Origin of the sequence: Dyella marensis (assembly GCF_900112865.1) — a bacterium.
GTDB classification, from domain to species: Bacteria; Pseudomonadota; Gammaproteobacteria; order Xanthomonadales; family Rhodanobacteraceae; genus Dyella_D; species Dyella_D marensis_A.
Genome location: NZ_FONH01000004.1, coordinates 143,122 through 349,789 on the forward strand (window position 1 = coordinate 143,122; position 206,668 = coordinate 349,789).

General features: G+C 68.0%; 174 protein-coding genes, 1 tRNA gene and 2 riboswitches. Of the genes, 109 read left to right on the top strand and 66 right to left on the bottom strand.

The window, feature by feature from the left end; translation table 11 throughout:
* Nucleotides 1-595 precede the first annotated feature (595 nt).
* The 3 genes from BM172_RS08600 (at nt 596) to BM172_RS08610 (ending at nt 3,633) form a co-directional block, all read left to right on the top strand.
* Complete coding sequence (locus BM172_RS08600; protein WP_081804965.1) at nt 596-2,431, top strand: 3-hydroxybutyrate oligomer hydrolase family protein; 1,836 nt, start codon at nt 596-598, stop codon at nt 2,429-2,431.
* Nucleotides 2,432-2,508: 77 nt separating this feature from the next.
* On the top strand, nt 2,509-3,018 hold the full coding sequence (locus BM172_RS08605; RefSeq protein ID WP_026633047.1) for a peptidylprolyl isomerase: 510 nt from the start codon (nt 2,509-2,511) through the stop codon (nt 3,016-3,018).
* A 165-nt stretch (nt 3,019-3,183) separates the two neighbouring features.
* A complete protein-coding gene (locus BM172_RS08610; RefSeq protein ID WP_026633048.1) occupies nt 3,184-3,633 on the top strand; it encodes a YidB family protein in 450 nt (149 codons plus the stop codon).
* A 59-nt stretch (nt 3,634-3,692) separates the two neighbouring features.
* Here BM172_RS08610 and BM172_RS08615 read toward each other — a convergent pair whose 3' ends face one another.
* Nucleotides 3,693-3,950: a GlsB/YeaQ/YmgE family stress response membrane protein gene (locus BM172_RS08615; protein ID WP_026633049.1), complete on the bottom strand. Its 258-nt coding sequence runs from the start codon at nt 3,948-3,950 to the stop codon at nt 3,693-3,695.
* 239 nt (nt 3,951-4,189) lie between these two features.
* Between BM172_RS08615 and BM172_RS08620 the strand changes: the two genes are divergently transcribed.
* Both BM172_RS08620 and BM172_RS08625 read left to right on the top strand, forming a co-directional pair.
* On the top strand, nt 4,190-5,389 hold the full coding sequence (locus tag BM172_RS08620; RefSeq protein ID WP_026633050.1) for a pyridoxal phosphate-dependent aminotransferase: 1,200 nt from the start codon (nt 4,190-4,192) through the stop codon (nt 5,387-5,389).
* A gap of 83 nt (nt 5,390-5,472) precedes the next feature.
* On the top strand, nt 5,473-6,459 hold the full coding sequence (locus tag BM172_RS08625; protein WP_026633051.1) for a malate dehydrogenase: 987 nt from the start codon (nt 5,473-5,475) through the stop codon (nt 6,457-6,459).
* 61 nt (nt 6,460-6,520) lie between these two features.
* Here the strand turns inward: BM172_RS08625 and BM172_RS08630 are convergent, their stop codons facing one another.
* On the bottom strand, nt 6,521-7,549 hold the full coding sequence (locus BM172_RS08630) for a MerR family transcriptional regulator (RefSeq protein ID WP_026633052.1): 1,029 nt from the start codon (nt 7,547-7,549) through the stop codon (nt 6,521-6,523).
* 176 nt (nt 7,550-7,725) lie between these two features.
* On the opposite strand from BM172_RS08630, the gene BM172_RS08635 reads away from it, so the two are divergent.
* Nucleotides 7,726-8,325 (top strand): LuxR C-terminal-related transcriptional regulator, encoded by a 600-nt coding sequence (locus tag BM172_RS08635; protein ID WP_051548259.1) that lies wholly within the window; start codon nt 7,726-7,728, stop codon nt 8,323-8,325.
* 100 nt (nt 8,326-8,425) lie between these two features.
* Here the strand turns inward: BM172_RS08635 and BM172_RS08640 are convergent, their stop codons facing one another.
* The 6 genes from BM172_RS08640 to BM172_RS08665 form a co-directional block, all read right to left on the bottom strand.
* Nucleotides 8,426-11,077, bottom strand: coding sequence for a hybrid sensor histidine kinase/response regulator (locus BM172_RS08640; RefSeq protein WP_026633054.1), 2,652 nt, complete (start codon nt 11,075-11,077; stop codon nt 8,426-8,428).
* Between the two features lie 55 nt (nt 11,078-11,132).
* Complete coding sequence (locus BM172_RS08645) at nt 11,133-12,440, bottom strand: MFS transporter (RefSeq protein WP_026633055.1); 1,308 nt, start codon at nt 12,438-12,440, stop codon at nt 11,133-11,135.
* A gap of 17 nt (nt 12,441-12,457) precedes the next feature.
* On the bottom strand, nt 12,458-13,639 hold the full coding sequence (locus BM172_RS08650; protein ID WP_051548260.1) for an OprO/OprP family phosphate-selective porin: 1,182 nt from the start codon (nt 13,637-13,639) through the stop codon (nt 12,458-12,460).
* A gap of 31 nt (nt 13,640-13,670) precedes the next feature.
* On the bottom strand, nt 13,671-14,972 hold the full coding sequence (locus BM172_RS08655) for a dicarboxylate/amino acid:cation symporter (protein WP_026633057.1): 1,302 nt from the start codon (nt 14,970-14,972) through the stop codon (nt 13,671-13,673).
* A gap of 259 nt (nt 14,973-15,231) precedes the next feature.
* On the bottom strand, nt 15,232-16,911 hold the full coding sequence (locus BM172_RS08660; RefSeq protein ID WP_026633058.1) for a ShlB/FhaC/HecB family hemolysin secretion/activation protein: 1,680 nt from the start codon (nt 16,909-16,911) through the stop codon (nt 15,232-15,234).
* A gap of 123 nt (nt 16,912-17,034) precedes the next feature.
* Nucleotides 17,035-18,585 carry a collagen-like triple helix repeat-containing protein gene (locus BM172_RS08665; protein WP_143096487.1) on the bottom strand — a complete coding sequence of 517 codons (1,551 nt, stop codon included), beginning with the start codon at nt 18,583-18,585 and terminating at the stop codon, nt 17,035-17,037.
* Between the two features lie 495 nt (nt 18,586-19,080).
* Between BM172_RS08665 and prpE the strand changes: the two genes are divergently transcribed.
* Nucleotides 19,081-20,973 carry a propionate--CoA ligase gene (gene prpE / locus BM172_RS08670; RefSeq protein ID WP_026633060.1) on the top strand — a complete coding sequence of 631 codons (1,893 nt, stop codon included), beginning with the start codon at nt 19,081-19,083 and terminating at the stop codon, nt 20,971-20,973.
* A 163-nt stretch (nt 20,974-21,136) separates the two neighbouring features.
* Here prpE and ahpF read toward each other — a convergent pair whose 3' ends face one another.
* From ahpF to BM172_RS08685, 3 genes are all read right to left on the bottom strand, one after another.
* Nucleotides 21,137-22,720 carry an alkyl hydroperoxide reductase subunit F gene (gene ahpF / locus BM172_RS08675; RefSeq protein ID WP_026633061.1) on the bottom strand — a complete coding sequence of 528 codons (1,584 nt, stop codon included), beginning with the start codon at nt 22,718-22,720 and terminating at the stop codon, nt 21,137-21,139.
* Nucleotides 22,721-22,882: 162 nt separating this feature from the next.
* Nucleotides 22,883-23,446: an alkyl hydroperoxide reductase subunit C gene (ahpC, locus tag BM172_RS08680; protein WP_026633062.1), complete on the bottom strand. Its 564-nt coding sequence runs from the start codon at nt 23,444-23,446 to the stop codon at nt 22,883-22,885.
* A 200-nt stretch (nt 23,447-23,646) separates the two neighbouring features.
* On the bottom strand, nt 23,647-24,963 hold the full coding sequence (locus BM172_RS08685) for a dicarboxylate/amino acid:cation symporter (protein ID WP_026633063.1): 1,317 nt from the start codon (nt 24,961-24,963) through the stop codon (nt 23,647-23,649).
* A gap of 144 nt (nt 24,964-25,107) precedes the next feature.
* On the opposite strand from BM172_RS08685, the gene prpB reads away from it, so the two are divergent.
* The 8 genes from prpB (at nt 25,108) to BM172_RS08725 (ending at nt 33,120) form a co-directional block, all read left to right on the top strand.
* Nucleotides 25,108-25,995: a methylisocitrate lyase gene (gene prpB, locus BM172_RS08690; RefSeq protein ID WP_026633064.1), complete on the top strand. Its 888-nt coding sequence runs from the start codon at nt 25,108-25,110 to the stop codon at nt 25,993-25,995.
* Nucleotides 25,996-26,064: 69 nt separating this feature from the next.
* Complete coding sequence (gene prpC, locus BM172_RS08695) at nt 26,065-27,210, top strand: bifunctional 2-methylcitrate synthase/citrate synthase (RefSeq protein WP_026633065.1); 1,146 nt, start codon at nt 26,065-26,067, stop codon at nt 27,208-27,210.
* A gap of 306 nt (nt 27,211-27,516) precedes the next feature.
* Nucleotides 27,517-28,533: a hypothetical protein gene (locus BM172_RS08700; RefSeq protein WP_051548262.1), complete on the top strand. Its 1,017-nt coding sequence runs from the start codon at nt 27,517-27,519 to the stop codon at nt 28,531-28,533.
* 423 nt (nt 28,534-28,956) lie between these two features.
* Entirely contained in the window at nt 28,957-29,886 is a 930-nt protein-coding gene (locus BM172_RS08705; RefSeq protein WP_026633067.1) for a hypothetical protein, read from the top strand.
* A gap of 57 nt (nt 29,887-29,943) precedes the next feature.
* Nucleotides 29,944-30,336 carry a hypothetical protein gene (locus tag BM172_RS22765; RefSeq protein ID WP_026633068.1) on the top strand — a complete coding sequence of 131 codons (393 nt, stop codon included), beginning with the start codon at nt 29,944-29,946 and terminating at the stop codon, nt 30,334-30,336.
* A 4-nt stretch (nt 30,337-30,340) separates the two neighbouring features.
* On the top strand, nt 30,341-31,027 hold the full coding sequence (locus BM172_RS08715) for a C39 family peptidase (RefSeq protein ID WP_026633069.1): 687 nt from the start codon (nt 30,341-30,343) through the stop codon (nt 31,025-31,027).
* A gap of 2 nt (nt 31,028-31,029) precedes the next feature.
* Nucleotides 31,030-31,536 carry a hypothetical protein gene (locus BM172_RS08720; protein ID WP_026633070.1) on the top strand — a complete coding sequence of 169 codons (507 nt, stop codon included), beginning with the start codon at nt 31,030-31,032 and terminating at the stop codon, nt 31,534-31,536.
* A gap of 195 nt (nt 31,537-31,731) precedes the next feature.
* Nucleotides 31,732-33,120 carry a coiled-coil domain-containing protein gene (locus BM172_RS08725; RefSeq protein WP_231504084.1) on the top strand — a complete coding sequence of 463 codons (1,389 nt, stop codon included), beginning with the start codon at nt 31,732-31,734 and terminating at the stop codon, nt 33,118-33,120.
* Nucleotides 33,121-33,228: 108 nt separating this feature from the next.
* Here the strand turns inward: BM172_RS08725 and BM172_RS08730 are convergent, their stop codons facing one another.
* On the bottom strand, nt 33,229-33,915 hold the full coding sequence (locus BM172_RS08730; RefSeq protein WP_026633072.1) for a TerC family protein: 687 nt from the start codon (nt 33,913-33,915) through the stop codon (nt 33,229-33,231).
* Between the two features lie 341 nt (nt 33,916-34,256).
* Here BM172_RS08730 and acnD point away from each other — a divergent pair, with 341 nt between their 5' ends.
* The 6 genes from acnD to BM172_RS08760 all read left to right on the top strand — a co-directional run bounded on the left by acnD (nt 34,257) and on the right by BM172_RS08760 (nt 43,206).
* The gene (gene acnD, locus BM172_RS08735) at nt 34,257-36,866 is read left to right on the top strand and encodes a Fe/S-dependent 2-methylisocitrate dehydratase AcnD (RefSeq protein WP_026633073.1); all 2,610 of its coding nucleotides are present in this window, start codon (nt 34,257-34,259) and stop codon (nt 36,864-36,866) included.
* Between the two features lie 2 nt (nt 36,867-36,868).
* Complete coding sequence (gene prpF, locus BM172_RS08740) at nt 36,869-38,068, top strand: 2-methylaconitate cis-trans isomerase PrpF (protein WP_035322022.1); 1,200 nt, start codon at nt 36,869-36,871, stop codon at nt 38,066-38,068.
* 99 nt (nt 38,069-38,167) lie between these two features.
* The gene (locus BM172_RS08745) at nt 38,168-39,619 is read left to right on the top strand and encodes a bifunctional 2-methylcitrate dehydratase/aconitate hydratase (RefSeq protein ID WP_026633075.1); all 1,452 of its coding nucleotides are present in this window, start codon (nt 38,168-38,170) and stop codon (nt 39,617-39,619) included.
* 187 nt (nt 39,620-39,806) lie between these two features.
* A complete protein-coding gene (locus BM172_RS08750; protein WP_026633076.1) occupies nt 39,807-40,922 on the top strand; it encodes an OmpA family protein in 1,116 nt (371 codons plus the stop codon).
* Nucleotides 40,923-41,243: 321 nt separating this feature from the next.
* Nucleotides 41,244-42,350, top strand: coding sequence for an OmpA family protein (locus tag BM172_RS08755; RefSeq protein ID WP_026633077.1), 1,107 nt, complete (start codon nt 41,244-41,246; stop codon nt 42,348-42,350).
* A gap of 79 nt (nt 42,351-42,429) precedes the next feature.
* On the top strand, nt 42,430-43,206 hold the full coding sequence (locus BM172_RS08760; protein ID WP_026633078.1) for a pseudouridine synthase: 777 nt from the start codon (nt 42,430-42,432) through the stop codon (nt 43,204-43,206).
* Here BM172_RS08760 and BM172_RS08765 read toward each other — a convergent pair whose 3' ends face one another.
* Nucleotides 43,207-44,076, bottom strand: a complete 870-nt coding sequence (locus BM172_RS08765; protein WP_026633079.1) for a LysR family transcriptional regulator — start codon at nt 44,074-44,076, stop codon at nt 43,207-43,209.
* 122 nt (nt 44,077-44,198) lie between these two features.
* Here BM172_RS08765 and BM172_RS08770 point away from each other — a divergent pair, with 122 nt between their 5' ends.
* A complete protein-coding gene (locus BM172_RS08770) occupies nt 44,199-44,921 on the top strand; it encodes a hypothetical protein (RefSeq protein ID WP_026633080.1) in 723 nt (240 codons plus the stop codon).
* 38 nt (nt 44,922-44,959) lie between these two features.
* Here the strand turns inward: BM172_RS08770 and kbl are convergent, their stop codons facing one another.
* The 3 genes from kbl to tdh form a co-directional block, all read right to left on the bottom strand.
* Nucleotides 44,960-46,162, bottom strand: a complete 1,203-nt coding sequence (kbl, locus tag BM172_RS08775; RefSeq protein WP_026633081.1) for a glycine C-acetyltransferase — start codon at nt 46,160-46,162, stop codon at nt 44,960-44,962.
* A gap of 188 nt (nt 46,163-46,350) precedes the next feature.
* Nucleotides 46,351-50,013: a DUF748 domain-containing protein gene (locus BM172_RS08780; RefSeq protein WP_026633082.1), complete on the bottom strand. Its 3,663-nt coding sequence runs from the start codon at nt 50,011-50,013 to the stop codon at nt 46,351-46,353.
* A 183-nt stretch (nt 50,014-50,196) separates the two neighbouring features.
* On the bottom strand, nt 50,197-51,219 hold the full coding sequence (tdh, locus tag BM172_RS08785) for an L-threonine 3-dehydrogenase (protein WP_035322065.1): 1,023 nt from the start codon (nt 51,217-51,219) through the stop codon (nt 50,197-50,199).
* Nucleotides 51,220-51,387: 168 nt separating this feature from the next.
* Here tdh and BM172_RS08790 point away from each other — a divergent pair, with 168 nt between their 5' ends.
* Nucleotides 51,388-53,547 carry a S46 family peptidase gene (locus BM172_RS08790; protein WP_035322024.1) on the top strand — a complete coding sequence of 720 codons (2,160 nt, stop codon included), beginning with the start codon at nt 51,388-51,390 and terminating at the stop codon, nt 53,545-53,547.
* 209 nt (nt 53,548-53,756) lie between these two features.
* Here the strand turns inward: BM172_RS08790 and BM172_RS08795 are convergent, their stop codons facing one another.
* Entirely contained in the window at nt 53,757-53,945 is a 189-nt protein-coding gene (locus BM172_RS08795; RefSeq protein ID WP_026633085.1) for a hypothetical protein, read from the bottom strand.
* A gap of 206 nt (nt 53,946-54,151) precedes the next feature.
* On the opposite strand from BM172_RS08795, the gene miaA reads away from it, so the two are divergent.
* The 8 genes from miaA (at nt 54,152) to BM172_RS08835 (ending at nt 61,552) form a co-directional block, all read left to right on the top strand.
* A complete protein-coding gene (miaA, locus tag BM172_RS08800; protein WP_081804966.1) occupies nt 54,152-55,171 on the top strand; it encodes a tRNA (adenosine(37)-N6)-dimethylallyltransferase MiaA in 1,020 nt (339 codons plus the stop codon).
* 101 nt (nt 55,172-55,272) lie between these two features.
* A complete protein-coding gene (gene hfq, locus BM172_RS08805) occupies nt 55,273-55,539 on the top strand; it encodes an RNA chaperone Hfq (protein WP_026633086.1) in 267 nt (88 codons plus the stop codon).
* Nucleotides 55,540-55,704: 165 nt separating this feature from the next.
* Nucleotides 55,705-57,012, top strand: a complete 1,308-nt coding sequence (gene hflX, locus BM172_RS08810; RefSeq protein ID WP_026633087.1) for a ribosome rescue GTPase HflX — start codon at nt 55,705-55,707, stop codon at nt 57,010-57,012.
* A gap of 287 nt (nt 57,013-57,299) precedes the next feature.
* Nucleotides 57,300-58,451 carry an FtsH protease activity modulator HflK gene (gene hflK, locus BM172_RS08815; protein ID WP_026633088.1) on the top strand — a complete coding sequence of 384 codons (1,152 nt, stop codon included), beginning with the start codon at nt 57,300-57,302 and terminating at the stop codon, nt 58,449-58,451.
* Nucleotides 58,451-59,317 carry a protease modulator HflC gene (gene hflC / locus BM172_RS08820; protein WP_035322026.1) on the top strand — a complete coding sequence of 289 codons (867 nt, stop codon included), beginning with the start codon at nt 58,451-58,453 and terminating at the stop codon, nt 59,315-59,317. The genes hflK and hflC overlap by 1 nt, the downstream gene beginning before the upstream one ends.
* Nucleotides 59,318-59,328: 11 nt before the next feature.
* Nucleotides 59,329-59,514: a DUF2065 domain-containing protein gene (locus BM172_RS08825; RefSeq protein WP_035322028.1), complete on the top strand. Its 186-nt coding sequence runs from the start codon at nt 59,329-59,331 to the stop codon at nt 59,512-59,514.
* Nucleotides 59,515-59,593: 79 nt separating this feature from the next.
* Nucleotides 59,594-60,886, top strand: coding sequence for an adenylosuccinate synthase (locus BM172_RS08830; RefSeq protein WP_026633091.1), 1,293 nt, complete (start codon nt 59,594-59,596; stop codon nt 60,884-60,886).
* A gap of 207 nt (nt 60,887-61,093) precedes the next feature.
* Nucleotides 61,094-61,552, top strand: coding sequence for a hypothetical protein (locus BM172_RS08835; protein ID WP_026633092.1), 459 nt, complete (start codon nt 61,094-61,096; stop codon nt 61,550-61,552).
* Between the two features lie 480 nt (nt 61,553-62,032).
* On the opposite strand, the gene BM172_RS08840 is transcribed toward BM172_RS08835, so the two are convergent.
* Nucleotides 62,033-62,599, bottom strand: coding sequence for a PIN domain-containing protein (locus BM172_RS08840; protein ID WP_231504085.1), 567 nt, complete (start codon nt 62,597-62,599; stop codon nt 62,033-62,035).
* Between the two features lie 2 nt (nt 62,600-62,601).
* Nucleotides 62,602-63,093 carry a helix-turn-helix domain-containing protein gene (locus BM172_RS08845; RefSeq protein ID WP_231504086.1) on the bottom strand — a complete coding sequence of 164 codons (492 nt, stop codon included), beginning with the start codon at nt 63,091-63,093 and terminating at the stop codon, nt 62,602-62,604.
* A gap of 365 nt (nt 63,094-63,458) precedes the next feature.
* Between BM172_RS08845 and BM172_RS08850 the strand changes: the two genes are divergently transcribed.
* On the top strand, nt 63,459-66,113 hold the full coding sequence (locus BM172_RS08850; RefSeq protein WP_026633095.1) for a M1 family metallopeptidase: 2,655 nt from the start codon (nt 63,459-63,461) through the stop codon (nt 66,111-66,113).
* Between the two features lie 164 nt (nt 66,114-66,277).
* Here the strand turns inward: BM172_RS08850 and BM172_RS08855 are convergent, their stop codons facing one another.
* The 3 genes from BM172_RS08855 to gcvP form a co-directional block, all read right to left on the bottom strand.
* Nucleotides 66,278-66,727, bottom strand: a complete 450-nt coding sequence (locus BM172_RS08855; protein ID WP_026633096.1) for a YybH family protein — start codon at nt 66,725-66,727, stop codon at nt 66,278-66,280.
* A gap of 37 nt (nt 66,728-66,764) precedes the next feature.
* Complete coding sequence (locus BM172_RS08860) at nt 66,765-68,780, bottom strand: amidohydrolase family protein (protein WP_026633097.1); 2,016 nt, start codon at nt 68,778-68,780, stop codon at nt 66,765-66,767.
* Between the two features lie 251 nt (nt 68,781-69,031).
* The gene (gene gcvP / locus BM172_RS08865; RefSeq protein ID WP_026633098.1) at nt 69,032-71,902 is read right to left on the bottom strand and encodes an aminomethyl-transferring glycine dehydrogenase; all 2,871 of its coding nucleotides are present in this window, start codon (nt 71,900-71,902) and stop codon (nt 69,032-69,034) included.
* Nucleotides 71,903-71,953: 51 nt separating this feature from the next.
* Nucleotides 71,954-72,051: riboswitch (glycine riboswitch) on the bottom strand.
* Nucleotides 72,052-72,136, bottom strand: a riboswitch (glycine riboswitch).
* Nucleotides 72,137-72,488: 352 nt separating this feature from the next.
* On the opposite strand from gcvP, the gene BM172_RS08870 reads away from it, so the two are divergent.
* The 5 genes from BM172_RS08870 (at nt 72,489) to BM172_RS08890 (ending at nt 77,402) form a co-directional block, all read left to right on the top strand.
* The gene (locus BM172_RS08870; RefSeq protein ID WP_026633099.1) at nt 72,489-72,908 is read left to right on the top strand and encodes a VOC family protein; all 420 of its coding nucleotides are present in this window, start codon (nt 72,489-72,491) and stop codon (nt 72,906-72,908) included.
* A gap of 26 nt (nt 72,909-72,934) precedes the next feature.
* Nucleotides 72,935-74,596 (top strand): esterase/lipase family protein, encoded by a 1,662-nt coding sequence (locus BM172_RS08875; RefSeq protein ID WP_081804967.1) that lies wholly within the window; start codon nt 72,935-72,937, stop codon nt 74,594-74,596.
* Between the two features lie 74 nt (nt 74,597-74,670).
* On the top strand, nt 74,671-75,300 hold the full coding sequence (locus BM172_RS08880; RefSeq protein ID WP_026633101.1) for a class I SAM-dependent methyltransferase: 630 nt from the start codon (nt 74,671-74,673) through the stop codon (nt 75,298-75,300).
* 38 nt (nt 75,301-75,338) lie between these two features.
* Nucleotides 75,339-76,229: a flavin reductase gene (locus tag BM172_RS08885; RefSeq protein ID WP_245778723.1), complete on the top strand. Its 891-nt coding sequence runs from the start codon at nt 75,339-75,341 to the stop codon at nt 76,227-76,229.
* A 3-nt stretch (nt 76,230-76,232) separates the two neighbouring features.
* Nucleotides 76,233-77,402, top strand: a complete 1,170-nt coding sequence (locus BM172_RS08890) for an acyltransferase family protein (protein ID WP_051548264.1) — start codon at nt 76,233-76,235, stop codon at nt 77,400-77,402.
* Nucleotides 77,403-77,476: 74 nt separating this feature from the next.
* Here BM172_RS08890 and BM172_RS08895 read toward each other — a convergent pair.
* Nucleotides 77,477-77,561 (bottom strand) — tRNA-Leu (locus tag BM172_RS08895).
* A 137-nt stretch (nt 77,562-77,698) separates the two neighbouring features.
* Between BM172_RS08895 and rnr the strand changes: the two genes are divergently transcribed.
* The 4 genes from rnr to sugE all read left to right on the top strand — a co-directional run bounded on the left by rnr (nt 77,699) and on the right by sugE (nt 81,799).
* Entirely contained in the window at nt 77,699-80,278 is a 2,580-nt protein-coding gene (gene rnr, locus BM172_RS08900) for a ribonuclease R (RefSeq protein ID WP_081804968.1), read from the top strand.
* Nucleotides 80,275-81,021, top strand: a complete 747-nt coding sequence (rlmB, locus tag BM172_RS08905; RefSeq protein WP_026633103.1) for a 23S rRNA (guanosine(2251)-2'-O)-methyltransferase RlmB — start codon at nt 80,275-80,277, stop codon at nt 81,019-81,021. Before rnr ends, rlmB begins: the two co-directional genes overlap by 4 nt.
* Nucleotides 81,018-81,299: a CBU_0592 family membrane protein gene (locus tag BM172_RS08910; RefSeq protein WP_026633104.1), complete on the top strand. Its 282-nt coding sequence runs from the start codon at nt 81,018-81,020 to the stop codon at nt 81,297-81,299. The genes rlmB and BM172_RS08910 overlap by 4 nt, the downstream gene beginning before the upstream one ends.
* 176 nt (nt 81,300-81,475) lie before the next feature.
* Entirely contained in the window at nt 81,476-81,799 is a 324-nt protein-coding gene (gene sugE, locus BM172_RS08915; protein ID WP_026633105.1) for a quaternary ammonium compound efflux SMR transporter SugE, read from the top strand.
* Between the two features lie 125 nt (nt 81,800-81,924).
* Here sugE and phoU read toward each other — a convergent pair whose 3' ends face one another.
* The 6 genes from phoU to rnt all read right to left on the bottom strand — a co-directional run bounded on the left by phoU (nt 81,925) and on the right by rnt (nt 87,449).
* Nucleotides 81,925-82,659 (bottom strand): phosphate signaling complex protein PhoU, encoded by a 735-nt coding sequence (gene phoU / locus BM172_RS08920; protein WP_026633106.1) that lies wholly within the window; start codon nt 82,657-82,659, stop codon nt 81,925-81,927.
* Between the two features lie 49 nt (nt 82,660-82,708).
* A complete protein-coding gene (gene pstB / locus BM172_RS08925) occupies nt 82,709-83,515 on the bottom strand; it encodes a phosphate ABC transporter ATP-binding protein PstB (RefSeq protein WP_035322032.1) in 807 nt (268 codons plus the stop codon).
* On the bottom strand, nt 83,508-84,380 hold the full coding sequence (gene pstA, locus BM172_RS08930; protein WP_026633108.1) for a phosphate ABC transporter permease PstA: 873 nt from the start codon (nt 84,378-84,380) through the stop codon (nt 83,508-83,510). The genes pstB and pstA overlap by 8 nt, the downstream gene beginning before the upstream one ends.
* Entirely contained in the window at nt 84,380-85,396 is a 1,017-nt protein-coding gene (gene pstC, locus BM172_RS08935) for a phosphate ABC transporter permease subunit PstC (RefSeq protein ID WP_026633109.1), read from the bottom strand. Before pstC ends, pstA begins: the two co-directional genes overlap by 1 nt.
* A gap of 172 nt (nt 85,397-85,568) precedes the next feature.
* Nucleotides 85,569-86,600 carry a phosphate ABC transporter substrate-binding protein PstS gene (gene pstS / locus BM172_RS08940; RefSeq protein WP_090423568.1) on the bottom strand — a complete coding sequence of 344 codons (1,032 nt, stop codon included), beginning with the start codon at nt 86,598-86,600 and terminating at the stop codon, nt 85,569-85,571.
* Nucleotides 86,601-86,780: 180 nt separating this feature from the next.
* The gene (gene rnt, locus BM172_RS08945) at nt 86,781-87,449 is read right to left on the bottom strand and encodes a ribonuclease T (protein ID WP_026633111.1); all 669 of its coding nucleotides are present in this window, start codon (nt 87,447-87,449) and stop codon (nt 86,781-86,783) included.
* Nucleotides 87,450-87,668: 219 nt separating this feature from the next.
* On the opposite strand from rnt, the gene BM172_RS08950 reads away from it, so the two are divergent.
* Nucleotides 87,669-89,045 carry a porin gene (locus BM172_RS08950; RefSeq protein ID WP_026633112.1) on the top strand — a complete coding sequence of 459 codons (1,377 nt, stop codon included), beginning with the start codon at nt 87,669-87,671 and terminating at the stop codon, nt 89,043-89,045.
* 109 nt (nt 89,046-89,154) lie between these two features.
* Here BM172_RS08950 and BM172_RS08955 read toward each other — a convergent pair whose 3' ends face one another.
* Nucleotides 89,155-90,573, bottom strand: a complete 1,419-nt coding sequence (locus BM172_RS08955; protein WP_026633113.1) for a porin — start codon at nt 90,571-90,573, stop codon at nt 89,155-89,157.
* A 38-nt stretch (nt 90,574-90,611) separates the two neighbouring features.
* Between BM172_RS08955 and BM172_RS22150 the strand changes: the two genes are divergently transcribed.
* The 5 genes from BM172_RS22150 (at nt 90,612) to BM172_RS08975 (ending at nt 94,202) form a co-directional block, all read left to right on the top strand.
* Nucleotides 90,612-90,812 carry a hypothetical protein gene (locus tag BM172_RS22150; RefSeq protein WP_143096489.1) on the top strand — a complete coding sequence of 67 codons (201 nt, stop codon included), beginning with the start codon at nt 90,612-90,614 and terminating at the stop codon, nt 90,810-90,812.
* 122 nt (nt 90,813-90,934) lie between these two features.
* A complete protein-coding gene (locus BM172_RS08960; RefSeq protein WP_026633114.1) occupies nt 90,935-91,249 on the top strand; it encodes a hypothetical protein in 315 nt (104 codons plus the stop codon).
* 174 nt (nt 91,250-91,423) lie between these two features.
* Nucleotides 91,424-92,107, top strand: coding sequence for a carbonic anhydrase (locus BM172_RS08965; RefSeq protein ID WP_035322036.1), 684 nt, complete (start codon nt 91,424-91,426; stop codon nt 92,105-92,107).
* A 12-nt stretch (nt 92,108-92,119) separates the two neighbouring features.
* The gene (locus BM172_RS08970; RefSeq protein WP_035322039.1) at nt 92,120-93,637 is read left to right on the top strand and encodes a SulP family inorganic anion transporter; all 1,518 of its coding nucleotides are present in this window, start codon (nt 92,120-92,122) and stop codon (nt 93,635-93,637) included.
* Between the two features lie 85 nt (nt 93,638-93,722).
* The gene (locus tag BM172_RS08975) at nt 93,723-94,202 is read left to right on the top strand and encodes a hypothetical protein (protein WP_051548265.1); all 480 of its coding nucleotides are present in this window, start codon (nt 93,723-93,725) and stop codon (nt 94,200-94,202) included.
* Nucleotides 94,203-94,350: 148 nt separating this feature from the next.
* On the opposite strand, the gene nth is transcribed toward BM172_RS08975, so the two are convergent.
* From nth to BM172_RS09000, 5 genes are read right to left on the bottom strand one after another with little or no spacing between them, the layout of a single operon-like run.
* Nucleotides 94,351-95,052 (bottom strand): endonuclease III, encoded by a 702-nt coding sequence (gene nth / locus BM172_RS08980; protein WP_051548266.1) that lies wholly within the window; start codon nt 95,050-95,052, stop codon nt 94,351-94,353.
* Nucleotides 95,049-95,663, bottom strand: coding sequence for an RnfABCDGE type electron transport complex subunit B (locus tag BM172_RS08985; protein WP_026633116.1), 615 nt, complete (start codon nt 95,661-95,663; stop codon nt 95,049-95,051). Before BM172_RS08985 ends, nth begins: the two co-directional genes overlap by 4 nt.
* Nucleotides 95,664-95,673: 10 nt before the next feature.
* Nucleotides 95,674-96,366, bottom strand: coding sequence for an alpha/beta fold hydrolase (locus BM172_RS08990; RefSeq protein ID WP_026633117.1), 693 nt, complete (start codon nt 96,364-96,366; stop codon nt 95,674-95,676).
* 46 nt (nt 96,367-96,412) lie between these two features.
* Nucleotides 96,413-98,512 (bottom strand): methionine--tRNA ligase, encoded by a 2,100-nt coding sequence (gene metG / locus BM172_RS08995; RefSeq protein ID WP_026633118.1) that lies wholly within the window; start codon nt 98,510-98,512, stop codon nt 96,413-96,415.
* A 29-nt stretch (nt 98,513-98,541) separates the two neighbouring features.
* On the bottom strand, nt 98,542-99,081 hold the full coding sequence (locus BM172_RS09000; RefSeq protein ID WP_026633119.1) for a metal-dependent hydrolase: 540 nt from the start codon (nt 99,079-99,081) through the stop codon (nt 98,542-98,544).
* A 276-nt stretch (nt 99,082-99,357) separates the two neighbouring features.
* Here BM172_RS09000 and BM172_RS09005 point away from each other — a divergent pair, with 276 nt between their 5' ends.
* From BM172_RS09005 to BM172_RS09015, 3 genes are read left to right on the top strand one after another with little or no spacing between them, the layout of a single operon-like run.
* Nucleotides 99,358-100,476 (top strand): MFS transporter, encoded by a 1,119-nt coding sequence (locus BM172_RS09005; protein WP_231504088.1) that lies wholly within the window; start codon nt 99,358-99,360, stop codon nt 100,474-100,476.
* Nucleotides 100,473-101,111: an HAD family hydrolase gene (locus BM172_RS09010; protein WP_081804970.1), complete on the top strand. Its 639-nt coding sequence runs from the start codon at nt 100,473-100,475 to the stop codon at nt 101,109-101,111. The genes BM172_RS09005 and BM172_RS09010 overlap by 4 nt, the downstream gene beginning before the upstream one ends.
* Complete coding sequence (locus BM172_RS09015; protein WP_051548267.1) at nt 101,108-101,920, top strand: DeoR/GlpR family DNA-binding transcription regulator; 813 nt, start codon at nt 101,108-101,110, stop codon at nt 101,918-101,920. The genes BM172_RS09010 and BM172_RS09015 overlap by 4 nt, the downstream gene beginning before the upstream one ends.
* Before the next feature lie 96 nt (nt 101,921-102,016).
* Here the strand turns inward: BM172_RS09015 and BM172_RS09020 are convergent, their stop codons facing one another.
* Nucleotides 102,017-102,457 carry a DUF2147 domain-containing protein gene (locus BM172_RS09020; RefSeq protein ID WP_026633123.1) on the bottom strand — a complete coding sequence of 147 codons (441 nt, stop codon included), beginning with the start codon at nt 102,455-102,457 and terminating at the stop codon, nt 102,017-102,019.
* A 138-nt stretch (nt 102,458-102,595) separates the two neighbouring features.
* On the opposite strand from BM172_RS09020, the gene apbC reads away from it, so the two are divergent.
* Nucleotides 102,596-103,690, top strand: coding sequence for an iron-sulfur cluster carrier protein ApbC (gene apbC / locus BM172_RS09025; RefSeq protein WP_026633124.1), 1,095 nt, complete (start codon nt 102,596-102,598; stop codon nt 103,688-103,690).
* Between the two features lie 78 nt (nt 103,691-103,768).
* Here apbC and BM172_RS09030 read toward each other — a convergent pair whose 3' ends face one another.
* Nucleotides 103,769-104,368 (bottom strand): hypothetical protein, encoded by a 600-nt coding sequence (locus tag BM172_RS09030; RefSeq protein WP_035322042.1) that lies wholly within the window; start codon nt 104,366-104,368, stop codon nt 103,769-103,771.
* Between the two features lie 355 nt (nt 104,369-104,723).
* Between BM172_RS09030 and dcd the strand changes: the two genes are divergently transcribed.
* The gene (gene dcd / locus BM172_RS09035; protein ID WP_026633125.1) at nt 104,724-105,290 is read left to right on the top strand and encodes a dCTP deaminase; all 567 of its coding nucleotides are present in this window, start codon (nt 104,724-104,726) and stop codon (nt 105,288-105,290) included.
* Between the two features lie 120 nt (nt 105,291-105,410).
* Nucleotides 105,411-105,905: a hypothetical protein gene (locus BM172_RS09040; RefSeq protein WP_026633126.1), complete on the top strand. Its 495-nt coding sequence runs from the start codon at nt 105,411-105,413 to the stop codon at nt 105,903-105,905.
* A 157-nt stretch (nt 105,906-106,062) separates the two neighbouring features.
* On the opposite strand, the gene BM172_RS09045 is transcribed toward BM172_RS09040, so the two are convergent.
* Complete coding sequence (locus tag BM172_RS09045; protein ID WP_026633127.1) at nt 106,063-106,476, bottom strand: HIT domain-containing protein; 414 nt, start codon at nt 106,474-106,476, stop codon at nt 106,063-106,065.
* A complete protein-coding gene (locus tag BM172_RS09050) occupies nt 106,473-107,141 on the bottom strand; it encodes a dienelactone hydrolase family protein (RefSeq protein ID WP_026633128.1) in 669 nt (222 codons plus the stop codon). The genes BM172_RS09045 and BM172_RS09050 overlap by 4 nt, the downstream gene beginning before the upstream one ends.
* Before the next feature lie 99 nt (nt 107,142-107,240).
* Between BM172_RS09050 and BM172_RS09055 the strand changes: the two genes are divergently transcribed.
* The 6 genes from BM172_RS09055 to BM172_RS09080 all read left to right on the top strand — a co-directional run bounded on the left by BM172_RS09055 (nt 107,241) and on the right by BM172_RS09080 (nt 112,946).
* Complete coding sequence (locus BM172_RS09055; protein WP_026633129.1) at nt 107,241-107,885, top strand: DUF6348 family protein; 645 nt, start codon at nt 107,241-107,243, stop codon at nt 107,883-107,885.
* Nucleotides 107,886-108,037: 152 nt separating this feature from the next.
* Entirely contained in the window at nt 108,038-108,925 is an 888-nt protein-coding gene (locus BM172_RS09060; RefSeq protein WP_051548268.1) for a phytanoyl-CoA dioxygenase family protein, read from the top strand.
* An 83-nt stretch (nt 108,926-109,008) separates the two neighbouring features.
* Nucleotides 109,009-110,343, top strand: a complete 1,335-nt coding sequence (gene rimO, locus BM172_RS09065; protein WP_026633130.1) for a 30S ribosomal protein S12 methylthiotransferase RimO — start codon at nt 109,009-109,011, stop codon at nt 110,341-110,343.
* Nucleotides 110,344-110,352: 9 nt separating this feature from the next.
* Nucleotides 110,353-111,153, top strand: coding sequence for a DUF3025 domain-containing protein (locus BM172_RS09070; RefSeq protein ID WP_026633131.1), 801 nt, complete (start codon nt 110,353-110,355; stop codon nt 111,151-111,153).
* Nucleotides 111,154-111,225: 72 nt separating this feature from the next.
* Nucleotides 111,226-112,251, top strand: a complete 1,026-nt coding sequence (gene phnD / locus BM172_RS09075) for a phosphate/phosphite/phosphonate ABC transporter substrate-binding protein (protein ID WP_026633132.1) — start codon at nt 111,226-111,228, stop codon at nt 112,249-112,251.
* Between the two features lie 119 nt (nt 112,252-112,370).
* Complete coding sequence (locus tag BM172_RS09080; protein ID WP_026633133.1) at nt 112,371-112,946, top strand: hypothetical protein; 576 nt, start codon at nt 112,371-112,373, stop codon at nt 112,944-112,946.
* Nucleotides 112,947-113,157: 211 nt separating this feature from the next.
* Here BM172_RS09080 and greB read toward each other — a convergent pair whose 3' ends face one another.
* From greB to BM172_RS09095, 3 genes are read right to left on the bottom strand one after another with little or no spacing between them, the layout of a single operon-like run.
* Nucleotides 113,158-113,655: a transcription elongation factor GreB gene (greB, locus tag BM172_RS09085; RefSeq protein WP_026633134.1), complete on the bottom strand. Its 498-nt coding sequence runs from the start codon at nt 113,653-113,655 to the stop codon at nt 113,158-113,160.
* A complete protein-coding gene (locus tag BM172_RS09090) occupies nt 113,652-114,911 on the bottom strand; it encodes a hypothetical protein (protein WP_026633135.1) in 1,260 nt (419 codons plus the stop codon). The genes greB and BM172_RS09090 overlap by 4 nt, the downstream gene beginning before the upstream one ends.
* Nucleotides 114,912-114,921: 10 nt before the next feature.
* Nucleotides 114,922-116,418, bottom strand: coding sequence for a helicase HerA-like domain-containing protein (locus BM172_RS09095; protein ID WP_026633136.1), 1,497 nt, complete (start codon nt 116,416-116,418; stop codon nt 114,922-114,924).
* A 129-nt stretch (nt 116,419-116,547) separates the two neighbouring features.
* On the opposite strand from BM172_RS09095, the gene BM172_RS09100 reads away from it, so the two are divergent.
* Entirely contained in the window at nt 116,548-118,047 is a 1,500-nt protein-coding gene (locus BM172_RS09100; protein ID WP_026633137.1) for a transglycosylase SLT domain-containing protein, read from the top strand.
* Between the two features lie 110 nt (nt 118,048-118,157).
* Here the strand turns inward: BM172_RS09100 and BM172_RS09105 are convergent, their stop codons facing one another.
* Together BM172_RS09105 and asd are read right to left on the bottom strand one after the other, a co-directional pair.
* Nucleotides 118,158-118,595, bottom strand: a complete 438-nt coding sequence (locus BM172_RS09105) for a hypothetical protein (protein ID WP_026633138.1) — start codon at nt 118,593-118,595, stop codon at nt 118,158-118,160.
* A 133-nt stretch (nt 118,596-118,728) separates the two neighbouring features.
* Complete coding sequence (gene asd / locus BM172_RS09110; protein ID WP_026633139.1) at nt 118,729-119,571, bottom strand: archaetidylserine decarboxylase; 843 nt, start codon at nt 119,569-119,571, stop codon at nt 118,729-118,731.
* A 105-nt stretch (nt 119,572-119,676) separates the two neighbouring features.
* Between asd and prmB the strand changes: the two genes are divergently transcribed.
* The 9 genes from prmB (at nt 119,677) to BM172_RS09155 (ending at nt 128,845) form a co-directional block, all read left to right on the top strand.
* Nucleotides 119,677-120,600 carry a 50S ribosomal protein L3 N(5)-glutamine methyltransferase gene (prmB, locus tag BM172_RS09115; RefSeq protein WP_026633140.1) on the top strand — a complete coding sequence of 308 codons (924 nt, stop codon included), beginning with the start codon at nt 119,677-119,679 and terminating at the stop codon, nt 120,598-120,600.
* 4 nt (nt 120,601-120,604) lie between these two features.
* Nucleotides 120,605-121,174, top strand: a complete 570-nt coding sequence (locus BM172_RS09120; protein WP_026633141.1) for a GNAT family N-acetyltransferase — start codon at nt 120,605-120,607, stop codon at nt 121,172-121,174.
* 35 nt (nt 121,175-121,209) lie between these two features.
* The gene (gene aroC / locus BM172_RS09125) at nt 121,210-122,298 is read left to right on the top strand and encodes a chorismate synthase (RefSeq protein ID WP_026633142.1); all 1,089 of its coding nucleotides are present in this window, start codon (nt 121,210-121,212) and stop codon (nt 122,296-122,298) included.
* Between the two features lie 31 nt (nt 122,299-122,329).
* The gene (locus tag BM172_RS09130) at nt 122,330-123,334 is read left to right on the top strand and encodes a 2-hydroxyacid dehydrogenase (RefSeq protein ID WP_026633143.1); all 1,005 of its coding nucleotides are present in this window, start codon (nt 122,330-122,332) and stop codon (nt 123,332-123,334) included.
* Nucleotides 123,335-123,477: 143 nt separating this feature from the next.
* Nucleotides 123,478-124,506, top strand: a complete 1,029-nt coding sequence (locus tag BM172_RS09135; protein ID WP_026633144.1) for an aspartate-semialdehyde dehydrogenase — start codon at nt 123,478-123,480, stop codon at nt 124,504-124,506.
* The gene (locus BM172_RS09140; protein ID WP_051548269.1) at nt 124,506-124,796 is read left to right on the top strand and encodes a hypothetical protein; all 291 of its coding nucleotides are present in this window, start codon (nt 124,506-124,508) and stop codon (nt 124,794-124,796) included. The genes BM172_RS09135 and BM172_RS09140 overlap by 1 nt, the downstream gene beginning before the upstream one ends.
* Before the next feature lie 181 nt (nt 124,797-124,977).
* Nucleotides 124,978-127,353: a motility hub landmark protein FimV gene (locus BM172_RS09145; protein WP_026633145.1), complete on the top strand. Its 2,376-nt coding sequence runs from the start codon at nt 124,978-124,980 to the stop codon at nt 127,351-127,353.
* A gap of 113 nt (nt 127,354-127,466) precedes the next feature.
* Nucleotides 127,467-128,234, top strand: coding sequence for a tRNA pseudouridine(38-40) synthase TruA (gene truA / locus BM172_RS09150; protein WP_026633146.1), 768 nt, complete (start codon nt 127,467-127,469; stop codon nt 128,232-128,234).
* Entirely contained in the window at nt 128,231-128,845 is a 615-nt protein-coding gene (locus BM172_RS09155) for a phosphoribosylanthranilate isomerase (protein WP_026633147.1), read from the top strand. Before truA ends, BM172_RS09155 begins: the two co-directional genes overlap by 4 nt.
* Nucleotides 128,846-128,925: 80 nt before the next feature.
* On the opposite strand, the gene BM172_RS09160 is transcribed toward BM172_RS09155, so the two are convergent.
* Complete coding sequence (locus BM172_RS09160) at nt 128,926-129,810, bottom strand: LysR family transcriptional regulator (protein WP_026633148.1); 885 nt, start codon at nt 129,808-129,810, stop codon at nt 128,926-128,928.
* A gap of 127 nt (nt 129,811-129,937) precedes the next feature.
* On the opposite strand from BM172_RS09160, the gene trpB reads away from it, so the two are divergent.
* The 5 genes from trpB to BM172_RS09185 all read left to right on the top strand — a co-directional run bounded on the left by trpB (nt 129,938) and on the right by BM172_RS09185 (nt 145,690).
* Entirely contained in the window at nt 129,938-131,143 is a 1,206-nt protein-coding gene (trpB, locus tag BM172_RS09165) for a tryptophan synthase subunit beta (protein ID WP_026633149.1), read from the top strand.
* Nucleotides 131,140-131,940, top strand: a complete 801-nt coding sequence (trpA, locus tag BM172_RS09170; RefSeq protein ID WP_026633150.1) for a tryptophan synthase subunit alpha — start codon at nt 131,140-131,142, stop codon at nt 131,938-131,940. The genes trpB and trpA overlap by 4 nt, the downstream gene beginning before the upstream one ends.
* 45 nt (nt 131,941-131,985) lie before the next feature.
* Nucleotides 131,986-132,855, top strand: a complete 870-nt coding sequence (gene accD / locus BM172_RS09175; protein ID WP_026633151.1) for an acetyl-CoA carboxylase, carboxyltransferase subunit beta — start codon at nt 131,986-131,988, stop codon at nt 132,853-132,855.
* A gap of 1,130 nt (nt 132,856-133,985) precedes the next feature.
* The gene (locus BM172_RS09180; RefSeq protein WP_026633152.1) at nt 133,986-141,908 is read left to right on the top strand and encodes an SdrD B-like domain-containing protein; all 7,923 of its coding nucleotides are present in this window, start codon (nt 133,986-133,988) and stop codon (nt 141,906-141,908) included.
* Complete coding sequence (locus tag BM172_RS09185) at nt 141,905-145,690, top strand: hypothetical protein (protein WP_051548270.1); 3,786 nt, start codon at nt 141,905-141,907, stop codon at nt 145,688-145,690. Before BM172_RS09180 ends, BM172_RS09185 begins: the two co-directional genes overlap by 4 nt.
* Before the next feature lie 639 nt (nt 145,691-146,329).
* On the opposite strand, the gene BM172_RS09190 is transcribed toward BM172_RS09185, so the two are convergent.
* Nucleotides 146,330-146,719, bottom strand: a complete 390-nt coding sequence (locus tag BM172_RS09190) for a tautomerase family protein (protein ID WP_026633153.1) — start codon at nt 146,717-146,719, stop codon at nt 146,330-146,332.
* Between the two features lie 38 nt (nt 146,720-146,757).
* Nucleotides 146,758-147,762: a catalase family peroxidase gene (locus tag BM172_RS09195; protein ID WP_026633154.1), complete on the bottom strand. Its 1,005-nt coding sequence runs from the start codon at nt 147,760-147,762 to the stop codon at nt 146,758-146,760.
* 142 nt (nt 147,763-147,904) lie between these two features.
* On the opposite strand from BM172_RS09195, the gene BM172_RS09200 reads away from it, so the two are divergent.
* The 7 genes from BM172_RS09200 to BM172_RS09230 all read left to right on the top strand — a co-directional run bounded on the left by BM172_RS09200 (nt 147,905) and on the right by BM172_RS09230 (nt 156,943).
* The gene (locus BM172_RS09200) at nt 147,905-148,525 is read left to right on the top strand and encodes a helix-turn-helix transcriptional regulator (RefSeq protein ID WP_026633155.1); all 621 of its coding nucleotides are present in this window, start codon (nt 147,905-147,907) and stop codon (nt 148,523-148,525) included.
* 612 nt (nt 148,526-149,137) lie between these two features.
* Complete coding sequence (locus BM172_RS09205) at nt 149,138-150,064, top strand: TetR/AcrR family transcriptional regulator (RefSeq protein WP_051548271.1); 927 nt, start codon at nt 149,138-149,140, stop codon at nt 150,062-150,064.
* 93 nt (nt 150,065-150,157) lie between these two features.
* Complete coding sequence (locus BM172_RS09210; protein WP_197022818.1) at nt 150,158-153,298, top strand: TonB-dependent receptor; 3,141 nt, start codon at nt 150,158-150,160, stop codon at nt 153,296-153,298.
* A 164-nt stretch (nt 153,299-153,462) separates the two neighbouring features.
* Nucleotides 153,463-153,972, top strand: coding sequence for a hypothetical protein (locus BM172_RS09215; protein ID WP_026633156.1), 510 nt, complete (start codon nt 153,463-153,465; stop codon nt 153,970-153,972).
* 381 nt (nt 153,973-154,353) lie between these two features.
* The gene (locus BM172_RS09220; RefSeq protein WP_197022819.1) at nt 154,354-155,268 is read left to right on the top strand and encodes a hypothetical protein; all 915 of its coding nucleotides are present in this window, start codon (nt 154,354-154,356) and stop codon (nt 155,266-155,268) included.
* A 168-nt stretch (nt 155,269-155,436) separates the two neighbouring features.
* Complete coding sequence (locus BM172_RS09225; RefSeq protein WP_231504089.1) at nt 155,437-156,240, top strand: TetR/AcrR family transcriptional regulator; 804 nt, start codon at nt 155,437-155,439, stop codon at nt 156,238-156,240.
* A gap of 16 nt (nt 156,241-156,256) precedes the next feature.
* On the top strand, nt 156,257-156,943 hold the full coding sequence (locus tag BM172_RS09230) for a 4'-phosphopantetheinyl transferase family protein (RefSeq protein WP_051548273.1): 687 nt from the start codon (nt 156,257-156,259) through the stop codon (nt 156,941-156,943).
* Between the two features lie 7 nt (nt 156,944-156,950).
* Here BM172_RS09230 and BM172_RS09235 read toward each other — a convergent pair whose 3' ends face one another.
* Both BM172_RS09235 and BM172_RS09240 read right to left on the bottom strand, forming a co-directional pair.
* Nucleotides 156,951-157,523: a phosphatase PAP2 family protein gene (locus tag BM172_RS09235; protein WP_026633158.1), complete on the bottom strand. Its 573-nt coding sequence runs from the start codon at nt 157,521-157,523 to the stop codon at nt 156,951-156,953.
* On the bottom strand, nt 157,492-158,652 hold the full coding sequence (locus BM172_RS09240; protein ID WP_026633159.1) for a glycosyltransferase family 4 protein: 1,161 nt from the start codon (nt 158,650-158,652) through the stop codon (nt 157,492-157,494). Before BM172_RS09240 ends, BM172_RS09235 begins: the two co-directional genes overlap by 32 nt.
* Nucleotides 158,653-158,820: 168 nt before the next feature.
* Between BM172_RS09240 and BM172_RS09245 the strand changes: the two genes are divergently transcribed.
* Nucleotides 158,821-159,255 carry a DUF4399 domain-containing protein gene (locus BM172_RS09245; RefSeq protein ID WP_026633160.1) on the top strand — a complete coding sequence of 145 codons (435 nt, stop codon included), beginning with the start codon at nt 158,821-158,823 and terminating at the stop codon, nt 159,253-159,255.
* 118 nt (nt 159,256-159,373) lie between these two features.
* Here the strand turns inward: BM172_RS09245 and BM172_RS09250 are convergent, their stop codons facing one another.
* Complete coding sequence (locus BM172_RS09250) at nt 159,374-160,144, bottom strand: transporter family protein (RefSeq protein ID WP_051548274.1); 771 nt, start codon at nt 160,142-160,144, stop codon at nt 159,374-159,376.
* A 28-nt stretch (nt 160,145-160,172) separates the two neighbouring features.
* Between BM172_RS09250 and gltX the strand changes: the two genes are divergently transcribed.
* From gltX to BM172_RS09265, 3 genes are read left to right on the top strand one after another with little or no spacing between them, the layout of a single operon-like run.
* On the top strand, nt 160,173-161,573 hold the full coding sequence (gene gltX, locus BM172_RS09255; RefSeq protein WP_026633162.1) for a glutamate--tRNA ligase: 1,401 nt from the start codon (nt 160,173-160,175) through the stop codon (nt 161,571-161,573).
* Between the two features lie 15 nt (nt 161,574-161,588).
* On the top strand, nt 161,589-161,867 hold the full coding sequence (locus tag BM172_RS09260) for a hypothetical protein (RefSeq protein WP_026633163.1): 279 nt from the start codon (nt 161,589-161,591) through the stop codon (nt 161,865-161,867).
* 48 nt (nt 161,868-161,915) lie between these two features.
* Nucleotides 161,916-162,398 (top strand): transcriptional repressor, encoded by a 483-nt coding sequence (locus BM172_RS09265; protein ID WP_026633164.1) that lies wholly within the window; start codon nt 161,916-161,918, stop codon nt 162,396-162,398.
* Nucleotides 162,399-162,502: 104 nt separating this feature from the next.
* On the opposite strand, the gene BM172_RS09270 is transcribed toward BM172_RS09265, so the two are convergent.
* Nucleotides 162,503-164,503 carry a TonB-dependent receptor domain-containing protein gene (locus BM172_RS09270; RefSeq protein ID WP_026633165.1) on the bottom strand — a complete coding sequence of 667 codons (2,001 nt, stop codon included), beginning with the start codon at nt 164,501-164,503 and terminating at the stop codon, nt 162,503-162,505.
* A 124-nt stretch (nt 164,504-164,627) separates the two neighbouring features.
* On the opposite strand from BM172_RS09270, the gene BM172_RS09275 reads away from it, so the two are divergent.
* From BM172_RS09275 to BM172_RS09285, 3 genes are all read left to right on the top strand, one after another.
* Nucleotides 164,628-165,050, top strand: coding sequence for a MerC domain-containing protein (locus BM172_RS09275; protein ID WP_026633166.1), 423 nt, complete (start codon nt 164,628-164,630; stop codon nt 165,048-165,050).
* 49 nt (nt 165,051-165,099) lie between these two features.
* A complete protein-coding gene (locus BM172_RS09280; RefSeq protein WP_026633167.1) occupies nt 165,100-166,083 on the top strand; it encodes a cation diffusion facilitator family transporter in 984 nt (327 codons plus the stop codon).
* A 103-nt stretch (nt 166,084-166,186) separates the two neighbouring features.
* The gene (locus tag BM172_RS09285) at nt 166,187-166,351 is read left to right on the top strand and encodes a 30S ribosomal protein THX (RefSeq protein WP_081804975.1); all 165 of its coding nucleotides are present in this window, start codon (nt 166,187-166,189) and stop codon (nt 166,349-166,351) included.
* A 127-nt stretch (nt 166,352-166,478) separates the two neighbouring features.
* On the opposite strand, the gene BM172_RS09290 is transcribed toward BM172_RS09285, so the two are convergent.
* The 4 genes from BM172_RS09290 to BM172_RS09305 all read right to left on the bottom strand — a co-directional run bounded on the left by BM172_RS09290 (nt 166,479) and on the right by BM172_RS09305 (nt 172,139).
* Nucleotides 166,479-167,780 (bottom strand): hypothetical protein, encoded by a 1,302-nt coding sequence (locus BM172_RS09290; protein WP_026633168.1) that lies wholly within the window; start codon nt 167,778-167,780, stop codon nt 166,479-166,481.
* A 110-nt stretch (nt 167,781-167,890) separates the two neighbouring features.
* A complete protein-coding gene (hutI, locus tag BM172_RS09295; protein WP_026633169.1) occupies nt 167,891-169,123 on the bottom strand; it encodes an imidazolonepropionase in 1,233 nt (410 codons plus the stop codon).
* Nucleotides 169,120-170,571 carry a chloride channel protein gene (locus BM172_RS09300; RefSeq protein WP_026633170.1) on the bottom strand — a complete coding sequence of 484 codons (1,452 nt, stop codon included), beginning with the start codon at nt 170,569-170,571 and terminating at the stop codon, nt 169,120-169,122. Before BM172_RS09300 ends, hutI begins: the two co-directional genes overlap by 4 nt.
* Nucleotides 170,568-172,139, bottom strand: a complete 1,572-nt coding sequence (locus tag BM172_RS09305; RefSeq protein ID WP_026633171.1) for a bifunctional GNAT family N-acetyltransferase/carbon-nitrogen hydrolase family protein — start codon at nt 172,137-172,139, stop codon at nt 170,568-170,570. Before BM172_RS09305 ends, BM172_RS09300 begins: the two co-directional genes overlap by 4 nt.
* Nucleotides 172,140-172,210: 71 nt before the next feature.
* On the opposite strand from BM172_RS09305, the gene BM172_RS09310 reads away from it, so the two are divergent.
* The 3 genes from BM172_RS09310 to BM172_RS22495 all read left to right on the top strand — a co-directional run bounded on the left by BM172_RS09310 (nt 172,211) and on the right by BM172_RS22495 (nt 174,369).
* On the top strand, nt 172,211-173,572 hold the full coding sequence (locus tag BM172_RS09310; RefSeq protein WP_026633172.1) for a formimidoylglutamate deiminase: 1,362 nt from the start codon (nt 172,211-172,213) through the stop codon (nt 173,570-173,572).
* 84 nt (nt 173,573-173,656) lie between these two features.
* The gene (locus BM172_RS09315) at nt 173,657-174,064 is read left to right on the top strand and encodes a DoxX family protein (RefSeq protein WP_026633173.1); all 408 of its coding nucleotides are present in this window, start codon (nt 173,657-173,659) and stop codon (nt 174,062-174,064) included.
* Nucleotides 174,065-174,213: 149 nt separating this feature from the next.
* Nucleotides 174,214-174,369 (top strand): hypothetical protein, encoded by a 156-nt coding sequence (locus BM172_RS22495; protein ID WP_177218805.1) that lies wholly within the window; start codon nt 174,214-174,216, stop codon nt 174,367-174,369.
* On the opposite strand, the gene BM172_RS09320 is transcribed toward BM172_RS22495, so the two are convergent.
* The gene (locus BM172_RS09320) at nt 174,360-175,265 is read right to left on the bottom strand and encodes a LysR family transcriptional regulator (RefSeq protein ID WP_026633174.1); all 906 of its coding nucleotides are present in this window, start codon (nt 175,263-175,265) and stop codon (nt 174,360-174,362) included. The genes BM172_RS22495 and BM172_RS09320 overlap by 10 nt on opposite strands.
* A gap of 96 nt (nt 175,266-175,361) precedes the next feature.
* Between BM172_RS09320 and BM172_RS09325 the strand changes: the two genes are divergently transcribed.
* From BM172_RS09325 to BM172_RS09335, 3 genes are read left to right on the top strand one after another with little or no spacing between them, the layout of a single operon-like run.
* A complete protein-coding gene (locus BM172_RS09325) occupies nt 175,362-176,480 on the top strand; it encodes an aldo/keto reductase (protein ID WP_026633175.1) in 1,119 nt (372 codons plus the stop codon).
* A 12-nt stretch (nt 176,481-176,492) separates the two neighbouring features.
* Nucleotides 176,493-177,341: an alpha/beta fold hydrolase gene (locus BM172_RS09330; protein ID WP_051548275.1), complete on the top strand. Its 849-nt coding sequence runs from the start codon at nt 176,493-176,495 to the stop codon at nt 177,339-177,341.
* Nucleotides 177,338-177,760, top strand: a complete 423-nt coding sequence (locus BM172_RS09335; protein WP_026633176.1) for a GlcG/HbpS family heme-binding protein — start codon at nt 177,338-177,340, stop codon at nt 177,758-177,760. The genes BM172_RS09330 and BM172_RS09335 overlap by 4 nt, the downstream gene beginning before the upstream one ends.
* A gap of 74 nt (nt 177,761-177,834) precedes the next feature.
* Here the strand turns inward: BM172_RS09335 and BM172_RS09340 are convergent, their stop codons facing one another.
* Nucleotides 177,835-178,335, bottom strand: a complete 501-nt coding sequence (locus BM172_RS09340) for a Spy/CpxP family protein refolding chaperone (protein WP_026633177.1) — start codon at nt 178,333-178,335, stop codon at nt 177,835-177,837.
* A gap of 153 nt (nt 178,336-178,488) precedes the next feature.
* Between BM172_RS09340 and BM172_RS09345 the strand changes: the two genes are divergently transcribed.
* The 7 genes from BM172_RS09345 to BM172_RS09375 all read left to right on the top strand — a co-directional run bounded on the left by BM172_RS09345 (nt 178,489) and on the right by BM172_RS09375 (nt 186,850).
* Complete coding sequence (locus BM172_RS09345; RefSeq protein WP_026633178.1) at nt 178,489-179,175, top strand: response regulator; 687 nt, start codon at nt 178,489-178,491, stop codon at nt 179,173-179,175.
* Nucleotides 179,172-180,524 carry a sensor histidine kinase gene (locus tag BM172_RS09350; protein WP_026633179.1) on the top strand — a complete coding sequence of 451 codons (1,353 nt, stop codon included), beginning with the start codon at nt 179,172-179,174 and terminating at the stop codon, nt 180,522-180,524. Before BM172_RS09345 ends, BM172_RS09350 begins: the two co-directional genes overlap by 4 nt.
* Nucleotides 180,525-180,596: 72 nt before the next feature.
* A complete protein-coding gene (locus tag BM172_RS09355) occupies nt 180,597-180,887 on the top strand; it encodes a type II toxin-antitoxin system TacA family antitoxin (protein ID WP_026633180.1) in 291 nt (96 codons plus the stop codon).
* On the top strand, nt 180,884-181,375 hold the full coding sequence (locus BM172_RS09360; RefSeq protein WP_026633181.1) for a GNAT family N-acetyltransferase: 492 nt from the start codon (nt 180,884-180,886) through the stop codon (nt 181,373-181,375). The genes BM172_RS09355 and BM172_RS09360 overlap by 4 nt, the downstream gene beginning before the upstream one ends.
* Before the next feature lie 63 nt (nt 181,376-181,438).
* The gene (locus BM172_RS09365) at nt 181,439-182,425 is read left to right on the top strand and encodes a multidrug resistance efflux transporter family protein (RefSeq protein WP_026633182.1); all 987 of its coding nucleotides are present in this window, start codon (nt 181,439-181,441) and stop codon (nt 182,423-182,425) included.
* A gap of 86 nt (nt 182,426-182,511) precedes the next feature.
* Nucleotides 182,512-185,514, top strand: coding sequence for a glycoside hydrolase domain-containing protein (locus tag BM172_RS09370; protein WP_026633183.1), 3,003 nt, complete (start codon nt 182,512-182,514; stop codon nt 185,512-185,514).
* 76 nt (nt 185,515-185,590) lie between these two features.
* Nucleotides 185,591-186,850, top strand: a complete 1,260-nt coding sequence (locus tag BM172_RS09375; protein WP_051548276.1) for an MFS transporter — start codon at nt 185,591-185,593, stop codon at nt 186,848-186,850.
* Nucleotides 186,851-186,973: 123 nt separating this feature from the next.
* Here the strand turns inward: BM172_RS09375 and BM172_RS09380 are convergent, their stop codons facing one another.
* A complete protein-coding gene (locus BM172_RS09380) occupies nt 186,974-188,236 on the bottom strand; it encodes an alkaline phosphatase family protein (RefSeq protein WP_026633184.1) in 1,263 nt (420 codons plus the stop codon).
* Between the two features lie 52 nt (nt 188,237-188,288).
* Here BM172_RS09380 and BM172_RS09385 point away from each other — a divergent pair, with 52 nt between their 5' ends.
* Nucleotides 188,289-188,777, top strand: a complete 489-nt coding sequence (locus tag BM172_RS09385; RefSeq protein WP_143096490.1) for a hypothetical protein — start codon at nt 188,289-188,291, stop codon at nt 188,775-188,777.
* 15 nt (nt 188,778-188,792) lie between these two features.
* Here BM172_RS09385 and BM172_RS09390 read toward each other — a convergent pair whose 3' ends face one another.
* The 3 genes from BM172_RS09390 to BM172_RS09400 all read right to left on the bottom strand — a co-directional run bounded on the left by BM172_RS09390 (nt 188,793) and on the right by BM172_RS09400 (nt 191,603).
* Nucleotides 188,793-189,302, bottom strand: coding sequence for a methylated-DNA--[protein]-cysteine S-methyltransferase (locus BM172_RS09390; protein WP_026633186.1), 510 nt, complete (start codon nt 189,300-189,302; stop codon nt 188,793-188,795).
* Entirely contained in the window at nt 189,299-190,807 is a 1,509-nt protein-coding gene (locus BM172_RS09395) for an AlkA N-terminal domain-containing protein (protein WP_026633187.1), read from the bottom strand. Before BM172_RS09395 ends, BM172_RS09390 begins: the two co-directional genes overlap by 4 nt.
* Nucleotides 190,808-191,015: 208 nt before the next feature.
* Nucleotides 191,016-191,603 (bottom strand): hypothetical protein, encoded by a 588-nt coding sequence (locus tag BM172_RS09400; RefSeq protein WP_035322047.1) that lies wholly within the window; start codon nt 191,601-191,603, stop codon nt 191,016-191,018.
* Between the two features lie 190 nt (nt 191,604-191,793).
* Between BM172_RS09400 and hutU the strand changes: the two genes are divergently transcribed.
* The 3 genes from hutU (at nt 191,794) to BM172_RS09415 (ending at nt 197,316) form a co-directional block, all read left to right on the top strand.
* Nucleotides 191,794-193,464 (top strand): urocanate hydratase, encoded by a 1,671-nt coding sequence (gene hutU, locus BM172_RS09405; protein ID WP_026633189.1) that lies wholly within the window; start codon nt 191,794-191,796, stop codon nt 193,462-193,464.
* 266 nt (nt 193,465-193,730) lie between these two features.
* On the top strand, nt 193,731-194,504 hold the full coding sequence (locus BM172_RS09410; protein ID WP_026633190.1) for an iron-containing redox enzyme family protein: 774 nt from the start codon (nt 193,731-193,733) through the stop codon (nt 194,502-194,504).
* A gap of 91 nt (nt 194,505-194,595) precedes the next feature.
* Nucleotides 194,596-197,316 (top strand): putative bifunctional diguanylate cyclase/phosphodiesterase, encoded by a 2,721-nt coding sequence (locus BM172_RS09415; RefSeq protein WP_331279758.1) that lies wholly within the window; start codon nt 194,596-194,598, stop codon nt 197,314-197,316.
* 99 nt (nt 197,317-197,415) lie between these two features.
* On the opposite strand, the gene msrA is transcribed toward BM172_RS09415, so the two are convergent.
* Nucleotides 197,416-198,120, bottom strand: coding sequence for a peptide-methionine (S)-S-oxide reductase MsrA (msrA, locus tag BM172_RS09420; protein WP_035322050.1), 705 nt, complete (start codon nt 198,118-198,120; stop codon nt 197,416-197,418).
* A 144-nt stretch (nt 198,121-198,264) separates the two neighbouring features.
* On the opposite strand from msrA, the gene BM172_RS09425 reads away from it, so the two are divergent.
* Nucleotides 198,265-199,086 carry an arylamine N-acetyltransferase family protein gene (locus tag BM172_RS09425; protein WP_026633193.1) on the top strand — a complete coding sequence of 274 codons (822 nt, stop codon included), beginning with the start codon at nt 198,265-198,267 and terminating at the stop codon, nt 199,084-199,086.
* 93 nt (nt 199,087-199,179) lie between these two features.
* Here the strand turns inward: BM172_RS09425 and BM172_RS09430 are convergent, their stop codons facing one another.
* Genes BM172_RS09430 through BM172_RS09440 form a run of 3 tightly spaced genes read right to left on the bottom strand, consistent with a single transcriptional unit; the run spans nt 199,180 to nt 200,293 of the window.
* Entirely contained in the window at nt 199,180-199,419 is a 240-nt protein-coding gene (locus BM172_RS09430) for an RNA-binding S4 domain-containing protein (protein WP_026633194.1), read from the bottom strand.
* On the bottom strand, nt 199,419-199,856 hold the full coding sequence (locus BM172_RS09435) for a barstar family protein (protein WP_026633195.1): 438 nt from the start codon (nt 199,854-199,856) through the stop codon (nt 199,419-199,421). The genes BM172_RS09430 and BM172_RS09435 overlap by 1 nt, the downstream gene beginning before the upstream one ends.
* Nucleotides 199,853-200,293, bottom strand: a complete 441-nt coding sequence (locus tag BM172_RS09440) for a guanyl-specific ribonuclease (RefSeq protein ID WP_026633196.1) — start codon at nt 200,291-200,293, stop codon at nt 199,853-199,855. The genes BM172_RS09435 and BM172_RS09440 overlap by 4 nt, the downstream gene beginning before the upstream one ends.
* Before the next feature lie 118 nt (nt 200,294-200,411).
* On the opposite strand from BM172_RS09440, the gene BM172_RS09445 reads away from it, so the two are divergent.
* Together BM172_RS09445 and BM172_RS09450 are read left to right on the top strand one after the other, a co-directional pair.
* Nucleotides 200,412-201,965 (top strand): POT-type proton-dependent oligopeptide transporter, encoded by a 1,554-nt coding sequence (locus BM172_RS09445; RefSeq protein WP_026633197.1) that lies wholly within the window; start codon nt 200,412-200,414, stop codon nt 201,963-201,965.
* Nucleotides 201,966-202,105: 140 nt separating this feature from the next.
* Entirely contained in the window at nt 202,106-202,648 is a 543-nt protein-coding gene (locus tag BM172_RS09450; protein ID WP_035322054.1) for a hypothetical protein, read from the top strand.
* 180 nt (nt 202,649-202,828) lie between these two features.
* On the opposite strand, the gene BM172_RS09455 is transcribed toward BM172_RS09450, so the two are convergent.
* Nucleotides 202,829-204,130, bottom strand: coding sequence for a TIGR03862 family flavoprotein (locus tag BM172_RS09455; protein ID WP_051548277.1), 1,302 nt, complete (start codon nt 204,128-204,130; stop codon nt 202,829-202,831).
* A 161-nt stretch (nt 204,131-204,291) separates the two neighbouring features.
* Here BM172_RS09455 and BM172_RS09460 point away from each other — a divergent pair, with 161 nt between their 5' ends.
* Nucleotides 204,292-206,142 carry an ABC transporter ATP-binding protein gene (locus BM172_RS09460; protein ID WP_026633198.1) on the top strand — a complete coding sequence of 617 codons (1,851 nt, stop codon included), beginning with the start codon at nt 204,292-204,294 and terminating at the stop codon, nt 206,140-206,142.
* Nucleotides 206,143-206,668: the final 526 nt, after the last annotated feature.

A 206,668-nucleotide genomic window follows, 5' to 3' on the forward strand; every position in this document is an offset into this window, starting at 1 on the left:
GGGTCACCATTTGGAACGGAGAGGTGATCCCCTCTCCCTCCGGCGACCCGAAGGTAGTCCCCGTGGGAGAGAGGGGTTGGGGTGAGGGTACGGGCGGAGCGCAAGAGTGATGTGCACCGCTCCGCCCGCACCCTCATCCGGCTGCCGCCACCTTCTCCCGGAGGGAGAAGGGTCACCATTTGGAACGGAGAGGTGATCCCCTCTCCCTCCGGGAGAGGGGGTGGGGTGAGGGTACGGGCGGAGCGCAAGAGTGATGTGCACCGCTCCGCCCGCACCCTCATCCGGCTGCCGCCACCTTCTCCCGGAGGGAGAAGGATTCCAACTTGGAACGATGAGGTGATCCCCTCTCCCTCCGGGAGAGGGGGTGGGGTGAGGGTACGGGCGGAGCGCAAGAGTGATGTGCACCGCTCCGCCCGTACCCTCATCCGGCTGCCGCCACCTTCCTCGCTCCTCAGAGCCGCGCACATCCATGTGCGCTCCCCGCGTGCTCCCGGCGGGAGAAGGGTTCCAATTTGGAAACTGAGGCATTTGCACCACAACCCCTGCTGTACCTTCGTACGATGGCGCGCCCACCGCCGGTTGCTATGGTGTCCGGATGACCATCCTCCACCGCTCCTGGCTGTTGCTGGTGCCGCTGCTGGCCGCTTGCGCGGCGCAGCCGCCTTCCTCTCACCGATCGGGACAGGGTTTCATGCGCGATCCGGATTTCATCCAAGGCGACGTGCGCATCACCGGGCATCGCGGCAGCGACGATCTGCTCAGTGCGGGATTGGGTCTGGCCGGGTTGGCGGGGACGCCGGCGCCATATGCCGATGCGCTGCATCCGACCGCGGGCGAGTTGCGCCGCCGTGCGATCCAGAACAGCTGGAAGGGCATCGCCGATCTCGGCCCGCTGGGCGGCTACGGGCGTGTCTATGGCGCGGTGCCCGCGGTGCCGGGACGCGAATACCAGGCCTTTGCGCGCATTCCAGGCGCGCATGCACCGCACCGCGTGCTGCTGCAGCTGCCCGATGGTTTCGACACGCAGCGGCGCTGCCTGGTGGTGACGGCATCGTCCGGTTCGCGCGGCATCTACGGCGCGATCGCGCTGGCCGGTGCGTGGGGACTGCCGCGCGGCTGCGCGGTCGCCTATACCGACAAGGGCACGGGCGCGGGTTACTTCGACCCTGCCGACGACAGCGGCGTGCAGCTGGACGGCACGCGCGCGAAGCGCGGTTCGGCGCCGCTCGAATTCGAACCGGTGCCGGCTGCCGCCGACGCGGGCGTGGCGATCAAGCACCTGCACTCGGGCGATCATCCGGAAGCCGACTGGGGCCGCCACGTACTGCAGGCCGCGCGCTTCGGGCTGGCCATGCTCGATCGCGCCTATCCGGAGCAGGCGCCGTTCACCGCGCAGAACACGCGCATCATCGCCACCGGACTGTCCAACGGCGGCGGCGCGGTGTTGCAGGCGGCAGGCCTCGACGACGAAGGTGTGCTCGCCGGTGTCGTCGCGCTGGAGCCCAATGTGCACGTGGAAGGCCACGGCCGTGCGCTCTACGACTACGCCACCGACGCCGCGCTGTGGCTGCCGTGCGCACTGAGCGACGCGCGCTTCGACCGCACGCCCCTGGCGCGCGGCAAGGACGGCAAGCCGCCGGCTGCCTGGCTCGCCCGCTGCGCCAGCCTGCGCGAGCTGGGCCTGGTCGGCGGCGACACGCCGCAGGCCCAGGCGGCGCAGGCCTACGAACATCTGCGCAAGGGCGGCTGGACCGACGACGCGCTGAACGTGGCGGCAAGCACGCAGGCCTTCGACCTGTGGCGCGCGATCGCCGCCGGCTATGCCTCGTCGTATCTGCGCCGCGGCGCGACGGACATGCCTTGCGGCTTCCGCTACGCCGCCACCGCCGACGCCTCGCCGGCCGTCCGCGCCTCGTGGTGGGCGGACGGTGCCGGCATTCCGCCCGGCAACGGCATCGCGCTGCTCGGCGGCACGGACGCAACCGCGGACCCCGCGCTGCCCGGCACGCGCTGCCTGCGCGCGCTGTGGGACGGCACCGGCGCGGAGGTGGCCGGGCTGCACGCCAGCGTGGCCGCCACCTCGGTGCGGCTGCCGCGTCCGGAGCTGCCGCTGTGGGTGCTGCACGGCGCCGAGGACGGCCTGCTGCCGACGGCGTTCACCTCCGAACCCTACGTGGCCTGGCTGCACGCGCAGGGGCGCCATCCGCTGTACTGGAAGGTGCCGCATGCGCAGCATTTCGATGCCTTCCTGCCGCTGCCGGGCTTCGGCGAGCGCCACGTGCCGCTGCTGCCGTACGGCTATCTGGCGCTGGACCGGCTGTGGAGCCACCTGTACGCCGCCGCGCCGTGGCCGCGCGACAACCCGCCGGTGCCGGCGGCCCGGCCCCGCGGCGCGGGGGCGATGGAGCGGGCGGCGCTCGGCCTGCCCTGAGCCGCCGGCTGGAGTATCCTTGCCGGTTTCCGCGCCGCTGCCGGAGCGGCGCCGTCTCGACAGCCTAAGGAGTACCGATGACCATCAACGTAACCCTCACCACCAACCGCGGCCCCATCCACCTGCGCCTGCACGACGACAAGACGCCGGTGACCGTGGCCAGCTTCGTCAACCTGGTGCGCCGCGGTTACTACGATGGCCTGAGCTTCCACCGCGTGATCAACGACTTCATGGTCCAGGGCGGCTGCCCCGAGGGCAGCGGCCGCGGCGGCCCGGGCTACAAGTTCGAGGACGAGTTCAATCCCTCGCTGCGCCACGACAAGCCCGGCGTGCTGTCGATGGCCAACGCCGGTCCGCGCACCAACGGCAGCCAGTTCTTCATCACCCACGGCGCCACGCCGTGGCTGGACGGCAAGCACAGCGTGTTCGGCGAAGTGGTCAGCGCGGAAGACCAGAAGGTGGTCGATGCGATCCGCCAGGACGACGTGATCGAGAAGGCCACCGTCGAGGGCGACGTCGACGCGCTGCTGGCCGCCCAGGCCGACCGCGTCAAGGAATGGAACGCGATCCTCGACCAGCGCGGCTGAGCGCCTCGCGTTCTTGCGAAATAAGAAGGCCGCCGTCGGCAACGACGGCGGCCTTCTTTCATTAACGGTGCCGTCACATGCGGCTAGCCGAGGCATGCCTAGAATCGCCGGACGCGCCGGACGTGCGCTACCGGGGTAGACCTTTCAATCTTAGGGAGAGCAAACATGGCATCACTCAATGATCTGCTGGGCGGCCTGGGTAGTCTGCTGGGGCAGGGCGGCCAGGAAGGACAGGGCGGCTCGCTGATTTCCGTGGCGGGCCAGCTGATCGAAAAGGCCGGCGGCCTGCAGGGCCTGCTGAACATCCTGCAGCAGCATGGCCTGGGCGAAGCGGCGCAGTCGTGGGTCGGCACCGGCGCCAATCAATCGGTCTCCGGCGACCAGCTGGGCCAGGCGCTGCAGAACGGCGGTCTGGGCTCGGTGGTGCAGGAAGCCGCGGGCAAGCTGGGCGTGGATCCGGGCCAGCTGCTCGGCCAGCTGTCGCAGGTGCTGCCGCACGCGGTGGATCACCTCACCCCCGACGGCCAGGTGCCGCAGGGCGGCAGCGGCATCGATCTGGGCTCGCTGGCCTCGCTGGCCGGTTCGCTGTTCGGCGGCAGCAAGGCGTCGGCCTAAGCATTCGCGCACACATGAAAGCCGCCGGCGGGGCAACCCGCCGGCGGCTTTTTTCATGCTCAGGCCGTGCGATTGCGGTTGAACGCGAAGTGGTAGATCAGCAGCAGCACCACGGCGCCGAGGATCGAGCCGAGGAAGTGCATGAAGCCCGTCGCGGGCCACCAGCCCAGCTGCTCGCCCACATAGGTGGAGATGAAGGAGCCGGCGATGCCCAGCAGGGCCGTGATGATGAAGCCGCCCGGGTCCTTGCCCGGCATGATGGCCTTGGCGAGCAGGCCGACGACCAGACCGACGATGATTACCCACAGCCAATGCATACCCGTCTCCTCCGTCAATGGTTGGATAGTCCCCTGAGTACCACTGGCGGGCGCCTTCCTGTTGGCCCGCTGCCTCCCGGTCCCGGAATGCGCCGAAGCGGCCGGTAGCGTGCGCATCATGCCCGGGCCGGTCCCCGAATGCACCGGGTGGCAAGGACTTGCGGGGGCGCCGGATGCGGCAGCGCCGCATGCTAAAATCCACCGGTTTGCTGCCTCCGTCCCCCGAACCAGAGGAAGTCATGCCCCAGCTAGCCCAGCGTGTCGGTCGCGCCAAGCCCAGCGCGATCATGGTCATCGCCGAAAAGGCCAGGCAGCTCAAGGCCGCCGGCCGCGACATCATCAGCTTCTCCATCGGCGTGCCGAACTTCCTCCCCGGCGACCATGTGTACGAGGCGGCGCGCGAGGCGCTCAAGCACGACAGCGGCCAGTACGGCAGCAACCGCGGCGCCGAGCCGCTGCTGGACGCCTTCCTCAGGCACATCGAGGCGCTCGGCTTCAGCGGCTACGGCCGCATGAACCTCTCCATCGGCATCGGCGCCAAGCAGGTGCTGTACAACCTGGCCGAGGCGATGCTCGACGAAGGCGACGAGATCTGCTTCGCCGCGCCGTACTGGACCACCTACCACGACATCGCGGACATCGTCGGCGCCAAGGCCAACGTGCTGCATTGCGGCCCGGAGCAGAACTACAAGCTGGTGCCCGCGCAGCTCGAAGCGGCGTTGCAGCGCAAGCCCAAGGTGTTCCTGTTCAACAACCCGTCCAACCCCACCGGCATGGTCTACACGCGCGAGGAAATCGCCGCGCTGGCCGACGTGCTGGTCAAGTATCCGGACACCTGGATCGTCACCGACGACATCTACAACTCGATGGTGTTCGACGGGATCGGCTACCACAACTTCGTGTTCGCCCAACCGGAGTTGCGCGAGCGCCTGGTGTTCGTCGACTCGGTCTCCAAGACCTACGGCATGCCGGGCTGGCGCGTGGGTCTGATCGCCGGCCCCGAGTCGGTGGCCAAGGCGGTGACCACGCTCAATTCCAACCACATCACCAGCGTGCCGGAAGTGATCACTGCTGCCGCGGTGGCGGCCTTCGGCGGCCCGCAGGACGTGCCGCGCGCCAAGTGCGAGGAATTCGCCGGCAAGCGCGACGTGGTGTTCGAGGCGCTGACGGCGATCCCCGGCGTGGTGTGCCCGCGTCCGCAGGGTGCGTTCTATGCGTTCCCGGATATCTCCGTCGCCTTCGGCAAGAGCCACCAGGGCACGAAAATCTCCAACGACGTCGAGTTCTGCGCGGCCCTGCTGGAAGCCACCGGCGTCGCCTGCGTGCCTGGTTCGGCCTTCGGCGAGCCGCGCGCGATGCGCATCTCCTACACCTGTCCCACGGCGCAGCTGAAGCCGGGCCTCGAACGCATCCAGGCCTTCTTCGCGCAGCTGAGCTGATCCATCCGTATCGGTGGGTCTCAAGGGGCCCGCCAACACCATTCGGTGGGCCTGGCCCACCCGACCATGAAGGAGTGCAAGTGATGAAAGCCCCCGTTCGCGTTGCCGTTACCGGCGCTGCCGGCCAGATCGGCTATGCCCTGCTGTTCCGCATCGCCGCCGGCGACATGCTCGGCAAGGACCAGCCGGTGATCCTGCACCTGCTGGAAATCACCCCGGCGCTGCCGTCCCTGCAGGGCGTGGTGATGGAGCTCAACGACTGCGCGTTCCCGACCCTGGCCGGCATCGTCGCCACCGACGACGTCAACGTGGCCTTCAAGGACGTCGACTACGCCCTGCTGGTCGGCGCGCGTCCGCGCGGCCCGGGCATGGAGCGCAAGGACCTGCTGGAAGCCAACGGCGCCATCTTCGGCCCGCAGGGCAAGGCGCTGAACGACCACGCCAAGCGCGACGTGCGCGTGCTGGTGGTCGGCAATCCGGCCAACACCAATGCGCTGATCGCCCAGCAGAACGCCCCGGACCTGGATCCGAAGTGCTTCACCGCGATGGTGCGCCTGGACCACAACCGCGCCCTGTCGCAGCTGGCCGAGAAGACCGGCGCGCACACCACCGACATCAACAAGGTCACCATCTGGGGCAACCACAGCTCCACCCAGTACCCGGACCTGCACCAGGCTTCGGTGAAGGGCAAGGCCGCGCTCGAGCTGGTCGACCAGGCCTGGTACGAGAGCGACTTCATCCCCACCGTGCAGCAGCGCGGCGCGGCGATCATCAAGGCGCGCGGCGCCTCGTCGGCCGCTTCGGCCGCCTCGGCCGCGATCGACCACATGCGCGACTGGGCGCTGGGCACCGCTGACGGCGACTGGGTCTCGATGGGCATCCCGTCCGACGGCTCGTACGGCATCGCCCCGGGCGTGATCTACGGCTACCCCGTGACGGTGAAGAACGGCAAGTACGAGATCGTGCAGGGCCTGCCGGTCAACGACTTCTCGCGCGCCCGCATGGAAGCGACCGACAAGGAACTGCGCGAGGAGCGCGCCGCGGTCGAGCATCTGTTCGCCAAGAAGTAAGCCGCTTCGGCAGCGAGGCAGGGAAGGGCGGCCCTGGGGCCGCCCTTCTTCGTTGTGCCGCTCAGTGCGCCGCCGTCTGCGCGCTCGCCCACGCGCTGCGCACATAGGCCAGCAGCGCGTCGTCCACCGCGCTGCCGCTGCGCAGCTCCGGCTCTTTCGCATAGGCCTCGCGGATGCGCGCATGGGTGACCGGATCGTCGCCGGCATAGGCGCGGAACAGTTCCATCCAGCGCCGCGCCTTGGCCTGCACGTGCGGGTGCGCGGGCGGAAGCTCATCGGCCATGGCGTTGCGCAGTTCCGCGATCAGCACCGGCCAGGCATGCATCTGCGCACCGTAGTGCAGCTGCATCCGCTCCATCTCCCGCGCATCCAGGTAGCGGGCGAAGATCGACAGCCGCGCGGCGATCAGCGCCTGCTCCACGAAGCGCTCCAGTTCCCGGGTGATGCCGCTGCGCTCGCGCATGGCCGGCTCCTGTTCGTTGATGGCCCGTAGCCGCAGCAGGAAAGCCGGGTTGTTGCCGGTGCCGCGCTGGATCATCGTCATCCAGCGCAGCGCCAGCAGCTGCACGTCGGCATCGTGCGCGGTCGCGCCGCGGTCCATGGCCGCCTGCACGGCCATGACCAGTGCCTTCCAGTCGGGCAGCACGTCGGGGTCGGTATGCAGCGGCAGCGTCTTCAGTTCGTCGGGAGAGAAATACTTCTCGTACATGGTCATGGTCTCGAGTGTGTCCAGCCAGTCGGCCAGGTCGGGGGACTGTCCGGCCTCCAGCTGCGTGCGCAACCGGAGCAGCCGCTCGCGCAGCAGCGCGGTCTTGGCCAGCTCGCGGTCGAGGTGGGCGAGCTGGCGATCGATCACCTCCGGCAGCGGCGCCTGAGGCCCGGACAGGGCGTCTCCGATCGCGGTCAGCGACAGGCCCAGCTGGTGCAGGGCCTGGATCCGATGCAGGCGCTCGATATTGGCCCGATCGTAGAGTCGATAACCGGCGGCGGAGCGCACCGAAGGCTTCAGCAGGCCGATGGCGTCGTAGTGGTGCAGGGTGCGGACAGTCAGCCCGCAACGCCGCGCAAGTTCGCCAACGGTCAACAGCATGGAGTTCTCCTTCGGTGCGGGCCGCACACTGGGGCCTTACGTTACGTAAGGGTCAAGCCCGGCGATAGCCGTGGCTGAGCGCCTCTGCTAAAAGCAATCCCTGGTTGCGCCCCGCCGGGCGGGCCGGTCAGACGAGGTCAGCCGTGCAAACCATTCTTGTCGCCGACGATCACCCGATGTTCCGCGCCGCGGTGCTGCATGCGCTGCGCGAGGCGCTGCCCGACGGCCGGATGCTCGAAGTGGCCAGCCAGAGCGCCGTCGAAGCGGCGCTGGCCGACGAGGCGGTGATCGACCTGGTGCTGCTGGACCTGGCCATGCCCGGCGCGATGGGCTTCTCCTCGCTGGTGCTGCTGCGCGGCGAGCGGCCGGAAGTGCCGGTGATCGTGATTTCCTCGAACGACCATCCACGCACGGTGCGCCGCGCGCAGCAGTTCGGCGCCGCAGGGTTCGTTTCAAAGTCCGCGCCGGTAGGTGCGTTGGGTGCGGCGGTGCATGAGGTGCTCGCGGGCGGAAGCTGGTTTCCGGCGGAGAAGGCCGAGCGCAGCGAAGATGATGCGACGCTTGCGTCGCGCCTGGCACAGCTGACACCGCAGCAGCTGCGCGTACTGATGCTGCTGGCCGAAGGCCTGCTCAACAAACAGATCGCCGACCAGCTCGGCCTGGCCGAGAACACCGTGAAGATCCACGTGACGGCCGTCCTGAAGAAACTCGACTGCCGTTCCCGCACGCAGGCGGCGGTACTCGCAAAGTCGCTGGATCTCGACGAGTCCCCGTAGGTTGGGGTGAGCACAGCGAACCCCAACGAACCTCTCACGCCGACCGTCGCGTCGATCTTCGATTGCGCCACCCGTTGGGGTTCGCTGCGCTCACCCCAACCTACGAGGCGCCGCTGGCGAGCAATGCCTGCGATATCACGGCCCGCAGCGCCGCCGGCGCCGCCGGCTTCGGCAAGAAGCGCAAGCCGGCCTCCTGCACGCGCATCCGCGTCTGCGCATCCTTCTGCGCCGACAGCACGATGGTCGGCGGCTGTACACCCCAGCGTCCGGCGAGGCGCGGCAGCAGATCCAACCCGGTGACATCCTCACCAAGCTGGTAGTCCAGCAACAGCAGATCCGGCGCCTCGCCCGCACGAGCGAGCGCCATCGCCTGCTCCGCGCTGTCGACCAGCGTCGCCTCGCATCCCCAGTGCCGCAGCAAGGCACCCGTCGCCTCGCGCACGCGCGGCGCATCGTCGATGCACCACACGCGGCAGCCACGCAGCGGCGAATCCTCGTCCGTCACGGCCGAACTGGCGACAGGGGCCGCGGGCACACCTGCCGGATCGCCATACGGCACCGTCACCGAGAACGCGCTGCCGCGCTCCGGCCAGGAACGCAGCCCGATGCGGTGGTCAAGCAATCGCGCGATGCGGTCGACGATCGACAAGCCGAGCCCCGCGCTGCGCCCGTCGCGCTCGATGCCGGTATCTAGCCGGCGGAACTCCTCGAAGATCGCCTGCCGCTTCGCCTCCGGAATGCCCACGCCGGTATCCCACACTTCGATGCGCACGCCAGCATCCACGCGGCGGCAACCGAGCAGCACGCGTCCGCGCGGCGTGTAATGGATCGCGTTGGAAAGAAAGTTCTGCAGCACGCGGCGCAGCAGCAGCGGATCGCTGTGCACCGTCGCCTGGCAGGGCACGTAATGCAGCGCCAGCCCGCGCGATTGCGCGAGGATGCCGAACTGCCGCGCCAGTCCGGTGAGCAACGGCTCCAGCGGCAGGTCCACCGCCCTGGCCGACAGCGCGCCGGCTTCCAGGCGCGCCATGTCGAGCAGGCTGGCGAGCAGGTCGTCCTGTGCCTGCAGCGCGCTTTCCACGCGATCGGCCAGTGCGCGGTCGTCGCCGCCGGGCAGGCGGCCGCGCAGCACGCCGACATACATGCGCGCGGCGTTCAGCGGTTGCAGCAGGTCGTGCACGGCGGCGGCGACGAAGCGCGTCTTGCCGCGGTTGGCATGTTCGGCTTCGGCCTTGGCGGCTTCGAGGTCGTGCGTGCGTTCCTCAATGCGCTGTTCCAGCGTGGTGGCGAGGTTGCGCAGGTCGCGTGCCGCGGCTTTGTACGCGGTGATGTCGGCGAAGCTGGTGACGAAGCCGCCGCCGGGCAGCGGGTTGCCGCGGATCTCCAGCACGCTGCCGTCGGGGCGCTCGCGCTCGAACATATGCGCCGAGCCACTGCGCATATGGTCCAGGCGGCGCTGGATCGCTTCCTCCACCGAGCCCGGCCCGAGCCGGCCCAGGCGCGCGTTGTAGCGCAGCACGTCCTCGATCGGCATGCCGGTCTGCAGCAGGCCGGGCGGGAATTTGAAGATCTCCTGGTAGCGCGTGTTCCAGGCCACCAGGCGCAGCTCCCGGTCGACCACGCTGACGCCTTGCGGCAGATGTTCCAGGCTGGCATTACGGCTGGCCGCGGCCTCCGCCGCCTGCACCACGCTGTCCTGCGCCGAGCGCAGCTCGCCGGTGTAGTGGGCGACCAGGCGTTCCAGCTCGGCGCGGCTCTGCAGCCGGTGCTGGATCAGGCGGCGGCGCTGCTGCAGGAACAGCCCCAGCAGGATCAGCGGCGCCCAGGCCCCCGCGGCCACGGCGGCGGCCAGGCGCGCGGTGGCGAGGCTGCCGGCGGCGTTACGCAGCAGGTGCAGCGACCAGCCTTCCAGCGGCAGCTCGAGCGAGCTCCACAGCCGGGCGCCGCGGCCGGCCGGTTCCACGATGCGCACCAGGCGACTGCCGTCGCCGAGTTCGTCGAGCACGCGATAGTCGGCCCGGCGCAGCTGCTGGCCCTCGTACTGGCGGGTGGCTTCCATCTGCGCCGCTTCGCTGGGCTTGAGCGGGCTCAGTTCGCGGAATTCCCATTCGGGCTGGTTGGTGAGGAAGACCACGCCGTTGCGGTCGCTCAGCAGCAGCGTGCCGTCGCCGTGCAGCCATTCGCGTTCGAGTTCGCCCAGCGGTACCTTCACCGAGATCACGCCGATCACTTCGCCGCGCGGCCCCTTCACCGCCTCGGCGATGAAATAGCCGGGCACATGAGTGGAAATGCCTACCGCGTAGAAGGTGCCGACGCCATGGGCGACCGCGCCCTGGAAATACGGCCGGAAATCGTAGCGGTGGCCGACATTGCTGCTCGGCTCGCGCCAGTTGTTGGCGGCCAGCGCGAGGCCGTCGCGATCGAGCAGGGTGAGCGTCGATGCATGGGTCACGCCGTTGGCGTGTTCCAGCTTGATGTTGAGGTAGTGCTGCATGGTCGCGTCGGGCGGCGCGAGCAGGGCGGCGCGCAGTTCCGGGTCGAGCGCGAGCGTACCGGGCAGCACGCGATAACGGTCGATCAGGCGCTGCAGGGCCAGCGATTGCAGCTGCAGTTGCTGTGCGCTGTCGCCGGCCATGCGGCCCAGCGACTGGCGCAGGGCGATGCGGTAGGCGAGCAGGGCGGACAGCGCCATGCCGGCGGCGAGCAGCGCGGCGATGGCGAAGATCTTGCCGTGGCGGAACCGGATGGCCATGGGTCAGGAGAAAAGAGCGCCTCGATCGCGGCGGCATCCTAGTTGGCGAAGCGCGTCAGTCCTCGACGATGCGCGAATGCCGCCGGGTATCGCGCATGCCAATGTATACCAGCAGGGAGCAGGCGATGCAGGCGGTGACGTACCAGTAGAAATAATCTTCGTGGCCGATCTTCTTGAACCACAGCGCCACGTATTCCGCGGTGCCGCCGAACACCGACAGCGCCAGCGCGTACGGCAGGCCCACGCCGATGGCGCGGATCTCGGTGGGAAACAGCTCCGCCTTCACCACCGCATTGATCGAGGTATAGCCGCTGACGATGATCAGCGCGGCCATGATCAGGCCGAATGCCTGCCACCAGTCGTGCGCTTCTTTCAGCGTCGACAGGATGGGGTAGGTGAGCAGTGCGCCGAGCACGCCGAAGCCGATCAGCAGCGGCCGCCGGCCGATGCGGTCCGACAGGGCGCCGAAGGCCGGCTGCAGCAGCGCATAGACGAACAGTGCGGCGGTGGAGATCGAGGTGGCGTCGGCCTTGCTCATCCCGGCGGAGTTCACCAGGAATTTCTGCATGTACGTGGTGAACGTATAGAAAGCGAGCGTGCCGCCCATGGTGAGGCCGATTACCGTGAGCACTTCGCGCGGATGGCGCATCAGGGTGCGCAGGGGGCTTTCCAGCTGCCTGGCTTTCTTGAACGAGGCCGTCTCGTCCATGTTGCGGCGGATGATGACCGCGATCACCGCCAGCAGCGCGCCGATCAGGAACGGAATACGCCAGCCCCAGTCGTGCAGTTGCTGGGTGGACAGCACGAAATGCTGCAGCACCACCAGCAGCGCCAGCGCGATCAGCTGCCCCGCCACCAGGGTCACGTACTGGATGCTCGACCAGAAGCCGCGGCTCTCGCGCGGCGCCATTTCGCTCAGGTAGGTGGCCGAGGTGCCGTACTCGCCGCCGATCGACAGCCCCTGCAGCAGGCGCGCCAGCACCAGCAGGATCGGCGCGGCCACGCCGATCTGCGCATAGCCGGGCGACAGGCCGATGATCAGCGAGCCCAGGCTCATCATGAACACCGACAGCAGCAGCGCCGCCTTGCGCCCGCGGCGGTCGGCGAAGGTGCCGAGCAGCCAGCCGCCCAGCGGGCGCATCAAAAAACCGACCGCGAAGATGCCCGAGGTATTGAGCAGCTGCGTGGTCTGGTCGCTGGCCGGAAAGAACACCTGGGCGAAGTACAGCGAGAACGCCGAATAGACGTACCAGTCGTACCACTCGACCAGGTTGCCGATCGAGCCGCTGAAGATCGAGCGCAGGCGCTGCCCGGCCGTCATGGCGGGCGCGCGCGCGATGAGTCCGGCGGTGGTGCTGTTCATGCTGCGGCTCCCGTTGCTTAGAAATACACCTGGGCGCGCAGCTCGAACACGTCCGGATCCTGGCGCTTGCCCAGGTGCGTGGAATGCGCCTTGACGTAGTTCGCCTGGAACTTGAAATGCTGGGTCAGGTACCAGTTGGCGCCGAAAGTGAGGTCGTGCTCGCGGCCGCCGCGCACCTTGCCGTCGTCCAGGTCCAGCGCGCTGTAGCGCAGCAGCAGCTCCACCGCACCCCAGGGACCGCGCGGCTTGATGTTGGCGACGTTGCCGGCGGTGTAGGGGCGCGACTCGCCGGTGAGCACGTAGCTGCCGAACACGTAGTAGCCGTCCGCGGTGTAGTCGGCCAGGCCGTCGGTGCGCTTGGTCTGCGCCTGCAGGTACTCGCCCTGGAACGACAGCGGACCGTGGATCCACAAGCCTTCGAAGCCAAGGCGGCGATTGCTGTCGACGTGGGTGAGCGAGCCGGAGTCGATCAGGCGCACGGTGGTGAGGCCCACTTCGGGGCGCGAACGCCAGCGCGCCGAGGGCGAGTGGTAGACGCCGCGCCCGTCGGTGGTGCCGTCGGGATTTTCGATCGATGCGGACAGGCCCAGGTGCACCACTTCGCCTTCCTGCTTGAGCGGCGTCCACGCGGCGCGCGCGGCGACGGTGGTGCCGTCGTTGTCGCCTTGCAGATCCTCGCCGAAGTAGTAGCCGACATTGACCAGGTAAGTGGGGCGCTCATAGGCCCAGTCGACGCCGGTGCGGCGCGTCTCGTAGATGGCCTGCAGCGGCAGCGCGATCTCCACGAAGCTGTCATTGCGCGCGCTGGTGACGCCTTCGAAGCCCACCGGCAGCTTGCTGTAACCGAAGCGCAGCTTGCCGTAGTCCTGGCCGAACAGCCATTTGGTTTCCATGCGCCAGTACACGTCCAGCCATTGCCTGGACTGGAAATCGAAGTAGACCAGCGCGTCCCACTCGCCCTTTTTCTTGGCGGTGAAGCCGAATTCCTTGCGGCGGTTGGTGTGCGAGTCCTCGATGGTGTCACTGTGGCGCACGTCCATCCAGTCGTACTGGTAATTGCCGTACAGCGCCCACTCGGTGCCGTCGCCCGTGGTGTACTTGATCGGCCAGTTGTTGACGTCGGCCGCCCGCGCCGCCGGCGCCAGGCCCAGCGTGCACAGCATGACGGCACTGAGGGTCTTGCTCGGGAAGGTCTTCATCGCAGCCTCGTGAATGGCGGGTGGGGCCGGCTCAGCCGGCGTCAGAGAGCAGGGGAGCCTCGTCCGCGGCGGGCGAGGGCGAGCGGCCGTCGAGCGCGGCCTGCAGGCTGGCGTGGTCGAGTTCCTTCTCCCAGTGCGAGACCACCACGGTGGCGACGCCGTTGCCGATGATGTTGGTGATCGCGCGCGCCTCGCTCATGAAGCGGTCGATGCCGAGGATCAGCGACAGGCCAGCGACCGGCACCGACGGTACGACCGCCAGGGTGGCGGCGAGCGTGATGAAGCCCGCGCCGGTGACGCCGGAGGCGCCCTTGGAGGTGAGCATGGCGACGGCGAGCAGGGTCAGTTCCTGGCTCAGCGTGAGCTCCACGCCCAGCGCCTGCGCCACGAAGATCGCGGCCATGGTCAGGTAGATATTGGTGCCGTCCAGGTTGAACGAATAGCCGCTGGGCACCACCAGGCCCACTACCGACTTGGAGCAGCCCAGGCGCTCCAGTTTCTGCATCAGCGGCACCAGCGCCGATTCGGACGAGGAGGTGCCCAGCACCAGCAGCAGCTCTTCGCGGATGTAGCGCAGGAACTTGAAGATGCTGAAGCCGGTGGCGCGCGCGATGGCGCCGAGTACCACCACCACGAACAGGATGCAGGCCAGGTAGAAGCTGCCCATCAGCTTCAGCAGCGGCCCCAGGCTGTGCACGCCGTACTTGCCGATGGTGAAGGCCATCGCGCCCATGGCGCCCAGCGGGGCCAGGCGCATGATCATGCCCATGATGCGGAAGAACACTTTCGACAGCGCTTCCAGGAAGGTCATCACCGGCCTGGCGCGTTCGCCGAGATGGATCATGGCAAAGCCGAACAGCAGCGCCAGCAGCAGCACCTGCAGCAGGTCGCCGTCGCCGCTGAAGGCGTCGCTGAAGGTCTTGGGAATCAGGTGCAGCAGGAACGGAACGGTGCCCTGCTCGTGCGCGGCGTTGGCGTACTTGGCCACCGCGGTGGCGTCGAGCGATGCGGGCGTGGCATTGAAGCCGGCACCCGGCTTGAGCGTATTGACCACCACCAGGCCGATCACCAGCGCGAAGCTCGACACCACCTCGAAGTACAGGATCGCCTTCGCGCCGACGCGGCCGACCTTCTTCACGTCGGACACGCCGGCGATGCCCAGCACCACGGTGAGGAAGATGATCGGCCCGATCAGCATCTTCACCAGCGCGATGAAGCCGTCGCCGAGCGGCTTGAGCGCCACGCCGGTCTCCGGCGCGTAATGGCCGATCAGTCCGCCCGCGACGATCGCGGCCAGCACCCAGAAATAGAAGTGGCGGAAGAACGCAGGCATGACGAGGTCCCGGTGGAGGGTGTCCGGGAGCTTGTCAGGCGGGGGGCGGGGGGCAAATAACACATACCTACTAGACGGCCGATTCGCCGGCGTAGGTTGGGGTGAGCCACAGGCGAACCCCAACGTTGCGAGGCGCCTGGGGCGGCGATGTTGGGGTTGTCACCCCAACCTACGGAGCGGCGTAGGTTGGGGTGAGCCGCAGGCGAACCCCAACATGGCGAGACGCCCGGGACGGCGATGTTGGGGTTGTCACCCCAACCTACGGGAACAGCTGGTACGAAAAGGTCAGGTCATACCGCGTATGCCGCGCCAGGTTGTCCTGCGTCTTGTCGCCCACCGGTTGCGCGGCGGAGACGTCCACCGTGTAGTGCTTGCCGTCGGTGAGGCGCAGGCCGAGCGCCGCGGTCTGCAGGCTGTCGGCCGCCGGCCGTGCGCCGTTGAGGTATACGCGCGCCATCTGGCCAAGCACATAGGGAGTGAGCATGGTCACCCACTTCGCGCTCACCTTGAACGAGCGGTTGAGTTCCAGCGACGCGCCCCAGCCGCTGTCGCCGGATACCGAGCCCGGATCGTAGCCGAGCGCGAAGCGCGGCCCGCCGAAGCTGATCTGCTCGGTGGAGGGCAGGCGGTAATGGCTGTACTGGCCGACCACGCTGGCCACCGTCACCAGGTGCGCGGGCCAGGTATCGCTCTGCATCGCATTGAGGTTATAGCGCGTGAAGCTCACGTCGGTCGGATTGGCGACGAAGGCGCCGGGGATATTGGTGAGGCCGCGGCTGGCCGCGCCCAACGCATCCAGACCCTGCGCGATGCCGAAGCCGAGCTTGCGCGTGCGCTTTTCCGCGGCCTGGGTGAAGTCCAGTTCCGCGTGCAGCACGCGCACGTCGTTCTGCAGCTCCAACTGCGCGCCGTTGTCGAGGTTGCGGTATTTGTCGCGCTGGTTGGAGCCGTACAGGCCGCCGCCGAGGACCAGGCTGCGCCGGCTGCTCAGCAGCAGCGGATAGCTGAGGCTGAGGTCGAGCCGGTCCTGGGTGAGGCGGTGGCGCAGGTAGGACGGCAGCTGGTTGTCGATGTCCGGGTTGCCGTAGTAGTGCGACGCGTTGAGCCGTCCCATCAGGCCGCTGGAGCCGAGCATCTGCGCATAGCCGGCGCTGTAGAACTGCTGCTTGCCACGGCCGGGCGGGTAGAGCACGGAGGCGTTGAACTGTTCCGCCAGCGGCGTCATGCCGTTGAGCGTGCCGGCGAAGATGCCCTGCACGCCGGGATGGTTGGTATCGATGCCGGTACTCATGTCATAGCGCTGGCGCTTCACCGCCAGCTTCAGGCGCGTGGCGCCGTCGGTGGTGGTCGGCGCGGGGATGTCGGCGTCGATCTTGGCGCCGGGCAGCATGCCGAGGGTCTGGATGTAGCGCTCGAACGTGCTGCGGCGCAGGGGGCGGTCGGCGGTGATGTGGCTGGCGATGGCGCGGATCTTCCGCTCCATGTTGCCCGGCGCGCCGGTGACATCGACCGCGGCCACATAGCCTTCCACCACGCTGACGGTGACCACGCCGTCCTGGAAGTTCTGCGCGGGAATGAAGCAGAACGACAGCGCGTAGTCGTGTTGCTGATAGAGCTTGGTGCAGGCGTCCGCGGCGGCGACCAGGTCGGCGATGCGCACGGTCTTGCCGGTGAGCGGCTTGAACAGCGCGGCCACCTGGTCGAAGGGCACCGAATGCACGCCGCCGATATCGATCCGCGTCGGCGTGAGGGTGAGCGCCATCAGCGCGGCCAGCTGATCGTTGCGCTGCTGTTCCACGTTGAGGGTGACGCTGGGTTGCCGGGCGGGCGTTTCCACGCGCGGCAGGGTCTGCAAGGGGTTGGGCACCGGGGGGCGGCTCTGCGCCCAGCCGGTGGTCGAGGCCGCGGCGGCCGTGGCGAACACCAACCATCTCCTCATGCGCTGACGCTCCGTAAGTGTCGCTGGACCTTCCACGCGCGCGCAGCGCGGCCATGCAGGCCGTGGCGGGGAAGGGATGTCTCATGCGAAGAGGCGGCCGTGCGGCCGCCTCTTCGTTACCGCTTACTTCTTCAGCAGGCCGCCTAGCAATCCGCCGTTGTTGCTGGACGAAGTGCTGCCGGTGGTACTGCCGACGCCGGTGGCGCCGCCCACGGTGCTGGTGAGCGAACCGAGCAGGCCGCCGACTGCGTTGCTGCCGCCCGCGGCGGTGCCGGTGCCGATCGGCGTGGTGGTGGCGTTGGCCACCGTGTTGACCACGCTGTTGAGCACCTGGGTGACCGGCTGCAGCGGACCGCTGGCGGTATTGGCCACTTGTCCACCGAGGTTGGTCACGCCGGTGCCCACCTGGTTCGTCACTGCCGCGAGCGGGCTGGTCACCGGGTTGAGCCCGGACAACTGGCCGCTGCCGAGGCTCGCCACCGTATTGCTCACGCCATTGGTGGTCGCGCCTACGCCGGAGATGACGCCGCCGGTGCTGGCCAGCGTCACGCCGACCGGGTTGGCGATGCTGCCGGACTGGCCCAGGCCGCTGGTGAGGCCGCCGCCCAGTGCGCTGACCGTGCTGCCGAGGCCGCTGACTGTGCTGCCCAGGGCCGACGTGGTGGGATTGTTGAGACCGCCGGGGAGCGAGCCGCTCAGCGATGCACCGATCCCATTGAGCCCATTGCCCAGGCCTGTGGCCGAGCCGCCGGCCGCCGTCGACACCGCCGCGACCAGGTTGGTCGGGTTGCCGCTGGCGCTGCCGTTCTGGCCGGTGAGGGCCAGCGGCGTCACGGTATTGCTGAGCGTCTGCGTCAACTGCTTCGGCAGGCCGCCGGCGAGCTGGCCGTTGAGGCCGGTGTCGAGCGTGCTGACGCCGGTGCCGACATTCGACACCACGTTGCCGACCAGCGAGGTGATCGGCGTGATCGGCGAACCCTGGAACGCGCCGGCCGCTTTCACGGTGCCGCCGAGACTGGTGACCGCCTGGCCGAGATCGCCGACCGCGCCGCTGGCGCCGAGCGCCGTGGTGCCGACCGGATCGCTGGTATTGCCGATCTGGCCAAGGCCGCTCTTCAGGCCGGTGCCGACGTCGGCCACGGCTTCGCCGACATTGGTGACGACGCCCGACAGGCCCTGCGTCACCGGCGTATTGCCGAGGATCGTGGTGTTGGGAATCTGCTGGCCGATACCGGTGACGGTATTGCCCACCGCGGTGACGATATTGCCGCCGCCGGTCGCCACGGTGCCGACCACGCCGGTGGGCGTGGTGCTGCCGGTACCGCCACCACCCGTGCCGCCGCCATCACCACCACCGCCGCCGGTGCCCCCACCGCCACCTCCGGTACCGCCGCCACCGCCGCCGGTGCCACCACCGCCACCTCCGGTGCCGCCGCCACCTGTGCCGGTACCGCCACCACCACCACCTGTGCCACCGCCACCCGAACCATCGCCGCCGCCGGAACCGCCGCCATCGCTACCGCCACCGGCGCCGCCGGGATTCACGATGCTGCCGCCACCGCCGGATTTATAGGAACTGTGACCCGAGCAGGCCGTCAGCGAGATGCCCGCGGCGAGCATGCAAGTGACGAGAAAGGTCTGTTTCAACACGGTGCTCACATGTCGTTTACTCATCGCCATTTCCTCCGAGAAATGCAACCGAGCGTCTGGTAATGGGCTTCCGCTGGGACACGCGCGCCGCCCTGCTCCGTCCTGGAATAGGGCAGTTATCGAAAATCACGGATGTCTTTACGGATCAGCCACTCCCCTGTCCCAGTGGCATGTGCGCGTCGTTTCCCCATGCCCGTCCGAGCACCTTCAACGCGCGTTGCTGGGCGCGGCCGATACTCAGTGAATAAATGTGAAAATCACGTGTTAATTAGGGATTATTTTTGATATTTACATGATTTATTTCTCAGTGCGACAAACACATTTGTGAAGATGGTGGGATTGGCATTTTCCATGCATTAGCTTTCTAATGCCTATGCTTATTGCATCGTTCTAATAGGCCTTTTGGCTAATTCCACTTAAAGCCAGAAAGCCCGCCGTTCGGTACGACCAAGGTCTAGTGCAATCCTTCTCGCCGCATGGGTGAGTCTTGCCGTCTATCCAGGCGGGGCGGATGCGGACATGGACTACGAGACGTTCTATCGGCACTCGATCGAAGCGCCCGAGGCGTTCTGGGCCGAGCAGGCGCAGCTGATCGATTGGCAGACGCCGCCGCGGCAGGTGCTCGATTATTCGCGCCCGCCGTTCCGCCGCTGGTTCGTCGGGGGCACCACCAACCTCTGTTACAACGCCATCGATCGCCACCTCGAGGCGCGCGGCGATCAGCTCGCCCTGGTGGCGATCTCCACCGAGACCGGCTTGACCCGCGAGCTGAGCTATCGCCAGCTGCATCGCGAAGTGAACGTATTCGCCGCCGTCCTGGCCGCGCTCGATGTGCAGCGCGGCGACCGCGTGGTGATCTACCTGCCGAACATCGCCGAGGCGGTGTTCGCCATGCTCGCCTGCGCGCGCCTGGGCGCGATCCATTCGGTGGTGTTCGGCGGCTTCGCGGCGCACAACCTCGCCCTGCGCATCGACGATGCGCAGCCGAAGCTGCTGATCGCCGCCGATGCCGGCATGCGTGGCGGCAAGGTGATTCCGTACAAGCCGCTGGTCGATGCGGCGCTGGAGCAGTCCGCCGCGCCGCCGCCGCATGTGCTGATCGTCGATCGCGGCCTCGATCCGCAGATGACTCGCGTGGCGGGGCGCGATCTGGACTACGCCCAGTTGCGCAAGGCGCACGAGCAGGCGGAGGTACCGGTGGCGTGGCTGGAATCGAACGAGCCGAGCTATCTGCTCTATACCTCGGGCACCACCGGCAAGCCGAAGGGCATCCAGCGCGATGTCGGCGGCTATGCGGTGGCGATGGCGATGTCGGTCCGCTATATCTTCGACATCGCGCCGGGACAGGTGATGTTCTCCACCTCGGACGTGGGCTGGGCGGTGGGGCATTCGTACAACGTCTACGGCCCGCTCATCGCCGGCGCCACCTCGCTGCTGTACGAAGGCCTGCCCACGCGGCCCGACCCGGGCATCTGGTGGTATCTGTGCGAGCGCTACTCGGTGCGCACCATGTTCTCTTCGCCCACCGGCATCCGCGTGCTGAAGAAGCAGGATCCGGCCTGGCTGCGCAAGTACGACCTGTCGTCGCTGCAGTGGCTGTTCCTCGCCGGCGAGCCGCTGGACGAGCCGACCGCGCACTGGATCACCGATGGCCTCGGCGTGCCGGTGATCGACAACTATTGGCAGACCGAGACCGGCTGGCCGGCGATCACGCTGATGCCGGGGCTGGAGCTGAAGCGCGTGAAGTTCGGCTCGCCGGGCCTGCCCGCGCCGGGCTATCGCATGAAGGTGATCGACGAAGCCACCGGCGAGGAAGCCGCGCCGGGCCACAAGGGCGTGCTGGTGTTCGAGCCGCCGCTGCCGCCGGGCTGCCTGAGCACGGTATGGGGCGACGACGAGCGCTACCTGAGCAGCTACTTCGGCCACTTCAAGGAGCTGCTGTACAGCTCGCTGGACTGGGCGATCCGCGACGAGCACGGCTACACCACCATCCTCGGCCGGACCGACGACGTGATCAACGTGGCGGGGCATCGCCTGGGCACGCGCGAGATCGAGGAGTCGGTCGCCACGCACCCGGCGGTGGCGGAGGCGGCGGTGATCGGCGTGCGCGACGAATTGAAAGGCCAGGTGCCGGTGGTGTTCGCCACGCTCAAGCAGGACGCCGGCACGCAGGCGGGGCAGGTGGCGCAGGCCATGCAGCAACGCGTGGTCGACCAGCTTGGCGGCATCGCCAGGCCTTCGCGCGTATACGTGGTGAATGCGCTGCCGAAGACGCGCTCGGGCAAGCTGCTGCGGCGTTCGTTGCAGGCCTTGGCGGAACAGCGCGATCCGGGCGATCTGTCGACGCTGGACGATCCGGGGGCGCTGGAAGAGATCCGTCGCGCGCTGGAGCGCGGGCCCGACCAGACGTAGGTTGGGGTGAGCCGCAGGCGAACCCCAACGTCGAGCGCTTCGCATCATTGGGGTTCGCCTGCGGCTCACCCCAACCTACGCCGGCGCGGCAAAAAATCGCCCGCCCGACGAGCCCCGCCTGTTGGCGTAACGGGGACTCGCCGGGCGGGCGAAGTTGAAACGATCAGGCCGCGACAGCTTCCGCTTCCACCACCGGCATGCGGATCAGGTGGTCGAAGGCGCTGAGCGAGGCCTTGGCGCCTTCGCCCATGGCGATCACGATCTGCTTGTACGGCACGGTGGTGACGTCGCCTGCCGCGAACACGCCGGGGATCGAGGTCTCGCCGCGCGCATCCACTTCGATCTCGCCGCGCGGCGACAGCTTCAGCGTGCCCTTCAGCCATTCGGTGTTGGGCAACAGGCCGATCTGCACGAACACGCCTTCCAGTTCCACGCGCTGGCTGTCGCCGCTCTGGCGGTCCGTGTAGAGCAGAGCGGTGACCTTCTGGCCGTCGCCCTGCACCTCGGTGGTCTGCGCGTTCACGATGATGCGCACGTTGGGCAGGCTGCGCAGCTTGCGCTGCAGGACTTCGTCGGCGCGCAGCTTGCCGTCGAATTCCAGCAGGGTGACGTGGCCGACGATGCCGGCCAGGTCGATCGCCGCTTCCACGCCGGAGTTGCCGCCGCCGATCACCGCCACGCGCTTGCCCTTGAACAGCGGGCCGTCGCAGTGCGGGCAGTACGTCACGCCCTTGTTGCGGTATTCGTTTTCGCCGGGCACGTTCATGTTGCGCCAGCGCGCGCCGGTGGACAGGATCACCGTCTTGGACTTCAGCGTGGCGCCGTTGGCCAGCTTCACTTCGAACAGGCCGTTCGGATCGGCCGGGGCGACCAGCTTCTCGGCGCGCTGCATGTTCATCACGTCCACGTCGTATTCGTGCACGTGCTGCTCCAGCGAGGCGGCCAGCTTGGGGCCTTCGGTGTAGGTGACCGAGATGAAATTCTCGATCGCCATGGTGTCCAGCACCTGGCCGCCGAAGCGTTCGGCCGCCACGCCGGTGCGGATGCCCTTGCGCGCGGCATAGATCGCCGCCGCGGCGCCGGCGGGGCCGCCGCCGACCACCAGCACGTCGAACGGGGCCTTGGCATCGATCTTCTTCGCGTCGCGCTGGGCGGCGCCGGTGTCCAGACGGGCGACGATCTGCTCGATGGTCATGCGGCCCTGGTCGAACGCTTCGCCATTGAGGAACACGGTGGGCACCGCCATCACCTGGCGCTCGTTCACCTCATCCTGGAACAGCGCGCCGTCGATGGCGACATGCTTGATGTTGGGATTGACCACGCTCATCAGGTTCAGCGCCTGCACCGTATCCGGGCAGCTGTGGCAGGACAGCGACATGAAGGTCTCGAAGCGGTACTCGCCCTCGAGGTTGCGCACCTGCTCGAGCAGCTCCGGCGCGGCCTTGGACGGATGGCCGCCAACCTGCAGCAGGGCCAGCACCAGCGAGGTGAATTCATGGCCGAGCGGGATGCCGGCGAAGCGCACCTGCACGTCGGTGCCCACGCGGCTGATCGCGAAGGAGGGCTTGCGTGCGTCGTGGCCGGTGCGGCTCAGGCTGACCTTGTCGGACAGCGAGGCGATGTCTTCCAGCAGTCCCGCCAGCTCCTGCGAGGCGGCGCTGTCGTCGAGGGAGGCCACCAGCTCGATCGGGTGCGTGACCTTTTCGAGGTAGGCCTGCAATTGGGTCTTCAGATCGGCGTCCAACATGGTGGTTACTCCGCTGTTGCAAAAAAATTCGGGGTGAGTGCCACGAGCACCCGGCGGAAGGCCGGGCGTCGTGGGCAGCTTGCTTCGGAAAGCGGACCCGGCTGGACGCCGGGTCCGGGGCGGCCCGATGCAGCGGGCCGCAGGTCACGGGAAAGCGGTGACTTAGATCTTGCCAACCAGGTCGAGCGAGGGCTTCAGGGTCTTCTCGCCTTCCTTCCACTTGGCCGGGCACACTTCGCCCGGGTGGGAGGCGACGTACTGCGCGGCCTTCACCTTGCGCAGCAGCTCGGAAGCGTCGCGGCCGATGCCGTTGTCATGGATCTCGCACAGCTTGATCTGGCCTTCCGGATTGATCACGAAGGTGCCGCGCAGCGCCAGGCCTTCTTCTTCGATCATCACGTCGAAGTTGCGGGTGATGGTGCCGGTCGGATCGCCGATCAGGGTGTACTTCACCTTCTTGATCGCGTCGGAGGTGTCGTGCCACGCCTTGTGGGCGAAATGGGTGTCGGTCGACACGCCGTAGATCTCCACGCCGAGCTTCTGGAACTCGGCGTAGTGGTCGGCCAGGTCCTCGAGCTCGGTCGGGCAGACGAAGGTGAAGTCGGCCGGGTAGAACACCACCACGGACCACTTGCCCTTCAGGCTGGCATCCGTCACTTCGACGAACTGGCCGTCCTTGTAAGCCTGGGCCTTGAACGGTTTGACTTGGGTATTGATCAACGACATCGGTAGTTTCCCGTGTAGTGGTTGGTTGGAAGTCCTAAAGAATAGCGCCGGCGTACCCATTTATCTAATTGATAGTTGGGATGGGGGCGATTGGTAATGACTATCGACGGCCGGGCCTTGCGCAAGATGCGAAGTCTGCGCTGCCTACCGTGACAAGAACGCGAGCCCCGGCATCGGGGACTTGGGAACGGCAGCCGGGATCAGGCGTCCGCGTGGTCGCCCCGGACCGCCCCGGCATCCACCACCGTGGCGGTGACCAGGTCGCTGCCGACGTTCACCGTGGTGCGCAGCATGTCCAGGATGCGGTCCACGCCCAGCACCAGGCCGATGCCCTCCGGCGGCACGCCGAAGGTGGCGAGCAGGCCCGCGATCAGCGGCAGCGATCCGCCGGGGATGCCGGCCACCGCCACCGCGCTGAGCACCGCCAGCAACATCAGCACGCATTGCTGGCCCAGCGTGAGGTCCACGCCGAAGGCCTGGGCCACGAACAGCACCACGCAACCTTCGAACAGAGCGGTGCCGCTCATGTTCATGGTCGCGCCCAGCGGCAGCACGAAGCCGGCAGTGCTGGGCCTGAGCCGGAGCTCGTCGCGCGCCAGCGCCAGCGAAGCGGGCAGGGTGGCGCTGCTGGAACTGGTCGAGAAGGCGGTGATCAATACCGGGCGGATCTGGCGGAAATAGGCCAGCGGCGAACGCCTTGCCAGCAGGCGCAGCCATAGCGACAAGCTGCCGAACAGGTGCAGCGCCAGCGCCAGCGCGCAGCCGGCGGTGAATACCGAGAGGGTGAGCAGCACACCGGTACCGATCTTCACGATCACGCTATAGATCATCGCCGGCACCGCCACCGGCGCCAGCCGCAGGGCGAAGCCGACGATGCCGGTCATCAGTTCGCTGAGCAGATCGAGTCCGGACTGCAGCTTCAGGCGTTTGTCCTCGTCCAGCAGGGTGGCGGCCGCGCCGACCAGGATGGCGAACAGGATCAGCGGCAGCACGTCGCCCAGCGCTCCGCGGTCATGGCCGACGAAGGCGCCCAGCAGATTGCGCGGCATGAACATGTCCACCGCGGTGGCGAGGCTCATGTCCGGCTGCTGTTGCCGGCGCTCCATCGCCCGGTGCGCGCCGCCGCCGTATTCCTGCAGCAGGCGTTCGCGCGAGCCTGGTTCCAGTTGATGGCCGGGCTGCAGCAGATTCATCATCAGCAGGCCGATCGCCACCGCGATCAGCATGTTGGCAGCGAACAGCGCAAAGGTGCGCGCGGCCAACGGCCCCAGGCGGCCGAGCCGGCCCAGTTGCGCCACGCCCGAGGCGAGCGAGGCGAACACCAGCGGAATCACCACGAAGAACAGCAGGCGCAGGAACACCTGCCCCAGCGGATCGAGCACCGCGGTGGCGAAGGCCTGCATCGTCTTCAGCGTCGCGGGGTGGAACTGACCGATCGCCAGCGTGGCGATGGCCGCGACGACGCCGATCAGCAGGCCCTGGAGGATGCGCGTGGCAAGTCGGTTCGGGGTGCTCATCCGCCCGAATGTAGGTGGGTCGCCGTCGCCTCGCGATCCGCAGATCGCCGTTTTTCATACCCGATCGTCTCGATGCGTTGCTGCGGCGCAGCACGGGTCGAGCCCCGCCCGCGCGCTAAAATCGCCGCTTTACGCGGAGGTTCCATGACCCAGATCGCATCCCCCGGCGCACGCTTCCGCGCCGCCCTGGCCCAAGAGCAGCCCCTGCAGGTCATCGGCGCCATCAACGCCAACCATGCCCTGCTGGCCCGGCGCGCCGGCTACCGCGCGATCTATCTTTCCGGCGGCGGCGTCGCGGCCGGTTCGCTGGGCCTGCCGGACCTCGGCATCAATACGCTGGACGACGTGCTCACCGACGTGCGCCGCATCACCGACGTATGCGACCTGCCGCTGATGGTCGACATCGACACCGGCTTCGGCCCGAGCGCGTTCAACATCGCCCGCACGGTGAAGAGCCTGATCAAGTTCGGCGCGGCCGCCTGCCATATCGAGGACCAGGTCGGCGCGAAGCGCTGCGGTCACCGGCCGGGCAAGGAGATCGTGTCGTCCGGCGAGATGGCCGACCGCGTGAAGGCTGCGGCGGATGCCAAGACCGATGCCGATTTCTTCCTGATCGCGCGCACCGACGCTATCCAGACCGAAGGCGTGGACGCGGCGATCGAGCGCGCCATCGCCTGCGTCGAGGCCGGCGCCGACGGCATCTTCGCCGAGGCGGTCTACGACCTGCCGACCTACCGCCGCTTCGCCGATGCGGTGAAGGCGCCGGTGCTGGCCAATATCACCGAGTTCGGCAAGACCCCGCTGTTCAGCGTGGACGAGCTGCGCAGCGCCGGCGTCGGCATCGTGCTGTATCCGCTGTCCGCGTTCCGCGCCATGAACAAGGCCGCCGAGAACGTCTACCAGGCGATCCGCCGCGACGGCCACCAGCGCAACGTGATCGACACCATGCAGACGCGCGAGGAACTGTACGACCGCATCGGCTACCACGACTTCGAGCGCCGCCTGGACGAGCTCTTCGCCAGGAAGGGCTGAGCGCCGCTTTCCCCACGGAGGCGCCGGCCGCCTCCGTCCCTGAGATTCATGCGTGCAGGAGAACCATCGATGAGCGAGCAAGTCCTCCCCAAGGCCAAGAAATCCGTCGCCCTGTCGGGCGTGGCCGCGGGCAACACCGCGCTGTGTACGGTCGGCCGCAGCGGCAACGACCTGCATTACCGCGGCTATGACATCCACGACCTGGCCGCCAAGGGCTGCTTCGAGGAAGTCGCCTACCTGCTGGTGCACGGCGTGCTGCCGAACTGGGCCGAGCTCAACGCCTACCGCGCCAAGCTCAAGCGCCTGCGCGGCCTGCCCGCGCCGGTGAAGAGCGCGCTGGAACTGCTGCCGGCCGCCACCCATCCGATGGACGTGATGCGCACCGGCTGCTCGGTGCTGGGCACGGTGCTGCCGGAGAAAGACGACCACAACCTCACCGGCGCGCGCGACATCGCCGACCGCCTGATGGCCAGCTTCGGCTCGATGCTGCTGTACTGGTATCACTTCAGCCACAACGGCAAGCGCATCGAGACCGAGACCGACGACGAGTCGATCGCCGCGCATTTCCTGCACCTGCTGCACGGCAAGAAGGCCAGCGAGCTGCATGCGCACGCGCTGGACAAGTCGCTGATCCTGTACGCCGAGCACGAGTTCAACGCGTCGACCTTCGCCGCGCGCGTGATCGCCGGCACCGGCTCGGACATGTACTCCGCCATCACCGGCGCGATCGGCGCGCTGCGCGGCCCCAAGCACGGCGGTGCCAACGAAGTGGCGATGGAGATCATCGCGCGCTACCGCAATGCGGCCGAGGCGGAAGCCGACATCCGCGCCCGCGTCGAGCGCAAGGAGATCATCATCGGCTTCGGCCATCCGGTGTACACCGTGTCCGATCCGCGCAACGAGATCATCAAGGAAGTCTCGCGCAAGCTGTGCACCGAGGGCGGCAACCCGACCCTGTTCGAGGTGTCCGAGCGCATCGAGAAGCTGATGTGGGAACTGAAGAAGATGTTCCCCAACCTCGACTGGTTCTCGGCCAGCGCGTACCACATGATGGGCGTGCCCACCGCGATGTTCACGCCGCTGTTCGTGATCGCGCGCACCTCCGGCTGGAGCGCGCACGTGATCGAGCAGCGCCAGGACGGCAAGATCATCCGTCCCAGCGCGAACTACACCGGTCCCGAAGACCAGGCCTACGTGCCGATCGAAAAACGCTGAAGCGCCTTGCGCCGCGCATGAGAAAGGGAGCCTTCGGGCTCCCTTTTTTTGTCTGTCGCGCACGACGCTTCGCAGGTTCTTGCGTTCGCGTCAGCATCGTCTTCGCGCGGTGAAGGCGCCGCTGCGTTCCATTCACGTCCGATGTACGCGCGATTCGCAGCAAGCGTTGCGCATTCGGTGTCAACTTGCCCGGCCATCTGGACGGCCATACGCGCGGCCTGTCTTCGCACACGCAGCCGCGTGCGTCGACGGTGCGCACCATGCCAGGACGGCTTCACTCAAACCGTCATCAGGAGTGTGCGACCCATGAATAGATTCATCGGAAGAACGCGCCGGAGCTGGTTCGGCGCATCGCTGATCGCCGCCTTGTCCCTGCTGGCTTTCGCGGGAGGCGCGCAGGCAGCCGAGCAGGCCGCGCTCAAGCCCGACGCGGCCCTCACCTCGATCGGGACGATGGAGCAGCCACTGCGTCCGCAAGGCGTGCCCAGCAATTTCGTGGTGACCCCCAACGGCTATTTCGATCCTTCCTGCGTGCAGGAAGTGCATGAAGGCGAAGAGCTGCACAAGGACGGCAATATCCGGCGCGTCGACGGCTCGCTGCGCAAGCCCGCGCTGTGCTCGCAGCCGCATTTCGCCCTCAACGGTACGCGCATCGAGCCGAACGGCCTGGTGACGTTCCCGGCCGCGCACAATCCCACTATCAACGGCTGGGTGATCGACACCAACTATTCCAGCAGCGTGGCGATCGGCCGCATCGTCGCCAGCTGGAAAGTGCCGAGCAATCCGACCACCTCCGCCAGCCAGGTGATCTATTTCTTCCCTGGCCTTGAGCAGCTGCCCAACGTGCAGTCCATCCTGCAGCCCGTGCTGGGCTGGAACGGCTACAACGACCACAAGTGGACCATGGCCAGCTGGAACTGCTGCGTGAGCGGCACCACGTACCACAGCTCGCCGATCAACGTGTCGGTGGGCGACAGCATCACCGGAGACACCTATTCCAACTGCTCGCCCGGCGTGACCTGCGCGACCTGGAAGATCGTGTCCAAGGACGTCACCAAGGGCACCAGCACGACCTTGACCACCAACCCCTATGCCACGCTGAACTGGGTCTTCGGCGGCGTGCTGGAGGCCTATGGCGTCAGCAGTTGCAATCACTACCCGAGCAACGGCTCGATCGCCTTCACCAGCATCGCGGTCTATAACCTCAACCAGGTGCAGATCGCCAACCCGCCGTGGACCAAGGACTTCCCGGTCGGCTCGACCAGCCCGCAGTGCAACTACGGCATCACCGCCACGGCTTCGACCACCACCCTGGTGTATTGAGCCCTGCGCATCCCCGGCCTGCGCGGGTATCCGCGCAGGCTTTTCTATCGATAGGCATCGCACGCGCCGTCGGTCGACGGCGCGTGATGCTTTGTTGCCGATACGCAGGTACAGGGCGTAACGCGAGCGTTACAGCGTAGCGAAGCGTGGCGCACGCCATGCTGCGCGGGGCCGCGCTCGCCCTGGCCTTGCGCGGCATCGGCGCGGCCGCGCGCTCGCGGCGTAACGCGATTGATGCAGTCCAGCCCGATCCGCGCTGCCGTTTCCTGCGGGAAATTCCGCCGTTCATCGCGCAAGTGACTGACTGCAAGCGAAGATTTCATGCGGCGAGAAATCATGCGAAGCAGTGGCATGCATGTTGCCAAGCTTGGAAGCCGCGTAGCTCGGCGTACCAGGGGGCCACTGTTCCGCAGGAGAGAGTCCATGCGCAAGACACTCATCGCCACGGCAATACTGCTTGGCATCGGCTTGACGCTACCCGCCATGGCAGACGACGACAACTCGACCAACTCGCACAACAACAGCTCCACCCATACCCGAACCAATTCGAGCCAGGGCAACGACCGCAACAATGTCGGCGATGCCAACGCATCGGCGGTGGGTGCGGCGTCGGCCAACAACGGCGGCACGGCGACCTCCGCGGTCACCAACTCGTTCAACAACAGCAAGGCAGTGGCGGTGAGCCGACTCGACGGCACGGTGACCGACATCCAGGTCAGCGGCATCGGCAATGTCGCGCAGAACTGGGGTAATGCCAATGGCGCCCGCGGCGGCACGGGTGGCGAGGCCTACGGCGGCTACGGCACCGGCGGCAGCGGCGGATCCGGCGGCGGCGGTGGCAATGCGCGTGCGCGCAGTGGCGGCGTGGGCGACAGCTCGGCAAGCAGCGGTGCGGCGGTGGCCGGCGCGGGCGCCTGGGGCGGCGGCAGCGACGGTGACAACTCCGGCGATTCCAGCGCGGACGCGCGCCGCCGCAGCACCGGCGGCACGTCCACCGGCGGCAGCGGCGCCTGGGCCGGCGGCGCGGCGACCGGCGGCACCTCGACCTCGACCAGTGGCGGCGCGTCGGCGACCGGCGGCTCCAGCGGCGCGGCCGATGCGACCGCGGGCGCGGGCGGCATGGGCGGCGAAGGCGGCGTGGGCACCGGCGGCGGTGCGGCCGGCGGCGCCGGTGGCGCGGGCGCGGCAGGCGGAGCGGCGTGGGCCGATGCCGGCGCCTTCGACATGTCCAACCACATGGAAGGCGCAGCCGCAGCGGCGGCAGGCGTGACCGTGATGGCGCAGAACAGCGGCGTGGCCGCACTGACGCAGCAGAGCGTGAACGTGCAGGCCAACCTCAACGTCGGCCATTGACGAGCAGACCCGTGGCGGGGTTCCGGCCCCGCCACGTTTGCGCAAGGGAGAACCGCCATGAGGAAGATCAGGGCTGCGGGCGCGGCGTGCCTGTGTCTGGCTGCCTGCGGATGGGCGCAGGCGCAATCGTCGGCCAGTGATTTATCGGCTTCGCCGGTCGCGGCGTATCGCGCGGAGGCGGCATCGCGTCCGGACGACGTGACCGACTTCGGTCGGCGCGTCGACACCGACGTGCTCGCCGGCCTGAGCGGCGGCACTGACGTCAGCAACAAGATGACGCTCAACGGTACCGTCAGCAACAACCAGGCCGACGATGTCGTCACCGGCTACAACTCGATCAGCGCGGGCTCCTTCCAGGGCGCCTCCGGCGTGCCGATGGTGATCCAGAACACCGGCAACAATGTGCTGATCCAGAACGCCACCATCATCAACGTGCAATTCCGGCAGTAGCGCCGTGAGGCCATGGCTGCCGGTATTGCTGCTGTCCGCGCTGTGCTGGCACGGCGCGGCGCCGGCGTCGTCGATCCCGGTGCCGGGCGCGCAGGGGCAGGGCATCAGCCTGCGCCTGACCAGCCTCAAGGAAGCGCGCTTCCGCAACACCATCCGGCAGAAGTACGACTTCAGCTGCGGCTCGGCGGCGGTGGCGACGCTGCTGACTTACCAGTATGGCTATCCGGTCGACGAGCAGGCGGCGTTCGCGCAGATGTATGCGCACGGCGATCGCGCCAAGATCGGCAAGGAAGGCTTCTCGCTGCTGGACATCAAGCGCTACCTCGCCGCCAACGGCTTCGACGCGGACGGCTTCGAGGTGCCGCTGGAGAAACTCGAGCAGGAACGCCTGCCCGCGATCGTGCTGATCGACGAGCGCGGCTATCACCACTTCGTGGTGGTGAAGGGCTTGCGCGACGACCGCGTACTGATCGGCGACCCCGCGCTGGGCACGCGCTCACTGCCGCGCACACGCTTCGACGCAATGTGGAAGAACCGCCTGGTCTTCGTCATCCACAACCGCCGCACGCTGGCGGTGTTCAACAGCGCCTCCGACTGGCGCGCCGCGCCGATGGCGCCGCTCGGCGCCGGCATCGATCGCCGCGGCCTGGACGGCATCACGATCCCCAAGCGGGGACCGGGGGATATATGAGCATGCGCACGCTTCGCGCCGGCCTCGGGCTGGCGTTGCTGGCTTCGTCGGTCCTGGTGGCGCCGCGGGTGCATGCGGACGAACCGGGCGTAGCGTCATGGGCGCCGGTAAGCGAGGCGCGCCTCGATGCGGCGCGCGGCGGCTTCGATCTCGGCGGCGGCCTGGTGGCGGCGCTCGGACTGGACCGCGTGGTGTATGTCAACGGAGCGCTCGTCGTTTCCACCCACGTCGACATACCGGACGTCGCCCACCTGACGCCGGCGCAAGCCGGCGCGCTGTCCTCGGCGATCAACACCGCGTCGGTGGTGCAGGTCGGCGCGGGCAACAGCGTGGACCCGGCCGCGTTCGGCCGGAACGCCGCCGCCGCGGTGGTGCAGAACACGCTCGACAACCAGCGCATCGCGGCGATCACCACGCTCAATGTTTCGGTGAACACGCTGAGCGCCTTCCGCAGTCTGAATCTCGGACAGAGCCTGCAATCGGCGCTGGCCAATCCGCTCGGGCGCTGAGAGCAAAGCCCCTCTCCCATCGGGAGAGGGGTTGGGGTGAGGGTACGGGCGGAGCGGTGCGCTTGCCTCCGTCCGGACCCTCATCCGGCTGCCGCCACCTTCTCCCGGAGGGAGAAGGGTCTGTTTTTGGAGATTGAGGGGAAAACCAGCGCCATAGCGTCGGCCGATATTTCGATCAGGAGAAGGGGGAGGGCGATGATCACGATCCATGGGGCAAGACACGAACGGACGAAGCGCGGCAGCTGCGGGCGTCGCTGCATCGCGGCGGCCGCTGGCCTTGTACTGCTGGTCGGCACGGGCGCAGCGCAGCAGGCGGCCCCGACGCCACCCGACGACCTGCACCAGCAGGTCAAGACGCAGGGCGAGCGCCTGGACGCGATGCGCAGCCAGATCGCCATGCAGATGGAACAGCTCGAAGCCATGAAGCGCACGCTGGCCGCGCAGGAGGCGCAATATCGGGAGCTGCGGCAGGCAGTGGGCCTGGATGTGCTGGACAAGCAGCGCGCCGGCAATATCCGCGCGGCCGGCAGCTCCGCCACGGCGTTGCCGATGCCGGCCGGCGACACGCTGGCGGCGAGTACGGCCGAAGACACCCAGCCCGTCGGCCAGGCGCCGCCGCGCGACTCGCGGCCGCCCGAGGTGGCGCCGATCTTCGACCAGCCCGGCGTGCTGACGCCGCGCGGCAAGCTCATTGTCGAGCCGTCGTACCAGTTCGGCTATTCGTCGGCGGACCGCGTGGCGCTGGTCGGCTACACCATCATCCCGGCCCTCCTGATCGGCCTGGTCGACGTGCGCCAGGTGAAGACCACCACGCAGACCGGCGCGGTCGCGCTGCGCTACGGCATCACCAATCGATTGGAAGCCGAGGTGCGCATCCCCTACGTGCACGGGCACACCGACACGATCAGTCGCGAGATCTTCACCGGCACCGCCACCGATCGCGTGTTCGGCGCCAGCGGCAGCGGCCTGGGCGATGTCGAGGCGACGCTGCGCTACCAGCTCAATGACGGAGGCGCCGACAAGCCGTACTACATTGCCTGGCTGCGCGCGAAATCGCGCACCGGGCGCGACCCGTTCGAAGTCACCACCGATTGCGTGCAACGCTGCGTGCAGAACGCCACCGGCACCGGCCTGCCGCTGGAACTGCCCACCGGCAGCGGCTTCTACTCGGTGCAGCCGGGCGTGACCTGGCTGTATCCGTCCGATCCGGTGGTGTTCTTCGGCAACGTCAGCTACCTGCACAATTTCGCGCGCAACCACGTCAGCCGCACGCTGCTGCTGGCAGGCAAGGAGCAACTGGGCAAGGTGCAGGTGGGCGATGTGGTCGACTTCAGCGTCGGCATGGGCCTGGCGCTCAACGAGAAGGCCTCCTTCAGCATCGGCTACGACCAGAGCTGGGTGGGCGTGACCAAGCAGAACAACCGCACGGTGGCGGGCTCGGCCAAGACCGTGCTCGGCACCTTGCTGATCGGCGGCTCGTATCGTTTCAACGATAAGCGGACGCTCAACTTCACGCTGGGCGTCGGGGTGACGCGCGATACGCCGGATGCGACGGTGACGGTGCGGGTGCCGATGATGTATTGAGGCCGGCACCACATGCCCGTCATTCCGGCCTGCGCCGGAATGACGGGGAAGGGTGGTGCGATCCAGGGGAGCGAGTCGCTCGCTCCCGCTCTTCGCACGCATTCGTCCTCAGGCGCTTTCGGCCCTCGTGCTCGCGCGCCGCTTCTGCACGTACCACCCGCCGCCGCAGACGGCGGCCACCAGTAGCGCGTCCAGCGCATAGCGGGCCCAGCCGTGCGCGTCGAACCAGGGCGCCAGCAGATGGTCGTGCGCGATCATGCGCGCCGCGGTCCAGGCGATCGCGCCGGCGCCGATGTACACGATGACCGGGAAGCGCTCGATCAGCTTCAGGATCAGGGTGGAACCCCACACCACCAGCGGCACGCTGATCGCCAGGCCGATGATCACCAGCGGCATGTGGCCGCGCGAGGCGCCGGCGATGGCCAGCACGTTGTCCAGGCCCATCAGCGCATCGGCCACCACGATGGTGCGGATCGCCGACCAGAAGCCGGCGGCGGCGCTGACCTTGTGCCCGCCCTCGTCGGAGCGCAGCAGTTTCCAGGCGATCGGCAGCAACAGCACGCCGCCGGCCAGCATCAGGCCGGGCAGCTTGAGCAGGTAGACCACCACCGCGGTGAGCGCCACGCGCACCGCCACCGCGCCGAAGGTGCCCCAGAACACCGCCTTCTTCTGCAGGCTCTTGGGCAGGTTGCGCGCGGCCAGCGCGATGACGATGGCGTTGTCGCCCGCCAGCACGAGGTCGAGCAGGACGATGGCCAGCAGGCCTGAGAAGAATTCGGGGCTGAGGAAATCCATGCGGTGTATGTTCCTGCGCGCGGGACGAATGCAGCAACCACGAGCGCACGCAGCCTCGTGATTACCGCAAAAGTCTCGTTCCCGGCAGAACCGCTGCAGTGACCGGGGCGGTGCTCCGCCCGTGATGACGACCACTGCACGGACGCCGCATGCAGCGACGTCCGGAACTACTCCCCTTTGGGATCAGTGCCGGCCATTGTCGGTGCCGCCGTGCATACCAGTCAAGCCAAGGCCCTTAAGCGGAAGGCTTTCCCTCGCTACAATAGGCCGGTTTTGCAACGCGACCAGCGGCCGCCGGGTGGCGGACGCGGGGCGGGCACTCGCCAGGATTCCCGATACCTATGAACACCGTCTACCGCCAATCCCTCCTCGGCACGTCGCTGGATTATTTCGACGCGCGCGCCGCCGTGGAGGCGATCCAGCCGGGCGCCTACGACACGCTGCCGTACACCTCGCGCGTGCTCGCCGAGAACCTGGTGCGCCGTTGCGATCCGGCGATCCTCGCCGAGTCGCTCAAGCAGATCATCGAGCGCAAGCGCGAACGCGATTTCCCATGGTTCCCGGCGCGCGTGGTGTGCCATGACATCCTCGGGCAGACCGCGCTGGTCGATCTGGCTGGCCTGCGCGACGCCATCGCCGATCGCGGCGGCGACCCGGCCAAGGTCAATCCGGTGGTGCCGGTGCAGCTGATCGTCGACCACTCGCTGGCGGTGGAGTGCGGCGGTTTCGATCCGAACGCCTTTGCCAGGAACCGCGCGATCGAGGATCGCCGCAACGAAGACCGCTTCCACTTCATCGAGTGGACCAGGCAGGCCTTCGAGAATGTCGACGTGATTCCGCCGGGCAACGGCATCATGCACCAGATCAACCTGGAGAAGATGTCGCCGGTGATCCAGGTGCAACACGATGATCAAGGCAAGGGCGTGGCCTATCCGGACACCTGCGTGGGCACCGACAGCCACACCCCGCACGTGGATGCGCTGGGCGTCATCGCCATCGGCGTCGGTGGCCTGGAAGCAGAGAATGTGATGCTCGGCCGCGCCTCGTGGATGCGCCTGCCGGACATCATCGGCGTGGAACTCACCGGCAAGCGCCAGCCGGGGATCACCGCCACCGACATCGTGCTGGCGCTCACCGAATTCCTGCGCCAGGAGAAAGTGGTCGGCGCGTATCTCGAATTCCGCGGCGAAGGCGCGGCCAGCCTCACCCTGGGCGATCGCGCCACCATCTCCAACATGGCGCCCGAGTACGGCGCCACCGCCGCGATGTTCTTCATCGACGACCAGACCCTCGACTACCTGCGCCTGACCGGCCGCAGCGACGAGCAGGTCAGGCTGGTGGAGACCTACGCCAAGGCCGCCGGCCTGTGGGCCGACACGCTGGCCGCCGCGCAGTACGAGCGCACGCTGAGCTTCGACCTGTCCTCGGTGGTGCGCAACATGGCGGGCCCATCCAATCCGCACAAGCGCCTGCCGACTGCCGACCTCGCCGCGCGCGGCATCGCCGGGCAGTGGCAGGAGCAGCCCGGCCAGATGCCCGACGGCGCCGTGATCATCGCCGCCATCACCAGCTGCACCAACACCAGCAATCCGCGCAACGTGATCGCGGCGGCGCTGCTGGCGCGCAATGCCAACGCGCGCGGCCTGGTCCGCAAGCCCTGGGTGAAGAGCTCGCTCGCGCCCGGTTCCAAGGCGGTCGAGCTGTACCTGAAGGAAGCGAACCTGCTGCCCGAGCTGGAGAAGCTCGGCTTCGGCATCGTCGCGTTCGCCTGCACCACCTGCAACGGCATGTCCGGTGCGCTCGATCCGGCGATCCAGCAGGAGATCGTCGAGCGCGACCTGTACGCCACCGCCGTGCTGTCCGGCAACCGCAACTTCGACGGCCGCATTCATCCGTATGCCAAGCAGGCGTTCCTTGCCTCGCCGCCGCTGGTGGTGGCCTACGCCATCGCCGGCACCATCCGCTTCGACATCGAGCAGGACGTGCTTGGCATCGACGCCAACGGCCAGCCGGTGACGCTCAAGGACATCTGGCCCAGCGATGAGGAGATCGACACGATCGTCGCCGCCAGCGTGAAGCCGGAGCAGTTCCGCAAGGTCTACGAGCCGATGTTCGCGCGCACCGGCCGCAGCGGCACCCGCGCCGCGCCGCTGTACGACTGGCGCGCGCAGAGCACTTATATCCGCCGTCCGCCGTACTGGGAAGGTGCGCTCGCCGGCGAGCGCACGCTCAAGGGCATGCGCGCGCTGGCGGTGCTGGGCGACAACATCACCACCGACCACCTGTCCCCGTCCAACGCGATCATGGCCGACAGCGCCGCGGGCGAATACCTCGCGCGGATGGGCCTGCCGGAAGAAGACTTCAACTCGTACGCCACCCACCGCGGCGATCACCTGACCGCGCAGCGCGCCACCTTCGCCAACCCGACCCTGCTCAACGAGATGGCCGTGGTCGACGGCGAAGTGAAGAAGGGCTCGCTTGCGCGCGTGGAGCCGGAAGGGAAGGTCATGCGCATGTGGGAAGCGATCGAGACCTACATGGAACGCAAGCAGCCGCTGATCGTGATCGCCGGCGCCGACTACGGGCAGGGCTCGTCGCGCGACTGGGCGGCGAAGGGCGTGCGCCTGGCGGGCGTGGAGGCGATCGCGGCCGAAGGCTTCGAGCGCATCCATCGCACCAACCTGATCGGCATGGGCGTGCTGCCGCTGGAGTTCCAGCCGGGCACCGACCGCAAGACGCTGGGCATCGACGGCACCGAGACGTTCGACGTCACCGGCGCGCGCACGCCGCGCGCGCAGCTCACCCTGGTCATCCACCGCCGCAACGGCGAGCGCGTCGAGGTGCCGGTGACCTGCCGGCTCGACACCGCGGAGGAAGTGTCGATCTACGAAGCCGGCGGCGTGCTGCAGCGCTTCGCGCAGGACTTCCTCGAAGCTGCGCAGGCGGCTTGACCATGACCAACGCGATCAAGGCTCACGCGCCTCAGTTGCGCATCCCCGCCACCTACCTGCGCGGCGGCACCAGCAAGGGCGTGTTCTTCCGCCTGCAGGACCTGCCCGCAGCGGCGCAGGTGCCGGGCGCCGCGCGCGATGCGCTGCTGCAGCGGGTGATTGGCAGCCCCGATCCCTACGGCAAGCAGATCGACGGCATGGGCGGCGCCACTTCCAGCACCAGCAAGACGGTGATCGTGTCGCGCAGCAGCCGTGCGGACCACGACGTGGATTACCTGTTCGGCCAAGTGGCGATCGACAAGGCCTTCGTCGACTGGAGCGGCAACTGCGGCAATCTGTCGGCGGCGGTCGGTCCGTTCGCCATCGCCAACGGCCTGGTCGATCCCGCGCGCGTGCCGCGCGACGGCATTGCCATCGTGCGCATCTGGCAGGCCAATATCGGCAAGACCATCATCGCCCGCGTGCCGATCACCGACGGTGCGGTACAGGAGACCGGCGATTTCGAGCTAGACGGCGTGACCTTTCCCGCGGCCGAAGTGCAGCTGGAATTCGTGGATCCGGCCGCCGAGGAAGACGGTGCGGGCGGGGCGATGTTCCCGACCGGGCACGTGGTCGACGACCTGGAGGTGCCGGGCGTCGGCACGCTCAAGGCGACCATGATCAATGCCGGCATCCCGACGATCTTCGTCGAGGCCGCCGCGATCGGCTATACCGGCACCGAGCTGCAGGACGCCATCAACAGCGATGCCAAGGCGCTGGCGATGTTCGAGACGATCCGCGCGCACGGCGCATTGCGCATGGGGCTGATCGCTACGCTCGAAGAGATCGCCACGCGGCAGCACACGCCCAAGGTGGCGTTCGTCGCGGGCCCGGCCGATTACCTCGCTTCGAGCGGCAAGCGCGTGGCGGCGGGCGACGTCGACCTGCTGGTGCGCGCCATGTCGATGGGCAAGCTGCACCACGCCATGATGGGTACGGCGGCGGTGGCCATCGGCACCGCCGCGGCCATTCCGGGCACGCTGGTCAACGTGGCGGCCGGTGGCGGCGAGCGGCACGCGGTGCGCTTCGGCCATCCGTCGGGGACCTTGCGGGTTGGCGCGGAAGCCGCGCAGGTCGACGGTGCCTGGACCGTCACCAAGGCGGTGATGAGCCGCAGCGCGCGCGTGCTGATGGAGGGCTGGGTGCGGGTGCCGGCGGGCTGAGCCGGCGAGGCGAGGGCGGCGGCCGGGCATTGACTCGCTGCTGCCACGGCGACATGGTCGGCTGGTCTCGACAGGCTTCGCCACCAGGAGGCGAGTCCCATGAGTACGCACGACCTCCGCTCCGCCAGGCGCCCCGACCCCGACCCGCCGATGGTCGATATCGCCGACTACGTCGTCGACTACCGGATCGATTCGGCCGAGGCCTACGACACCGCGCGCTACATGCTGCTGGATTCGCTGGCCAGCGCGATGCTGGCGATGAAGTTTCCGGAATGCGTCAAGCACCTGGGCCCGCTGGTGCCCGGCGCCGTCCTTCCGGGCGGCGCCAGGGTGCCGGGCACCAGCCACGAACTCGACCCGGCGCAGGCGGCGTTCGCCATCGGCACGCAGATCCGCTGGCTGGACTTCAACGACACCTGGCTGGCCGCCGAATGGGGCCACCCTTCCGACAACCTCGGCGCCATCCTGGCCCTGGCCGACTACCTTGGCCGCAAGGCCGTGCGCGAAGGCGGCCGGGCCTCGAGCTTGCGCGACGTGCTGGGCTGGGCGATCAAGGCCCACGAGATCCAGGGCTGCTACGCGCTGCGCAACAGTTTCAACCGCGTCGGGCAGGACCACGTGATCCTGGTGCGCCTGGCCTCCACCGCGGTAGCCACCGCGATGCTGGGCGGCGGCAAGGAGCAGATCGTCACCGCCGTCTCGCACAGCTGGATCGACAACGGCGCCCTGCGCAGCTACCGCCACGCGCCGAACACCGGCCCGCGCAAGAGCTGGGCCGCCGGCGACGCCTGCCGGCGCGCGGTCATCCACGCCATCAACGCGGTCGACCGCGGCGTGGTGGGCTATCCGTCGGCGTTGAGCGCCGCGACCTGGGGCTATTACGACGTCGCCTTCGAGGGCAAGGCCTTCGAGTTCGAGCGGCCATTCGGCAGCTACGTCATGGAGAACGTGTTGTTCAAGCTCAGCTACCCGGCGGAGTTCCATGCGCAGACCGCGGTGGAATGCGCCATGCGGCTGCACGGCCAGGTCGCCGGCAGGATCGCTGAAATCGACCAGGTGGTGATCGAGACCCAGGAGGCGGGCGCCCGCATCATCGACAAGACCGGCCCGCTGGCCAATTACGCGGACCGCGACCATTGCATCCAGTACATGGTGGCCGTGCCCCTGCTCTTCGGCCGCCTCACCGCCGACGACTACGGCGACGAGGTCGCCGCCGACCCGCGCATCGATGCGCTGCGCGAGCGGATGGCGGTCAGCGAGAACCCGCGGTTCACCCGGGACTACTTCGACCCGGACCGGCGCTACATCGGCAACTCGGTGCAGGTGTTCTTCAAGGACGGCAGCCATACGGATAAGGTCTCGATCGACTACCCGATCGGCCACCGCCGGCGCCGCGCCGAGGGCATCCCGGTCCTGCTCGGCAAATTCGAGGCGGCCATCCGCGGGCACTTGCCGGCGCACCGGGTGAAGGCGATCCTCCAGGCCACGTCGGACCCAGCCGGGCTCGACAGCATGCCTGTTCAGGAATTCCTGGAACTCTTCACGTTGTAAAGACGGCGTGAGCTAAAAACTGAACGGGCGTTCGGAGAATTGTTTGTTTTTTGCTAAGCTCTCTGCGCCCGTTTCGGGTGGTTTAGCTTCAAGGCCGGTCTCGGCCGGGACTCATGGCGGCATGGCCCGCGGGGTCGTTCGCCTGGGGTGGAACGGACGCGAAAACCAATAAACGAGGAGACACCTGATGAAACGTAAGGGCTTGTACTTCCTGATCGCACTTGCCCTGGGCGGCGTGGGTGCCGCTCATGCGCAGGACACCAGCAGCTCCAGCGCACCCGCCGGTTTCGATGACCGTTGGTACATCGCCCCGACCGTCGGCGGCTACTACAACGATACCGACCGCAACACCAACAGCCGTCAGGTCTACTACGGCCTGGGCGTCGGCAAATTCATCGCCCCGAACACCTCGATCGACCTGTTCATCGATCGCACCAAGCGCGACATCGATTCGAAGCTCGGTGGCGGCAACTGGTCCAACAACAACTATGGTGCCGCGGCGCGCTTCTACTTCGGCGCGTGGGACGCCTGGCGTCCGTACCTGCTGGCCGGCGTGATGGGCAGCTACCACCACAACCGCTACGACAAGGCCTGGTCGCCGGCCGCCGAAGTCGGCGTGGGCATTTCCAAGACCATCACCGACAGCAGCGACATCCGTGCGGAAGCCGGCTATCGCTACGACTGGGACGACAAGTCGCAGCCGGAGAAGGATGGCTACGGCGACTGGTTCCTGGGCTTCAGCGTGGTGTCGCGCTTCGGCGCTCCGCCGGCCGCCCCGACCGTCGCGCCGCCCCCGCCGCCGGCTCCGGACTGCTCCAAGCTGGACAGCGACGGCGACGGCGTGAACGACTGCGACGACAAGTGCCCGGGCACGCCCGCCGGTACCATCGTTGGTCCGGACGGTTGCCCGCAGAAGGTCGTGATCGATCTGCGTGGCGTGAACTTCAAGTTCGACTATCCGAAGAAGGGTCACGTCAAGGCCGGCGAGATCAACAAGGCCCTGGCCGCCCCGACCGCCGACTCGATCGCCATCCTGGACCAGGCCATCGATACGCTGGGCCGCTATCCGAACGTCAAGGTCACGGTGGCCGGCTATACCGACTCGGTCGGTACGGACGCCTACAACCAGAGCCTGTCGGAGCGTCGTGCGCAGATCGTGTTCGACTACCTGACCTCGCATGGCATCGACGCCAGCCGCCTGCAGGGCCCGATCGGCCACGGCGAAGCCGACCCGATCGACAGCAACGACACGGAGTCGGGCCGCGCCCGCAACCGTCGCACCGAGCTGCAGGTCCAGCAGTAAACCGACCGCAAGGTCGTCGGAAGAGCCCGGCGCAAGCCGGGCTTTTCTTTTGGGCGGGGAAGCGAGCTAAGAAATTTCGGTGACGCATGTTTTCACGCAAATTTGCCTGAACGACAACCCACCAAAAACTTAAGCTGTCACGTTTGCCTGTTAAGGGACGTGTGTATCTCTTAACGGTTTTGCTACACTCTGCGCGGCTTGCTGTTAGGAACGCCAAGCAAGGGACCATGAGGTCCCTCAATGTCGAACCCTGAAGTTCTGACGCGCGATTTCCGTCTGGGGTGGAACGGACGCGAAAACCAATAAACGAGGAGACACCTGATGAATCGTAAGGGCTTGTATTTTCTGATTGCCCTGGCCCTGGGCGGCGTGGGTGCCGTTCACGCGCAGGACAACAGCTCCAGCGCATCCGCCGGTTTCGATGACCGTTGGTACATCGCCCCGACCGTCGGCGGCTACTACAACGACACCGACCGCAACACCAACAGCCGTCAGGTTTACTACGGCCTGGGCGTCGGCAAGTTCATCGCGCCGAACACCTCGATCGACCTGTTCATCGACCGCACCAAGCGCGACATCGACTCGAAGGTCGGTGGCGGCAACTGGTCGAGCAACAACTACGGCGTGACCGCTCGCTACTACTTCGGCGCCGCCGATGCATGGCGTCCGTACCTGCTGGCCGGCGTGATGGGCAGCTACCACCACAGCCGTTTCGACAAGGCCTGGTCGCCGGCCGCCGAGCTCGGCGTCGGTATCTCCAAGTCGATCACCGACAGCAGCGACATCCGTGCGGAAGCCGGCTACCGCTACGACTGGGACGACAAGTCGCAGCCGGAGAAGAACGGCTACGGCGACTGGTTCCTGGGCTTCAGCGTGGTGTCGCGCTTCGGCGCTCCGCCGTCGGCTCCGGTCGAAGCCACCCCGCCGCCGCCGCCGGCTCCGGACTGCTCCAAGCTGGACAGCGACGGTGATGGCGTGAACGACTGCGACGACAAGTGCCCGGGTACGCCCGCCGGTACCATCGTCGGTCCGGACGGTTGCCCGAAGCAGGTCGTGATCGATCTGCGCGGCGTGAACTTCAAGTTCGACCGCCCGAAGAAGGGCGAGAAGGACATCAAGAAGGCACTGGCTGAGCCCAGCACCGACTCGATCGCCATTCTCGACCAGGCCATCGACACCCTGCAGCGCTACCCGCAGGTGAAGGTGACGGTTGCCGGCTACACCGACTCGGTCGGTAAGGACGCCTACAACCAGAGCCTGTCGGAGCGTCGCGCGCAGATCGTGTTCGACTACCTGACCGGCCACGGCGTCGACGCCAGCCGCCTGCAGGGCCCGATCGGTCACGGCAAGAACGACCCGATCGACAGCAACGACACGGATTCGGGCCGCGCCCGTAACCGTCGCACCGAGCTGCAGGTCCAGCAGTAATCTCGACCGCAAGGTCGCGTGGAAAAGCCCGGCGCAAGCCGGGCTTTTCTTTTGGGTGGAACGGGGCACGATGGCCGGCATGGACCGAAAGCAAGGGCAGGGCAGGCGAACCGCGCCTGGCCGCACGGCAAACCCGTCAGCTGCGCCAAAGCACGGGCTCGCACGCGTGCTCAGCAAGCTCGGCGTGTGCTCGCGCAGCCAGGCGGAAAAAGCCGTGCGCGAAGGGCGAGTCCAGGTGGACGGCCGCGTCGTGCTCGATCCCGAGCGTCCCGCCGACGCCACGCGCCAGCGCATCCTGCTCGACGGCGAACCGGTAGGCGAGGCGAAGCGCGTCTACATCGCCTTGAACAAGCCCCGCGGCATCGTGGTCAGCGCCGCCGACGAACGCGGCCGCGATACCGTCTACGACCTGCTGAAAGACGCCGGCCTGCCCTGGCTCGGCCCGGTCGGTCGCCTGGACAAGGCCAGCGAGGGCTTGCTGCTGCTGAGCAACGACAGCGCCTGGGCCGCCCGTCTCACCGAGCCGCGCCAACACGTCGACAAGACCTACCACGTGCAGATCGACGCCATGCCCGACGCCGCACTGCTGGAGCGCCTCGCCCAGGGCGTGGTGGAAGAGGGCGAGCGACTGGCCGCGAAGCAAGCCGTGCTGCTGCGCGCCGGCGAAAAGAACGCCTGGCTGGAGATCGTCCTGGACGAAGGGCGCAACCGCCATATCCGCCGCCTGCTGGCCGCGCACGACATTGGCGTGCTGCGCCTGATCCGCGTGGCAATCGGCAGCCTGCCTTTGGGCGAACTGGCCAAGGGCCAGTGGCGCCATCTGAGCCCTGGGGAAGTCGCCGCGCTGTCGCGCTGATCAGGCGCCGAGCAGTTCCCGCACTACCTCCAGCGTGCGCTCCTGCAGCGGATGCGTACGCGCCGGATCCATCACAGCGTAAATCGTATTGAGGCAGGGCTTGTTCTCGCGTCCCACGGCAACGACATCGCCGCGCGCTTCCGCTTCCCGCACGCATGCATACGGCACGATCGACAATCCGCGGCCGGCGGCCACCCAGTCCAATACCTCCTCCAGCTCCTCGAAATGCGCCACGCTGCGCAGGCGCGCCGGCTTCTCGCCCAGCACCTGGGTGAACCAGGTGGCGAAGACGTAGTCGCTCTCGTCGTAGGTGACGTAATCGGCCTCGGCCAAGGTGGCGATATCCAGGGTCGGCAAGGCCTGCCGCGCCGGCGCGATCAAGGCCGCCTGTTCCATGCCCACCGCAACCAGGCGCAAGGCGCCGTGCGGCAGCATCAGGTGCACGAAGCCCAGGTCGCTCGCGCCCGTCTCCACCTGCCGCACCACTTCCTCGGCGGTGGGAAAGCTCATGCGGATGGGCACGTCGGCCAGCGGCCCTTCGCGAAACAGCGGCAGCAGTTCGTAGCGTCCGAAGCCGCTCACTGCCGCGATGCGCAGCGGTTGCGCGGGTTCGTCGCGCATCGCCTCGTGCAGCTTGGCCAGGTCGCGGCCCATGTCGCGGCAGAACGCCAGCAGCCGCTCGCCCGCGGCATTGGGCACCAGCGGCCCCTGTCCACGGCGGAACAGCGGCATGCCGAGCGCTTCCTCCAGCTTGCGCAACTGATAGCTCACCGCCTGCTCGGTGCGATGCAGCGATGCCGCCGCCGCACGCAGACTGCCGCCTTCGCAGACGGCGCGGAAGGCATGCAGGTAACGCAGTTCCACATTCATGCGCAGGAACCCTGAGGGAAGGGGCAAAAAAACTTCGCCGCGAGGCCAAAAAGATTCGCATGGCCCCGAGCGGAGCGGCAAGCCGAGAATCGCGCCATCGATCCGCCCACCGGGAATCCCCAATGAGCCGCCGTTTCACGCTCCTGCTCGCCTTGTGCCTCGCCTGGCCCGCCTACGCCGGCTCCGGCGATGCCGCGCACTTCTATGTCTATCGCATGCAGCCCGGCGCCGCCGAGAAGTTCGAGGAGGGCTACCGCCATCATCTGGACTGGCATCGCGCCCGCCGCGACCCGCTGTCCTGGTATGCCTGGACCATCGAGGACGGCGAGCGCAGCGGCTATTTCGTCGATGCCAGCGTGGGCGAGCCGTTCGCCGCGTTCGACCACCGGGTGGACGTGGCCGGCGACGGCGCCGATTTCCGCGCCAACGTGGCGCCACATGCGACGCCGATGGGCCAGCCCGCCTACGTGCTCCTGCGCGCAGTCAGCACCGGCGCGCCGCTGGAAAACCTCAAGCCCAGCGCCACCATGCAGGTGACGCATGTGCACGTCCGCCTGGGCATGGAAGCGCGCTTCGAGCGCGCACTCGCGCGGGTGCACCAGAACTTGCAGAAGGAACAAGGCGCCCAGGCGCACACCTGGTACCGGCTGGTGACCGGCGGCGATACCGCGCAGTACATGCTGCTGGTGGCGCGCGATGGCTGGTCCGGCTACGACCGCTTCGAGCGCAGCCCCGGTTTGCTGCTGGCGGGCGACGAGGCGGCGCAGCGCGACATGGCCGAGTCGGTGCAGTCGGCCACCACGGAAACCTGGCGTTACCGCGCCGAGCTGAGCGCCCTGCATTGACGAAGCGGGGGAGCGCATCCGCTCCCCCGTCGGTGGCTTCAGCCGATCACGCCAAGCTCGCGGCCGACCTTGGTGAATGCCGCGATCGCCCGATCCAGGTGCTCGCGTGTATGGGCCGCGCTCATCTGCGTGCGGATGCGCGCCTGGCCCTGCGGCACCACGGGGTAGAAGAAGCCGGTGACGTAGATGCCTTCATCCAGCAGCCTGGTGGCCATGGCCTGCGCCTTCTTGGCGTCGTAGATCATCACCGGCACGATCGGATGCACGCCCGGCTTGATGTCGAAGCCGGCCTGGGTCATCTGCTCGCGGAAATAGCGCGTGTTCTCCTGCACGCGCTGGCGCAGCTCGCCGGCGCTGGAGAGCATGTCGAACACCTTCAGCGCCGCGGCTACCACGTGCGGCGGCAGGGAATTGGAGAACAGATAGGGACGCGAGCGCTGGCGCAGCAGCTCGATCACTTCCGCGCGACCCGTGGTGAAGCCGCCGAGCGCGCCGCCGAGCGCCTTGCCCAGCGTGCCGGTGAAGATGTCGATCTTGTCCATCACGCCGTTGACCTCGGCTGAGCCGCGGCCGCTGGCGCCGAGGAAGCCGGTGCAATGGCATTCGTCGATATGCACCATGGCGTTGTACTTGGCGGCCAGCGCGGCGATCTTGTCCAGCGGCGCGATGAAGCCGTCCATCGAGAACGCACCGTCGGTGGTGATCAGCTTGGTGCGCGCGCCGGCGGCGTCGGCCGCCTGCAGCTGCTGCTCCAGGTCCGCCATGTCGCAGTTGGCGTAGCGGAAGCGCCTGGCCTTGCACAGGCGGATGCCGTCGATGATCGAGGCGTGGTTGAGCGCATCGGAGATGATGGCGTCCTCCTCGCCCAGCAGCGGCTCGTACAGGCCGCCGTTGGCGTCGAAGCAGGCGGCGTAGAGGATGGTGTCCTCGGTGCCGAAGAACTCGGCGATCTTCTTTTCCAGCTGCTTGTGCAGGTCCTGGGTGCCGCAGATGAAGCGCACCGAGGCCATGCCGAAGCCGTGGCTGTCCAGCGCCTCCTTGGCAGCCTGGATCACCTGCGGATGGTCGGCCAGGCCCAGGTAGTTGTTGGCGCAGAAGTTGAGCACCCGGCGGCCGCCCTCCAGCTCGATCTGCGCCGACTGCGGCGAGACGATGACGCGCTCGGCCTTGAACAGGCCCTGCTCGCGGATGGAGTCCAGCTCGGCGGCGTAGCGCGCCTGGGTGGTGTCGGGGTAGCTCATCGGGATCGGCCCTTGGGGGGAAAGATGCCGATTGTGAGCCTTTGCGGCCAGCCGGAAAACCCGAGCCTTTCGGAAAACCCGCCGTAGGTTGGGGTGAGCCGCAGGCGAACCCCAACAGACCTCACATCACAAACGCCACGTTGGGGTTCGCCTGCGGCTCACCCCAACCTACGCCGGTCCGGGCCTGCTCAATGCAAGCCGAAGTCCACCCGCGTGGTCTTGCCCTTGTCGTCGATCCCCTCCGGCGTGAGCTTGGGATCCTTCATCCCATACCGGTTGTCCGGCAGCTTGCCCTTCAGCCAGTCGCGCACCGCATTGGCGCGGCGCTCGGCCAGGTCGCGCATCGCCGCATCATCGGTCTTGACATTGGTCTCCAGCAGCGCGCGCATCTCGTCCGGTTCCAGCGACTTCTTCAGGCCCAGCGCATTGCGCGGCTTGTCGATGTCCTCGGCATGCTTGTAGGCGCGCGCCAGGTAGCGTTCTTCCTGGTCGGGCGTGATTGCCACCGCGGCGAGTGCGGCGGGAGAGGTGTCGGCGTTCTTGCCGTTGTCGTCCAGCACCTTCTCCTTGCGCACCATGTCTTCCACGGTGACCTTGCGCAGGCCGTTCTGGTCCTGTGCCGGATCGGTGCGGCCGACGATGTCCAGGGTCAGCGCGGTCTTCTGGTTGAGCATCGCCACGACCTTGCCCAGGCGCTCCTGCGCGGCGGCGTTGAGCACCGCGGAGCCCGGGTCGAATTCCACATAGCCCAGGTCTTCGTGATTGCTGCCGCCGAAGGCCGAGCCGAGCAGGCGGAACGGCGAGGTCACCGCCTTGACGATCAGGTTGCCGATGGCGCGCCAGATCAGGCCGCCCATGCTGAACTGCGGATCGTCCAGCGAGCCGGACACCGGCACGTTCACGTCGATATTGCCCTGCGTGTCCTTCAGCAGCGCCACCGCCAGCTTCACCGGCAGGTGCGAGATGCCGGGCGCTTCGATGCGATCGCCGAAGGTCAGCTGGGTGATGTAGATGTGGTTGTCGGCCTTGAGCTTGCGCTGGTCGAGGTTGTACTTCACGTCCACGCTGAGCTTGCCCGCCGTGATCGGATAGCCGGTGTACTTGCTGGAGTACGCGCTCAGCCGGGTCAGCTCCACCTCATTGGCCTTGCCCTGGATGTCGAGGAAAGCCACCGGCGCGAGCGGATTCATGGTGCCGCTGATATCCACCGGCGAGCTGTCGTCCAGCTGCGCCTGCACGGCCACCTCGGCCGGCGGTCCGCCGGCGGTGCCGAAGGCGCCGATCTTGCCGGTGACCTTGGTGAGGTTGGCGGTGTAGTTGGGCTTGATGAAGTTGTCGGTGTAATTGAGCTGGCCGTTCAACAGCGTGATCTGGCCCAGTTGGATATCCGCCGCCGGCGCGATGGATTCGGTGGGCTTCTCGGTCTCGGTCGTCGTCTTCGACACTTTGGGCGCCGCCGGCGCATTGGCTTCGGCGCGCGTCACCGAGACGGGTTCTTCCTGTTCCGGCTTGGCCACCACGTCCGCCAGATTCAGGCGGCCGTTGGCATTGACGATCATGCGTGCGTAAAACGCGCTCAGCACCAGGCTGCCCACATGCATGCGCGGCGTGCCGCTGCCGTAGGCCACGTCCAGGTTGCCGGCGTTGAGTGCGCTCCAGCGCAGGAAGTCGTCGCCGGTGACCTTGTCCTGCACGCGCACGCGTTCCAGCGCGGCGTTGCCCTTGAAGCCGAACTTGGCTTCCTTGCCGCGGCCGTCGTAAAGCAGTTTGCCCTTGCCGCTCAGGCGCGCGCTGGAGATGGTCACGTTGAGCGGCACGCTGATGTACGGCGCGAAGGTGGCGATGTCCAGGCCGCGCGTGGTCAGGTCCAGGTCGGCCAGGGCGGGGGAGGGCTGCACCTTGCCGGCGAGCGAGAAGCTGCCCTTGCCGATCGCGCCGTCGAGTTTCATCGCGCGCTGCTGGTTGAACTTGTCGCTCAGCTCGTCGATGCCGCCCTTGAGCGACTTCACTTCCACCACGGCCGGCTTGCCGTTGCCCACCGCGTGGTCGGCGAAGCGCACGGCACCGTCCTCCACGGCGAGGTGGGCAATGCTCCACTGCCATGCCGGTTCCGCATCCGTCGGCTTGGCCTTGGCGCGCGGCGCAGTCTTTGCGGTGGTCTTCGGCGGAGCGAACAGCTCGGTAAGCGAGATGTTGCCGTTGACGGCGCGCTGCACATCCAGGCTCAGCCCGGTGCCGACCAGGCTCTTCAGGCGCGCCTGGCGCGAGGCCAGGTCGATCTGTTCGATATCCGCCTGCAGCTTGTTCCACGCCACCGGCGCCGCCTGGTTCTTGCCGTCCGCCGCCAGGGCGAAGTCGGTGACCGTCGCCTGCGCCGGCGCCAGGTGCACGTTGGTGGTCTTGCCCCAGTCCAGCTCCAACTGGCCGTTGGCATCGAGCTTGCCCTTGGCGGCGCGCGCGGCCATGGCGGAGCCGGCCATCGCCTGCAGCGGCACCATGTCCACCTGCTTGAGCGCCAGCGCCGCGTTGAGCTTCGCGGCGGCCAGGTCCAGCGTGCCCTTCGCGCCGATGTCGCCGCCGAACAACTGGCCGGCGAGGTCGAGCCTGGCCGGCGGCGCGGCGAGCATGCTCAGGCCGAGCAGGCTGCCGCGCAGGTTGGCCAGGTCGAGCTTGTTCTGCGTGGCGTCGGTGTAATGGATGGCGCTGCCGGTGAGCGCGATCGAGGCAATGCGCAGGTCGGTGGGCGCGGCTTTCTTGGCGGGATCGGCCGGCGCGGACGGTGCTGTCAGCGTGTCGTAGTTGCTGTGCCCGCCCTCGCTCGCGGTGTAGTAGACCTGCGCCTGCTCCAGCTTCAGCGCGCCGAGCTGGTAGCGCGAGACCAGCGGCTGCACGTCCGCCAGCTCCGCCGTGCCATGGCCGAGCCGGGCGATCGGCTCGCCCTTGCTGCTGTCCAGGGCGAAATCGTCCAGCTGCAGGTTGCCGGTCAGGCGCACCTGCGGCGCTTCCGGCGTCTGCACGAAGTTGAGTTCCAGCTTGCCGCTGAGCAGGCCCTTCGGAATCGCCACGGGCAGCGGCTTGGGGACATAGCCCAGGTAACGGGGTAGATCCAGGCGATCGAGCTGGAAGCCGATCGCGGATTCGCGGTTGCTGGCGAAGGGCTTGGTCTGGCCTTCGATGCGCAGCGGGCTGCCGTCCACCTTCAACGCCAGCAGCGGCTTGACGAACACGTCGGTGCTGCTGGGCAGGTTGGCCAGGAACGGAATGCCCAGTTCCAGTTGTTCGACGTGATGGGTGGCCTTGGCGGCCTGGTCGTCGAACACGATGTCGCCGCCGTGCACGCTGATATTGGACAGCGCGAAGCGTGCCGGCTTGGCGTCCGGCTCGGCCGGCTGCGACGCGTAGCGGTCGATGATGTCGGAGAAATTGAAACGCTGGTCGGCGGTGCGCGCGATATGGATGCGCGGCTGCTGCAGCGAGAGTTCGTCCAGCACCGGCGCCAGGCGGAACAGCGTCGACCAGGACGTATTGGCGACGATCTGCTCGACGTCGACGAAGCCGGTCTTGCCGTCGCGCTCGCCGATATGCAGCTGGTCCAGCTGCAGCCGCAGGGTGTAGGGATTGAGATGCACCTTGCCCAGCGTCACCGGGCGATCCAGCGCGGCGCTGGCGCGCTTCTCGATCTGGCCGCGGATGATCGACGGCGCGGCGAGAAAGCCGAACAGGCCGAACAGCACCAGCACGATGGCGACGATCAGCGCCGTCTTGCGCGCACGCCGCGAGCGGTACACGGCGAGCGCGCGCGTCTGCGCGGCCGCCAACCGGGAACTGCCGGAAGAAACCTGGTCTGCCATGCGGGCGATGCTCCGTCGATTAGCGACCCGACGGCGAGCGGTCCTACCCCGGCCGCACACTCCCTACCCAAGTCCTATAAGCGTCGGTCGCGGGGCGAGTTTACCCGTGCGTGACACTTTTCGGTTGGCTCCCGCGCACGCTTGGCGCGGGAGCCTTCAGGCTGTGCTTAAAGCTCGTTCGAATCAAAGCCAGGAGCACACGACCTTGCCGCAATGGCCCGCGTCCATCAGGTCGAAGCCCTTCTGGAAGTCGTCGATATGGATCTGGTGGGTGAGCACCTTCTGCAGCGGGAAGCCGCTGAGCACCATCTGGGTCATCTTGTACCAGGTCTCGTACATGCGGCGGCCGTAGATGCCCTGCAGGGTGAGGCCCTTGAAGATCACCTTGTCCCAGTCGATGCCGGCACCGCGGGGCATGATGCCCAGCAGCGCGATCTTGCCGCCGTGGTACATGCAGTCGAGCATGTCGTTGAAGGCGCGCGGGTTGCCGCTCATCTCCAGGCCCACGTCGAAGCCTTCGATGTGCAGGTCCTTCACCACGTCGCGCAAGGACTGGTTGGCGACATTCACCACGCGGGTGGCGCCCATGTCGGCGGCCAGCTTCAGGCGGTAGTCGTTGACGTCGGTCACCACCACGTTGCGCGCGCCTACGTGCTTGGCGATGCCGGCGGCGATGATGCCGATCGGGCCGGCGCCGGTGATCAGCACGTCCTCGCCGATCAGGTCGAACTCCAGCGCGCAGTGCGCGGCGTTGCCGTAGGGATCGAAGAAGGCGGCCAGCTCGGAGGGGATCTGGTCCGGGATCGGCCACAGGTTGGAGGCCGGCATGGTCATGTATTCGGCGAACGCGCCGTTGCGGTTCACGCCGATGCCTACCGTGTTCGGGCACAGGTGCTGGCGGCCGGCGCGGCAGTTGCGGCAGTGGCCGCAGACGATATGGCCTTCGGCGGAGACGCGGTCGCCGACCTTGTAGCCGGTGACGCCCGGGCCGATGTCGACGATGCGGCCGACGAACTCGTGGCCGATGGTCAGGCCGGGCTTGATCGTGCGCTGGCTCCACTCGTCCCACTTGTAGATGTGCAGGTCGGTGCCGCAGATGGCGGTCTTCTCCATCTTGATCAGCACCTCGTTGGGGCCGACCTCGGGCACGGGCACTTCTTCCATCCAGATGCCCTGTTCGGGCAAGCGCTTGACCAGGGCTTTCATCGTCTGCGGCATGGGGAATCCATCGGCTGGCCCGCGGGGGCGGGCGGGGAAAGCGGCGATTATAAAGTGCGGGCATGGTGGGCCGTCTTCGTGCAGTGCAGCGTTGCCCGGCGGGACGCTTCGGTCTAAGGTCGCAAGTTTGTGCGATCGCCCACAGGGGATGTAAGGATGCGTAAGAAGACGATGGGCCTGGCCGCGGCCATGGCGATGGGCCTGGCGCCGGGTGCGCAGGCGGACGAGGGCATGTGGATGCCGTCGCAGCTGCCCTCGATCGGCAAGCGGCTGCGCGCCGCCGGCTACCAGGGCAATCCCGCCGACCTCGCCGACCTGACCAGGCCGCCGCTCAGCGCGGTGGTCAAGGTGGGCGGCGCCACCGGCGCCTTCGTCAGCGGCGACGGCCTGGTGCTGACCAACCACCACGTGGCGTTCGGCGTCATCCAGTACAACAGCAACCCGCAGCGTGACCTGATCCAGCATGGCTTCGTCGCCGGCGACCGCGCGCAGGAGCTGCCGGCCAACCCGGACTTCCGCCTGCGCGTGACCACCGGCTTCGACAAGGTCACCGAGCAGGTGTTGGCCCAGGCCAGGGGCAAGACCGGCCGCGCCTATTACGACGCGGTGGATGCCGCCGGCAAGGCGCTGGTGGCCGAATGCGAGCGCGAGGCGGGCTATCGCTGCAGCGTGGTCAACATGTTCTACGGGCGCGATTTCTACCTGGTGAAGCAGCTGGAGATCCGCGACGTGCGCCTGGTCTATGCGCCGCCGCGCGCGATCGGCAACTACGGCGACGAGGTGGACAACTTCGTATGGCCGCGCCACAGCGGCGACTTCACCGTGCTGCGCGCCTATGTCGGCGCGGACGGCAAGCCGGCCGCGTACGCCAGGGAGAACCAGCCCTACCATCCGCCGGCGCACCTGCAGATCGCCAGCGAAGGCGTGAACGAAGGCGACTTCGTCATGCTCGCCGGCTATCCGGGCACCACCTATCGCCACCGCACCGCGGCGGAGTTCGCCGACCAGGTGCAGTGGCGCCTGCCCAAGTCGGTGGAGGTGATGAAGCAGCTGCAAGGCGTGATCGAGGATGCCGGCCGCGCCGACAAGCAGGCGGCGATCCGCTACGCCTCGCAGCTGCAGTCGCTGAAGAACGGCATCAAGCGTTTCAGCGGCGAGCTCGACGGGCTCAAGCGCAGCGACGCGGTCGAAATTCGTCGCAAGGACGAAGACGCCATGCTGGCCTGGCTGGGCAAGCAGCCGCAGGCCAGGACACTGCGTCCCGACATCGATACCGTGGCCAAGCTGATCGCCAACGGCAATGCCAACCGCGAGCGCGACCTGCTGTTCGCGATCCTGCAATCGCAGACGCAGCTGCTGCGTTCGGCACTCACCCTGCAGCGTTTCGCCCACGAGCGTGCGAAGCCGGACGCCGACCGCGAAACCGGCTATCAGCAGCGCGACGAGGAGCTGACCGCCGGCATGCTCAAGCAGGTGCAGCGCCGCTACGACGCGGCGGTGGAAAAGCGCCTGCTTACCGCTCTGCTTGCTCGCTACCAGCAGTTGCCCGACCCGCAGCGCGTGCCGGAATTCGACGCCGCCTTCGGCCGCACGCCGGCCGAGCTGGCCGCCGCGCTCGATCGCGTCTACGGTGCCACGCAGCTGGGTGACGAAGCGCAACGCCTGCACTGGCTGAAGGCCGCGCCGGATGAAGCGGCCAGGTCGGACGACGCCCTGCTCAAGCTGGCGGCGACGCTGCAGCCCGCATTGCTGCGCATCGAGGACCAGCGCAAGGAGCGCGACGGCGAACTGCTGCGCCTGCGCCCCGCTTATATGCAGGCGCTGATCGCCTATCGCGAGCAGCAGGGGCGGGCGGTCTATCCGGATGCCAACTCCACCTTGCGCGTGAGCTACGGCAAGGTCACGCCGCTGAAGGCGCGCGATGCGGTGAGCTATTCGCCGCTGACCAGCACCGCCGGCATCGTCGAGAAGAACACCGGCGTCGAACCCTTCGACGCGCCCAGGCCGCTGCTCGATGCGATCGCCAAGGGCGATTACGACGGGTATCTGGACAAGCGTTCCGGCGTGATGCCGGTGGATTTCCTCAGCAACCTCGACACCACCGGCGGCAATTCCGGCTCGCCCGTGCTCAATGCGCACGGCCAGCTGGTGGGGCTGAACTTCGACAGCAACTGGGAGGCGGTGAGCGCAAGCTGGATGTTCGATCCGCGCTACAAGCGCGCGATCCACGTCGACATGCGCTACATGCGCTGGCTGATGGACAAGGTGTATCCGGCGCCGCAGCTGCTGAAGGAGCTGGGTGTGCCGGCGAGGTAAGGCTGCAAAGGCGACGAACGTAGGTTGGGGTGAGCGCAGCGAACCCCAACAAACGTTTCAGGTCGTCGTACCGGACGACAAGGCCAGCACTGCGGTCGCGTTGGGGTTCGCTGCGCTCACCCCAACCTACGCGGTTGGCGAAGTCGGAAAATGGGAAAGGGGCGATGCCTCCCGGCCGGCGCCACGCGCCGGCAAAGGAAACCGCGCGCTCAGCGCAGCGCGGTATAGATCAGCGCGAAGACCAGGCTGGCCGCCACGCACACCACGAACCAGAAACCGCGGTTGTCCTTGTGCCACACCGGCGGCGCGCCATCGTCGCCCGCGCGGGGCTTGGCGGCGGCACCGGGTGCCGAGGCGCGGTTGCCGGGTTCGGCCACCATGTACTTGCGCTTGCTCATTCGATACTTCCCCCCGTTCTGCTTATCTCGGCGGTTCGCTGTGGTTGACCACGGTGCGATCATGCAAGACACCGTGATTGTCGTTCAAAATGTGAAGCAAGGCACGTGCCCATTCCGTCCAAATGGCGTTGCGTTGCCGTTGGGCGGCAAATCCGCTGCATGACAGCCTGACCCTGCACGTCACCTTGAGCCCCCCGGAAGCCTACATGCCTGTCGACTCGCGTCACCCTGGCATTTTCTTGATGGGCCCTACGGCCTCGGGCAAGACGGCGCTCGCGTGCGCGCTGAGCAAGCAATTTCCGGTCGAACTGGTAAGCGTGGATTCCGCGCTGGTGTACCGCGGCCTGGACATCGGCGCGGCCAAGCCGGATGCAGCCACGCTGGCGCGCTATCCGCACGCGCTGATCGATATCCGCGATCCGGCCGAGCCGTATTCGGCGGCGGATTTCCGCGCCGACGCCCTGCAGGCGATGAAAGACATCACCGCGCGCGGCAAGGTTCCTCTGCTGGTCGGCGGCACGGGCCTGTATTTCCGCGCGCTGCAACAAGGCTTGTCACAATTGCCGGAAGCCGACCCGGCGATCCGCGAGCGGCTCGCCGCCCAGGCCGGCGTGATCGGGTGGCCGGCATTGCACGAGCGCCTGCGCGAGGCGGACCCCGCCGCCGCGGCGCGCATCGGGCCTAACGACGCGCAGCGCATCCAGCGCGCGCTGGAGGTGATCGAGCTCACCGGCCGCCCCTTGTCCGAACAGCAGCGCGGCGGCAGCGGCGAGCGCTTCCCCTGGCGCGTGCTGAAACTGGCCCTGCTGCCGGTGGACCGCGCGCCGCTGCACGGACGCATCGCCGAGCGCTTCGACGCCATGCTGCGCGACGGTTTCCTCGACGAGATGCGCGGCCTGCGCGCCCGCGGCGACCTGCATCCGGATCTGCCCTCGATGCGCGCGGTCGGTTACCGGCAGGCCTGGGAGCATCTGGACGGGCTGACCGATGCGGCCGCGTTCCGCGACCGCGGCATCTTCGCCACCCGCCAGCTGGCCAAGCGCCAGATCACCTGGCTGCGCGGCGAGCTGGATGCGCGGACGTTCGATCCCGACCGGCCGGGCCTGGAGGCCCGGGTCGTCGATGCGCTGGAGCTGTTCCTGGGGACTTCGCGCCGGGGGTTTTCGCGACCGGGTTCGCGCTTCCCCGGAAGCCTGTACGAAACCGTTTCACCCGCTCGCGAATAGCCTTTCATCAACGATTTAAAAGTGGTTAATATTCCGGGGCCTTGGGCCGGGGCGCGCGAGCGTCTTTTATCCGGCCCGTCCGATGCGAGGGGAGAACAACAATGTCCAAAGGGCAATCTTTGCAAGATCCGTTTTTGAACGCTTTGCGCCGCGAGCGCGTCCCGGTTGCCATCTACCTGGTCAACGGCATCAAGCTGCAGGGCACGATCGAGTCGTTCGACCAGTTCGTGGTGCTGCTGCGCAACCAGGTCAGCCAGATGGTCTACAAGCACGCCATTTCCACCGTGGTGCCCAGCCGCAACGTGCGGATGGGGACCGGCCACGAGGGCCACGTCGAGGCTACGGCGGCGCCCGAAACGGAAGGTTGAAACGGGCCTGGAATGACCCATGTGTCAGGAGGCGGCGGGGCTTGAGCTCCCGCCGCTTGGTCGTTGCCGACCCCGCGGCCGCCCGCGCCGCTACACTCTGCCTTTGCCCCTCTCGCGGCCATCCGGCCCGAGGCCGGGCCCACACGCACAGGTCATTCCGCATCCGTGTTCGATAGACAAAAGAAAGGCGAGCGCGCCGTCCTGGTGCTCCCGCATTCCCGTGGCGAGGGCGACACCGTCCGCCGCGCCGAGGAATTCACCGAGCTGGTGAAGTCCGCCGGCGCCGAAGTGCTGGGCAGCATCGCGGCCCGCGTCGAGGATCCGAACCCGCGCTTCTACATCGGTTCCGGTAAGGCCGACGAGGTCGCCGAGATGGTGCGCGCGCTCGAGGCCGACCTGGTGCTGGTGGACCACACCCTCAGCCCGGTGCAGGAGCGCAACCTCGAAAAGCACCTGAAGACCCGCGTGGTCGACCGCGCCGGCCTGATCCTGGACATCTTCGCCCAGCGCGCCCGCTCGCACGAAGGCAAGCTGGAAGTGGAGCTGGCCCAGCTCAAGCACGTCGCCACCCGCCTGGTGCGCGGCTGGACCCACCTGGACGCCCAGCGCGGCGGCGCCATCGGCAACCGCGGCCCGGGCGAGACCCAGCTGGAAACCGACCGCCGCCTGCTCGCCGAGCGGGTGAAGATGCTGAGCAAGCGCCTGGAAAAAGTGCAGGTGCAGCGCACCCAGCAGCGCCGCGCGCGCCTGCGCAACACGGTGCCGCGGGTGGCCCTGGTGGGCTACACCAACGCCGGCAAGTCCACGCTGTTCAATGCATTGACCTCCGGCGAGGTGTTCGCCGCCGACCTGCTGTTCGCCACGCTGGATCCCACCGTGCGCAAGCTGGACGACCTCAGTTGCGGCCCCACCGTGCTGGCCGATACCGTCGGTTTCATCCGCGACCTGCCGCATGACCTGGTGGCGGCTTTCCGCGCCACCCTGGCCGAGGCGCGCGACGCCGACCTGCTGCTGCATGTGAGCGACGCCGCCGATGAGGAGCGCGAGTACCTGCACAAGGTGGTCGACGGCGTGCTGGAGGAGATCGACGCCGGCGATGTGCCGCAGCTGCGGGTGATGAACAAGATCGACCTGGCCGGCACCGAGCCGCGCATCGACCGCAACGACGAAGGCCGCCCGGTCACGGTGTGGCTGTCCGCCGCCACGGGGCAGGGCCTGGACCTGCTGCGCCAGGCGCTGGGCGAACTGCTCGGCGGCGAGCGCGTGCAGTCCGAGCTGCGCCTGCCGCTCACCGCCGGCCGCCTGCATGCGCGGCTCAAGGCGGTCGGCGCCATCGCCAGCGAGAACGTGGACGAGGAAGGCTGGCGCCTGCGCATCGACGCGCCGCGCAGCGTGATCGCCCCGCTCAGCGGCGGCAGCCTGGCCGAGGCGGACCTGCTGCGCGGCCTGCTCGGGGAGCCCGGCGAAGCCTGATGGAGCGAGGTAGGTTGGGGTGAGCAAAGCGAACCCCAACGTGGCGCTTCGCTGCGCCGCCTTAGTTGGGGTTCGCTCTGCTCACCCCGACCTACGCCATGGGATACACCATTCGATGAGGCGGGGCGGGCCTTCGCTCGCCTGCCTCTGCTAGAATGCCCGCTGTTTGTGCCGCTTCCCTGCCGGGCGGAACCTTGCCCGGACGCGACTCGCCACCATGATGCTTTCCGACCAAGGTGTTTCCGGCCATCGATGCCGGCCTCCCAGCGGCCTCAAGGAGACTGACAATGGCCTGGAACGAACCCGGTAACGGGCAACGTGACCCCTGGGGCAAGCCTCGCCAGACGCCCGGCAAGTCCGGCCTGGACGATGCGTTCAAGCAGCTGAAGAACCGGCTGTCGCGCCTCGGCGGCGGCCCCGGCGGCCTGCTCACCATCGTGCTGGCCCTGCTGCTGGCCTCGCTGCTGCTCAGCAGCGCCACCGTCGTCGACGCCCGCCAGGCCGGCGTGGTGCTGCGCTTCGGCCAGTACGCGCGCACGCTCGGCCCGGGCTTCCACTTCAAGCTGCCGCGTCCGTTCGAGACGGTCACCAAGGTCAGCACGACCGAGGTGCGCTCGGTTTCCGACAAGGTGCGCATGCTGACCAGCGACGAGAACATCATCTCGGTCGACTTCAACGTGCAGTACCAGGTGTCGGACGCGCGCAAGTTCCTGTTCTCGCTCAGCGGCCAGCCGGAAGACACGCTGCGCCAGGCGGCCGAGGCCGCGGTGCGCTCGGTGGTCGGCGCCAATGTGATGGACAACATCCTCACCAGCTCCGCCGCCGAGCAGGTCGCCGTGCCCGCCACGCCGACCACCACCGCCGCGCCGGTCGCCGCCGCCCAGGCCGCGGTCAACCAGGCCTCCGCCGCCGCGCAGGCGCGCGACACGCTGCAGCAGCAGACCCGCGAAATCCTGCAGGCCACGCTGGACAGCTACGACTCCGGCCTCGCCGTCACTGACGTCAGCTTCCAGAACGTCTCGCCGCCGCAGGAAGTGAAGGATGCCTTCGACGACGTCAACGCCGCGCGCGAAGACAAGCAGGGCACCGAGAACAATGCCCGCGCCTACGCCAGCAAGGTGGTGCCGGAAGCGCGCGGCGAAGCCTCGCGCATCGCCGCCCAGGCGCAGGGCTATTCGGCCGAGCGTGTGGCCCGCGCCACCGGCGACGCCGACCGCTTCAACCTCATCCTCAAGGAATACCGCGGCGCGCCCGAAGTGACCCGCCGCCGCCTGTGGCTGGAAACCGTCGAGGACGTGATGTCCAACAATCCCAAGGTGCTGGACGGCACCGGTGGCCGCAACATGATCTATCTGCCGCTGGACCGCGCCGCCGTGCGCGACCTGCCGGGCGTAGGCACGGTGGCGCCGGCCGCCGACTCGGGCAAGGAGAAGCAGTGATGAAATTCCTCGCCGGCATCCTCGTCGTCGTCGCCGTCCTGCTCGGTTTCAACAGCGCCTACGTGGTGCACGAAGGGCAGAGCGCCCTGGTGCTGCAGTTCGGCCGCATCGTGCGCACGGGCGACACCCCGGGCCTGCACTTCAAGCTGCCGCTGATCCAGCAGGCCATCCTGTTCGACAACCGTATCCTCACCCTGGAGGCGCAGCCGGAGCGCTACTTCACCTCCGAGAAGAAGAGCGTCAACGTCGATTTCTACGTGAAGTGGCGCATCGCCGACAACGCCGCCTACTACCGCGCCACCGCCGGCGCCGAGCTGCAGGCCGCCAACCGCCTGTCGCCGATCGTGAAAGATGCCCTGCGCTTCGAGTTCAACGGCCGCACCCTGCAGGAACTGATCGCCGGCGGCCGCAAGGACATCACCGAGCGCGTGCGCAGGCAGACCGACGCCACCGCGCGCAAGAGCCTCGGCATCGCCGTGGTCGACGTGCGCATCAAGCGCATCGACCTGCCGGACGAAGTGAGCGAGTCGGTTTACAAGCGCATGCGCGCCGAGCGCCTGCAGCTGGCCAACGAATTGCGCTCCACCGGCCGCCAGGCCGCCGAAACCATCCAGGCCGACGCCGACCGCCAGGGCCAGGTGATCCGTGCCGAAGCCGAACGCGACGCGGCCAAGATCCGCGGCGAAGGCGACGCGCAGGCCGCGGCGATCTACGCGCAGGCTTACGGGCAGGATCCGGAGTTCTTCGCGTTCTATCGAAGCCTCGGCGCGTACCGTAAGTCCTTCGACGACGGCAAGGGCGTGCTGGTGCTGAAGCCGGATTCGGAGTTCCTGAAGTATTTCAACGACGGCGCCAGCAAGCGCTGAGGCCGTCGGGCATGGCGCATGACCTGGCTGCCGCGCTGTGCCTCGTCATGGTGATCGAGGGACTGGTGCTGTTCGCCTCGCCGCGCGGTTGGCAGAACCTGGCGCGCGAGGCACTGAAGATGGAGCCGCAGCGCCTGCGCATCTGCGGCGCGGTGGTCATGGCGGCCGGATTGCTGTTCCTGCAGCTGGTGCATTGACGCGCGATCGCCTGCAAAGTTTTCGATTCAACATCCTCCGGCCCCCCGATGGGGCCACGACCTACGAGCGAGAAAGATCATGGGCAAGTCAGTCGTAATCCTCGGCGCGCAATGGGGCGACGAAGGCAAGGGCAAGATCGTCGACCTGCTGACCGAGCAGGTGCGGGCGGTCGCACGCTTCCAGGGCGGCCACAACGCCGGCCACACGCTGGTCATCGGCGGCAAGAAGACCGTGCTGCACCTGATCCCTTCGGGCATCCTGCGCGACGACGCGCTCTGCCTGATCGGCAACGGCGTGGTGCTGTCGCCGCAGGCGCTCAAGCAGGAGATCGAGGAGCTCGAGGCGCAGGGCGTGGAAGTGCGCTCGCGCCTGAAGATCAGCCCGGCCACGCCGCTGATCATGCCGTACCACATCGCCGTGGATAAGGCGCGCGAAGCCGCCGCCGGCAAGAGCGCGATCGGCACCACCGGCCGCGGCATCGGCCCGGCCTACGAGGACAAGGTCGCCCGCCGCTCGATCCGCGTGGCCGACCTGATGTATCCGCACGAGCTGCCGGAGAAGGTGAAGACCGCGGTCGAGTACCACAACTTCATCCTCACCCAGTGGCTGAAGGCCGAGGCGGTCGACTACCAGCAGGTGCTGGACGATGCGCTGGCCTATGGCGAGTTCATCCGCCCGATGGTCGACGACGTCGCCACCATCCTGCACGAGGTGCGCAAGGAAGGCGGCCACATCCTGTACGAAGGCGCCCAGGGCGCGCTGCTGGACATCGATCACGGCACCTATCCGTACGTCACCTCGTCCAACACCACGGTCGGCGGCGCGCTGGCCGGCACCGGCGTCGGCGCGGGCGACATCGACTACGTGCTGGGTATCTGCAAGGCCTATGCGACGCGCGTCGGCGGCGGTCCGTTCCCGACCGAGCTGCACGACGAGATGGGCGAGCGCCTGCGCAAGGTCGGCAACGAGTTCGGCGCCAGCACCGGCCGTCCGCGCCGCTGCGGCTGGATCGACCTGGTGGCGCTCAAGCGCGCCGTGCAGATCAACGGCATCAACGGCCTGGCCATCACCAAGCTCGACGTGCTCGACGGCCTGCCGAGCATCAAGGTGTGCATCGCCTACGAATACCGCGGCAAGCGCCGCGAACTGGCGCCGCTGGATGCGGACGGTTGGGCGGAGTGCAAGCCGGTCTACCTGGAATTCCCGGGCTGGGACGAGTCGACCGCCGGCATCCGCGACTGGAACAAGCTGCCGGCCGCCGCGCGCGCCTACCTGCGTGCGGTGGAGGAGCTCTCCGGTTGCCGCCTGGCGATCGTGGCGACCGGCGCGGACCGCGACGACACCATCGTGCTGGACGATCCATTCGCCTGAGCCGGTTCTGTCGCGCAATGAAAGAGCCCCGCATCGCGGGGCTTTTTTTTGAACTCGCTCAAGGGGTTTTCCCGTCGAGCTTGCCATAGGGAAGAAGGCGCAACCGCCGCCTCCTTCATCACGCCGTCCCATTATCGCTACGCCGCTTGCACGCCATGCTGACTGCGCAGGCCTGACCATGTGCGCTCTGCAGCAGGAGCGGATGTCATGGCTAACGCAGACAACGAACACTCCGGTCGCGGTGCCGCAGCGCATCGCGGCAACCAGGGCGAAGACGGCATCGATGATCGGGTGACGAAGAAAGAGCGGCGTGAGCCCGATCCGGCGGCTGGCGAGCCTGATGAGTCTCAGGGCGGCGAGCCGGTGAGCGTTCCGACCAGACAGCTGCCGCGCGAAGACGGCGATGAAGACGAGTCGGAATCCGCTGACGACGATGGACAGCACGTGTCGGCTGGCACGCACGCGCGGCCACAGCGGTTGACGCCGGAGCTGGTCGTCGCGCCTGAAGGCGGGGTCGGCCGGCGCAGCGGCACCGGGCAGGCGAAGACGCATCGGTCGTTCGACGAGAGCGAGGGCAGGCAGTCGCTCGGTCGCCTGATCGATCCGGACAGCGAACTGCCGGAGCCGCGCGTGGGCGATAGTTATCAATCCGGCGGAATGCACTGAAGACATGGCGTAACGCGTGCAGGAACCGGATGACGGCATGCCGGCGATGCCGCGGGCGGCGGTTCTTGCGCATGGCGCGGTAAGAGCGCGTGAAGACCGACGCGATCCAGTAAGTGAACCCGCTGTGCGCCTCCGCACAAACACAGCTATCGGAAGCTTCAATCGGCCGCTGCTTGGCCGCTTTGTGCGCTGGATAGAAGTCGGGGCGGCAAACGCAACCTAAGGTTGCACGCAGCCATGGTCGGCTCCAGGCGGCCGAAGGTGGTCAGCGGGTCCGGAGTGCTTCATGGCTCTGGCTCGCGCCTGGTTTCTCCCCCTCCGCCACGCGGGCATCGTTACCCGAACGATGCCACCCACGCGCGGCGGACCTATTCCGACAGAGGCAGGGTCGTTTCGGCGACCCTGCTTTTTTTTGCAGCGATACGATCAGGTGGCGAACAGGTGCGTCGCCACCTGCTGCAGCTGCTCACTTCGCCGGTGCTATAGCAGCGCCATCATTGGACGGAGCGCCGCTACTGTCGTGGGTAATCCTTGCTCCAGCAAAGTAGCCAGTACTTCTTCGACGGTCTTTGGCGGCTTCTTCAAGGCCTCGCGCTGACCTTTCACGGCTGCGCAGACGCTCGCTCGCTGCAGGTCGAGCAGATGATGGATGAATTCGTCGGGATGCTGAGCTTCGATGTCGTAAGGTTTGAGCGCGTCCGCCCAGAAGTCCTTGAGGTTGAACGTGACGATCACGCTCGCGTGGCATTTGATCGCCGCGGCAAGCACGTGGCGGTCGTCCGGATCCTTTAGCGTCAGTCCCTCTTCGAGTTGCTCGTAGCCGGACACCAGGCAATCGGGCACGGCCGCATTCATCAGTTCTCGGGTGCGTTGCAGCGCCTGCGGCTTCAGCTCGGGGCGCCTGGCCAGAATCGAGCGCATCCATTCGTCGTGGATGCGCTCAGTCCAGCGGGCATGGAACAAGCCGGTGAGCGCGAGGCGCATGAGCAGATCGCGCAAGGGCGCCGGATACAGCACGCAGGCGTCGTAGACCACCGGGAAGGGCACGATCAGTATCCAAGACCCAGTTCCTGCGCCTGCGCAGCCAGTTCGTCCAGCGCGCTCTTGCTCTGTGCATCCCGTTTCTGTCGATAGGCCAGCAGGTCGCTGGCGTAGATTCGTCGATGCGTTCCGGTCTTATGGAATTCGATCTCTCCGGCTTCGAGCAGAGACACCAGGTACGGCCGCGACACATGGAGGAAGTCGGCCGCCTGCTGCGTGGTCAGCTCGGCCTTCACCGGAATGATGTTCACGGCTTTTCCCTCGGCCATGTTGGCGAGGATTTCCACCAGCATGCGCAAGGCGGTCACGGGCACATCGATGATCTCGTCGCCATCGATGACCTTGATGCGCCGGGTGCCGCCGTCACCGAGGCAGGCCGCCAGCAAGCGGCTGCTGGAACGGGCCGTTTCGGCTTCTTCGGGGGTCGGGGGCAGGGATGGAGTGGCTTGGCGTGGCGCGGTCATGCGGAGCCTCCAGTCGGCGATGCTGGCGATAGGCATGGCGAATTCTGCTCCTTAATCGAAATAAGCGCAATATTAGAAATAAACGAAATGGCGCGATCTGCGGATGTGTGTCGCCCGTTCAACCGGCGAGGAGGAAGACGTCAGGCTAAGGGCGCCTTGGTGTGAGGGCGCCCTGTTCGGCTTCAAAGTCGGATGAAATCCTAAGCGCCGCGAGGCCAAACGCCAGTCGGCAAGTTGCCAGCCATGACTTCCGGGCCGTGCTACCGCCCGCCACGGGCGGCGACCATCGCCGGGACTGGCCAGACCTAGGGGAGCTTCGTCCGGCCCATCCATCCATGTACTTTCCGGCTCCCCCGCCGGACCCCATGCTTTCACCCAAAGCTTTCACCCAAGGAGCTGACATGCGCCGTTCCACCCTGGTTTCCGCGATCGTCCTGGCGCTCGCGAGCGCTTCCATGAGCGCCGTCGCCGCCGTCCCGGCGGCCAAGCATGCTGTCGAACAGCAGGCCACTACCCAGCTGCCGCGCAACGTGCGCCCCGTGCACTACGACGTGGCGGTGACGCCGCATGCGGACAAGCTCAGCTTCGACGGCAAGGTCGCCATCAAGGTCGACGTGCTGGAGCCGACCGGCAGCATCACGCTCAACGCGCTGGGCATGAGCTTCTCCGAGGTCACCCTGGCGCCGGCCAGCGGCAAGGCGCAGGCGGCCAAGGTCGCCGTGGACGAAGAGAAGCAGACCGCCACCTTCAGCTTCGACAAGCCGCTGGCGAAGGGCAGCTATACGCTGACCATGAACTACACCGGCAAGATCGGCACCCAGGCCAACGGCCTGTTCGCCATCGACTACGACACCAAGGCCGGCAAGAAGCGCGCGCTGTACACGCAGTTCGAAAACTCCGATGCCCGCCGCTTCATCCCGTCCTGGGATGAGCCGAACTACAAGGCCACCTTCAACCTGACCGCCACCGTGCCGGCGGACCAACTGGCGATCAGCAACATGCCGGTGGCGAAGAAGAGCGACGCCGGCAACGGCCTGGTGACGGTGCAATTCCAGCCTTCGCCGAAGATGTCCACCTATCTGCTGTTCTTCGGCGTGGGCGATTTCGAGCGCGCCACCGCGATGGCCGGCAAGACCGAGGTCGGCGTGGTCACGCAGAAGGGCATGCTGTCGCAGGCCAACTTCGCGCTGGATTCGGCCAAGACCATCCTGGCCGAATACAACGACTATTTCGGCACGCCGTATCCGCTGCCCAAGCTGGACAACATCGCCTCGCCGGGCCGCAGCCAGTTCTTCGGCGCGATGGAGAACTGGGGCGCGATCTACACCTTCGAATACGTGCTGCTGCTCGATCCCACCATCTCCACCCAGGCCGACAAGCAGAACGTGTTCTCGGTGCAGGCGCACGAGATGGCGCACCAGTGGTTCGGCGACCTGGTGACCATGCGCTGGTGGGACGACCTGTGGCTCAACGAAGGCTTCGCCTCGTGGATGGAGGCGCGCACCACCGAGAAGCTGCATCCGGAATGGAACACCAAGCTGGAGCAGGTCAACGTGCGCGAAGGCGCGATGGGCCGCGACGCCATCGCCACCACCCATCCGATCGTGCAGCACGTGGAGACGGTGGAGCAGGCCAGCCAGGCTTTCGACGCCATCACCTATTCCAAGGGCCAGGCGGTGATCGGCATGCTGGAAGGCTATGTCGGCGCCGATGCCTGGCGCGACGGCGTGCGCCTGTACATGAAGCAGCACGCCTACGGCAACACGGTGTCCGATGACCTGTGGCGCGCGGTGGAGCAGGCTTCGAAGAAGCCGATCAGCGACGTCGCGCACGACTTCACCTTGCAGCCGGGCATCCCGCTGATCACGGTGGAGTCGGCCAGCTGTGCCGCCGGCAAGACCACGCTGAAGCTGAGCCAGGGCGAATTCACCCGCGACCGTCCGGGCAAGCAGCCGCTGTCCTGGCGTGTGCCGGTGATCGCGCAGACCCTGGGCGGCGAGCCCGCGCGCACCCTGGTGACCGGCGGCAAGGCCACGCTGGAAGTGCCCGGCTGCGGCCCGGTGGTGGTCAACGCCGGCCAGAGCGGCTACTACCGCACGCTGTACGGCGCCGAGCAGTTCGCCGCGCTGAAGGACAACTTCGCCAAGCTGCCGCCGATCGACCAGCTCGGCACGCTGGGCGACACCTGGGCGTTGGGCATGGCGGGCCAGCGTCCGTCCTCCGATTTCCTGGACCTGGTGCAGGCCACGCCGGTCGACGCCGATCCGCAGATCTGGGGTGACATCGCCGGCGATCTCAGCGGCGTGGATGGCTACTACGAGGGCGATGCCGCCCGCCAGGCGGCGTTCCGCAAGTTCGCCATCGCCAAGCTGGCGCCGGTGTTCGCGCGTGTGGGCTGGGAGCCGAAGGAAGGCGAGGCCGATCCGGTGAAGATCCTGCGCACCGAGCTGATCGGCACGCTGGGCAACCTCGGCGATCCGGCCGTGCTGAAGGAAGCGCAGCGCCGCTTCGACGCGCAGGGCAAGGACCCCAAGGCGATGCCGCCGGCCCTGCGTCGCACCATCCTGGGCGTGGTCGCACGCAATGCGGACGCCGCCACCTGGGATCGCCTGCACGCGATGGCCAAGGCTGAGAAGACGCCGCTGGTGAAGGACCAGCTGTACACGCTGCTGTCGATCGGCCGCGACAAGGCGCTGGCGCAGAAGACGCTGGACCTGGCGCTCACCGACGAGCCCGGCGCCACCAACAGCGCGAGCATGATCAGCGTGGTGTCCTCGCAGCATCCGGAACTGGCCTTCGATTTCGCCGTGGCGCACAAGGCCGAGGTAGACAAGAAGGTGGATTCGAGCGCGAGCAGCCGCTACTACCCGCAGCTCGCTTCGCGTTCGTTGAATCCGGCGATGGTGGGCAAGGTGAAGGCCTATGCCGAGAAGTATCTGGCGGCGGGTTCGCGTCGCGATGCCGATACGGCGGTGGCGAATATCGAGTACCGCATCAAGGTGAAGAACGAGCGGATGCCGGCGATCGATGCGTGGCTGAAGCAGCACGGCGGCTGATTTGCACCGTGGCGGTTTGAGTCTGGAGGCCCGCGCAAGCGGGCCTCTTTTTTGCCGCCGATGGCGTAGGTTGGGGTGAGCCACAGGCGAACCCCAACGGACGCTCCGTCCATGCCTCTGTCGGGGTTCGCCTGCGGCTCACCCCAACCTACGTCGTGTCTCGATCAGGAGCTGTGGTCGAGCACGATCTTCCACCCGCTCGCGGTCTTCTCCCACAACAGCGAAAACACCCCATCGTCCTTCGCCGCCGTGCCATGCGCCGTGCGATCCAGATGGAACCGCCCCGTCACCGCCGCATAGTGCGCCTGTCCATCAGCGCAGGGCAGCAGGCGCACGTCGAGGTCGGAGTAGGTGAGCTTGCCCATCTGCTCCTTGCCGGCGTAGTTCTTCTTATAGCTCTCCAGGATGCGCGCATAACCCTGGCGGATCTTCGCGCCGATGAAGGTGGTGTCGGGCGCGTCCTTGTACGCGGTGACGAAGTTGTCGATGTCGCCGCGGTTCCAGGCATCCTGCTGGGCGGACAGCACCGCGCGGATGGCGGCACCTTCGTCGGCGGCGTGCGCGAGCGGCGCGAGCAGGAGTGCGGCGAGCAGGAAGGGCAGGGTCTTGCGCATGGCGGGTCTCCTCATGGGCGCATCGTGGATGGCGTGTTCAGGGCTTGAAGCCTACCGACTCCCACAGCGGCGCGGGGTCGTACACGCTGCCGTTGGCGATGGTCTTGGCGATGCGCCGGGTGTTGTGGATATCGGCCAGCGGGTCGCCGTCGAGCAGCAGCATGTCGGCGCGCTTGCCGACCTGCACGGTGCCGACTTCGCCGTCCAGGCCGAGCACCTTCGCCGGCACGCTGGTCGCCGCCTGCAGCGCCTCCATCGGCGTAAAGCCGGCCTGCACGTAGATCTCCAGCTCGCGATGCAGCGAATAGCCGGGGATCGCCTGGTCGGTGCCGGCCACGATGGTCAGGCCCTGGCGATGCAGTTCGCGCAGGGTGGCCAGCATGTAGGCGTAGCGCCTGGCCGATTCTTCGGCGCGGTCGGGCGGCGAGCCCATGCCGTTCAAGGCCGGCGCCAGCGGCGCGGCCACGTGGTCGATGCCCGGCTCGATCGCGCGCAGTGGCCTGGCGGTGGGGCGCGAGAACAGCTCGAACAGCGCGATGGTGTCGTCGAACACCGTGTGATGCTGCTTGAACAGGGCCAGCTGGCGGCGCGCGTTCGGCGTCTTGAAATCCAGCGGCGGCATCGGCTGGCCGCGCTTTATGCCGAGCAGGTCGCGCGTGACGAAATGGATGTGGTTGATGCTGTCGTAGCCCGCTTCCACCACCTGCGCGCTGGTCATGCCCTCGGGCACATGGCCGGTGACGGTGAGCCCCAGCTTGTGCGCCTCCTCGGCGATCACCGGCACCAGCGCGGGCTTCATGCTGCTGTAGATCTTGATCTGGATCGCGCCGGCTTCTTTGTAGCGGCGCACTACGGCGCGCGCTTCCTCCGGCGTGTCGGCGGTGACGGCGCCCAGCGCGATCGGGCCGTTGCCGTCGACGATGCCCGCCACCAGCAGGCGCGGGCCGATGCCGCGGCCGGACTGGATGGCGTCGCGCACGGTGGTGATGTAGTCGAATTCGTTGCCGCAGTCGCGCACGGTGGTGACGCCGGCGGCCAGGTAGATCGGGCCCCATTCCACCTGCTCGTAATGCGCGTGCATGTCCCACAGGCCGGGGATCAGGAACTTGCCGCTGCCGTCGAGCACGTCCATGCCCGGCTCGGGCTTGGGTGCGGCACCGCTGGTGTCGATGCGGGTAATGCGGCCCTCTTCGACGTACACCGAGGCGTTGCGCTTCGGGGCGCTGCCGGTGCCGTCGATCAGCGTGACATGGGTGATCGCCAGCTTCTTCGACGGCGGGCGCCTGGCCTTCTCGGTGAGCTTGACCAGCGCCTGAAGATTGTTGGCGGCGGCGCGCTGGATGAAGGTCGGCAACGAGGCTTCGTAGCCTTCGCGCACCGCTTCGAAATGATCGAACTCGCTGTCGGTGGTGACCACCGCGGCAAGCTTCTGCTGATCGTCCAGCCAGGCCGTCTCGTTGCCCCAGACCAGGCCGCTGATCACATAGCCGTGCAGTTTCACCGTCTTGCCGCCGGCCTGGATGTCCAGGTCGCCCGCGGGCTGGATATGGATGTCGGCATCCGGCGGCGCGGCGATGCGCTCCGGCTTGCCCTTGGCCAGCCAGTAGCGCAGCAGCATCTGCTGCATGGCGACCGGCGAATAGCCGTCGACCAGGAACGTGGTGTCGGTGACCGGATGCTCGGTGGTCTTGCCGTCGCGCACGAGCTTGACCCGGCCTGCCTTGGGATCCAGCGTAAAGCTGTCGTGCATCGGCGACTGGCGCGAGGACTGGCCTTCGCTCTTCAACGTCAATGGATGCGTGACATCCGTTGCGGTGAACTCGGTCTTCAGCGGCACTTCGGTGCCGCGATCCTTGAAGCTGAAATCCGAGCGCAGGAGCAGCTGGCCCTTTTCGCTGGCGATCGTGTAGCTCTCCTTGCCGATCGCCCGGGCGAACTTGTGCAGCACGAAGCTGCCTTGTTCGGCGGCGGGCGGCGTCTGCGCGAAAGCAGCCACCGAAGTGAGAGCGAGCAAGGCGGCGAGTACAAGCGAACGGGCGGATGGGTTCGGCATGTCGGCTCCCTGGGCTACGGCGCGGTCGAGGCGATCGGCGTAGGTTGGGGTGAGCGCAAGCGAACCCCAACGCTGGCGTATCCGGCTTTGCGATGCCGGGGCGCGCTTGCGCTCACCCCAACCTGCGGCGGACGTTGGCGATCAGACCAGCCGCCCCCGCCGCTGGCAAGAGCCCGAAAGTCATTCCCCCCGAAACGGACAGGCCCCGCCGAAGCGGGGCCTGTCGCGGTGCACGGGTAAAAACCGGCGGCTTATGCCTCGGCTTCTTCCTTGTATGCATCCACCGGGATGCACGCGCACATCACGTTCTTGTCGCCGTAGACATTGTCCACGCGCGCCACCGGCGGCCAGTACTTCTGCAGGCGCAGGGTGGGCAGCGGGAACACGGCCAGCTCGCGCGGGTAGGCGTGGGTCCACTCGCTGCCGGCCACCGCGTTGGCGGTGTGCGGGGCGTGCTTGAGCGGGTTGTCCTCGCGGTCCAGGCGGCCGTCCTCGATCGCGCGGATTTCCTCGCGGATCTGGATCATCGCGTCGATGAAGCGGTCCAGCTCGTGTTGCGATTCGCTCTCGGTCGGCTCGACCATCAGCGTGCCGGCCACCGGGAAGCTCAGCGTCGGCGCGTGGAAGCCGAAGTCGATCAGGCGCTTGGCCACATCCTCGGCGCTGATGCCGGTGGCGTCCTTGAGCGGGCGCAGGTCCAGGATGCACTCGTGCGCCACCAGGCCGTTGCGGCCGGTGTACAGCGTCTCGTAATGCGAGGCCAAGCGCCTGGCGATGTAGTTGGCATTGAGCAGCGCGACCTGGGTCGCCTTGCGCAGGCCCTGCTGGCCCATCAGGGTGATGTACATCCAGCTGATCGGCAGGATCGAGGCCGAGCCGAAGCTGGCCGCCGAGACCATGCCCACCGAACCCTCGCCGCCGAGCGTACGCGGCAGGAACGGAGCCAGGTGCGACTTCACCGCGCACGGGCCGACACCCGGGCCGCCGCCGCCGTGCGGGATGCAGAAGGTCTTGTGCAGGTTGAGGTGCGAGACGTCCGAACCCCACTTGCCCGGCTTGGCCAGGCCGACCAGCGCGTTCATGTTGGCGCCGTCGGTGTACACCTGGCCGCCGTGCTTGTGCACGATGTCGCAGATGGCGACCACGTCTTCCTCGAACACGCCGTGCGTGGACGGGTAGGTGATCATCAGCGCGGCCAGGCGCTCGCTGTACTTCTCGGCCTTGGCGCGGATGTCTTCCAGGTCCACGTTGCCGTTGGCGTCGCACTTGGTCACCACCACGGTCATGCCGCACATCTGCGCGGAAGCGGGGTTGGTGCCGTGCGCGGATTCGGGGATCAGGCACACGTCGCGGTGCTCGTCGCCGCGCGAGCGGTGGTAGGCGCGGATCGCCAGCAGGCCGGCGTATTCGCCCTGCGCGCCGGAGTTCGGCTGCAGGCTCACCGCGTCGTAGCCGGTGCATTCCACCAGCATCGCTTCCAGCTCGTCGATCAGCTGCTTGTAGCCCTGCGTCTGCGCCGCCGGCGCCAGCGGGTGGATGTTGCCGAACTCCGGCCAGGTCACCGGGATCATCTCGGCGGTGGCGTTGAGCTTCATGGTGCAGGAGCCGAGCGGGATCATGGTGCGATCCATCGCCAGGTCCTTGTCGGCCAGCGAGCGCATGTAGCGCAGCAGTTCGTGCTCGCTGTGGTGGGTGTTGAACACCGGGTGCTGCAGGAATGCGTCCTGGCGCAGCAGCGCGGCGGGCAACGCATCGGCGGTGGCGGCGTCGACTTCGTCGATGTCACTCAGCTCCGCGCCGAACAGGCCGGCCAGCGCCTGCACGTCGGCGCGGGTGGTGGTCTCGTCCAGGCTGATGCCGACGCACTGGCCGTGGATCTGGCGCAGGTTGAGGCCCTTGCCGGCGGCCTTGGCGTGGATCGCATCGGCATCGACGCCGGTGATGCGCAGCGTGTCGAAGAACTCGCCGCCCACCTCCAGGCCGGCCTTGCGCAGCGTCGCCGCCAGGATCGCGGCCAGGCGATGCGTGCGGCGCGCGATGCGCTGCAGGCCGTCGGGGCCGTGGTAGACGGCGTACATGCTGGCCATCACCGCCAGCAGCACCTGCGCGGTGCAGATGTTGGAGGTGGCCTTCTCGCGGCGGATGTGCTGCTCGCGGGTCTGCAGGGTCAGGCGGTAGGCCGGCTTGCCTTCGGCATCCACCGACACGCCGATCAGGCGGCCCGGCATGGAGCGCTTGTAGGCATCGCGGCAGGCCAGGTAGGCGGCGTGCGGGCCGCCGAAGCCGAACGGCACGCCGAAGCGCTGGCTGTTGCCGATCACGATGTCCGCGCCCCAGCTGCCCGGCGCGGCGATCAGGGTGAGCGCGAGCAGGTCGGTGGCGACCGCGACCAGCGCGCCGCGCGCGTGCACCGCTTCGGCGACGGCGCGGTAGTCGTGGATGGTGCCGTAGGTGTTGGGGTACTGCAGCAGCACGCCGAAGCTGTCGACCGTGGACGCATCGGCGGCGGGGCCGACATGCAGCGCGATGTCCACGCCGTCGGCGCGGGTGCGCAGCACTTCCAGCGTCTGCGGGTGCACGTCGTCGGCGACGAAGAACACGTTGCTCTTGGACTTGGCCGAGCGCTTGGCCAGCGTCATCGCCTCGCCCGCGGCGGTGGCCTCGTCCAGCAGCGAGGCGTTGGAGATGTCCATCCCGGTAAGGTCGGCCACCATGGTCTGGAAGTTGATCAGCGCTTCCATGCGGCCCTGCGAGATCTCCGCCTGGTACGGCGTATAGGCCGTGTACCAGGCCGGGTTCTCCAGGATGTTGCGCAGGATGACGTTCGGCGTGTGGGTGCCGTAGTAGCCCTGGCCGATGAAGCTGCGGAACACCCGGTTCTTGTCGGCGATGGCACGGATCTTCGCCAGCGCCTCCACCTCGGTCATCGCCGGCGGCAGGGCCAGCGGCGCGGCGGACTTGATCTGGCCCGGCACGATGGCGTCGGTCATCGCCTCGAGCGAGTCGTAGCCGATGGCGGACAGCATGTGCGCGATCTCGGCGTCGTTCGGGCCGATGTGGCGCTCGATGAAAGCTTCGTGGTGCTCGAGGTCGCGCAGGGAGGGGGAGGCGTTCTGGGTCATGACAGGCGTCCGGAGTGCTTGCATAGAGGCAGGACGTGCGTGCCGCACGTCAGGCGCCCCTCTGTCCTTTTGCCTGAGAGTTTGGAAGCGCGGATGCGCTTCGTGCCCCTTCGGCGCCGGATCTAACCGGTCTCTCCAGAGTTGTTCCGCAAGCGGCGGTGGTATGGGAGCCTGAGCGATTACGGGCGTTGCGCCTTCGGCAGCGGACGCGTCCGCTTCTCCCACCGCGCCTCAAGGGGGCGATTATACGGTGTCGGGCCCTGAATTCGCCCCTCAAATTTGGAGTCCTTCTCCCTCCGGCGACCCGAAGGTAGTCCCCGTGGGAGAGCACGCGGGGAGGGCACAGGGATGTGCCCGGCTTTCCTCGCTCATCAAAGCAGGGCACATCCCTGTGCCCTCTTCGCGTGGAGGAGCGAGGAAGGTGGCGGTAGCCGGATGAGGGTACGGGCGGAGCGGTCCACATCACTCTTGCGCTCCGCCCGGACCCTCACCCCAACCCCTCTCCCGAGGGGAGAGGGGCTCGGCTTTCGCGCGTCTGCATGGTGGCGTAGCTTTTGCTGTCTATCTCCACGTTCAGGTACGCCCCATGCCTCGTCCCCCCTTCCGCCTGCGCCAGCTCGACCACGTCGTCCTGCGCGCCCTGGACCCCGCCGCCCTGGAGGACTTCTACTGCCGCGTGCTCGGCTGCACCGTGGAGCGGCGCCAGGAGGCGATCGGCCTGGTCCAGCTGCGGGCCGGCGCGTCGCTGATCGACCTGGTCGGCATCGACAGCAGGCTGGGTCGCCTGGGCGGCGCTGCGCCAGGCACGGAAGGCCATAACGTGGACCATATCTGCCTGGCGGTGGAGGGCTACGACGAGCCCGCCATCCGCGCTCACCTGGAAGCGCATGGCGTGCGCATCGGGGAGGCGGGCTCGCGCTACGGTGCGGAAGGCGAGGGCCCCTCGCTGTATCTGTACGATCCGCAGGGCAACATGATCGAGTTGAAAGGCCCGCCGGCGGCCTGAGCGCGCGGCGCGTCGACGGGGGCTGCATGCGCGGCGGGGTAACACGGCGGTGGTGGCGGGTCCTGGGCGTGCTGGCGCTGGCCAGCCTGCTGGCGGCCTGCAGTCCGCCGGTGCGGCGGCTGGCGCCGCCGCTGCGCAGCCCCGACGCAACCCTGGCCGCGGCCAGGAGCTGGGCCATGGACGCCATGCGGCAATCGTCCTCCGAACGCGCGGCGCGCGGATGGCTGCGCTGCGCCGCGGGCGCCTATCGCGCGGCGCTGGCCGGCGGCGCGAAGGCGGACGAGGCGGTGGCGCTGGATACGCAGTGCACCGGCCACCTGCTGGATTTCCTGCTGGCCACCGAGGAAGAGCGCTGGCGGCCGCGTACCCTCGATGTCGGCGGCGATGCCCTGGCGGTCGAGCTGGGGCAACTGTCGCCGGACCTGGCCGGCGCGCCCATGTTCGTGCGCGCCGACCGTATCGCGATCTCCACCTTGATGTTCGGCCAGCGCTTCGCCACCAACGGCTTCGGCGTGGCCCTGGTCGCCGCCACGCGGCGCTGCGAAGGCACGCCGCGTTGCCGCCTGTTCCCGCCGGAGGGCGTGACGCGCACGGCGGTGGCCTGGGTCGAGGCCGACGCCGACGGCGGCACGCCGCGCCTGGTGTTCGCCGATCCGCTGAAGCTGGGCAGCGTGGCGATCGGCCGGCGCGAATACGTGCTGTCGATGGACACCACCGCGCCCTACGCGATGCTCGCCGATGCTTCGCAGCTCAAGCAGCAGGCGATCCGCAACCTGCTGGTCAACGGCAAGGACATCGGCCAGCGCCAGGGTGTGTACCTGCTGGAGGACTACGACCCGCGCAAGATCCCGGTGGTGATGCTGCACGGCCTGGGCGGCAGCCCGCTGGTGTGGGCGCGCCTGACCAATCGCATCCAGGGCACGCCGGCGCTGCGCTCGCGCTACCAGGTGTGGCACGTGGTGTACCAGACCAATGCGCCGGTGCTGCTGTCGCGGCTGCGCGTGCAGGGTTTTCTCGATGACGCGTGGGCCGCGGTCGATCCGGCGGCACACGATGCGGCGCGCGAGCACCTGGTGCTGGTCGGCCACAGCATGGGCGGCATCATTGCGCGGCTGCTCACGGCCGACAGCGGCGAGGTGCTGTGGCGTGCGGCCTTCCTGGTGCCGGAACCGGAGCTGCACGGTGCCGCGGACGATATTGCGGCGATCCGGCGGCTGTTCCGCTTCACGCCCTATCCGGGCGCGGATGTCGCGTTCTTCCTCGCCACGCCGCATCACGGCAGCCCCATCGCCGAGGATTTCTTCGGCCGCCTCGCCCTGCGCCTGGTGAAACCGGGCGGCCCCGAACTGGACGCGATCATGCGCCTGGTCAAGGCGCAGCCGGAGGCGTTCCAGCCCGACCTGGTGCGCAGCTACCGCGAACGCGGCCTCAGCAGCATCAGCACGCTGCGCACCGACCAGCCGGTCAGCCGTGCCGCGTGGTCCCTGCTGCCGGCGCCCGGCGTGCGCTACTACACCATCGCCGGCAGCCTGCCCGGCGAGGCGGTGCCGGGCGACGGCGTGGTACCGCTGGAAAGCAGCTTCCTGCCCGGCGCGGTGTCGACCACCACGGTCACCTCGGGGCACCGCGTGTACCGCAACGACGAGGCGATCAACCTGATCGTGAAGACCTTGGGCGATTCGCCGTAGGTCATGGCGACCGGCAACCTTACGCAATCTACGAGGCACCCACTCCAAGGCGACACCTCAATAGCGGGGGAGTCATGCATACCGGGGAGCAGTACCACGACATCTTCCTGTCCTCGAAGCGCGACATGGCCGTGCGCGAGCGATTCCAGCGCATGGCGCTGGAGTTGCTGGGGCAGGAGGGCGACATCCTCGATTTCGGCGCCGGCACCGGCATCGATGCGAAGGCTTATGCCGCGCGCGGATATCGCACCTTCGTGTACGAGCCGGCGGATTCGATGCGCGAGCACCTGGAGCGCTACTGCCATGACGAAATCGCCGGCGGCACGGTGATCAGGCTTGGAACGGAACTCGGCTGCAAGGTACAGGCGGTCACCGCCAACTTTGCCGTGCTCAATCATTTTGCCGACCACACGGCGCTGTTCGAGCAGTTGTCCGGCGTGGTCGAGCACGGCGGATTCGTGCTCGCCAGCATGCTCAATCCCTATTATCTCGGCGATGCGCGCTACGGCTGGTGGCGAAAGAATCTTGCCAATCTGGTGCGCCATGGGCGCTACGCGTTCGACACCGAAAGCGGCGTGCATCGCTTTGCGCCGGGTGTCGTCGCACGGGCGGCGGCGCCGCATTTCCGGCTGGAGCGCACGGTGCCCCGAGGACTGGGCATGGCGGCCAGCCTGTACATGTTCCTGCTGTTCCGGCGGGTCTGACCATGTGGAAGGACTGGGTCCGGCCGTTCGTACGTCCCTTGCCGCAGTGGGCGCCGGTGGGTGTTGCGCCGGCATCGCGGCTGGTGACGGCGAGGTTGCGCTGGGACGGCGAGTCGGTCGATGTGACGGCGGATCACACCGTCGCCTCGCTCAATCCGCTGGTGATCGCGACGAGCGTCGATGCAGGAGAGCGTGCCGTTCTCGAATATCGGGATGCGGCTGCGGGGCAGCTGCTGGGAACGTTGCGTCTGGTGCGGGATGCTTCGATGGCCGAACCGCAGGCCGCACCGCTTTCGTTCTATCGAGTCGAAGCCGGCGCGCATCGTTGCCTGCACTGGCCGCTGCGCGCATGGAATGCCTGGCTGCAGAACCGCAGCATGGCCAGGCATGCGTCGTCGGCGCACTTGAACATGGATCCTGCCGCCGCGCAGCAGCTGATGATCGCGTACCTGTGTCCGCGACCGGTGGTGCTGGTGTCGGTGGAAGGGGCAGGGCACCGGAACATCTTCCCGATGGACCTGATCGGTCCGCTCGAACGCAGCGGCCTGTATTCGCTGGCGCTGCGCAGTACCAATGTCTCCGAACCCGTCATGCGCGAGGTTCGCCGCGTGGCGCTGTCGCATGTGCCGGCTGCGATGAAGCCGGTGGTCTACAAACTCGCGGCACATCACAAGCAGCCGCCGCGGGACTGGGCCGCGCTGCCGTTTCCCGTGCGACCGTCGAAGACATTCGGCATTCCAACTGTTGCCGGCGCCCTGCGCGTGCAGGAGCTGTCGATCGTGCACAGTCAGACGATCGGCTTGCATACGTTCTTCGTTGCGCGGGTGGTTTCCACGGAGCAGCTCGCGGACGGCGCCCAGCTGCATCACACCGCAGGCTTCCACCAGGTCTACCGGCGCCGGCGGCGCCAGCCCTTGCAGGACGCTTGAGGCGTGGACGGAATCGCATCGGCATGGACGCAGGAGCGCAAGCTGGAATGGATCCAGGCTTTGCGTGGCCTGGCCGCCTTCATGGTGGTGATGGTCCACAGCCGCAGCATGCTGATGGGCTCGGCATCGGGCAGGGCGGTGGCCGAACAGGTGTTGCTGCCGATGGCGATGGGCGTGGATCTGTTCTTCATCATCAGCGGTTTCCTGATGGTGTGGACCACGCGGGATTTCGACGGCAGCAAGGCGTACGCCTGGACCTTCCTCGTCAAGCGTTTCGCCAGAATCTGGCCGCTGCTGGCGGTGATGACGCCGGTGGCGCTGGTGGTGGAGCACGGCTTCGGCGGTCTGCTCGATCGCGCGCTGGTGCTTTGGTATGCAGAAGGACTTGCCTTCATTCCGCATGACCCGGTCGCCTCCGGCATCTATTTCCGGATGGCTGTGGGCGTGGCCTGGACGCTGTGTTTCGAGTGGTATTTCTACCTGGTGTTCGCCGCCTCGATGCTGTGCGGGCGATGGCGCTATGCAGTCATGGCCGCATGGTTTGCCTTGACCCTGTTGGCTATTCCGCTCGCCCGTGGGGGCTACCACTTGCACGTGGCCACGCAACCGCTGGTGGCATGGTCCCGGTATGCCAACCTCGCCATCCATCCCATCGTGTGGGATTTCGTCGCCGGCATGGCGGCAGCGTGGATCTATGGTTCCCGCGTCACGATCCGCTCGACCTGGACGATCTGCGGCGCGATGGCCGTGCTGTTGGTTGCGCTGGCGCTGGCGTGGCAGCCACTTGGCATGACGAACTTCTTCGGCCCGCAAGGCTGGGGTGCGCCGCTGGCCATCGTGTTCGCCGGCATCGCGCTGTTGGCGAAGGCGGATGCGATCAAGGTGCCGCGGTGGTCGGTGTGGCTGGGCGGCATCTCCTATTCGCTGTATCTGGTCCACGTCTATGTGTTCCAGATTGCGCAGCGCATCGCCGGCGCGCTTCCCTTGAGCCAGCCGACCCTCGAGATCGTGCTGTTCCTGGCCCGTCCTGCGCTTGCCGTGATCTGCGCCTGGGCGGTGTTTCGCTACGTGGAGTCCCCTGCGTCCGCATCGATGCGCAGGCTGCTGCTGAGCGTGCGTGCACCCAGGCGAATAGAGGCCGGCAGCGCAACATTCGAGTCCAGCCGCCGCTGATTTTCTCGCCCGATCGCCGCGCTGCGAGGCCCGGAAACGACGAAGCCCGCCTTGCGGCGGGCTTCGTTTACAATTGGTGCCCAGGAGAGGACTCGAACCTCCACGGTTTTACCCGCTAGTACCTGAAACTAGTGCGTCTACCAATTCCGCCACCTGGGCAGGTGTCCCGCGCGTCGCTAAGCGAGCTGCGTGAGCCGCGTAGATTAGGGATGGAGCAGTGGGTTGTCAACTATTCTTTGACCGTTTCTTCATCGCGCGTCGCCGGACCGGCGGAGCGCCTCCATCAAGGCCGATAAGTGACCAAAAAAAATAAGGACCAGCCGGCCAGCGCCGGCAAGAAGAAGACCTCCAGCCGCCCGGCCGTGCCCGGCAAGGCGGCACCGGCGCCGCGCAAGCGTGCCGCGTCGGCGCCGGCCGCGCGCGATGCGGCCGATCCCCATGCCGAGCGCGAGGCCCAGCGCTACGAGCGCCCGATTCCCAGCCGCGAGGCGATCCTCGCCCTCCTGACCGAGCGCGGCGAGCTGCTGTCCGAGGCGCGCATCGCCGAGGCGCTGCAATTGCACGACGAGTACGACCTGCACGCGCTGCGCAAGCGCCTGGGCGCGATGGTGCGCGACGGGCAGCTGCTGCTCGGCCGCCGTGGCGGCTACGCGCCCAGCAACAAGCTCGACCTGATCGCCGGCCAGGTGCTGGCCAATGCCGAGGGCTACGGTTTCCTGCGCCCGGACGACGGCACGGAAGACCTGTACCTGTCCCCGCAGCAGATGCGCCAGGTGCTGCACGGCGACCGCGTGCTCGCCAGCGTGGTCGGCCTGGACCGGCGCGGCCGCAAGCAGGGCGCCATCGTCGAAGTGCTGCAGCGCCGTTCGCCGCGGCTGGTCGGCCGCGTGCTGCTGGAGAACGGCGTGACCATGGTGGCGCCGGACGATCGCCGCGTGCACCAGGACATCATGATCAAGCCCGGCCAGGACCAGGGTGCGCGCAACGGCCAGATCGTGGTGGTCGAGATCACCGATCCGCCCACGCCGCACCGTGGCCCGATGGGCAACATCCTCGCCGTGCTGGGCGAGCGCCTGGAACCCTCGCTGCTGGTGGAGATGGCGATCGCCAGCTACGACCTGCCGCGCGAATGGCCGGCTGAAGTGACGCGCGAAGCGGCCCAGGTCGAGCCGAAGGTGACCGCCGCCGAGCGCGAGGGCAGGGTGGACCTGCGCGCGCTGCCGCTGGTGACCATCGACGGCGCCGACGCGCGCGACTTCGACGATGCCGTGTATGCCGAGCCCAGGCGTGGCGGCGGCTACCGCCTGGTGGTGGCGATCGCCGATGTCTCGCACTACGTGCCGGTCGGCGGCGCGCTGGACCGGGAGGCCTACGAGCGCAGCACGTCCACCTATTTCCCCGGCTTCGTGGTGCCGATGCTGCCGGAGACGCTGTCCAACGGCATCTGCTCGCTCAACCCCAAGGTCGAACGCTTGTGCATGGTCTGCGACATGACCGTGGACGAGGAGGGCGAGGTCATCCGCTCCAAGTTCTACAGCGCGGTGATGTACTCGCACGCGCGCTGCACCTACGACCGCGTGTGGCAGGCGATCGGCCTTAACGATGCGGACGCGCGCCACGAACTGGCCGACGTGCTGCCGCAGCTGGAAAACCTGCACGGGCTGTACCAGCTGCTCGCCGCGCAGCGCAAGCGCCGTGGCGCGATCGACTTCGAAACGCCGGAGGTGAAGTTCCGCCTCGACAACACCGGCGACGTGGTGGCGATGGGCGCCACCGAGCGCAACGACGCGCACAAGCTGATCGAGGAGTGCATGATCGCCGCCAACGTGCAGGCGGCCATGTTCCTGGAAAAGAAAAAGATTCCCGCGCTGTTCCGCGCGCATGAACAACCGCCGGAAGAAAAGTACGAGGACGTGCAGCAGTTCCTGCGCGAATTCAAGCTGCGCCTGCCGCCGCTGGACGAAGTCACGCCCGGCGATTTCGCCGACGTGCTGCGCATGGTCAAGGACCGTCCCGAGCGCGAGCTGGTGCAGTCGGTGCTGCTGCGCGCGCAGAGCCTGGCGGCCTACCAGCCGGACAACCGCGGCCACTTCGGCCTGGCGCTGGAAGCCTATGCGCACTTCACCTCGCCGATCCGCCGCTATCCGGACCTGCTGGTGCATCGCGCGATCCGCTACGCGGTGGGCGGCGGCAAGCCGGCCGACTACGTGTACAGCCCGGCGCAGATGGCCGCGATGGCGCTGCACTGCTCGCAGCGCGAACGCCGCGCCGAGGAAGCCGAGCGCGACGTGGACGAGCGCTACAAGTGCGCATGGATGTCCAAGCATGTGGGCAGCGAGTTCGACGGCACGGTCACCGGCGTCACCTCGTTCGGCCTGTTCGTGGAACTGAAGGAATCGAGGGTCTCCGGCCTGGTGCATATCAGCCAGCTGTCCAACGACTACTACCACTTCGATCCGATCCGCCACCTGCTGAAGGGCGAGCGCAGCGGCGCGCAGTTCCGCCTGGGCGACCATGTGCGCGTGCAGGTGCTGCGCGCCAGCCTGGAGGACCGCAAGATCGACTTCCGCCTGGTCGGCAAGCGCGAGCCCTTCGCGCCGCCGCCGCGTGCCGAGCGCGCCTACGACTACGCGCAGTCCGGTGAACGCTATTCGCTGCCGAAGCTGCCCAAGGCGCCGGAGCAGGGACGCAAACCCGGCCCGTCGCGCGATAATGCGCGCGATGCGGCGCCGCCGTCGCGCTTCTCTGCAGGCGGCGCCAAGGCGAAATCAGCGGGCGGAGCGAAGGGCAAGGGCGGCGCGCCGCGCAAGCCGGGTCCGGCATCCGGCAAACCCCGCTCCGACAAGGGCCAGGGTAAGGGCAAGGGCAAGCGATGAGCGAAAGTTGGATCGTCGGGATCAACCCGGTCGAAGGCGCGTTGAGCAACGACGCCGAACGCATACGCGAAGTGCTGGTCGAGAACGGCCAGCGCAACGCGCGCGTGCATGAGCTGGCGGAGCGCGCCAAGGCCCTGCGCATTCCGGTGCACCACCGCCCGCGCGAGCAGCTGGACAAGGTTGCCGGCGAGGCGCGGCACCAGGGCGTGGTGGCGCGTTATGAGGCGCCGCCGATGGCGAGCGAGGGCGACCTTCCGGAACTGCTCGAACAGGCCGGCGCGCAGGCGCTGGTGCTGGTGCTCGATGGCGTCACCGATCCGCACAATCTCGGCGCCTGCCTGCGCAGCGCGGCGGCGGCCAAGGTCACCGCGGTGATCGTGCCGAAGGACCGCGCCGTCGGCCTTACGCCGGTGGTGCGCCGCGCTTCCGCCGGCGGCGCCGACCGCGTGCCGCTGATCGCCGCCACCAACCTGGCGCGCGCGCTGCGCACGCTGAAGGACGCCGGCGTGTGGATCACCGGGCTGGCGGGCGAGACGGAAACCTCTGTCTACGATATCGACCTGAAGGGCCCGGTGGCCCTGGTGCTCGGCAGCGAAGGCGAGGGCATGCGCCGCCTCACGCGCGAGACCTGCGATTTCCTGGCCAGAATCCCGATGCCGGGCGCGATGGAGAGCCTCAACGTCTCCGTCGCCACCGGTGTGGTCCTGTTCGAGGCCCTGCGGCAAAGGAGCGCGAAACGATGAATATCCTGTGGCACGACTGGGCCGGTTATCTCGGCGTGGTGCTGGTGCTGCTGGCCTTCCTGCTGCTGCAGGCGCGCAAGCTGCACGGCAACGGGCTGGTCTATCAGCTGATGAACGTGCTGGGCGCGCTGGGCGTGATGCTGTCCCTGCTGTTCGGCAGCTTCAACGCCTCGGCCTTCGTGATGCAGCTGGCATGGATGGTGATCGGCATCTACGGCATCGCCAACAGCGCGCGCGTGCGGCGCGAGCTGAGGGACGTGGAACGCCGCATCACCTGAATGACGGGTCAGGAGCCGGCGTCCGCGGCTTGGTAGAATGCGCGGGCTCCGGCCCCGGGCCGGCTTGCGGGGACGACCCCGCTCGTATCTTCCCTCGCGGGGACGACCCTGCCGTTGCGTCGGATGCCGTCCGCACGCGCAAGGCGTGCGTCGACTTGGCTCCCAAGGAGTCTGTCATGCCCTGGATCTATCTGCTGCTCGCCGGCCTGTTCGAGATCGGCTGGGCGATCGGCCTGAAGTACACCGAAGGCTTCAGCCGCCTGTGGCCCACCGTGGGCACGGTGGCGGCGATGACCGCCAGCATCATCCTGCTTGCGCTGGCGGTGAAGACCTTGCCGATCGGCACGGCCTACGCGGTGTGGACCGGCATCGGCGCAGTCGGCGCAGTCATTCTCGGCATCGTGCTGTTCGGCGATCCGGCTACGCCGGCGCGGCTGTTGTGCGTGGCCTTGATCTTCGTCGGCATCATCGGTTTGAAGTTGACGGGCGGGGCGCACTGACGCATTGGCGAAACCGACCATCGCGGTATCTGGCCGCGTCCGTTGGGGTTCGCCTGTGGCTCACCCCAACCTACGAAAAAGCCCGCCGGTCAGGCGGGCTTTTTCTTTTGCGGCGATGAGCCGGCTTACTCGGAACGGTCGCCCAGCCTGGTCATCTCCGGATTGGAGGTGAAGTCGCGCTTGCTGCGCTGGGTGGCCAGCGGCTCGCCGTGCACCTGGAACCAGATGTTCTCGGCGATGTTGGTCGCATGGTCGCCGATGCGCTCGATGTTCTTGGCCATGAACAGCAGGTGCGTGCACGGCGTGATGTTGCGCGGGTCTTCCATCATGTAGGTGAGCAGCTGGCGGAAGTAGCCGGTGTAGGCCTCGTCCAGCAGGGCGTCGTCCTTCCACACCTGGTAGGCGCGCTCGGCGTCGCGGTCGCGGTAGGCGACCAGCACTTCGCGCACTTCGCCGGCGGCGAGCTCGGCGAGATAGCCCAGGCCGTTGGTCGGCGCGATCGGCGCCACCATCGACAGCGGGATGGAGCGCTTGGCCACGTTGGCGGCGTAGTCGCCGATGCGTTCGATGTCGGCCGCGATGCGCAGCGCGGCGAACACATTGCGCAGGTCGCCGGCGATCGGCGCGCGCAGCGCCAGCAGGCGCACCACGTCGTGGCTGATTTCCTGTTCGAGCTGGTCGATCGCGTCGTCGTTGGCGACCACGCGCTGGGCGGCGCGCTCGTCGCGGCGCTCGACCACGTCGATCGCCGATTCGAGCTGCGTCACGGCCAGCTCGCCCATGCGCACGATCTCGCCGGTGAGGCGGGTGAGCTCGTCGTCGTAGCTTTTGATGATGTGTTCTTTGTTGCTGCCGCTCATATGCGTTTTCGCCTGCGTTGAGGGGAATGGGCGGTGAAGCCCCCTGGCCTTAGCCGAAGCGACCCGTAATGTAGTCTTCGGTCTGCTTCTTGCCGGGCTTCGTGAAAATCTGCTCGGTGCGGTCGAACTCGATCAGCTCGCCCAGGTACATGAAGGCGGTGAGGTCCGAACAGCGCGCCGCCTGCTGCATGTTATGGGTGACGATGACGATGGTGTACTCGCTCTTGAGCTCTTCCACCAGCTGCTCGATGCGGCCGGTGGCGATCGGGTCCAGCGCCGAGGTCGGCTCGTCCAGCAGCAGCACCTCGGGCTTGAGCGCGATGCCACGGGCGATGCACAGGCGCTGCTGCTGGCCGCCGGAGAGGCCGAGCGCGTTCTGCTTGAGCTTGTCCTTCACCTCGTCCCACAGCGCGGCGCTGCGCAGCGCCTGCTCGACGCGGATCTCCATGTCGGCGCGCGACAGGCGCTCGTGGTGGCGGATGCCGTAGGCCACGTTCTCGAAGATGGTCATCGGGAACGGCACCGGCTTCTGGAACACCATGCCGACCTTGCTGCGCAGCTTGTTCATCGAATAACGCGTGTCGAGGATGTTCTCCTCGTCCAGCATGATCTCGCCCTTGGCCTCGAGCTTGGGGTAGATCGCATAGATGCGGTTGAAGATGCGCAGCAGCGTGGACTTGCCGCAACCGGAGGGGCCGATGATCGCGGTGACCTTCTTCTCCGGGATGTCCATGTTGATGCCTTTCAGCGCATGGAAGCCGTTGTAGTAGAAGTTCAGGTCACGCACGCGCAGCTTGGTCGGCGCCAGCGCGGCGGCGGGCTGCGGATGAATGCCGGCGGCGGCGGACTCAGTCATGGGACACCTTGTTGCGGGAGAGGATCAGGCGGGAGATCAGGCTCAGCGCGAGCACGAACATGGTGACGACGAAGGCGCCGGCCCAGGCGATCGCGTTGATCGCCGGGTCCGGATCCTTGGTGTACTCGTAGATCGCCTGGGGCAGGCTCGGCATCTTGTCCATCGGGTTGAAGGTCAGGAAGTTGTTGCCGAACGCGGTAAACAGCAGCGGCGCGGTCTCGCCGCTGATGCGCGCCAGCGCCAGCAGCACGCCGGTGATGATGCCCGAGCGCGAGGCGCGGATCAGGATCTGCAGGGTCAGCTTCCACTGCGGGATGCCCAGCGACAGCGCCGCCTCGCGCAGGGTGGAAGGCACCAGGCGCAGCATCTCGTCGGTGGTGCGCACGATCACCGGCAGGGCGATCAGCGCCAGCGCGATGCCGCCGGCCAGGCCCGAGAAGGTGGTGTCGCCGTGGGTGAGCGCCGTGGTCGGCAACACCACGATGGTGTAGACGAACAGGCCCAGCACGATCGACGGCGCCGACAGCAGGATGTCGTTGAGGAAGCGGATCGTCTCGCCCAGCTTGGTGCGGTTGGCGTACTCGGCCAGCCAGGTGCCGGCCAGCACGCCGATCGGCGTGGCGATGGCGATGCCCAGCAGGTCCAGGATCAGGCTGCCGACCATGGCGTTGGCCAGGCCGCCGTTTTCGCGGTACACCGAGATCTTGCTGAACAGGTTCCAGTTGATCGCGCCGATGCCCTGGCGCAGCGTCTCCCACAGGATCCAGGCCAGGAAGATCAGGCCGATCAGGGTGGCCACGGAACTCAGGCCCAGCGCGACCACATTCTTGATGCGGCGGCGCAGATAGAGCGAGGAGGACTTCATCAGCGGCCCTCCTTGTGGGCGAGTCGGCGCAGCATCAGGCGGGCGATCATCAGCACGATGAAGGTCACCACGAACAGCAGGAAGGCCAGCGCCATCAGCGCGGACTTCTGCAGGCCGGCGGCCTCGCCGAACTGGTTGGCAATGGTCGAAGCGATGGACGCGCCCGGATCGAGCAGCGACGGCGAGAGCTTCATCTTGTTGCCGATGATGAAGGTCACCGCCATGGTCTCGCCCAGCGCGCGGCCTAGACCTAAGAAGATGCCGCCGATCACCGCCGAGCGGGTATAGGGCAGCACGATGTCCCACACCACTTCCCAGGTGCTGGAGCCGAGCGCGTAGGCCGACTCCTTCAGGCGCGTGGGCACGGTCTGGAACACCTCGCGCATCACCGAGGAGATGAACGGGATGATCATGATCGCCAGCACGATGCCCGCGGTCAGCACGCTGCCGCCGAACGGGTTGTCGTTGCCGAACATGCGGCCGATGAAGGGGATGTGCTCGGCCACCCACGACACCTTGCCGTCGTCCGGCTGGTTGCCCAGGTAGCTGGTCAGCCAGGGCTTGACGTGGTCGGCGAAGAACGGCGCGAACACGAACAGGCCCCACATGCCGTAGATGATCGAGGGAATGCCGGCCAGCAGTTCGATGGCCGAGGACACCGGGGTGCGCAGCCACGGGGGCGCGACCTCGGAAAGATAGAGCGCGATGCCGAAGCTCACCGGTACCGCGATGAACAGCGCGATGAACGAGGTGATCAGCGTGCCGAAGACCGGCACCAGCGCGCCGTAGACGTCGTCGCTGGGGTTCCACTCGCTGCTGGTGAGGAAGCCGAAGCCGAAGTGCATGAAGGCATCGCGGCCGCCCCACAGGGTGGCGCCGGCGGCGCCGAGCAGGCTGGCCAGGACGAGCAGGGCGCAGCCCTTGAGCAGCCAGCCGAACAGGCGGTCGTCCCGTGCATCGCGATGCGCGCGGACTTCCTGGATGGGGACCGCTGCCGCGGCCTCGTTCGCTTGCATGGTTTGGCTTTCCTGGCAACGCCGGCCGGCATGGCCGTCCGGTCGATGGATTGGGCGCCGCGTGGGCGCTGGTCAGCAACAGGCCGCCCCATCCTGCGAAGGGGCGGCCTGGTCCTTCACCCGGCATCCATGCCGGTGGCGGCGGGCAAGGAACCGCCCGCCGCAGCTTTCATCAGTGCTTGAACTCGCTGCCCCAGTAGGCCTGGATCTTCTGCACCAGGGTGGCCGGCAGGGCCACGTAGTCCAGCGAGGCGGCGTCGTTCTGGCCGTTGTTCAGCGCCCACTTGAAGAACTCGAAGGCGACCTTGCTGTGCTCGGCGTTCTTCGGGGTCTTGTACATGACCACCCAGGTGGTCGCGGTGATCGGCCACGCCTGCGCACCCGGGGCGTTGGTCATGATCACGTTGAAGTCCTTGGCGCTGGCCCAGTCGGCCGTGGCGGCCGCGGCGGCGAAGCTGTCGGCGCTCGGGGTGACGAACTGGCCGGCGGCATTCTTCAGGTCGACCCAGGCGATGGCGTTCTTCTTCGCGTAGGCGTACTCGACGTAGCCGATCGAACCCTGGATCTGCTTGACGTACTGCGACACACCTTCGTTGCCCTTGCCGCCCACGCCGGTCGGCCACTCGACGGCGGTGCCGAACTTCACCTTGTCCGCCCACTCCTTGCTGACCTTGGAGAGGTAGTTGGTGAAGTTGAACGAGGTGCCCGAACCGTCCGAGCGGTGCACCACGGTGATCTTCTTGGCCGGCAGGGCCAGGCCGGCGTTCAGCGCGGCGATCTTGGGGTCGTTCCAGTTGGTGATCTTGCCCAGGAAGATGTCGGCCAGGGTCTCGCCGTCGAGCTTGACCTGGTCGGCCTTGATGCCCGGGATGTTCACCACCGGCACGATGCCGCCCACCACCACCGGGAACTGGCCGAGCTTGAAGCTGGCCAGGTCCTCGGCCTTCAGCGGCGCGTCGGTGGCGCCGAAGTCGATGGTGCCTTCCTTGATCTGCGCGACGCCGGCGCCCGAACCCACCGACTGGTAGTTCAGCTTGTTGCCGGTCTTCTCGGCATAGCCGGCCGACCACTTCGAGAGCACCGGGTAGACGAAGCTCGAGCCGGCGCCGGTGATGTCCGTGGCGTGGGCCGACATGCCGAACAGCGACGCCGCGGCGAACACAGCGGACGTGCCGATACGGGAGAAATATTTGCTAGAGGTCAACACGGTTGCTCCTTAGTGATAAGGGTCACGGGGGATTCCCGCCCGACCGCTATTTCATGCGCGCCGTGTTGCAATGAAATGAGCTGAATGTTTCAGCGATATGACAACCTGTCACATTGGCCCGCGCCGCCACGCCGACATGGCCTTGGCGGACACCTTATCTATAGGGTTTTCCCGGGCTTACAGCACATCCAGTCCGATGTGCTCACGTTCAAAAGTTTCCAGCCTGCGCCAGCGGTTGACGATGGTGCAGAACAGCTCCGCCGTGCGGTCGGCGTCGTAGATGGCCGAGTGCGCCTCGCGCGTGTCGAACAGGAAGCCCGCGGCCTGCACCGACTTGCTCAGCACCGTCTGGCCGTAGGCGAGGCCGCCCAGGGTGGCCGTGTCGAAGCAGCTGAAGGGGTGGAACGGATTGCGCTTGTGGCCCACGCGGCGCACGGCCGCGTTGAGAAACCCTAGGTCGAAGGCGGCGTTGTGGCCGACCAGGATGGCGCGCTGGCAATCCGCGTCGCGCATGCGTTCGCGGACCTCCTTGAAGATGTGGTCCAGCGCCGCGCGCTCGTGCAGGGCGCCGCGCAGCGGGTTGTCCGGGTCGATGCCGGTGATCTCCAGCGCGCGCGGGTCGATGTTGGCGCCGGGGAACGGTTCCACGTGGGCCGACACCGCCGGGCGGGGCCGCAGGTAGCCCTCGGCGTCCATGTCCAGGGTGACGGCGGCGATTTCCAGGAGGGCGTCGCGCTCGGCGTCGAAGCCGCCCGTTTCCACGTCCACGATCACCGGCAGGAAGCCGCGGAAGCGGTCGGCCAGGCGGTTGGACATGCTGTTGCTCAGGTTTTCCGGTTTATCCATCGCGGAAGCATATCAGCCGGCCCGGGGCGGCCGTGAATCGGGGGTGAGGGCGGCAGGCCGGGCTTTGTTGCAGCCGCCTGCACCGGTGTCTTTGTTTTGTCACGCAAGTAGCACGGAAACGTAAAGGACCGGCCGCATGCTGCCGGCCATTACCTGGGTGGCCAAGCCGATCGAGAGGGGGCGGTCCAGGCAATGTCTACCAACATGCGGAGAACATCCATGCGTTCTAAGTTGCTCGCGGTGGCGATTGCCGCCGGTTTGGGCGTAGTCAGTTTCCACGTGGCCGCGGAGCCGGCGACGAAGGGCAAGGCCGCCCAGACTTCCAGCCAGGGTTCGCAGGCGTCGCAGAATGCCGAGATCGAAGCGCTGAAGGCCCAGCTCGCCGAGCTGCAGGCCAAGGTGGTCGAGCTGGAACAGCGCACTGACGCCCAGTCCGACATCAACGTCTCCACCGGCCAGAACCTCGAGGCGGTGCAGAAGGCGCAGGCCGCGTCCGACAAGAAGATGACGACGATCGACAAGTTCGTGAACAACACGAAGATCGGCGGCACGATGTTCTTCGACCTGACCAATGCCGACCACAAGGAAAAGGGCAAGACCGGCGGCTTCGTCAGCAAGGACGGCCATGGCTCGGTCAACGGCACCGGCTTCGACGTCAAGCGCTTCTACCTGACCGTCGACCATAAGTTCGACGACACCTGGTCGGCCAACCTGACCACCGACTTCAACTACCAGTCCACGCTGAGCCAGACCAGCCTGTTCGTGAAGAAGGCCTACGTGCAGGGCATGTTCGATCCGCTCTTCACGGTGCGCTTCGGTGCGGCCGACATGCCGTGGATTCCGTACGCCGAGAAGTGGTACGGCTACCGCTTCATCGAGAACACCCTGACCGACCGCAGCATCGACGGCGGCCGCGGCACCGTGGGCGTGGCCCCGGCCGGCGTGGGTTCGTTCGGCAACTCGTCCGACTGGGGTATCCATGCCCTGGGCGCGACCACCGGCGACAACGCCGTCAACTACCAGCTGTCGGTGGTCAACGGCCGCGGTTTCCGCAACCCTTCGCGCTCGGACAGCGTGGACGTGGAAGGCCGCTTCGGCTACCAGCCGATCCAGGAAATGGTCATCGCCATCGGCGGCTACGACGGCAAGCGCGGCAACAAGGTGCAGAACGGCGCCGCCACGCAGAACGCGACCCGCGGCGACGCGCTGGTGGCTTACCGCGACAAGACCTTCGGCGTCGGCGCCGAGTATTTCACCGCCAAGAACTGGGACGACGTCCTGAAGTACAACGGCGTGGTGCCGGCTCCGGCCGTGGTGCGCGACAAGGCCGAGGGTTACTCGCTGTTCGGCGACTACTCCTTCGCCCCGCAGTGGGCCCTGTTCGCCCGCTACGATCGCGTCGACTACAAGTGGTGGGGCATCAGCGGTCCGCAGAACAAGCTGAAGGACACCTACTACAACGCCGGCGTCTCCTACGACGCGCTGAAGAACCTGCGCCTGGCGTTCGCGTGGAAGCATGACAAGCTGGAAGGCCCGATCCGGGCGTTCGAGTACAAGACCGACGAGATCGGCTTCTGGGGCGTGCTGTCCTACTGATTCACCGGTTATCGGAAGGGAGTTCCACCCAAGGACGGAAAACGGCGGGCCGCAAGCCCGCCGTTTGCTTTTCCGGCAGCCAGAACGACAACCAGGTTGTGGTTGCGCGTCAGTAATTCACTTGCAGCTGCACTCTCAGCAAGTCGCCGTCGATGCGCCGGTACGGCGCCGAGGAAACATTGGTGCGGCGCATGTTGGCGTAGGCCACCGCCAGTTCCACCGCATTGTTCGGCTGCCACTCCACGCCGACCTCGGTTTCGTCCACCAGCATGCGCGGCGTGTTGGTGTCGAACTTGGAGGCGCCGCGATAGGTCTGCCACTTCAGGTACGGGAACAGCGTGCCGATGCTGCCGCCGTCGATCTTGTACATCGCCTGCACATAGCCGCCGCGCAGCGATTTGGTACGGATCTGGCGCCTGGACAGATCGAGTTCCGGGCCGCGGCCTACGGTCCATTCCGCCTGCAGGCCGAACGGCTGCGGATAGTAGATGGCGTGCACCGCCACGCGCTGGTCGATCGAGCCGTTCACCGGCGCGGTGTCCTTCGGCGTGAAGCTGCGGCCGTCGACGGTGATGGAACCGGGCGCGGCAATCTTGAAGCGACCGCTGTACGCATCGGCGCCCACTTCGAAGAACTGCCCATTGGCGAACTTGAACGGGTAGCTGAAGTGCAGCACGGTGTGCAGGCTGTTGTTCTGCTCGGCGCGGTTGGCGCCCTGGCCGTTGTAGAAACCCAGGCCCAGCACGCCGTAGTCGCCCGAACCCTTCAGGCCCGACTTCACCAGGTACTGGAAACGCTCCTGCACGTGCTTGGGCGTGTAATAGAAGAACAGGCCCAGGTCGCGCTCGTCGCGCACGCCGGAGTTGAGCGCATCGGCGCGATCCGGGGTGAGGCGGTTCTGGCTGGACTGCAGGTTTTCCCAGCCGTACGGGACTTTCGACTGGCCGGCGCGCACGCGGAATTCGCGGTTCTTGTCGAAATAGATATCCGCATAGGCATCGCGCAGCTGCGCGAAGTTGCTGGTGGTTGAGCCGGTGGGCGTGCTGGCGAAATCCGGTTGCAGATAGATCGACACGCGATCGTTGAGATCGCCGCTGATCACCACGCGCGCACGGCGGATACCGAAGCCCTGGTTGTCGCCGATGAAGCGGTCGCCCGGCGAGCGCAGGTCCGCCGCGTCGCCGCCCAGGCCCTGGTTGTAGCGCAGCTGGGTATAACCGCGCAGGGCGATGCGGTCGTACCACTTTTTCTCGGCGGGCTTGGCGGGTTTCGCTTCCGCGGCCGGCGCGGCGGCGATGGCGGAGGAGGGCACCGCGGCAGCCGGCAGGTTCCGCGTCGTCGGCGCGGCACCGGCGGTTTCATCCACCTGCATGAACGTGCCGAGCTTGACGCGGCCCGGGCCGGGCTCGGCGAAGATCTGCTGGGTCTTGCGGTCGACGTAGAGATCCAGCGTGGCGGCGGCAGCCGTTTCCGAGAGCGCGGCAGCGCCTACGGTCCAGAGCATCGAGGCGAGTTTTTTTCTCTTCATGGTCATCCAGGCATCGGGCGGCGAAGCCGCATGGCGGAGTGCGCGCCGCGCCGGATGAATTCCGTCCCTGGATGTTCGGCGCCGGCTCGGCGGGTGCGTGCGCGCAATTTCTTGCGGCCTGCGGGGCGGCGAGCCTAGGCGCCGAGGATGTCGGTTTTGTGACGGCGGGGATGACCGGCCTCGGTTTGCCGGGGGTCAAACTCGGTGAAAAAGCCTTGTTTCAGGCTTCACCGCACTGAACGAATTGGACGTCCAAATTCAGCTTTAGCGAAAATTGTGCGCTGCAAGGGGTTGAGCATCGCCGCGCGAGCCCGTATCTTCTTACGTCATGCATCCCCGTCGCCTTCCCCGTGTCTTCGTCATGTTCATGGCATGCCTGTTCGGCGTGCTGGTGACGTTTGCCTCGACGGCACAGACGATGGGCAAGGACGGACGTGCCGCCGTGGCGGCCGCCGTCGATGCCGATATCGCCAAGGATCTCGCCGACGACGGCGGGGACGGCTCCGACGCGCTGGCCGGCGCCTGCACCATCGACGACCAGTGCCTGGACGACATCATGGTCGATCCGATCGAGTGGTCCGTGTGGCACGACCGCGCTCCCTCCGTGGCCATCGGCCCGGTGCCCGACGTGCACGAGCACGTGGTCGGGCTGATCTGCCCCCCTCCCAACGCCTGAACCCCTGAGCGCGCTTTCCGTCGCGGCGCCTGAGCGTGCGCGGCTGATGTCCCCGCGCGCCTGAGGGCAGCTTTCGTTGCCCCTGCCTTGCCGTGTCCGCGCGAGGCCCATTCCCATGATTTTTTTCGGCGGCCGGTTTGCCGCCAAGTTCCCCACTGCTCGGGAGATACCCCCATGGAACGTCTGCTCGAAGGCTTCGAACATTTCCGTCGCACCGTCTTTCCGGAACAGCGCGAGCTGTTCAAGAAACTGGCGACCGGCCAGAGCCCGCACACCCTGTTCATCACCTGCGCCGACTCGCGCGTGATGCCCGAAATGATCTTCTCGGCGCTGCCGGGCGAGATCTTCGTCTACCGCAACATCGGCAATATCGTGCCGCCCTATGCGCAGCATGTGAGCGGCGTGGTCGCCGCGATCGAGTACGCGGTGAAGGTGCTGCAGGTGAAGCACATCGTGATCTGCGGCCACTCCGACTGCGGCGCGATGAAGGGCCTGCTGGCGCCGGCCAAGGTCGCGCACATGCCTTCGGTCGCCGCATGGCTCAAGCACGCCGACGTGGCGCGCTACGTGGTGGCGGAGAACAGCCCCCATCTGGAAGGCGAGCAGGCGCTGCGCCGCGTGACCGAGGAAAACGTGGTCGGCCAGCTGGAGCACCTGCGCACCTTGCCCGCCGTCGCCGCCGCGATGGCCAACGGCAGCGTGAGCATCCACGGCTGGATCTATGACATCGAGCACGCGGAGCTGCGTGCCTTCGATGCGCACAGCGGCCACTTCACCCTGATCGATCCCGCGCGCCGCGACGTGCCGGACGCGACGCCGCATGCGCGTTTCGCCGCCGCTGCGGCGTCCTCGGCTTAAAGGAGCAGCCAAGTGATCTCGAAATACTTCTCCGGCAACTTCTTCGGCCGCGACCTGCTCGGTTCGATCGTGGTGTTCCTGGTGGCGCTGCCTCTGTGCATGGGCATCGCCATCGCTTCCGGCATGCCGCCGGCGACCGGCCTGATCACCGGCATCATCGGCGGCCTGATGGTGGGTGCGATTGCCGGTTCGCCGCTGCAGGTCAGCGGCCCCGCCGCGGGCCTGGCGGTGCTGGTGTTCGAGCTGGTGCGCGAGCATGGCGTGGCCGCGCTGGGTCCGGTGGTGCTGCTGGCCGGCCTGATCCAGATCGCCGCCGGCCTGTGCCGCGTCGGCATCTGGTTCCGCATGACTTCGCCGGCCGTGGTGGCCGGCATGTTGTCGGGCATCGGCATCCTGATCGTGGCCTCGCAGGCGCACGTGCTGATCGATGCCAAGCCGCTGGCGCGCGGCCTGGAGAACTTCGGCGCGCTGCCGGGCGCGCTGGCCAATGCGTTCTCCGGCGAAGGTACCGGCCTGGCCGCGCTGGGCGTGGGCCTGGCCACCATCGCGATCATGCTGGGCTGGGAAAAGCTGCGTCCGCAGAAGCTGCGCTTCGTGCCAGGCGCGCTGCTGGCGGTGGTGGCGGTGACGGCGTTCGTGCAGTTCCAGGGTGTCAACGTCAACAAGGTCGACGTGCCGGCCAACCTGCTGTCGGCGATCTCGCTGCCGAGCTTCGCCGACCTGGGCGGCCTGCTCGAGCCTTCGCTGCTGGTCGCCGCGCTGACCTTCGCCTTCATCGCCAGCGCGGAAACCCTGCTGTCGGCGGCGGCGGTCGACCGCATGCACGACGGCACGCGCACCAACTACGACCGCGAGCTGACCGCGCAGGGCGTTGGCAACACGCTGTGCGGCCTGCTCGGCGCGCTGCCGATGACCGGCGTGATCGTGCGCAGCGCGGCCAATGTGCAGGCCGGTTCCGCCACGCGCATGGCCACGATGATGCATGGCGCCTGGCTGCTGGTGTTCGCGCTGCTGCTGCCGTGGCTGATGCGCATGACGCCGGTGTCGTGCCTGGCCGGCATCCTGGTCTTTACCGGCGTGAAGATGATCAACTTCAAGCAGGTGAAGAGCTTCGCCGCCTACGGCAAGGGCACCGCGGCGATCTACCTGGCGACCACCTTCGCCATCGTCGCCACCGACCTGCTGGCCGGCGTGCTGGTGGGCTTCGCGCTGTCGCTGTTCCGCCTGGCGCTGCTGTCTTCGCGGCTGAAGGTCAACCTGGCCGAGCACGACGACGAGCCGGGCTCGGCCAAGCTGCACCTGACCGGCATCGCCACCTTCCTCAAGGTGCCGTCGATGGCGCGCACGCTGGAACAGGTGCCGCCGAACACCCGCCTGCACGTGGTGATGGACGACCTGCACCACGTCGACCAGGCCAGCTTCGAGCTGCTGCGCGACTGGGCGCGTAACGCCAAGTCGAAGGGCTGCGAACTGGTGGTGGACTGGATGGAGCTTGAACGTCGCGTGGAAGGACCGGCCAAGGCGGCCTGATCCTCGCCACGCGTTTCTTGCCCCGCGGAGGCCTCCCCCTCCGCGGGGATTTTTTGGCACACGGTACGCAAGGGGGATCGCAGCGATGCTTGCGGAAATCACGGCGGCGCTGGGCGCCATCAAGACCGGTTCGGATATCGCCCGCGAGATGGCCGCGGCGCATTCGCTGGACGAAACACGCGGCAAGGCGCCCGAGCTCTACGGCGCCATGGCCGAGATCCAGCATCGCCTGGCCGCGATGCAGCTGGCTTACGCGGCCTTGCTGGAAGAGCGCGACGGCCTGGCGCGCGAAGTGGAGGAGATCCGCCAGGCGCGCATGGAACGCGAGCGCTACGTGCTGCACCAGCTGCCCCAGGGCGGCCTGGTTTACCGCTTCAAGGCCAGCCGCGAGTCCGGCGCGGTGCCGCACGATCTGTGCGTGCATTGCTACGAAGGCGGGGTGAAATCGATCCTGCAGCCGAACGGTTCGCACCTGGTCTGCCCGACGTGCAAGACCAAGTTGCGCTCCAAGGGCTCAGCGGCGGTGGCGTCCCGCCGCGGCGGCGTGTGCGTGTGGACGCTCTGATCCACCGCGAGGCGCCGCATCAAGCCGTCATTCCGGCCTGCGCCGGAATGACGATCAAGCGAAGCCGGCGTAGGTTGGGGTGAGCCATAGGCGAACCCCAACGTTGCGCAGCCTGCAACGTCGGCGAATGTTGGGGTTCGCCTATGGCTCACCCCAACCTACGCTTCGGTTTCTTCGCCGCGGTTTTTTGGGGCGCAGCTTTCTTTCTCTCCGGCTCGGCCGGCGTCTTGTCCTTGTACCGGCACAAGTCGCGGATCACGCACTGCGGACAATCCGGCTTGCGCGCCTTGCACACGTAGCGGCCGTGCAGGATCAGCCAGTGATGCGCGTCCTGCTTGAACTCCGGCGGCACCGTTTTTTCCAGCTTGTCCTCCACCGCACGCACGTCCTTGCCCGGCGCCAGTCCGGTGCGATTGGAGACGCGGAAGATATGCGTGTCCACCGCGATGGTGGGATGGCCGAAGGCGGTATTGAGCACCACGTTGGCGGTCTTGCGCCCCACGCCCGGCAGCGCTTCCAGCGCCTCGCGCGTACGCGGCACCTCGCCGCCGTACTGCTCGACCAGGATGCGGCACAGCGCGATCACGTTCTTGGCCTTGGCGTTGAACAGGCCGATCGTGCTGATGTAGCGCTTGAGTCCTTCCTCGCCCAGGTCGAGGATCGCCTGCGGCGTGTTCGCCACCGGATACAGCTTGCGCGTGGCCTTGTTCACGCCCACGTCGGTGGCCTGCGCCGACAGCACCACCGCGACCAGCAGCTCGAACGGCGTGGTGTAGTCCAGTTCGGTGGTGGGGTGCGGGTCCAGTTCGCGCAGGCGGGAGAACAGCTCGACGACGTCGGCTCGCTTCACGGTTTGGGTTCCTGTTGCCTGGCCTTGGCGCGGGCCAGCGCGGCCAGCACCGGGTTGTCGCTCACCGCCGCGCCGAGCTGCGCCTTGCGTGCGGCCAGTTCGGCGTCGTGCCGCGCGTGCTCGCGGGCGAGGCGCGCTTCGCGGCGCTGGAAATGCGCGCGGCCCCGGTCGGCGCACGCGGGATCGTCCACTTGCTCGAGCGGCATCGGTTCGAGCGCGATGCAGTCGACGGGGCAGGCCGGCACGCACAGTTCGCAGCCGGTGCAGTCGTCCTCGATCACGCTGTGCATCAGCTTGGCGCCGCCGACGATCGCATCCACCGGACACACCTGGATGCACTTGGTGCAACCGATGCAATCCGCCTCGACGATGCGCGCGAGCATGCGCGGCTTTTCCACGCCGTTGTCGGGATTCAGCGGCAACGGTTCGCACCCCAGCAGTTCCGCCAGCTTGCGGATGCCCGCCGCGCCGCCGGGCGGGCACTGGTTGATCTGCGCCTCGCCGCGCGCGATCGCTTCCGCATAGGGGCGGCAGCCATGGAAACCGCATTGTTCGCACTGGGTCTGCGGAAGCAGAGCGTCGATGCGGTCGGCGAGGGAGCTCGATGCCATGAGGAAGCGATCAGTACGGCGCAGGTTGGGCGGACAATAGTGTCAGCCAGTCGACGATCTTGCGCCAGCAAGCCTGCGGCTGCGCCTGCAGCAGGAAATGCGGGCCATCCAGCCGTTCGATGCGTGCACCGCGGGCCAGCTTTTCGAGTCGCCTGGGCGCCCAGGGATCGAGCAGGCGGTCCTGGTTGGGCTGCAGCAGCAATACGGGAAGCTCAAGCTGGAGCAGGGTGGTGGCCGCATCCGGCGCGATCAGCATCTGCAGGCGGCGTTTGATGGTGTTGCCGCTCAATCGCGACAGCTCCGCTTCCACCGCATCGAGCAATGAGCCCGGCGCGTGCCGGCCCACGCAGAACCAGCGCAGCGCCCAACGTTGCCGGGCCATGCCCGACAGCAGCGCCTGCGGAACATGGCTGGCCCAGCGCACCAGCAGATGCGGCCGGGTGGCGAACGATGCGCACAGCACCAGGGCTTTCACGCGTTCACTCAGGCGCGCGGCGAGGCGGATGGCGATGGGGCCGGAAAACGATTCGGCAAGCAGGATGACGCGGTGTTCCGCGCCGATTGCCCTCTCCACATGCGCTGCGTAGGCATCGACCCTTGAAGGCAGGTCGGCTGGATAGCGGATGCTCTGGTACTTCCAGTTGCCTGCGATCAGCTTCTCGAAGGCCGCGAACAATGCACCGCTGCCATCGAGCCCGGGCATCAGGACGAGCGTCGGCCTATCCGCCTCCATGCAAGCCGCGATGCGCTCAGCGCACCGTCGCTCCCGGCTTCGCCCCCTGGTCCGCATCGAGCAGGAACAGATCGTCTCCGCCGTCGCCGGCGGATAGGATCATCCCCTCGGACAGGCCGAAGCGCATCTTGCGCGGTGCCAGGTTGGCGATGAAGACCACGTTGCGGCCGACCAGCTTCTCCGGCTCGCCGTAGGCGGCGCGGATGCCGGAGAAGATCTGGCGCGTACCCAGCGGGCCGGCGTCCAGTTCGAAGCGCAGCAGCTTGTCCGAGCCGTCCACGAATTCGCAGGCGGTGACCTTGCCGATGCGCAGGTCGAGCCTGGCGAAGTCGTCGATGGCGATGGTTGCCGCGGTGTCGGTGCTGCCGGTGTCGCTCATGGTCTTGCCGTTGTCCTTCTTGGATTCGTTCTTATGGAGCTTGGCGGGCTTGGCGGGCTCGGGCGGGGCCAGCGAGTCGCGCGAGGCTTCCACCATGGCCTCGATCAGCTTGGTGTCGATGCGGCCGAGCAGGGGCTCGAACGCGTGGATGGTGTGGTTGTGCAGTTCGGCGCGGGCGTCGTCGAAGCCGGTGACCGGCGCGTCGAGGAAGCGTCCGGCCTTCTCCACCGTGGCCGGCAGCATCGGCTTGAGCAGGCCGGCGAGCAGGCGGAACGCGGCGATCGCGAACGAGCACACCTGGTGCAGCTCCTGCTTGCGCGTGTTGTCCTTGGCCATGTTCCACGGTGCCTTGGCGGCGATGTGGCCGTTCACCAGGTCGGCGATCTGCACGAACTTGCGCGTGACTTCGGCGAACTCGCCCTGGCGGTACAGCGCCGGCACTTCGTCGTAGTGCGTCATCAGCTCGCGCCACAGCCCGGCTTCTTCCTTGCCGAACGCGGGCGCGAGGCGGCCGTCGAAGAACTTCTGCACGAAGCCGGCGGTGCGGCTGGCGATGTTCACCCACTTGCCGACCAGGTGCGAATTGACGCGCTCCTCGAACGACTTCAGGTCCAGGTCCACGTCCACCGGTGTGTCGCCCAGCATGGAGGCGAAGTAGTAGCGCAGGAATTCCGGATGCAGGCCGACGTCCAGATAGGTGCGCGCCTTGATGAAGGTGCCGCGCGACTTGGACATCTTCGCGCCGTTCACCGTCAGGTAGCCGTTGACGTGCAGCGCGGTGGGCGTGCGGAAGTCGGCTCCGTGCAGCATCGCCGGCCAGAACAGGCCGTGGAAATTGATGATGTCCTTGCCGATGAAGTGGTGCATCTCGGCACGGCTGTCCGGCGCGAGGAAGTCCTCGAAGCGCGTGCCGGTCTTCGCGCACAGCGCCTTGAAGCTGGCCAGGTAGCCCACCGGCGCATCCAGCCACACATAGAAGAACTTGCCCGGCGCGTCTGGGATCGGGAAGCCGAAGTAGGGCGCGTCGCGCGAGATGTCCCAGTCCTTCAGGCCGCCGTCCAGCCACTCGCGCAGCTTGGCGATCACGCCGCTGTTGGCCACCGGCGCGCCGCCGGTGAGCTTGCCTGCGAACCAGTCGCGCAGCAGCGACTCGAACTTGCCCAGTTCGAAGAAGTAATGCTCCGAATCGCGCAGCACCGGCGTGGCGCCGGACATCACCGAGTACGGGTCGATCAGGTCGGTGGGCGCGTAGGTGGCGCCGCAGTTCTCGCAGTTGTCGCCGTACTGGTCCGGCGTGCCGCACACCGGGCAGGTGCCCTTGATGTAGCGGTCCGGCAGGAACATGGTCTTTTCCGGATCGAACAGCTGCTGGATCGTGCGGCGCGCGATGTAGCCGCCGTCGCGCAGGCGCGTGTAGATCAGCGAGGCCAGCTCGCGGTTCTCGTCCGAATGGGTGGAGTGGTAGTGGTCGAAGGCCACGCCGAAGGCGGCGAAGTCGGACTCGTGGCTGAGCTGCACGCCTTCGATATAGGTTTCCGGCGCCAGGCCGGCCTTCTCCGCCGCCAGCATGATCGGCGTGCCGTGCGCGTCGTCGGCGCAGACGTAGAACACCTCGTCGCCCTGCATGCGCTGCGCCCGCACCCAGATGTCGGCCTGGATGTAGCCCACCATGTGGCCCAGGTGCAGCGGGCCGTTGGCGTAGGGCAGGGCGTTGGTCACGAGAAGGCGGCGGGACATGGCTGCTCGGCTGGTGGAGGGATCGAGGATTATGGCATGCGGGCGGTGCGCCCAGGCCGCCGCGCCAGCCACACGGCAAGTGCCGCCAGGGCGCACGGCAGCCACACCCAGATGAGTTCGCAGCCGAGCACGGCCAAGCCGCGGGCGCTGAAGAAGCGCGCGCCGATCGGGGAGACCGCGATCGGCCGCCATGGGAAAAAGAAGCGCTCGCTGGAGAACGGCCAGGCCAGCCCCACGCCGAGCCCGCCGTCGGTCAGCGCATCCAACAGCGGATGCGAGAGCGCGGCGAGGCCGACGAACAAGAAGGCGCGCCAGGCGGTGGTGCGCAGCGGGCGATGGGCGAGCGCGGCGATGGCGCCGAGCGCGAGCGCCATGCCGATCGAATGGGTGGCGCCGCGGTGGCCGAAGGTATCCGCGTAGGCCACGCCGAATTTGAAGGCGAGCACGTCGGCGTCCGGCAGCATCGCGGCGATGGCGCCGGCGGCGAGCAGCCGAGGCGATATCGCGCGCTTGCCGGCTGCGGCGCCGAGCAGGAGGGGGACGGCGGCGTGGGTGATGATCGTGGGCATCCGGGCATTCCTTGCGAGCTGCGCAATTCCTCAGTCCGCAAGGTAGAACCCTTCTCCCTCCGGGAGAAGGTGGCGGCAGCCGGATGAGGGTACGGGCGGAGTGCAACGCCCCACTCCGCCCGTACCCTCACCCCAACCCTCTCCCGATGGGAGAGGGGCTCACCCCCACGTGGCGTTTGCATGTTTATGCATGATTGTTTACATTTATGCCCATTGTTGAATGGGCCGCCAGGCATGCGAACGACGAACGAAGGCGCCCTGGCAGGGCGCGAATCCTTGGGCCGTGCCACCCTGTCCACCCGCCTGATCTTCCTGGTCTCCGGCATCGGCATGTCGGCATGGGCGCCGATGGTGCCGTACGCGAAATCGCGGCTGGGCCTGGACGATGCGCAGCTCGGCCTGATCCTGCTGGTGTTCGGCGGCGGTTCGATGGCCTCGATGCCGTTCGTCGGCTGGCTGACCCATCGCTTCGGCAACCGCCGCGTGATCGTCGCCTCGGGCCTGCTGCTGTGCCTGGCGCTGCCGGCGCTGGCGCTGGCGCCGAGTGCGCTTCTGCTCACCGCGGCGCTGGCTTATTTCGGCGTGATGCTCGGCGTGGTCGACGTGGCCATGAACGCGCATGCGGTCGAGGTGGAAAAGCTCGACGGCCGCGTGCTGATGTCCGGCTTCCATGGCCTGTTCAGTGTCGGCGGCCTGACCGGCGCGGCGCTGATGAGCGCGTTGCTTGCCATCGGACTGCCGCTGGCCTGGAGCGCGGCGGTGCTGGCCGGTTTGCTCGCCGCGCTGGTGCTGTTCCTGCGCGGCGGCCTGCTGGCAGGTGCCAGCGAGGCGGAAGGCCATGCGGCCTTCGGCATTCCGCGCGGCCTGGTACTGCTGCTGGGCCTGCTGTGCTTCGTCAGCTTCATGGCGGAAGGCTCGATGCTGGACTGGAGCGCGGTGTTCCTGCGCGATTTCCGCGGCTTCGCGGCGAGCTCGGCGGGCATCGGCTATGCCTGCTTCTCCATCGCGATGGCGCTGGGCCGCCTCACCGGCGACCGGCTCGTGCAGCGCGTGGGCACGGTGTGGACGGTGCGCGCCGGCGCGGCGCTGGCGGCGGCCGGTTTCGCGCTGGTTTCCAGCGTGCCGTGGGCGCCGCTGTCCTTGCTCGGCTTCGTGCTGATCGGCCTGGGCGCGTCCAATATCGTGCCGGTGATGTTCAGCGCCGCCGGCCGCCTGCCGGGCACCTCGCCGGCGGTGGCGCTGGCGACGGTGACCATGCTCGGCTACGTGGGCCTGCTCAGCGGGCCGGCCCTGATCGGCTTCCTTTCGAAGATCACCAGCCTGCCGCTGGCGATGGCCGCGGTGGCGGTGCTGCTGGCGGTGGTGTCCGCGTCGGCGCGGATCGTGCGGCGATGACGGAGCGCAACGCAATGATCGATACGGTGGTGTTCGACCTCGGCGGCGTGCTGATCGACTGGAATCCACGCTATCTCTATCGCCAGCTGTTCGACGACGAAGCGGCGATGGAGCATTTCCTGACGAAGATCTGCACCGGCCCGTGGAACGAGCAGCAGGACGCGGGCCGCCCGTGGAGCGAGGCGATCGCCCGGCTCAGCGCGGAGCATCCCGCGCACGCGCCGCTGATCGCCGCCTTCCGCGAGCGCTGGGAAGAGATGCTGGCCGGCCCGATCGCCGGCAGCGTGGAGCTGCTGGCGGAGCTGAAGGCGCGCGGCGTGCGCCTCTATGCGCTGACCAACTGGTCGAACGAGACCTTCCCGCGCGCGCTGGAGCTGTACGACTTCCTGCATTGGTTCGAAGGCATCGTGGTCTCCGGCGAGGAGCGGCTGATCAAGCCCGATCCGCGCATCTACCAGTGCCTGTTCGAGCGCTATGGCGTCGAACCCTCGCGTGCGCTCTACATCGACGACGCCCGCCGCAACGTCGACGCGGCGGCGGCGCTGGGCATGCAGGCGTGGTGGTTCCAGGGTGCGGAAGGCTTGCGCACGTGGCTGGCCTCGCACGGCCTGGTCGACGACAAGGCCACCGCATGAGCCGGCACCTCGCCAGCGCAAGCCTGCCTGCCGAAGCGCTGCCGCAGGAGCGCCAGCAGTGGATCCTGCAGCGGCTGCGCAGCCAGGGGCGCGTGGTCGCCGCGGAACTCGCGGCGGAATGCCAGGTATCGGAGGACTCGATCCGCCGCGACCTGCGCGAGCTCGCCGCACAAGGCCTGTGCAAGCGCGTCTACGGCGGCGCGCTGCCGCTCACCGTGCCGGTGCAGCCGCTGAAGCAGCGGCGCGGCGAACATGCCGGCCGCAAGCAGGCGCTGGCGCGCAAGGCGGCGACGCTGGTGCGGCAGGGGCAGATCCTGCTGATCGACGCCGGTTCCACCAATACCGCCATCGCCGCGGCGCTGCCCGAGCGCAGCCAGCTCACCGTGGTCACCAACGCGCCCGATGTCGCCCTGGCGCTGCTGGACCGCGAGGGCTTCGAGATCCTGTTGGTCGGCGGGCGCGTGGATCCGCGCATCGGCGGCGCGGTGGGCGCGCAGGCGGTGAAATCGCTGCAGGGCATCCGCGCAGACCTGTGCTTTCCCGGCGCCTGTGCGCTGGACCTGGACGGCGGCCTGTGGGGCTTCGACAGCGAGGAAGTGCTGTTCAAGCGCACCATGGTCGAGTGCAGCGGCGAGACCGCGGTGGTGGTCACCAGCGACAAGCTCGGCGCGGTGGCCACGCATCGCGTGGCGGAACTGGCCGAGGTGCAGCACCTGGTGGTCGAGCACGAGGTCGACAAGGCGACGCGGGCGGCGTATGCGGCGCGCGGCGTGACGGTGTATCGGGCCGAGGCAGGGAATGGGGAATAGAGAATAGGGAATAAAAAAGCGCGCCCCACAAGTGTTGTGGGGCGCGCTCCTATTCTCTATTCCCTATTCCCTATTCCCCAGGCGGCATACGCCGCCTTATTCCTGGCGCTCCCACACCTGGCTGCGCCCGATCAGCGAGAAGCCGATGTAGCCGTGCACGTCCAGCTTGGCGCCGTTCTCCAGCAGCTTCAGCTTGACCTTGTAGGTCTTGCCGTTCTTGGGATCGAGGATCTTGCCGCCGTCCCATTCGTCGCCGTCCTGCTTGACGCCCCACATGATCACCATGCCTTCGACCGGCTTGTCCTTGCGCTCGCCGTCGCATTCCTTGCAGACCGGGTGCGGGCCTTCGTCCGACTGCAGCACCTGCAGCACCTTGCCCTGCAGCTCGCCGTTGACCTCGGTGATTTCCACGATGGACTTGGGCTGGTGGGTCTTGTCGTCGATGGTCTTCCACTTGCCGACCGGCGAAGCGGCGAAGACCGTACCGGCGCCGAGCAGCAGTCCGGCGGCGATGGCGAGGCGGATCAATGGCTTCATGTGCTCCCTCCCGTACGAAACAGTATGGAGGGGGAGCCTGACGAGCCCCAGCCGGCCCGTCAAGCTGCAATGCGCAAGCTCGGCGCCGCCTGGCGGGCTGGCATAATGGCCCATCTCCCGCTGCATTCCCGACCCTTCATGACGCAGGCAAGCGAAGCCCTGGTACGCCGCATTCTCGGCGACACCATCGATCCCCACACCGGCGCGCCGCTCGCCGACAGCCTGCGCGCCGTCGGCGTGGACGGCACGCGCGTCTCGGTCGACCTGCAGCTCGGCTATCCGGCCGCCGGCGCCGCCGAAGCGATCGCGGCCCTGGCCAGGCAGGCGCTGGAAGCGGATCCGTCGATCGACGCGGCCGCGGTGTCGGCGACCAGCCGCATCTACGCGCACAAGGTGCAGGGCACGCTGGCGCCGCTGCCCAACGTGAAGAACATCATCGTGGTCGCCTCCGGCAAGGGCGGGGTGGGCAAGTCCACCGTGTCGGCCAACCTCGCGCTGGCGCTGGCCGCCGAGGGCGCCAGGGTGGGCGTGCTCGATGCGGACATCTATGGCCCGAGCCAGCCGCGCATGCTCGGCATCAGCGGCAAGCCCGAGTCGCCGGACGGCAAGACCATCGTGCCGCTGCAGGCACACGGCCTGCAGGCGATGTCGATCGGCTTCCTGGTCGACGAGGAGACGCCGATGATCTGGCGCGGCCCGATGGTCACCCAGGCGATGATGCAGCTGCTCAACGATTCGCGCTGGGAGCAACTCGACTACCTGGTGGTCGACCTGCCGCCGGGCACCGGCGACATCCAGCTGACGCTGTCGCAGAAGGTGCCGGTGGCCGGCGCGGTGATCGTCACCACGCCGCAGGACATCGCCCTGCTGGACGCGCGCAAGGCGCTGAAGATGTTCGAGAAGGTCGAGGTGCCGGTGCTGGGCGTGGTGGAGAACATGGCTACCCACGTGTGCACCAGCTGCGGCCACGAGGAACACATCTTCGGCGAGGGCGGCGGGGCGCGCATGGCCGAGCAGTACCACGTCGCCTATCTCGGTTCGCTGCCGCTGGATATCCGCATCCGCGAGCAGGCCGACGGCGGCACGCCCACGGTGGCGGCGATGCCGGACTCCGACCTGGCCGCGCGCTACCGCGAAATCGCGCGCAATGCGGCGGGCCGGCTGTCGCGGCAACCGCGCAACAAGTCGCTGGGCCTGGGCAAGATCATCGTGCAGGGCACGCCGTCGACATGACCGTCGCCTCCTCCCATACGACCTTGCCGCGCGCCTGAAAGAAAACGGGCGCCTCGCGGCGCCCGTTGCGCAGGGGGCTTAAGCGCCCGCCTTCTTCTGGCGATGAATCGCGCGGCTGTCGCGGTTCTCCGTGCGCTGGATATGGCGCTGCTCGCCGCGGCTCACATGGCCGTTGGCGCCGGCGTTGTGCTCCTCATGGTCGACATGCGCCTCGCGGCCCTGCAGGTGCGCCACCTGCCTGTCGTTGAGCGAGCCGTTGCGCACGCCCTGGTCGATGCGCTTTTCCTGGTTGACATTGCGCTGCACGTCGGCGGCCATGCGGCGCGAGGAAGCGGAGTTCGGATTCTGCGTCGCGCCATTGTGCGTATCGCGGTAGACATCGCGGCTCTGCACGTTCTCCGCATGCTGGATCTGCGCCTGTTCCTTGCCGGTCAGCGGACCGTTGCGCAGGTCGCGCTGCTCCATGCGGTCGATATGCGCCTGGCCCTGTTCCAGCTGCGAGGTCTCGCGGGTGGTGAGCTGGCCGTCCTTGACGCCGTTCTCGATGCGCTGCTGCTGGTTGACGTTGCGCTGCACGTCCTGGTTCACCGGCGCCTCCTGCGCGTGGGCGGCGGCACCGAAGGCGGCGGCGACGAAACCGGCGAGTGCGAGACGGCGGAAGCTGATGCGGTGCTGCATGGGCGTTCTCCTCTTTGGAATGGTGGAACTGCGTGGCCCGGGTGCTGCGGAGAACGGAAGGACGGCAGGCGTGTTGACGGGCGCGGGTGGGACGGATTTAGCCGGCGCTCAGCCTGGCCTGCGATTGGTCTGTTCTGAAAATCCCGGCTGATCAGCGAGTTGTCTTTCGTGGCTTGCATGTGGCTGACGGCGGTCGACGGTCACGGAGGGATGGCCGTCGCCGCCGTCGCGGCGTTCCGGGCCGCCCGCCACGCCTGCCTGCGACTGGCGGGCGCAGGGGCGATCCGCTATGTTTTTCCGCTTTCGGCCCGGCATCCCGCGCAGGGACGGACCTTCGATCGCAATGGGAGCCCGAGTGAGCATCAAATCCGACAAGTGGATCCGGCGCATGGCCGATCAGCACGGCATGATCGAGCCGTACGAGCCGGGCCAGATCAAGCTCCGCGACGGCAACAAGCTGGTCTCCTACGGCACTTCCAGCTACGGCTACGACGTGCGCTGCGCACGCGAGTTCAAGATCTTCACCAATATCAACTCCACCATCGTCGACCCGAAGGCGTTCGACCCGACCAGCTTCGTCGACGTCGAGGCGGACGTGTGCATCATCCCGCCGAACTCGTTCGCACTGGCGCGCACGGTGGAGTACTTCCGCATCCCGCGCAGCGTGCTGACCATCTGCCTGGGCAAGAGCACCTACGCGCGCTGCGGCATCATCGTCAACGTGACGCCGCTGGAGCCGGAGTGGGAAGGCCACGTCACGCTGGAGTTCTCCAACACCACGCCGCTGCCGGCCAAGATCTATGCCAACGAAGGCGTGGCGCAGATGCTGTTCCTCGAATCCGACGAGGAATGCGAGACCAGCTACCGCGACCGCGGCGGCAAGTACCAGGGGCAGCGCGGCGTGACCTTGCCGCGCACCTGATCCGCAGGAATTCGCGCGAGTCGGCAGCTGAACGGCTGCCGCCCCGCCACGGTGCAGGCCAGGGGGCCGGCGCTACACTCGCTTCGTTGTCTTCACTGAATTGAATTGCCGGAGATGCACATGATTCGTCTATCCACGCTGCTCAGCCGCAGCGCCGCCGCCGTCCTGCTGGGCAGCCTGCTGGTCCTCGCCGGTTGCCATCGCGGCGCCACCAAGGACGAGGCCGTCCAGACGGCCCAGATGCAGGGCAAGTTCGACGCCACCGTGGAGGCCTACAAGAGCGGCCAGTTCATGGTCGACGGCGCGGTGCTCTCCGCCCTCGACACCGGCAGCCACTTCGCCTACCTCAAGGACCAGGGCAAGCTGCCCAAGACCGTGCTGCTGATCCCCAGCGACGAGTCGAAGGTGCGCAAGGCGCACCTGGAGTTCATGGCGCGCATGCAGCTGGACTACGGTTTTGCCGTGTACTACGACGACGGCGGCACGCTGAAGAAGATCAATCCGGTCGAGACCAAGGCGCGCAACCTCGAGGACTACCACGCCCCGGTCAAGATGAACGACGAGATGAAGGGCAAGGAAGCGAGCAGCGGCGGCTACGATCCCTCGCAGCGCTGAGTTCGCTTGCGTTCCAGCAGAAAGCCCGCGAGCGATCGCGGGCTTTTTTGTCTCAGGGGGTAGGTTGGGGTGAGCCACAGGCGAACCCCAACGCTGCGATACGTTCGGCGTTATTGCGTTGGGGTTCGCCTGCGGCTCACTCCAACCTACCAGTGCGTCAGGCCAGCGTGCTTTGCAGTCTGGCGATGAGCTGTTCCAGCAGCGCAGCTTCGTACGGCTGCGCCGGACCGCTGCCCCACACCGGCCCCGGCCACGCGGCATCGCCCTCGCGGCGCGCCACCACGTGCACATGCAGTTGCCGCACGATATTGCCCAGCGCACCCAGGTTGAGCTTGTCGCAGGGCGCGCAGGCGCGCAGCGCGGCGGCGGCGCGGTTCGCTTCGCTCCATAGCACCTGCTGCTCGATGTCGGCGAGATCGGCGATCTCGACCATGCCGGCGCGCCGCGGCACCAGCACCAGCCAGGCGTAGCGTGCGTCGTTCATCAGCAGCAGTTCGCACAGCGGCAGGCTGGCGACGCGGCGGGTGTCGGCGGCGAGGCGGGCGTCCAGGACGAAGCGGTCGCCGCTCATGCGCCGGCCAGCTCGCGGGCGAAGAAACCCATGCTGCGGTCCCACGCCAGCGTCGCGCTGGGTTCGTGGTATTGCGCGCCGACGTCGCGGTTGAAGGCGTGGTCGGCTGGGTAGGTATAGATCTCCATCTGCGGCAGCTTTTCGCGGTGCTTCGCGACCATTTCCGGCGGGATGCTCTTGTCGAGCTCGCCGAAGTGGAACATCACTGGCGCCTTGAGCGCCTCGTCCAGGAACGGCAGGTTGCGCGCACCGTAATAGCTCACCGAGGGCAGCCCCAGCCGGATCGCCGCGAGCAGGGCCACCGTGCCGCCCCAGCAGAAGCCGACCGTGCCGATCTTCCCGGCCGAGGCGATCGATTCCGCCGCGCTGCCCACCGCCTCCACCGCGCGATCCATGCCCAGCTCGTTCACCAGCGCCTTGCCGCGGGCGGAGGTGTCGGCGTTGTAGTCCATCTCCACGCCGGTCTCCAGGTAATCGAAGAACTGCGGCGCGACGGCGACATAGCCTGCGGCAGCGAGGCGATCGGCGACGCTGCGGATATGCGCGTTCACGCCGAAGATTTCCTGGATCACCACGATGCCGCCTTTGGGCTTGCCTTCGGGGCGGGCCAGGTAGGCGCCGATGCATTGGGTGCCGGAGGTCGGAAGATTGATGTGCTGGCCCATGCTTGCGCTCTCGCTGCGGCAAAGCCGGAAGTTTAGGCGGGTTGGGAGCGGCTGTGCATTTATGAGAGGCTATCGCGGCTTACCGCCCAGGATTTTTCGATGAACGGCCACTCCGTGCAAACCGATCTGCTCCGCCTGTTCGAGCGCCACGACGTGGAGCTGGAGCCGGACGAGGACGACTGGCTGGTCACCGACGGCGATTTCCCCGCCGTGCGCGCCAGTTGGCACGACGGTGCGCAAGGCGAGCCGGGCCGGCTGGATGTCGACGTGGTGATCAGCGAAGAGCGCCAGATCGAGGAAAGTTTCGCCGGCCATGGCCGCGGCGATGCGGGCGCGCGCGATGCGCTGCAAGCGTTCGAGCGTAACGTCCTGCATGTCCTGCTGGCGGCATGCTGGTACGTCACCGACGATCGGCGCATCCAGTTGCACAACTGGGAATTCGGCGTGCGCAGCTGGGATGTCTTCATCGGCCCCTTGGCCTTCAGCCGCGACGGCGTGCCTGCTCCGGATGGCTTGTCGGCGGGCTTGCAGGATGCCTTGCGCAACGAAGCGCTGAGCGGCGAATTGCACTGGATCCGCCTGTTCTATCGCCGCGCCGACGACGGTTCGGTGCTGGCCGAGGCCTTGCTGGACAACCAGCCATGGCCGGGCGGCGATCGCCTGCTCGCCCAGCTGGCCTGGCCGTCGAGCGGGCAGGGCTATAGCGCACGCTGCTTCATTGCGCTGGATATTCGCGATTACTGAAGCTGCCGGCGGAGCCGCGCAGCTGGAACAGCGTCGAAGTGTCGGGGGGCACGATGGTCGAGACGGCAGCAGGGCTTGGTATCGAGGAGTTGCATACGTATTGGGCTTGCCAGTGCGCGCCGGGATCGGCGGCGCCGCTGCCGCAGGATGTCGTGAAGACCTTGCTGGCGGGCCTGCGTCTCAATGTGCTGGAAACCCTGCGCTATCTGCATCAGCACAAGCCGGGCTTTGCGCAATTCGAAGCCTGGATCTGTGAGCGCAATGGGGGCGAATTCGAAGACGCCGCGCTGGATCGCTTGCGGCGCGCCTTGGCCGGCGAGGCGGTCGGCGCGGAAGTCGGCGATCTCGACGGCATCGAAGGCCTGAGCGCCGACGACCTTGCGCACTGGGACGAGCACGGCTACGTCATCCTGCGCAACGCGATCAGCCCGGAAGCGGCGGAAAGCACCGAGCTGGCCATCTACGATTTTCTCGGGATGCACCGCGACGACCCCGAGTCCTGGTATCGCCAATCCCTGGGCCATTCCATCTGGGTGCCGCTGCTGCGCCATCCGGCGGTCGTGGCCAATCGCCGCTCGCCGCGCATCCACAAGGCCCACGCGCAGCTGTGGGGCCGCGAGGACCTGTGGGTCACCATCGACCAGGTGGGATTCAATCCGCCGGAGCGCCCGGACTGGATGTTTCCCGGGCCTCATCTGCACTGGGACAGCACGCTCGCCGAACCGCACTGCCTGGAACTGCAGGGCATCCTCTATCTCGCCGACGTGGCCGCCGACCAGGGCGCCTTCAGCTGCGTGCCGGGCTTCCATCGCGAGCTGAAGTCGTGGCTGAAAAGCGTTCCGGCCGGCGTGAACCCGAACGATCACGCGCGGCGCACCCTGACCATGCGGCCCATCGATGCCCGGCGCGGCGACATGGTCATCTGGCATCACCTGCTGCCGCACGGCAGCAGCCCGAACCGGGCGCAGCGGCCGCGCGTCGTGCAATACATGTCGCTGCGGCCCACGCGTTATGCCTACACCGAGGAATGGACGTCCTGAGCCGGGCTGGGCGCCAGCCCGTGCGGGGTAGCCGGGTTCGGCTATAATTCCCTGTTTGCCAATCCCTTAACGGTTCCCAGGTCATGTCCCAGGCCACCCAGAAAATCGGTTTCGTCAGCCTCGGCTGCCCCAAGGCGCTGGTCGATTCCGAGCGCATCCTCACCCAGCTCAAGGTCGAGGGCTACGAGATCGTGCCCAGCTACGGCGCGGCAGACGCGGTGGTGGTCAATACCTGCGGCTTTATCGATGCGGCCGTGCAGGAGTCGCTGGATGCGATCGGCGAGGCGCTGCACGAGAACGGCAAGGTCATCGTCACCGGCTGCCTGGGCAAGCGCTCGGAGCTGATCCGCGAAGCCTATCCGGACGTGCTGGCGATCACCGGCCCGCAGGACTACGCCAGCGTGATGAACGCGGTGCATGCCACCTTGCCGCCGCAGCGCAATCCGTTGCTGGACATTATCCCGGACACCGGCATCAAGCTCACGCCGAAGCATTACGCGTACTTGAAGATTTCCGAAGGCTGCAACCACCGCTGCAGCTTCTGCATCATCCCCTCGATGCGCGGCGACCTGGTCTCGCGTCCGATCGACGAAGTGCTGGTCGAAGCCGAGCGCCTGGTCAAGGGCGGCGTGAAGGAACTGCTGGTGATTTCGCAGGACACCAGCGCCTACGGCGTGGACCTGAAGTACGCCGAGCGCCAGTGGCGCGACAAGAGCTACCGCACGCGCATGACCGAGCTGTGCGAAGGCCTGTCGGAACTCGGCGTGTGGACGCGCCTGCACTACGTCTACCCGTATCCGCACGTGGACGAGGTAATGCAGCTGATGGCGGACGGCAAGCTGCTGCCGTATCTGGATATCCCGTTCCAGCACGCCAGCCCGCGCATCCTCAAGCTGATGAAGCGGCCGGGCAACATCGACAAGACGCTGGAGCGCATCCGCAATTGGCGCAAGGCGGTGCCGGAGCTGACCATCCGCAGCACCTTCATCGTCGGCTTCCCCGGCGAGACGGACGCGGAATTCGAAGAGCTGCTGGACTTCCTGCGCGAAGCCGAGCTGGACCGCGTCGGCGCGTTCGCCTATTCGCCGGTGGACGGCGCCAAGGCCAACGAGCTGCCGGGCGCGGTGTCCGAGGAACTGAAGGAAGACCGCCTGGAGCAGTTCATGGCGGTGCAGGCGGAAATCTCGGCCGCCAAGCTGCAGCGCAAGATCGGGCGGACCATCCAGGTGCTGGTCGATGAAGCCGGTGCCGATGGCGCGATCGCGCGTTCCGCGGCCGACGCGCCGGAAATCGACGGTGTCGTCCGCATCGCCCATGGCCCATTGCAGCCGGGCCAGCTCCTGAAACCGGGCCAGTTCGTCGACGTGGTGGTCGAGGCGGCGGACGAGCACGACCTGCACGCGCGCCTCGCCGGCTGAGGTTTCGCCATGCGCTACGTGGCGCCCGCGCGAGGCTCGGTCGATCCGATCGTGTTCGAGCGGCAGCCGCTGGCGGCCTGGAGCGAATACGCCACGCTGCTGCGCGGCGAGGGCTGGCCCGAGGTAGCGGCGCTCGATGCGCAGCTGCCCGCCGGCGCGCCCGAGCGTTTCGTGGCGCAGACGCGCGCCTTGCTCGACGACGGCCTGCATTACGAGCAGCGCATCCACGTGCACGGCCGGATCGCCACCCGCGAAGCGAACTGGCACGACCTGTTCAATGCGCTGGTGTGGCTGCGCTATCCGGCCATCAAGCGCGCCTTGAACGCGCAACAGGTGGCGGAGATCGCGCACATGGGGCCGCGCGAGCGCTCCCGGCCGCAGTACGCGCTGACCCATTTCGACGAAGCCGGCGTGCTGGTCGCGCTGCGCGATCCCGCGCTGCTGGATCTGTGGGACGCCCACGACTGGCATGGCCTGTTCTGGCGCCGGCGCGAGGCCTGGCTGGACGGCACGATCTGCGTCGAGGTCTTCGGCCATGCCCTGCTGGAGCACGCGCTGACCGCCGGCAAGCTGCTGGTGGGCAAGGCCCTGGTCTTCGCCTGTACCGGGGCGGCGGAGCCGGTCGCGGCGCGCTGCGCGGCGGGCATTGCCGCGGGCGCGCTGCTGCGCGATCCGCTGGAACTGCGCCCGCTGCCGCTGTCCGGCATTCCGGGCTGGCATCCGGACAACGGCGCGGAGTCCTTTCATCGCAGCGCCGAGTGCTACCAGCCCCTGCGCGAGGGGCGGCGCTATCCGCCCATGCTGGCCTGAGGCGCCGGAACGATTGCCCATCGGAGGGCTTCGCGGCTATATAAACGCCGGGGCAAATCGGGGGCGGTTCTTATGGACGCGAGAACGTCAGGGCGATCGGGCGGGCGGCTGCGGCGGATCCGGAACCTGCTGCTGGGGCTGGCTTGCTGGCTGCCGGTCGCCGCGCTGGCGGCCGATGCGGTCGAGCCGATCCGCTTCGGCATCCTGCCGATCGGCAGCGCAGCCGAATCGCGCGAGCAGTGGCGCCCGCTGCTGGCTGACCTGGAAAAGCGCCTGGGCCATCCGATCACCACCGTCTCGGTGAGCAGCTATGCCGGCCTGTCCGGCGCGATCGGCGACCAGCGCGTGGACATCGCCTTCCTGTCCGGCCGGCTCGCCGTCGAGGCGGTGCTGCGCCAGCATATGAGCGTGTTCGCGCAGTTCCAGCGCAACGACGGCGCCCGGGGCAACGTGGCCTTGCTGATCGTGCGCGCCGACGGCCCGATCCATGACCTGGACAGCCTGCTCGCGCATCCGGGACGCTGGCGCTACGCACGCGGCGAGCCCTTGTCCGTCACCGGCTACGTCGCGCCCGAGGCCGAGGTGTTCGCGCCGCGCGGGCTCAATTCCGACACCTTTTTCGCCCGCGTGCGCGTGGGCAATCACCAGAACAATGCGCTGGCGGTGGTCAACGGCGAAGTGGACGTGGCCAGCGGCAACAATCCGGACCTGGACCTGTTCCGCCGCAACTTCCCCGACCAGGCCGCACAGCTGAAAGTGATCTGGCGCTCCAGCCTGATTCCCTCCGGCGTGCTGGTGGTGCGCGCCGGCATGGAGCCGGCGCTGCGCAAGCAGTTGATGGATTTCATGCTGGGCTACGGCAAGGGCGGCGGCGCCGCGGGCGAGCGCGAGCGCGACAATCTCGCGCGCATTCCGGATCTCGCCGGCTTCGTCCCCGCCAGCAGCCTGGTGCTGCGTTCCTTCTCGGACATGGAATACACCTTGCAACGGCAGCAGGCCCTGCATGGGCGCTGGGTCAGTGATGCGGCGCGCGACGCGCGGCTGCGCCAGGTCGAGGCGGATCACCGGCAGGTGCTGCAGCAATTGCAGGCGCATTAGGCGCTTTGCCGCTCTGTTGGGGTCCGCTGCGCTCACCCCGACCTACAGACCGCCTGGGCAGGTGCGGTTCATGCTCGACCCGTAGGGTGAAGCGTTGCCATGCCACCAGGAGATCTCGCATGACTCACCACCAAGCGCGCCGTCGCGGCGCTTCCATGCGCTGGCTGTTCGCGCTCTCGCTGATGGGCGCCGCGGCGCTGTCGCCGCTGCCTGCCGCTGCACAGGCCAGCCCGCGACCGCAGGCCTCGCCGCAACCGCAGTCCGCTCCGCCGCCGGCGCCGCAGGCGAGCGGTCCGGAACTGCCCGCCGCGGACCAGTTGGCGATCAAGAACTACACGCTCAACGAGGATGTGCTCGGCCGCCTGCTCGCCGTGACCAAGGAAGCCCGTGCACAGAACATCCGCCCGCAGCCCGCGCCCGATCCGGCCAAGGTGCGCAACCTGGACGACCTGGCCAGCTATGCCGTCGGCGGCGACGCCAAGCTCGCCCCGCTGGTGCAGAAGCACGGCTTCACGCCACGCGAATTCCTGCTGGCCAACCTCGCGCTGATGAATGCTGCGCTGGCGGTGCAGGCGCGCAGCGATCCCAACCTGGCCAAGACCATCGACCAGTCGAAGGTCAATACGGCCAACGTGGCGTTCTTCGAATCGCACCAGCAGCAGATCGCGGCGCAGATGAGCGAAGGGGCCAAGTAGTCCACGGTTCTTGCGGCAAACTCTCTCGAGCGTCATCCCGGCGCAGGCCGGGATCCAGTGGTGATATCGCTTGATGGTCGCGCAGCGTCGGGACGCCGCTTCAAAAGAGCTACCGGTAGCGATTGCGCCACGACGCGGCGTGGTCGCTACTGGATCCCGGCCTGCGCCGGGATGACGGCTTGATGTGACGCCAGCGCTCGATGCGGCGCGCTCAGTACTCCACCGACACGATCGCAAAACGCGTCCGCCCACCGGGCAGTTCCGCTTCGAACTCGTCGTCCACGCGCTTCTTCAGTACTGCCCGCGCCAGCGGGGAGTCGATGCTGATCCAGCCGGCCCTCGCATCGGTCTCGTCGGGCCCGACGATGCGATAGATCACCGCCTCGCCGGAATCGACGTTCTCCAGCTCGATGCGCGCCCCGAAGAACACCGCCTCGCGATCCGCCGGCGCGCCCTCGGCCACTTTCAGCGCGGGAATCCGCTTGCTGAGGTAGCGCACGCGGCGATCGATCTCGCCGAGCTGCTTCTTGCGATAGGTGTATTCGGCGTTCTCGGAACGGTCGCCTTCGGCCGCCGCCGCGGCCAGCGCCTTGACCACCTCCGGCCGCAGCGTGTGCCACAGATGGTCCAGTTCGCTCTTGAGCTTCTCGAAGCCGTCGCGCGTGATGATCGCGGTCGAGGACGGTGAGGGTGGTCGCCAGCGGCTCATGGGGCGCGAGGGGTTTCCAGCAGTTGCCGTTCGAGCGCGAGCAGTTCCGCCTGCACCGGATGCTCCGGGAAGGCGGCGACCAGCTTGCGCACCAGCACCAGCGCTTCGGCCGGCAGGTCCAGCCGCAGGCCGAGCTGCTGCGCGGCGAGCAGGCCGATGCGTGGCGCTTCCGGCGTGCGCGGCCACTTCGCCAGGTAACCCTTGCACAGCTTCGCCGCGAGGCGGCTCATGCCCATGCGCGCGGCCAGCTCCGCCAGCGGACCGGCGGTCGCGGGATCGTCGGGCAGGAACGCCGGGTCGATATCGATGCATTCCTGCACCAGGCCCAGCGCGCGCTTGCCGTCGTTGCCGGCCAGCAAGGCGGCCGTCCAGATCTGGCCATGCACCAGCAGCGCCTCGCGCAGGCCTTCCTGGCGCAGCAGCTGGCGATAAGCCTGGTGCAGCGACGGCGGCGCGCTGCGGTCCTGCAGCCGCGCCACCAGCATGTCGATGGCGGCGCGCGGCTGTTCGGCGGCGCGCTCGCGCACGGCTTCGAGCAGGCGGCTGTCCTCGTCCTGGCCGCTGGAGGCGACCAGCCGCTCGGACTCCAGCTCGATGCCGAACTGTTCGTGCCGCTCGTGGATCATCGCGCCCATCAGGTGGAAGCCGAGCACGATCAGGTAGGTGTAGGCGAACGCATACAGCGGCATCGCGACCAGCCGCGGCATTGAGCCGGTGGCCGCGGCGGCGAGCACCACCAGCACCGCCACCAGCAGGTTGATCGCCACCGGGATCAGGTAGGCCAGGCCGAAGCCGGCGATCACGCGGAACACCTGCGCGGGATTGAGTGCCGCCGCCAGGTTGCCTTCGAACGCCAGCGTCATGTCGATCGCCGGCAGCACCAGCACCGCGACCAGCAGGATCGGCCACAGCGCGCCGGGGAAGAACACCGCCGAGACGATGCACAGCGCCGCCACCAGGAAGTGGATCGCGGTCAGCGCCCAGCCGGCGGATTCGTTGCCGCCCAGCCCCACGTCCGGCGGGTCGGCGAAGCCGTTGGCGGTGTGCATCATGCAATCGGAGGCGTAGCGCCAGGTCGCCGCCCACACCGCCAGCGTGCCGAGCGCGCCGATCAGGCTCGGCAGCAGGCCGACGTAGTGCGCCAGCGTAAGCGCCACGCAGCTGGCCAGCGCGCCGCCGCGCAGCGGATAGACGAACGCGGCGGGCAGGCGCTCGGCGAAGGGTTTATTGGAGGAAACCGTGGCGATCTTCGGCATGGCGGCGCGCTCAGCGCTTGCCCCCGAAGATGCTGCCCAGTACGCCGCGCACGATCTGCGTGCCCAGCCGCGAGCCGATGCTGCGCGTGGCCGACTTGGCCATCGCCTCGATCACGCCCTGGCGGCGGCCGTTGCCGAGCAGCACGTCGCGCACCGCATCGCCCCAGCCCGGCCCCTGGCTGGCGGCGGCTTCGCCCTTGCCGGCCGGCGCCGCGGTCGCGACTTTCTCGCCAGCGCGCGCGGCCAGCATTTCCGCTGCCGATTCGCGATTGACCGCGTTGTCGTACTTGCCGCCGACCGGCGAGCGCTGGCGTACCGTCGTGCGCTCCGCTTCGGTGATGGCGCCGATGCGCGAGGTGGGCGAGGTCACCAGCACCTGCTGTACCGGCGAGGGCACGCCGCCCTCGCGCAGGGTCGAGGCCAGCGCCTCGCCCACGGCGAGCTTGGTGATCGCGTCGCTGACGTCGAGCTGCGAGTTCGGCGCGAAGGTTTCCGCCGCCGCCTTCACCGCCTTCTGGTCGCGCGGCGTGAACGCGCGCAGCGCGTGCTGCACGCGGTTGCCGAGCTGGCCAAGGATGGTGCCCGGCACGTCGTCCGGATTCTGCGAGCAGAAATACACGCCCACGCCCTTGGAACGGATTAGCCGCACCACCTGTTCCACGCGCTGCAGCAGCGCCGGCGGCGCGTCGTCGAACAGCAGGTGCGCCTCGTCGAAGAAGAACACCATCTTCGGCTGCTCCAGGTCGCCCACTTCCGGCAGCTGCTCGAACAACTCCGACAGCAGCCACAGCAGGAAGGTGGAATACAGGCGCGGCTTGAGGATCAGCTGGTCCGCGGCCAGCACATTGATCACGCCGCGGCCGCTCATGTCCTGGCGCATCAGGTCGGCCAGCTCCAGCGCCGGCTCGCCGAAGAACTGGTCGGCGCCGTCCTGTTCCAGCTTCAGCACGGCGCGCTGGATCGCGGCAATGCTTTGCGTGCTGATCAGGCCGATCTGGGTGGAGATGTCCTTGGCGTGCTCGGCGGCAAAGCCGAGCAGGGCGCGCAGGTCGGCCAGGTCCAGCAGCAGCCAGCCATTGTCGTCGGCGAGCTTGAAGATGATTTCGAGCACGCCTTCCTGGGTGTCGTTCAATTCCAGGACGCGGCCGAGCAGGGTGGGGCCCATCTCGCTGATGGTGGCGCGCACCGGATGGCCGAGCTTGCCGTAGATGTCCCAGAAGATCACCGGATTGGCCTGCGGCTTCCAGTCCTTCAGATCCAGCCTGGCGAGGCGCGCCTTGAGCTTGTCGCCCGGTTCGCCCGCCGCCATCGACAGGCCGGCCAGGTCGCCCTTGGCGTCGGCCAGGAAGCAGGGCACGCCCAGCCGCGAGAAGCCTTCGGCCAGCACCATCAGCGAGACCGATTTGCCGGTGCCGGTGGCGCCGGCGATCATCCCGTGCCGGTTGCCGTAGTGCGGGTCGAGTTCGACGCTGGTGCTGTCGTTGCGGCCGATCAGAATGTCAGTCATGAGGATCCGTCCGTGTAAGGCCGGGCGATTGTAGCCAAGCGTGCGCGGTCCAGGGCGCGGCGGAATTTTTCAGTTGAGCCCGATGCTTGCGGCGGCTATTGTCGGCGTTTTCGACACGCGACAGCCCTCATGCCGGCAACACCTCACGTTCGCGCCCTGCGCCTGGCTCCACTCTTCGCGGCGCTCGGTGCGCTGGCCGGCTGCGCGAGCGCGGGCGGCAACAAGGCAGCCGAGCCCTCGGCGCAGGTGAATGCGCTGTACGCGCAGCTGGACCAGGCCAGCAAGGGCTACGACACGGCGCTGCAGCAGGCGCGCGAAGGCAATGCGCAGGCCTCGCAGCAGACGCTGTCGAGTTCGCTGGAACAGCTCAAGCGCGCCTCGGCGCAGTGCGGCAACAGCCCGGGTTGCGATCCGCAGCGCTTCTTCGCGGTGTACGACCGCCTGCTGCGCCTGAAGGACGGCAGCTTCTCGCTCGGCGACGACGTGGAAGTGAGCGGCGAGCAGACGCCCGAAGGCTCCGCCACCGCCGGCAAGACCGGCGCGGCCAGCCTGCCGCAGGCGCAGCGCAGCGTGACCCTGCTGCACGGCCAGAAGCTGTCCGAGCTGATCGCCATGAACGGCCCGGTGAAGGCGGCGCTGGAAATGTGGCTGACCCAGTGGCGCTCCAGCCTGATGGACGCCTACGTCAACTATCAGTACATGCGCTACCAGATGTGGCCGGCCTACCAGAGCCGCGACCTGCCCGAAGCGGTGCTGTTCGGCATCATGGCCAAGGAATCCGGCGGCAAGGTGCATGCTGTATCGCGCTCGGGCGCGGCGGGGCCGCTGCAGTTCATGTACGCCACCGGCCTGCGCTTCGGCCTGACCAGCGACGGCGGCTTCGACGAGCGCTTCGATCCGGCCCTGGCCGCGCGCGCCAACGCCGAATACCTGGACGAGCAGCTGGGCATCTTCAACAACAACCTCGAAGTGACCCTGGCCGCATACAACGGCGGCGAAGGCCGCATGCGCCGCCTGGTCGGCGACGACACCGCGGTCAGCTTCTACGACCCGCGCATCTACAACCAGCTCTCGCAGGAAACCCGCGACTACGTGCCGGCGGTGCTGGCGGCGGCGTGGCTGTTCCTGCATCCGGACAGCTACAACCTGCGCTTCCCCAAGGTGGACGGCGTGCCGGGCAACGTCACGCTGAAGCGGCCGGCCTCGCTGAGCGAGCTGACCGTGTGTCTGGGTTCGGCCGGCGGCATGGAGAGCGGCTGGTTCCGCACCCTGCGCAACCTCAATCCGCGCGTCGACCCGCAGGCCGCGCTGCCGTCGGGTACCCGGCTGGTGGTGCCCAAGCTGCTGGAACAGCCCTATGCCGCGCGCTGCGCCGACGGCCCCTGGCCGATCCTGGCCAACGACCTGCATACGGCGGTGATCCCGGTGGTCGCCGCGGCGCCGGAGCCGGCGCCGTCGCGTTCGTCTTCGACGAAGTCGCGCAGCTATACGGTGAAGCGCGGCGACACCCTGGTCGGCATCGTGCGCAAGCTGGGCTGCTCGGACGTGCAGGAAGTGGCGCAGCTCAACGGCATCCGGCAGCAGCACATCAAGCCGGGGCAGACGCTGAAGCTGCCGGCCTGCCGCTAATCCGAAAGTCGCGCCGTAGGTTGGGGTGAGCCGCAGGCGAACCCCAACGATGCGTGGCGCTTCACGTTGGGGTTCGCCTGCGGCTCACCCCAACCTACGCCGGCCCTGCCTCAGGCAGCCGCCAGGCTGTTGCCGCTCATCGGCGCCTCGGCGCTGCTGCGGTGCGCTTCCTTCAGGCCGTGCAGCACCTTCAGCAGGTGGCGGTGCTGCAGCTGCAGCTTGAGGTGCGGGGAATCCTTGGTCTCGTGGAAGGCCACCGCCAGCCACAGCGCGACGCCGCGGATGGCGATCTCGGCGTTCTCCGAGCGGGCGCGCGCGTAGCCGACGTCGGTGCCTTCGCCCCACGGCAGGTAGCGCTGGCCCGGCGAGGTGCCGTAGAGATGGGGGAACTCGCTGCGCGAGGCCTGGCCGATCTCGCGCAGGGTCAGCGTGCCCAACTGGGCGCGCGTGCGGCGGGGCAGGCTGTGCACGATGCGCTCGATCTCGCGGAACTGCCGGCTCAGTTGGCGGGCGCGGCTGATGGCGATGATCTGGCTGACGATGCGCATGCGGTTCCTCCAGTCGCGGATTCGGGAAGGCGCGCATCCACGCGCCGGCGAATAGTGATGGAGGATAGCGGCGCGCCGTTTCGTCGTGCGCCAAAAAGGTCACAAAACGACACGGCGCGTCACTTCGGTGGCCTCAACGGATAAGACGGCCCAGGCGCTGGCCCACATTGACTACCTGCTGCGGCTGCAGCTCGTCGAATTCGGCCATGCCGTCGGGCAGCAGCAGGATCACCGTCGAGCCCATGTTGAAGCGTGCCATCTCGCCGCAGCGCTCCAGCGAAATGTTCTGGCCGGCGAACGACTTGCGGCGGATCGACGAGGCATACGGCGGGATCACCAGGCCATCCCACACGGTGGCGACCGAGGAGACCAGGATCGCGCCCACCATCACCGCCACGAACGGGCCGCGCTCGCTCTCGAAATGGCAGACCAGGCGCTCGTTGCGCGCGAACAGGCGCGGGATCGCCTCCACCGCGAACGGCGCCACGCTGAAGATGCGCCCGGGCACGTGCACGGTTTCCTTCAGCGTGCCCGCCAGCGGCATGTGCACGCGGTGGTAGTCGCGCGGCGACAGATAGATGGTGGCGAAGCGGCCGTTGCGGTACGGCGCGGCGGCGGCCTCGTCGCCGAGCAGTTCCGCGGCGGTGTATTCCTGGCCCTTGGCCTGGAAGATGCGCCCCTCGACGATGCGCCCGGACTGACTGATGCGTCCGTCGGCCGGGCTGAGCAGGGCCTGCGGATCGGCGTCGGCGCGGCGCGCGTCGGGCCGCAGCTTGCGGGTGAAGAAGGCATTGAAATGCTGGTAGGCGAACGGATCCGGCTGCGCGGCCTGGGCCATGTCGACCTGGTAGCGGCGCACGATCTGCCCGATCAGAAAGTTCTTCCACGGCGCGAAGGTCCAGCGCGTGGCCCAGTAGACCACCCGCGACAGCGCGCGATGGGGCAGGAGGTATTGCAGGAGCACTTTGAAAGTCATCCGGCCAGTATATCGGGCAGCCCCGCCTTTCCCGCCAGTCGGAAGCCGGACCCGGCGCCCCAGCGGCTATACTTGGCGATCCTCCAGCCGCAGACCCTGGCCGCCGTGACCGCCGAACTCGCCTCCATCATCGATTTCATCCGCTACGGCGCCAGCCGCTTCTCGGCCGCCGGGCTGACCTTCGGCCACAGCCACGACAACCCCATCGACGAGGCCACCCACCTGGTGCTCGCCAGCCTGCACCTGCCGCCGGACATCCCGCCGGCCTACGGCGCCGGCAAGCTCACCGCCGAGGAGCGCGAGCGCGTGCTGGGCCTGATCGAGCGGCGCATCGCCGAGCGCCTGCCGGTGGCCTACCTGGTCGGCGAGACCTGGTTCGCCGGCCTGAAGTTCAAGAGCGACCGCCGCGCCCTGGTGCCGCGCTCGCCGATCGCCGAGCTGATCGAGTCGGGCTTCCAGCCGTGGCTGGAGCATCGCCAGGTCGAGCGCGCGCTGGACCTGTGCACGGGCTCGGGCTGCATCGGCATTGCCATGGCCGAGTACAACCCGGACTGGCAGGTCGACATCGTCGACATCAGCGACGAGGCGCTCTCGCTGGCGCGCGAGAACATCGTGTTCCAGCACGTCGAGCGCCGCGTCGAGGCGGTCAGGTCCGACCTGTTCAACGGGCTCAAGGGCCGCCGCTACGACCTGATCGTGTCCAACCCGCCCTATGTCACCGAGGCCGAATACGCCGCGCTGCCGGGCGAATACAGCCACGAGCCCAAGCTCGGCCTCACCTCGGGCGAGGACGGCCTGGACCTGTGCCTGCGCATGCTGGACGAAGCGGCCGACTACCTCAGCGAGGACGGCCTGCTGATCGTCGAGGTGGGCGAGAGCGAGCACGCGCTGGTCGAGCTGCTGCCGGAAGTCCCGTTCGTGTGGATCGAGTTCAAGGTCGGCGCGATGGGCGTGTTCGCGCTGGAGCGCCGGGATCTGCTGGCGCACGCCGACGCCATCCGCGCCGCTGCACGGGCGCGTCACGGCTGAAGCCGTGGAACTGCTGACGCCGCGCCTGCGCCTCGATGCGTTGACGTCCGGCGACGCCGCGGCGCTGTTCGCCTATCGCGGCGATCCCGAGGTGGCGCGCTACCAGGGTTGGCAGCCGGCCTCGCTGGAGGAGGCCGCGGAATGGATCGAGGCGCTGGCCGCCGAGCCCATGCCCGGTCACTGGTGGCAGCGCGCCGTCCGCCTGCGCGAAAGCGGCACGCTGATCGGCGACCTGGGCCTGTGCCTGCCCGGGCTCGACAGGAGCGGCGACGCGAACGGCGACGTGGAGCTGGGCATCACCATCGCTCCGGCCTGCCAGGGGCGGGGCTACGCCAGTGAAGCGGTGCGCGCCGCGCTGGACTGGGCCTTCGCGCGCGGCGTCAACCGCGCGGTCGCCTCGGTCGATCCGCGCAATACGGCGAGCGTGGCGCTGCTGTGCTCGCTGGGCATGCGCCAGGAAGCGCACTTCCGCGAGAGCTACTGGCTGCGCGGCGAATGGGCCGACGACCTGGTGTTCGCCCTGCTGGCGCGCGAATTGCGCGCCGGCGCAGACCGGGCGGGCCGCACGCGCTAAGCTTGGGCGGTTAGTCCCCAGGAAAAGCCCGCCCCGTGTCCAGCAATTCCTTCGGCAAGATCTTCACCGTCACCACCTTCGGCGAAAGCCACGGTCCGGCCATCGGCTGCGTGATCGACGGCTGCCCGCCCGGGCTGGCGATCGACGAGAGCGAATTCCGCAACGACCTCGACCGCCGCGCCACCGGCAAGAGCCGGCATACCTCGCAGCGGCGCGAGGCGGACGACGTGGAGATCCTGTCCGGAGTGTACGAGGGCCGCACCACCGGCACGCCGATCGCGCTGCTGATCCGCAACACCGACCAGCGCAGCAAGGACTACGGCGACATCGTCAACACCTTCCGCCCCGGCCACGCCGACTACAGCTACTGGCAGAAATACGGCATCCGCGATCCGCGCGGCGGCGGGCGTTCCTCAGCGCGCGAGACCACCATGCGCGTGGCCGCCGCGGTGATCGCCAAGAAATGGCTGGCCGAGCGCCACGGCGTGCGCGTGCGCGGCTATCTGGCGCAGCTGGGCGAGATCGCGCCGCAGGGCTTCGACTGGGCTGCGGTGGAGCAGAACCCGTTCTTCTGGCCGCATGCGGCGCAGGTGCCGGCCCTGGAAAAAGCCATGGATGCGCTGCGCAAGTCCGGCGATTCGGTCGGCGCGCGCGTCAACGTGGTGGCCGACGGCGTGCCGCCGGGCTGGGGCGAGCCGATCTACGGCAAGCTCGACGGCGACCTCGCCGCCGCGCTGATGTCGATCAATGCGGTGAAGGGCGTGGAGATCGGCGACGGCTTCGCCGCGGTGGCCCAGCGCGGCAGCGAGCATCGCGACGAGATGAGCCCGGCCGGCTTCGCCTCCAATCATGCCGGCGGCATTCTTGGCGGCATCAGCACGGGGCAGGCGGTGACCGCCTCGATCGCGCTGAAACCGACGTCGAGCATCCTGATCCCCGGCCACAGCGTGAACCTCGCCGGCGAGCCGGTCGAGGTGGTCACCAAGGGCCGCCACGATCCCTGCGTGGGCATCCGCGCCACGCCGATCGCCGAGGCCATGATGGCCCTGGTGCTGATGGACCATGCCTTGCGCCATCGCGCCCAGTGCGGCGACGTGGGCGAGGTGAGTCCGCGCCTGGCATGAGTCCACGGCGCGGCACGATACGGTTGAGTACATGACCGCAAGACAGAAAGTGTGGGTGTCGCGCCCGCTGTTCCCCGAAGTGCTGGCGCGGTTGTCCGAATATGTGGACGTCCAGGCCGAGGCGGTGGAGCGCAGGCATTCGCCGGAAGCCCTGCGCGAACACCTGGCCGGGGTGGACGCGGCGCTGATCGGCCTGGCCGACCCGGTCGGCGCGGCGGCGGTGGAAGGCAACCGCCGCCTGCGCGTGATCGCCAACCTGGCGGTCGGCTACAACAATCTCGATCTGCCCGCGCTGACCCGCGCCGGCATCCTCGCCTGCAATACCCCCGACGTGCTCAACGAGACCGTGGCCGACTACGCCTGGGCGCTGATGCTCGGTGCCGCGCGCCGCATGGGCGCCGCCGAGCGCTGGCTGCGCGCGGGGCAGTGGCGCGGCGGCATGCGCTTCGACGACTGGCTGGGCTTCGACGTGCACGGCAAGACGCTGGGCATCCTCGGCATGGGCCGCATCGGCCAGGCCATCGCCCGCCGCGCCGCGGGCTTCGACATGCACGTGCTCTATCACAACCGCTCGCGCCTGCCCGAGCCGGTGGAGCGCGAATGCCGTGCCACCCTGGTCGACAAGGCCGAGCTGCTGCGCCGGGCCGATCACCTGATCCTGGTGCTGCCGTATTCGCGCGAAAGCCATCACGCCATCGGCGCGGCCGAGCTGGCGCTGATGAAGCCCACCGCAGTGCTGGTCAATGTGGCCCGCGGCGGCATCGTGGACGACGCGGCGCTGGCCGCCGCGCTGCGCGAGGGGCGGCTGGGCGCGGCGGGGCTGGACGTGTTCGAGGGCGAGCCGGCGCTGCATGCGGACCTGCTGCGCCTCGAGAATGTCCTGTTGAGCCCGCACATCGCCAGCGCCAGTGCGGATACGCGCCGCGCCATGGCTACCCTGGCGGCGGATAATGTGCTGGCTGCGCTGGGCCACGGCCCCCGCGCCGGGCGTCCGCCGGCGCCGCTCAATCCGGAAGTGATGAAACGCTGGTCCTAAAAAGCGCTGTTTCAAAGCGTGATGCCATTCACGCCCAGGCAGATCGCGTATTGTTTTGCCTTCAACCCCGGCTAGATTTCCGCTGATGCGGATCTCGGCCCCGTTCGGACGGATCTCCGAGTCCCTTTACTGAAAAACGGAACATGAGCAAGAAGAGCAGCTACAAGGTGGCGATGGTCGGCGCGACAGGCGCCGTGGGCGAAACCCTGCTGGCTATCCTGGCGGAGCGCAAATTCCCGGTCGGCGAGCTGGTGCCGCTGGCCAGCGAGCGTTCGGCGGGCGGCAAGGTGGATTTCGCCGGCAAATCGGTCACCGTGCGCAATCTTGCCGACTACGACTTCACCGGCGTGGACATCGCCTTCTTCTCCGCCGGCGGCTCGGTCAGCCGCGAACACGCGCCGCGCGCGGCGGCGGCGGGCGCGGTGGTGATCGACAACACCTCCGAGTTCCGTTACCAGGACGACATCCCGCTCGTGGTCAGCGAGGTCAATCCGCACGCCATCGCCCGCTACACCGTGCGCGGCATCATCGCCAATCCCAACTGCTCGACCATGCAGATGCTGGTGGCGCTGGCGCCGATCCACCGCCAGGCCGGCATCGAGCGCATCAACGTGGCGACCTACCAGTCGGTCTCCGGCGCGGGTCGCTCGGGCATGGAAGAACTCGGCAAGCAGACCGCCGCGCTGCTCAATTTCCAGGACGTGGAACGGTCGAAGTTTCCCAAGCAGATCGCCTTCAACGTGATCCCGCACATCGACGACTTCCAGGACAACGGCTACACCAAGGAAGAAATGAAGATGGTCTGGGAGACCCGCAAGATCCTGGAGGACGAAACCATCCAGGTGAATCCCACCGCGGTGCGCGTGCCGGTGTTCTATGGCCATTCCGAAGCCGTGCACATCGAGACCCGCGACAAGATCACCGCCGGACAGGCCCGCGCGCTGCTGGAAAAAGCCGAGGGCGTGGTGGTGCAGGACGAGCGCAAGGCCGGCGGCTATCCCACGCCGGTGGGCGATGCGGCCGGCAAGGATCCGGTCTTCGTCGGTCGCATCCGCGAGGACATCTCGCACGAGCGCGGCCTGGACCTGTGGATCGTCTCGGACAATATCCGCAAGGGCGCGGCGCTCAATGCGGTGCAGATCGCCGAGCGCCTGATCGAGGATTATCTCTGATGCATGTCCGTCCGACCCGCCTGGCGTTCTGCCTCGCGACCGCGCTGCTGCCCGCCTGGGCGGCGGCCGGCACCCAGCAGGGGGCCGCAGCCCCCAAGGCCGAGACCGAGCAGCACGTCGCCAGCAAGAACGCCGAAGTCCAGCGCCTGCAGCACGACGTGGCCTCGCAGGAGGCCAGGACCGAGCAGGCGGACCAGAAGATGGAGGAGCAGGACCGCGCCATCGCGGACCTGCGCCGCCAGCTGCAGGAACTGAAAAGCGCCAAGGCCGCTCCCGGCCAGAGTCATTGAGCAAGGCCGGTCAAGAGGGGCGGCTGCGAGAACCTCTCGCAGCAATGCGTTGTAAATATCGGCCGCAACTATTGTTTGCGGGCCTTTTTCTAACTTAAAGTGTCGTCTTGTCCACGGAATCGCCGCCCAAGCGCGGCGATCCTTATAAGAAATGTCACGGGGCAGTTCGGGGGAACACGCGATGAATCGTTCGTTGAGAATGTCGGTGCTGCTGGCGCTGGCCTTAGGCAGCACCCAGGCTGCTGCGCTCGAACTGGGCCAGATCCAGGTCAAGTCGGCGCTGGGGCAGCCCCTGCTGGCCGAGATTCCGCTGAACCCGGAACATCCCTCCGAGTTGCAGAACCTGTCCGCGCGGCTCGCCTCGGGCGAGGAATTCGCCAAGGCCGGCATCACCGGCGCGCCGAACATGCCGCTGCAGTTCGCGGTGATCGACGGCGGCAACGGCCGCAAGGTCATCCGCATCACCAGCGCCACGCCGGTCAACGATCCCTACCTCGACCTGCTGGTCGAGGTGAGTAGCGCCTCGGGCAAGAGCGTGCGCGAGTTCGCCATCCTGCTCGACCCGCCGAGCAGTCCGGGCGCCGCGCCCGCCACCCGCGCACCCGCGGTGGCGTCGTCGTCCGCCAAGCCGTCGCGCCATGCCGCGCCGGCTCCCGCCGCCGACGAGCAGCAGGCTGCCAAGCCGGTGTCCAGGCCGGCCAGGCCCGCGCCGGCCGCCGCGCCAGTGGCGAAGAACGGCGAGTACGGCCCGGTCGAGCGCGGCCAGACGCTGTCCTCGATCGCCAAGGACACCGCGCCGCAGGGCGTGGACATCAACCAGATGCTGCTGGCCCTCAAGCAGGCCAATCCGGACGCGTTCTACCGCGACAACATCAATGCCCTGAAGACCGGCGCCGTGCTGCGCGTGCCTTCGGCGCAGGACGCGCAGGCCATGGCGGTCGCCGCGGCCGCCGCCGAAGTGCGCCGCCAGAACGGCGACTGGAGCTCGGGCGCCGCGCGCACGCCGACCAGCGTGGCCGACGCCGGCACCCGTCCGGCCGCGTCCACCGCGCCGACCGCGGGCAAGGGCGAGCCGTCCGACCGGCTCTCGCTGGTGCCGGCGAAGGACGGCGCGCAGGGCGCCGCCGGCGGCAGCGCCAAGGGCGACAAGGACGCCAAGGCGGCGGCCGGCCTGCGCGAGGACCTCCTGCGCAGCAAGGAGGCGCTCGCTTCGCTGGAACAGCAGGGCAGCGAGCTGAAGTCGCGCCTGAAAGACCTGGAAGACATCAACCAGAAGAACACCAAGCTGCTGGCGCTGAAGGACAACGAGATCGCCGATCTGCAGCGCCAGCTGAGCGACGCGCGCAAGGCCGCCGGCATGCCGGCCGCCGCCGCGAAGCCGGGCGCCCCGGCCCCGGCCGAGACCAGGCCGCTGGCCGAGGCGCCCAAGCCCGCGCCCGCCGCCAGCGCCGCCAAGCCGGCCGCCGAACCGGCCAGCCCGACGCTTGCCGTGACCCCGGCCGGCGCCAGCTCCGCCCCCGCCACGGCAGGCACGGCAGCGGCCAGCACGCCGGTCGCCAGCACGCCGGCCCAGCCCGAGAACAAGCCGGCGCCCAAGCCCGCGCCGGTGCCGCCGCCGGCCGCGCCGGCCGAAGAAGAACCCTGGTACCTGCAGACCTGGGCGCTCGTCGCTGCCGCCGGCGCCGTGGTGCTGCTGCTCCTGGGCGCGCTGCTCGGCCGCCGCAAGAAGTCGCCGCCGGCCGCCGCCGCGTCCAAGGGCGGTTCCTCGCTGGCCGACCGCTTCGGCGCCGAGCCCTCGATCGGCAGCTCCGATCCCGACCAGGACGAGCTGCTCGACCAGCTCGCCGAGCATCCGGACGACGTCGGCCTGCACCTGGAGCTGGTCAGCCTGTACTACAGCCGCCGCGACGTGGATCACTTCGAGGCTGCCGCCGAGGCCATGCACGCGCATATCGCCAGCGACGACCAGCCGGAATGGCTGGACGTGGTGTCGATGGGCGAGGACCTGGTCCCCGGCCATCCGCTGTTCGCCAAGGGCGGCAACCCGCCGCCGCTGCCGCCGCAGAACGAGGACGAGCACGAGGCGCTGCACCAGTTCGACCTGGATCGCTACGCCGATGCCCCGCACGACGATGGCATTCCGCCGATCCCCGCCGCGCCGCTGCCGGCGAAGAACCCCAAGGTCAGCGAGTACCACTTCGACTTCGACCTGACCCCGCGTCCGCTGGCCAATGCCGCGCCGGCCGCCTCCGCCGAGCCGGAACCGGCCGCCACGGGCGGGCACGAGCCGACCTCGACCTGGCAGTTCGCCGACCTGGAAGACGAGATTCCCGCCGCGCCGGCGCACAGCCCGGCCGCGGACGACTTCGGCCACGCCGGCGACGCGCACGAGGGCGGCTTCAGCGACGATCCGGTCGACACCAAGCTGGACCTGGCCCGCGCCTATCTCGACATGGGCGACCCCGACGGTGCCCGCGCGATGCTGGAAGAGGTGCTGCACGAAGGCACCCAGATGCAGAAGGACGTGGCGCAGAAGCTGCTCGACGGCATCCGCTGAGTTCTCGCCGCAAGCTGTTTCCATCGGGCCGGCTCATGCCGGCCCGATGCGTTTCGGGCTGGCCGCGGGCGCGGGATGCTAACCTCGCCGGCCTTACCGCTTTTCTCTCCGACATGCGCATCGCCCTGGGCATCGAATACGACGGCACCGACTTCCTCGGCTGGCAGCGGCTGACCCACGGCGCCACCGTGCAGGGCGCGCTGGAGAAAGCCTTGTCCTTCGTCGCCGCGCATCCGGTCGAAGTCACCTGCGCCGGCCGCACCGACGCCGGCGTGCATGGGCGCTGCCAGGTGGTGCATTTCGATACGCAGGTGCAGCGCGATCCGCGCGGCTGGGTGCTGGGCGGCTGCGCCAACCTGCCGCGCAGCGTGGCGGTGCTGTGGGCGCAGGCGGTGCCGGAGGATTTCCATGCGCGCTTCTCCGCGCGCAGCCGGCGCTATCGCTATCGCATCCTCAACCGCCCCGTGCGCGCGGCGCTGGATGGACGCTACGTGACCTGGGAGCGGCAGCCGCTCGACGCCGCGCGCATGCACGCGGCGGCGCAGGCGCTGGTCGGCGAGCATGACTTCAGCGCCTTCCGCGCGGTGTCCTGCCAGGCCGCGCACGCGCGCCGCGCCGTGCTGGCGGTGAGCGTGCGGCGCGAGGACGAACAGGTGATCGTGGAAATCGAGGCGAACGCCTTCCTGCATCACATGGTGCGCAACATCGTCGGCTCGCTGCTGCCGGTGGGGCGCGGCGAACAGCCCGTGGCCTGGGTCGGCGAACTGCTGGCCGGGCGCGATCGCGAAGTCGCCGGCCCGACCGCGCCGGCTTCCGGCCTGACCTTCCTCGGTCCGCGCTACGAAGCGCACTGGGGCCTGCCGGCGGAGGTGAGCCAATGACCCGCATCAAGTGCTGCGGCATGACCCGCATGGAAGACGCGCTGCTCGCCGCGCAGTACGGCGCCGACGCGATCGGCGTGATCTTCACCGCACGCAGCAGGCGCCGCGTGGACATCGCCGACGCGCGGGCGATCTGCGCCGAGCTGCCGCCCTTTGTCAGCACGGTGGCGTTGTTCATGGACGACGAGCCCGCCTATGTGCGCGAGGTGCTGCGCGAAGTGCAGCCCGACCTGCTGCAGTTCCATGGCGACGAAAGCGACGAGTGGTGCGCGCAGTTCGGCCACCGCTATCTGAAGGCGATCGCGATGGGCGAGGGCGCGGCGGCCTTGCCGCGCCTGCGCGCCTATCCGCGCGCCGCGGGCCTGCTGCTCGACGGCCACGGCCTGGGCGAAGCCGGCGGCAGCGGCAAGGCCTTCGACTGGTCGCTGATGCCGGCGGACCTCGCGCAGCCGCTGATCCTCGCCGGCGGATTGACGGCCGACAACGTCGCGCACGCCGTGCGCGTGGCGCGGCCGTGGGCGGTGGATGTGTCCAGTGGGATCGAGTCCGCACCGGGAATCAAGGATGCGGCGAAGATGCATGCCTTCATCGAGGCGGTGCGCCAGGCGTAGGTTGGGGTGAGCCGCAGGCGAACCCCAACGTCACTTCATACGCGTCGCAGCGTTGGGGTTCGCCTGCGGCTCACCCCAACCTACGCCAGTGCGGTGCGCAACCAATCCGCGAGCGCCTCCGCCTGTGCGCTCGATGCACGCCGCGGCATCGCCAGAATCCACTGTGCCGACGTCACGCGAAAACCCCACGGCGCCAGCAGTCTCCCGCTGGCCAGATCGTCGGCGACCAGTTGCGCCGGCGCGATCGCCACGCCCAGGCCGGCGACGGCGGCTTCCAGCAGGTAATACAGATGATCGAAGCCCTGGCCGTAGCGCAGCTGCCCGGGTTCGAGGCCGGCGAGCGCAGCCCACTGCGGCCACGCCTGCGGGCGCGAGGCGGTGTGCAGCAGCGCTTCGCCCAGCAGCTGCTCGGGCTGCTGCAACTGCGCCGCGCCGGGATAGCGCGGACTGAGCACTGGCCCGATGCACTCCGGCGCCAGCTCATGCACGCGCCAGTCGCCCGGCCAGGGCGGCTCGGACAGCAGCAGCGCCGCATCGACACCGGTCAGCGCCGGATCGAACGGCGCCTCCTGTGCGGAGAGATGCAACTTCAACGTGGGCAGATCCTGCTTCAACCGCTCCAGCCGCGGAATCATCCAGCGCGCCAGCAGGCTGCCGGGGCAGCCCAGCACGAAGGGCGCATCCGCCTGGCCGCGCGCCACGCGCGCCCAGGCGTCGCGCAGCTGCTCGAACGCATCGCGCGCGCCGTCGCGCAGTTGCTCGCCGGCTGGAGTCAGCGCCAGTCCGCGGCCCTGGCGGGCGAACAGCGGCTGGCCCAGGGCCTCTTCCAGCGTGCGCAGGTGGCGGCTCACCGCGCCGTGGGTGACGTGCAGTTCCTCCGCGGCGCGGCTGGCGCTGCCCAGGCGCGCCGTGGCTTCGAAGGCGCGCAGGGCATTGAGCGGAGGCAGGTCGCGGACGGTCGACATGTGATTTTTACTGACAGGTTATGGCGATCTTATCGCTTTTCGCGCGGCGCGGATGTGCGTTAATTTGTCGTTCTGGCGGCCGCGGACCGGATCCCCGCGACGCCTCCCCGGCTAGAGGAAATCGCACATGTCCCAGGACTTCCACCGCTGGCCCGACGCGCACGGCCGCTTCGGCGACTTCGGCGGGCAGTACGTCGCCGAAACCCTGATGGCGCCGATCGCCGAGCTGACCGAGGCCTACCTGCGCCTGCGCGAAGATCCAGAATTCCTCGCCGAACTCGATCGCGACCTGAAGTACTACGTCGGCCGCCCCAGCCCGATCTATCACGCCGAAGGCCTGTCCCGGCACGTCGGCGGCGCGCAGATCCTGCTCAAGCGCGAGGACCTGAATCACACCGGCGCGCACAAGATCAACAACACCATCGGCCAGGCCCTGGTCGCCAAGCGCATGGGCAAGCCGCGCGTGATTGCCGAGACCGGCGCCGGCCAGCACGGCGTGGCCAGCGCCACGGTGGCGGCGCGCTTCGGCCTGAAGTGCGTGGTGTACATGGGCGCGGTGGATATCGAGCGGCAGAAGATCAACGTCTACCGCATGAAGCTGCTCGGCGCCGAAGTGGTGCCGGTGACCTCCGGCTCGAAGACGCTCAAGGACGCGCTCAACGAAGCGATGCGCGACTGGGTCACCAACGTGGCCGACACCTTCTACATCATCGGTACCGTGGCCGGTCCGCATCCGTATCCGATGATGGTGCGCGACTTCAACGCCATCGTCGGGCGCGAGGCGCGCGAGCAGATGCTTGAGCAATACGGGCGCCTGCCGGACGCGATCACCGCCTGCGTCGGCGGCGGTTCCAATGCCATCGGTCTGTTCCATGCGTTCCTCAATGACGCGAACGTGCGCATCGTCGGCGCCGAGGCGGCAGGCGAGGGCATCGCGACGGGTCATCACGCGGCGTCGCTGGCGGCAGGCCGTCCGGGGGTGCTGCATGGCAACCGCACCTATGTGTTGTGCGATGACAACGGGCAGATCACCGAGACGCATTCGGTCTCCGCCGGTCTCGACTATCCGGGCGTCGGCCCCGAGCACGCCTTCCTCAAGGATGCCGGCCGCGCCGAATATGTCGGCATCACCGACGACGAAGCGCTCGAAGCGTTCCATCTGCTGGCGCGCACCGAGGGCATCCTCGCCGCGCTCGAATCCAGCCACGCGGTGGCGCAGGCGATCAAGCTCGCCCGCGAGATGCCGAAAGACCAGCTCGTGCTGTGCAACCTGTCCGGCCGCGGCGACAAGGACGTACACACCATCGCCGCCCGCGAAGGAGTGCAGGTATGAACCGCATCGACCGCCGCTTCGACACGCTCAAGTCCAACCGCCGCACCGGCCTGATCCCCTTCGTCACCGCCGGCGATCCCGCGCCGGAGCACACCGTGGCGCTGATGCACGCTTTGGTTGACGCCGGCGCCGATGTGATCGAGCTGGGCGTGCCGTTCTCCGACCCGATGGCCGACGGCCCGGTGATCCAGCACGCCAGCGAGCGAGCCATCGCCAAGGGCGTGGGCCTGGCCGACGTGCTCGGCTGGGTGAGCACCTTCCGCCAGCGCGACGCGGATACGCCGGTGGTGTTGATGGGTTATCTCAACCCGGTGGAAATCCGCGGCTACGAACGCTTCGCCGCGGAAGCCGTCGAGGCGGGCGTGGACGGCGTGCTGCTGGTCGATTGCCCGCTGGAGGAATCGGCCGTGCTGGCGCCGCTGAAAGCCGCCGGCCTGCGCCAGATCCTGCTGGCGGCCCCGACCACCGCACCCGCGCGTATGGCGCAGCTGTGCGGGGCGGCGGAGGGTTTCCTGTATTATGTGTCGTTTGCCGGCATCACCGGCGCGGGGCGTTTGAGCACCTCGGATATCGCGGCCCGTGTGGCCGGGATCCGATCCCGCGCCAAGGCGCCGGTGGCGGTGGGTTTCGGCGTGCGCGATGCGCAGAGCGCCAGGGACATCGCCGGGTTTGCCGATGCAGTGGTCATCGGCAGCGCGCTGGTGGAACGGCTGGCGGGGGCTGAGCGGGCGGACGAGATCGCCGACCGCGCCAAGGCTTTCCTGCAACCGATCCGGACGGCGCTGGACGCACGCTGAGGCGACCTCCTGGTCGCTTCGGCCAGGAACGTTTGAGGTGTGGCGATGAACTGGCTGCAGAAAATCATGACCCCGCGTGTGCGCACGCAGAGCTCCAACGCCGGCAAGGGCAAGGTCCCGGAGGGCGTGTGGGAGAAGTGCGGCGGCTGCGGCACGGTGCTGTACCGGCCGGAGCTGGAGCGCAACCTGATGGTCTGCCCCAAGTGCGGCCATCACCACGCCATCGAGGCGCGCGCGCGCCTGCAGGCGTTCCTGGACGAAGGCTCCACGCAGGAGCTGTGGTCGAACCTTGAACCCACCGATCCACTGAAATTCCGCGATTCCAAGAAGTACCGCGACCGCATCGTGGCCGCGCAGAAATCCACCGGCGAAAAAGACGCGCTGCTGGCCGTGAGCGGCAAGCTCAAGGGCCGCCCGCTGATGGCGGTGGCGTTCGAGTTCAGCTACATGGGCGGCTCGATGGGTTCGGTGGTCGGCGAGAAGTTCGCCCGCGCCGCCGAGCGCGCGCTGGCCGAGCGCAGCGCCCTGGTGTGCTTCTCCGCCACCGGCGGCGCGCGCATGCAGGAATCGCTGTTCTCGCTGATGCAGATGGCCAAGACCTCGGCCGCGCTGGCGCGCCTGCGCGACGCCGGCGTGCCGTACATCAGCGTGCTCACCCATCCGACCACCGGCGGCGTGTCCGCCAGCCTCGGCATGCTCGGCGACGTCAACGTGGCCGAGCCGAAGGCGCTGATCGGTTTCGCCGGCCCGCGCGTGATCGAGCAGACCGTGCGCGAGACGCTGCCGGAAGGCTTCCAGCGCTCGGAGTTCCTGCTGGAGCATGGTGCGATCGACATGATCGTCGACCGCCGCGAGATGCGCGACAAGCTGGCCGACGTGCTGGGCATTCTGACCAGGGCGCCGCGCGCGGCTTGATCGCCTGCTGTTGGAGTTTGCGAAGAATGCCGCCGCAGGGCGGCATTTTTTTTGCGCGCCACGAAGCGTTTTCCACAACCCGTGTGGATGGCTTGCGTGCAAGCCTGTGGAAAAGTACCGCAACCGACTGATGGCATTGCGTTGCGCACGCGCTGCGAAAATTTTCGCCATGCACACGAAGCCGCATTCGGCGAAAAAACCGTTGCGCAATGCTTGGAATCATGCATCTGCCATCGCGATGACGCTGCGCACGCGTGATGTTTTCCACAGGCGCTGTGGATGTTCCGCGGGTGAGCCTGTGGAAAAGACACTCAAGTGTCTGACCGCGTTGAAGCATGCACACGCTGCGAAAGTTTTGCTCGCATCTCGAGGTCGGCGACGACTTTGCACGTACGCGCCTTTGCCGCGTCGCCATGACGGATGGCGATGCATACTTGCAGTGTCGACGCAACGCTTTTCTCGCCCGCACCGCGTCGCGCCGACTGGCCAAAAAGTTCGCAGCGCGTGCGCAACGCAACGCCATCAGTCGGTTGCGATACTTTTCCACAGGCTGGCCTGCGGGACATCCACAGCGGCTGTGGAAAAAACACGGCGATGACCCACGATGCGTTCGCCGCGTTCGTCGCATCGTTGAAGGGGCAGAGCGGCGCGGGCAAGCGGCGACGCGGGCCGCTGGGCCAGGAGCGTGATCCTTCAAGGTGTACCCGGATGAGACTTTGCGTCCTGCATGAGCGATGAAGTCGCGCTTCGCGCCATGCTCGCGATCCAGGCTAATCGCGCAGAGTCAAGCACTTACCTCCGCTCGCCACTATGCGTGATTCCCGCCGTGTCGGTCCTTCACAAATCGAAATTTCTTTCAAGCCCGATTGACGCAAATCGCAGCCTTGCACGATCCTTTCGTGAGCTCGATCACGGATACAGGGGCCGTGGACGACTCGCCGTGGGGTACGGCGTTTTCGGATTTCCTCCTATCTGCTTGTAGTCGCCACCCGACGTCTGGATGACGCTCGGCCGTCGGCGCCTGGCTGTGCAGGGGAGCCGGCTTTTCTCCTTGGAACGACCCATCCACCCGTGTGCCTGCAGAAGCGGCACGCGACGGCGGATTGTTGCCAACCTTCAGGGGGTATCGGATGGAATCCGATCGGACGCAACCCGCGTCGCTGCGCAAGCGCAGCGGCCGCATCTTCAGCCGCGCCGTATTCGCGTGCATCACGCTGTTCGCCGCCGCACCCGCGCTGGCCGCGGTCGACCTGGTGGTCAACAACTCCGATGCCGGTTCCGATCCGACGCCAGCCGGCGGCATCGTCACCTACACCGTGCGTGTCGATAACAACGGCAGCACCACGGCCACCGGCATCACGCTGAGCGACACACTGCCCGCGGGCACCAGCTACGTCGGCACCAGCACGCCGGCGGGCGTCACCTGCGGCACGCCCAGCGGCGGCGTGCTGAGCTGCTCGCTCGGTTCGCTGGCAGCCGCCGGCAACGTGACGGTGAGCATCCAGGTGCGCGCGCCCACGGCGGGCATCATCACCAATACCGCCTCGGCCACCGCCAACGAAGTGGACAGCGATGCCAGCAACAACACCGGCATCACCCAGGACACCACCATCAACCAGGGCGCGGACCTCGCGCTGTCGGTGGTGCAGAACCCCAGCGGTTCGGTGACCTCCGGCGGCACGCTGGCCTATACCTTCACCGTCGCCAACCAGGGCCCGGACACCGCCACCAGCGCGCGCATCACTGCGAACCTGCCGCCGGGCTTCAACGTGGCCGGCGGCCTGCCTGCCGGCTGCTCGGTGGCGGGACAGGTGCTGACCTGCAACCTCAGCGGCAGCATCGCCAGCGGCGCCAGCTGGGTGGTCGGCCCGATCAACGGCGCGGTGGGCGTGGCCGGCGGCTCGAACATGGCGCTGAACGGCAGTGTCGCGGTGACCTCCAGCGGCGCGGCGCAGGATCCGGACAGCGGCAACAACAGCGTCACCGCCAACACCGCGGTGCTCGCCGGCAGCGACATCAGCCTGACCAAGACCGCCAGCACCGGCTCGCCGATCCTCACCGGCACCAGCTTCAGCTTCATCCTGGCGCCGCGCTACACCGGCGACAACCCGACCAGCGTCACCGTCACCGACACGGTGCCGGCCAATTTCCAGATCACCGGCAATGCCAGCGGCACTGGCTGGAGCTGCGGCGCGCCGGCGGGCCAGACCATCACCTGCACGCGCGCGCTCGGCGGCGCGGCGCCCGGCTACAACATCGCGATGCCGCAGATCACGGTGCCGGTGAAGGCGATCACCGCCGGCACCGCGATCACCAACACCGCCTCGGCCAGCAGCACGCTGACCGATCCGCAGGCAGGCAACAACGCCGGTTCGGCCACCGTCGGCGTGGTCGATCCGACCTCCGACCTGGCGGCGAACAAGAGCGGCCCGAACCCGGCGCTCGCCACCGTCGGCTCCAGCTTCGACTGGAGCATTTCGATGCACAACAACGGCACGGCGCCGCTCACCGGCACCGCGCGCATGATCGACACGCTGCCTATCGGCGTGACGCTGACCGCCTACAAGCAGGCCAACGGCTGGAGCTGCGCGCCGGCCGCGCCGTTCACGCCGGCGGCGGGCAACCAGACCGTCACCTGCACGCGCGACTACACCGCCGGCACGCCGCTGGCGGTGGGCGGCACCTCGCAGGCGGTGGTCTACAGCGTGACCGCCAATGCGGCCGGCACGCTGACCAACACCATGTGCGTGTCTGCAGTGGCTTCCGCGGCCGGTACGCCGTGGAGCGACAACAACGCCAGCAACGATTGCGTGGGCAGCGGCGTGCAGGCGCAGATCGGTCCGGATTCGGCCGACCTGCGCCTGATCAAGAAGGCCGCGCAGGCCACTGTCGCCGCGGGCGACGAGCTGGACTACACGCTGGAAGTGGTCAACAGCGGACCGCAGACCGCGGTGAACGTCAGCGTGGTCGACCAGCTCGACACGCTGATCAACAGCAATACCGGCGCCACCGGCGCGGGCTACATCGGCGCGAGCATCGCCAACGGTCCGGCCGGCGCCAGCTGCCCGGCGCCGACGGTGTCCTCCGGCAGCGGCGTGACCCTGCAATGCGCGCTCGGCGACGTGCCCACCTGCACCGCCGGCAGCAACTGCCCGGTGATCACGGTGAAGATCCGTCCCGGCGGCGATGGCGGCGCGCGCACCAACAGCGCCTATGCGGTATCGCCGACCACGGCCGATCCGGACTACAGCAACAACAACGACAGCGTCACCACCACCACCGACGCGCGCGCCGACGTCAGCGTGGTCGTCACCGGCTCGCCGTCGCCCGCCACCGCGGGGCAGACGCTGACCTACGTGCTGACCGTGAAGAACGGCGACTACAGCCAGGCGCAGAACGTCAGCGTCACCGACCAGCTGCCGGCCAATGTCACCTTCGTGTCGGCGACCGCATCCGGCGGCGGCAGCTGCGGCACGCAGCCGGCCGCGGGTTCCACCACGGGACCGGGCAACCAGACCCTGACCTGCGACTGGGGCGCGATCAACCGCAACGCGCAGCAGACCGTCACCGTGGTGGTGCGCCCGAACGACGCCACCCAGGGCGGCACGCTGGCCACCAGCGCCACCGCCAGCACCAGCACCACCGAGCTCAATGGCGCGAACAACGCCGGCAGCCTCAACGTGCCGGTGAACAATGCCGCGCTGGACATCCTCGGCAACATCGTCGACAGCCCCGATCCGGTGGCCGTCGGCGACAACATGACCTACACGCTGACGCTGACCAACAGCGGCCCGTCGTACGCCGAGAACGCCAACTTCACCGTCACGCTGCCGTCGGCGCTGCTGAGCTTCCAGGCGCTGACGCCGCCGGCCGGCGCCACCTGTTCCACGCCTGCGGTCGGCACCATCGGCGGCACCGTGACCTGCCAGTTCGGCACGGTCGCGACAAGCAGCAGCAAGGTCGTGCAGCTCACCATGCGCGGCGAAGCCAAGGGCACCACCACGCTGCGCCTGGCCACCAGCTCGGACGAAGTGGCCGCGGGCCGCGATACCCAGCCGGGCAACAACAACCCCAGCGAAAACACCACGGTGCGCACCAAGGCCGACGTGCAGCTGGTGAGCAAGACCGCCAACCCGTCGAGCATCGGCTACCGCGAGGCGTTCAACTACAGCATCGCGGTGGCCAACAACGGTCCGGGCGTCGCCGACGGCGTGCAGGTCACCGACAGCCTGCCCAGCGGCATGGTGCTGGCCGGCACGCCGAGCATCGCCACCAGTGCGGGCTTCCCGTCGATCCCGGGCACGCCGTGCACCGGCGCGGCCGGCGGCACCAATTTCGCCTGCGCGCTCGGCGACGATGCGGCGGTCGGCGCGACCGCCACCATCACCGTGCCCGTGCGCGTCACCGGCCAGCCTGCGTCCAATCCGGCCACGCTGACCAACAACGCGTCGATCACCACCACCTCGCTGGACCCGACCCCGGGCAACAACAGCAACGGCGGCAACGTCAGCGTCACCAGCTCGTCGATCGCCGGCGCGGTATTCGCCGACCTCAACGGCAATGGCGTGCGCGATGCGGGCGACACCGGCATCGCCGGCGTCACCGTGAAGGTGAGCGGCACGGCCGTCGACGGCTCCGCGGTGAACCGCACCGTGACCAGCGCCGCCGACGGCAGCTACCTGGTGCAGTTCCTGCCCGCCGGCAACTACACCGTGACCGAAACGCAACCGGCCGGCTATCGCGACGGCACCGACGCCGCCGGCAGCGCGGGCGGCACGGCGGCCAATCCGGGCGACGCCATCAGCGGCGTGAACCTGCCCAGCAACACCGCCGCCACGGCCTACAACTTCGGCGAGCTGCCGGATGCGCAGATCGCCGGCAAGGTCTACAGCGACCTGAATAACAACGGCGTCGCCGATGCGGGCGAGGCGGGCATCGGCAGTCCGCCGGTGACGCTGGCGCTGACCGGCACCGACGATCTCGGCCAGGCGGTCAGCCTCACCACCACGACGGATGCCTCCGGCAACTACGCCTTCAAGAACCTGCGTCCCGGCAGCTACACCGTGACCGAGACGCAACCGGCGGGTTACCTGCCGGGCAAGGCACGCACGGGCACCGGCACCAGCAACGGCGGCACGCCGTCGGCGGACGGCAACACCATCGGCGCCATCACGCTGGGCATCGGCCAGCAGGGCGCGAACTTCGACTTCGGCGAACTGGCCTCGACCTCGCTGGCCGGCTTCGTCTACATCGACGCCAACAAGAACGGCGTGCGCGATGCGGGCGAGACCGCGGGCATCGGCGGCGTCACCGTGACGCTCACCGGCACCGACGACCTGGGCCAGGCCGTCAACACCACGGTCACCACCGCCAACGACGGCAGCTACAGCTTTCCCAACCTGCGCCCGGGCACCTACCAGGTGGCCGAGACCCAGCCGGCGCAGTGGCAGGACGGCGGCGATACCGTCGGTACCGTGGGCGGCACGCCGAACGGCACGCTGGCCGGCAACGACGTGATCGGCAGCATCGTGCTCGGCGCGGGGCAGGCCGGTGCGAACTACAACTTCGGCGAGCTGGGCCAGGGCCTGGGCGGCTTCGTCTATGTCGACACCAACGGCAATGGCCTGCGCGATGCGGGCGAGACCGGCATCGCCGGCGTGGCGATCGCCATCACCAACACCGCGACCAGCGCCACCGTCAACCTGACCACCGATGCCTCGGGCGCCTATCTCGCGCCCAACCTGCCGGCCGGCACGTATCGCATCGCCGAAACGCAACCGCCGCAGTACGCCGACGGCCAGGAGCAGGTCGGCACGCTGGGCGGCACGCACGCGGCCAATGACGTGTTCGAAGGCGTCGCGCTGGGCGTGTCGCAGGTCGGCGCGAACTACAACTTCGGCGAGCTGGCGGCACGCCTGTCCGGCGCCGTGTTCATCGACGGCAACAACAATGGCACGCGCGACGCGGGCGAGACCGGCATCGCCGGCGTCACCGTGGTGCTCACCGGCACCGACGTCGACGGCCGCGCGGTCAACCGCAGCGTGACCACCGACGCCAGCGGCGACTATGTCTTCGACGGCCTGCTGCCGGCGAACGGCGCCGGCTACACGCTCACCGAGACCCAGCCGGGCGCCTATGCGGACGGTGCGGAACACGTGGGCAGCCTCGGCGGCACCGCCGGTGCGGCGGGCACCAGCGTGATCTCCGGCATTCCGGTGGCACCGGGTGCGCGCGGCACGGCCTACGACTTCGGCGAACTGACCGGCGGCATCAGCGGCTCGGTGTACGTGGACGCCAACAACAATGGCGTGCGCGACAGCGGCGAAGCGCCGATCGCCGGCGTCAGCGTGCGCCTGACCGGCACCGACGTCGACGGCAAGGCGGTGGATCGCAGCATCGTCACCGGCGCCGACGGCAGCTACGTATTCGCCGGCCTGACCAAGGCGGGCGCGGGCGGCTACACGCTCACCGAAACGCAGCCGAACGGCTATATCGACGGCAAGAGCGTGCCGGGCATGGTCAACGGCGCGCCCTGCGCGGCGTGCACCACCGGTACGCGCAACGTCAACGGCAACGTGCCGTTCGATCCGGCGCAGACCTTCAGCCAGTTCGACTTCCCCGAACTGATGCCCAGCTCGCTGGCGGGTTCGGTCTACGACGACGTCAACGGCAATCACGTGCGCGACACCGGCGAAGGCCTGGGCAATGTCACCGTCACGCTCACCGGCACCGACGACCTCGGCCAGGCGGTGAACCAGACCGCCACCACCGCGGCGGACGGCAGCTACACGTTCGAGCACCTGCGTCCGGGCAACTACAGCGTGACCGAGACACAGCCGCCGGGCCTGGGCGACGTCGGTTCGCGCGCCGGCACCGCGGGCGGCAGCACCACGCCGAACGTGATCAGCGCGATCGCGCTGCCGCAGGGCACCGCGGCCACCGGCTACGACTTCATCGACCACGGCGGCGTGCTCAGCGGCGCGGTGTACTTCGACAAGAATGGCAACGGCGTGCGCGACGCGGGCGAACCCGGCCTGCCGGGCGTGACCGTGACGCTGAGCGGCGCGGTCAGCCGCACCATCACCACCGGTGCCGACGGCAGCTATCAGTTCGCCGGCCTGGTCGCGGGCAGCTACACCGTCACCGAGACGCAGCCGCCGCTGTACAAGGACGGCGGCGTGCAGGTCGGCAGCGCCGGCGGCGCGAAGGGCAACAACAGCGTCGGCGCGATCACGCTGCCGGCCGGCATCAATGCCACCGACTACAACTTCCCGGAACTGACCGGCGCCGACGGCAGCATCGCCGGCAGCGTGTGGCTCAACAACGCCAGCGGCAACCCGGCGGCAAAGGATGCCGGCGAGGCCGGCCTGAGCGGCTGGTACGCGGAGCTGTACCAGAACGGCAGCCGCGTCACCTCGGTGCCCGCCGTCGCCACCGACGCGCAAGGCAACTACGTGCTCACCGGCGTGCCGGCGGGCGGCGGCTACGAGCTGCGCTTCCGCAGCCCGGGCGGCGTGTACTACGGCTATCCGGTCTCGCAGGATCCGGACAAGCAGTGGAACGGCACGGTCGACAAGGCCAATGCGATGCCCGCGATCAAGGGCATCACCGTGGGTTCCGGCGTGGCCGTGACGCAGCAGGACCTGCCGCTGGATCCGGGCGGCATCGTGTACGACGCGGTGTCGCGCCAGCCGCTGGCCGGCGCGCGCGTGACCCTGCTCGATCCCTCGGGCCAGCCGGTCAATCCGCAATACCTGGCCGGCGGCGTGGGCAATGTCACGCAGACCACCGGCACGGACGGTCTCTATCAGTTCCTGCTGCTGCCGGGTGCGCCCGCGGGCACCTACACCTTGCGCGTGGAAGCGCCGGCGGGCTACGTCACGCCGCCCTCGGGCATCCATCCGCCGGCGGGCAAGCAGCTGAGCGTGCCGGGCGGGGCGACCACGTATCGCGTATCGCCGCTCAACGGACCGCCGGCCTCCGGCGACCTGCCGCCGTACTACCTGGCCTTCGCGGTCAGCGCGAGCTCGGCGGGCTTCGCCGGCAACCACATCCCGGTCGACCCGGTGCTGCAGGGTGCGCTGCGCGTCACCAAGACCACGCCCAAGATCAATGTGAGCAAGGGCGACCTGGTGCCGTACACCATCGAGATCACCAACACGCTGGCGGTCAGCCTGACCAACATCGCAGCGGTGGACCTGGTGCCGGCAGGCTTCAAGTACCGCGCGCAGAGCGCACGCATCGACGGCGTGCCGCGCGAACCGCTGATGAGCGGCCGCACGCTGAGCTGGCCGGAACTGAGCATCGGCCCGAACCAGACCCGCACGCTGACCGTGGTGCTGGTGATCGGCTCGGGCGTGGGCGAAGGCGAATACACCAACCAGGCCTGGGCCGCCAACACGCTGGCCAACCGCGTGGTGTCGAACATCGGCACGGCGGTGGTGCGGCTGGTGCCGGATCCGACCTTCGACTGCGCCGACCTGATCGGCAAGGTGTTCGACGACAAGAACGGCAACGGCTACCAGGACCAGGGCGAACCCGGCGTGCCGGCGGTACGCCTGGCCACGGTGCGCGGCCTGCTGGTGACCACCGATGCGGAAGGCCGCTACCACGTGCCGTGCGCGGATATCCCGCAGTACGACCGCGGCGCCAACTTCGTGATGAAGCTGGACGAGCGCAGCCTGCCGACCGGTTATCGCCTGACCACCGAAAACCCCGGCGACGTGCGCATGACCGCCGGCAAGATGTCCAAGCTCAACTTCGGCGTGGCACTGCATCGCGTGGTGCGCGTGGACGTGAGCGCGGCGGCGTTCGAGCGCGATGGCGACAAGTTGCTCGAGGCCTGGGCCGCGCAGCTGCCGCAGCTGTACGAGCGCATCAAGGGCCAGCCCAGCGTGCTGCGCCTGGCCTATCACCCGGCGCGAGGGGAAGACCTCGGCAAGGCACGCGACCGATTGCGCAGCTTGCAACGACGCATCGACGACGACTGGCATCGCGCCGGCGACGGACGCCCCGTGCTGATCGAACAGGAAATCGCCGAGGTGCAGCCATGAAGGCCATGAAGGCGCTCCGCCGCCAACCGCTCGCCGCGCTGATCGCGCTGGCCCTCGCCGCGCCGGGTCACGCACTCGCCGCCGATACCCCGGCGCAGTCCGCGCCGGAAGACAACCATGGCCGCGTCGTGCAGAACGGTGCGCTCGTGGACCATGCCAATCCTCCTTCCAGCGAGAACCTGCAGGCACTCGCCGCGGATGGCCGGTCGTTATCCAGCGAACTGCGCCAGGGCGACAGCGTGTCCTGCGCCAGCGCCGCCGCCGCGCCCGTGCCGACCGATGCGAAGCCATTCCTGGTGAGCGTGGACGGCGCGCCGGCCGACGGCCAGGCCGCCAATGCCGCCGACCGCCAGCGCTGCGTGGACGTGGCGCTCGCCAACGACGCCGTGCAGGTGCGCTACGACCCGCTGGTGGCCAAGCCCATGCTCAACGCATGGACCGCCGCCGACGGCGGCGTGCGCGGCGAACCGGTGCGCTTCCGCTCGTGGAGCAACTACGCGGCGTGGATCGCGCATGCGGAGATCCGCATCTTCCCGCGCGGCGAAAGCACGCAGGAAACGCCGCTGGCCGTGGTGCCGCTGCCGATCGGCGGCGATGCCGCATGGCAGCCGCCGGCCGATCTGCCGGCCGACCTGATCTATGTGTTGCGCGTGAGCGATGCCAAGGGCCGTTTCGACGAGACGCGCGCCAAGCAGCTCACCCTGGTGGACTACCGCACCCACCACGCCGACCTCGACACGCCCGAACGCGAAGCGCTCACCGGCTATGGCGAGGACAGCCGCGACGTTGCCAACATTCCCGTGCGCGGCGCCGCGGTGACGGTCAACGGCCGCGTGCCCGCACCGGGTACGCCGGTGCGCGCGCTCAATACGGATGTGCCGGTCGGCCGCGATGGCAAGTTCGCGATGCAGCAGATCCTGCCGCCGGGCGATCGCCTGGTGGAGGTGAGCGTGGGCGAGCGTACGTATCGCCGCAGCGTGCGCCTGCCGGAGCGCGACTGGTTCTACGTGGGCATGGCGGACATCACCGCCAGCCACGGCAGCGCCTCGGCCAATGCCACGGTGGTCGATCCGAGCCTGAAGAACGAGGTGAAGAGCAGCGCCATCGACGGACGCCTGGCCTTCTATACCAAGGGCACGTTCGAGAACGGCTGGAAACTGACCGCCTCGGCCGATACGCGCGAGCAGCCGCTCAACGACCTCTTCAGCAACTTCGCCAGCAAGGATCCGCGCTATCTGCTGCGCCGGATCGATCCGGACCAGTTCTATCCGGTGTACGGCGACGACTCCACCGCGGTGGACGACGCGCCCACCCAGGGCAAGTTCTACGTCAAGGTGGAGAAGGACGACACCCAGCTGATGTGGGGCAACTTCCTCACCTCGTGGACGGGTTCGGAACTGGTGCAGTATTCGCGCGGCCTGTACGGCGCCAACCTGTTGTGGAAGTCGCAGGGCAGCACCGAACACGGCGAGCGCCGCAGCAGTCTCAATGCGTTCGCCGCCGATCCGGGCACGGTCGCCTCGCGCGAGGAATTCCGCGGCACCGGCGGTTCGCTGTACTACCTGCAGCGGCAGGACCTCACCACCGGCTCCGAACGGGTGTGGGTGGAAATCCGCGACCGCGATTCGGGCCTGGTATTGCAGCGCAATCTGCTGGTGCCGGGGTCGGACTACGACCTCAACTATCTGCAGGGCCGCATCCTGCTGCGTGCGCCGCTGTCGTCGGTGGCGGACGGCTCGGGCCTGGTGCAGCTCGGCGGCCTGTCGGGCAATCCGGCCTACCTGGTCGTGACCTACGAATACGTGCCCGGGGTGACCGAGCTGGACACGCTGGCGGCCGGCGCGCGCGGCGAGCACTGGTTCAACGACCACGTGCGCATCGGCGCGACCAGCTATCACCAGGGCGGCGAAGGCACCGACCAGAGCCTGGGCGGGATCGACGCCACGCTGCGCTACAAGCCCGGCACCTTCGTGCGCCTGGAAGCGGCGCGCTCGAAGGGCGAGGGCACCGGCACGCTCAGTTCGATCGACGGCGGTTTCAATTTCCAGAACGCCAATGGACTGGGCAACCAGCCGGTGACCAAGAGCGACGACAAGGCCTATGCCGGCCGCGTCGACGCCGCGGTCTCGCTGGCCGACTTCTCCAAGGACATGCGCGGCACGCTCAGCGCGTACTGGCAGGACCGGCAGGAAGGCTTTTCCGCGCCGGGCCAGATCACCCTGGGCAGCGAAGGCGCGCGCCAGGTCGGCGGCCGCGCTGACGTGCCGCTGGGCAAGGCCACCGATCTGAGCCTGAAGGTGGACCGCACCGACGCGATCAGCCAGGACCGCAAGTCCGCCGAGGCGGCGCTGCGCCACCAGTTCGATCCGCACTGGGCCGGCAGCGTGGGCGTGCGCGCGGAAGATCGCGGCACGGCCAACACCGCGCTGGTGCAAAGTCCGATCCTGGCCGAGCACGGCCAGCGCACCGACGCCATCGCACGCATGGATTACCAGTCGCTGGCCAGCGATCCGGCCAAGCCGGGCACGCTGCCGGATGTGCTGGATTCGTGGAACGCCTATGGCTTCGTGCAGCAGACCCTGGCCCGCACTGGCACGCGCAGCGACAACGACCGCGCGGGTGTCGGCGGCGGTTGGCAGGTCACCGAGCGCATCCACGCCAATGCGGAAGTGTCGGGCGGCGACGGCGGCCTCGGCGGCAAGCTCGGCGGTGACTACCGCATCAGCGACCGCAGCAATGTCTATGCGCAGTACCTGATGGAAACCGACCGGCCGGATCTCGCTTACCGCGGCCGTTTCGGCACCCTGGTCGGCGGTGCGAAGACGCGCCTCAACGATCGCGTCAGCGTGTACGAGGAAAGCCGCGAGACCACCGGCAGCGGCCAGGACAGCCTCATCCACGCGTTCGGCCTGGACCTGACCGTCAACGACCGCTGGAGCACCGGCTTCAAGCTGGAAGAGGGCACCATCAGCGATCCGCTCGCCGGCGACCTGCGCCGGCAGGCGGCCAGCGTGTCGCTGGCCTACAAGGGCCTGGCGACCAAGTGGGCGTCGAGCCTGGAGTATCGCTACGAGGACAGCAATCTGTCCGGCCGGCGCACGTCATGGTTGACGCGCAACAGCCTGGGCAGCCAGCTATCGCCGGCGTGGCGCCTGCTGGGCAAGCTCGACGTGGCGCGCAGCGGCGCGAGCAACGGCGCGTTCTTCGATGGCAACTACACCGAGGGCGTGGTCGGCGCGGCCTATCGTCCGGTGGACAACGACCGCTGGAACACCCTGGTCAAGTACACCTACATGTACGACCTGCCGTCGCCGGGCCAGCTGTCGCCGTCCAGCGGCATCGGCCCGGTCAGCACCGATCCGACCAGCAATGTGTACGCGAGCACGGTGGCCGACTACAGCCAGAAGAGCCAGGTACTCTCGGTGGACACCATCTACGACGTCACGCCGTGGTTGTCGGTCGGCGCGAAGTACGGCTACCGCTGGGGCAGCCTGAAGCCCACGCGCACGGCCGGCGACTGGCTGGACAGCACCGCCACGCTGTGGGTGATCCGCGGCGAGTGGCACTTCGTACGCAACTGGAGCGGCCTGGTCGAGTGGCGCCGCCTGCGCGCGCGCGAGGCGGGCGATGCGAAGCAAGGCGTGCTGGTCGGTGTCTACCGCTACGTCACCAAGCACCTGAAGGTGGGCGTCGGCTATAACTTCACGCGCTTCTCCGACGACCTCACCAACCTCAACTACAACAACAAGGGCGTGTTCCTCAACGTGTTGTCGACGTTCTGAGCCGTGGCGAAGGGCGAGCCGTGAGGGCGCATGGCGGATGCGGGAAAACAGGGGGTACGGGCCGGGGGGCGATGGTCCGGCTGTAACCCGGTGAATCCGGTCGTGGCCGGATTCTCCGCCATGCGCCCTCACGGCTTGCTTGTCCTTCGCCCGGGGTCATGCCGTTGTCACTTTTCCACAGCGCTTGTGGATGCCAACGGCACAAGTCTGTGGACAAGTCAGGTTGTGCCGTTGGCGGACAAGCACTTGGCACGTGCTGACGGGTTTTTCGACACCGCTTGTGGCATGTGTGCGGTGCAGGTTTTCCACAGCTGCTGTGGATGTGCTCCGGATAAGCTTGTGGATAAGCGTGGTCGAGGCTTTTGTCGACAACGACTTGTCACGCCTTGCCGAGGTTTTGTTCAAGGGTTGCCTCGCCCCCCAAGGCCGTCATTCCGGCGCAGGCCGGAATCCAGTGACGTCATGGCCCGATTGTCGCGATATCGCGTACAGCGCTTGGCACCTGCGATGACGCGACAACCGGACGTTGTCGCTACTGGATGACTCGCTTCGCTCGCCCCTCCGGGGCCGCCCTCCGGGCGTTCTTCGCGCTACGCGCTCGTCCAGCCTGCGCCGGAATGACGAGCTTGTCTGGATCCGTCAAAGCTCCTTGGTCAGGAACTGCGCCCTGCCATGCCCGAACGACCAGTCCGCATCGCCGTTCTCCACCAGCGACACGATCAGGTCGTCAGGCGATAGCCCGCAGCGGTCGTGCAGCCGTTCGGCGAGCAAGCGATAGAACGTCTGCTTCTGCGCCTCGGTGCGCCGGCGCGAGACGACGGTAAGGACCACCGCCTGCTCCGAGCGCCGAAAGCCCAGGCCCGTATCTTCCAGCACCATCTCGGCCGGACGGTGCTGGGTGACGGATTGATAGCGGTCGGTGGCCGGGACCTCGAACGCTTCGACCATCGCTTCGTGCGTAGCGTCCATGAGGGCCCGCAGTTCCTGGTCGTTGCGGCCGGCGATGACATCGAACTTGATGAGTGGCATGGGGAACTCCTGCAGCGTGGGTTGGGGCGTGGCGATCGTTACTGCCGGCGTCCGAAGGACACCGGATAGGCCGCCGAGCGCGCATCGATCATCGGGTCCGCAGGCTCGATGCCGGCAGGCAATGCGTTAGGCAGGAACAGCAGCTGCTTCTGGGCGGCATCGTTGTCCGCCACCAGCCTGGTCACGCTGAGCGTGCCCAGTTCGACGATACGCCGGGTCTTCGGCCAGGTGATCGACGGATCGTCCAGCTTGTCGCTCGCGTCGGCGACCTGCAGCACCAGCTTGAACTTGACCGGGCCATGCTTGATCCGTTCGCCGATCTCGGTGCCCAGATAGGCCGGCGCCTGCTTGGCGGTGGCGGCATCGCTCAGGTAGTGCTCGCCGGCGACGGGCAGGAACTGATAGCGGCCGTAGGTGACCGCATTCGCCGCGTTGGTGAACTTGAAGGTGTTGACGCCGAAGAACGGCAGCGTGCCGTAGCTGACCGGCGCCGGCTTGGGCGCGGTGAGGAAGGCCTTCGCGGCCGGGTGATTCGCCAGATAGCCATCGAGCGGCGTCGGCTTCGGCGCGGTCGGGCCGCTCTGGCTCAGCGCGATCAGCAGGTCGCGGAAGTCGTCCGCGGTAGCCGACGGAAACCCGTTGAACGAATGCGCCACGATGTCGCTGGCGGCGCCTCCCGCCAGGTGGAACTTGACCGCCAGGCCGCGCGGGCTGGCCATGCCGTCGTTATCGGGAATGGTGGGGATGCCGGCGAAGTCGGAGAAGCGCACCGTCACCGGCACGCTGTCGTGCTGCAGGTGCGGCGCCTTGCTGATCGAGCTGGCCGTGGCGCTGGGCGTGAACGTGCCTTCCAGCACGATGCCCTTCGCATGCACGGCGCGAGCGCCCGGATGCTTGCCGAAGACGCCGTTCAGCGCATCGACCAGCTGGGTGGGCGTGGATTTCTGTACCGGCGTGGCCGGGGTGGCGGACTGGGCGAACGTCGCGCCGGCAAAGGCCAGGGCGATGGCGAACGCGGTCAGGGAAGGAAACGGCTTGCGCATGGCGGACTCCTCTTTGAGTGGTGGCGCCCGCGCACTTTGGCCTATTCCGCCAATAATGACAATATGTCTTGTTATAATTGATACTTTGGGCATAATGGCCTCTCCGGCTATAGTCCCAGGGTCTCGCGTGTGGCTATGACTAGTGAGTACCAAGACCGACATTCTCGACCTGCTCCAGCGTGAAGCACTGACCGTCACCCAGCTCGGGGAGCGCCTCGGCGTCACCCGCAACGCCATCAACGTGCAGCTGAAGCAGCTGGAAGCCGGTGGCCTGGTGCGCCGGCAGAAAAACCTGGAGCGGGGCGGTGTCGGCAAGCCGGCCGCGGTCTTCGAAGCGGCGCCCGGTGCCGAAGACGTCGGTTCCGCCGCGTATCCGGTTTTCCTCAAGGCGCTGTTGACCACCGTCGGCGATACCTGCGGCAAGGAAGCGCTGGGTGACATCCTGGAACAGACCGGCCGCCAGCTCGCGCGCGCCGCGGGACTGTCGACGCCCACCGATTTCGAAAGCGGACTGCGCGCCGCCATGGCGGCGGCGGATGCGCTGGGCGCCAGCACCGAAGCCATCGAGCAGGCCGACGGCATCATGGTGCGCAATTACAGCTGTCCGATCGGCAGCGCAGTGCGCCAGGAACCCTGCGGCTGCCGGGCGCTCGCAGCCTTCTTCTCCGAAGCGACCGGAAAGCCGGTCGAAGAGCGCTGCCTGCGCGAAGGCAAGCTCATTTGCCAGTACCTGATCCAGATGAAGGCGCGCAAGCGGCGCTAGCCGATTAATCGCGGCATATTGGCTCGATTATCGTTGCTCGATTATCGGCGGCAGCGGCGCAGGTCGCGTGAGTCATCGGTGATTGCGGGGGCTGGATGCCGTAGCGAATATCCGCGATGCAGGTGACCCGAAGTGCAGGGCTGCCGATGCAGCCTGCAATCCCAAGTTGCGGTACGCAAGCGCCGGCATGACGAGCAAAACGCATTAGGTATCTGCATGCGTATTCATGCGTGCGCATCGCCGTCGAATCCGTGACGGGCAGGTGAAAATCTTTTCTACCCGGATCAACTCATTGAATTAACCAAGAGTTTTAATCGGACCGCTAAATGCTGCGACGCGGAAAATGCCCCTCGCCGGCATTTGCTCGCCTTCGCCAGGCTGTCGTCGTACGAAACGCTTCAAGCGCTGATTTTCAGCGGTTTTTCCGTGCCGATTTAGAACGTCCAAATGCCGGGCGGACGGCCTTGCGTTGCAACTTGCAATTGCCCCTATGCGAGTCGATCTTGCGAACGCTCGTATGAAACCAAGCGTTCAAATGGAGACTTGAATCCGTCGTTCCACTTGCCGAGGGGCAAGGCGGTCCGACCGGAACATCAGCGGGGAAGGTCATCGATGTCGAATCAGCTCAACGATGAGCAGGGCACCAAGTTCCGACTGCTGCATGCGGCCCAGGCGCTGTATGTCGAGCACGGCTACGAGGCGATGTCGCTGCGCATGATTGCCGGACTCGCGCAGGCGAACCCGGCTCTGGTGAGCTATTACTTCGGCAACAAGGAAGCCCTGATGCGCGAATTGATAACCGCGCAGCTGGATCGGCTCAATCGGGAACGACTGCTTCTACTGGCTGCATGCGAACGCCATGGCGGCGAGGCTGCAATCAGCGCGGCCGCCATCCTGGGAGCGTTGATCATTCCCGTCCTGCGCATGCGGCATGACGGTGCCGAAGAACATGCCCGGATACGGCTGCTGCTGCGCGCCTATGGCGAATCGTCGCCGGTTATCCGCGGCTATCTGAAAGCAAGTCATCGGGCGATTGCCCCGCGCTTCTTCAAGGCTTTCACCCGCGCCTTGCCGGCGCTGCCGCGACGCGAACTGGGCGTGCGCGTACGGCTTGGCCTGAACGCGTTGGCGGGCGTGATGGCCGGCGCGAATCTCAGCGAACTGGCCTGCGCGATCTGCATGGGCGAACCGGTGAGCGACGCGCTGGTGGCGACGCGATTGCTGGTGTTCGTGTCGCCGATCCTGACCACGCCGCTGCACGACCGGCAGCGCGATCGCGAAGTGGAACAGGTGGTGCAGCAGGTACTTGCCGTCGCCGAGGCGGCCGACCCGGACACAGGGACGGGATCGCTGCCGGCGGACGGGAGCAAGTTGCCGCGCGCGGGCAAGACGCCGATCGATCGCGCGCTGTTCGACACGGTCGCCGAAGCGAGGCCGCCGGCGAGATCGCGCGAGCTGGAGGCCGTCACGGCTTCTGCTTTCGACGAAGTCGCCCTGGCAGCGGCGCCGTCGGCAGTGCGCGCCGGATGGCTTGTGTAGCAGTGGCGGCGGGGCCTTGGGGAAGGCTTCGCGCGCAGGTATCGGGACGGTACGGATGTCGCGCCAAGCGACGCTTCATTGGGGAGGGGACTAATGCAACATCAGCGATATCGGCCGCAGACGTCGGTCAAGCCTTGTGCGCTCATGCTGGCGATCCTGTCGTGCCTGGCCATCCAGGCGCGCGCGCATGCGGCCGAACGCGGCCGGGATACGGCGGTTTCGAACGACGCCACGCCGGCACCGGCGGCGGGCAAGACCGCTGCACCTGCGTCCGACGACGCGGCTGATCCCCAGGCTCAAGCCAGCGGGCAGGCCGTGCCGGAAAAGAAGGCCCGTGCCGGCGCTGCCGGCAAGGCCGAAGCCGACAAGGTGGTCCAGCTCGGCGCGGTGACCGTCACGGCGCAGAAGCGCGAGGAGCGCCCCCAGGACGTGCCGATCGCGCTGTCCGTGTTCGATGCGCAATCGCTCGACGACCACAAGATCGAAGGCGGCGCCGAACTGCTGCGCGCGACGCCCAATGTCACCTTCTCCAAGTCCAACTTCGCCAGCTACAACTTCTCCATCCGCGGCGTCGGCACCAAGGCGCTGTCGGTCACTACCGATCCCGGCGTGGCGGTCAGCTTCAACAGCACGCCGCTGATCCGCAATCGGCTGTTCGAGCAGGAGTACTTCGACGTCAACCGCATCGAGGTGCTGCGTGGGCCGCAGGGCACTTTGTACGGACGCAATGCCACCGGCGGCGTGGTCAACATGCTGCCCAACCTGCCATCGCTGGATGGCTTCGACTCCTGGTTCAAGGCGGAAACCGGCAACTTCGACAGCCGGCGCTTCAGCGGCATGGTGAACGTGCCGATCGGCAGCACGCTGGCCTATCGCCTGGCGGGCGCCTGGACCAAGCGCAGCGGCTACGACAACAACACGGTGACCAACAAGGACGTCAATGGCCGCGATCTGTGGGGCGGCCGCATGGGCCTGCTGTGGAAGCCCAGCGACAAGTTCAGCGCGAACCTGATCTGGGAGCATTTCAACGAGAACGACGATCGCTCGCGCACCGGCAAGCAGCTGTGCCACAACGATCCGGGTCCGACCGAGATCGGCGATACCGCGGTGCCCGAATTCAACCAGCCGCAATTCAGCCAGGGCTGCCAGCCCGGTTCGCTGTACGGCAAGGGCGCGTTCGGCGTGCCCAATGGCGCGAGCCTTTCGCAGCTGCTGTTCGCGCGAACCAGCCTGCCGCTGGGCATCACGCCGGATTTCCTGGAGATGCCGTCGCTGGTCAAGCCGGGCGATCCCTTTGCCGGGGTCCAGCAGTCGACCAACCTGCGCACGATCGCGACCACCTACGACCCGCGTTTCAAGGCCAAGAACGACGTGGTCCAGATCAACCTGGAGTTCAAGCCCAGCGAGGATCTGAAGCTGGTCTCGCAGACGGCTTATTCGCGCGATTTCTATTACTCGACGCAGGACTACGGCCGCTTCCAGTCCAATCCGATCTTCAACGACTCCAACGGGCTGATCAATCCGTTCCCTGACCCGGTGACCGGCGCGTTCGGCCTGCCGGCTTATCCGATCACCCCGGGCGGCGTCTACACCGACCCGCAGCTGGGGCCGTCCACGGGTTACCTGGCGGTCGACCTGGTGCGCTCGCACAGCAAGCAGTGGTCGCAGGAGTTCCGGCTGCAGTCGGCTTTCGACGGGCGCTTCAATTTCAGCGTCGGCGCCAACTACCTCGACTACAAGATCAACGAAGACTATTTCGTCTTCAACAATGTATTCACCGCGACTGCGCAGGAGTTCTTCAACCAGGGCTATTTCGGCCGGACGCCGATCAACTGCACGCCCAACTACGTCGACGAGTTCAACAACTCCTGCGTCTATATCGACCCCAATCCGATCGGCAAGATCAACGGCCAGGGTCATAACTATTTCCGCAGCCAGAATATCGGCGAGACCCGTTCCAAGGCACTGTTCGGCGAAATCTATTACCAGCTGTCGGATACGGTGAAGCTCACCGCCGGCCTGCGTTATACCGACGACCAGAAGATCAGCACGCCGGTGCCCAGCCAACTCCTGCTGATGCCCGGCTTCGCCGGCGGCGGCTATGTCAACTACGGCTATCCGCACCTGCCCAACATCGACCAGCGCTGGCGCAAGCCGACCGGCCGCCTGGTGCTGGACTGGAAGCCGAAGCTGTCCTTCACCGACGAGACCCTGGTCTACGGCTCGCTGTCGCGCGGCTACAAGGCCGGCGGCACCAACTCGCCGGGCATCGGCGCCGATCCGAAGAACCTGTACTTCAATCCGGGGCCGTCCACCTTCAAGCCCGAATACGTCAATGCGTTCGAGGTCGGCACCAAGAACATGATGGCCGGCGGCAAGTTCATGCTCAACGCCAGCGCGTTCTACTACGACTACAAGGACTACCAGGTATCGCAGATCGTCGATCGCGCCACGCTCAACGAGAACTTCGACGCCAAGATGTTCGGCTTCGAGCTGGAGACCGCCTGGCAGGCCACGCGTGCGCTGCGCTTCGACGGCAATATCGGCTACCTGCACACGCGCATTGCCGACGGTGCCAGGTCGATCGACGTGCTGAACCGTACCCAGGGCAATCCCGACTACGTAGTGATCAAACCCTGGCTGCAGCAGGCTTCCAACTGCGTGGCGCCGAAAGCGAGCGTGGAAAAGCTGCTGCAGTGGGCGCAGACCAGCGGCTACATCCTCGCCTTCAACGATCTCGCGTCGTTCTGCGGCGGCCCGTTCCCGACCAGCAACTTCGTCGCGCCCGACGGCTCGATCCAGCTGGCGAGCGGCGATTTCTACAATCCGAATACGCAGGCGCCGAACGGGGGCAGGGGCTTCTATGCCGATCTGGGCGGCAAGCAGCTGCCCAATTCACCGCATTGGACCGGCAACGTCGGCACGCAATACACCTTCTTCACCGCCAGCGGCGACTTCACCCTGCGCGGCGATTACTACCGGCAGAGCTCCAGTTATGCGCGCATCTACAACACGGTGTCGGACAAGCTCAGGGGCTGGGGCAATGCCAATCTCTCGTTGACCTGGCAGGCGGCGAAATCCGATCTCACCGTGCAGCTCTACGTAAAGAATCTCTTCAACGACACACCGATTACCGACGCTTTCGTCAACAGCGACGACAGCGGGCTTACCACGAACGTCTTCACGCTCGATCCCAGGATCTACGGGATCTCCGTTCGCATGGGCTTCAACTAAAGCCTGACCGCTCACCGCGGGGGCGGCGCAGGCGCGTCTGCGCGGTCCACGCACTCAAGCCGGCGCCGCCATCCGCGTCGCCGGCGCGTGTCGCTGCGGCCCATTTTCAGGCCGCGGTGCAGCCTGGTGCTAATGCACCTTCCAACCTTGAAAGGAGTCATCGCATGACCTTCGTCAAATCCATCGCTGCATGTGGTGTGCTGGCCGTTGGCATGTTGGCCGCGGCGCCGAGCTTCGCCTCGCATTTCACGCCGGACGGCACCTTTACGGCTTCGGGTTCCACCAATCTCTCGGCGCTCGGCGGCGCGATCAGGATTCCGTGCCACTCCGTCTTTACGATCCAGGTCACCGGCGGCGTCGGCGTCGTCACCAATGCCGTGTTCAGCCCGGATCCGGCCAATGGCAACAACCCGAACTGCAACAACCTGCAGGCGACCAACTTCAACTGGGCCCTGAATATCACCAGCGCCACCGGCGGCGTGGCCCAAGGCGTCAAGGTGGTCGGCATCAATGGCAATCCGGTGACCTGCGGCGCCGGCCCGGTGCCGCTCACGCTCAACAACGGCGTCGCTACTTTCAACGGCCAGCTCAATCCGGGCGCCTGCGCGGTGTCCAGCGGCAATCTGCCCGTGGTGGGCCCCGGCGGCGCGACGCTGAGCATCGTCTATCCGTAAAAAGGGAGGCTTGTAGCGTCTCGACCGGCAGGACGCCAGGTCGGGACGGCCAGGGACGGTGTGGCTGGGATGCTTGATTCGCCGTATCGCTGCGCAAGAGGTGCATCTCTTGCGCAGCCTTCGGCGGCGAATGAACAAGGGCAAGTCAGGTTGTTCCGCATTGGCCTGGCGAGGAATTTTTGTTGGCGCCGCGTCGACGCCGAGCGTCATGCCGTAGCTGATTTTTGAAGTGAGAAGCCGCTGGCAGGGCCGTCATGGCGTGCTGGCGAGTCGCCGCATGGCGCTCGCCGGCCTGTACGGCTGTGCCGGCGTCAGGGGTTTGCCATTCACGGCCGGATTTTCCGTTTCCGCAAACTTTCACTCGATACACCGGAGATCACTATGTCAAAAGCAGTGAAACTCTTCGGCCTCGCCGTTGCCTGCGCGCTGGGTATCTCCGCGCAGACAGCGAGCGCCGGAACGCCTTCGGGCGACTATGCGATGTTCCAGCATTGCCCGTATCAGTCCAATGCGATCGTCACCGGCTGCGTGGTGGCCACCATCAACTCAGGCTCGTTCAAGATCGGCCGCGCCAACGTGCCGATCAACAAGCCGATCGTGCTGCAGGGTGGCGTCAACAACATCGCCGACATGGGCCAGTTCTACGTGCCCACCGACGTGCCGGCGATGTCGCCGACGGCGCTGGACGTGCCGGGCGGCCTGCTCGGATTGATGGAGCCCGACACCACCTGGCCGGGACCGCTGGCGCAGGCGTTCTGGAACATCGTCAATACGGCGAATGACGTCACCGCCACCGCGGAACTGGTCGGCACCCCGCAGGCCAAGCTGATCAATGCCTCGTTTCCGCCGGATACGGGCGACGCCACCGTTATCCAGTTGCCGATCCGCATCCATCTGCAGAATCCGTTTCTCGGCAATACCTGCTACATCGGCTCGGCCAGCCAGCCGATCGTGCTGAAGCTCGTCGCCAACACCACCAGCCCGCCGCCGCCGAACTCGCCGATCTCCGGCGTGCCGGCGCCGCTGACGATCATGGATACGACCAACCCGGTCGGGCAGATCCTGCTGGCGGAGAACGGCACGCTGGTCGACAACGCCTTCGCGGTGCCCGCCGCCAAGGGTTGCGGCAATACCTTGCTGCCGATACCGATCATCACGCCGATCCTGCAGGGCATCGTGTCGGCGGCGGTCAACCTCAAGGAGGGTTTGCCAGCCGCGGCAGGAAAGAACACGGCCATCATGAGCGGGGACACCGCCATCGGTCCGTCGGTCTACGTGCAGGCGAGCGAGCAATAGTCACGCCCGGAGCGCATGGAAACCGCCCCTTTCCCTTGCCGCGCGCAAACGGAAAGGGGCATTCCGGCGCCGCCTATTCAATATGGAATATTGACTCGCCGCGTGGCCGGCCATGACCGTTCGGTCCTGGTACGATCGCGCAGCAGAGGCGAATGTGAGAGCTTGCGAGTGAACAGCCAAGTGACCGCGTCTGGAAACACCCGGATCCGCCTGTTGCAGGCGGCGGAAGCGCTCTTCATCGAGCATGGTTTCGAATCCATGTCGCTGCGCCAGATCACCCAGCGCGCCGATGCCAACCTGGCTGCCGTGAATTATCACTTCGGCAGCAAAGAGCTGCTGGTGCAGGAGCTGCTGTCCAAGCGGCTCGACCGGCTCAACCAGGAACGCCTGCAACTGCTGTCCGCCTGCGAGCAGCAGGCCAAGGGCAGCCCGCTGGATGCCTCGGCCGTATTGAGCGTGCTGTTCGTGCCGGCATTGCGGCTCAGCCGCGATCCCGCCGGCGGTCCCGCGTTCATGCGTCTGCTCGGTCGCGTCTACAGCGACCCGTCGCCCTTCATCCGCGACCATCTGCAGGAGCACTACCGCCCGATCTTCGGGCGCTTCTTCGAAGCGTTCTCGCTGGCCTTGCCGGAGCTGCCGCGCAACGAGCTGGGCATGCGCCTGCATTTCATCCTCAAGAGCCTGTCCGGCCTGCTGGCCGGCGAAGACATGGACGATTTGATCGCATCGCTGAGCATGGGCGAGCCGATGAGCGATGCCGTCGTGCTCGCGCGCCTGATTTCGCTGGTCTCGCCGATGCTGACCAGCCCGTTCGGCAGTCCGGAGCAGATCGAGATCATCGAGCAGGTGATGGGCCAGGCCGATGCCGCTGCGAAGGCAACCGACGCGGTACAGGCGGCCAGCGACCAGGCCGCCAGTCACAAGACCTTCGGCGTGCTGACGATGTTGAACGAATCGGGCGACGGTGCCTGAGCGACCGGCGGCATTCGTGCGGCTGTCGCTCGCGCGGCATCCGGGTGGACTGCCTGACGCGTTCGCGCTGTCGTTCGATGCTGGCGAAAGTGAAGACGCGCATTTCGTCCGCCACGGCATCGTGTGCCCACCATCGGTGGCGCGCAGTGTGGCCAAGCGGAGAGCGGAGTATCTGGCCGGCCGACGCGTTGCGGTTGCGGCACTGGCCGAGGTGGGTGGCGATGTCGGCGATCTGGCGATCGGGCCGTCGCGTGCGCCTGCATGGCCGGACGGGTTCACCGGCAGCATCACGCATGCCGTCGGGATCGCGGCAGCGGTGGTCGTGCGCGCAGAAGCCGCGCGTGGTGTGGGTATCGATATCGAGCACGTCGTCGCGGCAGGTGCGTTCGACGCGATCGTGAAGTCGGTGGTCGATGCGTCGGAGCGGAATGTACTGGGCGAGCTCGCGCGCCAGTTCGGCGAACCGATGGCGCTGACCATCGCGTTCTCCGCCAAGGAAAGTTTCTACAAGGCGACTGCGGCCACGGTCGGCCGGATCTTCGATTTCAGCGCGCTTAAGATTTTCAATTTGAATGAAGCGATGCTTGAAGCTGAGATCGCCGAGACATTAGACCCATCGCTGCCGGCTGGCATGTGCTTCCGCCTTGGCTACTCGCTGCTCGACGACAGCACGGCCATCACCAGCTGCGCGTGGAGCCGTTGAGCCGCGCTCAATGCATCCAGTGCGCCAGCGGCAGCAGCCACAGCGACAACGAGCCCAGCGCGCCGCCGATCGCAGTGGCGGCGATCACGTCGCTCGGATAGTGCAGGCCGAGGATCACCCGCGAGGCGCCGATCAGGGCGGTGAAGGTCAGCAGCAGCGGCGCCAGCAGCGGATACCAGGCCAGCGCCACGATGGTGAAGCTCACCGCCTGCAAGGTGTGGCCGGAGGGGAAGCTGAACTCGTCCAGCGGCGGCACGTGGGCGATCACGCCGGGGCAGGCGCGGAACGGGCGCGGGCGGCGCGTCCAGCGCTTGAGCAGGCGGTACAGCAGCAGGGCGGTGAGGCCGGTGATGGCCATCTGCGCGGCGGCGGCGAGACCGCGGCGGCCGTCGAACACGGCCAGGGCCAGCATCAGCGAATACCAGAACACGCCGTCGCCGAGGCGGCTGACGATGCCGAAGAACACCCCGACCGCGCGGCGCGCGCCCCAGTGGTTGGCGGCGACGCAGATGCGCCTGTCTATGGCAAAGCGCGGCCCGGTCGTGAGCTCAGGCGTGTGCAGCGGCGGCAGGGTGTTCATCGCGATGCTCCTTGGCCAGTTCACGCAGCAGGGATTCGAATTCGCGGATCACCGCATCGGGCGAGAGATTGGCGATGCTGGCCTGCGCCGCGCGTCCCATGTGGCGGATCAGGCTGGCGTTGGCGGTCAGCGTGCAGGCTGCCTCGATGAAGGCGCGCTCGTTGCCGGCCTCGATGCGGAAGCCGTTGACGCCGGACGCCAGGTGCTCGCGCGCGGCGCCTTCCTCGTAGGCGACCACCGGCAGGCCGGCGGCCAGCGCTTCGAGAATCACGTTGCCGAAGGTTTCGCTGAGGCTGGGGAAGGGGAATACGTCGGCGCTGGCATAGTGGCGCGCCAGCGCCTCGCCGCGCTGCACGCCGGCGAAGATGAAGTCGGGATTGGCCGCCTGCAGCGCCGCGCGGGAGGGGCCGTCGCCGACCCACACATAGCGCGCCTTGGGCACTTCGCGCTGGATCGCGCGGAAGCTGCGCACGGCCAGGTCCAGGTTCTTTTCCGCCGCGATGCGGCCGACGTAGAGCACCACCGGCGTGTTGCCGTCCACGCCCCATTCGGTACGCAGCGCGGTATCGCGATGGCTGGGATGGAACAGCTGGGTGTCCACCGCGCGGCGTAGCAGGCGCACCGAATCCACTCCCAGGTCCGCCAGCTCGCGCGCGAGTGCGTCGGTGGGCACCAGGGTGGCGGCGGCGCGGCAATGGAAGCGGCGCAGGTAGCCGCGCACGACCGGGGTGAGGAAGCCCACGCCGTAGTGGTTGGCGTAGGTGTCGAAGCGGGTGTGGAAGCCGGTGGCGGCAGGGATGCCCAGCGCCTTCGCGGCGCGTACCGCGGACCAGCCCAGCGGGCCTTCGGTGGCGACATAGATCGCGTCGGGGCGCAGCCGCGTCCAGCGCTGCTTCAGCGCGCGGCCGGCGGGGAGGCCGAAGCGCAGGCCGGGATAGCGCGGCAGCGAGGCGCCGCGCATTTCGACGGGAAAGATGCCGGGTTCGTCGTGGAACGGTTCGGCCTGGCGCGGCCGGGTCAGTTCGACGGTGTGGCCGCGGGCGGCGAGGCCGGCGGCGAGGCTGTGCACGGTCAGTGCGACCCCGTTGATTTCCGGCGGATACGTCTCAGTGACAATGCCGATGCGCATGGCGATACCTGTGCTGGCCCGGCATAGGTTCGTCTTGAGGCGTTGCGGGGGCGTGGCGTGTTCATGACGCCTGCGTTACGAGCAGTCCTAAGTAGGAATCCGCAAGGCGATTTCCGCATGACGATGCGCTTACACTGGCGCTCCCCTTCACGCCAAGGAGATCCCACGATGAAGCGCATCCTGTTCGCTCTGGCCCTGGCCTCGACGGCCGCCGCGGCGATCGCCGCCGACGCCCCTGGCCTGCCGGTCACCAAGTCCCCCGCCGGTGCCGAGGTCTACATCATCAGCCCGAAGGACGGTGCCACCGTCGGCCAGGAGTTCACCGTCAGCTTCGGCCTGAAGGGCATGGGCGTGGCCCCCGCCGGCGTAAAGAAGGAAGGCACCGGGCATCATCACCTGCTGATCGATGTGAAGGACCTGCCGGCTGCCGGTCAGGTGATTCCGAAGGACGAGACCCATGTCCATTTCGGCAACGGCCAGACCGAGACCACGGTAAAGCTCAAGCCCGGCACGCATACGCTGCAGCTGGAACTGGGCGACGAGAACCACATTCCGTTCGATCCGGCGGTGGTATCGAAGAAGATCACCGTGCATGTGAAGTGACAAAGCGGCGGCCATGACCGGCGTAGGTTGGGGTGAGCGCCAGCGAACCCCAACATCACCGCTCAAGGTCACGCGCACGTTGGGGTTCGCCTTCGGCTCACCCCAACCTACGCCGGCTTCAATGTCCGAAATACATCGCCACGCCGACGCCGGCTTCCCAGATCGGCGCGTGGCCGCCCAGGCGATGGCGCAGCCAGCCGTCGAACTGCAGATTGGCCAACGGCTGCCAGGCCAGGCCGGTGCCGGCTTCGCTGCCGAAGCCTTGGTTCCCATCGTGCTGGGCCGAGGCTTCGACATAGGTGCCGAACTGCGGAGTGAACTGGTAGCCGACACTGGGCGCGAACTGCACGCTGTCCTTGCCGCCGCTGCGCTGCCACTGCGCGTAGTAGCCGAAGTTGAACTTGCCGCCGGTCTGCTGGGTGACATCCAGCCCCAGGGTGTAGGCGGGATGGTCGTTGCGGAAGGCGCGTGCGCCGTCGGTAAATTCCGCCGTGCCGAGCAGGCCCCATGACCATAGTTCCCCGCTGACGGGTACCCATTTCAGTCCCAGCGTGGTGTCGCCGCGGCCGTGCACCGAGGGCTGGCCGGACTGGTGCAGGCGGTTGTACGGCGTGCCGCCCAGCTGCAGTTCGGTGCCGCCGCCCAGGCCCAGGCGCAGCAGGCTGTCGTAGGTGGACAGGTCGCTGGTGACGCCGGCGTCGCGCTGGCGGCTCCAGTCGGGCAGGCCCTGTTCGTAGGCGAACTGGCCGGCATGCAGCGGATTGGTGGCGAAGCCCCAGCCGGGGCGGTCGAAGCCCGGGGCGTCGTCGGCCAGCGCCGCCACGGTGCCGCAGGCCAGGGAGGCCGCCAGCAGGGCGCGGTGCCACCGGCCGAATCGGCTAAAATCCATCGTTTCGCTCCATACCCAAGAAGATCCAATGACCGTCCGCACCCGCTTCGCCCCCAGTCCCACCGGCTTCCTGCATATCGGCGGCGCCCGCACCGCGCTGTACTGCTGGCTGGAAGCGCGCCGCCGCGGCGGCCAGTTCGTGCTGCGCATCGAGGATACCGACCGCGAGCGTTCCACGCAGGAGGCGGTGCAGGCGATCCTGGACGGCATGAGCTGGCTGGGCCTGGTTCACGACGAGGGGCCGGTCTACCAGACCCATCGCCTGGACCGCTACAAGCAGGTGGCCGACGAGCTGCTCAAGGCCGGCAAGGCCTACTACGCCTACGAGAGCAAGGAAGAGATCGAGGCCATGCGCGAGGCCGCCATGGCCCGCGGCGAGAAGCCGCGCTACAACGGCTACTACCGCGACCGCAACGAATCATTCCGGGAGGATCCCAACCGTGTGATCCGCTTCAAGAACCCGCTGGAAGGCTCGGTGGTGTTCGACGACAAGGTGAAGGGGCGCGTGGAGTGGGCCAATGCCGAGCTCGACGACCTGGTGATCTTCCGCTCCGACGGCTGGCCGACCTACAACTTCGCCGTGGTGGTCGACGATATCGACATGGGCATCACCGAGGTGATCCGCGGCGACGACCACGTCAACAACACGCCGCGCCAGATCAACATCTACAAGGCGCTGGACAAGCCGGTGCCGGAGTTCGCGCACCTGCCGATGATCCTGGGCCCGGACGGCCAGAAGCTGAGCAAGCGCCATGGCGCGGTGAGCGTGATGCAGTACCGCGACGACGGTTTCCTGCCGCATGCGCTGCTCAATTATCTGGTGCGGCTGGGCTGGTCGCATGGCGACCAGGAGATTTTCTCGCCGCAGGAGATGATCGAGCTGTTCGACATCGGCGATGTCAACAAGGCGGCGTCGCGCTTCGACGTGACCAAGCTGTCCTGGCTCAACCAGCATTACCTGAAGACCGACGAGCCGCAGGCGATCGCGCCGGAATTCGAGTACCAGCTGCAGCTGGCCGGTATCGACTACAGCAAGGGTCCTTTGCCTGCCGATGTGATCGTCGCGCTGCGCGACCGCGTGCAGACGCTGAAGGAAATGGCCGAGCGCGCGAAGATCTGGTACGGCCCGATCGTCGAGTGGGACGACAAGGCGGTGGCCAAGCATCTGCAGAACGACGGTGCCGTGGCGGTGCTCGAGGAGGCGAAGGCGCTGTTCGCGGCGTGCGAATGGACGCCGGAGGCGATCCACCAGGCGGTGGAGCAGATCGCCGCCAGGCTCGAGCTGGGCATGGGCAAGATCGCCCAGCCGCTGCGCGTGGCGATGACCGGCACGCAGGTGTCGCCGTCGATCGACCACACCGTGTACCTGGCCGGCCGCGAGGAAGCGCTCAAGCGCATCGACGACGCCATCGCGCGCGCGCGCGGCTGAGGCGCGGCGCGCAGCATGGACGAGCTGCTCGCCAGGGCCACCCAGGGCGTGGACATGGACGCGCCGGACGCGAGCTGGCACATCTTCTGGAACCTGATGGCGATGGTGCCGTGGGCGGCGCTGTTCTGGTGGTCGCTGGTCTTCGTCGCGGTAGGCGCGCTGCTGGGCTGGTGGCGCGGGCGCGTATGGGAAGGCGTGGTGTGGGCGGCGGTGCTGGGGCCGCTGGGCTGGGTGGCGATTCTGCTGCGTAGCCGGCGCCCGCTGCCGCCACCGTTGCCGCGCCGCCGGCCCTGAACGGGCTCTTACCCGAGCCGGTGTATCATCGCGCCCCGAGGTGAATCCATGAGCCACTCCGCTACCGACAAGCCGCATGACCATCATCATCACGACGATGCCAAGGGCTTCGTGCGTGCGGTGGAACATGCCAGCGAGGAGCGCGGGCTGCGCCTGACGCCGCTGCGCAAGGAAGTGCTGGAACTGGTGGCCGCCGCCGGCAAGCCGGTGAAGGCCTACGACCTGCTCGACCACCTGCGCGAGCGCCACGGCAACGCCGCGCCGCCGACGGTGTACCGCGCGCTCGACTTCCTGCTCGAGCACGGCTTCATCCACAAGCTGGAATCGATCAACGCCTTCGTGTCCTGTCATCATCCGGCCGAGGCGCACCAGGTGCCGTTCCTGATCTGCGACGTCTGCTCCAGCGCGCAGGAAGTGTGCGACGAGCGCGTGGCCGAGCTGATCGAGGCGCAGGCCAAGGCCTTCGGTTTCCGCCCGCAGGCGCAGACGCTGGAAGTGCACGGCATCTGCAAGCACTGCCGCAAGGGCTGAGCACACTCGCCTGAAAGGCGGGGCGCGATGCGTTGCGCATCGCGCCCCTTGGTTTCGGCCGCATCGGGGGGGAGGGAGCGGCGCGGCCGAGAACGCGGTGGTGCTTAGAAGAACGCGCGCACGCCGGCCGATACGCTGCGGCCGGGCAGCAGGACTTCGTCCTTGAACAGCGACGTGGCCAGGCGGCCCTTGCGATTGGTGAGGTTGCTGCCGTCGAGGAAGGCTTCCCACTGGCTGCGTTCGCCGTTGTGGAAGGTCCACGCGGCATGCGCGTTCACCAGGGTGTAGCCGGCGGTGCGTGTTTCGAAGGCGGCGGTGCGGTTCTGCGCGAAGTAGCGCACGGCGCCGACGCTGGCGCGCAGGTCGTCGCGGCTCCAGCTCAGCTGGCCGCCGAGGCGTCCGGCCGGAATGCGCGGCAGGTTGCCGCCGCCGTGTTCGAGCTCGGCGCGCACGGTGTCGCCGTAGGCGCGGAAATCCCAGGCGCCGCTGGCATTGCGCGCAAGATGGAAGGTGGCTTCGGCTTCGGCGCCGCGGAACTTGGCGTCGCGCTGCGACCAGGTGCGCACCGGCATGCCGTCTTCCACTGCGCCGGTATCGGCCAGGTAGATGAAGTCGTGGTAGCGGTTGGCGTAGACCGCGACTTTGCCTTCGACGAAATCGCCGTGGTAGTGCAGTGCCAGCTCGGCCTGGTTGGCGGTTTCCTTTTTCAGGTTGGCGTCGCCGATCTCGAAGGTGTTGGACGCGGCATGCGGACCGTGGGAGAACAGTTCTTCCTCGGCCGGCGCACGCTGGGCGCGGTCGAGGTTGAGGCTCAGGTGCCATTGCTGCGCGAAGCGCCACGAGGCGCCGGCGGAGAAGCTGGACGGTGAGAACTTCCGTCGCGGCTGATCGTCCGGCGTGACGGTGTGGCGGTCGGTGCGCGCGCCCAGTTCCAGCTTCACCGGGCCGAACTGGCGCTGCTCGGTGAGGAACAGGCCCCAGGCCTTGGTCGAGGTCGGCGGCACGAAGGTCTCTTCGCCGACGGCGGAGAAGTCGCGATGGATGTACTGCAGACCGAAGGCGCCTTCCCAGCCGGCCAGCGGCTCGTGGGTGAACAGCACACGGCCTTCGTTGGCCTTGGTCTTGAAGGTGGTGCCGGCTTCCTCGCCTTCGTATTCCACGTGCTGATAGTCGTTGTGGCCGAAGCTCACTTCCGCCTTCGCAATGCCGGGCAGTGGTTTGTTGAAACCGCCCTTCATGTCGTAGCGGGTCTGTTCGAGCTTGATGTGCACGGGCGGCTCGCCTTCCTCGGCGTTGCCCGGTTCGGCGGGGCTGCCGTACTTGTCGAGATAGCGCGACACCGACAGGCCGAAGTAACCCCAGTCGCCCAGCAGCGAAGCGCCGGCCGCGCCGGAGGTGGTCTTCACCTGGCTGTTGGCCTGGGTGCCGCCGGGGATGTCGTAGCTGCCGTCGTCGCGGCGCATGCCGTCGACGTGCAGCGCGAACTGCCGGTTGCCGGCATCGGCGCGGAACAGGCCGGTCTTGCCTTCGGTGCCGCTGTCGTAGCGGCCCTCGGCGCGACCGCTGAAGCCGTTCTGCGGCGCCGCCATCGGGATGCGGCCGTCGACCACGTTGACCACGCCGCCGATGGCGCCGGAGCCGTAAAGCAGGGTCGACGGGCCTTTCAGCACTTCGATCTGGTCGGCCAGGAAGGGCTCGACCGAAGTGGCGTGATCCTGGCTGATGTTGGAGACATCCTGCGAACCCAGGCCGTTTTCCAGCACCGCGACGCGCGGGCCATCCATGCCGCGGATCACCGGGCGGCCGACCGCCTTGCCCAGGCCGGTGGTCTGCACGCCGGGGATCGCGGAGACTGTCTCGCCCAGCGTGCCGGCCTTGACCTCGTCCAGCGCCGAGCCGGCCAGCACGGCGACCGGGGCGACGATCTGGTCGGCCTGCTGGCCCAGCGGCACGGCATTGACGGTGATCGCGTCCAGATCCTTGGCTTTGGCCTTGTGGTTGTCCTTGTCCGGCGCAACATCGGACGCGGCATCGGCGGCCTGCAGCGGCAGGGCGGCGGCGCCCAGGCTGGCGGCCAGGGCGAGGGTGAGCATGGTCTTGCGCATGTGGGGTGCTGCTCCTGGTGTATTCGGATGCGGGGAGTGGATTCCTGCAGTGTTATAAAGTAACATCACTTCCTGTCGCCCAGGCAAGAAGTCACGTTTGGCGCATTTTTTTACGAGTCGACCGATGGACCAGGAGAGCAAAACCCGTTGGTGGCGCATTGCCGATCGCATCGGTGCGACGGCTTCGTTCCTGTGCGCGATCCACTGCGCCGCGCTGCCGTTCGTGCTGGCGCTGCTGCCGCTGCTCGGCCTGGGCTTCCTCGCCGATCACCGCTTCGAGCGCGCCTTCGTGCTGTTCGCCTGCGTGCTGGCGCTGGTCAGCCTGCTCAGCGGCTATCGCCGCCATCGCCGCATGCTGCCGCTGCGCCTGGCTCTGCCGGGACTGGCGTTGCTGCTGTTGGGCGTGACGGTGGCCGAGGGTTATTCGATCGGCGTGCACAGCGCGCTGGTCACCTGCGGCGGCCTGCTCGTCGCGGCCGCGCATTTCATCAACCTGCGTGCGGATCGCGAGCAGGGCCACGTGCACAGCGTGGATTGCGCGCACTGATGCGGCCTCGTGATTGTGTAACGGCGAGCGCGCTTCCTAGCATTCGCGCATGAGTCATTCGCACGCCCATTCCCACCACGACGGTGATCGCCACGGTCATGCGCACGAGCATGGCGCGCACGATCACGCGCATGCCGGCGCCGGCATGAGCGGGCGCGAGCGCAAGCTCCTGGTCGCCTTCGTGCTCACCGCCTTGATGATGGTCGCCGAGGCGGTCGGCGGCCTGTGGTCCGGTTCGCTGGCGTTGCTGGCCGATGCCGGCCACATGTTGGTGGACGCGCTGGCGCTGCTGCTGGCGGTGCTCGGCGCATGGATGGCGCGCCGTCCCGCGGATGCGCGACGCAGCTATGGCTATGGGCGCGTGGAAGTGCTCGCGGGTTTTCTCAATGCGCTGACCCAGTTCGCGCTGGTGGCGTTCATCGCGTACGAGGCGATCGAACGCCTGTTCACGCCGACGCCGATCCTGTCCGGCGTGATGTTCATCGTGGCGCTGGCCGGCCTGCTGGTGAACGTGGCGGTCCTGCGCACCCTGCATGGGCACGACCACGACGACGTCAACGTGGCCGGCGCGGCATTGCATGTACTGGGCGACCTGCTCGGCTCCGTGGCGGCCGTGCTGGCGGCGCTGGCGGTGCGCTGGCTCGGCTGGCTGTGGGCCGATCCGGTGCTGTCGCTGCTGGTGTCGCTGCTGATCCTCAACAGTGCCTGGCGCCTGCTGCGCCGCTCCGCGCACATCCTGCTGGAAGGCGTGCCGGAAGGATTGGATACGGGCGAGATCGAGCTCGCCCTGCGCGAGGCGGATGCGTCGATCAGCGATGTGCATCATCTGCATGTCTGGCAGCTGGCCTCCGGCTCGCGCATGGCCACGGTGCATGCGCAACTGCGCGACGACAGCCATGGCGCCACCGCCATCGCCGCGATCAATCGCGTGCTCGGCGAACGCTTCGGCATCCGGCACGTGACGGTGCAGATCGACTCCGGCCATTGCCCGGACCATGCCCAGGGTTGCGCTTCCGGTCGGCGCAGCGATTGAACACAAGGGCAGGCGCTTGCCGCCTATTGCGCTTTGGGCCGCCACTGATACGATGATCGGCCGTTCAACCTACGAATCACTCGTAAACCTTAAGGAGTTCCCCATGGGCAAGGGCGATCGCAAGACCCGTCGCGGCAAGACTTACCGTGGCAGCTATGGCAACACCCGCGTGCATGGCGCGCAGCCGGCCGTGGTGGGCGCCAAGGAAACCGTGACCAAGCCGGCCGCCGCCAAGAAGGCCGCGCCTGCCAAGAAGAAGTCGGCCTGAACAAGTGAGTTGCGCGAACCGGCTCGAACGAAGCCGGTTTGAACAGCCAGCTTGAACGACACGCTTCGGTCAGAACAAACCCCGCTTAGGCGGGGTTTTTCTTTTGAGGCGCGCCGCGCATGCCCGATCATTGCCAGCGGGCGGCAAGGCGTCGCTGAGCGTCGTTCTCCTGCCAATCGGCTTGGTCCTGCGCGGAGGCCAGGCAGTTGCGCCATGTCGCGCCGGCTTGCTGCCACAGCGCTGACAGCGTGCGGAACCTGGTGCCGGCCAGCCACGCCCTGGCGCACAGGCGGCAGGCTCGTGCGTATTCCCCGTGGCGAACGAAGGCCTGCGTCATGCCTTCGATGGTCGCGACCGGCGGCAGCGGCTGGCGTTCGAGCTTGCGCGCCAGATCGAGGGCGACGCTGCCTTGCGGCCCCATGTCCGGCAGCGCCTCGTAAGCCAGCTGGATGGCCAGGCGGCAATGCAGGCTCGCCGCCTGCCGGCGTGGATCGCAGCCGGCGATGAAGGCGTGGGTGAGAGCATGGGAGAAGGCTTGCTTCGCGGCCTCTGCGGGACCGGCGCGTCCATGTTCCAGGGCGACTTCGGCCACGGCCATGGCGAAACGCGCGCTCGGCGAGCGGGCGAACAAGGCGTCCAGCAGGCGTTGCGCTTCGGCGAGCGCCCGCAGGCGGGTATTGCCACGCTCAGTGTGTGCGCGCCGATGCAGCACACGGGCCAAGAGGTATTCGCCCTCGTCGGCCATGCCCGCGACGCTACGCAAGCGCCCAGCCGCTGCCGCCGCGTCGGCGAGCGGGGCCGCCGCATCGCCGGTTTGCTGCTGCGCTTCGTACAGCAGAACCTCGATCCACACCCTGAGCACCGCACCGTCGCCGCGCTCGATCACCGATGCATGGCGCGCGGCCATGTCGCGCAGCGCGAACAGCCGCGAGGCGCCGCCCAGGCGCGCGGCCAGCGCCAGATCGAGTTCGATCAGCCGCGCCTGCCATCGAGGCTTGGTTTCCTCTGTTGCGCACGCTTCGCCGCATCGGGCATATCCGCAAGCAGTGCGATGCAGGGCATGCACCGCCGGCATGCCGACGTACGCCAGCCGTAACGCAAGCACCTGGGTCAGCAGCCAGCGGGCCGCATCGTCGTCGGACGCGCAGGCGTCGAGCAGGACCGATTCCCATGCCTCCAGCAGCGTGGCCGGGAAGATGGCGGTGTCCGCATGTTCGATGACGGGAAAGAGCTGCCTGGCTTCGATCAGCAGCGGCAGGTCCGGCGCAAGCCGGGCAGCCAGTGCCTCGAGGTGCGAGAGCAGCGAAGAACGATGATCCGAGGGCTGCGCCTGCTGTTCTGCGCTCCGCCCGACGATACGCGTGGCGTCATGACACGCATCGAGCGTCGCATCGGCACACTGCCTGTCCGGGTAACCGTTGGAATTCACGATCGTGCCTCCTGCACGCATCCGCACGCCCCGGTGCGGATTGCATGGGCAGGCTATCGAGAGGCCCGATCGGAATGTTCAGAAAGCACCGCCATGCCGCGGCGAACGCTTCAGGCGGTTTCGATCCGGCGACCGCCGCAGTACACCGCACGCACCAGCCCGCCGCCGATCCAGTAGCACAGCTCCGCCGGCCGCTGCACCTGCCATACCACCAGATCCGCACGCTGCCCCACGGCGAGCGTGCCGCGATCGTCCAGGCCCAATGCACGCGCCGCATGCACCGTTACACCACGCAGCGCCTCTTCCGGCGTGAGGCGGAACAAGGTGCACGCCATGCCGGCGGCCAGGCGCAGCGAAAGCAGGGGCGAGGTGCCCGGGTTGCAGTCGGTCGCCACGGCCATCGCCACGCCGTGTTCGCGCAAGGCGGCGATCGGCGGCAGTTTCGTCTCCCGCAACGCATAGAACGCGCCCGGCAACAGCACCGCCACGGTGCCCTTCGCCGCCATCGCGCGCACGCCGTCCTCGCTCAGGTACTCCAGGTGATCGGCGGAAAGCCCATCGTATTCGGCCACCAGCGCCGCGCCTTCCAGATTGGACAGCTGTTCGGCATGCAGCTTGACGGGCAGGCCGAGCGAACGGGCGCGCTCGAACACGCGGCGCGTCTCTTCGCGGGTGAAGCCGATGCCTTCGCAGAACGCATCCACCGCATCGACCAGTCCCTCCGCCGCCAGCGCGGGCAAGATCCGGTCGCACACCAGCGCGACGTAGCCGTCGCGATCCTCCCGGTATTCGGCCGGCAGCGCATGCAGGCCGAGGAAGCTGGTGCGCACGCCGATGCCCAGCGCCTCGCCCAGCCGCCGCGCTACGCGCAGCATGCGCCGCTCGCTCTCCAGTTCCAGTCCGTAGCCGGACTTGATCTCGAGCGTGGTGACGCCGTCGGCGAGCAGCGCGCGGGCGCGCGGCAGCGCCTGCGTGAACAGCTCGTCTTCGTCCGCCTCGCGCGTGGCCTTCACGGTGGAGGCGATACCGCCGCCGGCACGCGCGATTTCCTCGTAGCTGGCGCCGTTGAGGCGCAGGTCGAACTCGTGCGCGCGGTCGCCGCCGAAGACCAGGTGCGTGTGGCAATCGACCAGGCCAGGCGTCACCAGCGCGCCGTCGAGGTGTTCGACCGAGGCGGCACGCGCTTGCGCGTCGGCAGGAAGCTGCGCACGCGGCCCGATCCACGCGATGCGCCCGCCGGCCATGGCGAGCGCACCGTCCTCGATCAACCCGTACGGCTGCCCGCCATCGAAAGTGGCCAGCGTCGCGCCGGTCAGCAGCAGATCCCAGGATGCGGTGTTCATGTCGGTTCGCGCTTGTCGGAGGGCAGATCAGTGGGCATGGGCGTGGCGGGATCTTCCACCAGCGGCGATTCGCTTTCGGCTATGCCGGAAGAGGGCGCTGGCACCTCGCGCCGCGCCAGTTCCAGCTCATAGCCTTCGATCAGCCGGTCGGCCAGCGCGCGGTACACCGGCTTGCGGCACAGCAGCGACGAGGCGGCGCGCGCCAGCAGGCAGGTGGCCATGATCGGCAGCGCCATCTGCTGGTTGGCGGTCAGTTCCATGGAGATCACCGTGGCGGTGAGCGGCGCCTGCGTCACGCCGGACAGATACGCCGCCATCGCCAGCAGCACCACGGCCGATGCATCCGCACCGGGCACCAGCGCCGCGATGTTGTCGCCCAGGCCGGCGCCCACCGCCAGCGCGGGCGAGAAGATGCCGCCGGGGATGCCGGCCCAGTACGAGGCGATATTGCCCAGGAATTTCAGCGCACCGAACGAGCTCACCGTCTCGTGCTGTCCTTCCAGGATCGCCTTGGCCTGCGCATAGCCGGTGCCATAGAGCCCGGTGTGCGTGAGCTGGCTGAGCAGCACCAGGGCGAGTCCGCAGCCCGCCGCGAACAGCACCGGATAGCGCGCGCGTATGCGGCCCATGGCGCCGCGCAGACCGCGGTCGTGCGGCAGGATCAGCCGCGCGAACAGGCCGCCGGCCAGGCCGCAGCCGATGCCGGTGGCGAGCACCGCCCACCACGCGCGGCCCAGCGGCAGGCCGATGTCCAGGCGGCCGAAATACGCGTAGTTGCCCAGGATGCCCAGCGACACCACGCCCGCGATGATCACCGCGGTCAGCAGGATGCCGCTCATGCGGTGCTCGAACGCGCCGCTCATTTCCTCGATGGCGAATACGACACCGGCCAGCGGCGTGTTGAACGCGGCGGCGAGGCCAGCGGCAGCGCCGGCGAGAATGAAACGCCCCGCCGCGGCGGCGTCGGCGAAGCCGAAGCGCCGGCCCAGCGAATACAGCAGCCCCGCGCCGACATGCACGGTCGGTCCTTCGCGGCCTACCGAGGCGCCGCCGAGCAGCGCGGCCAGGGTCAGCGCCATCTTGCCCAGCGCCACGCGCAGCGACAGCAGGCTCGTGCGGAAGCCTTCGTCTTCGACCTTCAGCGCCGCGATCGCCTGCGGGATGCCCGAGCCGCGCGTGGGCTTGAGCGCGCCGGCGGTGAGCCAGGCGAGCAGGGCGAACATCGCCGGCGTCACCAGGAAGGCCGACCAGCGGCTGTGTTCCGCCATGCGATGGAACAGCCCGTAGGCGTAGTCGGCGGCCTGGGCGAAACCGACCGCGGCCAGGCCGACGACCACCGCGCCGGTCCAGAACAGCACGCGCCGGCGCCATTGCACCGGCGAAAACAGACCCGAATCGGCCAGCCGCTGGAAGCGGCCGGAGGGCGTTTCCGTATCGCGTTCGCTCACGGCTTGGAATCGCGCTTGGTGGTCCAGCGCGTTTCGTACAGGTCGAAGCGGCGGTCCTTGAGGTTCTGCACCGCGCCGGCATTGCGCGCGCGGGCCAGGCTTTCCAGGCGCAGGTCGGCGAACAGCACGGTCTCGATGTTCGGGGTCGAGTCGGCGGCGATGCCGTCGCGTGCGAACGGGAAGTCGCTGGGCGTGAGGATGCAGCTCTGCCCGTACTGGATGTCGAAGTTGTTCACGCCGGGCAGGTTGCCTACGTTGCCCGACAGCACCACGTAGCACTGATTCTCGATCGCGCGTGCCTGCGAGCAATAGCGCACGCGCAGGTAGCCCTCGCGCACGTCGGTGCAGAACGGCACGAACAGGATCAGCGCGCCCTGGTCGGTGAGATGGCGCGCGACTTCCGGGAATTCGGAGTCGTAGCAGATCATCACGCCGATCGGGCCGCAGTCGGTCTGGATCGTGGCGGCGGTGTCGCCGCCGGTGATGTTCCACACCGTGCGTTCGCTGGGCGTGGGGTGCAGCTTCTCGCGCTCGTGGATCGAGCCGTCGCGCAGGCACACGTAGCAGACGTTGTGGATGTCGCCGTTGGGCTGCTCGGTGGGATGCGAGCCGGCGATGATGTTGATGTTGTAGTGCACGGCCAGCCGGCTGAAGAGCTCCTTCACCTGCGGCGTGTAATGGCTGAGCTTGCGGATCGATTCGACCGGCGACAGCTCGGCGTTCTCGATCGACAGCAGCTGCAGGGTGATCAGCTCGGGGAAGGTGACGAAGTCCGCGCTGTAGTCCGCCGCGATGTCGGTGAAGTACTCCACCTGGGTGGCGAATTCCTCGAACGACTTGATGCGGCGCTGCAGGTATTGCACCGAGGCCACGCGCACCGAATCGGGCAGGCGCTGCGGCGAGGGAATCGAGGGCACGTCCGGCTGGTTGAGCAGCTGCGGGTTGCGCCACACCAGGTGCGCGGCATAGCCCAGCGAGTCGTAGTCCGACGGCACATAACCGCGCAGCACGCCGATCACCTGGAAATCGTTGGACAGCTGGAAGCTCAGGGTGGGGTCGCGCCGCCTGCCTTCCACCACTGCCTGCACATAGGCCTCGGCACTGCCGTAGCGCTGGATCGCGCGGGCCAGGCCGGGAACGCGCCCGCCGAACACGATGCCACGCAGCTTCAGGTCCGTGCACAGCCGCTTGCGCGCCTGGTACAGGCGCTGGCCGATGCGCATGCCGCGGTAGTCCGCATGCACCACCACTTCCATGCCGTACAGCCAGTTGCCGTCCGGCTTGTGGCGCGAGCCCATGCCGCCGCCGGTGATCTGCATCCAGGTATGCGGCGCCAGCGCGCTGGCTTCGTCGATGCGGAAGGTGGCGCAGTAGCCGACGACGCGCCCTTCGTATTCGACGACGAACTGGCCTTCGGGGAAATGCGTCTGCTGCGAGCGCAGCATCTCGGCCGAGTGCCCCCACTCGGGCGTGTAGACGCGGCCGGTGAGTTCGACCAGGGCGGGGACGTCGGCCGGTCGCGCCTGGCGTACCAGCAGCTTCGGAGAGTTCTCATTCTTCTTGGCCATGCCGCGCATTATGCCGTAGCGCTGTGTGCAGGGCCGGTTACACTTCGCGCATCCCCACGGAGCCTGAGCCGATGAGCGACGCCACCCGCACTTACAGCGCCGACCAGCTCTGGCTGGCCGACGGGTGGAGCGCCGACGGTGCCTTCGCGGTCGACGCCAGCGGCCACGTCGCGCCGCCCGAGGGCGAGGCTGAACGACTCGGCGCCTGGGTGCTGCCGGGCATGCCCAATCTGCATTCGCATGCGTTCCAGCGCGCCATGGCGGGATTGGCCGAGCGCAAGGGGAGGAGCGACGACAGCTTCTGGACCTGGCGCGAAACCATGTATGCGTTTGCCGCGGCGATCGGCCCGGAGGAACTGAAGGCCATCGCCGCGCAGCTTTACGTGGAGATGCTCAAGGCCGGCTATACGCAGGTGTGCGAGTTCCACTATCTGCATCACCAGCCGGACGGCACGCCTTACGCGCAGCCGGAAGCGATGTCGCTGGCCTTGATCGAAGCGGCGCGCGAGACCGGCATCACCTTGACCCTGCTACCGGTGCTGTACATGACCGGCGGCTTCGACGGACGGCCGCTGAGCGCACGGCAGCGCCGTTTCGGCAACGACCTGTCTTCCTACGTGCGCCTGCTCGAAGCGCTGCGCCGCCACGAAGGCGACGGCCTGCGCATCGGCATCGCGCTGCATTCGCTGCGCGCGGTGCCGGAAGAGGCGATGCGCGGCCTGCTCGCCACCCGCATCGCGCAGGACCTGCCGGTCCATATCCATATCGCCGAGCAGATCGGCGAAGTGCAGGATTGCCTGGCCACGCGCGGCGCGCGTCCGGTCGAATGGCTGCTCGATCATGCACCGGTGGATGCGCGCTGGACCCTGGTGCACGCCACCCATCTCACCGGCCACGAAACCTCGCGCCTGGCGCGCAGTGGAGCGGTGGCCGGCCTGTGCCCGACCACCGAGGCGAATCTCGGCGACGGCCTGTTCCCGCTGAGCGATTACCTCGACGCGAAGGGCGTGCTCGGCATCGGTTCGGATTCGCACATCTCGATCTCGCCGGTCGAAGAACTGCGCTGGCTGGAATACGGCCAGCGCCTGTCCACGCGCCACCGCAACATCGCCGCGCGGCGCGAGGGCGACAGCGTCGGCGAAACCCTGTGGCGCGCCGCGTTGCGGGGTGGTGCGCGCGCCGCCGGCCTGCCGGTGGGCGAGCTGCGCGCCGCCGCGCGTGCCGACCTGCTGGTGCTGGACGACGAATCGCCGTTGCTGGCCGCGCGCGATGCGCGCTCGCTGCTGGACAGCTTCCTGTTCGCCGGCAATACCCCGCTGGTGCGCCACGTGATGTGCGGCGGCCGCTGGGTGGTGCGCGATTTCCGCCACCATGACGAGGCCGGCATCGCGGCCCGCTACCGCGCGGTGGTCGAGCGCCTGGCGCAGGCCTGAACTGGCGCCGCCGCGGCGTGCTGAATTAGTGTGGCGAGGCGCGGCCGCGCGGGGCGGCCGCTTCTTCGGGCGGGGAGCCTTCACATGCAGTCATCATCCAACGAACTGGGCAAGCTGGTCCTGCGCGTGGTGCTGGGCGCGCTGATCCTGTTCCACGGCGTGTCCAAGCTGATCCACGGTCCCGGCTTCGTGGTGCAGGCGCTGGCGCAGCAGGGCTTGCCGTCGTTTCTCGCCTACGGCGTCTACGTCGGCGAAGTGGTGGCGCCGGTGTTGTTGATCCTGGGCCTGTGGACGCGCATCGGCGCGCTGATCATCGCGGTCAACATGGTGGTGGCCTTGCTGCTGGTGCATAGCAGCCAGTTCATGTCGCTGGCCGATACCGGCGGCTGGGCGCTGGAACTGCAGGGCATGTACCTGGGCGGCGCCATCGCGGTGATGTTGCTGGGGGCGGGGCGGATAGCATTCGGCAGTACCTACAGCCGCTGGACCTGACGTCGCGCTGCATCATCGACGGGGATGGCGTTGCAGGCTGAACGCCATCCCCTCGCGGCCTGAACGCGCGGCATCGATCCGCACGCCGCTTCGTCATCGCCGTTTCACATCTTTCGTTTTCCTGCCCACCTCTCCACTCGGAGCACGTCATGGGCCGGACCAAGATCTTCCTCTGCACCGCCTTGCTTGCCGCCACCGCCGCGCTGAGCGGCTGCATCGTCGTCCCCGCGCGCGGTCGCGTCTGGGTGCCTGGCTACTGGTCGGGTCCGCACGTGTGGGTCGAAGGCCATTACCGTTATCGCTGAGCCGCCATCCGCTCGCGCAGGAAGTCGATGAACGCGCGCAGCTTGGGCGGCACCTGGAAGCGGCTGGGGTAATACAGATAGAAGCCGTCGTACGGCGGCAGCCAGGTATCCAGCACGGTTTCCAGGCGGCCGGCGGTGAGATGTTCGCGCACCGCCGGCTCCACCGTGTGGGTCAGGCCCAATCCGTCCAGCGCGGCGCGAATGGCCAGCGACGGATCGTTGACGATCAACGGCCCGCCCACCTCGATATCAAACCAGCGCCCGCGCTGCGCGAACTCCCAGCGATAGATCGCGCCGCTGCTGACGTAGCGGTTGCGGATGCAGGCATGGTTCTGCAGGTCGCGCGGATGCTGCGGCCGCCCGTGCCGGTCCAGATAGGCCGGCGTGGCCGCCACGATCGAACGCAGCTTGCCGCCCAGCGGCACCGCCACCATGTCACGCGCCACGCGCTCGCCCAGGCGGATGCCGCAGTCGTAGCCGTCGGCCACCAGATCCACCAGGCCGCCGGTGACGTCGATGTCCAGCGTCACGTCCGGCCAGCGCCGCAGGAAGTCCGCCTGCATCGGCGCCACCAGCCAGTCCAGCACGATCTCGGGCACCGTCACGCGCAAGGTGCCGGCGGGGCGGTCGCCGTGCTGGCGCAGTTCGTCCAGCGCGTCGTCGATGGCGGCAAGCGCCGGCGTGATGCGTTGCAGGAACTGCCGGCCGGCCTCGGTCAGGCCGACCTTGCGCGTGGTCCGCTGCAGCAGGCGCACGCCGAGGCGCTGCTCGAGCTGGCGCATGGTCTGGCTCAGCGCGGAGGCGGTGACCTCCATGTCGGCGGCGGCACGGGTGAAGCTGCCGTAGCGGGCGATCAGGTGGAAAGCGCGCAGGGCGGGGGAGTGGTCGTCGCGCATTGATTAGGAATCCTAAATAACGCATCAAAAGAATCCGTATTTTTCTACGCAATGGCAAGAGCCAGACTTCCTCCATCCCAACCGGAGGATCACCCCATGTCGCTCGATCGCTACTACACCCTCGGCCGCTCCGGCCTGCGCGTCAGCCGCCTCTCGCTCGGCACCATGACCTTCGGCGAGGACTGGGGCTGGGGCGCCGCGGAGGACACCGCGCGCGCCATGTTCGATCGCTATCTGGAAGCCGGCGGCAATTTCATCGACACCGCCGACATGTATACCGAAGGCAGCAGCGAGAGCCTGCTCGGCAAGTTCGTGGAGCAGGCCGGCGTGCGCGATCGCGTGGTGATCTCGACCAAGTTCAGCTACAACGCGCAGCCCGGCAATCCCAACGCCGGCGGCAACGGACGCAAGAACATCATGCGTGCGGTGGAGGGTTCGCTGCGCCGCCTGCGCACCGACTACATCGATCTCTACCTGCTGCATACCTGGGACCGCCTCACGCCCGCCGAGGAAGTGGTGCGCACGCTGGACGATCTGGTGCGCGCCGGCAAGATCCGCTACGCCGGCCTGTCCGATACGCCGGCCTGGTATGCCGCGCGGGCGCAGACCTTCGCCGAGGCGCATGCCTTGACGCCGCTGGTGAACCTGCAGCTGGAGTACTCCATGGTCGAGCGGCATATCGAGCACGAGTTCGTGCCGCTGGCCATCGAGCTGGGCATGGGCATCACCGCGTGGAGCCCGCTGGGCATGGGCCTGCTGTCGGGCAAGTACCGGCCGAGCCAGGCCGGCGGGGAAGGCGAGGGCCGCCTGGCCAAGGTCACCGCGGCGCCGGGCTTCGAGCGCTTCACCGAGCGCAACTGGCGCATCGTCGCCGCGCTGGAGGAGGTGGCGCGCGAGAGCGGGCGCAGCATGGCGCAGGTGGCGCTGAACTGGGCGGCGAACCGGCCGGGCATCGCGTCGCTGATCGTCGGCGCGACCAGGCTGGCGCAGCTGGACGACAATCTGGGGGCACTCGATTTCAGCTTGCCGGACGCGCTGCGCGCGCGCCTGGACGAAGCCAGCGCACCGGACGCGCCGTTCCCGTACTACATGTTCGTCGACCGCCAGCAGACGCGCATCCACGGTGGCGTGGCGGTGGGCGACAAGCCGGCCGGCTACGCGCCGCCGGTATGGGTGGATGCGGTGGAAGCGCGCGACGTGCGCGCCAGCCGCTGAGGAGATGCCTGCATGTCGATGACTTTCTCGCACAGGAAATCCGGCGCGCCGCAGGTACGCTGGATCGAGGCCGGCGGCGTGCATTTCCACGCCGAGCTGGCGGGGCGCGGCGATGCCGTGGCGATGCTGCATGGTTTCCTGGTGGACAGCGGCCAGTGGGACGAAGAGTTCGGCGCGCTCGCCGACGACCATCGCGTGCTGCGCTACGACCTGCGCGGCTTCGGCCGTTCGTCAATGCCGGATGCGCCGTTCTCGCATCATGACGATCTGGCAAACGTGCTCGACGCCAGCGGCATCCAGCGCACCGCCTTGATCGGCTGCTCCGGCGGCGCCGGCACGGCCTTCGATTTCGCGCTGGCGCAGCCGGAACGCGTGAGCGCGCTCGCGCTGATCGGCGCCGGCTACTGGGGCTACTACGCCACGCGTACGCCAGAGGCGCTGGCGTTCTGGGCGGCAGTGCAGAGCGGCGATCCAGCGGCCCTGCTGGAGACATCGCTGCGCGCCTTCCTCGATGGTCCGCGTCGTGCGTCGGAGCAAACCCGTGGGGACGCACGCAGGCGCATCGCCGCGATGAGCGAATGGAATTTCGGCTGCGCGGATGGCTATTGGAAGCACGCTTCCCTGCAGCGCAATCCGCAAGTACCGGCACCGGAGCGGCTGGCGGAACTGCGCATGCCCGTGCTGCTGATCGTCGGCGAGGAAGACCAGCCGGAAGTGATCGAACTGTCCGAATGCCTGGCCGCGGGCTTGCCGGATGCGCGCCTGGTCCGGGTGCCGGATGCCGGCCATCACGTGAACATCGAGCGGCCGGACCTCGTGCTGCCGCTGCTGCGCGATTTCCTCGCCGAGGTGCGCGCATGAGCCGGCCGCCTTCGTACGGCGCGCCGATCACCCTGGACGAGGCCGCGCGCGTGATGGCCGCGGCGCAGGCCGAGGCGCGGCGCAACGACTGGCCGATGGCGATCGCCATCGTCGGCAGCGGCGGGCATCTGGTGATGCTGCATGCGCTGGACGACGTGCAGCACGCCAGCATCACGGTGGCGCAGGCGAAAGCCGCGACGGCGGTGAATTTCCGCCGCCCGTCGAAGCTGTTCGAGGATGCGGTGCGCGATGGCGGCCTGGGTCTGCGCCTGCTCGGCATGGACAACCTGTTGCCGCTGGACGGTGGCCTGCCGCTGTACCGGGACGGCAAGGTGGCCGGTGCGATCGGCGTCTCCGGCATGCAGTCCACGCAGGATGCGCAGGTAGCTGCCACGGGTGCGACGCTGATGCCGGTCTAGAAAAAGAAAGGCCGCGTCCGCACGAGGCGGACGCGGCTTTCACCGGGGCACTACCCTTCCTGCAGAGGAAGTCTTTACTGGGCCGTCGACGAACTCGACGCGGCGGCCTTCTGCTGCGCCTTGAACTGCATCCACTGCTGGCGGCGCTGCTCGCGCTCCTGCTTCATGGTGGCCCACTGGGCCTTCTGCTGCGTGGTCAGCAGGGCGTAGATCTGCGCCTTCAGCTGGGCCTGCTGCTGCACGCGGGCCTGCGTCGCGGCGGCTTCGGCCTGGGCCAGGCTGGCGGCGGCGGCCTGATAGCCGACCTGGTCCGGCGTCATCGACTCGAAAGCCTGGCGCTGCGAGCGCAGGGCGTCGCGCTGGGACTTGTTCTGGCTGAAGCTGTTCTTGACCAGATTGTGGATGCTGGTTTTCTGCGCGTCGGTGAGGTTGAGCTTCTGCATGGCCATGCCGAAGCCGTGGTGACCGTGCTGGCCGCCGAAACGCGGGCCACCGTCCTGACCGGCCGCGAACGCCGCGGTGCCGAGGGTCATGGCGGAGGCGAGGGCCAGGCCGAGGAAGAGGGACTTGCGCATGTGTTTCACCTTTCGGTTTGGGGGGACTTGCGGAGTATTTGACGACAACCCCGTGTGTATGTTTTTTGCCGGTGGGTAAAGAAGCGTAAAGCCCGTAGTTACCGGGCCTCCGCGCCGGTTGAATGGCGCAAGAACCAACGGCCGCTCCCCTGCATGCAACGCATTCTCCTAGCCGACGACGACCGCGCCCTCACCGACCTGCTGGCCGAATACCTGCGCCGGGAAGGCTTCGCCGTCGACGTGGCCCACGACGGCGAGGAAGCCCTGGCGCGCCTCAGCAACGCATCCCAGCGGCCGGACCTGCTGATCCTCGATGTGATGATGCCCGGCCGCGACGGCCTGGAAACCCTGCGCGAGCTGCGCCTGCAGCATCGGCTGCCGGTGATCATGCTGTCCGCGCGCGGCGAGCCGGTGGACCGGGTGATCGGGCTGGAGCTGGGCGCGGACGATTACCTCTCCAAGCCGTGCCTGCCGCGCGAACTGCTGGCCCGCGTGCGCGCACAGCTGCGCCGCCATGCGCCGGCCATGGCCGGCACGCTGGAAGTGGGCGTGCTGCGCCTGCTGCCGGGCGAGCGGCGCGCCTATGCGGGCGAGGTGGAGCTGGCACTGACCGGCGCGGAGTTCGGCCTGTTGCTGGCGCTGGCGCAGCGCGCCGGCCAGCTGGTGGACAAGGCCACGCTGACGCGCATGGCGCTGGGGCGCGAACTGGAACGCTTCGACCGCAGCATCGACGTGCACGTCAGCCGGCTGCGCCATAAGCTGGCCGAAGCCTCCGAGCAGGCCCCGCGCATCGAATCGGTGCGCGGCGCCGGCTACGTGCTGGTCACGGGGGCGGCATGAATCCGCTCAAGACCTCGCTGTTCTGGCGGCTGCTGGTGTGGTTCGTCCTGGCCAACCTGGCGGTGCTGTTGCTGGGCGGCTATGTCACGCGCAGCTTCATCGAATACACCACCGCGGTGGAGATCAACTGGACGGCGCTGGCCGAAAGCGCGAACGAGGCCTACGAAAACGGCGGTGCCGACGGACTCGACGCATGGATCCGCGACCAGCGCCGCGACGGCGTCGATGCCACGCTGTACGAGAACGGCACGGCGCTGGTGCCGATCCGCCTGCCGGGCAGCGTGCGCGACCAGCTGCCGCAATGGCTGGCGGCGCGGCACGATCTGCTGATGCAGCCGTATCCGCGCATCTATCTGGCCGTGCAGCAGGTCACCGGTGCCGACGGCCACGCGCGCCAGCTGGTTGCGCTCAGTCGCACGCATTCGCGCATTCCCTTGCAGACGCGCAGCCAGATCCTGCTGGCCGTGCAATTTGCGCTGTCGCTGCTGTTCATCGCGCTGATCGGCTGGTGGTTCGCGCGCGGCGTGGCGCGTCCGGTGGAGGCCATGCAGCGCGCGGCGCGGCACATGGCCGCCGGCGAGCTGTCGACGCGGGTCGGCCCGGAAGGTCGGCGCGGTCCTGGCGAGCTGTCGCAGCTGGCGCAGGACTTCGATGCGATGGCCGTACGCATCGAGGCGCTGGTCGCGCATGACCGCGCGGTGCTGCAGGACCTCTCGCACGAACTGCGCTCGCCGCTGGCGCGCCTGCAGCTGATCCTGGACCTGGCCCGGCGCAGCGAGGCCGAGCAGGCCGCCGCGTATTTCGCCCAGGCCGAGCGCGAGATCGGTCGCCTGGACCGCATGACCGGCGAGATGCTGGCGCTGTCGCGCCTGGAAGGCGGACTGCCGGGCATGGAGCGCGAGCCGGTGGACCTGGCCGCGCTGGCGCGTGAATGCGTTGCCAAGGCAGGGATCGAGACCTCGGCGCGCCAGCTGCGGCTCAACGCGGCGATCGAGGCGCCGGCGTGGGTGCTCGGCAGCGGCCAGCTGCTCGAACGCGCGCTGGACAACCTGCTCGGCAACGCCCTCAAGTACAGCCCCGAGGGCGGCAGCGTGGAGCTGGCCGTGCGGGCCGAACACGGACGCGCCGAGGTGATCGTGCGCGATCACGGCCCCGGCGTGCCCGATGCGGAGCTGCCCCAGCTGTTCCGCCCGTTCTTCCGCGGCAGCAATGCGCCGAAGGCGGAAGGACATGGCCTGGGCCTGGCCATCGTCAACCGCGTGGCGCAGGTGCATGGCGGCGAGGCAAGCGCACGCAATGCGGAAGGCGGCGGGCTGGAAGTGCGGCTGAGTCTGCCGTTGCAGGCCTGACGCCGGGACTGATGTACTGACATTGTCAGTACATCCTGGTAGGCTGTTGCCCTGGCCTGGAGTCCCATTCTCATGACCGACCGCAGCCCTTCGTCCGCCAAGCGGGATACGCTGAACCTTCGCATCAAGCCGGAGGATCGCAGCATGATCGAGCGTGCCGCCCAGGTGCGGGGCAAGACCCGCACCGACTTTGTCCTCGACGCCGCCCGCGCGGCCGCCGAGGAAGCCCTGCTGGAGCAGGCGGTGATCAGGGTCGCGCCGGAGGCCTACGCGGCCTTTCTCACGCGCCTGGATGCGCCGGCGCAGTCCAACGAGCGCCTGCGCAAGACGCTGCGCAGCAAGGCCCCCTGGGACAAGGCGTGACGCTGGCCGCACCGGAGCCGTTGTCCGCGCGGCACGACCTCGAACACTTCGCCTGCGGCCTCGACAGCCTGGACCGGTGGCTGCAACGCCGTGCAGCGAGCAACCAGGCATCGGGCGCCTCGCGCACCTACGTCGCGTGCGCAGGTCGCCGCGCCGTCGCCTATTACGCCCTGGCTTCCAGCGCGGTGACGGTGGACGTCGCCACCGGACGCTTCCGCCGCAACATGCCCGATCCCGTGCCGGTGGTGGTGCTGGGACGGCTGGCCGTGGATCGCGCATGGCGGGGCCAGGGACTGGGCCGCGCGCTGGTGCGCGATGCCTGCCTGCGCACCTGCCAGGCCGCCGATGCGATCGGTATCCGCGGCATGCTCGTGCACGCGCTCAGCGATGAAGCGCGCGATTTCTACCGGCACGTGGGTTTCGATCCTTCGCCGCTCGATCCGCTGCTGCTGATGGTCACGCTCGCCGATCTGAAAGCGAATCTATAGGCGCCGGCACGATCGCCGCATCGCCTAAGATCGGTATCCGTTCCGCCCGCATCCGAGTTCCCCATGCGCTCCAACGCTCTCGCCGCCGTCGGGCTCGCCCTGTGCTCGGCGCTGTTCTTCACGCTGACCTATGTGCTCAACCGCAGCTTCGTCGCCGGCGGCGGGCATTGGGCCTGGGCGGGCATCCTGCGTTACCTGATCACCTTGCCGCTGCTGGCCCTGGTGCTGCCGTGGCAGGGCGGCCTCGGCGAATTGCCACAGGAACTGCGCCGCCATCCGCGCACCTGGCTGACCTGGAGCAGCGTGGGTTTCGTGCTGTTTGGCGTGCCGCTCACCTGGGCCGCCAGCAGCGGGCCGTCGTGGCTGATCGCTGGCAGCTTCCAGACCACGGTGCTGGCCGGTCCGCTGATGGCGCCGCTGATCTATCGCGACGCGCGCGGCCGGCTGGCCTGGCGCACGCTGGCGCTCGGCGCGCTGATCGTGGCCGGCGTGTTCGCGTTGCAATGGGGTCATGCGCAGGGCCGGTTGGGCGCGGGCGACTGGCTGGCGATCGGCGCGGTGGTGGTGTCCGCGTTCGCCTATCCGCTGGGCAACCGCATGCTGCTGCTGCACCTGGAGCATGGCCACGCGCGGCTGGGCGCGGTGCAGCGCGTATTCGGCATGACGCTGTGCAGCTGGCCGCTGTGGCTGCTGTTTGCGGCGATCGCGTGGGCCACGATCGGTCCGCCGTCGTGGCGCGACGTGCTGCTGGCGGGCGGCGTGGCGCTTTCGTCCGGCGTGATCGCCACCGTGCTGTTCTTCCGCGCCACCGACATGGTGCGCAGCGAACCCACCGCACTGGCCGCGGTGGAGGCGATGCAGGCGGCGGAGCTGTTGTTCGCCACCTTGCTGGGCGGGTTGCTGCTGGGCGAAGCCTGGCCGCACGGCTATGCCGCGCTGGGCGCGGTGCTGATCGTCGCGGGCATCGCGCTGTTCGGCTGGATCAGCGGGCGCGGCGCGGCCGGCCACGATGAGGAACTGCGCACGCTGCGCACCGATCGCGGCGCTTGAAGCGCGGCTTTTCAGGCCTCCGGAACTTGCCCCGGCGGCGCGCCTCGGGTTAAACACCTCGGTTTGCACCATGGGCGAGGTGGGCGATGCGGCAGCTTTGTGCGCGGGCGGTGCTGGGTTGGATGGTGGCTGGAGCGGCGCTGGCGCTCGCGCCCGTCGCACTGGCGGACGAGCATGGCGCGCCGGTGCTGCGCTGGGATCCGGCACGCCTGGGCAATCATCGTTATCTGGTGCAGGTCGACGCACCGGCTGAAGCGGTACGCGCGGTGATTCCCTGGCGCCGGCGCGATGCGCATCCGGAGAAGGTCGCGGTCATCGTCACCGATCCGGACGGCGCGCCGGTCGCCAATGTCCTGCGCGGAAACATCGACCGCGCTTCCGGCGAGCTGGTATTCCAGGCCGCCAAGGCCGGCACTTATGCCGTGTACTACCAGCCTTACGTCGGCGGCGGACGCAGCAACTATCCGGTGGTCAACTATGCCGCCCCGCGCGACAGCGCCGACCCGGCCTGGGCCGGCAAGCTGGGCAAGCGCTGGGATCGCCTGCCGCAGGCACAGGTGCAGCGCTACGAAGCGGTCGACGATTTCGATGCGTATACAGACATGGAGCGCACCGCCACGCCGGCCGAACTGGACGCGCTGCTGGCCAGGCATGCCGAGCCACTGCTGCTGTTCCCCGAGACGCGCGCCAACCCCGTGCGCATGTTCGACACGCTGCCGGTGTCCTGGACCCAGCGCGGTCCCGGCGGGGCGCTGAGCGACCACGCGCAGCGCGGCGAATACCTGAGCTTCCAGGTCGGCCTGTGGGCGCCGCGCACGCCGGTGAACGCGGTGCGCGTGGCGTTTGGCGATCTGCACGGCCCCGATGGCGCAACGATTCCCGCCACCGCGCTCACCTGTTTCAACCTGCGCGGCATCGACTACGCCGGCCGGCCGTTCGTCACCCGCGTCGATGTGCCTAAGGGGCGGGTGCAGCCGCTATGGATGGGGCTGGACGTTCCCGCCGACGCCAAGCCCGGCGTGTACGAGGGCGAGGTGGTCGTCAGCGCCGACGGCGTGGAAGCGCAGCGCGTGCCGCTGTCCGTCACCGTCGGCGGGACCGCCGCCGTCGCGCACGGCGACGACGACCCGTTCAAGCTCACCCGCCTGCGCTGGCTCGATTCCACGCTGGCGCAGGACAGCACGGTGGTGAAGCCGTTCACGCCGGTGGCGGTGAAGGGCGCGAGCCTCGACATCCTGGGCCGCGACATCGCGCTCGCCGACAGCGGCCTGCCGGCGCAGATCCGCAGCCGCTTCGACGAACGCATGACCGGCTTCGCCAGGCAGCCGCGCGCGCTGCTGCAGGCGCCAATGCAACTGCTGGTGGAAGATGCTTCCGGCGTGCATGCATTGACCGGCAAGGGCGCGCCGAAAGTGGAGACCGACGGTCCCGGCAAGGTGCACTGGACGGTGACCGGCGACGCCGGCCCGCTGCGCGGCGAGCTGAAGGGTTCGCTGGAAGCGGACGGCACGCTGCAGTACGCCATCGAGCTGCAGGCCGACCGGGAAACCCAGGTCGGCGATATCCGCCTGGAGATTCCGCTGCACAACGACCTCGCTCGCTACCAGCTCGGCCTCGGCCAGCAGGGCGGCGAGGCGCCGGCCGGTTTCAGCTGGCACTGGAACGTGCGCAACAACCAGGACGGCGCGTGGATCGGCGCGGTGAACGCCGGCCTGGAATTCCACCTGCGCGACGAGCACTACCTGCGACCGCTCAACACCAACTTCTACCAGCAGCAGCCGCTGCGCATCCCCAGGTCCTGGGACAACGGCGGGCAGGGCGGCATCGAACTGGAGCGCGGCAAGGAGCGCTACCTGGTCAAGGCCTTCAGCGGTTCGCGCACGCTGCAGGCAGGACAGGCGCTGCGCTACGACGTGGTCCTGCGCGTCACGCCGTTCAAGACGATCCAGCCGGAGCAGCAGTTCGCCGAGCGCTTCTTCCACAAGTACGGCGACCTCGATGCGATCAAGGCCGACGGCGCCAACGTGGTGAACATCCACCACGCCACGCCGATCAATCCCTGGATCAACTATCCGTTCCTGGAAGCCGAGGCGATGCGCAAGTACGTCGAGGCGGCACACCAGCGCGGCATGCGGGTGAAGATCTACGACACCATCCGCGAGCTGTCCGATCGCGCGCCCGAGCTGCCCATGCTCGAATCGCTGGGCCACGAGGTGATCAGCGCCGGCAAGGGCGGCGGCTTCTCCTGGCTGCAGGAGCATCTGGACGGCGACTACATCCCCGCCTGGCATGTGCCGGAGAACCGCGACGCGGCGATCATCAATGCCGGACAGAGCCGCTGGCACAACTACTACATCGAAGGCCTGGACTGGCTGGCGCGCAACGAGGGCATCGACGGGCTGTACCTGGACGACGTCGCCTACGACCGCATCACCATGCAGCGCGTGCGCAAGGTGCTGCAGGCGCACCGGCAGGATCCGCTGATCGACCTGCATTCGGCCAACCAGTACAACCCGCGCGACGGCTACATCAACAGCGCGCTGCTCTACATGGAACTGTTCCCGTACATCGACCGCCTGTGGTTCGGCGAGCAATTCGATTACGAGAAGAGCACGCCGGCGTACTGGCTGACCGAGATCTCGGGCATCCCCTACGGCCTGATGGGCGAGATGCTGCAGAACGACGGCAATCCGTGGCGCGGCATGCTGTTCGGCATGACCAGCAGGCTCGGCTGGTCGCCCAAGAGCGATCCGCGTCCGCTGTGGAAGCTGTGGGATGCCTTCGGTATCGCCAGGGCGGAAATGATCGGCTGGTGGGTGCACGACGCGCCGGTGAAGACCGGGCGCGACGACGTGCTCGCCACCAGCTACGTGCGCAAGGGGCAGGGCACGCTGGTGGCGCTGGCCTCGTGGGCGCCGGAGCGGGCCGAGGTGAAACTGGCGATCGACTGGAAGGCGCTGGGCCTGAATCCGGCCAAGGTGAAGCTGGTCGCGCCGGAGGTACCGGGCTTCCAGCCGGCGGCGACGTTCAAGCCGGGCGACGCGATTCCGGTGGAACCCGGCAAGGGCTGGTTGCTGCGCGTGGAGTGAAGCGGGTCGATCGGACCGGTTGATGGTTCTATCCTTGGCGGACGCGTCTTGCCCCGGCGCGCCTCCAAGGATCGCCATGCAAGTCCAGGCCGCGACCAGCGCGGGCGACGAGTACATCCGCCACGGCACGCCGCTGTTCCGGCGCACCAACTTCGCTCTGTTCGCCGCCGGCATCGCCACCTTCGGCCTGCTCTATTGCGTGCAGCCGCTGATGCCGGAATTCAGCAAGGACTTCGGCGTCAATGCGGCGGGTGCGGCGCTGTCGCTGTCAGTCACCACCGGCGTGCTGGCGGTGGCGATGCTGGTGGCCGGCGCGGTGTCCGACGCGGTGGGGCGCAAGTCGGTGATGACGGTGTCGCTGCTGGCTTCCTCGCTGCTGGTGCTGGCCACCGCGCTGGTGCGCGACTGGCACACGCTGCTGGTGCTGCGCACCCTGCTCGGGCTCACTCTGAGCGGCCTGCCCGCGGTGGCGATGACCTATCTCAGCGAGGAAATGCATCCGGACTCGATCGGCCTGGGGATGGGCCTGTACATCAGCGGCAATGCGATCGGCGGCATGGGCGGACGCCTGGTGGCCGGCGTGATGGCCGACTTCGTCGGCTGGCGCGCGGGCGTGGGCGCGGTCGGTGCGATCGGGCTGGTGGCCGGGCTGGTGTTCTGGCGCAGCCTGCCGCCGTCGCGGCATTTCACCTTGCAGCCGTTTCACTGGAAGACGCTGCAGCAGCGCTTCGCCGGCGCCTTCCGCGATGCCGGCCTGCCGTGGCTGTTCGCCGAGGGCTTCCTGCTGCTGGGCGCCTTCGTCACCGTCTACAACTTCATCGGCTACCGTCTGCTGGCGCCGCCGTACGGGCTGAGCCAGGCGGTGGTGGGCCTGATCTTCAGCGTGTACCTGATCGGCACCTTCAGTTCGGCCTGGATGGGCCATCTCGCCGGCAAGCTGGGACGGCGCAAGGTCCTGTGGACGGCGTTCGCCTTGATGCTGGCCGGCGTGCTGCTGACCATGACCGCGCCGCTGGCGCTGATCGTACTGGGCATCGTGGCGATCACCTTCGGCTTCTTCGGCGGGCATTCGATCGCCAGCAGCTGGGTGGGGCGGCGCGCGGGCGTGGCGAAGGCGCAGGCCTCGTCGATGTACCTGTTCGCGTACTACATGGGGTCGAGCCTGGCCGGTGCGGGCTGCGGGTTGTTCTATGCCTCGCACGGGTGGAACGGCGTGGCCGCCTTCGTCGGCGCGCTGGTGCTGGCGGGTTTGCTGATCGCCTGGCGATTGCGGCATCTGCAGCCGCTGCCGGGGCCGCCCTCGAAGGGCGACGAGCCGCCGCTGGCGGAGCTGTAATGCAGTCGGCGCAGGTTGGGGTGAGCCGCAGGCGAACCCCAACCTCGCGATACGCATGGCAGAAAACGACGTTGGGGTTCGCCTGCGGCTCACCCCAACCTACGCCGCACGTCAGGGCATGCGTTACGGCTTCAGCGCGCCCTTCAACGCCGCCGCATCGCCATCGTTCTGCACCGGCGTCAGGTCCAGCAGCCGGATCATCAGCGGATACACATCCACGTTGGAGATCGCCGGCAGCACCGTGTCCTGCCGGAACGCCGGACCGCGTGCCACGAACAGCGCCTGCATGGTCGGATCGGCGTTGTCGTAGCCGTGTTCGCCCAGGCTCAGCTTGTCGCCCTTCTTGAGCTTCTTGGCCACGTACTCGTTGGTGGTCACGCGCCAGCCCACGTCGGCCAGGCAGACCAGCTGCGGCACGCGCGGGTTCTTGCCGTAGGCGAGGCGCGCGGGGATGCGCGTCTTGTCCCAGCACTGCATATGCTGCTGCGGCTTCTCCAGCTTCGCCTCGATCTTGGCGAAGTCATGGCCGGGCTTGGGATTGAAGCCGGCCAGCACGCCCAGGCTCACCACCTGCACCTGGTTCAGCGGCAGCAGCTTGTCCACCATCACGTTGTGCTTGGCCGGCACGCTGGCCATGCCGTGGTCGGACACCAGGATCAGGTTGATGCGGTCGAGCAGGCCGCGCTGTTTCAGGCCGTCGACCAGGTGGGCGAGCGCGGCGTCGACCTTGGCGATGGACTCGTTCACCTGCCTGGAGTCCGGGCCATAGCCGTGGCCGGCATGGTCGACGTCGTCGAAGTACAAGGTCAGGAAGGTCGGGCGCTCGCCGGCGGGCAGGTCCAGCCAGCTCAGCACCGTGTCCACGCGCTGTTCCGGCGACATCGCGCCGTCGTAAGGCAGCCAGTGGTCCGGGCGGTAGTCGTGGATCGGCGCCTCGCTGCCGGGCCAGAACATGGTCGCGGTCTTCAGGCCCTGGCGGCCGGCGGTCTCCCAGATCGGCGTGCCCTGCGCCCACCAGCGGCCGTCGGCGCCGGCCGCGCGATTGCTCAGCGAGAACTCGCCCAGCGCCGGGTCGAACATGGTGTTGTTGACCATGCCGTGGTGGTCCGGACGCAGGCCGGTGACGATGGTGTAGTGGTTGGGGAAGGTCAGCGAGGGGAACGAGGGCTGCATGGCCTGGGCGCGCACGCCCTCATGCGCCAGCGCCGCCAGGGTGGGGCTCAGCCCGCGCTGGATGTAGTCGGCGCGGAAGCCGTCGATCGAGATCAGCAGCAGCGGCGCCGGCGCGGGCTTGGCGACCGGCGCGGGTTTGGCCGGCGGTCGGGTAGCGCACCCGGCGCTGAACGCGGCGACGGCACAGAACAGGAGGCGAAACAGGAATTTCATGCGCGAGTCCATACGATTGATCCAGGCAATCCCACCATGATCGCGCACTCGTATGACCATTACATCTCCGTCGATGCAGCGTCTTGCCGGCCTGGCCCTGCTGGTCCTGTGCGCGGCCCCGGCCGCCGCGATGGCGCAGCAGCGCCAGCAGCAGGCGCAGCAGCCGAACTACCAGCCCAACTACAACGCGATCCAGTCGCAGCAGGCCAACCAGCAGGCGATCCTGCAGGACAAGCTGCGCACCAACCAGCTGCTGGAAGAGCAGCGCCAGCGCAATGCCGCGGCGATCCGCCAGCCGCAGTCGGGCAATCCGGCCGCGAGCCAGGCGCTGGACCTGTCCAACCAGGCGCAGCAGCAGCGCTTCGACGCGCGCCAGCGCGACGTGGTGGATCAGTACCGGGCCGCTTCCTCCACCGCGCCGGTGGTGCTGCCGCAGCCGGTGCGGCAGTCGACGCCGAAAAAGCCGCCGCCGTCCGCGCTCGATCAGCTCCATCCGACGCCGCCGCAGCAGCAGCCGACGCAGAGTCCGCCGCAGCACTGAATCCCGCCGCCAGCGCTACGGCAACGCGAACAGGTCGCCGTGCGCCACGCGGTCTTCCATCGATAACAGAAAGCGCTTGGTCGGCAGGCCGCCGCCGAAGCCGGTGAGGCTGCCGTTGCTGCCGATCACGCGGTGGCAGGGCAGGATGATCGGAATCGGATTGCGCCCGTTCGCCGCGCCCACCGCGCGCATCGCCGCGGGCTGGCCGATGCGCCGCGCCAGTTCGGCATAGCTGATCGTCACGCCGTAGGGGATGCGCCCCAGCTCTTCCCACACGGCCAGCTGGAACGGCGTGCCGATGGGGTGCAGTTTCAGATCGAAGCGCGTGCGCTCGCCGGCGAAATATTCCTCCAGCTGGCGGCGTGCCTCGGCCAGCGGTTTCGCCGCATGGATCCAGTCCGGTTGCGGCGACTTGCGATGCCTGCCGGTTTCGAACCACACCTCGCGCAGGCCGTGCGCATCGGCCACCAGGCGCAGCCGGCCGATCGGCGTGGGCAGTTCGTCGTACCAGATCGTCTCGCTCATGCGCTCTTTCCCTTGGCCTTGGCGTGCTCGGCCGCGTCGGTGGCGGCGCGCCACAGGTGCATCACCGCATAGGCGCGCCAGGGACGCCAGTCTTCGGCCAGCGCGGTGAGCGCCCTGGTGCTCAGTTCCGCACCGTCGCCGGCGGCGACGCGGCGCAGGATCAGGTCCGCGGCGGGGAACGCGTCCGGGTGGCTGAGCGCGCGCATCGCCATGTAGTGCGCGGTCCATTCGCCGATGCCGGCCAGTTCCACCCAGCTCGCCACGAAAGCGTCCAGCGGCTGTTCGCTGCGGAAATCGATGCGTCCGTCCAGCAACGCGCGCGCCACGCCATCCACGGTGTTCGCGCGCGCCGAAGTCAAACCCACTTCGCGCAGGTCGACGTCGACCAGGATCTCCGGACCCGGAAACAGGCGCTCCAGTCCCGGCGCGGCGATGCCGCTCACCGGCGTGCCCCAACGGTGCACGATGCGCGTGGCCAGCGTGCGCGCGGCGGCGACGCTGACCTGCTGGCCGAGGATCGCGCGCACCGCGATCTCAAAGCCGTCCCAGCCGCCCGGCAGGCGCAGCCCCGGGCGGCGCTGGTGCAGCGGCTTCAGCACGCCGCCGGCGCGCATCACCGCGCCGATCGCCTGCGGATCCGCGTCCAGGTCGAACATGCGGCGCAGCTTCGACACCACGCCGAGCATCCGCGCCGGCTGCGGGCATTGCAGTTCCAGCTTCAAGGCGTGCTCGCCGCCGGGCCATGCGCTCAGGCGCAGCCAGCCCGGCGCGTCGGCGGGGCCGAACACGCGCGCGTAGCTGTGCTCGTCCACCTGTTCCACGCCGGGCAGCGAGCGCGTGCGCAGGAAGCTCAGGATCGCCTCGAAATCGTACGGCGGCCGATAGCCCAGCCGCAGCACCAGGCCGCCTTCCGCGGCCTTGGCCGGATGGCGGCGCAGTTCGCGCGGCGGCATCCGGTTCGCTTGCTGGAACGCCGCATTGAAGCGGCGCAGGCTGCGGAAGCCGGAGGCCAGCGCCACGTCGGTCACTGGCAATTCGGTCTCGGTCAACAGCTGCTTGGCGAACAGCAACCGGCGCGTGGTGTGCACGCTGATCGGCGGGGCGCCCAGCCGCTCGACGAACACGCGGCGCAGCTGGCGCGCGCCGACGCCTAGGCGCTGTGCCATGTCTTCCAGCGAGTCGTCTTCCAGCGCGCCCTGTTCCATCAGCTTCAACGCGCGCGCGATCACGTGATCACCGCGTTGCCAGCTGTCGTTGCCGGGCGCCAGCTCCGGCCGGCAGCGCAGGCAGGGGCGGAAGCCCGCGGCCTCGGCCGCGGCGGCGCTGGCGTAATAGCGCACGTTCTCCGGCTTCGGCGACGGTGCGGGGCAGACCGGGCGGCAATAGATGCGCGTGCTGGTGACGGCGGTGAAGAACAGGCCGTCGAAGCGGGCGTCGCGGCTCAGGCGAGCCTGTTCGCAGAGGCGGTCGGGGAGGGGCGCGTGGGGGGCGGGGACGGTGGCCATGGGTGCAGGCTAGCACCGGGCGCGGCGGGCGACTCGCCGTTTTCGGACATCAATAGAAACGCCTCGAGTTGGAGCCCTTCTCCCTTCGGGAGAAGGTGGCGGCAGCCGGATGAGGGTACGGGCGGAGCAGTGCACATCACCCTTGCGCTCCGCCCGGACCCTCACCCCAACCCCTCTCCCGGAGGGAGAGGGGCTAAACCTCGCGACGCTATTTCACCGGCGCCATCAGATGCTGATACGGCGTCCCCGCCCACATCACATACGGTGCCGACGTATCCGGATCCGCTCCCTTCGGATACGCGTCGTAGAACGCCGCATCCGCGCCGACGACCATGATGTGCGGGCCGGTCTTGATCCAGTGATTGCTCGCGTCCGGTTTCGTCGCGTACGGGTCCGTGTTGCTCGCATCCGTGCCGCCCGACAGCATGTACATCACGCCCATCTTGCCGGCCGGCGGCGGCTTGTGGCTCATCCAGGCCTGCGCCCATTCCATCGCGTTCTTGTCCATGCACATCGGATCCGGCCCGGGCGTTTCCGGGTTGTCCGGCATGCAGGTGTAGTCGTTCGTACCCTTGCGCAGCGTGCGCATGCTGCCGTCCGCGCTCATCGCGATGATGGTCGCGCCCTTGGCGACGCCGGCCGGCGCGGCGCGCATCGCGCTGGCGATCAGTTCGCCGTCGCCCGGCGCTTTCTTCGCCGCGGTCTTGTCCGCGGCGGCGGCGGTTCCGGTCATGAGCAGGGCGGCGGCCAGCGCGATGATCGGCGCCGCGAGGTAAGTCGTGCGTGTCGCGTACATGGGACCCTCCCGTTCGAGCCGCGACGGCGGCCATTGCCCGGTTTCCCCGCGCAAAAGTCTGGTCTCGGCCCGCCGGGGCGGCAATCAGCCAAACGGATGGTGCGACGGCCCGGTTTTGCCGCAGTGCAGTTGGCGGTCGCGAAAACGGGCGCCCATAATCGCCATTTCCCCTCGCAGGTCAGGATTCCCCATGAACGCCCCGACGCGTATCGACACCACCCGCACCATCCGCGCACCGCGTGGCGGCGAGCTGAGCTGCAAGAGCTGGCTCACCGAGGCGCCGTTCCGCATGCTGCAGAACAACCTCGATCCGGAAGTGGCGGAAAACCCGGCCGAGCTGGTGGTGTACGGCGGCATCGGCCGCGCCGCGCGCAACTGGGAGTGCTTCGACGCGATCCTGCGCGCGCTGCGCGAACTGAACGACGACGAGACCCTGCTGATCCAGTCCGGCAAGCCGGTCGGCGTATTCCCCACCCATGCGGACGCGCCGCGCGTGCTGCTGGCCAATTCCAACCTGGTGCCGGCGTGGGCGAACTGGGAACACTTCAACGAGCTCGATAAGAAGGGCCTGATGATGTACGGCCAGATGACGGCCGGCTCGTGGATCTATATCGGCTCGCAGGGCATCGTGCAGGGCACCTACGAGACCTTCGTGGAAATGGGCCGCCAGCATTACGCCGGCAGCCTCAAGGGCAAGTGGATACTCACCGCCGGCCTCGGCGGCATGGGCGGCGCGCAGCCGCTGGCGGCCTCGCTGGCCGGTGCGTGCTCGCTGAATATCGAATGCCAGCAGAGCCGCATCGATTTCCGCCTGAAGACCCGCTACGTCGACGAGCAGGCCACCGACCTGGACGACGCGCTGGCGCGCATCGCCAGGTACACGGCGGCCGGCGAAGCCAAGTCCATCGCGCTGCTGGGCAACGCGGCCGACGTGCTGCCGGAACTGGTGCGCCGCGGCGTCAAGCCGGACGCGGTGACCGACCAGACCAGCGCGCACGATCCGGTCAACGGCTACCTGCCCGGCGGCTGGTCGGTGGAGGAGTGGTTCGAGCGCCGCAAGAGCGACCCCGCCGGCACCGCCAAGGCCGCCAAGCAATCCATGCGCACCCACGTCGAGGCGATGCTGGCGTTCCAGCGGCAGGGCATTCCCACCTTCGACTACGGCAACAACATCCGCCAGATGGCCAAGGACGAGGGCTGTGCCGACGCGTTCGAATTCCCCGGCTTTGTGCCGGCCTATGTGCGTCCGCTGTTCTGCCGCGGAGTGGGTCCGTTCCGCTGGGTGGCGCTGTCGGGCGATCCGGAAGACATCTACAAGACCGACGCCAAGGTGAAGGAGCTGATCCCCGACGATCCGCACCTGCACCGCTGGCTGGACATGGCGCGCGAGCGCATCAGCTTCCAGGGCCTGCCGGCGCGCATCTGCTGGGTCGGCCTGGGGCTGCGCCACAAGCTGGGCCTGGCCTTCAACGAGATGGTGCGCAAGGGCGAGCTGAAGGCGCCGGTGGTGATCGGCCGCGATCACCTGGATTCCGGCTCGGTGGCCAGCCCCAATCGCGAGACCGAGGCGATGCAGGACGGCAGCGATGCCGTGTCCGACTGGCCGCTGCTCAACGCCATGCTCAACGTAGCCGGTGGCGCCACCTGGGTCTCGCTGCATCATGGCGGCGGCGTGGGCATGGGCTATTCGCAGCATTCCGGCGTGGTGATCGTGTGCGACGGCAGCGAGGCGGCGGACCAGCGCATCGCCCGCGTGCTGTGGAACGACCCGGGCACCGGCGTGATGCGTCATGCCGATGCCGGCTATGACATCGCGGTGCAGTGCGCGAAGGAACAGGGCTTGAAGCTGCCGATGCGGTAAGGCTTCACGGCCTGGCTGGAATGCGCAACGCCCTCTTGCCGAGGGCGTTTTGCTTTCCGGTGGCATCGCGGCATCCGGGCAGGCCCCGGGCGGCCCATGCCTTCCTTTCGGCCTTGCCGGGGCGGCCAATGGCACTACCCCGAAGAGCCGGACGAATTTCCATGTCCTGCCACCTCCAGTACGAAGAATATGTGATCCCCGGCACCTTTCTGGCGCCGGGGCGTCGGCCATTCGGCTGACGTCCAACTAAAACTGGAGATCGCATCATGACTACGCAATTTGAACGCACCGGCGCGCTGACCGAACTGAGCAGCTATCCGAACTGGGCGCAGGACATCGTCCACGCTGCCGAGGAAACCAAGCGCACGGTGGTGGACCACGAGGTATGGGAGCTGATGATGAACAGCCGCCTTCACGCTGCCTCCACGCGGGACTTCATGGTGGGCATCTGGCCCGTCATCGAGCGCTTCCCGGCCTATATGGCGCTGAACCTGCTGAAGACCCAGTACGGCCGCACCGCCGGGGACAACCTGGCCCGGCGCTGGCTGGTCCGTAACATCCGGGTGGAGCAGAACCACGCCGAGTACTGGCTGGACTGGGCCGAAGCCGCGGGCATCAGCCGCGACGAGGTCCTGCACGGGTTGCCGCCCCATGGCACGGGAGCCTTGCCCGACTGGTGCGAACAGGTAAGCACCAAGGCCTCCCTGGCCGCCGGCATGATCGCCACCAATTACGCGGTGGAAGGAGCGACTGGGGAATGGTCCCAGAAGGTGTTCGAGAGTCCTTACAAGGAGGCCTTTGCCACCGAGACTCGGGGCAAGGGTCTGCGTTGGCTTCAGCTTCACGCGGCCTACGATGATACTCATCCTTGGGAGGCGCTCGAAATTGTGTGTACGCTAATGGGGACGGCGCCGACGCCGGCCGAGGTGGCTTATCTGGGGGAATGCGTGCGACGCAGCTACGTCAGCATGCAGATCACCTTGGATCGCTGCCTGGACGTGCGCCAGGATCCGTGGTCAGTCAGTGAAGCCGCAGCCTGAGGCAATGCGTTTGCCGGGCGGGACGCATCGCAGGCAGTGGATGTCGGCTTGAATGAGGACACGGGACGCTATGCGTAACGCTCGTACTGGCTTGCGAAGACCCCTGCTGCAAAGGCTGCTGCCGCTGGCCTACGCACTGGCGGCAATGCTCGGGCTGGTCCTCGCCCTTACGTGGGGGGCCTTGCAGCTCCAGGTGACTCTCGCCGGTTTTCTCAACGGCGAGAGTCTTTGGTCGAAGGCGCAGAAGCAGGCGGTGGTCGACCTGGAGAACTACGCCACCAAGGGCGCTCCGGCCGACCTGCGCGGCTTCCGCAGCAACTACGCCGTGCTGATGACCGACCGCTACGCGCGCGACAAGATCGACAGCGGCGACTTCGACCGTGCCGAAGTGATCGAGGCATTCCGCCGCGGCGGGGTGATCCCCTCGGCGATCCCCGGCATGGTCTTCATCCTGCAGTACTTCTCCGCCGCGCCGCACATGCGCGAGGCGCTGGCCGACTGGCATTCGGTGGACGGCCAGATCGCCGAACTCAATGACATCGCCGGCGAGCTGGAACGCGGCTACGCGGCCGGCGCGCTGGCGCCCGCCGAGATCGCGCGGCAGCGCGAGCGCATCCGCAAGCTCAACGATTTCATCGAGCCGCGCAGCAGCAGCTTCTCGCTGCACATCGCCAACGGCGCCACCTGGATGGGCCGGGTGCTGTTCGCCAGCGTGGCCCTGATCACCCTGGTCGCCGGCCTGTCGTGGCTGCGCATGGCGCGGCGCATCCTGGCCGGCATCCGCGGCACCGAGGAACGCTACCGGCTGCTGTTCGACAGCGCCGCCTCGGCCATCGTGATGGTCGACGAATCCTCCGGGCAGATCCTCGACGCCAACCGCACCGCCGCGCGCTGGACCGGGCGCGATCCCGATCAATTGCTCGGCGAGTCGTTCGCGCGCCTCTTCGCCTCGGCCGAGGCGCCGCAGGACGGCAATGTGTCGCTGCTGCGCGACGCCGGCGGCGAGGCCCGTCCGGTGGAGACGCAGAGCGCGCTGGCGCTGTGGGGCGAGCGCTTCGTGCGGCAGGCGATCATCAGCGACGTGTCCGAGCGGCTGTCGATGGAGCACGAGCGGCGCATCGCCTCCGAGGCGCTGGCCGGCATCGCCGAGGGCGTGGTCATCGCCGACGCCGAGCGGCGCATCACCACGGTCAATACGGCGTTCACCCGCATCACCGGCTACGACGCAGACGCCGTGCGCACGCGTCGCTTCGACGAGACGCGCAGCCTCGCCGACGGCTCGCCGCTGCCGGCCTCGATCTGGGACACCGTGGCCAACGGCGGCAACTGGAAGGGCGAAGTGTCCAGCCGCCGGCAGGACGGCAGCAGCTATCCGGAGCTGCTCAGCATCAGCGCCATCCGCGATACCTACGGCCGGGTGCAGCACTACGTCGCCGTGCTGACCGACATCACCGCGATCAAGGCCGACCGCCTGCGCCTGGAACACCTGGCCACGCACGACCCGCTCACCGGCCTGGTCAACCGCGCCGAGTTCGAGCGCCTGTGCGAGCACGCCATCCTCGGCGCCACCCACGACCGCAATGCGGTGGCCGTCCTGTTCGTGGACCTGGACGCCTTCAAGGTGGTCAATGACAGCTACAGCCACGCCATCGGCGACAGCCTGCTGGTGAAGGTGGCCGAGCGCATCGACCGCGCGCTGGGGCCGCACGACGTGGCCGGGCGCATCGGCGGCGACGAATTCACCGTGCTGCTCGGCCGCCTGCCCACCCGCGAGGATGCGCGCGGCATGGCCACGCGCCTGCTGTCCTCGCTGGCCGAGCCGGTGATGGTGGGCGATTACGAGATCGCGCTCAGCGCCAGCATCGGCATCGCCGGCTTCCCGCTGGACGGCGGCGACCCGATCACCCTGATCACCAATGCCGACGCGGCGATGTACGTGGCCAAGACCGAGGAGCGCAACGCGTTCCGTTTCTATACGCCGCTGATGCACGCCGATGCGCGCCGCCGCCTGATGCTGGGCGTGGATCTGCGCCAGGCGCTGGTGCGCGGCGAGCTATACCAGGTCTACCAACCCAACGTGGAACTGCGCACCGGCCGCATCGTGGCGGTGGAGGCGCTGCTGCGCTGGCGGCATCCGGAACGCGGCGTGCTGCTGCCGGACGAATTCATCCCGATGGCCGAGAGCCTGGGCCTGATCCGCCAGATCGACGAATGGGTGATGCGCGAGGCCTGCGCCCAGGTGCGCCGCTGGGACGACGCGCATCTGCCGCCGCTGCGCATGGCGATCAACGTCTCGGCCAGCACCTTCGGCCACCGCACCTTCATCGAGCGGCTGAGCGCGGCGCTGGATGCCGAGCAGCTGGACGGCAAGCGCCTGCTGGTGGAGATCACCGAGAGTGCGATCCTGCGCCTGGGCGAGCAGACCGACCGCACCATGCACGCCCTGCATGCGCTGGGCGTGGGCGTGGCGATCGACGATTTCGGCACCGGCTATTCCTCGCTGGCCTACCTGAAGTTGTCGGCGATCGCCTTCCTCAAGATCGACCGCTCCTTCATCAATGGCCTGCCGCAGGATTCCAACAACGCCGCGATCACCGAGGCGATGCTGGCGATCGCGCGCAGCCTGGGCCTGCGGCCGATCGCCGAGGGCATCGAGACCAAGGAGCAGCACGAATTCCTGCTCAAGGCCGGCTGCGCGGAAGGCCAGGGCTTCTACTATTCGCGGCCCGAGGCGGCCGACGAAATCGCCCGCCAGCTGGTGCGCAGCCCGAAGCCGGCGAAGCTGCGGCTGGTGCCACCCAAGCGCAGCTGACGTAGGTTGGGGTGAGCCGCAGGCGAACCCCAACCATGCGATGCGCTCGATGTTGGGGTCACCCCAACCTACGCCGTCGTTTGAATTGCGCCGGCCGCCTCAGTGCAACCGCACGTCGACCACGCTCTCCTCCGGTTTGTACTCGGCCGGGAACAGCTCCTTCAGATGGCGCACCTTCGGCGCATCGTTGATCACGATGTACGGATAGTCCGGGTGCAGCCGCGCGAAATCCTGGTGGTAGGCCTCGGCCATGTAGAACGCCTTGAGCGGAACCAGCTGGGTGACGATCGGGGCGCGGAACACATGGGCCTGGTCGAGCTGGGCGATATAGGCGCCGGCCACGCGCTTCTGCTCGTCGTTGCCGTAGAAGATCACCGAGCGGTACTGCGTGCCCACGTCCGGTCCCTGGCGGTTGAGCTGGGTGGGATCGGCGGCGACCGAGAAGAACACCTGCAGCAGCTTGCCGTAGCTGACCTTGGCCGGGTCGTACACGATCTTGACCGACTCGGCATGGCCGCTGCGGCCGCCGGACACCGTCTCGTAGTCGGCGGTATCGGCATTGCCGCCGGCATAGCCGGACCAGACCTTCTTGACGCCCTTGACGTGTTCGAACACCGACTCGACGCCCCAGAAGCAGCCGCCGGCGAACACGGCGACCTGGTCGCCCTGCGCGGGCGCGGCATCGATGGCCGGCGCCGGCGCGGCGACGGGCGCGCTGTCGGCGGCGACGACGCCACAGGCGGTGGTGCCGGCCGCGAGCATCAGGCCGGCGAGCAGGCGGAGGCGGGGCAGGCGGGTGGTCATGGTGCGGGGCTCCCTGGGTCGATGGGGCGGCATGCGTCGAAGCTACGCCGTTCGACCTGTCTTCGCCCACGCCTGGTACGGGGTTACCTCGGATGGCGGTGCTATGGTGCCGCCTCCCCAGCTTCTCCCCCGAAGGTGTCCTCCATGACCTGCGCCATCGACCTGCCGGCCTATCTGCGACGCATCGGCTTCGAGGGGGAGGCCAGGCCGGATGCCGCCACCTTGCGCGCGCTGGCGGCGGCGCATGTGGCGGCGATTCCGTTCGAGAACCTCGATCCGTTCCTGGCCATCCCGATCGCGCTGGAGCTGCCGCGGCTGGAGCGCAAGCTGGTCGAGTTCGGGCGCGGCGGCTACTGCTTCGAGCAGAACTTCGTGTTCCGCGAGGCGCTGCGGGCGATCGGCTATCCGGTGCAGGGCCTGATCGCGCGCGTGCTGTGGCAGCGCGACGAGCACGACATCACCGCGCAGAGCCACATGCTGCTGCGGGTGGAGATCGGCGGCGAAAGCTGGCTGGCCGACGTGGGTTTCGGCGGCATGGTGTTGCCGGGTGCGCTGCGGCTGGTGCCTGAGCTGGAGCAGGCGACGACGCACGAGCCGTACCGCTTGCTGGAACGCGATGGCGTGTGGCGCATGCAGGCGCTGGTGCGCGGACAGTGGCTGACGCTGTATCGCTTCGATCTGCAGCCGAAGGAAGATGTCGACTATGTGGTGGCGAACCACTATTCGTCGACGTTCCCGGAGTCGCATTTCCTGCACGGCTTGAATATCGCGAGGACGGCGCCGGGGCGGCGCTTGACCCTGCGCAACCGGGATTTTGCGGTGCATACGCTGGGAGGGGAGACGGTGCGGCGCAGCCTGGTCGATACCGACGAGATCCTGGATCTGCTGGAACGGGAGTTCCTGCTGCGGCTGCCGCAGGTGACGCATCTGCGGGCGCGCATCGAGGCGCTGCCGCTGCCCGCGTAAGCCGGCGTAGGTTGGGGTGAGCCGCAGGCGAACCCCAACAGGCGTACGGGTTCGCCGAGCGCCTGTTGGGGTTCGCCTGCGGCTCACCCCAACCTACGCCGGTGTGATACCGGCGCGTTTTACGCGAATCCGCACATCGTCGATCTCGACGACCTGCCCCGCGTGGATCTTGCAGGTCTTGCGCAGCTCCTGCTGCCCATCCACATACACCGCCCCGCTGGCCACGATCGCCTTGCCGGCGCCGCCGCTGTCGCACAGGCCGGTCAGTTTCAGCAGCTGGTTGAGTTCCACGTGTTCGTGGCGGTCGTCGAGGTCGAAATCGATGGACTGCATCAGAAATCCGGATCGTTGAAGGCGCTTTCGGGCATGGCGAAGAAGGCGAAGAACGGCTTGCCGTCTTCCTGCCAGGTCTCGGCGGCTTCGTCGAGGATGTCCAGCAGGATGTCGAAGTCTTCCTCGCTGGCTTCGCGCAGGTCGTCGGCGTGGTCGAACAGCAGCAGGTAGCCGCTGCCTTCGAGCCAGTCCAGGTCGTTGACGCTGTCGGCCAGGGCGTCCCAGTTGTCGCCGAACTCGGCGGGCAGGCGCCAGGATGCCTTGAGGCGGCGCAGCAGTTCGTCCTTGCCGGTGCAGCCCTTGAGGCTGGTGCGCGCGACGAACAGGCCGTGGCCGGCGCCTTGGGCGGCGAGCGGGTCGAGGTCGTCCTCGACCACGAAGAACACGCCGCCGGCGTCGGGGTCGAGCAGGTCGATGTCGTGGTCCTGGGTGGTCATTGCGGCACCTTGAATGCGCGGAACGAGCGGTAGTGGTCGTCGGTGTAGTAGTAGACCACCGGCGGGTTACCGCCTGTGATGATGCGCCGCGCGCCGCGGTTGTCGAGGCCGGGCGTGTCCACCGTGTACTCGTGGTAATAGCCGCGCGGCTGCGCCGGCAGCAGGCCTTCGCGATTGCCGAACACGGTACCGTCCTGGCGGTTCGGGAACGGACCGCCGCGGGCGATCAGCGCGAGCGTGTCGCGTGCTTCGGGCGGCAGGAACGACGGCAGGCCGCCGGCCGGCGCGGACTCGTTGCGCGGCGGGTGGGCGGACGGCGCGACGGCCGCCTGGGACGACGGCGCGACAGTCGGCGCTGGCGTCGTCGGATGGCGGTTCCAGAGGAGGGCCGCGATCGCCACGACGGCCAGCACGAGCAAGGGTCTGAAGGAGCGCATGGAAGCCGCCGTTCGAAGTGGCGCGCAGCTTAACAGGGCCGCATGACGCGGCACTTGCTTGGTGTTCGCAAAATCTTGCGGCACACTCGGGTCTTTTGGCCGGACCTCCGGAGCACGCATGAGCGCCGCCTCTTCCACCGCCCGCGGCCGCCTGCCGCGCCAGATCCCCTACATCATCGGCAACGAGGGCTGCGAGCGCTTTTCCTTCTACGGGATGCGCAACATCCTCACTCCGTTCCTGATCACTTCGCTGCTGCTGCACCTGCCGGAGGCGCAGCGTCCCGGCGCGGCCAAGGACGTGTTCCACACCTTCGTGATCGGCGTGTACTTCTTCCCGCTGCTGGGCGGCTGGCTGGCCGACCGCTTCTTCGGCAAATACCACACCGTGCTGTGGATGAGCCTCGTGTACTGCCTGGGCCACCTGTGCCTGGCGCTGTTCGAGCACCATCCCACCGGCTTCTATGCCGGCCTGGGCCTGATCGCACTGGGGGCGGGCGGGATCAAGCCGCTGGTGGCCTCCTTCGTCGGCGACCAGTTCGACAGCGGCAACAAGCACCTGGCCAAGCCGGTGTTCGACGCCTTCTACTGGATCATCAACTTCGGCTCGTTCTTCGCCTCGCTGCTGATGCCGATGTTCCTGCGCCACTACGGCGCGGCGGTGGCGTTCGGCATTCCCGGCGCGCTGATGTTTGTGGCCACCTTCGTGCTGTGGCTGGGGCGCCATCGCTACGTGATGGTGCCGCCGTCGCCGCCGGATCCGGATGCGTTCTCCCGCGTGGTGCGCAGCGCTCTGCTCACCCGTGCGCCGGGGCAGGCGCGGCCGGGCCTGTGGCTGGCCGGCGCGGGCGTGCTTGCCGCGCTGGCGGCGCTGGCCATGACGCCGGCGCTGGGCTTCGTGATCGCGCTGTGCCTGGCCATCGTCGCGCTGATCGGCGGCGTCGGCGGCGGCGCCTGGCTGCAGCTGGAGCGGGCGCGCGGGCGGCATCCGCAGGTGTCGGTGGACGGCGCGCGCAATGTGCTGCGCGTGCTGGTGATCTTCGCGCTGACCACGCCGTTCTTCTCGCTGTTCGACCAGAAGGCCTCGACCTGGGTGCTGCAGGGCACTGCGATGGCCGCGCCGGGCTGGTTCCACCCGGCGCAGATGCAGGCGCTCAACCCGCTGCTGGTGATGCTGCTGATCCCGTTCAACAACCTGGTGCTGTTCCCGCTGCTGCGCCGGCGCGGCGTCGAGCCCACCGCGCTGCGCAAGATGACCGCCGGCATCGCCTTCGCCGGCCTGGCCTGGATCGTGGTCGGCGGCTATCAGCTGCTGCTCGACGACGGCCAGGCGCTGTCGATCGTGTGGCAGGTGCTGCCCTACCTGCTGCTGACCTTCGGCGAGGTGCTGGTCGCGGCCACCGGGCCGGAGTTCGCCTACAGCCAGGCGCCGGCCTCGATGAAGGGCGTGATGATGAGCTTCTGGTACCTGGCCACCACCATCGGCAACCTGTGGGTGCTGATCGCCAACGCTGCCGTGCGGCACGAGGCGGTGACCGGGCATATCGCGACCACCGGGCTCAGCATCGATGCGTTCCAGATGTTCTTCTTCGCCGCCTTCGCGCTGCTGGCTGCGCTGGCTTTCGGCGCCTATGCGCGCCGTTACCGTGAGGTGGACAACTACCGCATGGCCTGAGCCGCCGCGGCGATTGGACGGCTAGACGGATGCGCCGGAGTGGGCAATTCCTGCGAACCGCGCCGCATTGAGGCGCATCCGACGTTGCCCGATTGCCGCAGTGCAAGGTACATTCCGAACAATTCGCTGGGGGGAAAACCATGAACAAGACGACGATGGCCCGCGGGGCGGGCCTGGCGGTGCTGGCTTTGGCGCTGGCCGCCTGCGGGGGACACAAGGCGCGCGAGACCGCACCGGTGGATGCGCTGGTGGTGCCGGCCTTCGCGCCGTGGATCAGCGTGGAGCCCACCGCGGGCGACCTGCAGGTGCGCGGCCTGGACGAGAAGGTGGTGCTGAGCCCGTCGCGTCCCGTGTCCGAAGTGCTGCAGGCGCAGCTGCGCCAGGCCTTGCAGCCGGCCTATATCTCCAACCTCACGGTGGCCTGCGAGCGGGTCAAGACCGATATCCGCGTGCGCCACGAGGACGACAAGCCCTCGATCGCCACGCTGGACATCAGCATGCGCTGCACCACCAATGCGCGCGGCTTCGTCACGCGCAGCGAGCCGCACCTGGAGCCGACGGCCGCGGTCAACGCGCAGACCAACTATCCGACGCTGTTCGTCAGCCTGCTGGACAACGCGTCGAAGGAGCTGGCGACGAAGTTGCAGGCGGATATCGATGCCAGCAAGGCGAATCTGAAGTAAGCGCGCTGCGGCGCGAAGCTTTGGGGCGTAGCGCGAGGTTCAGCGCTGCGCTCCGCCCGTACCCTCACCCCATCCCCTCTCTCCCACGGGGACTACCTTCGGGTCGCCGGAGGGAGAGGGGATCACCTCACCTTTTCAGATGGCGGCAGCCGGATGAGGGTGCGGGCGGAGCGGTGCACGTCACGCTCGCGTTTCGCCAGTACCCTCACCTCTGCCCGTAGCGAAGCTGAAGCTGTCATGGCGCCGCGCCAGCGTCCATGCCGCGGCGGCGCAGCCCGCGCGCAGCCCACTGGCGAAGCAGGCGGTGAGCAGGTAGCCGCCGGTCGGGGCTTCCCAGTCGAGCATCTCGCCCGCGCAGAAGACGCCGGGCAGGGCGGTCAGCATCAGGCCGTCGTCCAGCGCTTCCAGGCGCACGCCGCCGGCGCTGCTGATCGCTTCGGCGATGGGGCGGGGCTGTTTCAGGATCAGCTCGAGCCGCTTGATCGCACGTGCCAGCTTCGCGCTGTCGTGCAGGCTGTCCTTGTCCACCAGCTCGTGCAGCAGGGCCGCCTTGACGCCGGCGATGCCGGCCTGGCGGCGCAGATGCTCGCTGAGCGAGCGGCTGCCGCGCGGCTTGGCCAGGTCCCGTTCCAGCCGTTCGAGCGGGCGGTCCGGCGCGAGGTCCAGCGTGAGCGTGGCCTGGCCCTCGCGTGCGATGGTTTCGCGCAGCCGCGCCGACAGCGCATAGACCAGGCTGCCTTCGATGCCGGTGGCGGTGATCACGCATTCGCCCTGGCGCTGCTGCTCGCCGCCGTCGTTATCGCGCCAGTGCGCCACCACCGGTTTCAGCGGCGCGCCGGCGTGGCGCTCGGCCAGATGCGCGCTCCAGCCGATATCGAAGCCGCAGTTGGCCGGCTGCAGCGGCGCCACGTCCACGCCGCGCGCGACCAGCCACGGCTGCCAGGCGCCGTCCGAACCGAGCTGCGGCCAGCTGCCGCCGCCGAGGGCGAGCACGCTGGCGTCGGCGCGCACCGCCAGTTCGCCGCCGGGCGCGGCGAAACGCAGCGCGCCGTCGTCGGTCCAGCCCAGCCAGCGATGCTGCACATGGAAGCGCACGCCGCTCTCGCGCAGGCGATGCACCCAGGCGCGCAGCAGCGGCGCGGCCTTGAGGTCGGCCGGGAACACGCGGCCGGAGCTGCCGATGAAGGTTTCCACGCCGAGCCCGCGCGCCCATTCGCGCAGCGCATCGGCATCGAAGTCGTCCAGCCAGCGGCCGACCGCCGCGGCGCGCTCGCCGTAGCGCCGGTCGAAAGCGGGACGCGGCTCGCCATGCGTGAGGTTCATGCCGCCCACGCCGGCGAGCAGGAATTTCCGGCCGACCGAGCCCTTGGCCTCGTAGACATCGACCTCGAGTCCGGCGGCGCGGGCGGTTTCGGCGGCCATCAGGCCGGCGGGGCCGGCGCCGACGATGGCGAGGGTGGGTGTGGGTGTGGGCTTGGACATGAGGCGCGCATTGTAGGTTGGGGTGAGCCGGAGGCGAACCCCAACCAGGCACCGCAGCATGCCGCCACGTTGGGGTTCGCTATGCTCACCCCAATCTACTTGTCATTCCCCTCACCCCCCTCTCAGGCACCATGCCTCGCCTGGCATGGCAGGACCTCTCCATGATCTTCCGCTGGTTCGAATCCCTGATCGATGCCTTCAAGGAACCCGAGGACGGCATGCCACCGGACTCGGTATGGCGTTTCTACGTGTTCTATCTGCGCCAGGTGTGGCCGGTGTTCGCCGCCGCGATCGTGGTCGGCTTTGGCGTGGCCATCGTCGAGGTGGCGATGTTCGGCTTCATCGGCCGCATCGTCGACCTGGCCAAGGGCGCGCCGGCGGCGGACTTCTTCGCCAGGCACGGCCGCGAACTGCTGTGGATGGTGCTGGTCACGCTGGTCGCGCGCCCGGTGCTGATCCTGCTGCACGACTTGCTGGTCAACCAGGCGATCGTGCCCAACCTCACCAGCCGCATCCGCTGGCAGAACCATCGCTATGTGATCCGCCAGAGCCTGGGTTTCTTCCAGAACGACTACGCCGGCCGCATCGCCAACCGCATCATGCAGACCGCCGGCTCGCTGCGCGAATCGGCGGTGCAGATCGTCGATGCGATCTGGTACGTCACCATTTACACCGGCAGCGCGCTGGTGATGTTCGCGCATGCGGACGTGTGGCTGGCGGCACCGCTGCTGCTGTGGCTGGTGCTGTACGTCATCACCCTCGCGTATTTCGTGCCGCGCACCAAGGAGCGTTCCTGGAAGCAGTCCGAAGCACGCTCGCGCCTGATGGGCCGCATCGTCGACGGCTACAGCAATATCCTCACCCTGAAGCTGTTCGCGCATACCCGCCGCGAGGAGGCCTACGTGGCCGAGGCGATGGGCGAGCAGATCCAGCGCATGCGCTCGATGACCCGCCTGACCACCGCCATGGACGCCACGATCAGCGCGCTCAACGGCCTGTTGATCGTGGGCACCTCGGCGCTGGCGGTGTGGCTGTGGAGCCAGGGCCGCGTGACGGTGGGCGCGATCGCGCTGTCCACCGGCCTGGTCATCCGCATCCACAATATGTCCGGCTGGATCATGTGGGTGGTCAATGGCATCTTCGAGAATGTAGGCACCGTGCAGGACGGCCTGGAGACCATCGCCAGGCCGCGCCTGGTGCAGGACCGCCCCGACGCCGTGCCCTTGCAGGTGAACCGCGGTGGCGTGCGCTTCGAGGACATCCATTTCCACTACGGCAAGAAGGGCGGCGTGATCGCCGGCCTGGACCTGGCCGTGCGTCCCGGCGAGAAGATCGGCCTGGTGGGTCCTTCCGGCGCGGGCAAGTCCACCCTGGTCAACGTGCTGCTGCGCCTGTACGACCTGGAGGACGGGCGCATCCTGATCGACGGCCAGGACATCGCCGGCGTGCAGCAGGAGAGCCTGCGTTCGCAGATCGGCGTGGTCACGCAGGACACGTCGCTGTTGCATCGCTCGATTCGCGACAACCTGCTGTACGGACGCCCCGACGCCACCGAGGAAGATATCCGCGAGGCGGTGCGCAAGGCGCGCGCCGACGAGTTCATCCCGCAGCTGGTGGACGGGGAGGGGCGCACCGGCTACGACGCCCACGTCGGCGAGCGTGGCGTCAAGCTCAGCGGCGGCCAGCGCCAGCGCATCGCCATCGCGCGCGTGCTGCTGAAGGATGCGCCGATCCTGATCCTGGACGAGGCCACCTCGGCGCTGGATTCGGAGGCGGAAGCGGCGATCCAGGACAGCCTGGAGCTGCTGATGCGCGGCAAGACGGTGATCGCCATCGCGCACCGGCTGTCGACCATCGCGCGGATGGATCGGCTGGTGGTGATGGACAAGGGGCATGTGGTGGAGAGCGGCACGCATGCCGAGCTGATCGCGCGCGACGGTTTGTATGCGCGCTTGTGGAAGCGGCAGACGGGTGGCTTCGTGGCTGCCGAGGATGACGCGGCCCTGGCGTGAGCTTCTGCCTTCTCTGCCCTCCGGGGGACCCGAAGGTAGTCCCTGTGGGAGAGAGGGTTGGGGTGAGGGGGAGGGGCTCGCCCCAACGCTTCTGCTTTAGCGGTTTTTTGCTCGTCATCCCTGTGCAGGCAGGAATCCGCTTTGCTCGTCATCCCGGCGTAGGCCGGGATCCAGTAGCGGTACGGCTCGATGGTCGCGTAGCGCTTAGTTTGTCTCGCCTATGGCGAGGGTTTCGTGCCGCTGCCGCGGCCCGACCTACTTTCTCTTGCTTGCCCAAGAGAAAGTAGGCAAAGAGAAGGGCACCCTGCACGGCGCCCTCCGCAGCTTCGCTGCTGCGGGTACGTGAGGGCTGGCCGGGCTTTTTGACGGGACATCCGTGTCCCGTCAAAAAGGCGAGGACTCCTGTCCTCGCCCCCTTCGGGGCCTGATCGTCCAGCCCTCACCGCCGCGCCAAGGGGGTTGAAGATCAAGAGCCAGAGCAAAAGCCAGAGCAAAAGCCAGAGCAAAAGCGCACAAGCGGAACGCC

Excerpts from the sequence above, each read along its gene's own strand:
- BM172_RS08600 (WP_081804965.1), top strand. The coding sequence starts at position 596 with ATGACCATCCTCCACCGCTCCTGGCTGTTGCTGGTGCCGCTGCTGGCC.
- BM172_RS08605 (WP_026633047.1), top strand. The coding sequence starts at position 2,509 with ATGACCATCAACGTAACCCTCACCACCAACCGCGGCCCCATCCACCTG.
- BM172_RS08610 (WP_026633048.1), top strand. The coding sequence starts at position 3,184 with ATGGCATCACTCAATGATCTGCTGGGCGGCCTGGGTAGTCTGCTGGGG.
- BM172_RS08615 (WP_026633049.1), bottom strand. The coding sequence starts at position 3,950 with ATGCATTGGCTGTGGGTAATCATCGTCGGTCTGGTCGTCGGCCTGCTC.
- BM172_RS08620 (WP_026633050.1), top strand. The coding sequence starts at position 4,190 with ATGCCCCAGCTAGCCCAGCGTGTCGGTCGCGCCAAGCCCAGCGCGATC.
- BM172_RS08625 (WP_026633051.1), top strand. The coding sequence starts at position 5,473 with ATGAAAGCCCCCGTTCGCGTTGCCGTTACCGGCGCTGCCGGCCAGATC.
- BM172_RS08630 (WP_026633052.1), bottom strand. The coding sequence starts at position 7,549 with ATGCTGTTGACCGTTGGCGAACTTGCGCGGCGTTGCGGGCTGACTGTC.
- BM172_RS08635 (WP_051548259.1), top strand. The coding sequence starts at position 7,726 with ATGTTCCGCGCCGCGGTGCTGCATGCGCTGCGCGAGGCGCTGCCCGAC.
- BM172_RS08640 (WP_026633054.1), bottom strand. The coding sequence starts at position 11,077 with ATGGCCATCCGGTTCCGCCACGGCAAGATCTTCGCCATCGCCGCGCTG.
- BM172_RS08645 (WP_026633055.1), bottom strand. The coding sequence starts at position 12,440 with ATGAACAGCACCACCGCCGGACTCATCGCGCGCGCGCCCGCCATGACG.
- BM172_RS08650 (WP_051548260.1), bottom strand. The coding sequence starts at position 13,639 with ATGAAGACCTTCCCGAGCAAGACCCTCAGTGCCGTCATGCTGTGCACG.
- BM172_RS08655 (WP_026633057.1), bottom strand. The coding sequence starts at position 14,972 with ATGCCTGCGTTCTTCCGCCACTTCTATTTCTGGGTGCTGGCCGCGATC.
- BM172_RS08660 (WP_026633058.1), bottom strand. The coding sequence starts at position 16,911 with ATGAGGAGATGGTTGGTGTTCGCCACGGCCGCCGCGGCCTCGACCACC.
- BM172_RS08665 (WP_143096487.1), bottom strand. The coding sequence starts at position 18,585 with ATGAGTAAACGACATGTGAGCACCGTGTTGAAACAGACCTTTCTCGTC.
- prpE (WP_026633060.1), top strand. The coding sequence starts at position 19,081 with ATGGACTACGAGACGTTCTATCGGCACTCGATCGAAGCGCCCGAGGCG.
- ahpF (WP_026633061.1), bottom strand. The coding sequence starts at position 22,720 with ATGTTGGACGCCGATCTGAAGACCCAATTGCAGGCCTACCTCGAAAAG.
- ahpC (WP_026633062.1), bottom strand. The coding sequence starts at position 23,446 with ATGTCGTTGATCAATACCCAAGTCAAACCGTTCAAGGCCCAGGCTTAC.
- BM172_RS08685 (WP_026633063.1), bottom strand. The coding sequence starts at position 24,963 with ATGAGCACCCCGAACCGACTTGCCACGCGCATCCTCCAGGGCCTGCTG.
- prpB (WP_026633064.1), top strand. The coding sequence starts at position 25,108 with ATGACCCAGATCGCATCCCCCGGCGCACGCTTCCGCGCCGCCCTGGCC.
- prpC (WP_026633065.1), top strand. The coding sequence starts at position 26,065 with ATGAGCGAGCAAGTCCTCCCCAAGGCCAAGAAATCCGTCGCCCTGTCG.
- BM172_RS08700 (WP_051548262.1), top strand. The coding sequence starts at position 27,517 with ATGAATAGATTCATCGGAAGAACGCGCCGGAGCTGGTTCGGCGCATCG.
- BM172_RS08705 (WP_026633067.1), top strand. The coding sequence starts at position 28,957 with ATGCGCAAGACACTCATCGCCACGGCAATACTGCTTGGCATCGGCTTG.
- BM172_RS22765 (WP_026633068.1), top strand. The coding sequence starts at position 29,944 with ATGAGGAAGATCAGGGCTGCGGGCGCGGCGTGCCTGTGTCTGGCTGCC.
- BM172_RS08720 (WP_026633070.1), top strand. The coding sequence starts at position 31,030 with ATGCGCACGCTTCGCGCCGGCCTCGGGCTGGCGTTGCTGGCTTCGTCG.
- BM172_RS08725 (WP_231504084.1), top strand. The coding sequence starts at position 31,732 with ATGATCACGATCCATGGGGCAAGACACGAACGGACGAAGCGCGGCAGC.
- BM172_RS08730 (WP_026633072.1), bottom strand. The coding sequence starts at position 33,915 with ATGGATTTCCTCAGCCCCGAATTCTTCTCAGGCCTGCTGGCCATCGTC.
- acnD (WP_026633073.1), top strand. The coding sequence starts at position 34,257 with ATGAACACCGTCTACCGCCAATCCCTCCTCGGCACGTCGCTGGATTAT.
- prpF (WP_035322022.1), top strand. The coding sequence starts at position 36,869 with ATGACCAACGCGATCAAGGCTCACGCGCCTCAGTTGCGCATCCCCGCC.
- BM172_RS08745 (WP_026633075.1), top strand. The coding sequence starts at position 38,168 with ATGAGTACGCACGACCTCCGCTCCGCCAGGCGCCCCGACCCCGACCCG.
- BM172_RS08750 (WP_026633076.1), top strand. The coding sequence starts at position 39,807 with ATGAAACGTAAGGGCTTGTACTTCCTGATCGCACTTGCCCTGGGCGGC.
- BM172_RS08755 (WP_026633077.1), top strand. The coding sequence starts at position 41,244 with ATGAATCGTAAGGGCTTGTATTTTCTGATTGCCCTGGCCCTGGGCGGC.
- BM172_RS08760 (WP_026633078.1), top strand. The coding sequence starts at position 42,430 with ATGGACCGAAAGCAAGGGCAGGGCAGGCGAACCGCGCCTGGCCGCACG.
- BM172_RS08765 (WP_026633079.1), bottom strand. The coding sequence starts at position 44,076 with ATGAATGTGGAACTGCGTTACCTGCATGCCTTCCGCGCCGTCTGCGAA.
- BM172_RS08770 (WP_026633080.1), top strand. The coding sequence starts at position 44,199 with ATGAGCCGCCGTTTCACGCTCCTGCTCGCCTTGTGCCTCGCCTGGCCC.
- kbl (WP_026633081.1), bottom strand. The coding sequence starts at position 46,162 with ATGAGCTACCCCGACACCACCCAGGCGCGCTACGCCGCCGAGCTGGAC.
- BM172_RS08780 (WP_026633082.1), bottom strand. The coding sequence starts at position 50,013 with ATGGCAGACCAGGTTTCTTCCGGCAGTTCCCGGTTGGCGGCCGCGCAG.
- tdh (WP_035322065.1), bottom strand. The coding sequence starts at position 51,219 with ATGAAAGCCCTGGTCAAGCGCTTGCCCGAACAGGGCATCTGGATGGAA.
- BM172_RS08790 (WP_035322024.1), top strand. The coding sequence starts at position 51,388 with ATGCGTAAGAAGACGATGGGCCTGGCCGCGGCCATGGCGATGGGCCTG.
- BM172_RS08795 (WP_026633085.1), bottom strand. The coding sequence starts at position 53,945 with ATGAGCAAGCGCAAGTACATGGTGGCCGAACCCGGCAACCGCGCCTCG.
- miaA (WP_081804966.1), top strand. The coding sequence starts at position 54,152 with ATGCCTGTCGACTCGCGTCACCCTGGCATTTTCTTGATGGGCCCTACG.
- hfq (WP_026633086.1), top strand. The coding sequence starts at position 55,273 with ATGTCCAAAGGGCAATCTTTGCAAGATCCGTTTTTGAACGCTTTGCGC.
- hflK (WP_026633088.1), top strand. The coding sequence starts at position 57,300 with ATGGCCTGGAACGAACCCGGTAACGGGCAACGTGACCCCTGGGGCAAG.
- hflC (WP_035322026.1), top strand. The coding sequence starts at position 58,451 with ATGAAATTCCTCGCCGGCATCCTCGTCGTCGTCGCCGTCCTGCTCGGT.
- BM172_RS08825 (WP_035322028.1), top strand. The coding sequence starts at position 59,329 with ATGGCGCATGACCTGGCTGCCGCGCTGTGCCTCGTCATGGTGATCGAG.
- BM172_RS08830 (WP_026633091.1), top strand. The coding sequence starts at position 59,594 with ATGGGCAAGTCAGTCGTAATCCTCGGCGCGCAATGGGGCGACGAAGGC.
- BM172_RS08835 (WP_026633092.1), top strand. The coding sequence starts at position 61,094 with ATGGCTAACGCAGACAACGAACACTCCGGTCGCGGTGCCGCAGCGCAT.
- BM172_RS08845 (WP_231504086.1), bottom strand. The coding sequence starts at position 63,093 with ATGCCTATCGCCAGCATCGCCGACTGGAGGCTCCGCATGACCGCGCCA.
- BM172_RS08850 (WP_026633095.1), top strand. The coding sequence starts at position 63,459 with ATGCGCCGTTCCACCCTGGTTTCCGCGATCGTCCTGGCGCTCGCGAGC.
- BM172_RS08855 (WP_026633096.1), bottom strand. The coding sequence starts at position 66,727 with ATGCGCAAGACCCTGCCCTTCCTGCTCGCCGCACTCCTGCTCGCGCCG.
- BM172_RS08860 (WP_026633097.1), bottom strand. The coding sequence starts at position 68,780 with ATGCCGAACCCATCCGCCCGTTCGCTTGTACTCGCCGCCTTGCTCGCT.
- gcvP (WP_026633098.1), bottom strand. The coding sequence starts at position 71,902 with ATGACCCAGAACGCCTCCCCCTCCCTGCGCGACCTCGAGCACCACGAA.
- BM172_RS08870 (WP_026633099.1), top strand. The coding sequence starts at position 72,489 with ATGCCTCGTCCCCCCTTCCGCCTGCGCCAGCTCGACCACGTCGTCCTG.
- BM172_RS08875 (WP_081804967.1), top strand. The coding sequence starts at position 72,935 with ATGCGCGGCGGGGTAACACGGCGGTGGTGGCGGGTCCTGGGCGTGCTG.
- BM172_RS08880 (WP_026633101.1), top strand. The coding sequence starts at position 74,671 with ATGCATACCGGGGAGCAGTACCACGACATCTTCCTGTCCTCGAAGCGC.
- rlmB (WP_026633103.1), top strand. The coding sequence starts at position 80,275 with ATGAGCGAAAGTTGGATCGTCGGGATCAACCCGGTCGAAGGCGCGTTG.
- BM172_RS08910 (WP_026633104.1), top strand. The coding sequence starts at position 81,018 with ATGAATATCCTGTGGCACGACTGGGCCGGTTATCTCGGCGTGGTGCTG.
- sugE (WP_026633105.1), top strand. The coding sequence starts at position 81,476 with ATGCCCTGGATCTATCTGCTGCTCGCCGGCCTGTTCGAGATCGGCTGG.
- phoU (WP_026633106.1), bottom strand. The coding sequence starts at position 82,659 with ATGAGCGGCAGCAACAAAGAACACATCATCAAAAGCTACGACGACGAG.
- pstB (WP_035322032.1), bottom strand. The coding sequence starts at position 83,515 with ATGACTGAGTCCGCCGCCGCCGGCATTCATCCGCAGCCCGCCGCCGCG.
- pstA (WP_026633108.1), bottom strand. The coding sequence starts at position 84,380 with ATGAAGTCCTCCTCGCTCTATCTGCGCCGCCGCATCAAGAATGTGGTC.
- pstC (WP_026633109.1), bottom strand. The coding sequence starts at position 85,396 with ATGCAAGCGAACGAGGCCGCGGCAGCGGTCCCCATCCAGGAAGTCCGC.
- rnt (WP_026633111.1), bottom strand. The coding sequence starts at position 87,449 with ATGGATAAACCGGAAAACCTGAGCAACAGCATGTCCAACCGCCTGGCC.
- BM172_RS08950 (WP_026633112.1), top strand. The coding sequence starts at position 87,669 with ATGCGTTCTAAGTTGCTCGCGGTGGCGATTGCCGCCGGTTTGGGCGTA.
- BM172_RS08955 (WP_026633113.1), bottom strand. The coding sequence starts at position 90,573 with ATGAAGAGAAAAAAACTCGCCTCGATGCTCTGGACCGTAGGCGCTGCC.
- BM172_RS08960 (WP_026633114.1), top strand. The coding sequence starts at position 90,935 with ATGTTCATGGCATGCCTGTTCGGCGTGCTGGTGACGTTTGCCTCGACG.
- BM172_RS08965 (WP_035322036.1), top strand. The coding sequence starts at position 91,424 with ATGGAACGTCTGCTCGAAGGCTTCGAACATTTCCGTCGCACCGTCTTT.
- BM172_RS08975 (WP_051548265.1), top strand. The coding sequence starts at position 93,723 with ATGCTTGCGGAAATCACGGCGGCGCTGGGCGCCATCAAGACCGGTTCG.
- BM172_RS08985 (WP_026633116.1), bottom strand. The coding sequence starts at position 95,663 with ATGGCATCGAGCTCCCTCGCCGACCGCATCGACGCTCTGCTTCCGCAG.
- BM172_RS08990 (WP_026633117.1), bottom strand. The coding sequence starts at position 96,366 with ATGCCCGGGCTCGATGGCAGCGGTGCATTGTTCGCGGCCTTCGAGAAG.
- metG (WP_026633118.1), bottom strand. The coding sequence starts at position 98,512 with ATGTCCCGCCGCCTTCTCGTGACCAACGCCCTGCCCTACGCCAACGGC.
- BM172_RS09000 (WP_026633119.1), bottom strand. The coding sequence starts at position 99,081 with ATGCCCACGATCATCACCCACGCCGCCGTCCCCCTCCTGCTCGGCGCC.
- BM172_RS09010 (WP_081804970.1), top strand. The coding sequence starts at position 100,473 with ATGACGGAGCGCAACGCAATGATCGATACGGTGGTGTTCGACCTCGGC.
- BM172_RS09015 (WP_051548267.1), top strand. The coding sequence starts at position 101,108 with ATGAGCCGGCACCTCGCCAGCGCAAGCCTGCCTGCCGAAGCGCTGCCG.
- BM172_RS09020 (WP_026633123.1), bottom strand. The coding sequence starts at position 102,457 with ATGAAGCCATTGATCCGCCTCGCCATCGCCGCCGGACTGCTGCTCGGC.
- apbC (WP_026633124.1), top strand. The coding sequence starts at position 102,596 with ATGACGCAGGCAAGCGAAGCCCTGGTACGCCGCATTCTCGGCGACACC.
- BM172_RS09030 (WP_035322042.1), bottom strand. The coding sequence starts at position 104,368 with ATGCAGCACCGCATCAGCTTCCGCCGTCTCGCACTCGCCGGTTTCGTC.
- BM172_RS09040 (WP_026633126.1), top strand. The coding sequence starts at position 105,411 with ATGATTCGTCTATCCACGCTGCTCAGCCGCAGCGCCGCCGCCGTCCTG.
- BM172_RS09045 (WP_026633127.1), bottom strand. The coding sequence starts at position 106,476 with ATGAGCGGCGACCGCTTCGTCCTGGACGCCCGCCTCGCCGCCGACACC.
- BM172_RS09050 (WP_026633128.1), bottom strand. The coding sequence starts at position 107,141 with ATGGGCCAGCACATCAATCTTCCGACCTCCGGCACCCAATGCATCGGC.
- BM172_RS09055 (WP_026633129.1), top strand. The coding sequence starts at position 107,241 with ATGAACGGCCACTCCGTGCAAACCGATCTGCTCCGCCTGTTCGAGCGC.
- rimO (WP_026633130.1), top strand. The coding sequence starts at position 109,009 with ATGTCCCAGGCCACCCAGAAAATCGGTTTCGTCAGCCTCGGCTGCCCC.
- BM172_RS09070 (WP_026633131.1), top strand. The coding sequence starts at position 110,353 with ATGCGCTACGTGGCGCCCGCGCGAGGCTCGGTCGATCCGATCGTGTTC.
- phnD (WP_026633132.1), top strand. The coding sequence starts at position 111,226 with ATGGACGCGAGAACGTCAGGGCGATCGGGCGGGCGGCTGCGGCGGATC.
- BM172_RS09080 (WP_026633133.1), top strand. The coding sequence starts at position 112,371 with ATGACTCACCACCAAGCGCGCCGTCGCGGCGCTTCCATGCGCTGGCTG.
- greB (WP_026633134.1), bottom strand. The coding sequence starts at position 113,655 with ATGAGCCGCTGGCGACCACCCTCACCGTCCTCGACCGCGATCATCACG.
- BM172_RS09090 (WP_026633135.1), bottom strand. The coding sequence starts at position 114,911 with ATGCCGAAGATCGCCACGGTTTCCTCCAATAAACCCTTCGCCGAGCGC.
- BM172_RS09095 (WP_026633136.1), bottom strand. The coding sequence starts at position 116,418 with ATGACTGACATTCTGATCGGCCGCAACGACAGCACCAGCGTCGAACTC.
- BM172_RS09100 (WP_026633137.1), top strand. The coding sequence starts at position 116,548 with ATGCCGGCAACACCTCACGTTCGCGCCCTGCGCCTGGCTCCACTCTTC.
- BM172_RS09105 (WP_026633138.1), bottom strand. The coding sequence starts at position 118,595 with ATGCGCATCGTCAGCCAGATCATCGCCATCAGCCGCGCCCGCCAACTG.
- asd (WP_026633139.1), bottom strand. The coding sequence starts at position 119,571 with ATGACTTTCAAAGTGCTCCTGCAATACCTCCTGCCCCATCGCGCGCTG.
- BM172_RS09130 (WP_026633143.1), top strand. The coding sequence starts at position 122,330 with ATGACCGCAAGACAGAAAGTGTGGGTGTCGCGCCCGCTGTTCCCCGAA.
- BM172_RS09135 (WP_026633144.1), top strand. The coding sequence starts at position 123,478 with ATGAGCAAGAAGAGCAGCTACAAGGTGGCGATGGTCGGCGCGACAGGC.
- BM172_RS09140 (WP_051548269.1), top strand. The coding sequence starts at position 124,506 with ATGCATGTCCGTCCGACCCGCCTGGCGTTCTGCCTCGCGACCGCGCTG.
- BM172_RS09145 (WP_026633145.1), top strand. The coding sequence starts at position 124,978 with ATGAATCGTTCGTTGAGAATGTCGGTGCTGCTGGCGCTGGCCTTAGGC.
- truA (WP_026633146.1), top strand. The coding sequence starts at position 127,467 with ATGCGCATCGCCCTGGGCATCGAATACGACGGCACCGACTTCCTCGGC.
- BM172_RS09155 (WP_026633147.1), top strand. The coding sequence starts at position 128,231 with ATGACCCGCATCAAGTGCTGCGGCATGACCCGCATGGAAGACGCGCTG.
- BM172_RS09160 (WP_026633148.1), bottom strand. The coding sequence starts at position 129,810 with ATGTCGACCGTCCGCGACCTGCCTCCGCTCAATGCCCTGCGCGCCTTC.
- trpB (WP_026633149.1), top strand. The coding sequence starts at position 129,938 with ATGTCCCAGGACTTCCACCGCTGGCCCGACGCGCACGGCCGCTTCGGC.
- trpA (WP_026633150.1), top strand. The coding sequence starts at position 131,140 with ATGAACCGCATCGACCGCCGCTTCGACACGCTCAAGTCCAACCGCCGC.
- accD (WP_026633151.1), top strand. The coding sequence starts at position 131,986 with ATGAACTGGCTGCAGAAAATCATGACCCCGCGTGTGCGCACGCAGAGC.
- BM172_RS09180 (WP_026633152.1), top strand. The coding sequence starts at position 133,986 with ATGGAATCCGATCGGACGCAACCCGCGTCGCTGCGCAAGCGCAGCGGC.
- BM172_RS09185 (WP_051548270.1), top strand. The coding sequence starts at position 141,905 with ATGAAGGCCATGAAGGCGCTCCGCCGCCAACCGCTCGCCGCGCTGATC.
- BM172_RS09190 (WP_026633153.1), bottom strand. The coding sequence starts at position 146,719 with ATGCCACTCATCAAGTTCGATGTCATCGCCGGCCGCAACGACCAGGAA.
- BM172_RS09195 (WP_026633154.1), bottom strand. The coding sequence starts at position 147,762 with ATGCGCAAGCCGTTTCCTTCCCTGACCGCGTTCGCCATCGCCCTGGCC.
- BM172_RS09205 (WP_051548271.1), top strand. The coding sequence starts at position 149,138 with ATGTCGAATCAGCTCAACGATGAGCAGGGCACCAAGTTCCGACTGCTG.
- BM172_RS09210 (WP_197022818.1), top strand. The coding sequence starts at position 150,158 with ATGCAACATCAGCGATATCGGCCGCAGACGTCGGTCAAGCCTTGTGCG.
- BM172_RS09215 (WP_026633156.1), top strand. The coding sequence starts at position 153,463 with ATGACCTTCGTCAAATCCATCGCTGCATGTGGTGTGCTGGCCGTTGGC.
- BM172_RS09220 (WP_197022819.1), top strand. The coding sequence starts at position 154,354 with ATGTCAAAAGCAGTGAAACTCTTCGGCCTCGCCGTTGCCTGCGCGCTG.
- BM172_RS09235 (WP_026633158.1), bottom strand. The coding sequence starts at position 157,523 with ATGAACACCCTGCCGCCGCTGCACACGCCTGAGCTCACGACCGGGCCG.
- BM172_RS09240 (WP_026633159.1), bottom strand. The coding sequence starts at position 158,652 with ATGCGCATCGGCATTGTCACTGAGACGTATCCGCCGGAAATCAACGGG.
- BM172_RS09245 (WP_026633160.1), top strand. The coding sequence starts at position 158,821 with ATGAAGCGCATCCTGTTCGCTCTGGCCCTGGCCTCGACGGCCGCCGCG.
- BM172_RS09250 (WP_051548274.1), bottom strand. The coding sequence starts at position 160,144 with ATGGATTTTAGCCGATTCGGCCGGTGGCACCGCGCCCTGCTGGCGGCC.
- gltX (WP_026633162.1), top strand. The coding sequence starts at position 160,173 with ATGACCGTCCGCACCCGCTTCGCCCCCAGTCCCACCGGCTTCCTGCAT.
- BM172_RS09260 (WP_026633163.1), top strand. The coding sequence starts at position 161,589 with ATGGACGAGCTGCTCGCCAGGGCCACCCAGGGCGTGGACATGGACGCG.
- BM172_RS09265 (WP_026633164.1), top strand. The coding sequence starts at position 161,916 with ATGAGCCACTCCGCTACCGACAAGCCGCATGACCATCATCATCACGAC.
- BM172_RS09270 (WP_026633165.1), bottom strand. The coding sequence starts at position 164,503 with ATGCGCAAGACCATGCTCACCCTCGCCCTGGCCGCCAGCCTGGGCGCC.
- BM172_RS09275 (WP_026633166.1), top strand. The coding sequence starts at position 164,628 with ATGGACCAGGAGAGCAAAACCCGTTGGTGGCGCATTGCCGATCGCATC.
- BM172_RS09280 (WP_026633167.1), top strand. The coding sequence starts at position 165,100 with ATGAGTCATTCGCACGCCCATTCCCACCACGACGGTGATCGCCACGGT.
- BM172_RS09285 (WP_081804975.1), top strand. The coding sequence starts at position 166,187 with ATGGGCAAGGGCGATCGCAAGACCCGTCGCGGCAAGACTTACCGTGGC.
- hutI (WP_026633169.1), bottom strand. The coding sequence starts at position 169,123 with ATGAACACCGCATCCTGGGATCTGCTGCTGACCGGCGCGACGCTGGCC.
- BM172_RS09305 (WP_026633171.1), bottom strand. The coding sequence starts at position 172,139 with ATGGCCAAGAAGAATGAGAACTCTCCGAAGCTGCTGGTACGCCAGGCG.
- BM172_RS09310 (WP_026633172.1), top strand. The coding sequence starts at position 172,211 with ATGAGCGACGCCACCCGCACTTACAGCGCCGACCAGCTCTGGCTGGCC.
- BM172_RS09315 (WP_026633173.1), top strand. The coding sequence starts at position 173,657 with ATGCAGTCATCATCCAACGAACTGGGCAAGCTGGTCCTGCGCGTGGTG.
- BM172_RS22495 (WP_177218805.1), top strand. The coding sequence starts at position 174,214 with ATGGGCCGGACCAAGATCTTCCTCTGCACCGCCTTGCTTGCCGCCACC.
- BM172_RS09320 (WP_026633174.1), bottom strand. The coding sequence starts at position 175,265 with ATGCGCGACGACCACTCCCCCGCCCTGCGCGCTTTCCACCTGATCGCC.
- BM172_RS09325 (WP_026633175.1), top strand. The coding sequence starts at position 175,362 with ATGTCGCTCGATCGCTACTACACCCTCGGCCGCTCCGGCCTGCGCGTC.
- BM172_RS09330 (WP_051548275.1), top strand. The coding sequence starts at position 176,493 with ATGTCGATGACTTTCTCGCACAGGAAATCCGGCGCGCCGCAGGTACGC.
- BM172_RS09335 (WP_026633176.1), top strand. The coding sequence starts at position 177,338 with ATGAGCCGGCCGCCTTCGTACGGCGCGCCGATCACCCTGGACGAGGCC.
- BM172_RS09340 (WP_026633177.1), bottom strand. The coding sequence starts at position 178,335 with ATGCGCAAGTCCCTCTTCCTCGGCCTGGCCCTCGCCTCCGCCATGACC.
- BM172_RS09345 (WP_026633178.1), top strand. The coding sequence starts at position 178,489 with ATGCAACGCATTCTCCTAGCCGACGACGACCGCGCCCTCACCGACCTG.
- BM172_RS09350 (WP_026633179.1), top strand. The coding sequence starts at position 179,172 with ATGAATCCGCTCAAGACCTCGCTGTTCTGGCGGCTGCTGGTGTGGTTC.
- BM172_RS09355 (WP_026633180.1), top strand. The coding sequence starts at position 180,597 with ATGACCGACCGCAGCCCTTCGTCCGCCAAGCGGGATACGCTGAACCTT.
- BM172_RS09365 (WP_026633182.1), top strand. The coding sequence starts at position 181,439 with ATGCGCTCCAACGCTCTCGCCGCCGTCGGGCTCGCCCTGTGCTCGGCG.
- BM172_RS09370 (WP_026633183.1), top strand. The coding sequence starts at position 182,512 with ATGCGGCAGCTTTGTGCGCGGGCGGTGCTGGGTTGGATGGTGGCTGGA.
- BM172_RS09375 (WP_051548276.1), top strand. The coding sequence starts at position 185,591 with ATGCAAGTCCAGGCCGCGACCAGCGCGGGCGACGAGTACATCCGCCAC.
- BM172_RS09380 (WP_026633184.1), bottom strand. The coding sequence starts at position 188,236 with ATGAAATTCCTGTTTCGCCTCCTGTTCTGTGCCGTCGCCGCGTTCAGC.
- BM172_RS09385 (WP_143096490.1), top strand. The coding sequence starts at position 188,289 with ATGACCATTACATCTCCGTCGATGCAGCGTCTTGCCGGCCTGGCCCTG.
- BM172_RS09390 (WP_026633186.1), bottom strand. The coding sequence starts at position 189,302 with ATGAGCGAGACGATCTGGTACGACGAACTGCCCACGCCGATCGGCCGG.
- BM172_RS09395 (WP_026633187.1), bottom strand. The coding sequence starts at position 190,807 with ATGGCCACCGTCCCCGCCCCCCACGCGCCCCTCCCCGACCGCCTCTGC.
- BM172_RS09400 (WP_035322047.1), bottom strand. The coding sequence starts at position 191,603 with ATGTACGCGACACGCACGACTTACCTCGCGGCGCCGATCATCGCGCTG.
- hutU (WP_026633189.1), top strand. The coding sequence starts at position 191,794 with ATGAACGCCCCGACGCGTATCGACACCACCCGCACCATCCGCGCACCG.
- BM172_RS09410 (WP_026633190.1), top strand. The coding sequence starts at position 193,731 with ATGACTACGCAATTTGAACGCACCGGCGCGCTGACCGAACTGAGCAGC.
- msrA (WP_035322050.1), bottom strand. The coding sequence starts at position 198,120 with ATGACCACCCGCCTGCCCCGCCTCCGCCTGCTCGCCGGCCTGATGCTC.
- BM172_RS09425 (WP_026633193.1), top strand. The coding sequence starts at position 198,265 with ATGACCTGCGCCATCGACCTGCCGGCCTATCTGCGACGCATCGGCTTC.
- BM172_RS09430 (WP_026633194.1), bottom strand. The coding sequence starts at position 199,419 with ATGCAGTCCATCGATTTCGACCTCGACGACCGCCACGAACACGTGGAA.
- BM172_RS09435 (WP_026633195.1), bottom strand. The coding sequence starts at position 199,856 with ATGACCACCCAGGACCACGACATCGACCTGCTCGACCCCGACGCCGGC.
- BM172_RS09440 (WP_026633196.1), bottom strand. The coding sequence starts at position 200,293 with ATGCGCTCCTTCAGACCCTTGCTCGTGCTGGCCGTCGTGGCGATCGCG.
- BM172_RS09445 (WP_026633197.1), top strand. The coding sequence starts at position 200,412 with ATGAGCGCCGCCTCTTCCACCGCCCGCGGCCGCCTGCCGCGCCAGATC.
- BM172_RS09450 (WP_035322054.1), top strand. The coding sequence starts at position 202,106 with ATGAACAAGACGACGATGGCCCGCGGGGCGGGCCTGGCGGTGCTGGCT.
- BM172_RS09455 (WP_051548277.1), bottom strand. The coding sequence starts at position 204,130 with ATGTCCAAGCCCACACCCACACCCACCCTCGCCATCGTCGGCGCCGGC.
- BM172_RS09460 (WP_026633198.1), top strand. The coding sequence starts at position 204,292 with ATGATCTTCCGCTGGTTCGAATCCCTGATCGATGCCTTCAAGGAACCC.